This is a genomic window from Hathewaya massiliensis (assembly GCF_902143515.1).
Taxonomy (GTDB): Bacteria; Bacillota; Clostridia; order Clostridiales; family Clostridiaceae; genus Hathewaya; species Hathewaya massiliensis.
Genome location: NZ_CABFVD010000001.1, coordinates 519,043 through 749,728, shown reverse-complemented (window position 1 = coordinate 749,728; position 230,686 = coordinate 519,043). Strand labels below are relative to the sequence as shown.

Here is a 230,686-nt window from a genome sequence, read left to right as displayed (position 1 = left end):
AGTAATATAAAAATGAAAGTCAAAGAAGGTCAAAGTAAAAGTAAAAGCAAACCTAGAGGTGAGATATGGCTAGATTATCTGATATTATAGAAAATTTTATAAAAGATATGATGAAGGAATCAGAGGACTTAGAGCTAGAAATACAAAGAAATGAACTTGCAAATTATTTTAGTTGTGCACCTTCACAAATTAACTATGTACTAACCACGAGATTTACAACAGAACATGGGTATATTGTAGAAAGCAGACGTGGTGGTGGGGGATGTATTAGAATTAGGAAAGTTGAAATAACAACAGATGATTCCTATATGGATTTACTTAATGAAAAAATCGGTCATAGTATAACATATGACAATTCTATAAAAATAGTAGAAAATTTACTAGAAAATGGTATAATAACTCATAGAGAAGGAAATATAATAAAAGCAGCTTTAAATGATAGAAGTTTAAATAAAAATTACGATTACAGAAACCATGTAAGAGCAGATATTTTAAAGAGTATAATGCTCTCACTATTAATTTAATAATATTGAATTAAGATTTTGAAGGAGTGATATTTAATGATTTGTGAAAGATGTAAACAAAATCAAGCTAATGTTCATATTGCAAAAATTATTAATGGTCAAAAAGAAGAACAAAATCTTTGTGATAAATGTGCAAAAGAATTGAATATTATGGGTTTTACTAATGAATTAGAATTTGATACTCCTTTTTCTTTCCCTAGCTTATTAGGTGGAATAGTAGATTATATAAGTAAGAGTCAATTAAATGATGAAGACCACAATGAGGAGTTGGTATGTAAAAATTGTGGTACATCATATATAGAATTTAAAAATCAAGGACTTTTAGGTTGTAGTAAATGTTATGATGACTTTTCCAGTTATCTATTACCCGTAGTAAAGAGAGTTCAAGGAAATACTGAACACAGTGGCAAAATTCCAGTGTGCTCAGGTAAGGACATATACAATAAAAGGCTTATAGTTAAATTAAGAGAAGAACTACAAAGGGCAGTTAATTTAGAAGAGTATGAAAAAGCAGCTGAGTTAAGAGATAAAATAAAGGAATTAAAAAAAGAGGAATAGGAGGGTTATTTAATGAAGAATTGGATAAAATCAGAAATAGAACCTAATGAAATAGTTTTAAGTAGTAGAATTAGGTTAGCTAGAAATTTAAAAGATATACCTTTTCCTCACAAATTAGACACTTTAAAGGCTAGAGAAGTTATTGAAAATATAGAAACACACTTAAAAGAGGATAAGAATAACCTTAGTACCATAAAGCTTTGGGAAAATAACAACACAGAAAACAAATTATATTTAGAAAAACATCTAATTAGTAATAAACTTCTAGATAACAGTGAAAAAGCAGCTTTTATTGTAGATGAGGAAGAGACTGTAAGTGTTATGATCAATGAAGAAGATCATTTGAGAATACAAGCAATTACCAGTGGGTTTGACTTAAAAGATGCATATAATAGAGCAACTAGCATAGATGATTTAATTGAGAGTAAGGAAAGATATGCTTTTAATGAAAGTTTAGGATACTTGACTGCATGTCCAACTAATTGTGGAACTGGACTTAGAGCATCTGTAATGATACATCTACCAGCCCTATCAATGGAGAAAGAAATTAGTAGGGTTTTAAATTCTTTATCCCAAGTAGGTATAACTATTAGAGGATTGTATGGTGAAGGGTCTAAGGTTCAAGGAAATCTTTATCAAATATCAAACCAAATAACTTTAGGGGTTACTGAAGAAGAAGTAATTAGTAACTTAACAGCAGTGTTAGAACAAGTTAAAAACAGTGAATTTGCAACAAGGGAAAAGATAAATAAATACTATCATTATGAACTTAAAGATAAGATTTTTAGATCTTTAGGAATACTAAAATCCGCAGTAATTTTAAGTTTTGGAGAAGCATTAGAGCTTTTGTCCAATGTTAGACTTGGAATTGAACTTGGGCTTATAAAAAGTATATCTCATAGTTTTTTAAGTGAGATTTTAATAGAGAGCAGTCCTAGTTATATTTCATCGCTTTTAAGTGAAAATAATGAAAAAGCTATTAATTTAAAAAGAGCAGAATTAATTAGAAATAAGTTAAAATCCTTATAATATATAATTTTGGAGGTGTTTTCATAGATGATGTTTAGTAGATTTACGGAAAGAGCTCAAAAGGTTATAGTGAATGCTCAACAGTCAGCAGTAGAATTTAATCATGGATATGTAGGTACAGAGCATATTCTACTTGGTTTATTAAAAGAAGATGATGGCATAGCTAAATCACTTTTAAGTAATTATAAAGTTTCCTATGAAGAAGTAAAGAACATGATACTTAAGTATACTGGAATGGGAGATATACCTATAATAGGTAATGAAATAGCATTGACTCCTAGAACTAAGAGGCTTTTAGATTTGAGTTTAGTAGAAGCCTCAAACCTACAACACAACTATATATCTCCAGAGCACATACTTCTTGCATTAATAAAAGAAAGTGAAGGAGTAGCTTATACTATCTTAAGAAATTTGAACGTTAATTTTGAAAATCTAAGATCAGAAATAATAAATTCCATGCAAGGATATGGAAATTCCTCTTTAAAGTCAGAAAGAAAAAAAGGTGTACAAAAAACTCCTACCCTAGATAAGTATGGTAGGGATTTAACTGATATAGCCTTAGATGGAAAACTAGATCCTGTAATAGGAAGAGATGAGGAAACACAAAGAGTTTTGGAAATCTTATGTAGAAGAATTAAAAATAATCCTTGTTTAATAGGAGAACCTGGAGTTGGTAAAACAGCAATAGCAGAAGGCTTAGCACAAAAAATTGCTTTGGGTAATATTCCTGAAATATTAAAGAATAAAAGAGTCGTTACTCTTGATCTATCTTCTATGATTGCAGGTTCTAAATATAGAGGTGAATTTGAAGAAAGATTAAAAAAGGTAATGGAAGAAATTCGTATAGCAGGGAATGTAATTTTATTTATTGATGAAATTCATACCATAATAGGGGCAGGTGGAGCGGAAGGTGCAATTGATGCCTCTAATATTTTAAAGCCAGCCTTAGCTAGGGGTGAAATTCAATGCATAGGAGCAACTACCATAGACGAATATAGAAAGTATATAGAAAAGGATACAGCCCTAGAGAGAAGATTTCAACCAGTAACAGTAGGGGAACCTTCAAAGGAGGAGGCACTTCTAATCTTAAGAGGTTTAAGAGATAAATATGAGGCGCATCATAGAGCAAAAATAACTGATGAAGCCTTAGACGCAGCAGTTAACTTATCAGATAGATATATAACAGATAGATTTCTTCCAGATAAAGCTATAGATTTAATTGATGAAGCAGGATCTAAAGTTAGAATTCAAAATTTAACTACACCACCTAATGTGAAAAAATTAGAAAAAGAACTTGAAAAGATAAGCAAAGAAAAAGCAGATGCTGTAGCAGTTCAAGATTTTGAAAAGGCAGCTAGATTTAGAGATAAGGAAGAAGAAATAAAAAAACAACTAGTGGATATTAAAAGTAGTTGGATAAACCAAAATGAATCACAAGAACTTGTGGTAACAGAAGAGCATGTAGCAAATGTAGTTTCTAACTGGACTCATATTCCAGTACAAAAACTTACAGAAAAAGAATCAGAAAAACTTTTAAAATTAGAAGAAATACTCCATAAAAGAGTAATAGGACAAAAAGAAGCTGTAAATTCTATTTCAAGGGCAGTAAGAAGAGCAAGAGTAGGACTTAAGGACCCTAAAAGACCTATTGGATCCTTTATATTCTTAGGGCCTACTGGAGTGGGTAAGACAGAGCTTTCTAAAGCATTAGCTGAGGCTATGTTTGGTGATGAAAGTAATATGATAAGAATAGATATGTCAGAATACATGGAAAAGCATGCAGTTTCAAGATTAATTGGTTCACCTCCAGGATATGTAGGCTATGAAGAAGGAGGACAGTTAACAGAAAAAGTTAGAAGAAATCCATACTCTGTAATATTATTTGATGAAATAGAAAAAGCTCATCCAGAGGTGTTTAATATACTTCTTCAAATACTTGAAGATGGTAGATTAACTGATGGGAAAGGTAAATATGTAAACTTTAAAAATACAATTATAATAATGACATCCAATGTTGGAGCTTCAACCCTTAAAAAACAAAATGTTTTAGGATTTACTTCAAGCAATAAGGCAGAAAATGAAAAAGAATATGAAATGATGAAAGAAAATATGATGGAAGAATTAAAGAGAAACTTTAGACCAGAATTTTTAAATAGAATAGATGATATCATAGTATTTCATTCATTAGATGAAAATGATTTAGAAAAAATAGTTAAATTAATGTTGACCGCAGTTACAAAGAAATTGGAAGAAAAAGATATATACTTGCAGTTTACACCTGAGGCAGAAAAATATTTAACAAAGAAAGGTGTAGACCTAGAATATGGAGCTAGACCTCTTAGAAGAACTATAACTAAAATTGTAGAAGATAGGCTTTCAGAGGAAATTTTAAGTGGAAATGTAAAAAAAGGTGACAAGGTTATTATAGATGAAAAAGAGGATAAGTTAACATTTACAACTACAAATTAATTTTATAAGCTAACTCTATAGGTTACTTTCATAAGTTAATTTGAAATTTGGTTAATTTAAGTAACTCAGGATTTAAGTTTAAAGGAAGAATAGTCAGTTCCAGACTATTCTTTTCTTTAAATTATAAGTAAGTTGTACCCTATGACTAGTCTCTTTAATTAATAAGGGCAAATATTCCTCTGAAGCTTAGAAATTTCTTTAGATTAAGTTATGGTATATTTAGATTAAGAATGTTTTAAATGTAAATAATTATTTGTATTAAATACTAAAAATCTATAGAAATTATTACATATTAAGTATATAATTTAGTTTGGTAATAATAAAAATTACTTAGGAGAGGTATATATGCACAAGATTAAAACCAAATTTGTGTGTTCAGAATGTGGTTATGAAACTTTAAAGTGGTTAGGTAAATGTCCTGAATGTGGAAGTTGGAATACCATATTAGAAGAGAAAGTTCAAAAAGAAAGCTCAGTAAGTAGAGGAATTTCAGCCAATAAATCAGTACCTAAAAGTATAGTAAATATTAAATCAGGGGAATATGAAAGATATAATACAAGTATTAAGGAGTTAAATAGAGTTTTAGGTGGGGGATTAGTTAAAGGTTCTCTAGTCTTAATTTCAGGTGATCCTGGTATTGGCAAATCAACGCTGCTCTTGCAAACAGCTGGTAATATAGCAAAAGAATACGGAAAAGTTTTATATGTATCAGGAGAAGAGTCAGAGGAGCAGATAAAAATGCGAGCTGACAGGCTAGAGATACAGAGTGAAAACTTATATATATTATCGGAAACTAATATTGATAATATTGAATTTCAAATAGGAGAAATAGATCCTATATTTGTCATAATAGATTCTATTCAAACCTTATTTAAGGAAAGTCTAAGCTCGGCTCCAGGAAGTGTCTCACAAGTAAGAGAATGTTCAAATAATATAATGCGAATAGGAAAGAGCAAGGGAATTCCATTCTTTATAGTAGCACATGTTACTAAGCAAGGTGAACTAGCAGGACCTAGGGTACTAGAACATATGGTAGACACTGTACTTCACTTTGAAGGTGAGAGAACTCAAGAATTTAGAATACTTAGGACTATAAAAAATCGTTTTGGAACCACTAGTGAAATAGGGGTATTTGAGATGAGAGGAGAGGGATTAAAAGAGATATTAAATCCTTCTGAAGTATTTTTAGAAGATACAAGTTATTCTAAAGAAGGTTCTGCTGTTATCGGAATCATAGAAGGAAGTAGACCTGTATTAGTTGAAATGCAAGCATTGGTTAGTGAAACCAAAGCAATTATGCCTAGAAGGACAGCGGTAGGTGTTGATACCTCTAGATTAAACTTAATATTAGCTGTTCTAGAAAAGAAACTTAAAGTACCTTTTTATAATGCGGATGTTTATGTTAATGTAGTAGGGGGCTTAAGTATAGAGGGCACTTATGGTGACTTAGGGATTGCAATAGCACTTTTATCTAGTGTAAAAGATAAGCCCATATCTTTAGAAAAAGCTCTAGTAATTGGAGAGGTTGGATTAACAGGAGAAATAAGGCCTGTAGCTTATTGCGAAAAACTTGTAAATGAAGGAATAAAATTGGGATTTGTAAACTTTATAATTCCTGAAAAAAATAAGATAAATATAAAAGAACAGAAAGTAAATATTATTTATGTTAACTCTCTTAGAGAATGCATAAGAAAAGTTTTTGTATAAAAGGGTGGAGTATTGTGAGATTTAAAAAAGATAAAGAACTTATGGAAATATTAAAGTTAATGGCACCGGGGACGGAACTTAGAGAGGGATTAGAAAATATTTTAAGAGCAAAAACTGGTGGACTTATAGTTATAGGAGATGGGGAAGAAGTATTAGATATTGTAGATGGTGGTTTTAAAATTAATGCAGAGTATTCTCCAGCATATGTATATGAATTAGCCAAAATGGATGGGGCTATAGTTATTAGCAGTGATTTTAAGAAGATATTATTTGCAAATGCACAACTTATGCCAGATCAGTCTTTGCAGACGGGAGAAACAGGAACAAGGCATAGAACAGCTAAAAGAGTTGCAAAACAAACTAATGCAATTGTAATTGCTATATCTCAAAGAAGGAATATAATAAGCCTTTATAAGGGTGAATTAAAATATGTAATAAGAGATACAAGTGTCATACTTGCAAAAGCTAATCAGGCTATACAGACTTTGGAAAAGTATGTCTCTGTTTTAGATAGAATAATGAAAAATTTTAATCTACTTGAGTTTCAAGATTTAATTACATTATTTGATGTGGTTACAGCGGTTCAGAGAACAGAAATGGTAATGAGGATAGTAGAAGAAATTGAAAGATACATATACGAACTTGGAAACGAAGGAAGACTTATTTCCATGCAACTAAATGAGCTTGTGAGAAATGTAGAAGAAGAAGGTATGTTTCTTATAAGAGATTACTGTCAAAAGGATTTAGTTTATACAGATTTATATACAGAAATTCAAAGGCTTGATTCAGAGGAACTATTAAATTTAGATACCTTATCTAAAATAATGGGATATGCTGGAATACCCTTAGTGGATACTTTAATATCTCCAAGAGGATATAGAATGTTAAGTAAGATACCTAGAATACCTTCAAGCGTAATAGATAATTTAGCGAAGAACTTTAAAGAACTTAAAAATGTAATTGAAGCATCTTATGAACAACTTGATAAGGTTGAGGGAATAGGGGAAGCTAGAGCCAAAGCTATAAAGAATGGATTAAAAAGATTGAGGGAACAATTCCTTTTAGATAGACAAATATAGCACAAAAATTTTTGTGCTATATTTTATATAAAGATATTAAATTCAAATGATAAAGTCACTATCTAAGAGTATATTCCCCAAGGGTAACTATTTTATTAGATTCTTTAATAAGTACATCATAGAGATTAATATTTAATATATTGCAAAGTGCTGTTAAATAAAACATATGATTGCCAAGCTCATTTTCAACAATGTCTCTGCAGTCATCACAAATTTTTCCTTGAAGATGTGAATTTAACATATTATTTAGAGATTCCAATGTTAAATCTTCACCCTTAGGTAAGTTTATTTGTTTTTTAGCATTTATCTCTATACAACCACAATTTGTTACAGATTTACATACAGCTCTATTAACTCTAGCTTCAGATTCCTGAAGCTTTGTTAATATATCTAAAACACTTTTATGTCGTATAAGACATTCTTCTACTGAATTTTGAAATTGATCAAAAAGTATGTCTTTCAATAAATTCAACTCCCCTTATAAGCTATTGTGTGTACAAATAAATTAGGACTAAGTAAGTTGTATTTCATATATAATGATAAAACAAAAAAATAAAAAATTATAGGGGGATAAAACTTTATTGAACAAAATATTAAAAAACATAGTTTTTATTGAAATAATCATTGGATTAATATATATTTAAAATAAAGCATATTAAAAGAAAAAAATGTTAATAATCTTAAGGGAGGTGAAGCCAGTTGCTAAAAAAAATTTTGAGAATCTTATTTACATTAATAGGAGGGGCCATTGGTTACTTAATATCCTATCAGGTTTTAAGCTTAGATTTGATAGGTGGACTTAAAGCTTTGGCTTTTATTAGTAGTCATACTGTATATAAAATAATATTTATGATAATTTTATCTTTAGTATTTGCATTACTACTATTTTTATTTTCACCTGTTATTATAAATTATATTATTTCAGGTATGGAATATGTAGAGAGAAGTATTCAAAAAAGACCAGCAGGAGAGATCTTGTTTGGTACAGCAGGCGCAATCATAGGACTTATTATTTCAACTTTATTTTTAAATCAAATAAAAAATAATTCCATAATATGGACATTTTTAACTATTATTATAACTGTTATTATTGTGGTGTTTTGTACAGATATCGCCATTAGAAAAAGAGATGAAATATACAATTTTTTCATAAACTTAAAGAAAGCTAGTGGCTCAATAAAGGAGAAGAAAGCTAAGACTAGAGGAATTCCAAAGATATTAGATACTTCTGTTATAATTGATGGAAGGATTTTAGATATATGTCAAACAGGCTTTATAGAGGGGGTACTTGTGATCCCTCAATTTGTATTAGAAGAGCTAAGACACATAGCAGATTCTTCAGATGACTTAAAAAGAATAAGAGGAAGAAGAGGGCTAGACATATTAAATAAAATACAAAACGAATTAAAAATTGCAGTAGAGATTAGCGAAACTGACTTTAAAGACATTAAAGAAGTTGATAGCAAATTATTAAAACTAGCTCAAACAATAAATGGTAAAGTAATAACAAACGATTATAATTTAAATAAAGTAGCACAGTTCCAAGGAGTAGAAGTATTAAATATAAATGAACTTGCTAATTCAATAAAACCTATTGTTTTACCGGGAGAAGAAATGACTATACAGGTTGTTAAGGATGGTAAAGAATCAGGGCAAGGAATAGCATATTTAGATGATGGAACTATGATAGTAGTAGAAGGAGCTAAAAGGCATATTGGAGAAGTTATGGACGTTCAAGTAACATCAGTTCTTCAAACAGCTGCAGGTAGGATGATATTTGCTAAAAGGAAATAAGATATTTTGTTATAATATTTTTGTAATAGTTAAAGTAGAGGAGTGAGCAAGGTGAAGATATATAATACTCTTACCAGAAAAAAAGAAGAGTTTAAGCCTATTGAAGAGGGAAAGGTAAAGATGTATGTATGTGGACCTACAGTATATAATTTTTTCCATATAGGTAATGCTAGAACCTTTATAATTTTCGATACTGTAAGGAGATATCTTGAATACAAAGGTTATGAAGTAAAGTTTATTCAAAACTTCACAGACATAGATGATAAAATGATAAAAAGAGCCAATGAAGATGGAATAACAGTGAAAGAACTTGGAGAAAACTTCATAAGTGAATATTATAAAGATGCAGATGGCTTAAATATAAAAAGGGCAACAACAAATCCAAGGGCAACAGAATATATATGTGAAATTATAAGGTTTGTAGAAGAACTCATAGAAAAAGGTTATGCATATGAGATTAATGGAGATGTGTATTTTGAGACCAAGAAATTTAATGACTATGGAAAATTGTCAGGACAAAATCTTGAAGAACTCCAAGCTGGTGCTAGAATAAGTGTAGATGAAAGAAAGAAAGATCCTATGGACTTTGCAGTTTGGAAAAGTGCAAAATCAGGAGAACCTTATTGGGAGTCACCTTGGGGAAAAGGTAGGCCAGGATGGCACATTGAATGTTCATGTATGTCTCAAAAGCTTTTAGGAGAGACTATAGATATACATGGAGGAGGCATGGACCTTGCATTTCCTCATCATGAAAATGAAATGGCTCAAAGTGAGGGAAGGACAGGAAAAAGCTTCGTTAAATATTGGATGCATGCTGCATACTTAAATGTAAATAATAAAAAAATGTCTAAGTCCCTAAACAACTTCTTAACAGCAAGGGATGCACTTAAAGAATTTGATTCTGATGTTATAAGATTTTTTATGTTGCAAGCTCATTATAGAAATCAATTAAATTTTAGTAGAGAGTTATTAGAGGCAGCCAAATCTTCTGTAGATAGAATTTATAATTCAATTTCAAACTTAGAAAATCTATTAGAAGAGGCAAAGGATGAAAAGCTAAGGGAAGAAGAAAAAGAGACATTAAATAAGATAAATTCATATAAGGTAAAATTCATTGAAAAGATGGATGACGATTTCAATACTGCAGATGCTATATCCGTTATATTCGATCTTATAAAAGAAGTAAATACAAATATTAATATTAGTTCATCCAAAGAAATAATAAAAACTTCTTTAGATTTAATAAGAGAACTTGGGTCTCCTCTTGGAATACTTCAAAGATCTACTAAAGGAAGTTTAGAGGAGGAAATCGAAGGGTTAATTTTAGAGAGGGAAAATGCTAGAAAAGAAAAAAATTGGGCTTTATCTGATAAGATAAGAGATGATTTAAAAGCTAGAGGCATAGTTTTAGAAGATACTCCACAGGGAGTTAGATGGAAAAAACTATAGAATAATGAAATTTTAAAACTTCTTCATAGGTGGTTACGTAAACACCATATGAATAAAATCTCTAACAAATCCTATTTTAAATATAGAGTTTAATTAAGAAAAAGAGAGATTATATAAGAAATCAACTATATAATCTCTTTTTTTGTTGAATAAAAGATACTGAAAGTCATTTTCAATAAGTAGATTATGTGATATAATTTCTTTCGTTGGCAGAAATAATATACTATCGCGGCAAACATTATTAGAGAGTTATAAGGAGGCTAACTATGGCAAGATATACAGGGCCAAGATTTAAATTATGTAGAAGGTTAGGTGTAAATGTATATGGACATCCCAAGGCAATGAAAAGAGCTACTAAGGAAAATAGTAGAGCAGGGAAAAAGCTTTCAGATTATGGAAAGCAACTTTTAGAAAAGCAAAAAATTAAAGCCTATTACGGGGTTTTAGAAAAGCAATTTGCTATATATGTAGATAAGGCTATGAAAAGTAGAGAAGTTACTGGTGATGCTCTTCTAATATCTTTAGAGTGCAGACTAGATAATTTAGTATATAGAATAGGATTTGCTAATTCAATTAGACAAAGCAGACAAATGGTAACACATGGGCACATTCTAGTAAATGGTAAAAAGGTAGATATTCCATCTTATAATATTAAAGTTGGAGATGAGATATCTTTGAAGGAAAAGTCTAGAAAGAACCAAATGTTTTTAGATAACTTCCAAGAGTTTTCTAAATTTGCTTTGCCATATATAGATACAAACCTAGATTCTTTTTCGGGTAAACTTAATAGATTACCTGAAAGATCAGAAATACCAGTTGAAGCAAATGAACAATTAGTAGTTGAATTATATTCTAAGTAGTGCTAGCCGGTTTGATATATCTGTTAACTAATTTGTACACTGTCATAAAAAATTTACAAATACCATATAGCCATGGAAAATATTAAACTAATCTCAATCCTACACAATACCCCTCATATAAGGGGTATTTTTTATCTCTTGTAAACTTGACATAGGAATTAAAATAACATATTCTTAGAATTAAGTTTTAATTAAAAACATGCTATAATAATATAGGAGAAAAACAAATGGAATTAGATTTATTTAATATAAAACTAACTAAAAAAGAAGCTACATTCTTAAATCCATTAGTACTTGCCTATGTAGGGGATTCGGTATATGAGCTTATTATAAGAACTTATTTGGTAAAGAATAACATGGACATGAACGTACATAAACTTCATCTTAAGGGTATAGGATATGTAAAAGCCAAAGCACAGAGTGATTTCATGAAAGTCTTGTTAGATGAATTAAATGAAGAAGAATTGGCAATATTTAAAAGAGGTAGAAACACTAAATCCTATACAGTACCTAAAAATGCAGATTTAACAGATTATAAAATGGCAACAGGATTTGAGGCGCTTATAGGGTATTTGTATCTTATAGATGATATAAGTAGAATAGAAGAACTTTTAAAAAAGGTAATAGTTTAAAGAATTTTAAATAGAGTTAAAGAGGTAGGATACTATGGAAAAAAATAAAAAATATAAATCATTAAAAGAAACTAAACCTAAAACTAAAAAACACAGACCCTTAAAAGAAAATGAAACCATAAATAAAAAATATAAACCATTAAAAGAAAATGAACCTAAAAATAAAAAAAATATAATCTATAATACAAAAGATGAGGAAAAGGCACTAGATAATATAGTTGAAGGAAGAAATGCTGTCACTGAACTTTTAAAAGGTGATAAACACATAGAATATGTAATGATTTCAAAAGGAGAACTTAGTGGTTCTATTAAGAGCATAATTAAGTTAGCTAGAGAAAAAGGTATAGTTATAAAGGATGTAGACAAGAGAAAACTAGACTCTCTATCAGAGACTAAAGCTCATCAAGGAGTTATAGCAGTTACAACTCCATTTTCATATTCCACAGTAGATGAAATTATAGATTATGCAAAGAAAAAAGGTGAAGAACCTTTTATAATTATACTAGATGAAATAGAAGATCCTCATAATTTTGGCTCTATAGTTAGAACAGCAGAAGTTTGTGGGGTACACGGGATTATTATTCCTAAGAGAAGGAATGTAGGGGTTACTTCCGTGGTATATAAGACTTCAGCTGGAGCAGTAGAACATATGAAAATAGCAAAAGTAACTAATTTAAATGCATGTATAGATGAACTAAAAGATAAAGGTATTTGGGTATATGGTACAGATATGCATGGTAAAGCATATTGCCATGAAGTGGATTATACTGGTCCAGTTGCCATCATTATAGGCAGTGAAGGAAAAGGTATGGCAAAACATACTAAAGAAAAATGTGATGTATTAGTTAAAATACCTATGGTTGGGAAAGTGAATTCATTAAATGCCTCTGTAGCTGGAGGAATTGTTATGTATGAAGTGCTAAAACAAAAAGTCAGCAGTGATAAAAAGTGAAGATAATATTTGTAGATGGGTATAATGTCATAAATAGCTGGCCAGACTTAATAAAGATAAAACAACATAATTTTGAAAATGCAAGACAAAAATTAGTTGATATTCTACAAAATTATGCATCATACAAGGGATATAAGATATTTCTTGTTTTTGATGCTCACCTTGTAAAAGGTGCACTGGAACATAAAGAACGCATGGGAAATTTAATTGTGGTTTTCACTAAAAATGGAGAAACCGCAGATAGTTATATAGAAAGATCTGTAGATGGCATTGGTAGAAAAGGAGATGTTTGTGTAGTTACATCGGACTCCTTGGAACAACAATTAGTATTTCAAAGAGGCGCCACTAGGAAATCTTCTATTGAATTTTATCATGAAATAAAACAGATTGACAGTAGAATAACGAAATCTATAAAAACAAATTATGCAGAACAAAGGAATTTAATAGAAGACATAATTGATAATAACATATTGGATACTTTAGAAAAAATTAGAAAAAGCAATTAAATGTATTGACTTTAAAAAAATATATACTGTATAATGAAAGGTGAATGTGTATGTTGGTGCTGGAGGGATAAGTGTGGAGAAAACTTTTACTTTTTCAGAGAAGGGCATAGATGAAAAAAAATTTGAAAGCATGTTAGATGAAGAAGTGGTTATAGAAGCTAAAAAAGGGGATATAGAAGCACAGGAATATTTGATTAGCAAGTATGAGAACTTTGTTAAGGCAAAGTCTAAGTCATATTTTTTAATAGGTGCAGATAAGGAAGATATCTACCAAGAAGGGATGATAGGGTTATATAAAGCCATAAGAGACTTTAAACCTGATAAGTTATCTTCTTTTAAAGCTTTTGCTGAATTGTGTATAACAAGACAAATAATAACAGCTATTAAGACTGCAACTAGACAAAAACATATACCACTTAATACATATGTTTCTTTAAATAAGCCAATATATGATGAGGAGTCAGACAGAACTTTAATTGATGTTTTATCAAGTTTAAAGGTGACAAATCCAGAAGACCTTGTAATAAGCAGAGAAGAAGTTAATGCTATAGAGAAGGAAATAAGTGAAGTGTTATCAGAATTAGAACTTGAAGTTTTAAGCTCTTATTTAGACGGCAAATCATATCAGGAAATAGCCTGTGATTTAGATAGGCATGCTAAGTCTATTGACAATGCACTTCAAAGAGTTAAAAGAAAATTAGAAAAATCTTTGTTTAAAAAGTAAACTCATTATTGACAATAGAAAACAAAGAGAGTAAAATAAATAACTAGTTGTGATATAATTTAACTTATCTATGTGGATTTTAAAAAATTAGCTAAATTTTGAAATTCTATTAGGTATGTTATTATGTATGTTTATAATATAAGCCCATGTAGCTCAGTCGGTAGAGCGTCACCTTGGTAAGGTGGAGGTCGTCGGTTCAATCCCGATCGTGGGCTCCAAGTGCTTTGTTTTTTACATACAACACACCAGGATGAGTTTATTTAAAAGAAATAAATAATTAGGTATTCATATAAAGGAGGAAAAAAACAATGTCAAAAGCTAAATTTGAAAGAAAGAAGCCGCACGTAAATATAGGAACAATAGGACACGTAGACCATGGTAAGACAACATTAACAGCAGCAATTACACTAGTACTTGCACAAAAAGGGTATGCGCAAGCATCAAAATATGATGAAATTGATAAGGCTCCAGAAGAAAAAGAAAGAGGAATCACAATCAATACATCACACGTAGAGTACGAAACAGATAACAGACACTATGCACACGTAGACTGCCCAGGACACGCTGACTATGTAAAGAACATGATCACAGGTGCAGCACAAATGGATGGAGCTATCTTAGTTGTATCAGCAGCAGATGGTCCAATGCCACAAACAAGAGAGCATATACTATTAGCATCAAGAGTAGGAGTACAACACATAGTAGTATTCTTAAACAAAGCAGATATGGTAGATGATCCAGAATTACTAGAATTAGTAGAAATGGAAATCAGAGAATTATTAAGCGAGTATGGATTTGATGGAGATGGAGCACCAATCGTAACAGGATCAGCATTAGAAGCAATCAACAACTTAGAAACTCCAGAAAAGACAAAACCAATACTAGACTTAATGGATGCAATAGATGCATACATCCCAACACCTGAGAGAGATACAGAAAAAGACTTCTTAATGCCAATAGAAGATGTATTCACAATCACAGGAAGAGGAACAGTTGTAACAGGAAGAGTAGAAAGAGGAATACTTAAAGTAGGAGACGAAATCGAAATCGTAGGATTAAGCGATGAGTCAAGAAAAGTAGTATGTACAGGAGTAGAAATGTTCAGAAAGTTATTAGATCAAGCAATGGCTGGAGATAATATCGGAGCATTACTAAGAGGAGTACAAAGAGCAGATGTTGAAAGAGGTCAGGTACTTGCAAAATCAGGATCAGTAAAACCTCACAGAAAATTCGTAGGTCAAGTATACGTATTAAAGAAAGAAGAAGGCGGAAGACATACACCATTCTTCAACGGATACAGACCACAATTCTACTTCAGAACAACAGACGTTACAGGATCAATCCAATTACCAGATGGAGTAGAAATGGTAATGCCTGGAGACCACATTGATATGAACGTTGAGTTAATCAACAAAGTAGCAATGGAAGAAGGATTAAGATTCGCTATAAGAGAAGGCGGAAGAACAGTAGGATCAGGAGTTGTTACTACTATAGTAGAATAATTACTTTGATCAATTAAAGTTGTTAGTCATCTTTTAAGGGGCTGGTACATTAAACCAGTCCTCTTGAAAGTTACAATAAACTAAAAAATCATTGTTAACAAATATCATAGTGTTATACTTTATTGACATGTGAGTTAAGTTATGATAAATTATTTAAGTAACCTAAAAGAACACACTTTGTTTAAGGGTAGGAGGTGCCGCAAATGAGAGTAAAAGTAACATTAGCATGTTCAGAGTGTAAACAAAGAAATTACAACTCAATGAAAAATAAAAAAAATAACCCTGATAGAATAGAAATAAACAAGTACTGCAAATTCTGTCAAAAGCATACAACACACAAAGAAACTAAATAATTATAACTTTCTTTGAATATGTTTGGGGATGTGAATAAGTATGTCTAAAAATGAGAATAATAAAATTGAAAAATCCTCTAATAGCAAGGGTATCATAAATTTTTTTAGAGGGCTAAAGGCAGAATTTAAAAGGATAACATGGGCCCCAAAGAAAGAAGTAAAAAAGGCTACAGCGGCAGTTGTTAGTTTTTGTATTTTATACATGATACTTGTAGGCGCATTAGATGCCATATTTATAAATGTATTTAAAATAGTATTTAAATAATGGTATTAGATATTCAAAGGAGGTAGGGACATTTATCTAATATAAATATAAAAGTCCCTTATGATATGAATGAAGAAAATGTAAAATGGTATGTAGTTCATACATACTCTGGTTATGAAAATAAGGTAAAAACTAATATAGAAAAAGTAGTTGAAAATAGAAACTTACAAAAGTATATATATGATATCCAAGTTCCAATGGAAGAACAAGTTGAAATAAAAGATGGAAAGAAAAAGAATACTCTAAAGAAAGTTTTTCCAGGATACGTCATGGTTAAAATGATTATGAATGAAGAATCTTGGTATGTTGTACGAAATACTAGAGGGGTAACAGGCTTTGTTGGACCTGAACCAAATAAACCAGTTCCTCTTACTGATGAAGAAGTTAACTCTATGGGAATAGTTGAAAAGGCTGTTCAAGTTGATTTCGAAGTAGGGGATAATGTTCAAATTACATATGGTCCATTAGAGAATCATATGGCTGTTATTCAAGAAATAAACTTAGAAAAACAAACAATCAAAGGATTAGTTAATATGTTTGGCAGGGAAACCCCTGTTGAACTTGAATTTAATCAAATAAAAAATTTAGAGTAAGGTGCTTATGTAAGACTTATGTCTTAAATAAGTGGGAGGATTAATATCCGCATTACCACAATTCAGGAGGTGCAAACTCATGGCAAAAAAAGTTACAGGAATGATAAAACTTCAACTTCCTGCTGGAAAGGCTACACCAGCACCACCAGTTGGTCCAGCTTTAGGACAACACGGTGTTAACATTATGGCTTTCACAAAGGAGTTTAATGCAAAAACTGCTAATCAAGCTGGAATGATCATACCAGTTATTATAACAGTATATCAAGATAGATCATTTAGCTTTATATTAAAAACTCCACCAGCTGCAGTTTTAATAAAGAAGGCAGCTAAAATAGAAAGTGGTTCAGCAGAACCAAACAAAACAAAAGTAGCGAAAATTACAATGGCTCAAGTAAGAGAAATTGCTGAAGTTAAAATGCCAGATTTAAATGCTGCATCAGTTGAAACTGCTATGAAAATGGTAGCTGGAACTGCAAGAAGCATGGGCGTAGAAGTAGTTGAATAAAGTCAAAAGTTTATTCGCGAATAATTTGAAAAAAGTGGGAGGTTTTTTAAACCGTTAATACCACAAAGGAGGATATAGTATGCCAAAAAGAGGTAAGAATTACATAGAAAGTGCAAAGTTAATCGATGCAAAAACTTTATATACACCATTAGAAGCTTTAGATTTATCTCTAAAAACTTCAAAGGCTAAGTTTGATGAAACAATCGAGCTTGCAGTAAGACTTGGTGTTGACCCAAGACATGCTGATCAACAGGTTAGAGGAGCAGTTGTACTTCCTCATGGAACAGGAAAAACTATTAAAGTTTTAGTTTTTGCTAAAGGTGAAAAGGCAAAAGAGGCAGAAGCAGCAGGAGCTGACTATGTAGGTGCAGAAGAATTAGTTGAAAAAATACAAAAAGAAAACTGGTTTGATTTTGATGTAGCTGTTGCTACACCAGATATGATGGGACTAGTTGGAAGAATTGGTAGGGTTCTTGGACCTAAAGGTTTAATGCCAAACCCAAAATCAGGAACAGTTACATTTGATGTACAAAGAGCTATATCAGAGATTAAAGCTGGTAAAGTTGAATATAGAGTTGACAAAACTGCTATAATTCACGTTCCAATAGGAAAAAAATCTTTTGGAACTGAAAAGTTACAAGATAACTTTAAAGCATTAATGGAAGCTATTATAAAAGCTAAACCATCAGCTGCAAAAGGACAATATGTTAAGTCAGTAACACTTTCAAGCACAATGGGTCCTGGAGTAAAGGTTAATCCAGTAAAAGTTCTTGAATAATTTTATTGACATAATCAGTTGAAACTGATATAATTAACACGTTATAAAAGTGAATAAAAGTTATTCCGTAGACAGTGGGTGCGTAAGCGTAATGAAGAAATTCTCCTACCTAGGAAGATTTATATATTTTAAATATATAGTCTCTTCGTGTGTCTACGGAGAGGCTTTAATTTTTATATAAGTTAAACTGTGAGGAGGTGGCACACAGTGTTAAGCAAAAACAGACAATTAAAAGAAGCAAAGGTTCAAGAAATAAAAGAAAAGCTAGAAAAAGCTCAAGCAATCATCCTTGCAGATTATCAAGGATTAAATGTTGAAGAAGACACTGAGCTAAGAAAGAAATTAAGAGAAGCAGGTGTTGAATATAAAGTATACAAAAATACTTTAAGCATATTAGCTTTAAAAGAATTAGGAATTGATAGCTTAAACGAACAGTTATCAGGTCCTGTATCTATGGCTATAAGCTATGATGATCCAACAGCACCAGCAAGAATTTTAAATGACTTTGCTAAAAGTCATAAGAAATTAGAGTTAAAAGCAGGTATTGTTCAAGGTGAATTCTATGATAATAATAAGATCAAAGAACTTGCTACAATTCCTTCAAGAGAAGTTTTACTTGCAAAACTTCTTGGCAGCTTAAAGGCTCCAGTATCAAATTTTGCGTACTTAATAAATGCTATAAAAGATAAAAAAGAAAGCGAATCAGCTGAATAGTTTTAGAAATTTTGGAGGTGTTCTATAATGACAAGAGAAGAAATGATTCAAGCTATAAAAGAAATGACTGTTATGGAATTAAATGAGTTAGTAAAAGCTTGCGAAGAGGAATTTGGAGTAAGCGCAGCAGCACCAGTTGCAGTTGCAGGTGGAGCAGGAGCAGCAGCAGGAGCAGCAGAAGAAAAATCAGAATTCGAAGTAGTATTAGCTAATGCAGGTTCACAAAAAATTAAGGTTATAAAAGTTGTTAGAGAAATAACTGGTTTAGGCTTAAAAGAAGCTAAAGACATCGTTGATGGCGCGCCAAAGACATTAAAAGAAGGCATAGCTAAAGAAGAAGCTGAAAAAATGAAAGCTCAATTAGAAGAAGTTGGAGCTACTATAGAATTAAAATAATAAATAGCCAAAAGGGCACTTTGTATAAAGTGCCCTTTTTCTAAGATTTCTTGATTGACAAAATTAATTCGCCATGGTAAAATAAATAATTGCATTGATTTATTAAAGAGATACGAAAAGTTATGTAAAATATGCTTAAATAGGGCGAAGTAATATGTATTTGAATTTATTACATTATTTTGGATATAATAAAGAAGATAACAATTATATTTTTTAAAAAGTATAAAAATAAATTAAAGATTTTTGCCTATTTTACTTTAAACAAGGAGTGAAAGCCCATGGTACATCCTGTCCAAGTTGGTAAAAGAACCAGAATGAGCTTCTCAAAGGTTAATGAAGTTACTGACATACCTAACTTAATAGAAGTTCAACTTAATTCTTACAAATGGTTTTTAGAGGAAGGATTAAAAGAAGTATTTGATGACATCAATCCAATTCAAGACTATACAGGAAACTTAGTCTTGGAATTTGTGGATTACTCTTTAGAAGAAGAAAACATAAAGTACTTAGTAGAAGAATGTAAAGAGAGAGACTCAAATTACGCAGCACCATTAAAGGTAAAAGTAAGACTTCGTAATAATGAAACAGGTGAAATTAAAGAACAAGAAGTTTTCATGGGAGATTTCCCATTAATGACGGAGCAAGGTACTTTTATAATTAACGGTGCAGAAAGAGTTATAGTAAGCCAATTGGTTAGGTCACCAGGGGCATATTATAACTATACAGTTGATAAGACTGGTAAAAAGCTATTTTCCTCCACGGTAATACCTAATAGAGGTGCATGGCTTGAATATGAAACAGATTCAAACAGCATAGTTTATGTTAGAATAGACAAAACTAGAAAACTACCTGTAACCATTTTAGCTAGAGCTATGGGATATGGTAGTGATAATGAGCTTGTTGATTTTTTTGGAGAAGAAGAAAGATTAAGAGCTACAATTGAAAAAGATAATACAAAGAGTGAAGAAGAAGCTTTACTAGAAATATATAAAAGATTAAGACCAGGCGAACCGCCAACAGTTGATAGTGCTAGGTCTCTTATCGATGTTCTATTTTTTGATCCAAAAAGATATGATTTATCTAGGGTAGGTAGGTATAAATTCAACAAAAAACTATCTATAAGTCAAAGAATAGCTAATAACATTGCAGGAGAAAATATTGTTGATCCACTAACAGGAGAAATCCTAGTAGAAGAAGAGCAAAAAATTTCAAGAGAAATGGCTCTAAAAATACAAAACCTAGGTATAAATAAAGTTGAAATTAGAGTTGAAGATAAGAATATAAGGGTTATTGGAAATAACTTTGTAGATATAAAGAGTCATGTAACATTTGATATTTCAGATTTAAATATTAGAGAAATGGTTCATTATCCAACACTTAAAAATATATTGGATAATTACACTGAAGAAGAGTTAATTAAAGAAGAAATAAAGAAAAATATAAGTAAGTTAATACCAAAACATATTGTAAAAGATGATATGTTAGCAACTATAAGTTATGAGTTAGGTTTAGCATATGGTATTGGGGAAATAGATGATATAGACCACTTAGGCAATAGAAGGCTTAGATCTGTTGGTGAATTACTACAAAACCAATTTAGAATTGGTCTTTCAAGAATGGAAAGAGTAGTAAAAGAAAGAATGACTATTCAAGATCAAGAAGGAATCACACCACAAGCACTAATAAATATAAGACCAGTTACTGCTTCTATCAAAGAATTCTTTGGTAGTTCACAGTTATCCCAATTCATGGATCAGACTAACCCATTATCAGAATTAACTCATAAGAGAAGATTATCAGCACTAGGACCTGGAGGTTTATCAAGAGAAAGGGCAGGATTTGAAGTTAGAGACGTTCACCATTCACATTATGGAAGAATGTGTCCTATAGAAACTCCTGAAGGACCAAACATCGGTCTTATAAACTCTCTAGCTAGTTATGCTAAAGTTAATGAGTATGGTTTCATTGAGACAGCATATAGAGTTGTTAAAGAGGGTAGGGTTACTGATAAAATAACCTACTTTACTGCAGATGAAGAAGATGGATATTTAGTTGCTAAAGCTAATGAAATTTTAGATGATGAAGGGTATTTTGTAGACAAAAAAGTAGCGGTTAGAGATAAAGAGGAAGTATTAATAGTACCTAGAGAAGAAGTAGACTTAATGGACGTTTCACCAAGACAGATTGTATCTGTTGCAACAGCTATGATACCATTCCTTGAAAATGATGACGCCAGCCGTGCCCTAATGGGATCTAACATGCAACGTCAGGCAGTACCACTACTTAAACCAAGTGCTCCAATAGTGGGAACAGGCATAGAAAATAAAGCAGCTGTAGATTCAGGAGTACTACCTAAAGCTAGAAATGCAGGGGTAGTGGAGTTTGTAAGTGCTAATGAGGTAAGGCTTAGAAGAGATTCAGATGGTGGTTTAGATACATATAAACTGCTTAAATTTAAAAGATCAAACCAAGGTACTTGTATAAATCAAAGACCTATAGTAAGTAAAGGTGATGTTTTAAAGGCAGGAGACGTAATAGCTGATGGACCTTCTACTGATCTTGGTGAAATAGCATTAGGTAAAAATATTATAATTGGGTTTATAACTTGGGAAGGATATAACTACGAAGATGCTATGTTGGTATCTGAAGAGTTAGTAAGAGATGACATATTTACATCTATTCATATTGAAGAATATGAAGCAGAGGCAAGGGATACTAAGTTAGGACCTGAAGAGATTACTCGTGATATTCCTAATGTTGGTGATGATGCTTTAAAAGATTTAGATGAAAGAGGCATAATCAGAATAGGTGCTGAAGTTAGAGCTGGCGATATTTTAGTTGGTAAAGTAACTCCTAAGGGAGAAACAGAACTTACAGCAGAAGAAAGATTATTAAGAGCTATATTTGGAGAGAAGGCAAGAGAAGTTAGGGACACTTCATTAAGAGTTCCTCATGGAGCAACAGGTATAATAGTAGACGTAAAAGTGTTCACAAGAGAAAATGGAGATGAACTTCCTCCAGGAGTAAATAAACTTGTAAGATGTTATATAGCAGAAAAAAGAAAAATATCTGTAGGAGATAAAATGGCAGGAAGACATGGTAACAAAGGTGTTATTTCAAGAGTGTTACCAGTAGAAGATATGCCTTTCTTACCAGATGGAAGACCAGTTCAAATATGCTTGAACCCTCTTGGAGTTCCTTCACGTATGAACATTGGTCAGGTATTAGAAGTTCACCTTGGGTGGGCAGCTCAAAAGCTAGGATGGCACATTGCAACGCCAGTATTCGATGGTGCTTCAGAGGATGATATAGCAGAACATCTTGTAAAAGCAGGTTATAACGAAGATGGAAAGACTGTATTATATGATGGAAGAACAGGAGAAGCTTTTGATAATAGAGTAACTGTAGGTGTAATGTATATCTTAAAACTTCACCACTTGGTTGATGACAAGATCCACGCAAGATCTACAGGCCCTTATTCATTAGTAACTCAGCAGCCTCTTGGAGGTAAAGCACAATTTGGAGGCCAAAGATTTGGTGAGATGGAAGTTTGGGCCCTAGAAGCATATGGTGCTGCATATACCCTACAAGAAATCTTAACAGTAAAATCAGATGACGTTGTAGGTAGAGTTAAGACATATGAATCTATAGTAAAAGGTGAAAACATACCAGAACCAGGAGTTCCAGAATCATTTAAAGTTCTTATAAAAGAACTTCAAGCACTATGTTTAAATGTTAAAGTTTTAGATGATGAATATAGTGAGATTAAAATTAAGGATTTTGCAGATGATGACACAGAATATTCAGAAGTAAGCGAAGTAAACATTGAAGGAAATGAAGATTCTGCTTATATACCTCCAGTGGAGGAAATCATAGAAGAAAATTTAGAGCCAGAAGAATTTGAAGAAGATGATGATTTGTCTTTTGATGAAATTGATAGCGAACTAGAATTAAATGATATAAATGATGAACACTAGTCTGAAGGGAGGATGTACCCTTGTTTGAATTAAATAATTTTGATGCTATTCAAATAGGATTGGCTTCACCAGAACAAATAAGAGAGTGGTCTAGAGGTGAAGTTAAAAAACCTGAAACAATAAACTATAGAACCTTAAAACCTGAAAAAGATGGTCTTTTCTGTGAAAAGATATTTGGACCTATTAAAGATTGGGAATGTCACTGTGGAAAGTATAAGAGAGTGAGATATAAAGGCATTGTTTGTGATAGATGTGGTGTTGAAGTCACAAAATCTAAAGTTAGACGTGAGAGAATGGGGCATATAGAGTTAGCCGCTCCAGTTTCTCATATCTGGTACTTTAAAGGCATACCTTCAAGAATGGGATTAATACTAGATATGTCTCCAAGATCTCTAGAAAAAGTATTATACTTTGCATCTTATGTAGTAATTGATCCAAAGGAAACACCTTTAATAAGGAAACAATTACTTAGTGAAAAAGAATATAGAGAAGCTGTTGATAAGTTTGGATATGATAGCTTTGAAGCAGCCATTGGAGCAGAGGCTGTAAAGGTACTATTAGCTCAAATAGATCTTGAGTCACTTGCCTTAGAATTAAAAGAAGAATTAAAAACCAATACAGGACAAAAAAGAGTTAGAACCATTAGAAGATTAGAAGTTGTAGAGTCTTTTAGAAAGTCTACAAATAAGCCTGAATGGATGATTATAGACGTTATTCCAGTTATACCACCAGACTTAAGACCGATGGTGCAATTAGACGGAGGAAGATTTGCAACTTCAGACTTAAATGATCTTTATAGAAGAGTTATAAATAGAAACAATAGACTTAAGAAACTTTTATCCTTAGGTGCACCAGATATCATTGTTAGAAATGAAAAGAGAATGCTTCAAGAGGCAGTGGATGCACTTATAGATAATGGTAGAAGAGGAAGACCAGTAACTGGACCAGGTAATAGACCTTTGAAGTCTTTATCAGATATGCTTAAAGGAAAGCAAGGAAGATTTAGACAAAACTTACTTGGAAAACGTGTAGACTACTCAGGACGTTCAGTTATAGTTGTAGGACCGGAACTAAAGATGTATCAATGTGGACTTCCAAAGGAAATGGCTTTAGAATTATTTAAACCTTTTGTTATGAAAAATCTTGTAGAAAAGGGAGTTGCACATAACATAAAAAGTGCAAAAAGAATGGTTGAAAGAGTTATGCCGCAGGTATGGGATATCTTAGAAGAGGTAATAAAAGATCATCCTGTTATGCTTAACCGTGCCCCTACTCTACACAGACTTGGAATTCAAGCATTCCAACCAATTTTAGTAGAGGGAAGAGCTATAAAACTTCACCCACTAGTATGTACAGCATATAACGCAGACTTTGATGGAGACCAAATGGCGGTTCACGTTCCGTTATCTGTAGAAGCTCAAGCAGAAGCCAGATTCTTAATGCTTGCAGCACACAACATATTAAAACCATCAGATGGTAAGCCAGTATGTGTGCCAACTCAGGATATGGTACTTGGATCTTATTATTTGACAATGGAAAGAGAAGGGGCAAAAGGCGAGGGAAGAACATTCTCATCACCTGAAGAAGTTTATATGGCATATCAATGTGGAGATATTGATATACATGCTAAAATTAAAGTAAGAGTGACTAAAGAGATAGATGGAAAGATAGTTAGAGGAATAATTCAGACCACTACTGGTAAATTATTATTTAATGAATCTATACCACAAGATTTAGGGTTTATGGATAGAAGTAAACCAGAAAACATGTTTCAATTAGAGATTAATTTCTTAGTAAGTAAGAAGAACTTAGGTAAAATCATAGATAAGTGTTACTTAAAATATGGTCCAACAGTAACCTCAGTTATGCTAGATAGAATTAAAGCTACAGGCTATCATTATTCAACAATAGGTGCTATAACTATATCTGTTTCAGATATGATAGTTCCAGAAGCAAAAAAAACATTGCTAGCAGAAGCAGATGCTACTGTTGAAAAAATTGAAAAGATGTATAGAAGAGGTTTTATATCTGAGGATGAGAGATATGAAAAAGTAATAGATAAATGGACCAAAACCACTGAAGATGTAGCTAATGCATTGATGGATAGTTTTGATAAGTTTAACCCAATATATATGATGGCAGATTCAGGTGCTAGAGGATCTAAGAGTCAGATAAAACAGCTTGCTGGTATGAGAGGACTTATGGCTAACCCATCAGGAAAAATCATAGAACTTCCAATTAGAGCATCTTTCAGAGAGGGACTTAATGTACTTGAGTACTTCATATCCACCCACGGAGCTAGAAAAGGTAATGCTGATACAGCTCTTAAAACAGCAGACTCTGGTTACTTAACAAGAAGACTTGTTGACGTAAGCCAAGATGTTATTATAAGAGAAGAAGATTGTGGAACTACAGATGGATTTACTGTTACAGAGATTAGAGAAGGAAACGAACTAATTGAAAGCCTAACAGAAAGATTAACTGGTAGATATTCAGCACAAGAAATTGTTAATCCTGAAACTGGTGAAGTAATAGTAAAAGAAGATGAGTATATGAATTTAGAGTTAGCATCAAAGGTAGAGGAAGCTGGAGTAAAAACAGTTGTGATTAGATCAGTATTTACTTGTAAATCAAAATTTGGTGTATGTTCTAAATGTTATGGAATGAACATGGCTACAAGTGAAAAGATTAATATAGGAGAATCAGTTGGTATAATAGCAGCTCAATCAATCGGTGAGCCAGGAACACAGCTTACAATGAGAACTTTCCACACTGGAGGGGTTGCTGGTGCTGATATTACTCAAGGTCTTCCAAGGGTTGAAGAATTATTTGAAGCTAGAAAACCTAAAGGACTTGCAATAGTAAGTGAAGCTTCTGGTACTGCAAGAATAGAGGAGACTAAGAAGAAGAGAGTTGTAGTTATAACTACAAATGATGGAGAAGAACATAGTTATGATATACCATTTGGATCAAGACTAAAAGTAACTAATGGAAGCAAGGTAGAAGCTGGAGATGAGATAACTCAAGGTTCAGTAAACCCTCACGATATTTTAAGAATTAAAGGAGTAGAGGGCGTTAAAAACTATTTGCTATCAGAAGTTCAAAAAGTTTATAGACTACAAGGTGTTGATATTAACGATAAGCACTTAGAGGTTGTTGTAAGACAAATGACTAGAAAAGTAAAAGTAGAAGAATCAGGAGATACTTCATTATTGCCAGGAACACTAATTGACATATTAGATTTCCAAGAAGAAAACAGGAAAGTCTTAGCAAATGGTGGAGAACTAGCAGAAGGAAAAATAACATTACTAGGAATAACAAAGGCTGCTCTTGCAACAGACTCATTCTTATCAGCAGCATCATTCCAAGAAACAACAAGGGTGCTTACAGATGCAGCTATTAAAGGAAAAATAGATCCGCTAGTAGGATTAAAAGAAAATGTTATCCTAGGTAAACTTATACCAGCTGGAACTGGAATGACAAGATATAGAACACTAAAAATAAGTACTGAAGATACAGTTTCAGAAGAACAAATTCAAAATCAATAAATAATAATTTATTGACATGAACATATTAAAATGATAAAATACACATTGTTGTAGACTATATTTTTAAAATCTACAACAATGTGTAATATAAAATTTAAGCATAATTAATCCAGGAGGAATAGTTATGTTAATGAAAAACTCAAAGTGGATTATAGGGGTTAAACAGTCTGTAAAGACTTTAAAAAACCTACAAAATACTAATAATGTCCAGCTTCATATTGCAAAAGATGCTGATGAAAAGGTGCTTAAATCACTTATAGAATTAGCAGAACATAAGAAGCTAGATATTATTTATATTGATACCATGAAAGAACTGGGAGAAATGTTTAATATAGATGTAGGAGCTGCAGCAGCTTTAATACTAGAAGAAAACATTTAATAATGCTACTAGTAATACTAGATTCAAAGTATTAAAGTTTTAGAAATTTTATTAATACAAAAGCACAGTGTTATAATTTATGTAAATTGAGGAGGTGCGTGTATGCCAACAATTAATCAATTAGTAAGAAAAGGCAGATCAACTGGATTAGATAAATCAGACTCACCAGCATTAAAAAAATGCCCACAAAAAAGAGGAGTATGTACTGTAGTTAAAACTACTACACCTAAGAAGCCTAACTCAGCTTTAAGAAAAGTTGCTAGAGTAAGACTTACAAATGGATATGAAGTATCAGCTTATATCCCAGGTGAAGGACATAACTTACAAGAGCATAGTGTTGTACTAATCAGGGGAGGAAGAGTAAAAGACCTTCCTGGTGTTAGATACCACATAGTAAGAGGAGCTCTTGACTCTGCTGGTGTTAATGAAAGAATGCAATCTAGATCAAAATACGGAACAAAAAGACCTAAGAAAAAATAGTTTCGTAAACTAGTAATGCTGTGGCTTCACGTTTGTTTAAACTTAACTCATGTCTTAATATTTAAAATGTCTGATTAGGTTTAGTAGAGAACTTCTTTACATACGCAAGACGATATTTTAAGTATCGAGTACCTATGATCTAAATTGAAAATGTTTAAGGAGGGAAGTAAAATGCCAAGAAAAGGAACGGTTCAAAAAAGAGACGTATTAGCAGATCCAATGTACAATAGTAAGGTTGTATCAAAATTAATAAACTCAGTAATGTATGATGGGAAAAAAGGTACAGCTCAAAAAATATGCTATGATGCATTTGGTATAATTGCTGAGAAAACTGGGAAAGATGCACTAGAGGTTTTTGAAGAAGCAATGAATAATATAATGCCTTTACTAGAAGTAAAAGCAAGAAGAATTGGTGGAGCTACATATCAAGTTCCGATGGAAGTAAGACCAGAGAGAAGACAGACATTAGGAATAAGATGGCTTTTAATTGCAACAAGAAAAAGAGGCGAAAGAGGCATGAGTGAAAAGCTAGCTGCTGAATTAATTGATGCTTCAAACAATACAGGAGCTGCAGTTAAAAAGAGAGAAGACACTCATAAGATGGCAGAAGCTAATAAGGCATTTGCACATTATAGATATTAATAGTAATAAAACTGTTTTGGACTCCAAAACAGTTTTATAAAATTTTAAAATGAACAGTTTGAGAGGAGGAAGCACGTTGAATAGACAATATCCTTTAGAAAAATTCCGTAATATAGGTATTATGGCTCACATTGATGCTGGTAAAACAACAACTACAGAACGTATATTATTCTATACAGGAAAAACACACAAATTAGGTGAGACACATGAAGGTGCAGCAACAATGGACTGGATGGCTCAAGAGCAAGAAAGAGGTATAACAATCACTTCTGCTGCTACAACTTGTATGTGGAAAGGTCATGTTATAAATATAATAGACACACCTGGTCACGTAGATTTTACGGTTGAAGTTGAAAGATCTCTAAGAGTTCTTGATGGTGCAGTAGGTGTATTTTGTGCAAAAGGTGGGGTTGAACCTCAATCTGAGACAGTATGGAGACAGGCAGACAAGTATAAGGTTCCAAGAATAGCATATGTAAATAAAATGGATATACTTGGAGCAGACTTCTTTAGAGCAGTTAGAATGATGAGAGAAAGACTTCATGCTAATGCAGTGCCAATACAATTACCAATAGGTAAAGAAGATAACTTTGTAGGTATCATTGATTTATTAACAATGAAAGCTGAAGTATACAAAGATGAATTAGGAAAAGAGTTTGAAGAAACTGACGTTCCAGCAGATATGATGGAAATGGCAGAAGAATATAGAGCTTCAATGATAGAAGCAATTGCTGAGTTAGATGAAGAATTAATGATGAAATACCTTGAAGGTGAAGAATTAACTCTTGAAGAGTTAAAGAAAGCTTTAAGAAAAGGTGTATGTAACAATGAAATAGTACCTGTTATATGTGGTTCTTCATATAGAAATAAAGGGGTTCAAATGATGATTGATGCAGCAGTTGAATTCCTACCATCACCAATTGATATCCCTGCAATAATGGGAACTACTATGGATGGTGAAGAAATAGCAAGACATGCAGATGATAATGAACCATTATCAGCATTAGCATTTAAGATTGCTACAGATCCTTTCGTTGGTAGATTAGCGTTTACAAGAATTTATTCTGGTATAATGACTAGTGGTACTTATGTATACAACTCTACTAAGGGCAAAAAAGAGAGAATTGGTAGATTAGTTAAAATGCACTCTAACCACAGAGAAGAAGTTGAAGAGTTACGTGCTGGAGAATTAGGAGCTATCATAGGACTAAAGAACACAACTACAGGTGATACTTTATGTTCAGAAGATGATCCAGTAATATTAGAAAGCATGCAATTCCCAGAGCCAGTTATTTCTATTGCTATAGAGCCAAAGACAAAAGCTGGTTCAGAAAAAATGGGTATCGCTCTTGCAAAATTAGCAGAAGAGGATCCAACATTTAGAACATTTACAAACCAAGAAACTGGTCAAACAATTATAGAAGGTATGGGTGAGCTTCACCTTGAAATTATCGTTGACAGACTACAAAGAGAGTTTAAAGTAGAGTGTAACGTTGGTAAGCCACAAGTTGCTTATAAAGAAACTATTACTACTGCTGTTAAGGCAGAAGGTAAGTTTGTAAGACAATCAGGTGGACGTGGACAATATGGTCATTGTTGGATTGAAATGACTCCACATGAAGGTGAATTCCAATTTGAAAATGGTATAGTTGGTGGTGTTATTCCAAAAGAATACATACCAGCAATCCAAAATGGTATTGAAGAAGCATCACAAAGTGGTGTAATAGCTGGATACCCAACACTAAACTTCAAAGTTAGAGTTGTTGATGGATCTTACCACGATGTTGACTCATCAGAAATGGCCTTCAAGATTGCAGGATCTATGGCATTTAAGAATGCTATGTCTAAGGCAAATCCAGTTCTACTTGAGCCAATAATGAAAGTAGAAGTTGTAGTTCCAGAAGAGTACATGGGTGATGTAATGGGTGACGTAAACTCAAGAAGAGGAAGAATTGAGGGTATGGAAGCTCAAGCAGGTGCTCAAGTAATAAAAGCAATGGTTCCACTATCAGAGATGTTTGGTTATGCAACAACATTAAGATCAAGAACTCAAGGTAGAGGAAACTACAGTATGGAATTTGCAGCTTACGAACCAGTTCCAAAGAGCATAATGGAACAAATCGCAGGAAGCAAAGAAAAATAATTTTAAATGATTAAATTATTTAACTATATAAAAGCGATATAAAATAAAATCCATTATAAAGTTGTTATTATAAAGGAGGAAAAAACAATGTCAAAAGCTAAATTTGAAAGAAAGAAGCCACACGTAAATATAGGAACAATAGGACACGTAGACCATGGTAAGACAACATTAACAGCAGCAATTACACTAGTACTTGCACAAAAAGGATATGCGCAAGCATCAAAATATGATGAAATTGATAAGGCTCCAGAGGAAAAAGAAAGAGGAATCACAATCAATACATCACACGTAGAATACGAAACAGATAACAGACACTATGCACACGTAGACTGCCCAGGACACGCTGACTATGTAAAGAACATGATCACAGGTGCAGCACAAATGGATGGAGCTATCTTAGTTGTATCAGCAGCAGATGGTCCAATGCCACAAACAAGAGAACATATACTACTAGCATCAAGAGTAGGAGTACAACACATAGTAGTATTCTTAAACAAAGCAGATATGGTAGATGATCCAGAATTACTAGAATTAGTAGAAATGGAAATCAGAGAATTATTAAGCGAGTATGGATTTGATGGAGATGGAGCACCAATCGTAACAGGATCAGCATTAGAAGCAATCAACAACTTAGAAACTCCAGAAAAGACAAAACCAATACTAGACTTAATGGATGCAATAGATGCATACATCCCAACACCTGAGAGAGATACAGAAAAAGACTTCTTAATGCCAATAGAAGATGTATTCACAATCACAGGAAGAGGAACAGTTGTAACAGGAAGAGTAGAAAGAGGAATACTTAAAGTAGGAGACGAAATCGAAATCGTAGGATTAAGCGATGAGTCAAGAAAAGTAGTATGTACAGGAGTAGAAATGTTCAGAAAGTTATTAGATCAAGCAATGGCTGGAGATAATATCGGAGCATTACTAAGAGGAGTACAAAGAGCAGATGTTGAAAGAGGTCAGGTACTTGCAAAATCAGGATCAGTAAAACCTCACAAAAAATTCGTAGGTCAAGTATACGTATTAAAGAAAGAAGAAGGCGGAAGACATACACCATTCTTCAACGGATACAGACCACAATTCTACTTCAGAACAACAGACGTTACAGGATCAATCCAATTACCAGATGGAGTAGAAATGGTAATGCCTGGAGATCACATTGATATGAATGTTGAATTAATCAACAAAGTAGCAATGGAAGAAGGATTAAGATTCGCTATAAGAGAAGGCGGAAGAACAGTAGGATCAGGAGTTGTTACTACTATAGTAGAATAATTACTTTGATCAATTAACCTAAGGGATTATTTAGATAATGTTGGCCAACATTAAAGTTTAGAGGGAGGAGAAATCCTCCCTTAGTAATCTCAAAAATCTTATTAAAAACATAAAAAATAGCCAAATGAAATTAGTCTATGAATTCAAAACAAATTTTTTTCTTTAAAATAAAATTCCGTAAAAAATACTTGTCAAAAGTAAAGAAATATTGTATACTATAGAAGTTGTATTGTGAACTTAACATATTTGTAACATTAATTTATTAATAAACTCTGAGGGTAAATGATTTTCTTGTTTACTTTCGTATTTTATAATATGCAACACCCGGAGCAGTTTATAACTGCTTTGTTGATAAAATATCATGATCTTAGAAAAGGAGGGAAGTCCAGTGGCAACTCAAAAAATAAGAATAAGATTAAAAGCATATGAACACAATCTTTTAGATCAATCTGCTGAAAAGATTGTTGAAACAGCAAAAAATACTGGAGCAACAGTGGCAGGTCCAGTGCCATTGCCAACTGAAAAAGACGTTGTTACAATATTAAGAGCTCCTCATAAGTATAAAGATTCTAGAGAGCAATTTGAGATAAGAACTCATAAGAGATTATTAGACATAATTAATCCTTCTCAAAAGACAGTTGATGCTCTAATGAGAATTGATTTACCAGCAGGGGTAGATATCGAAATAAAACTTTAATTTACAAGGGTTACTTTGTAATATTATGATCACTAGGTGATCCGCTAATATTAATAGGAGGTGCTTTAAATGAAAAAAGCAATATTAGGTAGAAAATTAGGTATGACTCAAATATTTGATGAAAATGGTAAAGTTGTACCAGTTACTGTTATAGAAGCAGGTCCATGTGCTGTTATTCAAAAGAAAACAGTAGAAAAAGATGGATATGAATCAATAAAAGTTGGATTTGATGATAAGAGAGAATCTTTATTCAATAAACCAATGTTAGGTCAGTTTAAAAAAGCAGGAGTATCCCCTAAGAGATTCGTAAAAGAATTCAGATTAGAAGATACAAGTACTTATGAAGTTGGAACTGAAATAAAAGCAGACATATTCGCAGCAGGCGAAAAAATAGATGTTACAGGAGTTTCTAAAGGTAAAGGTTTCCAAGGAGCAGTAAAGAGATGGCATGCTCACATTGGACCAAAGAGCCACGGTTCTAAATTCCATAGAGCTCCAGGATCTCAAGGAGCATCATCTGATCCATCAAGAACATTTAAAAACAGAAAAATGCCTGGTCACATGGGTCATGTTAAAACAACTGTTTTAAACCTAGAAGTGGCAAAGGTTATTGCAGAAAAGAATATTATCCTTGTTAAAGGTGCAGTTCCAGGACCTAAAAAGGGATACATAATAGTAAGAAATACAGTTAAATAAGATTTTTGGAGAAAGGAGGAGGTTGTATGCCAACAGTAGCTGTTTATAATAGAGAAGCCCAAAAAGTTGGGGAAATGCAGTTAAATGACAATGTGTTCGGTATTAAAGTAAATGAAGAAGTTATGCATCAAGTAGTTGTTGCTCAACTTGCAAACAAGAGACAAGGAACTCAATCAGCGAAAACTAGATCAGAAGTTCGTGGTGGAGGAATAAAGCCATGGAGACAAAAGGGAACAGGTAGAGCAAGACAAGGTTCTATAAGAGCTCCACAATGGATTCATGGAGGAGTAGTATTTGCTCCAAAGCCAAGAGATTATAGAATGGCTGTTCCAAAGAAGGTTAAGAGATTAGCAATGAAATCTGCTTTATCTTCTAAGGTTTTAGATAATAACCTTATTGTTTTAGAAAGCTTAGAATTAGAAGCACCTAAGACAAAAGAAATGGTTAAAATGTTAAGTGCTTTTGAAGCTAAAAAGACATTAATATTAACTGAAACAAACAATGTTAATGTATTCAAATCAGCAAGAAACATTCAAGGGGTAGAAGTACTACCAATAAATAATATAAACGTATATGACCTATTAAAGTACGAAAAAGTAATGGTAACTAAAGAAGCCATTAATAAAATTGAGGAGGTGTATGCATAATGAAGTTAGTAAGCCATGATATTATAAGAAAGCCAATTATAACAGAAAAAAGTATGGCAGCAATGGCGGAGAAAAAATACACCTTCATAGTTGACATACACGCTAACAAATCACAAATAAAAAGAGCTGTAGAAGAAGTTTTCGAAGTTAAGGTTGAAGATGTTAAAACAATTAGATACATTGGAAAGAACAAAAGAGTTGGAGTTCACCAAGGTAAGAAACCTGACTACAAGAAAGCAATAGTTAAACTTACAGCTGATAGTAAGACAATTGAATTCTTCGAAGGAATTTAATTAAATTAATATAAAGCACTTATTGGCAGAAGCCAGAAAAGCGTTTAAAAGGAGGGAAAACCATGGCTTTAAAGAGTTTTAAACCTACAACACCTTCTAGAAGACATATGACAATGCCTACTTTTGAAGAGATTACAACTGACAAACCTGAAAAATCACTTCTAGTATCTTTAAATAGAAAAGGTGGAAGAAACTCACAAGGTAAAATTTCTGTTCGTCATCGTGGAGGCGGAGCTAAGAGAAAATATAGAATTATAGATTTCAAAAGAAATAAGGATAATATCCCAGCTAAGGTATCTAGTATAGAATATGATCCAAATAGATCAGCATATATAGCATTAGTTGTATACGCTGATGGAGAAAAAAGATACATAATAGCTCCTGTTGGATTAAAAGTTGGAGATGTAGTTGTATCCGGACCAGAAGCTGACATAAAACCAGGTAATGCACTACCACTTATAAACATCCCAGTTGGTACTGTTATTCACAACATAGAATTAACAGCTGGAAAAGGTGCTCAAATGGTTAGATCTGCTGGAGCTTCAGCACAGCTTATGGCTAAAGAAGGAAAATATGCTTTATTAAGATTACCAAGTGGAGAGTTAAGAAAAGTTAGAATAGAATGTAGAGCTACAATAGGAACAGTTTCTAACTTAACTCACGAGATCGTTAACATAGGTAAAGCAGGAAGAACTAGACATTTAGGTTTCAGACCTCATGTTAGAGGATCTGTTATGAACCCTAACGATCACCCACATGGAGGAGGAGAAGGAAGAACTCCAATAGGTCGTCCATCACCAGTTACACCTTGGGGTAAACCAACTCTTGGATACAAGACTAGAAAGAATAAAAAGTATTCAGATAGACTTATTGTTAAGAAGAGAAAATAGTAGAAGAGAAGTAAAATTCTCTTCGTCTATTCTGTGAATAGGAGGGAGGCAGAACATGAGTAGATCAGTAAAAAAAGGACCTTTCGTACAAGAAGTTCTTATGAAAAGAATCCTTGAAATGAATAAAAACGATGAAAAGAAAGTTGTTAAGACTTGGTCAAGAAGTTCAACAATATTCCCACAAATGGTAGGTCATACAATAGCTGTTCATGACGGCAGAAAACATGTTCCTGTATATGTAAGCGAGGACATGGTAGGACATAAACTAGGTGAATTTGTTATGACAAGAACTTACAAAGGTCACGTAGACAAAGAAAAATCATCAAAAGTAAGGAAATAGTCCGGAAAGGAGGCAATAGGAATGGAAGCTAAAGCTATAGCTAAGCATATAAGAATGTCTTCAAGAAAAGTTGGCATAGTATTAGATTTAATAAGAGGAAAAGACGTTAGAGAAGCAGAAGCAATATTAAAATATACTCCGAAGGACGCAGCTGATGCAGTTGGTAAAGTTCTTAAATCTGCTGTTGCAAATGCTGAACATAACTATAATTTAGATGCAAACAGGTTGTATGTTGCTGAAGCTTATGCATGTCAAGGAACAACTTTAAAGAGATTTAGACCACGTGCACAAGGTAGAGCATATAGAATAAGAAAAAGAACTAGTCATATAACTCTAGTAGTTAAAGAGAGAAACTAAAAAGGAGGGAAATGTAGTGGGTCAAAAAGTACATCCTCATGGATTGAGAGTAGGCGTAATAAAAGAATGGGATTCTAAATGGTACGCTGACAAGAAGAATTTTGCAGACTATCTAATCGAAGATAATAAAATTAGAGATTTCGTTAAACAAAAACATTACACAGCTGGCGTTTCAAAAGTTGAAATAGAAAGAACAGCTAAAAAAGTAAAGTTAAACATACACACTGCTAAACCTGGTATGATAATAGGAAAAGGTGGAGCAGGAATTGAAGAATTAAAAGCTGGATTAAGTAAAGTTACTAGTGGAGATAAAAACATACTAATAAATATAGTAGAAGTTAAATCACCAGAAACTGAAGCTCAATTAATGGCTGAAAATATAGCACTTCAATTAGAAAAGAGAATATCTTTCAGAAGAGCTATGAAACAAACAATTCAAAGATCTATGAGATTAGGCGTAAAAGGTGTTAAAACAATTTGTTCAGGAAGACTTGGTGGAGCTGAAATAGCTAGAACAGAAGCTTATCATGAAGGAACAATTCCACTACAAACTTTAAGAGCTGACATAGATTATGGTTTTGCAGAAGCAGACACTATATATGGAAAAATTGGTGTTAAAGTTTGGGTTTATAAAGGGGAAGTTCTTCCAGTTAAAAGAGTACAAAACAAATTAGAAGCTTAATATAGCAAGATTAGGATTCAGGAAGGAGGAATCACATATGTTAATGCCTAAAAGAGTTAAACATCGTAAGGTTCAACGTGGCAGAATGAAGGGTAAGGCAACTAGAGGAAACTTTATTGCATATGGTGAGTATGGATTACAGGCTACTGAATGTGGTTGGATTACAAGCAATCAAATAGAAGCAGCCAGAATAGCTATAAATAGACACGTAAAAAGAGGGGGAAAAGTTTGGATTAAAATTTTCCCAGACAAACCAGTAACAGAGAAACCAGCTGAAACTCGTATGGGTTCTGGTAAAGGTTCACCAGAATACTGGGTAGCAGTTATTAAACCAGGTAGAGTATTATTTGAAATCGCAGGTGTATCAGAAGAATTAGCAAGAGAAGCTATGAGACTTGCATCACATAAATTACCTGTTAAAACTAAGTTTGTAAGCAGAGAAAACTTTAAAGAAATGGGTGGTGAAGATCATGAAAGCTAGGGAATTGCAAGAGTTGAGAACACAAAGCAATCAAGAGTTAGCAGTTAAAATCAAAGATTTAAAAGAAGAGCTTTTCAACTTAAGATTTCAACTAGCTACTGGGCAATTAGAAAATCCTGTAAGAATAAGACAGGTAAAAAGATCAATTGCTCAAATAAAGACAGTTTTAAGAGAAAGCGAATTGAAAAACCTAGAGCAGTAGTAGCTGAAGGGAGGTAAGTTTTGTGGAAAGAAATTTAAGAAAGACTAGAATAGGTAAAGTTGTTTCTGATAAAATGGAAAAGACAATAGTTGTAGCTGTTGAGACAAAGGTTCGTCACCCATTATACGGAAAAACAATGAATAGAACAACAAAATTCAAGGCTCATGATGAAAATAATGAAGCTAAACTTAATGATAAAGTTTTAATTATGGAAACAAGACCTTTATCAAAGGATAAAAGATGGAGACTTGTTAATATAATGGAAAAAGCAAAATAATGCGTTAATTTCCTTACAGTTTGAAAGGAGGGTATTATACATGATACAACAGCAAACTAGACTAAAAGTTGCAGATAACTCTGGTGCTAAAGAAATTATGTGCATAAGAGTATTAGGCGGTTCAAAAAGAAGATATGGTAATGTTGGTGATATTATAGTTGCAAGTGTTAAGAGTGCAACACCAGGCGGAGTTGTTAAAAAAGGTGATGTTGTAAAAGCTGTTATAGTAAGATCTGTAAAAGGCTTAAGAAGAGCTGATGGATCATACATAAGATTCGATGAAAATGCAGCTGTTATAATAAAAGATGATAAACAGCCTAAAGGAACACGTATTTTTGGACCAGTTGCTAGAGAATTAAGAGAGAAAGAATTTAATAAAATTATCTCATTAGCACCTGAAGTTCTATAATTCAGATAGGAGGTGGCTAAGTTGACAAATAAAGTTCATGTAAGAAGAAAAGATACGGTAATGGTTATTTCCGGTAAAGATAAAGGAAAAATTGGAGAAATCATAGCAGTTATGCCTAAGAAGGGCAAAGTACTAGTTGAAGGTGTAAACGTAGTAACAAAACACGTTAAACCAAATAGACAAAACATGCAAGGCGGAATAGAAAAAGTAGAAGCTCCAATATACAGCTCTAAAGTTATGCTATATTGTAAAAAATGTAGCAAGCCTACAAGAATAAGCCATAAGATTCTTGAAGACGGAACAAAAGTAAGAGTATGTAAAAAATGTGGAGAAACATTCTAAGCTTTGGAAGGAGGTTAAAATATCATGCCAAGACTTCAAGAAAAATATAATAAAGAAGTAGTACCAGCTTTAATGGAAAAGTTCGGTTATAAGAATATAATGGAAGTTCCGAAGCTTGAAAAAGTAGTTATTAACATGGGAGTTGGTGAAGCTAAAGAAAATTCAAAGTCTTTAGACTCAGCTATAACTGATTTAGAGTTAATAACAGGACAAAAACCAATTACAACTAGAGCTAAAAAATCAGTTGCTAATTTCAAGCTAAGAGAGAACATGCCAATCGGATGTAAAGTAACATTAAGAAAACAAAAAATGTTTTATTTCATGGATAAATTAATAAACATAGCTCTACCAAGAGTTAGAGACTTCAGAGGAGTTTCAGCTAAATCATTTGATGGAAGAGGAAACTACGCTCTAGGAATTAAAGAACAACTAATTTTCCCTGAAATCGAGTATGATAAAATTGATAAACTTAGAGGAATGGATGTTATCGTAGTTACTACTGCTAAGACAGACGAAGAGGCAAGAGAGCTTTTAAGATTATTAGGAATGCCTTTTGTTAAGTAATAAGGAGGGAAGATTGTGGCACGTAAATCATTAATAGTTAAGTGGGAAAGAGAACCTAAATTCTCAACAAGAGCTTACACAAGATGCAGATTATGTGGAAGACCACACGCTGTATTAAGAAAATACGGAATATGTCGTATTTGTTTTAGAGAATTAGCTTACAAAGGTGAAATACCAGGATGCAAGAAGGCAAGTTGGTAATATACTGATTTAGTATGAAAGGAGGCAAAAAATATGGGAATGACAGATCCTATTGCAGATTTACTTACACGTATAAGAAATGCCAATATAGTTGGACACGAAGTTGTAGAAGTACCATCTTCAAACATTAAGAAAGCTATAGTTAACATTATGTTAAATGAAGGGTACTTAAAAAACATGGAAGAGTACAATGATGGTTCTGTGCCAATGTTAAGACTTACAATGAAATATGGTAAGGATAAGCAAAGAGTAATTACTGGTCTTAAGAGAATATCTAAGCCAGGTTTAAGAGTATATAGTTCTAAAGATGAAGTTCCACAAGTTTTAAGTGGATTAGGAGTTGCTATAATTTCAACTTCACAAGGAATTATTACAGATAGAGAAGCAAGAAAACAAGGTATAGGCGGAGAGGTTATCTGCTACATTTGGTAGTTGATGAATAGGAGGTGTAATTATGTCAAGAGTAGGAAGACTTCCAGTAGCTATTCCTAACGGTGTAACAGTTACAGTATCACCAAGTAATGAGGTAGCTGTAAAAGGACCTAAAGGTGAATTAGTAAGACAAATGCATTCAGATATTAAAATTACTGTTGAGGATAATAATATAGTTGTAACTAGACCAAGCGAAAATAAGTTACATAGAGCTTTACACGGAACAACTAGATCTTTATTAAACAACATGGTAATCGGAGTAACTGAAGGATACCAAAAAACACTTGAATTAGTTGGTGTTGGATATAGAGCTGAAGTTAAAGCTAAAAAATTAGTTTTAAGTTTAGGATTTTCTCACCCTGTAGAAATAAATCAAGTTGAAGGTGTAACTTTTGAAACACCTGAAACAACAAAGATTATTATAAAGGGAATTGACAAAGAATTAGTTGGTGCGGTTGCAGCTGACATAAGAAGATGGAGAAAACCAGAGCCATATCAAGGTAAAGGTATCAAATATGCTGGTGAAGTTATAAGACGTAAAGAAGGTAAAACAGGTAAAAAATAATAAAAGTTGACAATAGGTAGAAAGGAGTGAACTACTTATGGCTAATAAGAATGAAAGAGTAGCTGCTAGAATTAGACGTCATAAGAGAGTACGTAGAAAAGTTCAAGGTACAATGGAAAGACCAAGACTTTGCGTATTCAGAAGCGCTAAAAATATATATGCTCAAATAGTTGATGATGTAGCTGGAGTAACTTTAGTTTCAGCATCAAGTTTAGATAAAGACTTCACTTTAAAAGTTGGAAGCAACAAAGAAGCAGCAAGACTTGTAGGTGAAGTAATAGGTAAAAAAGCTATCGAAAAAGGAATTAAAGAAGTAGTTTTTGATAGAGGTGGAAATATATATCACGGAAGAGTGCAAGAACTAGCTGAAGGAGCTAGAGAATCAGGACTTCAATTCTAAAAAAAGGAGGGGAATGTATGAGAGTCGATGCAACTAAGTTAGAACTTAAAGAAAAAGTTGTTAGTATAAACAGAGTAGCTAAGGTTGTTAAAGGTGGTAGAAACTTCAGATTCAGCGCTTTAGTAGTTGTTGGAGATGAAAATGGCCACGTTGGATTTGGTACGGGAAAAGCTACTGAAATACCTGATGCTATAAGAAAGGCTATTGAGGATGCTAAAAAACACCTAGTAAATGTTGCTATGGTAGAAACAACTATTCCTCATAGAATATATGGAGAATTCGGAACTGGAAAAATTTTATTAATGCCAGCTTCTGAAGGTACAGGAGTTATCGCTGGAGGTCCAGCAAGAGCAGTGCTTGAGCTTGCAGGATTAAAGGATGTTAGAGCTAAATCTTTAGGTTCTAATAACCCAAGAAACATGGTTAGAGCAACAATTAATGGATTATCAAATTTAAGAACAGCTGAACAGATTGCTGAATTAAGAGGCAAGACTGTTGAGGAGATCTTAGGATAGGAGGGATTCCCTTGGCAAAACTAAGAATAACTTTGAAAAGAAGTTTAATAGGTAGAAAAAAAGACCAAATAGCTACAGTTAGTGCTTTAGGTCTAAAGAAAATAAATGATGTTGTAGAACATAATGACACTCCTCAAATAAGAGGAATGATAAATAAAGTAAATTATCTCCTAGAGGTAGAAGAAGCTTAATTTATATTTTGTATAGGAGGAGGTGCAAACATGAAGTTACATGAATTAAGACCTGCAGAAGGAACAAAAAAGAATAAAAAAAGAGTAGGTAGAGGTACTGCTACTGGTTGGGGTAAGACAGCTGGTAGAGGTCAAACAGGACAAAATTCAAGATCAGGTGGTGGAGTTAGACCAGGTTTTGAAGGTGGTCAGTTACCTCTATATAGAAGAATACCTAAGAGAGGTTTTACTAACATATTTGCAAAAGAAATAGTTAGTATTAACGTAGATAGATTAAACGTGTTTGAAAATGGAACTGAGGTTACTCCAGAATTATTACTTGAAAAGAGAATAATAAGAAAAGTTAATGATGGGGTTAAGATTTTAGGAAATGGAAACTTAGAAAAAACATTAACAGTAAAGGCAAATAGTTTCTCAAAAACTGCAGCTGAGAAGATAGAAAATGCTGGAGGAAAAGTTGAGGTGATTTAGGATGCTATCTACCCTACGTAATGCCTGGAAAGTTCCTGAACTAAGGAAGAGAATGATCTTTACAATAATGATGGTTGTCCTTTTCAGGATGGGAAATTTCATTCCTGTCCCTGGAATTGACAGTAGCAAGATTGGTTCTCAGTTAGCTAACTCGAAGAATTTGCTTAACTTTTATGACTTAATTTCAGGAGGAGCATTTAGCAGTTTTAGTATCTTTGCTATGGGTGTTACTCCATACATAAATGCCTCAATTATAATACAGCTTTTAACAGTTGCCATTCCTAGACTTGAACAGTTATCAAAAGAAGGTCAGGATGGACGTAAAAAAATACAGAATTATACTAGATATTCTTCAATAATTTTTGCATTAGTAGAAGCTTTAGGTATGTACTATATAATAGGAAGAACTGGTGCCATATTAGATACTTCTAAATTTAATATGTTCCTAGTTATTTTGACAATGACAACTGCATCAGTCTTCTTAGTATGGTTAGGAGAGCAGATTACTGCAAGAGGAATAGGAAATGGTGTTTCAATGATAATTTTTGTTAATATCATTTCAAGATTCCCAAACTCCATGTCAAAAGTATTCCTTACTAAGAGCATGGGAGGAGCTACATTTGTAGCTGTAACTATTCTATTAGCAGGCTTAGCAGCTATGTTGCTAATGGTTATAGTAGTTAACTTAAGTGAAAGAAGAATACCTGTTCAATATGCTGGGAAAGCTGCAGGAGGAAAGATGTTTAAAGGTCAATCAACTCATATACCAATAAACATAAGTTCTTCTTCAGTAATTTCAATAATATTTGCAATGTCAGTTATGAGGTTTCCTATAACTATAGCTGATTTTGCTCCTAACACAGCTTTTGCTAAGTTTGTTAAGACTAGTCCATATAGTATATTTAGGGAAAATACTTGGCAATATGCAGTAGTATATGCAGTATTAATAATATTTTTTACTGTTTTCTATACACAAATTACTTTTAAACCAGATGAGATGTCTGAGAATATGCATAAATCATCAGGGTTTATTCCTGGAATTAGACCTGGTGAGCCTACTACTATGTACCTTGAAAGTGTTTTAAATAAAATGGCTGTATTGGGTGGATTATTTGCTTCAATAATAGCAATATTCCCTATTTTGATAGAAGCCTATAGTCCTTTTAAACAGATATCTTTAGGAGGAACTGCATTACTTATTGTAGTAGGAGTTGCTGTTGAAACAATGAGACAACTAGAATCACAATTAGTAATGAGACATTATCAAGGATTCTTAAAATAAAAGTTCGGAGATGATTACATTGAAGATAATTTTATTAGGTCCTCCAGGGGCTGGTAAGGGCACACAGGCTAAGTCAATTAGTAGTAAATATTGTATACCTCATATATCAACTGGAGATATATTTAGGCAAAACATTGGTGATAAAACCCCACTTGGAGTAGAAGCTAAAAAATACATTGATAGTGGAGCATTAGTTCCTGATGAATTAACTATAAGTATTGTGGAAGATAGAATAACTAAAGCGGATTGTGAAAATGGATTCTTACTAGACGGCTTTCCAAGAACAGTAAAGCAAGCTGAAGCTTTAGAAAAAGCCTTAGAAAAACAAGGTGAAAAAATAGATTTAGCTCTGCAAATAGAAGTTCCAAGGGAAAGTATCCTTGATAGAATGACAGGACGAAGAGTATGTCCATCTTGTGGTGCTAGTTATCACATTAAGTTTAATCCACCAAAAGTAGATTCAAAATGTGATCTTTGCAATACTGAAGTGATCCAAAGAGCTGATGATGCTGTTTCAACAGTTAACAATAGATTAGATTCTTATGAAAATCAAACTAAACCTTTAGTAGATTTTTATGGTAAAAGAAATCAATTAGCTGTTGTTGATGGATCAAAACCAATAGAGGATGTATTTAACGCGATTTGTGAGGTTTTGGAGTCTAAAAAATAGATTTAAAAGATGTTGCTTAAAGGGTAAAGTAAAAGCAAAAGGTAATATCCAACCTATTGGATTATTTTATACTTATAAATAAAATATATTTAAGAAACATAGTATTTTTAGACTCATTGTGGGAAAAATGGTAATAAGTTCTTAGGTTTAAAACAAGCAGAGGTGAAAGCTATTGGAAACTAATACTCCTTTAGGGGAAGTTGTTTATTCTAAAACTGGAAGAGACAGCGACAATTATTATATAGTTGTAGATATAATAAATAATGATTATGTTTATATAGCAGATGGAAAACTGAGAAAGATTGAAAAACCTAAGAAAAAGAAATGTAAGCATCTTATCTTTACAGGAAAATTCTCAATGGAGATAAGAACTTCAATTCTAGGTAAAAAGAAGATTAGCAATTCTAAGATAAAAAGTTTCTTAGATACTATTTCCAATAAGGAGGTTTGATTACCTTATGTCAAAAGACGATGTAATTGAAATGCAAGGTGTTGTTACCGATTCTTTACCTAATGCAACATTTCAAGTTGAATTAGAGAGTGGTCATAAAATTATAGCTCATATTTCAGGAAAACTGAGAATGAACTTTATAAAGATATTACCAGGCGATAAAGTTAAAGTAGAACTATCTCCTTATGATTTGACTCGTGGAAGAATTATATGGAGAGAAAAATAGTAAGGAGGGTTAAACGATGAAAGTAAGACCATCTGTAAAACCTATTTGCGAAAAATGCAAAGTTATAAAAAGAAAAGGAAGAGTAATGGTCATCTGTGAAAATCCTAAACATAAACAAAAACAAGGCTAAAATATAATAAATTAAAAAGACTATTTAATTTATCATATAATCTGATATAATTATAAAGGTTAAAAATACTTAGGAGCGGCTGCTAATGGAATAACCTTATTCTATTATCCTAATGTTTTATATAAATACACACAAAATTTTAAATTGCAGGCTATAAAAAACTAAGTAATTACCTAGGAGGTGTAAATCACATATGGCAAGAATAGCAGGTGTTGACCTACCAAGAGAAAAAAGAGTGGAAATTGGTTTAACATATATATTCGGAATTGGACTTCCAACTTCTCAAAGAATTTTAAAAGATATAGGTGTTAATCCTGATACAAGAATAAAAGATTTATCTGAGGATGAAGTAGCTTCTTTAAGAGACTATATCAATAAAAACTTTACAATCGAAGGTGATTTAAGAAGAAGAATCGCTTTAGATATAAAGAGATTAAATGAGATTGGTTGCTACAGAGGAATCAGACATAGAAAAGGACTTCCAGTTAGAGGTCAAAAAACTAAAACTAATGCAAGAACAAGAAAAGGTCCTAAGAAGACTATTGCTAATAAAAAGAAATAGTAATTAGATAGGAGGGAAGATCGTGGCACCAAGAAAAGTTAAGAAATCAAGAAGAAGAAAAGAGAGAAAAAATATTGAGCACGGATGTGCACATATTAAATCAACATTTAACAATTCAATTGTTACTTTAACTGACAGTGTAGGAAATTGCTTATCATGGGCTAGTGCAGGTGGATTAGGTTTCAAAGGTTCAAGAAAAGGAACTCCATTTGCTGCACAAATGGCTGCTGAAACAGCTGCTGGAGTAGCAATGGAACACGGATTAAAGAGTATAGAAGTTTACGTTAAAGGTCCAGGCGCAGGAAGAGAAGCTGCTATAAGATCTTTACAAGCAGCAGGCTTAGAGATCACTTTAATAAAAGACGTAACTCCAATACCACACAATGGTTGTAGACCACCAAAAAGAAGAAGAGTTTAATTTAGGGAAATAGGAGGTGTAATTTTCCATGGCAAGATATACAGGTGCTGTTTGTAGACTTTGTAGAAGAGAAGGAATGAAATTATTCCTTAAGGGAGATAGATGTTACTCAGATAAATGTTCTGTTGCAAGAAGAGGATATGCTCCAGGACAACACGGACAAAGTAGAAAGAAAATGTCTAACTACGGTTTACAATTAAGAGAAAAACAAAAAGCTAAGAGAATATATGGTGTACTTGAAAAACAATTTAGAAGATATTATGTAAAAGCTGATAAGTTAAGAGGTATAACTGGTGAAAACTTATTAAGACTTTTAGAAGTGAGATTAGACAGTGTAGTATACAAATTAGGATACGGAAATTCAAGAAATGAAGCTAGACAATTAGTAACTCATGGACATTTCTTAGTAAATGGTAAAAAAGTTGATATCCCATCATTCACACTTTCAGTTAATGATGTAGTATCAGTTCGTGAGAAAAGCAGAGGAACAGAAACATTTAAGACATTTAATGAAAATCCAAAGACTCTTCCAAGCTGGATAGAAGCTAATCGTGAAAGCTTTGAAGCTAAGATAGTTTCAATGCCAACTAGAGAAGAGATAGATGTACCTGTTAACGAAACATTAATTGTTGAGTTATACAGCAAATAATAATTTAATTTAAAATCAGTTGCCCTCAGATGAGGTTTAAGTTCCTAAACGAAGGAGGGTTATATAGTTGTTAGAAATTGAAAAGCCAAAAATTGAGTGTGTTGAAACAAGTGAAGATGGATCATATGGTAAATTTGTCATTGAACCATTAGAAAGAGGATATGGAATTACCTTAGGGAATTCCCTAAGAAGAATTCTTCTTTCATCACTACCAGGAGCAGCAGCTAATTGTATTAAGATAGATGGTGTTTTACATGAATTCTCCACTGTAAAAGGTGTAAAAGAAGATGTAGCGGAATTAATTCTTAATGTAAAAGAGTTAGCAATAAAAATGCACGGAGAAGGATCAACCACTGTGTATATAGATGCACAAGGTCCAGGAGAAGTTAAAGCTGGAGATATTAGAACTGGTGGCAATGTAGAAATCATCAATAAAGATTTACATATTGCTACTTTAGATGATGATTGTAAATTGTATATGGAAATCAATGTTAACAAAGGAAGAGGATATGTTTCTCAATCTAAAAACAAATCAGATGAGCTTCCTATATCTGTTATTCCTATTGATTCTATATACACACCAGTAAAAAGAGTTAATTATATTGTTGAGAATACGAGAGTAGGTCAAATTACTGACTATGATAAATTAACTTTAGAAGTATGGACTAACGGTACCATAAAACCTGATGAAGCTATAAGTTTATCTGCAAAGATTCTTATTGAACACTTCAAGTTATTTATGACATTAACAGATCATGCTGATGATGTTGAAATAATGGTGGAAAAGGAAGAAGACAAGAAGGAAAAAGTCCTTGAAATGACTATCGAAGAACTTGATCTTTCAGTTAGAAGTTATAACTGCTTAAAGAGAGCAGGCATTAACACTGTTCAAGAATTAACTGAAAGAACAATGGAAGATATGATGAAAGTCAGAAACCTTGGAAGAAAATCACTAGAAGAAGTTCAACATAAATTGAAAGAATTAAACTTAGGCTTGAAAAAAAGTGAGGAATAAGGAGGGAGAGCTATGGCAATACAACGCAAGTTAGGACGTCCGACTGACCAAAGAATGGCTATGTTAAGAAACCTAGTAACTAGTTTCTTAAAGCATGGTAAAATAGAAACAACAGAGACAAGGGCAAAAGAAACTAAAAGATTAGCAGAAAAAATGATAACACTTGCTAAAAAGGGAGATCTTCATTCAAGAAGACAAGTACTTGCTTTCGTAACTGAGAAAGAAGTAGTTGAGAATTTATTTACCAATATAGCTCCAAAGTATGCTGAGAGAAACGGTGGATATACAAGAATATACAAAGTAGGTCCAAGAAGAGGAGACGCTGCGGAAGTAGTTGTTTTAGAATTGGTTTAGCTTGTGTATAGGGGATTAAGTGAATTTTACTTAGTCCCCATTTTAATATATTCAATCTAAAATTTAATTGTAAAGTGGGAATGGATATGGATAAGTTAAATTGTATAATTAAGTGTGAAGATTTAACCTATAGCTATATAGATGAAGAGGGGAAAGAAATAAAGGCTTTAAATGGAGTAAATTTAGATGTTTATGAAGGAGAATTTCTAGCCATATTAGGGCATAATGGTTCAGGAAAATCCACTTTAGCAAAACTTTTTAATGGTCTTTTAACACCTAAAGAAGGTAATTTAACTGTATATGGTATGAATACTAGGGAAGAAAAAAACATTTGGGATATTAGAAAAAAAGTAGGTATGGTCTTTCAAAATCCAGATAACCAAATAGTTGCAACTATAGTAGAAGAAGATGTGGCCTTTGGTCCTGAAAATTTAGGCATGCCTTCAAAGGAAATAAGGAATAAAGTAGATGGAGCACTTAAAAGCGTAGGAATGTACGAATATAGAAAACACTCCCCTAATTTATTATCTGGTGGCCAAAAGCAGAGGGTAGCTATAGCAGGAATATTGGCTATGGATACAAATTGTATAATTTTTGATGAATCTACAGCTATGTTAGATCCAATAGGAAGACAAGAAGTTATAAATACAGCCTTAAAGCTTAATAAAGAGTTTGGGAAAACTATAATATTAATTACACACTACATGGAAGAAGTAGTAGAAGCTGATAGATTAGTAATACTATCAGGAGGGGAAGTATGTATGCAAGGGACTCCAAAGCAAGTTTTTTCTAATGTAAGTAATATGAAGAGTTTTGGACTAGATGTTCCAGAAGTTACTGAACTAGCTTATGAGCTTAGAAAAGTTGGAGTTAACATAGAAGAAGATATAATAAATATGGAAGAAATGGTGGATGCATTATGTTCATTGAGGTAAAAGATTTATCTTATATTTATATGCAGGGAACTCCTTTTGAAAAGAAGGCATTAGACAAGATAAATATGGAAATAAATAAAGGGGATTTTATATCTATAATAGGCCATACTGGTTCAGGAAAGTCCACATTAATACAAATGCTAAACGGACTTTTAAAACCAACCTCTGGTACAGTCTATGTTGACGGTGTTGATATATTTTCTAAAAAGGTGAATTTAACTGATATAAGAAAAAAAGTAGGTCTAGTATTTCAATATCCCGAATATCAATTATTTGAGGAAACCATAGAAAAAGATATTGCTTATGGGCCATCCAATCTAGGATTAAGTGAAGAAGAAATAATTAATAGAGTTAAAGAGTCCATGAATATGGTTGGACTTAATTACGAAAAGTATAAAGACAAGTCACCTTTTAATCTTAGTGGTGGGCAAAAAAGGAGAGTTGCTATAGCAGGTATCCTTGCAATGAAGCCTAAGGTTTTAATATTAGATGAACCAGCAGCAGGTTTGGATCCTAGAGGCAGAGAAGAGATTTTACGGAGCATAAAAGAACTAAATGAGAAGTATAACATTACCATAATATTAGTATCACATAGCATGGATGATGTAGCTAGATTTGCTAAAAGTGTAATAGTTATGTCAGAAGGTAAATGTATTTTAAAGGGAAGCAAGATAGAAGTTTTTAAAGAAGTAAAGCTTCTAGAAAATTCAGGACTTAGTGTACCATCAGTTACTTACCTCATAAGTAGATTAAATAAAAGAGGGTTTAATCTAAGAGACGACATATATACAGTTCATGAGTTAAAAGATGAATTGCTTAAAGAAATAGGGATAAAGAAAGAAAGGGGAGAAATATAAACAAGTAAGTATACTTGTTTAAAAGATATATGATAAAAGATATAACATTAGGACAATATATACCAGGAGATTCTTTTATACATAAACTAGATCCTAGATTTAAAATCATAGCATCCTTAATTTTTATTATCCATCTCTTTTTAATAGATAAGTTTTATGCTTATATATTAGTGGGGTTATTTGTTGGAACCACAATCTTAGTATCAAAGATTAAATTAAAGTATATATATAGAGGATTAAAACCCATATTTATTCTTTTAATATTTACTGCAGTTTTGAATATTTTTATGACAGATGGGGGAAAATTACTATTTAAGTGGAAGTTTATAACCATATATAGTGAGGGAGTTAAAATAGCACTTTTTATGGTTATAAGACTTATATTTCTTATTATAGGCACTTCTCTTTTAACACTTACCACATCCCCAATACAACTTACAGATGGTTTAGAGAGCTTATTTAGCCCACTTAAAAAATATAATTTTCCAGCACATGAACTTGCAATGATGATGACCATAGCATTAAGATTTATTCCTACACTTATAGATGAAACAGATAAAATAATGAAAGCACAAATGTCTAGAGGAGCAGATTTTTCTTCAGGAAGTATAGTTAAGAGAGCTAAGAGTCTAATTCCAATTCTAGTACCACTATTTATAAATTCCTTTAAAAGAGCCGATGAATTAGGTGTTGCTATGGAGGCAAGGTGTTATAGAGGTGGCGAAGGTAGAACTAAGCTTAAAATTTTAAAATATGAAAAAGAAGATTATATTGCAATAGGCATTTTATCTATATATTTAATTTTAATATTAAGTACGAGATTTGTAGACTTAGGTGGTATATTAATATAATAATCTCTATATAAAAGTGATTATACAGTAACTATTATGTGATATTGTTCATAGAACACTAACTATAAAATGAAATTTACAAAAGTATACTTACAAAACAATATTTACAACATAAGAGAGTGTGTTTTATATGAAAAATATAAAGCTAGTAATAGAATATGATGGAAGCCAATATTTTGGATGGCAAAAGCAAAAGAACTCTAGAAGTATTCAAGGTACCTTAGAACAGGTTTTATCAGAGGTTTTAAAAGAAGATATAGAAGTAATAGGATGTAGTAGAACAGATGCAGGAGTACATGCAAAAGCTTATGTTTTAAACTTTAAAAGTGAAACTAAGATTCCAGCAGAAAAGATTAAATATGCTTTAAATAATAAATTACCTAGAGACATTGTAGTTTTGGACTCTAGGGAAGTTTCAGAGGATTTTCATGCAAGATATAGTTCTACAGGGAAAACTTATGTTTATACAATCTTAAATAGGGAAATGCCTTCAGCTATAGAGAGAAATTATGTTTATCATCATCCCTATAATTTAAACATAAACGCCATGAAAGAAGCATGTAAATTTTTTATAGGAACCCACGATTTCTCTGCATTTAAAAACACAGGAAGCTCCGTTCAAACTTCAATTAGAACTATTACAAAACTAGAAATAGATAATAAAGAATATAGAATAAAAATATATATTTCAGCAGATGGTTTTTTATATAATATGGTAAGAATAATTGTAGGTACCTTAATTCTTGTTGGAGAGGGAAAACTAAAGCCAGAAGAAATAGATAAAATTATTAAATCTAAAGATAGAAAAAAAGCTGGTAAGACAGCTCCAGCACAAGGACTATGTTTACTTACATCAATGTATATATAAAAATTAAAAAAATTCATGATATATATCTTAAATATGTTGACACACCCGGCTAGATGTATTATAATTATTAAAGTTGTGATGTGTATATAGATCCACTAGCCCCGGGTCTTTTGCATAGATATGTTCATGTAAAATTCAGGGAGGGAAAATAGAATGAAATCATACATAGCTAAAAATAGTGAAGTAGAAAGAAAATGGTATGTAGTAGATCTTGAAGGACAAACATTAGGTAGAGCAGCAAGCCAAATAGCATCAATATTAAGAGGAAAGCATAAACCAACATACACACCTCATGTTGATACAGGTGACTATGTAATAGTTATAAATGCAGAGAAAGTTGTTTTAACTGGTAAGAAGTTAGATCAAAAATTACTAAGACATCACTCAATGTATCCAGGCGGATTAAAAGAAATGTCTTACAGAGATGCAATAGCTAAAAAACCTGAGTTTGTTTTCGAAGAAGCAGTTAGAAGAATGCTTCCAAAAGGAAAGTTAGGTCGTCAAATGTTTAAGAAATTAAAGGTTTATAGTGGACCAGAGCATAATAATGCAGCTCAAAATCCAGAAAAGCTAGAATTAAGATACTAATTATCTGAAGGGAGGAAGTCACATGGCAAAAGTACAATATTTAGGAACAGGAAGAAGAAAGACATCAATAGCTAGAGTAAGACTAGTACCAGGTGAGGGACTAGTAAAAATAAATAAAAGAGATATAAACGATTATTTTGGTTTAGATACTTTAAAAATAATAGTTAACCAACCATTAGAATTAACAGGTACAAAAGAGAAATTTGATGTATTAGTTAATGTTCATGGCGGTGGTTTTTCAGGGCAAGCAGGAGCTATAAGACACGGAATATCTAGAGCTTTAATAAAAGCTGATGAAAACTTAAGACCAGAATTAAAGAAAGCTGGATTCTTAACAAGAGATTCTAGAATGAAAGAAAGAAAGAAATACGGTCTTAAAAAAGCAAGAAGAGCTCCACAATTCTCAAAGAGATAGTATTTTTATTTTACATAAAAAGGAAGGGTGTAACCCTTCCTTTTTTGCGTTATCTAATAGCTAGTCACTATAATAGTATATATATCTAATAGCTAGCCACTATAATAGTATATATCTTTAAATATGTGTACTTTAAAGAATATGTAGTATGGTAAGTGATTAAGAAATAAGTGACAAACAAATGAAAAATATTTTTAAAGCAAATGTTAACAAATTGTTAATGAAAATAAAGATGATGTTAAAAGTAAAGGAAAGTTATTAACATTAGTCTAAAAATTTTGTATTATTGATTATGGTATTAAAAAATACTGTTACTTATGATTTAAGTATTGAATGAACTTATCCAGGTTTATGTATTTTAATTAACCATTATTTTTGTTAACAGGAGGGATTTTATGAGCCAGGGGCTTAGAATGGCTATTGAACTTTTTGGTGGTCTAGGGTTATTTCTATATGGAATGAAACTAATGGGGGATGGCCTTCAAAATGCAACAGGTGAAGGGCTAAAATCAATTTTTGAGAAAATTACATCAAATCCTTTAAAAGGTGTTTTAACAGGTGCATTAGTTACAGCTATTATTCAAAGTAGTAGTGCTACTACAGTAATGGTAGTTGGATTTGTAAATGCACAGCTTATGAATCTTTACCAAGCTACAGCTGTAATTATGGGAGCCAATATAGGTACTACTATAACAGCTCAAATAGTAACTTTAGATATTGATGCCTTTATCCCTATATTTATAGGAATAGGAACCCTAATTGTCTTATTTGCACAGGCAAGTAGGGGAAGAGAGATAGGTAATATAGTATTAGGTTTTGGTATCCTCTTTTTAGGTATGGGATTAATGAAAACATCAATGGCACCTTTAGAAAAATCACAAATGTTTAAAGATATACTAATGAAATTAGATGGGAATATGTTTTTAGGTATATTAGCAGGACTAGCAATAACAGCAGTAATACAAAGTTCTTCTGCCACTACTGGTATATTAATTTCACTAGCATCTACAGGGGTTTTGACTATAACTATGGTTATCCCTATTTTGTTTGGATGTAACATAGGAACTTGCGTAACAGCATTATTATCAAGTATAGGAACCTCAAAAACAGCTAGAAAAGCAGCTATTATACACTTACTATTTAATTTGCTAGGAACCATAATATTTATACCATTATTTAAACCATTATCCTGGATAGTTGCCTCAGCACCAGTAATAGGCTCAACTGTAGTTGAAAAACAAATTGCAAATGCACATACTATTTTTAATGTAATTAATACCATAATACTTTTACCATTTATAAAATACTTAGTAAAAATGGCTAATATTATTATAAAAGGTGAAGATGAAACAGAAAAATATGGAACTCAGTACATAGATGACAGGTTATTAGAAACTCCTGTTATAGCTGTTGGACAAACAGTTAAAGAAATAATTAGAATGGCAAATAAGGCTAGAGAGAACTTAGAAATTTCAGAAGAGGCCTTTGAAACAAATAATGATAAATTAGTTAAAAAAGTATATAAAAATGAGAAACTTATAAATCTACTAGAAGATGAGATTGTAACGTTCCTTGTTAAATTATCAAAGGAAGACCTATCTGATCATGAAACAGATATAGTAACTTCAATGTTTCATGTAGTAAATGATATAGAGAGAATAGGAGATCATGCAGAGAATATAGCAGATCTTGCTAGTGAGAAAATGGTTAAGAGGATAGAGTTCTCAGAAGAAGCTCGTAAAGAATTAAATGAAATGTTTAAATATACAGTAGAAGTTTTGTCTACTAGTGTAGAAGCTTTTGAACAAAAAAGTATTGAAAAGGTAGATGAGGTTAGAATATTAGAGAAGAAAGTAGACTCACTAGAAGAACAATTAAGACTTTCTCACATAAGAAGATTAAACCAAGAACTTTGTAGTGCTTCTGTGGGTACTGTATTTTTAGATCTTATAAGCAATTTAGAAAGAATAGGAGATCATGCAAATAATATTGCAGATACAGTAGTAGAAACTTTAGCAGAATAGATAAGAATGTAATAGCACAAAAATATTAATATTGTAATTTTAATAATAACATAAGAGTTAATTTTATATTTTTAGCTATTACATTAGAAGCCGTATTAGAATTGCTAATAAAATTCAATAGACAATTTTAAGAGTACTTAAGTAAAATTAAGTGCTCTTTTTTATATTTATTAAGGTAAAATTAAGTACCCTTATTTTGTAGTGAATATAATCAAAATTAAATACTTTTTTTCATATTTACTATTATGCATGAATAGATTTATTAATAGAGAAATGAAAGGGAGAGAAGATATTGAAAATAATAAAAAACAAAAAGTTATTATACAGTATTTTAGTGCTTTTATTATGTATTACTTCTATTGTAGCAGTTAATTATAATGCTGCAATAAGCACAATGAAAACATCAGAAGAAAAATCTATATTAATAGATGCAGGTCATGGAGGAATTGACGGAGGAGCTGTATCTCCAAGAGGAACCATAGAAAAAGATTTAAATCTTAAAATAGCACTATATACTAAAGAAGAGTTAGAAAAGCAAGGATTTAAAGTATATATGACAAGAGAAGAAGATAGAGGGCTTTATGACAATGAGGGTACTGTTAGACAAAAGAAAATACAAGATCTAAATAATAGATGTAAGATGAAAGAAGAGAAGAAGCCAGATATATTCTTAAGCATCCATATGAATAAATTTCCTGAAGAGAAGTATAGTGGAGCTCAAGTTTGGTATTCAAGGTATAAGGACAGTAAAAAGCTTGCAGAAATAACACAAAAAAATTTAAAAGAAGATTTAAATCCTAAAAATAATAGAGTTCAAAAAGAAGCAAAGGACCAATTTAAAATTTTAAGATCCAATGATGATATGGCTTCAATTATTGTAGAATGTGGATTTATATCTAATTATGAAGAAGAAACAAAACTTAAGAGTGAAGAGTATCAAAGAAAAATTGCTAAAACCTTATGTAAATCCATATTGGAATACTATAAAGAGAGGTAATGGACTTTTAAATCAGTCCATTACCTCTCTTTTATTTAAGGAAATATACAGTATAAAACATTAAAGTTATATAGAGGTATAAGATAAATGTAAAGGAATTTTAAATTAAATATATATAAATTAAGTTTAAATAAGATTAAAAACAGGCGAATTTAGCGTATATATGGCAAAATCTTAAAAAAACTATTAATAGATTTTATTTAGTGCACAATTGAATTTATTTTTTGAAAATTATTGATATGATAAAATATATATGGTATTATAAAATTGTCCTATGGATTAGTCCATTAGTCCATTATAGATGGAGGAGATTGAAATAGATATTTTAGTTAATAAAAGAAGTGGAGTTCCACTATACTTACAAGTTAAAAAGCAAATTCTAGATCAAATAAGAAGTGGAAAGATAAAGGTTGGTAGTAAGATGCCAACAGAAAGAGAATTAGCTACTAGTCTTGGAGTAAGTAGAAATACCATAAGTTCAGCATACAACGAGTTAGAAAAAGAAGGAATAATCAAATCCTACCAAGGAAAAGGTACTTTTGTTATTGAAGAGGTATCTTCATGGAAAGATAAAAATCTAAAGGATAAGATTATAAAGGTTTTAGATCTTGCCTTAGAAGAAGCCCTTGAAAATGGCATGAGTACAGAAGAGTTTCTAGAAGTTGTAAATGATAGAGTAAGTGAAAGAAAAGAAATGATGAAAAAAATCGTATCTGTATATGTTGAATGCAACATAGAACAAGCCAAAATGTTCAGTGTTCAGTTAAGCAGTACAAGTGAAATGAGTGTAATACCACTTACTATATCAGATCTTCAAAAGATGGACAAGAATACTATAGAGGTTCTAACAAAGTGTCAAGTGATTATAACTACTTTTAATCATGTAAATGAGGTTATAGAACTTACAAAAGAACAAAAGAAAGATGTGTTAGGGGTAGCCATTAATCCAGACTTAGGTACCATAGTTAGAATAGCAAGATACCCAGAGGGCACAAAGTTTGGTTTTATTTGTATATCAGAAGAGTTTATGTTTAAAATAAGACGAGCTTTAGAGAGTTCAGGTTTAGGGAATGTTAATATGAAATTTACTAATACATATAAAGAAAATGAGTTGAAAAACTTTATAGAAGATACAGATGTAATTATAGTATCTCCTGGTAGATACAAAGATATTAAGAATTTCAATAAATATGGGAAAGATGTTATTGAATTTATATATACACTTGATGATGGATCAGTAAAAGCCATAAAATCAAAGTTAATAGAATTGAAGTATAATAGTTAAGAAGTAAGAAGTAATAAGTAATAAGTAGCAGTTAGTGGTTATTAGTTAGTAGTGAGCAGTTAAGAAGTAATAATTAAGAAGCAAGAGTTGAGAGTTAATAATTAAATTTATGCTAGATATTACAAATAATGAAGTTTAAGGGGTTTCAAATGAGTTTAAAATATCAAATACTGATATTTTAATATATAAAAAATTTATACATTAAAAGGGTTAGATAAATAAAAATATTTATATTATTATTTATTATTAATTTAGGAGGCCTTAGTTGATATGGAAAAAAAGAATGGCAAGACTATAGTAATTGGGGTTATAGGTTCTGATTGCCACGCAGTAGGAAATAAAATAATTGATTATGCGTTAACAGAATCAGGGTTCAATGTAATTAATATTGGGGTGTTATCACCACAGGAAGACTTTATTAATGCAGCGGTAGAAACAAATGCAGATGCAATTATAGTTTCTTCACTTTATGGTCATGGAGAAATTGACTGTAGAGGACTTAGAGAAAAATGTCAAGAAGCAGGATTAAAAGATGTATTACTATATGTTGGGGGCAACATAGTTGTAGGAAAACAAGATTGGAATGAAGTTCATGGAAGATTTAAAGAAATGGGCTTTGACAGAGTATATGGACCAGGAACTCCAATTGAAGTTACTATAGGAGATTTAAAAACTGACTTAAATATAAAATAGAAATAAAAAGTACTTTTAATCAGAGGTGAAAATGAAGTGGATGCATACCTATTAATAGACTTTGGTAGTACTTATACCAAGCTAACAGTTGTAGATTTAGAAAAAGAGGAAATTATAGCTACAGCTAAAGATATTACAACAATCGAAGATGATATAATGACAGGTTTTAATAATGCCTACACCAAAATAGAAGAACAACTAAAAGGAAAAGAAGTTAATTATATAAATAGATTAGCTTGTTCCTCTGCAGCTGGAGGCTTAAAGATGATAGCAGTAGGATTAGTTCCAGACCTTACAGCAGAAGCTGCAAAAAGGGCGGCGCTAGGAGCTGGTGCTAGAATACTAAATGTATACAGCTTTGAGCTAACCCAAAGTGAAATAGAGGAAATGAGAAGATCAAAACTAGATATAATCCTTTTAGCTGGGGGAACAGATGGCGGAAACAAAGATTGCATAATTCATAATGCCAAAATCATAGCAGAGTCTAAACTTAATGTTCCAGTAGTTGTAGCAGGAAATAAAGTAGCAAATGATGAAATAAAGAAAATTTTTGATGAGGCAGGAGTTTATTACAGCATAACACAAAATGTAATGCCAAAATTAAATGAACTTAATGTAGAACCTGCAAGGGAAGAAATAAGAAAAATCTTCATGGGTAATATAGTAAAAGCAAAAGGTTTAGGAAATGCAGAAAGTTTTATAAATGGTATACTGATGCCAACACCAGCAGCTGTATTAAAAGCAGCACAAGCTTTAAGCTTAGGCACAGATGAAGAAGAAGGTATAGGAGACTTAATCATAGTAGATATAGGTGGTGCAACAACAGATATTCACTCATTAGCTGATGGAGAACCATCCAAAGCAGGTGTAACAATTAGGGGACTTGAAGAACCTTTTGCAAAAAGAACTGTAGAAGGGGATTTGGGAATGAGATACTCAGCACTTTCCCTACTTGAAGCTGCTGGTACAAGAAAAATGAGAACCTATTTAAAAGATAAGGAAAGAAAAATAGATGTTTCGGAAAACTGTAAATTTAGAACTGAAAATATAAGAATGGTTCCAAAAACAGTAGATGAAATTTTCTTCGATGAAGCCATGGCAAAGGTAGCAACGGAGCTAGCTATGTCAAGACATGTAGGAACAGTAGAGTGTACCTATACACCAATGGGACCAATATACACTCAAGTTGGTAAAGATTTAATGCCAGTAAAATATATGATTGGAACAGGTGGAGTACTTGTTCATAGTAAGAATCCTAGTGATATATTAAGAGCAGGAACATTCTCCATGGAAGATGCAACACATCTTAAACCACAAAATCCAGGATTTATGTTGGACAAATCATATATTCTATCTGCAATGGGATTATTAGCTCAGGAATTGCCTGATTTAGCCGTAAGATTAATGAAAAAATATTTAGTAGAGTTATAGTTTATAAATCTAGGGGGGAAAAGTTGTGGAGTTAAAAAATAAAAAATGGACTGAAGAACAGTTCTTTAAAATGAGAGAAGAGGTTTTAGGACAGTGGGAAACAGGTAAGGATGTTAAAAATATTCAAGATGGCATAGAATATTGCAAACAATTACCAGACCATAAAAACTTTGCAAAGAAACTATTAAAGGCAAAAGAAGAGGGCGTTACATTAGCACAACCAAGAGCTGGGGTTGCTTTAATAGAAAAACATATAGAGTTATTAACTCACTTACAAAATGAAGGTGGAGCGGACTTATTACCAAGTACTATAGATAGTTATACAAGATTAAATAGATATGACGAATGTGAAGTTGGTATAGAAGAAAGTAGAAAAGCAGGAAGATCACTACTTAATGGATTCCCAGTAGTAAATCACGGTATTCGCGGATGTAGAAGAGTTGTAGAAGCTGTTAATTTACCAGTAGAAGCAAGACACGGTACACCAGATTCAAGATTATTATCTGAAATAATTCATGCTGGTGGATGGACTTCTAATGAAGGTGGAGGAATTTCATATAATATTCCTTATGCAAAAAATGTATCTTTAGAAAAGTCAATTTTAGATTGGCAATATTGTGATAGACTTGTTGGATACTACGAAGAACATGGGGTTAGTATAAATAGAGAGCCATTCGGACCATTAACAGGAACATTAGTACCACCAAGCACATCAAACGTTGTTGCTATTATAGAAGCATTACTTGCAGCAGAACAAGGGGTTAAAAATATTACAGTTGGTTACGGTGAGTGCGGAAACTTAATTCAAGACGTAGCAGCTATAAGAGCCTTAGAAGAGCAATGTGAAGAATATTTAAAGAAATATGGCTATAATGATGTAATTTTAACAACAGTATTCCACCAATGGATGGGAGGATTCCCTTCAGATGAAGCTAAAGCTTTCGGTGTAATTTCAACAGGATCTGCAGCAGCAGCTCTTGCAGGAGCAACTAAGGTTATAGTTAAAACTCCACACGAAGCTATAGGAATACCAACAAAAGAAGCAAATGCACAAGGAATAAAAGCAACTAAGATGACATTAAACCTTTTAAAAGGACAAAAAATGCCAATGTCTAAAGAATTAGAAACAGAAATAGCTATTATAAAAGCTGAAACAAAATGCATGATGGACGAACTATTTAGACTAGGAAATGGAGACCTTGCAATAGGAGCAGTTAAAGGATTTGAAGCTGGAGTTGTAGATATTCCATTTGCACCAAGTAAATATAATTACGGAAAAATGATGCCTGCTAGAGATAACAATGGTTGCGTAAGATATTTAAAATTCGGAAACGTTCCATTCACTAAGGAATTAAAAGATTATAATATGAGTAAACTTGAAGAAAGAGGCAAATACGAGGGAAGAGAAGTTGGATTCCAAATGACTGTTGATGATATATTTGCAGTAGGAAAAGGTGTTCTTGTAGGAAGACCTGAAAAAAAATAATAAACTACATAAGATCAAATTAATAATAAATTTAATAGATTAAGGAGCTCCAACAAGGTTAGGCTTGTTGGAGCTATAATAAAAATAAATAGTTTAAAAGGATGGGGGCTTATTATAATGAAAATTTTAGATGTTGTATGTTCAGCAGGTAGAACAGGTTTCTATTTTGATGACCAAAGAGCAATAAAAAATGGTGCTGGTCACGATGGATTTACTTATGTAGGAGAAGCTGTAACAGAAGGATTTAGTTCAATTAGACAAGCAGGAGAATCTATTTCAGTTATGATAATCTTAGAAGATGGACAAGTGGCTTTTGGAGATTGTGCTGCAGTTCAATATTCAGGAGCAGGTGGAAGAGATCCATTATTCTTAGCTAAAGACTTTATTCCAGTAATAGAAAAAGAAATAGCTCCAAAGTTAATAGGAAGAGAAGTTACAGAATTCAAAGCTATGGCAGAAGAGTTTGATAAAATGGAAATCGGTGGCAAGAGATTGCATACTGCTATTAGATACGGAATAACTCAAGCTATATTAGACGCAGTTGCAAAAACTAAAAAACTTACTATGGCTGAAGTAGTAAATCAAGAATACAATGCAGGGGTTGAAATAAAGAGAATTCCTATATTCACTCAATCAGGTGATAACAGATACGAAAATGCTGACAAGATGATTATAAAAGGTGCGGACGTATTACCACATGCTTTAATTAACAACGTAAAAGAAAAATTAGGAGAAAAAGGGGAACTTCTTTTAGACTATGTTAAATGGTTAAGAGATAGAATAATAGCTCTTAGAACATGTGAAGAATATTCACCAATATTCCATATTGACGTGTACGGAACAATAGGTGCAGCATTTAATTGTGACACAAACTTAATGGCAGATTATCTTGAAACTTTAGCAGAAGCTGCAAATCCATTTAAATTAAGAATAGAAGGACCAATGGACGTTGATGATAGACAAAAACAAATGGAAGCTTTAAGAGATTTAACTGCTGAAGTAGATAGAAGAGGAATCAATGTTGAATTAGTTGCTGATGAATGGTGTAATACACTAGAAGATGTTAAGTTCTTTGCAGATAATAAAGCAGGACATATGTTACAAATAAAAACTCCAGACCTTGGAGGAGTAAATAACACAGCAGAAGCTATAATATACTGTAACCAAAAAGGTGTAGGTTCTTATTGTGGAGGAACTTGTAACGAAACAAATAGATCAGCAGAAGTAACAACAAATATAGCAATCGCTTGTGGAGCTACTCAATGCCTTGCAAAACCAGGAATGGGTGTTGATGAAGGATATATGATCGTAAATAACGAGATGAACAGAGTAGTTGCACTTGTAAATAGAAGAAAATAACGTATTTATTTAAAAGGCGGTTTGTTATAAACTGCCTTTTATTATATAAAATTAGTCCACTAAATAGAATTGGAGGAATTTACAATGAGAGAAATCCAAGTATCTGAAATTACAAAGGCTGTTAAGGATTTATGTATAGAAGCAAACTATTACTTATCAGAAGATGTTAAAAATAAAATAAAGAAATCAAGAGAAGAAGAAAAATGGGGAACAGCACAAGGAATATTAGATAATATCATAGTAAATTTTGATATTGCTAAAAATGAAAATATGCCGATATGCCAAGATACAGGAATGGCATGTGTATTCTTAGAAATAGGGCAAGATGTTCATGTAAGTGGTGGAAGCATTGAAGATGCAGTAAATGCTGGAGTTGCAGAAGGATATGAAGAAGGATTTTTAAGAAAATCTGTAGTTAAAGATCCATTAGATAGAGTAAACACTAAAAACAATACACCAGCAGTTATCTACTACGATATAGTTCCAGGAGATGGGTTTAAAATAACAGTAGCACCAAAGGGATTTGGTTCAGAGAATATGAGTCAACTTAAAATGTTAAAACCAGCAGATGGAATAGAAGGGGTTAAAGAATTTATACTTAAAGTTGTAAAAGATGCAGGACCAAATCCATGTCCACCAATAATCGTAGGAGTTGGTATTGGAGGAACTTTCGATAGAGCTGCTAACTTAGCTAAAAAATCACTTTTAAGAAGTGTAGATGAAAGAAATCCAAATCCAATGTATGCAGAACTTGAAAAAGAAATGTTAGAGAAGATAAATAATTTAGGCATAGGACCACAAGGTTTTGGCGGAAAAACTACAGCCCTTGCAGTTCAAATAGAAACTTATCCAACACATATAGCTGGACTTCCAGTGGCAGTAAATATTCAATGTCACGTTGCAAGACACGCATCAAGAGAAATATAAGTAATATTTATAAAGTACTAAGTTTAAAAGTTTGGGGGAATAATAATGGTAAAAAAAATAACTACTCCATTAACAGAGGAAAAAGTTAAGGATTTAAGAGCAGGAGATTCAGTTTTAATCACTGGAGTTATATATACAGCTAGAGATGCAGCTCATAAAAGACTTGTAGAGCTTATAAAAGAAGGAAAAGAATTACCAATGGATGTAAAAGATTCAATCATCTATTATGTTGGACCAACACCATCAAAACCAGGCATGGCTTTTGGATCAGGGGGTCCTACTACAAGTTATAGAATGGATCCATATGCACCAGAATTATTAGAAATAGGTCTTAAAGGAATGATAGGAAAAGGATTAAGATCAGAAGAAGTTATAGAATCTATGAAGAAGAACAAAGGAGTTTACTTTGGGGCAATAGGTGGAGCTGCTGCTTTAATAGGAAAATCAGTTAAAAAGGCAGAAGTTATAGCTTACGAAGATTTAGGAGCTGAAGCTATAAGAAGACTTGAAGTAGTAGATTTCCCAGCAGTTGTTGTTATAGATAGCGAAGGAAACAACCTATATAAAGAGGGACAAAAGGCTTACTTAGATTCATTAAAATAAAAGTTTTGAGGTGAGAGCATGGAAATACTAAAGCCAGCTAAAGCAGGAACTATGGAATCAAACGATATTTATATAATGGTAATGCCAAATGAAGAGGGCGGCATAGGACTAGAGCTAGATAGCATAGTTATGAAACAATTTGGTGAAGAAATAGAAAGAGTAATAAGAGAGACTCTAAAAGAGTTAAATGTAAAAGATGTAAAGATTAAAGCTCAAGATAAGGGTGCTTTAAACTATACAATAAAGGCTAGAGTAGAGACAGCTATAAAAAGAGCTATGATGTAGGAGGTGAGCTAAGTTGAAAAGATTAAGAAGAACAATGTTATTTATGCCAGGAAATAATCCAGGAATGTTACAAAGCGCTGATATTTTAGGAGCTGACTCCATAATATTAGACCTTGAAGATGCTGTTAGTTTAACAGAAAAAGATAGCGCAAGAATATTAGTTAGAGAAGCTATAAAAAATTTAGGATATAAAGGCGTAGAAGTTGTAGTTAGAATAAACCCATTAGATACTGAATTTGCAATGGATGATATAGATACTATAGCAAGGGTAAAACCAGATACAATTTTAGTGCCAAAAGCTACAGAAGAAGCCATAGAAAAAGCAGATGCAGAACTTACAAGAATAGAAAAAGAAGAGGGCTTTGAACCTAAGAGCATAAAACTATTTGGACTTGTAGAATCAGCTTATGGAGTGGAAAATGTTTATAACATAATAAAAGCTTCAGATAGAATGGAAGGAATTCTTTTAGGTGGAGAAGATTTAACTTCAGATATGGGAGTTAAAAGAACAAAAGAAGGAGAAGAAATTTTTTATGCAAGAAACAAAGTTTCAACTGCATGTAAAGCATTAAAAGTTCACTCCATAGACACACCTTTTACAGATACAAATGATTTTGAAGGATTAAGAAAAGACACAGAAAAAGCAAAAAGCTTAGGATTTACAGGAAAATCAGCTATAAATCCAAGACAAATAGATACAATACATTCAGTATACTCACCAACTGAAGCAGAAATAAAACATGCAAAAAAAGTAATGGAAGCAATGGAAGAAGCTAAGAGAGAAGGTAAAGGTGTATTCTCATTAAACGGAAAAATGGTGGATGCCCCAATTATAAATAGAGCAAAAACAACCTTAGAATTAGCTGAAATGCTTGGACTTATGTAAAAAACCATATGAAAAAGTGAGGGATATAGAATGAAAAATCTTCTTGGAAGAGAAATACCTGAATTTATTGAAGGCTATGGAGAAGTAAAACCTTATAATGGAGCCTTTAAAAATATTGGGGAAAGTGAAAAAAGAGCTATTAAAATAAAATCTACAAAGCCAAATGAAGAAAAATTAGCAGATTCCTTAGAGGAATTATTAAATAAATTAAACCTAAGAGATGGAATGACTATATCATTTCACCATCATCTAAGAAATGGTGACTATGTACTTAACATGGTTTTAGATGCCATAGCAAAAAGAGGAATAAAGGATATAACTGTAGCAGCAAGTTCTATATTTCCAGTACATGCACCAATGGTAGAACATATAAAGTCTGGAGTAGTTACAGGACTTTATGCAGGGTATATGTCAGGACCAGTAGCACAGGCTGTATCAAATGGAATCCTTAAAAAACCAGCTATAATGCACACTCATGGAGGAAGAGCTAGACTTATGGAAAGTGGAGAACTTCAAGTAGATGTAGCATTTATAGCGGCACCAACTGCAGATGATTATGGGAATGTAAATGGAGTTCAAGGACCATCAGCATGTGGTTCATTAGGATATGCAGAAGCAGATGCAGAATTTGCAGATACTGTAGTAGCAATTACAGATAATTTAGTTCCATATCCAGCTTGTCCAATACAAATAACTCAAAGTCTAGTAGACTATGTTCTAAAGGTAGATAGTATAGGAGATCCAGCTGGTATAGTATCAGGAACAACTCAAGTTACTAAAGATCCAGTAGGATTAAAAATAGCTAAAATGGCATCAGAGGTTATGATATCATCTGGATTAGTTAAAGATGGCATGTCCTTCCAGACAGGGGCAGGTGGAATATCTCTTGCAGTAGCATCAGAATTAAAAGACTATATGAAAAAAGAAGAGATAGTAGGAAGCTTTGCAGCAGGTGGAATCACAGGATACATGGTGGAAATGCTTGAAGAAGGATTGTTTAGAAACTTATTTGATGTTCAATGCTTCGACCTTAAAGCAGTTCAATCAGTAAGAGAAAATCAGAAGCATATGACTATGTCCTCATCTATGTATGGAAACGCCCAAAATAAAGGTGCAGTTGTAAATAAATTAGACATTATGATATTAGGCGCTACAGAAATAGATACAGATTTCAATGTAAACGTAACCACAGCTTCCGATGGAACCATAATGGGAGGATCTGGTGGACATAGTGACACAGCAGCAGGTTCAAAACTAGCTATAGTTGTAACTAAACTTGTAAAATCAAGAACTCCTATTATAAAAGACAGGGTTACAACAGTAACCACACCAGGGGAAAGCGTTGATGTAGTAGTAACTGAAAGAGGAATCGCAGTTAATCCAAAGAGAACTGACCTTATAGAAAAATTAAAAGGAACAAGACTTCCTATAATGACCATAGATGAATTAAAAGAATTAGCTGAAAACATGACAGGAAAACCAAAAGATATCGAATTCACAGATGATGTAGTAGCAGTAGTAGAATATAGAGACGGTACAGTAATTGACGTTGTAAGAAAAGCTAAATAGTTAAATGTAAGCTGTGTTAGGGGCAAAATGTCCATATGAAAATAACTTCATCACTGATTCACTACGTTAAGAATTTCTATTATTTCATAGGTGATTGCGTAACCATCATATGGACAGAATTGTCTAATAAAGCCTAATAGTATATTAGTAGGGCACTTTCTTATTAAGAAATCAGAGCTTCTATGACTTCTTAATAAACTTAGTGCTCTTTACTTTTTTTGTATTAAATAATATATCTGAGATTTACTTAAGGGTTTATTATAAGAATATGGTATAATAATGTAAATAAAAAATACAGAGTGTTAGAAATAAATGTGGATGGGGGATGCAAATGTTAGAATCTATAAACAAGTTTTTAAACAGAAAAAGTCTTAAGTATATTAGGCAAGAATGGGGAGAAGAAAATAATAAGAAAAGAGACTTTAAAAATATAAGGGTGTTATTTGATTATTTAAAAGAGGAAGAGGAAGATAAAGAGGGAAAAACTTTCTACATAGATGATCAGACTTGGGAAGATTTAAATATGAATGAGGTTTATTCAAAACTAGATAGAACCTTTTCCTTTTGTGGTAAACAAGCTTTATATAACATATTAAGAAGACCCTTTTTAAAAGAAAAAGCTTTAAAAGAAAGAGATAGCATTATAGATTCTTTTAAAGATAATCAAGAGGCAAGGGAAAAGTTACTTTTAGAGTTAAGCAAACTAGATGTAAGAGATACTGGAGCTGTTGAGCTTTTTTTTAACAAATTAGAGGGAAACAGAATTTTAAAGATTGTATGCAATATATTAGCCTTAATTCCCATAGTTTTAGGAGTTTTAATTTATATTTATGGGATTAAAAGTAAATTTACTATGTATCTACTTATGTCCACCTTTTTGAATGGTATTATTCATTATAAGGCTGAAGGAAAGTTAAATTATAAAATTACAGCAATGTCTACCTTAGGTAGAATGATTAAAGTTGGGAAAAACATAAGTAAACTTAATGTAGACGAAATTTGTAGTTATAAATCTAAATTGGAAGAAAAATGCAATAAGACCATGAAAATTTTTAAAAATACATATTCACTTATCCAAATAAAAGGTTTAGATGAAGTTATGGAGTATTTTAATTTAGTATTTTTGGTAAGGGAAAGAGATTATCTTTCTACAGTAGATGAAATAAACAAGTACCAAAAGGAATTAAAAGAAATTTATAAGATTTTAGGGGAGTTAGATGCTATAATTTCTATAGCTTCTTTTAGAAAGCAGTATGGAGAAAGATATACTAAACCTATTTTAAAAGAAGAAGGTAAGGTTCTTAAAACTAAGAACATTGCGCATCCTATAATAGAGAATCCAGTTCCAAATTCTATAGAGATGATTAATAAAGGAATAATACTTACAGGATCTAATATGTCAGGAAAATCTACCTTTTTAAGAACCTTAGGGGTTAATGCCTTGTTAGCTCAAACTATATATATGTGTAATGCTGAAAGCTATGAAGGAAGTTACTTTAAGATTATAACCTCAATAAGTCCTGAAGATAATTTAGCAAGTGGAAAGAGTTATTATTTTGGAGAAGTTGAGGCATTACTAAGAATAATAAATTCAGATGAAGAAAAGGTTCCAACTTTAAGCCTTATAGATGAGATATTTAGAGGTACAAACCCCGTAGAACGTGTTAGTGCTGCAAAGGAGATATTAAAATATTTTAGTAGTCATAACACCTTAGTAGCCGTAGCAACTCACGATTTAGAACTTCCTAAACTTCTAAAGGATAGATATAACTCCTATTATTTTAGGGAGGAAGTTGAAGGAAATGAATTAAAATTTGATTATTTAATTAAGGAAGGAATATCCCCAACTAAAAATGCTATAAGGATATTAAGAATGGTGGGATATCCACAAGAGATTGTGGATAATGCTGAAGCATACATATCAATTTGTGAATAAAAGCTCTCATCTTCGTTAAAGTAGGTAAAATAAAAGGAATGTCTACGTCCTTAGATAATTATTTCCCCTAAAGGATAACGACTTCTAAGAAGTAAAACTCCTAAGAATTCTGTTAATAACCTTTAGGAGGAAAACATCTCCTAAAGCTAAGAACTCTGTTTATGTTATAATATATAGTAATTATTATAAAATACAAAGAATAAGGAGAAAAAGATGCAAAAAAACTTAAATGAAAAATCTTGTTGAACTCCTAAGGATATTCAGTCTAGGGTAGAACTGATAGAAAAACAAGGATTTTTAAATGAAGAAAGTTATAGAGATATTTCTCATATAAGTTTAGGCAAAATTAAAATAAATGATGTGGAAATTCCTAAAATAGATACTACTTTAAAGAGAAGGGACAAGCTATACAATTTAGGAACTTATTTTGGTATAAACAGAAATAATTACATGATTAAGCCAGGACTATATGCCGTAGGGAGTCCAAAAGAGACATCTCCAGTTATAGTTTCTTGTAATTATAAACTTACCTTTGATATAGTTAGAAATAACTTAAAAAATACAGATTGTTTCTTACTTATACTAGAGACCAATGGAGTTAATGTATGGTGTGCTGCAGGTAAAGGGGCTTTTGGTACAGAAGAGCTTTTAAGAAGAATTAAATTCACCAATTTAGAAAAAATAGTTTCACATAAGGTGATTATAGTTCCTCAATTAGGGGCTTCAGGCATAAATACTATAGAGGTTAGAAAATCTTTAGGATATAGATGTATATTTAGCCCTATTAAAGCAGAGTATTTAGAAGAATTTATAAAAAATAAGTTTAAAGCAGAAGATTACATGAGGAAAGCCCAGTTTTCTTTAAAGGATAGGGCTTTACTTACCCCTCTTAACCTAATTCAAAATTTAAAGTATTATATAATTTCAGTAGTTATTTTATTACTACTAAATTTTTTAGGAAGCCCAACAAAGGAATTAAGCAGTGTATTAAAATATGGGTTTATCCAAAGTGTACCATTTTTAATAGGCTTAATAATAAGTGCTATAGTATTTCCTATTATGTTACCAATTTTACCTTTTAGGTCGTTTTCATTAAATGGATTTATATTATCCTTAATTTTAAGTTTAGTTATAATAGTTTTAAGAACAAGCCTTTATTTAGGTATTAACCAAGTATATATTTTAGGATATCTTATGCTTTTAAATGCTATGATGGTAAATGTGTCCTTAAGTTTTACGGGAAGCACTAATTTTACATCATTTTCTGGGGTGGTAAAAGAAACTCTGTGGACATTGCCAAGTTGTATTATCCTAAGCTTATTTGGATTAACTTTAGCTATAGTATCTTTAATATAGGCTGTGTTAGAAAAAATATGTTCATATGAGAGTCACTTCATCACTACTTCATTATGTTAAGAAGTTAAGAAATGGTTAAGAGGGGGATAGAATGTCTAGAGAATATATTAAAAATGTAGTAACTTTAAATTTAGATAGGGATAAATGTATTGGGTGTAAAAATTGTGAGACGGTATGTCCTTATAGAATATTTAAAATAGAAGAAAGAAAAGCTAAAATTATTAATAAGGACTTATGTATAGAGTGTGGTGCTTGCATGAATAATTGTCCTTCAGAAGCTATAACTGTAAGAAAAGGTGTGGGATGAGTTCTTGCCATTGTAAAGGGAGTTCTCACGGGGCGTGGGAAAAAAGCATAGTATAATAGAATAAACTAATATTGTAGGAGGAATAAATTTGAAATTAAACATATGTGTAGATATAGATGGAACTATAACAGATCCATACTATTGGTTAAAATACGTAAACAAATATTTTAAAACAGAATTAACAGCAGAAGACATAGTTAAATTTGATATTTGCAGAATACTTAACATAGATGAATCTGAATATGAAAAGTTCTATGATAAACATGGTGAAGAAATTCATGGTGATAACATAGTAAGAGAAAATGCAAAAGAAGTATTAAATGATCTAGATAAAGACCACAATATATACTATGTAACAGCAAGACCAGAAAAGTATAAAGAGGTTACAGAGAATTGGCTTTATAGCAATGGACTTCCTAAAGTTCCTGTATATATGATGGGTCATCATAATAAAGGAGAAATAGCAAAGGAGCTAAACTGTGATTTCTTTGTAGAAGATAGATATAGAAATTCAGTATTTCTTTCAAAAGAGGGCATAAAAGTTTTAATGATTGATACGAACTACAATAGGTATCCCTTAATAGATAATATTACAAGGGTTTACAATTGGAAGGAAATTTATGAAATTATAAATTAACATAATAATATTAAGGTAGATTAAAAAGAAATATTATTAAATTATAAGTAAAACCAAGTATAAAAGGGGGAAATCCTCTTATCTATACTTGGTTTTTTCATTGTTTACTTTAATTTAAAATCTAAAATGAAAATTGAAGTTGCCATATAATTCCTCGAAATTTCTCTTACCACTTATTTCTACATCTTACATCTTACTTATTACTCCTTTTATAGTTGTAGCAAACGTAAAACTTTTTGCATATAAAGATAGTGAGGTGATTTATCTCAAAAAACTTAAAAGTAGATGGTGATAAAATGAGTAAAAACAAAATGAGTAGAAAAAGAGATGTAGATAGTTTATTCGATAGTGTTACTAAGGATTTGTATGAAGATCGTAGAGATAATTTAAATAGCTTACATCATGATAAGTGTGAACATGATTTTGATGATGAATGTGACGATGAATGGGATCATGAATGTCATAATGATTCTGACAATGACTGTCATGATGACTCCGATGAAGATTGTATAGAAGATGCTATCTGTGATATTTTAAAATCTCAAAAAAAGATTATGGGATGTATGGAAGACATGTTTTGTAAGCTTACAAAAGAAATAGATAGGCTACCTTCAACCAGTGACAAGGTTATCCTATATAAGAAGTTATTATGTGCCTATGCTAAGAAGGATTGCTCTTTAGCTAAACTGTTAAAAGCATTGGCAAAGTTAGAAAAAGTAAATGATGAAAGAGAATCTGATGATGAAGAAGACTGCCGTAATAGGGAAGATAGGGATCATAGAAGAAACTGCCGTAATAGGGAAGATAGAAGAAATTCCAATGATAGGGATGAGCGAAGAAGCAGGTGCGATAGAGAGTGTAGGGAAGATAGAAGAAACAGAGATGATAGAGAAGAATGCGATGATAGAAGAGACTGCGATGATCACCGTTGTAGAGGTTGCAATGGACCACTTTTTAGAAGATGTTAAATATAATATAGAAGGTGCTATAGATGAGTTCAAACAAGGGATGTAACTGTGGATGGAAGGATTTATGTTGGAGTATTGTATGTGATGAGAATGGAGGAAAAGTGAAAGCGGCTTATGGATATGTATATTTATTAAAAGAAGATACAGAAATTGATATTCCAGTTGGGGATGCCATTCCATTTAATAGAAATGGAATATTAAAAGGTATTACTCATGATGTTAATAATAATAGAGAGACTATCATAATAGAAGAAACGGGGATTTATGAAGTAACGTATTATTTTGATAATAACGCAAAAGAAATTTTAGATTTAGAATTAAATGGAGCTCCCGTTGTAGGAAGCAGATATGGTGCAGAAACGGGTTCATCTATTAATTTTGGTCAAGTTATAATTAAAGTTGAGAAAAATAACTCAACTTTAAAATTAATTAATAGAAATAAACTTCGAGATATAAAAATAGAGAAGTTAGACCCTGCAGATAATCCAGAAGTTGTGGTATCATCTATATTTATAGAAAAAATAGATGAGATTTAAAGTAAGTTCAAAGCTTCATAGGAAATCTTTGATCCTCTGAAGCTTTGAAATCCTTATAAATGTACGTAACCATTCTTTATTCTCACCTTAAAGAAGTGGAATATTAGAGTGGATATATAAAAAAATAATAAATAAGAGTAACATCCTTAAGAAAGATTCATATACTAATAGTGTAGTAACAAACAAATAATTTATAAAAACTAATAAACTAAAATGTGGAGGTAATGTTAGATGGCATTTCCAGATGTTTTAAGAGCAAATTTAACTGAACAACAAAGTATAGATGCGATAATAGAATCAGAAGCTGGTTTAATACAATGTATGGCTAGATTATTTTGTGGGGAGAGAAACCCAACTACGGGAGTGGTAGGTCCAGGATTAGTGCCATTCTTAAAATCTATAAACAGAAATGTACCAGGCAATATAGAAAAGAGAGCAGAACTTGTAAAGCAAATTCTTTGCTCATATGGATGTAAGGAATGTGCTATTGCAGAAGTTGTAGAAGCACTTGCAGATAAAATAGTAGTAGATAAAGATATAGTAGGATCAGAAAGAGATTGTTCTTGTTGCAAATGTAAATAAAATGATAAATGGAGGGTAAAATAAATGGCATATAGAGCTACTGCACCAGTTTTAACTGAACAACAATCAATAGCTGTTATTTTAGAATCAGAGGTTAGTATAATTCAATGTATGGCAGATTTATTTTGTAATGAGTTAGTTGCAGATATACTTGCTATACCAGCAAACACATCAGCACCAACTGTTGAAGAACTTCAGAGGGTATCTCAAGTATTAAAGAATATCATGTGTGGATATACAATAAAAGAAAATTCAATTGCTGAAGTTATAAAGGCTTTAGCTAAAAAGCAAGCGGCTGATATGGGAATTAATCCTTGTGAGTTAAAGTGTAAACACCATAAAGATGAAAAATGCTGCTAATCAAAACCTCATAATATGTAAGTTTTAATCTTAACTATGAATATAACAGTCTATAAATTAAAATAGATTTAATATAGATTCCAAAGACCATATAGTTTAAAATGCTATATGGCCTTTTTAAATACAAAAAATAGGTTGATTACGTTAAAATTATGTAAAATTCTAGTAAATAATTAAGGATATTTTAAAGTTACATCAAAATACTTCGATAATATAAAAAATATATATAACATAATGGAGAGGAAAATATTATGAAAAAAATATCCCTAAATTTAAAAGGTGGTCTTAAAAATAAAATATTATGTATTTTCATACCTGTATTAGTTATTTTATTTATTATGCTATCTATATTAACATTTTATACTTGCAAAAAGCTACTATCAAAAGAAATAAATGGAAAGCTAGATCAAACTCTAAATAATAACGTAAATGACATAAGATCTAAACTAATAAGTCATGGTAGAATGGTAGAATCTATAGCAAAAGTAGTAGGTGTAAATGGTAAAGATACTGAGAAGAATTATGAAGAATATCTAAAAAGAAATATAGAATTAAATTCAGATACCTTCGGCATGGGTATTTGGTTTGAGGATTACAAATATAAAAAAGAATTACAAAAATTTGCACCCTATGCATATAGAGAAAAAGATTACATAGTGTCAGTAGATTATTCAAAAAAAGATAATAAGTATCAGGAGTCAGAATGGTATAGACTTGGTAGAGAATCTGATAATATGCTCACCTGGTCTAATGTATATAAAGACGCCGCTACAAATGTAACTATGGTCACAGCTAGTATGCCATTTTATGATGATAACAATACTTTCAATGGAGTAGTAACAGGAGATGTTAATGTTGATAATATAGTGCAATTAGTGGAGAACATAAAAGTAGGTAAAAGTGGTAGAGCATTTTTAGTTACAAGTTCAGGTCAGTACTTATCAGATAAAGATAAAAATAAGATTATGAAGATTAATATAAAAAATGATACAGATAAGGAGCTTCAAAAAAAATCAGAGGAAATATTAACAAATAGGAAATCTAGTTTTACATTTAAGAACAATGGTGAAGAGCAAATTGTATACAGCGAAACTATACCAGAGACTGGATGGAAATTGGCAATAATAATGCCTACTAGTGAAGTAAATGATTCTTTAATATCCTTAATGAATAAGATAGTAATTTTAACTTTAATATCAATTAGTATCATAATAATATTAATAATTTTACTTGTAAAATATATAGTAGGACATATAAATAAAGTTAACTTTTTATCACAACATATGGCAGAGGGAGACTTCTCTCAAAAGGTTCAAGTAAACTCTAAAGATGAAATTGGGGAAATGACTAGAAATTTAAATTCAATGGCTGAAAAATTAAAAGGAATTATATTAGAAATATACAGAATAGTAGAGGAAGTAGTATCTTCTTCTGAAGAACTTACAGCTATTTCAGAGGAGAACCAAGCCGTTGTAGATAGAATATCTGACTCCATGTTAGAGATTGCATCAGGGGCAGAAAGGGTAGAGGAGATATCTATAGAAAGTTCTAAAATAATGAATGAGTTAAATTTAAGCATAGAAGAAATATCTTCTAGTACGAAAGAGGTATATAGTAGTTCACTAGAAACTTCTAAGATAGCAGGTGAAGGGGATCAGGCTATTATTGAGGTAATAGATCAGATGAGAACCATAGATAAATCTGTAAATAATGCAGCTTCTACTGTAAATTATTTAGGAGAAAAATCCTATAAAATAGGGGATATAATTTCTCTTATAACGTCTATTTCAGAACAAACTAACCTTTTAGCCTTAAATGCAGCTATAGAAGCAGCAAGAGCAGGGGAACATGGAAGAGGATTTGCTGTGGTTGCAGAAGAGGTTAGAAAACTTGCAGAAGAAAGCAAGAATGCCGCAGTAGAAATAGGAAGCATAACAAAGGAAATACAAACAGAGGTAAACAATGCAGTAAATGATATGGGAAGAGGCATGGAAGAAGTAAAGACTGGAATGACTATTGCTGATAATGCAGCACAGGCATTTTCTAAAATATATACTTCTGTAAATGAAGTATCTGAAAAGATAAATAAGGTAAACTATGTAGTAGATAATATGAAGAAAAATGTAGATACTATGTCATATTCTATAAATTCTATGGAAGATGTATCAAAAGAATCCTCCGAGAATACTGGAAATGTAGCGGCATCTTCTGAGGAACAAAGAGCTTCCATGGAAGAAGTATCAAAGTCTGCAGAATCCTTAACAAAACTTGCTACGGAACTTGAAAAAGCTATAAGCATATTTAAGTTTTAGAATTAAGCAATAGTAAATTACAAAATCCAAATTTAAAATTAAGTAAAAAGTAGATAAAACTAAAATTCTACAATTATGCTATCTTCTTAAATATTTCATAATATATTGACAATATTTAAGAATAATAGTATATTTTAAGTGCACTAAATCAGTATAGAATATGAGTATTATTTAAGAATAAAATAAGTATTATTAAGTAATAAAGAATTGGAGAATACAAATGAGAATAACACAAGAAACGGATTATGCCTTAAGAGTTGTATTATTCTTGGCGAACCTAGGATATGGAGAAAAAATTGATGCAAAGACCATTTCGGATAGGGAGGTTATACCCTTAAGGTTTCTTTTAAAACTCTTAAGAAAACTTACTAACTCCGGGATTTTAACATCCTATAGAGGAGTAAATGGTGGATATGCCCTTAACAGAGAACCAAAGCATATAACCTTAAAGGATGTTATAGAAGCTATTGAGGGTCCTATATATGTAAATCGTTGTCTATATGATAAAGAACTTTGTACGGCTAAGAAAAATGGAGAATGCGTTGTTCACATTACTCTATCAAAGGTACAGAAGACTATTAATAAAGAACTAGAAGAGATTAATTTTGAAAAGTTAATTAATGGAGATATTTAATATCTTATATTAATACATACCAAATTATATTAAAATTGTATGCTTTAGTATACCAGGCGTTTAACAATAAGAGCGAAATATTATATAAATTTTAAGTGGCAAAAACTTTAACTTGCAAAAGTAATAGCAATACTTGTTAATAAGAGAGATGTTAAGTTTATTAACAATGCTATTTTCTTCTTGCAAGTTATTTTTTTATATTATAAAGTACTAGTATATGTACTAATATCTTATTTAAATTACGTGAAGCTTACTCAGAATCTGGGATTGTTTTAGAATTAACTTTATATAAAAATCATGGTATAATATATTGGTTAAACTCATATAAGAGGAGTGAAAAAATAATGGTTTTTACATCAGCTATTTTCATATTTGTCTTTTTACCCATGGTAATTGCTTCTTACTTTTTAATAAGAAAAGATCTTAGAAATATATTATTATTAATAGTAAGTCTTCTATTTTATGCATGGGGAGAGCCTAAGTTTTTATTATTAATGTTACTTTCCATAGTTATAAACTATTACTTTGGATTATGGATTCATAAAAATCGTGAAACACCTAGTAAAAAGAAAGTCTACTTGGTTTTAGCTGTAATATGTAATCTTTCTTTTTTAGTATTTTTTAAGTATGCTAATTTTTTAGTTAATAACATAAATGGTATATTAGGTTTTATGAACATATCAGGTGGGATTAGTATAAGAAAAATAACCCTTCCAATAGGGATATCATTCTTTACTTTTCAGGGTATGTCCTATGCTATAGATGTATACAGAGATGATGCAGAGGTTCAAAAGAACATATTTGATTTAGCACTATACATATCATTTTTCCCACAGTTAATAGCAGGTCCTATAGTTAGATATCATGATGTGGCAGAACAGATGAAAAAAAGGGAAATAACCGTAGAAAAGTTTACATATGGAATTAGAAGATTTATATTAGGATTTGCAAAGAAAATTCTTATAGCCAATAGAATGGGAGCCATAGCAGATGATATTTTTAAAATAGTACCACAAAATATATCTACAGCTTTAATTTGGTTAGGAGCACTATGCTATACTCTTCAAATATACTACGATTTTTCAGGGTATTCTGATATGGCTATAGGTCTTGGTAAAATCTTTGGCTTTGATTTTCTAGAAAACTTTAATTATCCATACATAGCAAAGTCCATAAAGGAATTTTGGAAGAGATGGCATATATCTTTAACAAATTGGTTTAGAGATTATGTGTACATACCTCTAGGTGGAAATAGAAAAGGAGAAAAGAGAAGTTACATAAATCAAATAATAGTATTTTTACTATCAGGATTATGGCATGGAGCTAGCTGGAACTTTATATTCTGGGGAGCTTATCATGGTGCCTTTTTAATACTTGAAAGATGGAAACTTGGAAGCCTATTAAATAGAGCTTGGAAACCAGTAAGATATATATATGCTATAGTAGTTGTTATAGTAGGTTGGGTATTCTTTAGGGTGGAAAATTTAGGAGCAGCCTTTACATATGTTAAAAAGATGTTCCTCTTTACTAAATCAAATAGCATATATTATCCATCTTTATATTTTGATAGAAAAAGTATAGTTATTTTAATCCTAGGAATTGTATTTTCAACACCTATATTAAAGTATATAAATAAAAAAATTGAGGAAAAGAGATTTAAAATATACTATAACCTAGTTAATGTAGTAGCTATGATAGTATTTATAATATCACTTATATCCTTAGCAGCATCTACTTATAATCCATTTATATACTTTAGATTTTAGGAGGTGAAATTTAATATGAAGAATTTTAAATTTATGAAGGCTTTAAAAATAATGATATTAACTTTAATAGTTTCTGCTTTAGTAATAAAGCTATATATGGGAGTTTTTGGACCAGTAGTAAAAGTAGAACTTCTTACAAAATACACTGTAGATAATACTTTTGTCGTATCTTATACTACTGAGGATGTTAAGGTATATAACAGTGAAATGGCAACCTCTATAACTGTACCAAGGTCTGAAGGATTTAAAAATATTCCTTTTAAGTTAGGGACAAAGAAACTAAAAGGACTAAAAGTGCATTTTGGAGGCACAGGCCAAGATATTGAAGTTAAAAAATTAGTAGTAAAGACTCCATTTAAAAAGCTAGTTTTTAAACCAGAAGATATAAAAAGTAATTTTAAAGAAGTATCTAAAGAAATAGAAACATTAAAAGTAGAAGATGAAGTTTTAAAAATGCACCCTAGGGGGCAAGATGCTTATATATCTGCCGATACCATGGGAGAAGTTATAGCTAATTCAAAGCCAGACTATAACGTAATTTTATATATATCACTTTTAATTTTAACTATCACTGTTTCTATAATTAAGTTTTATCAGTTTATAAATAGGAAAAATCTAAGTTTATCAAAAGTAATATTTATAATGTCATTTATATTTGTATTAAATGCACCTAATTTATTTTTACTATCAGGTATGAAAGATGCTGAAAACACAGAAAAACGAGGCGCCTTAAATATAGATCAAAATGAGAATTTAGAAGGATTAAATAAGAAGATAAGAAAAGCTGAAGCGCTTTATGATGATAATTTTGGGCTTAGAAACCTTTTAATAAAGGCTAATAGCTTTATAGATGTTAAATTGTTTAACTCATCTCCTACAAATAAAGTAGTTATAGGAAAAGAAGGATGGCTATTTTATGGTGTTGAAGGTGAAAAAAGTTCAATGGATCTGTATAGGGGAACTTCTAAGTTTACAGAAGCAGAACTTTCAAAAATAAAAAACAATCTAGAAGAAAGACGAGATTGGCTTAAAAATCAAGGGATTCCTTTTATTTTACTTATTACACCAAATAAAGAAACTATATATCCAGAGTATTACAATGATAGATATAAAAAGGTAAGTGAAGAGAGCAGACAAGACCAACTATTAAAATATTTAAGAAAAAATTCTCATATAGATGTGGTAGATCTTAGGGAAAGCTTAAAAGCAGAGAAAAAAAGAGAAATATTGTATCTTAAAACAGATACCCATTGGAATGAATTAGGGGCTTATTTTGGATATAAGGGTTTAACAGAAGAAATCCACAAATATATTCCGACTATAAAACCTTTAGAACTAGATAAGTTTGACATAAAAAAAGAACATAGAGAGGCTCAAGGTGGAGATTTAGCTAATATGCTAAGTTTATCTAAAAGTTATGGAGATGAATATGTATTAGTAAACCATAAGGATGGTAAAAAGGCTATTCCTAATATGCAGCCTAAGTATGGATTAATGAATGGCTATGTATTAGAAAACCCAAATAAATCACTTCCTAAACTTTTAATGTTTAGAGATTCTTTTACCATAAACATGATTCCTTATATATCAGAACATTTTAGTGAATCAGTTTATGAGTGGACACATTATTTTCATGCAAATGCAGTTAAAGAAGTGAAACCTGATATAGTAATACATCAAATAGTTGAAAGAAACTTAGATCAACTATTGACTGACAATCCAGAAGAGGTTAAAAGTGTTCATAAAGATAAAAAATAAATAGTTTGTACCTTTAGGTTTTCAACTAAAGGTACAAATTTCCATTTTGTTTTACAAATTTAATTAAAATAAAAATGAAAATATGATATAATTATAGTGAAATTTCAATAAGTAAATAATAAACTTATAATAAAAATTATAAATTATACTTTATAATTTGTAATTTATAAATATTAATAAAATTACAACATTTACTATTATAAATTTACAATAATTTAGTTAACTTATAAGGAGGGTTATGAGGTGTTAGAAGTAAAAACTAAGGAACCTAAGCTTATAATAAGTAATCATAAAGCTTCTAGAAAGAGCTTTTTATACTTTTTTATAAAGAGAACTATAGATATTATAGGTGCATTAATAGGACTTATAGTATTTAGTCCAGTATTTTTAATCTTAGGTTTAATAGTAAAAAAAGATTCAGAAGGTCCTGTGTTTTTTGCACATAAAAGAGTTGGCTATAAAGGGCAGGATATTGAAATATACAAGTTTAGAACCATGGTAGCAAATGCAGAAGAATTATTAGATACTTTGCCAGAGGAACAAAAAAAAGAATTTAGCGAAAACTTTAAGTTAGAGAATGATCCTAGAATAACAAAAATAGGTCATTTTTTAAGAAGGACAAGTCTTGACGAGCTTCCACAGCTTTTAAATATATTAAAAGGGGATTTAAGCATTGTAGGACCTAGACCTGTAATTAGAAAAGAATTAGAGTTATACGGAAAATATGCAGAAAAGTTTTTAAGTGTAAAACCAGGATTAACAGGATTTTGGCAGGTCAATGGTAGAAGCAATACTACTTATGAAGAGAGAGTTAAGCTGGATATGGAGTATATTGATAATAGAAGCGTATTAATGGATATAAAAATTATATTTAAAACTTTTACAGAAGTATTTAAAGGAAATGGAGCAAAGTAAAATAAGCAGACTAAAGGAGAAACCTTACATGAGTAAATACGATTATTTAATAGTAGGAGCTGGACTTTATGGTGCTGTATTTGCACATGAAGCTACTAAGAGAGGTAAAAAGTGTTTAGTTATAGATAAGAGAGCACATGTAGGTGGAAATATATATTGTGAAAATATAGAAGGAATAAATGTTCATAAATATGGAGCACATATTTTCCATACCAGTAATAAAGAAATATGGGACTATGTAAATAAGTTTGTGGAGTTTAATAACTTTGTAAATTCTCCCATAGCAAATTATAGAGGAGAAATATATAACCTGCCTTTTAATATGAATACTTTTAATAAACTTTGGGGAGTTATAACTCCAAAAGAAGCCATGAAAAAAATAGAAAATCAAAAACTGGTTTTAAAGGGAAAAAATCCAGAAAACCTAGAAGAGCAAGCAATATCTCTAGTAGGAACGGATATATATGAAAAATTAATAAAGGGATATACAGAAAAGCAATGGGGAAGACAGTGTGTAGAACTTCCGGCTTTTATTATAAAGAGACTTCCAGTAAGATATACATATGATAATAATTATTTTAAAGATAAATATCAAGGGATCCCTATAGGGGGATATAATCCCTTAATAGAAAAACTTTTAAAAGACTCTGATGTAGAGTTAAATGTGGATTATTTTAAAGAAAGAGAAAAGTTAAACTCTTTATGTAAAAAAGTCTTATTTACAGGAATGATTGATGAATTTTACGATTATAGATTTGGAGTCTTAGAATATAGGACTTTAAGGTTTGAAACAGAAATTTTAGAAGAGCAGAACTATCAGGGCAATGCAGTGGTTAATTATACAGATAGAGAAGTACCTTATACAAGAATAATAGAACATAAGCACTTTGAATTTGGTGAAGGAAATAAAACCGTAATAACAAGGGAATATTCAATAGAATGGGAAGAAGGAAATGAACCTTATTACCCTATATTTGATAAGAGAAACATTAATATATATGAGAAGTACAAAAGCTTAGCAGACAAAGAGGAGAAGTTTATATTTGGTGGGAGACTTGCGGAATATAAATATTATGATATGCACAATGTCATAGCAGTTGCCTTAAATAAGGTAAAAGAGGAGTTTAGAGAATAATGGATTTTAAAATACTTGTAGCAACACATAAAAAATATAAAATGCCCAAAGAATCTATTTATGTTCCTCTTCATGTAGGTAAGGAAGGAAAGTTAGATCTAGGTTATATGGGCGATAACGTAGGAGATAATATATCTGTTAAAAATAAAAATTATTGCGAATTAACTGGTATCTATTGGGCATATAAAAACTTAAAATGTGAGTATATCGGGCTTTGTCATTATAGGAGATACTTTACCTCAAAACCATTTATAAAAAGAACACTGAATAGGAAACATAGATTAGATATGATTTTAACAGAGGAAGAAATTAAAAATATTTTTTTATACTATGACATTATACTTCCAAGAAAAAGAAATTATTTTATAGAAACCATTAAATCACACTATAAACATGCTCATGAATTTAAAGACCTAGAAAAAGTAGAAGAAATAATAAAAGAAGATCACAAGGATTATATAGAAAGTTTTGACTATGTAATGAGTGGAACAAAGCTACACCTATACAACATGTTTATAATGAAAAAAGAAGACTTTGATGAGTATTGTCAATGGCTATTTTCTATTTTATTTAAATTAGAAGAGAGCATAGATATTTCTAATTACGATAGTTATCAAAGTAGAGTATATGGCTTTTTAGGTGAGAGATTATTTAATGTTTGGGTACATAAAAAAGGATTTAAAATTAAGGAGCTTCCAGTAGTAAACTTAGAAAAAATCAATTGGTATAGCAAGATAAAAGAGTTTTTAAAAAGGAAATTTAAATAAAAGAAAGAGTAGGCTTATGAGGGAGATAATATTTATAATTTCATCTATAGTATTTAATGTACTAAAAATTTTACCTATAAAGAAAAATAGAGTGATTATGGAATGTGATTACGGCAAAGGATTCTATGGTAATTTATTATACATATACGAAGAAATAAAAAGAAGAGAATTACCTCTAGAAATTATAATTCCAGTAAATAGAGGTGTTAATATAGATATTCAGCATATTGGGAATGTACAATATACTGTAATACACACAAGAAGCTTAAAACATCTTTACTATTTAGCCACTTCAAGGTATTGGATAACCAATAATCATTATTATCACTTTTTAAAAAAGAGAAGTGGAACAACCATGATAAACACTTGGCATGCCATGGGAGCCTTTAAAAAGTTTGGTATAGACTCTGCAAAGACAGATAAAGAAATAAAAAGATTTTTAAAAGATGGAAAAAATATAGATTATCTTTTAGTTAGCTCAAATAAGGTAAAAAGCATATATTCAAAGGCATTAGGAGTAGAAGAAGAAAAAATATTATCTCTAGGAATACCAAGAACAGATCCTTTATTTAATGAAGATTATATAGAAAAAGTAAAAAGTACATTTCTAAAGGAGAATGTTAAAAATAAGGGTAAAAAAATAATATTATATGCCCCTACTTTTAGAGATGATGAAAAAGAGCATTTTAATATGGAATTAGATCTTAGAAAGCTTAAAAGTGCCTTAGGAGAAGAATATGTGGTTTTATTAAAATTACATCCTATAATAAGAAATCCTTATGTTATAGAAGAGGATTTAAAGGATTTTGTATTTGATTTTTCAAAAGAAAATATAAATAATCTTATGATGGTATCGGATGTATTAATTACTGACTATTCTTCCGTTATTTTTGAATATTCACTTTTAAAAAAGCCAATTATATTTTTCGCCTATGACTATGAAAAATATAAAAATAATCTAAGAGATTTTTATTTTGACTATAAGGACTTTATACCAGGTAATATAGCTATGACCACAGAAGAGGTTATAGAAAACTTAAATAAAATAGAGTGTAATAGTTTTAATATAGAGAGAATAATAAAATTTTCTACAGAGTTTTGTGAATATAGAGATGGAAACTCAAGTAAGCGATTTGTAGATGAGTTTTTACTTAAATAGTATATAAACTAAGAAATAGGAGGGGACTATGATGAATATAGGAATTATATTAGCAGGTGGAAGTGGCACAAGAATGGGTAGTGATACTCCAAAACAGTTTATAGATATATACGGAAAACCTCTAATTATACATACCATAGAAGCTTTTGACATAAATCAAGACATAGATTATATAGCGGTAATATGTAAAAAAGAGTTTCAAGAGGATTTGAAAATATGGATAAGACAGTATGGCATTTCAAAGGTTAAATGGATTGTAGATGGGGGAGACTCAAGACAAGGGTCTGTATTTAAGGGCATAGAAGCCTTAAAGGATTTTTGTAAGGATGATGACATTCTTGTAATTCATGATTCTGCAAGACCTTTAATATCTCAAAGAATAATAACGGAAAATATAGAGTTTACTAAAAAATACAAAGCAGTGGATACTGTAATACCAAGTACGGACACCATAATAAAGAGCCTTAACGGAGAGGAAATAGAAGAGGTTCCAAAGAGAAAGGAACTTTACTTAGGGCAAACACCTCAAAGTTTTGAATATGCCTTAATTAAAAAAGCTCATGAAGAGGCTTTAAATAATAATATTAAAGAGGCAACAGATGATTGTCAGTTAGTTTTAAAATTAGGACATAAGGTTCATCTTGTAAATGGGGATAAGCTTAATTTTAAAGTAACTACCTTTGAAGATTTACTAATTTTAAAGTCCGTAATTAAACTAGGAAAACTAGAAGTAAACTAAAACTTGTAGCAAAATGTTGATATGAAAATTACTTCATCACTGATTCACTACGTTAAGAATAGAAACTAAGTAAACTAAGGAGTTTGAATGGGGGAGATTAGGTGCTTAGCAAAGGGTTTAAAATAGTATCTCCAAAGACTTTTGAAATATATTATGAAGATATAAAAATAAAAGAAAATCATGCTCTTGTAAAAGTTGAAATGGGTGCAATTTGTAAGGCGGATTTAAGGTATTATATGGGCAAAAGGGATAAAAAGGTTTTAGGTTTAAAATACCCTATGCGATTAATTCATGAAGCTACAGGGGTTGTTATAAAAGATCCTACAGGAACTTTTGAAGTGGGTCAAAGGGTGGTTTTGGTACCTAATATTTTTTCAAGTAAGTTAAATCATTCAAAGAGAACTTTCTTAGAAGATTCTTCTCTTGGAGAAAACTATGATCCATTTGCTAAGTTTGCTTCTAGTAATGTAGATGGATTTTCTTGCGAATACCTCTCTTTCCCTGTTAGAAATATAATACCTTTTAAGGAGAGTACTCCTATTCACAAGGCGGTTTTTTCTGAGTTAACTTCTGTAGGTATATCAGCTATGAGAAGGTGTGGGGACTTAAATAACAAAGTAATAGGAGTATGGGGAGATGGGATACTAGGGTATATATTAAGCTCCATATTAGTAAATAATACTAATAGCAGAATAATATCCATAGGTAAAAATGGAGAAAAACTAGAGCAGTTTAAAAGCCATAAAACCTATTATATAAAGGATCATAACATAAAAAAAGAAAATATAGATATAGCTTTTGAATGTGTTGGAGGAAACTCCTCCAAGTTTGCTATTAATGAAATTATAGATGTAATTAACATTGGTGGACAAATAGTTTTAACAGGAGTTGCAGAAAATAATATAGAGATAAACACAAGAAAAATCTTAGAAAAAGGGCTTACTCTTACAGGGAGCACCAGAAGCTCTGTTGAGGATTTTAAAAAGAGCATAAGCTTAATAGAAGAAACTCCTTATGGAGATGCTTTAGATACCTTAATTAAGGATATAAGAATGGTAGAAAATATTACGGATTATTATGAAGTATTTGAAATTGAATCTGAAAATAGAACCCTTAGAAAGACAATTATGAAGTTAAATTTATAGGTTATAAACAAGTAGGAAGTAAGAGGTAAGTAGTAATAAGTAATAAGAGGTATAAATACTAAATTATAAGCTGTAAAGTTGTAAGGAGCAGATATGAATATTAAAATTTCTGTTGTAGTACCTATGTACAATGTAGAAAACTATATAGGGAGAACCTTAGAATCAATAAAGTCTCAAAGTTTTAAAGACTTTGAACTTATAGTTATAAATGATGGTTCTACAGATAAAAGCCTTCAAGTTGTAGAGGATACTTTAGATCAAAGCCTTATTAATTGGAGAATTATAAATAAAAAAAATGAAGGTGTAAGCAAGGCGAGAAATTTAGGCATAGAAGAAGCTAAGGGGAAATACATTTATTTTTTAGATGGAGATGACTATATAGAAGAAAGCCTTCTAGAAAAGATGTATCACTGTGCTGAAAATTCTGGAGCTGAAATAAGCTTTTGTGGCTATGTTCATGTAAATGAAAAGGATGGAAGCATACCTTTTAAAGTTCATAAATACATAGATTCACCTATAGAGGGAGTACAAGCAGCAGCTAAGATGCTTCAAAATAATATTTATATTAGTGCTATTTCAGGATTTTATTTAAGAGAGTTTTTAAAAGAGAAAAACTTAAGATTTGACTCAGAATTAAAATTTGGAGAAGATACAGTATTTATAATAAAAGCACTTATGAATGCTAAAAAAGTAGCTTGCATAAAAGAATCCCTAGTTTATTATTTAAGAAGAAACAGTTCTGTTACTAAAAGATGTGGAAAAGAATATTTTGACTTACATAAATCAAACCTTCAGATTTTAAATTATAATAGAGAATTTTATAAAAGTCAGGAAGTTGAAAAATCTCTGAGGGAGTATGCAATTCCCCAATCCATAATGAGGATTTTTTCAAAGGTTGCACAAAGTGGACAACATAAAGAGGAGCTTTTAGAGTTTATTAACAATAGAGAAATAAAAGCTTATTTAAAAGGATTTAAGGCTAATGGTGAAAAGAGCAAACTTAAATTTAAGGTAGGTTCACTAGGAATATTAGTTTCTCCAAAATTAATGTATAGGATTTTTAGAAAAAAAGGTGAAAAAAATGAGAGTTAAACATTCAAGAAAAAATGTTATATATGGTATAGTAACATATACTCTTCTAATGGTTTTAACCTTTGTAAATAGAAAAGTATTTATAAATATTTTAGGACAAGATATGGCAGGACTTCAAGGACTGCTACAAGGTGTGCTTAACTTCTTAAATTTAATAGAGTCCGGCGTAGGCATGGCTATAATGTTTTCCTTATATAAACCCTTTAAAGAAGGGGATAAAGTTCAAATAAAAAGTATAGTTACATTGTATTCAAAAATATATAGAGTTTGTGGAACTATACTATTTTTTAGTGGAATAATTCTTTCGAACTTCCTTTATATCTTTGTAAAAGAGCAAATAGATATAAGATATGTTAAGGTATGTTTTATAATTTATATAATAGATACAACTTTAACTTATTATTTCTCATATAAAACTTGTCTTTTATATGCCAGTGAAAATGGATATTTAATTTCCTTTTGGGATTTTATTTTTAAATTTTTAAGGGGAGCAATTCAGATAGGAATACTTTATATTTATAAATCCTTTATTGTATTTATTCTTATACAGGTAGTAACTAATATTGGATATTTAATAATTATAAATTACATAGTAGATAAAAAATTCAACTGGCTAAAGACCACAAAAACAGAGGAAGTAAAAGAAAAAGGAAACATAATTAGAAATATAAAAGCCTTATTTATACATAAAATCGGGAGTTTTGTAGTTTTTAGCACGGATAACATATTAATACCCTACTTTTTTAACTTTAAAACTGCTACTATGTTTACAAATTACAATCTAGTTATAGGTTTTTGTCAAAGCTTTATAAATAAGATATTTGACGGCATAGCAGCAAGTATAGGAAACATGCTAGCAGAGGGAAATAAAAAGAAATCCTTTGAAGTATTTAAAAAGTTATTCTTTTTTAACTTTTGGATATCTTCCTTTGTAGGAATTTCACTTTATAATGCCATAGATAAATTTATAGAATTATGGCTAGGAAAAGGCTTTATATTGGATAGAAAAGTCCTTATAGTTTTACTTATAAACTTTTATATAACAACTATGAGAATGTGCGTAGATAAGTTTAAAGAAAGTGCAGGACTATATTATGAGGATAGATATGCACCCATATTTGAAATAATTATAAACTTAGTCTTTTCTATAATACTAGCAGAAAAAATGGGGTTAGTAGGTATATTCTTAGGTACCTTAATAAGCAATTTATCCGTGGTATTTTGGATAAAACCTAAGATTGTATTTAATAATGTATTTAATAAAGGGCTTATAGAATACTTAAAATACTATATAGTATATCTATTTTATGCAGTAGTTCCCTTTATTCTAACTAGGTTTGCATGTAATAACTTAAATGTACACAATAAACTTTTAAACTTTTTATTAAATTGTATACTTAATGTAATCATAATAAACCTAACATATGTTATTCTATTTTATAGGAATAAAGAGTTTAAATACTATAAAGATTTGCTTATGAAGAAAGTAAGAAATCTCTAAAAGATAAGAAATCTTTAAAAGAGAGGTAATAATATGGAAATTTTACACAAGAACATAGAAAAAGCTCAGGATTTTTTAGAAAAAAATGAAATTAAATATATAATATTTTTTATGTTGTTATTATTTTCATCAAGCATAGCCTTTGTAGATCAGTTTTCAGTGATTAAAATAATAAAAAACTTATACATAATTTTATTTCCAATCCTTCTTTTTGTAGTTCTTATAAAAAAGAAGCAATTAAAAATGGATATAAAAGATGTTAACCTTATGTTTTTAATATTATGCTTATATAGTATAATTACTGTAATTTGGTCTCAAGCTAGGGGACAAAGCTTTAAAAATTCAATTTTATTACTTGGAACCACTATTATAGCAATATATATAGGAAAAAACTTTAAAAAAGATGAGGTTTTTAAAATTCTTTTAATTTGGTTTACCCTTATGGTTGTTATAAATTTATTATGTTTAATATTTAGGGCACCTTTTATTTTTGATCTAGAAGAAAAGAGATATTCCTTTGTTATAAGGGGCATATTTAAACATAGAAATACTCTAGGACTTTATATGAATATGACAATTACCCTATGTTTGTGGTTTATATTAAACTTAAAAAATAATAAGAAACTAAGGAATTTATGTATATTAAACATTATAGGTGCTTCAATACTTTTATACTTAAGTAAAAGTATGACATCTATGCTGCTATTAGGAGTTTTTATATTTCTCCTTATACTTACTAGATATAAGAAGTTTAATAAGCTTTTAATATACAGCATAGTTCCAGTAGTTCTTTTCCTTGTATATTTAATCGTAAATCAACCTAATTGGTATGTAGAGCTTTTAGGATCAATTGGAAGAAATCCTACCCTTACTAATAGAAGTGTTATTTGGAAAGGTTGTCTAGCAGGAATACAAACAAAGCCACTTTTAGGTTATGGATACACAGGATATTGGTCTAATAATATTTATTCAGTAAACTTTGTAGCAACCTTTTATGGAGGACTTCCTGTAAATGCACATAATGGATATTTAGATATAATTTTAGATTTTGGAGTATTAGGAGCCTTATTTATAATCCCTATATTTTTTATTACCATGAGAAGGGTAAAAAAATTAAACAATTGTGATAAAATAGAAGAGATGAAATATTTAAGCTACTCTCTATCTTTTATAGTCTTTATACTAATACAAAACCTAATAGAGAGTCCAATTATAAGACATATATCAACTAATTATATTTTAATTATAATATGTTTTAACATAATTCAGCAGTTATGGAATAAACACAAAATAGATTAGCTAATTTAAAACATCGTATAATATAACTATTAATAGAGTTCTATTTAAAAAGTTATTTATAAAAAGGAGAGAAATATGAAGATTTCTATTATATGTCCCTTATATAATGGAGAAAATTTTATAGAAAGTTTACATAGCTCTTTAATGAAACAAGAAGGAGTTCACATATGCTCTATAAAATATATATTAACAGATAGTGGCGATAACTCAGAGGAAATCTTAAAAAAATTAGGATGTAACTATAAAAAGATTTTAAAATCACAGTTCTCCCACAGTAAGACTAGAGAAGATGCCGCTTTTGATGCAGAAGGGGATATATTAGTTTTTATAACTCAAGATGTAGTGATTAAAGACAAAATGTGGCTATATAACCTTACAAAGCCTATAGCAGTAGGGGAAAGTGAGGCTGCTTTTAGCAGACAAATCTGTGATAATAATACTATAGAGAAATATATAAGGGAAAAGAATTATCCAAAACAAAGCAGAATAGTAACCAAAGACAGTATAAAAAGTTTAGGATTTATGACCTTCTTTTTCTCCGATGCATCTTCAGCCATAAGAAAAGATGTGTTTATAGAACTAAATGGGTATGATCAAAAGATTTTAAATACCAATGAGGATATGTATATAGCTTATAAACTAATACAAAATGGATATAGAATAAAATACTGTGCGGAATCAGAAGTTATTCATTCCCATAGATTTACCTTAAAAGAGCTATATAAAAGATATTATGAAACAGGAATATTTCTTCAAGAAAACAATTACCTATTAAATTATAAAAGTAATAAATCAGGAATGAAATTACTAAAGTATGTGTTAAAAAGGTCTTTTGAAGAGAAGAATAATAAGGTCATACTAAATATAATTCCAAACTTTGCAGCAAGGTTTTTAGGAAGTTTTTTTGGGAAGAGAAGTGTAAAAAGAAGAAAAAATTAAAGATAGAAAGTTATTTTATACAATGGAAGGTGTAAACTATGAAGGGAATAATACTAGCTGGAGGAGAAGGAACAAGACTTTATCCTGTAACTAAGGCAATGTCAAAACAAATGGTTCCAATTTATGATAAACCAATGATATATTATCCTATGTCAGTTTTAATGTTATCAGGTATAAGAGAAGTATTAATAATATGCACAGAGAGAGATCTTAGAGGATTTAAGGATCTGTTTAAAGATGGCAGTGACCTAGGCCTTAACATAAGCTATAAAGTACAAGAAAACCCCAATGGACTTGCAGAAGCCTTTATTATAGGAGAAGATTTTATAGGGGAAGATAATGTTGCCTTAATACTTGGAGATAACATATTTTGGGGACAAAGTTTTGGAAGGCATTTAGAAAGAGGAGCTAGTTTAAAAGAAGGGGCTATAATATATGGATATTATGTTCAAAATCCAAGAGAATTTGGAGTAGTAGAGTTTGATAAAGACAATAAAGTAATATCCCTTGAAGAAAAGCCAGAAAATCCAAAATCTAAGTATGCAGTACCAGGATTATACTTCTATGATAATACGGTTATAGAAAAGGCTAAAACCTTAAAGCCTTCCAAAAGAGGAGAACTTGAAATTACAGATTTAAATAAATTGTATATGAAAGAAGGAAGCTTAAAAGTAGATTTACTAGGAAGAGGCATGGCTTGGCTTGATACAGGAAGTCATAGTTCCATGTTAAAGGCTTCAAACTTTGTAGAGGCAGTACAAAACACCCAAGGAACTTATATAGCTTGCCTAGAAGAAATCTCATATAGAATGGGATGGATAGACAGGGAAAAGTTAAAGGAACTTGCAACACCTCTTTTAAAAACAGGATACGGAAAATATTTAATGGAGTTATCAGAGGAAGTTTAATGGAATTATGAGAAGAAGTTTAAGGGGGTATAAGTACATGGGAAACTTTAATGTTAAAGAAACTAAGATAAAAGATTTATATATTATAGAACCAAAAGTATTTGGTGACCATAGAGGATATTTTATGGAAACCTATAGCGAAGAAGACTTTTATGAAAATGGACTTACCATGAAATTTGTTCAGGATAATGAGTCTTTTTCTAAAAAGGGAGTTTTAAGAGGACTTCACTTTCAAAAAAAACATCCTCAAGGGAAATTAGTGAGAGTAATTAAGGGAAAAATATTTGATGTTGCTGTAGATTTAAGAGAAGATTCAAAGACCTTTCTTCAGTGGGAAGGAGTTATTTTATCTGAGGAAAATAAAACTCAATTTTATATTCCAGAAGGTTTTGCCCACGGCTTTGTAGTCTTATCGGATACAGCAATTTTTAATTATAAGTGCACAGACTTTTATCATCCAGAACATGATAGTGGAGTTAAGTGGGATGATGAGACCATAGGGGTAAAATGGCCCATAGAAGACATAGAAGAAATAATCCTATCAGATAAGGATAAAGCTCAAAAAAAGGTAAAGGATATAGAGAGCTTTTTTAAGAAAAACTGTAACAATAGATATGAAATTTTATAGTTATAGTGTTTTAATAAGATATGAAAATCTATAGTATCTAGTGTTTTCAAAGTATATAAGAATTTATAATATTTACTATTTTTATAGATAGGCTATTAAAAGGGAGGGAGTTAGATGAAAACTTATTTAGTAACCGGTGGAGCAGGATTTATAGGGTCAAACTTTATATTATATATGTTAAAAAAGCATAAGGATATTTTTATAATAAACCTAGATAAACTAACCTATGCAGGAAATTTAGAAAACTTAAAAGAAGTGGAAGATCATGAGAGATATAAATTCATTAAGGGAGATATAGGGGATAAATCCCTAGTAGAGACAATTTTCAAAAATCATGAAATAAACTATGTGGTAAACTTTGCAGCAGAATCTCATGTAGATAGAAGCATAGAAGATCCAGAAATATTTATAAAAACCAATGTACTAGGAACAACTAATCTTTTAAATTGTGCTAAAAAGTTTTGGGAAAGCCCTAAAGGCTTTAAAGAAGGAGTAAAATACATACAAATATCTACAGACGAAGTCTATGGCTCCTTAGGAAAAGAAGGATATTTTACAGAGGACACTAAGATAGACCCTAGAAGTCCATATTCTTCTAGTAAGGCTTCAGCAGATTTAATAGTAAATGCCTATTTCCATACATATAAAATGCCAATAAACATAACTAGATGTTCAAACAACTACGGACCATATCAATTCCCAGAAAAGTTAATACCACTTATAATAGATAATTGTTTAAAGCATAAGAACTTACCTGTATATGGTGATGGATTAAATGTAAGAGATTGGCTTTATGTAGAGGATCATTGTAAGGGCATAGATATGGTTATAAATGAAGGCACTCCAGGAGAAGTTTATAATATAGGAGGGCACAACGAAAAGACCAATATAGACATAGTAAAGATTATAATAGACTACTTAAATAAAAAAGTGGATAGGGCCATAACAGAGGATTTAATAACCTATGTGGAAGATAGAAAAGGACATGACAGGAGATACGCTATAGACCCTACAAAGATAAAAGACTCACTAGGTTGGTATCCTGAAACTCATTTTGAAGAGGGAATTGTAAAAACTATAGACTGGTATTTAGAAAATCAAAGTTGGATAAAAAATATAAACAAAAGAGAAAATTAATATAAGTAAAAGAAGATAAACTAAAGTGGAACATAAATTTAAGAAATAAGTTACTAAATTAAGAAAGCTGTAATTAGGTGAGAGAAGATGAAAAATAATCTAATAAAAGATAAAAGAGTGAAAGATTTAATATATACCCTAGGTGCTAACACCATAACTCTTCTAATAGGGGTTATTGTTACCTTTATAATTCCTAAAGTTATATCTATAGATGAATATGGATATTTCAAGATGTTTACTTTTTACTTAGGTTTTCTTGGATTTTTTCACCTTGGATTTAATGATGGAATATATGTAAATTATGGTGACTATGACTATGAAAATATACCTAGGGAAAAGTTTAGAACTTATTTTAAGTTTTTGCTAATATTTCAAGTGTTAATAGCAGTTTTAGTTACAATTGGAACTATGATTTTTGTAGAGAATCCACAAAAACGCATAATATGTTTTTTCGTAGCTTTAAATATTATACTTTTAAACCTAACTTGCTATTTTGAATTTTTAAGCCAAATTATAAGAAGGTTTAAATTTTATTCTTTTAACACCATACTATCTAAAATATTATATATAGTAGCTGTAAGTTTTATTTTATTACTGAAATATGAAAAAGCCATTTACCTTATTATAGCTCAGACCATTATAAATCTTTTAACCTTGCTAATATATATAATCTATTATAGAGAAGTAAACTTTGGAAAATATAAACCCTTAATTACCATGAAAGAAGATATAAAAAAGAATATTAAAATAGGATTCTTTATAATGCTTGGAAACTTTGTTAGCATAATCATAATAGGAGTAGATAGAATATTTATATCTAAGTTTTTTACAGTACATGATTTTGCTATGTATTCCTTTGCAGTATCTCTTCTTTCTATGATATATATACTACTAAATGGTATAAGGTCTGTTATATATCCATACCTCACTAGAAGTTCCGAAAAGAATTTAAATAAAACCTATGAGACTATGAAAACCTACATATTTATAATTTTAGGCTATGCACTTTCCAGTTACTTTATTTTTGAAATTATAGTTTTAGGATTTTTACCTAAATATAAAGAAGTTCTCTATATTACTCCTATAATATTCCCAACTGTATTATTAAGTGGAGAAATAAATATAGTAACTTCAAATTTCTATAAGAGTTTAAAACTAGAAAAAGAATATACAAGGAATAACTTAATCGCCGTAGCGGTTTCCTTAATAAGTATTGTTATAGCCTTTTTAGTTTTTAGAAGTAAAGAAGCTATTGCAACCTCCTCCTTATTATCCTTTTATATATGGGAATTATGTGGAGATGGATTCTTTAAAAAACATCTAGGAATTAAGGTTTCAAAGCATCATATAGCAGAAATTTTAGTTATAGTCCTATTTTTATACCTATCTTTTAAAATGGTATGGTATAAAGGATTTATTCTTTATCTATGTGGATTTACTTTAATAGTATTAATTTTCTTTAAAAATGAAATAAAGGGTTTGCTTGAAAAAAGGAGATAAAAATGAGTGAAAAAATATATGTAAATGCCACTATACTTCATGAAAGGCCAGAAGGTCTTGGAGTATATGCAAAAAGCATAATAAATAACCTAAAAACTAAGGAAGATATAAGGGTCTTTGCACCTATAGATATAGATGGAGTAGAAGTAATAAAAACAACAAAGTATGTAAAACCATCCTATAAGAAAAAGGGCGGATTGGTTAGACTTTTATATACCCAATTTATAATGCCTTTTAAGGTTCCAAAGGATAGTATAATATATCACCCCTTTCAGTACCTATGCTTATTTAGCAGGAAAAAACAAATAATAACCATACATGATTTTATTCCACTTTATTATAAGGAAGTAGCAAAACATCAATATAAATATTATAAATACTTTATGCCTATATTACTTAAAAAAGCACATAAAATAATATGCATATCAGAAAACACAAAAAAGGATTTATTAAAATTCTACAATATAGATGAGAATAAGATAAGAGTAATATACAATGGGTATAATAAAGAAATATTTAATATGGATAATATAAAGGAAGAAACCTTAAGCAAGTATAAAATAGATTACCCCTACATAATAATGGTAGGAGCTAGTTATGCCCATAAGAATTTACATAGAGCCATAGAAGCTTTTAGTGAAATAGAAGAAAAAAGAGGAACAAAGTTAATAATTATAGGAAAAGATTCCCCTTATATAAAAAGATTAAAAGAACTCTCTAAAAGCTTAGGTGTAGAAGAACATGTAATATTCCTAGGATATGTACCAAATGAAGATTTAAATGCCTTATACAATAAAAGCATAGCTTCCTTATACCCAACACTATATGAAGGCTTTGGACTTCCTCTCTTAGAGTCTTGGGCATGCAATACCTTAGCCCTTTGCTCAAATAATTCTTCCTTAGGAGAACTTCAAAAGGGTGGTGCCATAACCTTTAATCCAGAGAAGGTAGAAGAAATAAGAGAAGCCATAGAAAAAGCTATAGACCCTAAAAATGCATTAGAAATAGAAAAAATAAAAAACATAGGAAGAGAAAATCTTAAAAAGTTTTCTTGGGAAAAGACCGCAGAAAAAGTATACAATATTATAAAAGAATAAACATGGAGGAGAGAGATGTATAAATTTATAGCCTTAATTCAGCTTATAATTTTTATATTTATAATTAGTAGGTTTATTAAAAAGCATGGCTTAGTATTTTTAGTAGATCAAGTTAAGATTATGTTTATACTTTGGTTTATAACTTTAATACTCTATGATTTTCAGTTCAGCACCCTATACAACCCTACAGTAACTATAAATCTAATAGTAATATTAATGCTTTTTAGCTTTTTAGTCCTATCAAGATTTATTCACTTAGAAGAAGATGATATAAAAACCATGTTTAAAGATTTAGAAGAAGATAAAAGCTATAAACTTTATGCAACCATATCTAATATAATATTTGTAGTTGGAGCCACAGTATTTTTTTATAATGCATATAAATATGGACTTAGAATATTAGAAGAAAATAAAATAGATAAACAACAAATAGACCACTATGCAGGATATATAGTATATATGCTAGCCTTGAGTGCTGAGATAAAATACATCCTCTATAGAAATTATAAGAAAATAATAGACCTTATAATTTTAATAGGCAGTATAGTAGTCTTAGGACTTACACTAAACAGAGGACCTATAGCATTTTTATTTGTAACCATAGGACTATATGAAATATTTAGATTTATAACCATAAAAGAAAAGATTTCAAAAAAGAAAACCTACATTATATATGGAAGTTTTATTTTTGCCATAATTGTTTTTGTAGCTTTCTTTGGATATATAGGAAATCTTAGAATGGAATATGTACTACAAGAAGTTTACAACAGGACTATATGGGAACACTACGGAGTAAGCACATTAATGCCTTCAGGAGCCCTATGGGTATATATATATATCACAAGCCCCCTAGAAAATGCAGCCTATTCCATAAGCAATCAAAAATTAGTGGGATATAGTTTTCTTTGTAATTTGTTTTATCCCTTTATAAAATTTTTAGCTAATATAGTAGGCAAGGGAGGACAATTTAAAACTTGGCTTATATCACAAGGATCTTATACACCATATTTAGATAAGATAGTGGGCTTAAACGCTAGTAGTTTTATTACAGAAGCCTTTCAAGACTTAGGTATAATAGGATTTATCCTCTATTTGGTATTATACTTAACCTTAGCATATCTATCCATAAAATTAATAAAGAGTAGAAGAAATTTTACCTTTACAGGAAGAATCATAATATATAGCAATATAACAAGCATACTTTTATGGAGTATATTTGTAAACTCTTTCAAAATTCCAATATTGATATTAAATATACTTCTAGTCTTAACCATAGAAGTTTTCTATTCTAGGAGGAAAGAGAGAAAAGAAAATGAATAATAGTATATATATAGTACTTTTAAACTACAATGGCTATGAAGATACCATGGATTGTATAAAATCCTTAGAAGACATAAAATATGATAACTATAATATAGTAGTAGTAGACAATAATTCACCAGATGGTTCTTATGAAAAATTAAAGTTAAACTTAGAAGGAAAACACACTTTAATAAGGGCAAAAGAAAATGGTGGTTTTGCAAAGGGGAACAATATAGGAATTAAATATGCCTTAGATAAAGGAGCAGAATATATTCTGCTCCTTAACAACGATACCCTAGTTCATAAGGACTTTTTAAAAGAACTAATAAAACCTTTTAATAAATATAATAATGTAGGAATTACCACAGGAAAGATCTATTATGAAGAGGATAGAAATAGGTTTTGGTTTGCTGGGGGAATATTTAACCAGCAAAGGTTTTACGGACAGCACATAGGAGAAGGGGAAGAGGATAGGGGACAGTATGATGAGGAAAAACAAATAAGTTTTTCCACAGGATGCCTTATGCTAATTAAGAGAGAAGTCTTTAAAAAGATATCTGGACTTAGCGAAGAGTACTTTATGTATTATGAAGATGTAGACTTTTCCTTAAAAGTACAACAGCAAGGATTTAAAATATATTACACTCCTAAAGCTAAGATATATCATAAGGTAAGTGCATCTACAGGAGGAGAAGCTTCTCCCTTTGCTATAAAGTGGAACACTAGAAATAGGTTAATATTACTAAAGAAGAACAAGAATAGCATGAAACCCATTGAATACATAAACAAACTTTGTTTTTTTTACTTAAGTCGTGTGATAAAGACTACGATATATACTCTACAAGGTGAAAAAGAAAAGAAAAAAGCCCTTGTAGAAGGAATGAGGCTAGGTATAAAGTATAAAGTTTAACCATAAATATAGTGTAATAAAAAATATCTGTCGAAAAGTTTTAAAAAATAAACAAAAATACAAGAAGATATGACAAATTTAAAGAATATTTTTCTTGTATTTATAATAATATTGAAAAAAATAAGAAAAAATCAAGTGGATAAAATAATTTACATATTGCACTTGAAATACTAAAGGAAAAAGTATAAAATATATAAAGAAGTTATATTTCCATCTTATAGGTTTTTTTAGAAAAGATGAAAATTAACTTATTTATAATATATAAATATTAATAACAAATCATTACTTAATTAAAAGTTAGCAATTAATTAAGTAATTAAGTCTTTAATAAGAACATTTAATTGCTTATGTCAATTAATTGCTTATATCAATAAATTTTATCTAAATGGGAGGTATACTTAATATGGGTAAAAAGAGCACAAAAGTATTAAGTGGTGCATTAGCTACTACAAGCTTACTTGGTGGCGTTATGGGGGCAGTTCCAGCATTTGCAGCAACTAACGTAGATGCAATGTACAAGAGCGCATTCGATGCTGTAATGAAAGCTAAAGAGGACAAGTCTCAAGAATCAATAATAGCTGCTAGAAAAGCAATCAATGAATTAACAAAACACAAAGAATTAAAAGGGTTTGTTGGAGAATTCTCAAAACAAACTGACGCTGTTCAACAAAAATTATTTGAAGATTTCTATTCATTACTATTCGTAGATGGAAAGAAAAAGGACAAGATTTCTCAAGGAGATGTAAACAAAGCTAGAGAATTTGTAACAGCTTTCGATACTTTCGAAGGAAACAAACAATATACAGCTTCTTGGTCTACAGCAGTAGATGGTTTCCAACAAGTACTTGTTGTTGAAGCTAATGATGCAGTAGTTAAAGCTATGACATCAAAAGATGAAAAAGATATTAAAGTAGCTCAAGAATTAGTTAAAGCATTAGCAACTTCAACTAATGCAGATGCTAAAAAAGAAGCAACAAAGTACAATGCAATATTAGAAGTTATAGATAGCAAACTTGTAGTTAACAGCATAAATGCTATTAATTCTACAGAAGCAGAAGTTACTTTTAATAAAGAAGTTAAAGAAGTAAAACCAGCTAATTTCAAAGTTACTGATAAAAATGGAAACTTAGTATTTGTAAGCAAAGTAGAATTAAGCAAAGACAAAAAAGTTGCTACATTAACATTCTTTGATAAATTTGCTGATAAAGGTGTTTATAACGTAGAAACATCAGAGTTAGAAGATGTTAAAGGTAACAAAATGGATAAAGCTACAAATAGCTTTGTATATTTAGCAGCTGATGCAGCTAAAGTTGAGTTTGTATCAACTACAATAGCTAAAGATAAAACATTAGATGTTAAAGTAACAGACAAATTAGGAAGAGATATTTCTAAAGAAGTTAAGATAGAGTTTGAAACATCAAATGCAACTGTTATAAATGTAGATGGAAAATCTGTTAATGAAGGTTCAGCAATAGTTGTAGCTAAAGTTAAGGTTGGAGATGCATACATTAAAACTCCTCAAACAACAATTAAAGTTAATGATAAAAAAGCTAGTTCTTTTGTTGGATACTATGTATATACAGGAATTGCAGCAGAAAACACTGATAAGTTTGTAGAACTTAAGGAAAAATCAATTGAAACTGAAATGGAAAACACTGCAAACAAATTAGCTCTTTACTATAAAGATCAATATGGTCAAGGTGTATCATCAGTTACTACATTTAACGGTATTAATAACAATGCAGTAGCGGAATTAACTAATTTAACTCCAAATATTGTAATAGTTGAGAACGATGGAACAATAAAACCAATTTCAGTTGGAGAAGGTTATGTTAAAGTAGTAAATGGTGATGTTGCTCAAACTATAAAAATAACAGTTAAAGAAAAATCAAAAGTAGCTTCTATGCAATTAGAAAAATCAGAAGTTTCTATTGTAAATAAAGACGGTGTGAAGACAGCAGACATCAACATAAAATATAAGAATCAATTTGGTAAAGAAGTAGAAAATCCATCAGCAACAGCTGCAGTATCAGTTAAATCAGAAGATGAAAAGATAGCAACTGTGCAAGTTGACGCTAAAAAAGTTGTTAAAGTTACAGCTGTAAAAGAAGGTTCAACTACAATAGAAGTGAACTTTAAAGATGGAGATTTAACAGTTAAACAAACATTAAAAGTAGTAGTTGTAAAAGCAGGAGAATTATCAAATTATAAAGTAGAAGCTGGAACAACTAAATTAGATAAAGGAAATATTAACGGAGATAAAGAAAAATTACCAGTTAGCACAAAAGTTTCTGTATCTGAAATAGATGACAAAGGTAATTTAATAGGAAAACCTAATAATGTTGCTTTTGTAGAAGTAGACAAAGATGGTAAAGTGTTAGAAGCAGATAAGCAATTATTAACTATAAATCAAGCAAATGGTGAAGTTAAAGCTGATAAAGCTGGAACAACATATGTTCAAGTTAAAGTAGGTACTTTAGTAGTTAATACTTTACAATTTGAAGTAGTAAATAGTGCATCAGAAGCAACTAGCGTTAAATTCACTAACTTTGCTCTTCCTGCTTTAAAAACAGGTGAAAATTTAAAAGCAAAAATTCTTGAAAATGTTAAAGTATATGACCAATTCGGCAAAGCCGTTGATAATGTTGTTTTAAGCATTCCAGATGGTGGTTGCTATATAACTAATACTACAAACGGTTTTAAGGCTGAGGATCCTCAAGGTAACCTTGTAGTTACTGACAGAACTAAAGATGCTACAGCTGATATAGTTATTACTAAAATAGTGGAGAATGGACAAGTTAAGAACTTATTATCATCTCCAGTTGTTGTTAAAGCTGTTATAAAAGGAATTGCTCAATAATAAAAGTGCGAAACGTTGCTCTATAAATCACCATGTGATGAAAAGAGCGGAGATAATAATATAGTTTTGGGAAGGGCTATATTATAAGTTCTCTAACTGTTTTGATGAATTGCTAGGTGGAAATCCTAGACAAGCTTAATAGCCTTTAAGGTTTGTGCCTAATCCCCCTGCATAGGTTTTAACACTGCTAAGTTAAACTTATGAAGCCAGGTAAGGTCGTAATCCGTGAAAGTCGGATGCGGGGCTCCTTAAAAGGTTGCTATGGTAAACAATGCTAATCCATGAGGATGCGTCTTATAAATATATTCCATACTGTTAAACGATAGCTATGCTTTGGGCTTGGTATGGAACAGTTAAGTTTAAATACTTAGCTGGCTTAGGAATAATTTAGGCTATTAAACCTAAGCAAAGTAAGTCGTTAGTGGATACCTAAGGCAACCAAAAATCAGGGATAGTCAAAACGGAACGTTTGATGCTGTATATGAAGAGGTATAGCAGTACTTATGACACATATACGGGCTCAGCGGGTTCATAGTAGCTACGATACTCAGCCGAAAGTTAGAGTTTGGGAAGGCTCTGAAATACCCCTATGGTAACATAGAGGAAGGATAAAACTGAGTTAGCCAAGGAACCTAGTCGGTAATAGGAAAGTTTAATCATAGGAAGTTAATTAGGAAGAAATTTAGGATAAAAGTTTAACATATTCATATTAGAATCTTACTAGTGATAGCATTGTGAAACTATCAATGCTATCACTAGATTAAACCTTAAGATGTAATTTTGTGGAATTCGTTACAAAGTAATCGAATTTAACTACACAATAATTTAATAAGTTTTGAATTATAATTAAACCTATGATATTAAGTAAAAACCTATATATTATCGATAGAACGCCATATGCCATGAAAGTGGCACGTATGGTGTGGACCGATCGAAATCCTTTCATAAGTGAGAGGATAGTGAGGGATAGCGAAATAGACAAAGAAGTAGCAAATCCAGTAAAAGAGGAAATAGCTAAATTACCAGCAAAAGATGCTGTAACATTAGCTAACAAAGATGCAGTAACAACTGCAAGAGCTAATTTTGACAAATTAACAGAAACTCAAAAAGCTTTAGTAGATAATTTAGCAAAATTAACAGATGCAGAAGCTAAAATAGCTGAATTAGAAGCAGCAGAAGGTAAAGCGGCAGCAGATAAAGCAGCAGCAGATCCAGTGAAAGCAGAAATAGCTGCATTACCAGCAAAAGATGCTATAACATTAGCTAACAAAGATGCAATAGAAACTGCAAGAGCTAACTATGGTAAATTAACAGCAGATCAAAAAGCTTTAGTAGGAGCTATAACAAAATTAGAAGATGCAGAAGCTAAAGTAGCTGAATTAGAAAAAGCAGCAGCAGATAAAGCAGCAGCAGATAAAGATATAACTGATGCAGTAGCTCTTTTAAATGATACAACTCTAGATTCAGGGGATGCTAATGTTCTAACTGTATTAAATGCAGTAGCTGGCATGAATGATAAAGGTGTTACATTAGCAGTTAATGCTGAAGTAACTTCTAATGATGCTAAGATTGCGACTGATGGAACAGTAACAAAAGGAACAGCTCAAGAAGAAATTACTGTTACAATAACTGTTTCTAAGGATAAAGGAACTACTCAACAAAAAGCAATAAAAGTAACAGTACCAGCTAAATAGCTAGCAACCAGAAAAAGTCTTCCGTTTCACTACAGCCTTTTCCTGTAAGCACTCTAGGGGTGTGAAATTTTCCAGTGAGAAGCTATGAAACCATAACGGATGAACAAATAAATGAGAGAAGGGTAGCCTTCGGGTTATCCTTCTCAAATTTAAATAAATGAACGGAACTTATTTAATTGTTACAATAAATAATTAAACATTTCTAAACAATTTAAATCATATATAAAATTTATCATATCAATAAATTCATAAACATAGCTAGATCCTATCACTAGCTGAAAGTAAATAAGTCATATCTAAAAGACCATTGGATAAAGTATTATAAATCATACTCTATCCAATGGTCTTTATTTTTTGATTTTACTGTAATTCAATGTTGAACTCTTTCACCTTTAATTTTCTCCCAATCTTTTTTTATTGAATAAGGGTATATTATTATTTTTATAGAGTCAGTTTAGATTTATAATAACTATAATTTGTAATATATTAATAGATAATGTAAATATACATAAAATTTAATCAATTTATATGGTAATATGTATAAGGACTTCCTAATAAGTTAAAAAACTTCCTAAAAACTTTTTATTATCGATAGAACGCCGTATGCCGTGAAAGTGGCACGTACGGTGTGGACCTACTGAAATCCTTAATATGGATAATAGAGTATAGATAATAGATGTATAGATATTATCTATTAAGGATATGGATATTATTTATAATAAAGATAGGTTAGGGATAGCGAATTAAAAACAATAACTGTAAGCAATGCAACGGAATTAACAAATGCAATTAATTCAGCTAATGAGAAAGATACAATAAAATTATCATTAGACATTACAGGGAATATTAATCTTAATAAATTAGTCAATCTTGATTTAGATGGAAAGAAATTAATAGGGAATGTTAATATCATAAGTAATACTTCGGGAACATTGAATATTTCAAATGGAACAATAAATGGGGATTTAACAGTAGATACACCAAATGCTACAGTAAATAATAAGGCAATAGTAGGTGGAGTTACTAATATAGTTAATGTTTCTAATAATACTTTTAATAATGAGGGTACATTAAATACAGTTAAAATAACTGATTCTAATGGAGGTTCTTTTAATAACACTGGTACAATAAATGGTGAAATTATAATAGTTCCATCATCAGATGCTACAGCACCTATTATATTAAAAGGAAATATTACAAGTGAAGTAAAAGTAACTGGAAACAAAAAACCTCAAGTTAAAGTAGAAGGAAATATTAAAAATATAAAAGTAGAAGCAGAAAATACGGATTTAGAAATTACTAAAAAAGCTAAAGTTGAAGGTACTGAAATAAATGCAAAAGATTCAATATTAACAGTATCAGGAGAAGCTGTAATTATTAATCCTGTAACAATTAATCAACCAGTTACTGTAATATCAACAAAACCAGTGGAGGCAAAAATTGAACAAGGTGTAACAGTAAATATAAAAGAAAGCCTTAAGTCAAAAGGAAAAGAAGTAAAGGGTAAAGGAAAAGATAACAAAGTAACCTTACAACCAGAAAAATCATTATACACATTTAATAGTAAACTAGACAAAACACAATATAAGGTAGAAGATGACATAACAATATCAGGAGTATTATTAGATGGTGAAACTGCATTAGATAAGGTTGATATTACACTGAAAATAGAAAATAAAAAAGGTGAAATGGTATCAGTAGAGCAAACTCAAACTGACAAAGATGGTAAGTTCAAACACACATTTAATGTTCCAGAAGAATTAGAAGCAGGAACATATATATTAACAATAAAAGCAAATAATCCTGTAAATCAATCAATAGAAGAGAAATTAATAATAGTAGAAACTAAGTAAAGCTAAGAAGTAGCTTTAGTGAGTGATAAAGGTAAGGTAACTTATCTTTATCACTTAAATAATTTTTTATAAAACTAGCTAAGTAAATTTAAAAAATTAATTTAAATATATAAGTGCAATATTTTAAAAATAAAGGGGAGAGGAATATGTTTAAAAGATGTAAAAGCAGGACAAGATTTATGGCATATATGCTTGGGCTTATTATGTCATTTTCCATTTTACAACCGGTATTAGCACAAAATGCAATAAAAGCAGTAGCTAGTGTAGTAGAAGTAGCAGAATCGGATTTTGACTTTAAAGATGGTATAATTACTAGTTATAAGGGTATTGCAACAGATTTAGTAATACCAGAAAAAATAAATGGACAAGATGTTATAGAGATAGCTGATAAGGTGTTTTTAGGTAAAAACTTAACATCAGTTAAATTTCCAAAGTCACTGAAAAAAATAGGAAATGGGGCATTTTCAAAAAACAAATTAACCTCTGTAGAATTTACTCAAAATGTAAAAAGTATTGGCGTAGGGGCATTTATACTTAACAATATAAGTAAAGTAACTTTTAATGAGGGACTTGAGGAAATAGGAGACAATGCTTTTGCAAAATCTCCTGTAGAAGAAGTTGTAATCCCTGGTTCAGTAAAAAAAATAGGTAGTAAAGCATTTTTAAATGGTGGAAAACTTAAAAATATTCAGATTCATGAAGGTGTTCAGCATATAGGAATAATGGCTTTTCAAGGAAATGAATTGACAACAGTATCTATTCCTAATTCTGTAAAGAATATTGATGATGGAGCATTTTCAAATAATAAAATTTTGCAAGTTAATTTAGGAGAAGGATTAGAAAGAATAGGTGGACAAACATTTGCAGCAAACCAAATAAAATCCTTAAAAATTCCTGAAACTTTAAAAACATTTTATTGGAATTCTTTTTTAAACAATCCAGGTGAGAATGGTAATATAAATCTATATTTACCGCAAGTAATAAAATTGGAGCTTGGAACAAGTAAAGAAGAGGTTATCAACAAATTAAATGAAAATGTAAAAGCTCGTGTAGCTTTTATGAAATATGAGAATAGTAAGGAAGTTGATTTCCCTACAGAGTTTTCAACATGGGAACTTAAAGATTATGATGAAAATAAAGTAGGAAAATATACAGCTATTGGAGTTTATAAAGATTTTTCAGATGAGGTATTCAAATCAAGTGGTAATAATCCTAATGAGGAGTTAGGTAAATTAAATGTAATTGCTAATGTAGAAGTAGAAGAAATAAACCAAGCATGGAATGCAAAAGATTTTATCTTTGAAGGAACAACTATAAAAGGCTTTTCAGAATTAGGTAAAAATAAATTTGCAAAAGAGAAAGAAGTAGTAATACCAGAAAAGACCATGGATGGACAAGTAGTAGATACTATAGGTGATAAAGCCTTTAATTTAGATGTCTTTGGAGAGAATGGAATAAAATCTTTAACATTGCCTAATACAATAAAGAAAATAGGTTCAATGGCATTTAGAAATAATAACATAGTAGATTTAGTATTGCCTAATAGTGTAGAAGAATTAGGTAGTGGAGCATTTGCAACAAATAAAGAGTTAAAAACATTAAAGCTTTCAAGTAGTTTAAAGGTAATACCAAATGGAGTATTTACATTTACTAAGATAGAGAAGTTAGTAATTCCAGAAGGAGTAAAAACAATAGAACCTTCAGCATTTAGCGAAAACAATGCATTATCTAACTTAACTATTTCAAGCACAGTAGAAAAAATTGGCTCTAGAGCTTTTTGGGGTGCAAATATAACAGCTTTAACTATACCAGGAAACGTGAAAGAAATAGGTTCAGATGCTTTTACACCAGGAAAGTTAAGTAGCTTAACATTAGAAGAAGGAATAGAAACCATAGGAAGTAGGGCATTTAAGTCAAATAAGTTAAGTAAAGTAACAATTCCTAAGAGCGTAATAAAACTAGACAAAAAATCTTTTGAAAATAATTCGGGTATAAGTATAAAATATGCTTCATTAATTGAAACATTGGAAAAATCAGAGAAAGTAGACAAAAAAGGAAAGACAGAAGAAAGTATAAAATTATTAGAAGAAGCTATTAAATCAGGAAAAGCTATAAATGATAAATCTGATGCTACACTAGATGAAGTAAATGTAGTAGTTAAAAGTATTACTAAGGCTATAACTGATTTAGAAGATAAACAAGATGAGCAGTCATGGTTAGCAAAGGATTTTGAGTTTAATGGTACAACCTTATTAGGTTTTTCAGAAAGTGGAAAAGAAAAGCTTAAGAATAATAGGGATTTAATTATTCCTCAAAAGAATAAAGAAGGAAAACTAATTACAACTATTGGTACAGGGGCTTTTTGGCGCTACCCAAACACTAAAGAAGAAGATAAAATAATATCATTAAAATTACCAGATACACTAGAAGTAATAGAAGCAAGAGCTTTTGGTGGAAACCTTTTAAAGAGCATAGACATTCCAAGTAGTGTTAAATCAATAGGGAACGGGGCTTTCACATCAAATCAAATAAGTGATATGAAGTTAAAAGAAGGAGTAGTATCTATTGGTGAACTTTCATTTGGTATAAATGAGTTAACAGAATTAACTATTCCAACTACTTTAAGAAAAATAGGTCATAGGGCTTTTTTACAAAATAAAATTTCTAAAATAACTATATTACCAGGTATCGAAAAAATAGGTGATCAATGCTTTGAAAATAATAAAATACAAAAAGTTGATTTACCGAATACGGTTAAAGAAATTGACTTAGGAGGATTTTTATACAATAGTGTTAAAAGTGTTACATTCCCAAAAGGTATAAAAATTATAGGGCCAAAAGCTTTTGGTATAAACGATTTAGAAAGTGTTACAATTCCTGATTCAGTAGAACTATTTTGTCCAAACTCCTTTAGAAAAAATAAGGGCTTTGAAAGTGGAGAGTTTAAAATATTTATAGACAAAATAGTAGAACTTCAAGGAACCTTCACAGAAGAACAAATGAAAGAAAGATTAGATAAAGAAGTTAAAGTACGTGCTGCTGTATTTAGAGGACTAGTAAATGAAGAAAAGCATGTAATTAACCTTAAATCTTGGGAAAAGATAAAAGAAGAAAATGGATATTTAATTTTTAGAGGTAAATTTGACCCAGTACCTGTGGATAAAATAAAGTGTGGATCAGGTACTTCATGTGAAAATACTGTAGAGAACATGGAAATGACAAGTTTAATAGTTAAAGTAAAATTAAATGGAAAATTTATAGAATCTGAAAAACCAACAGAACCAGAAAAGCCAGTAGATCCAGAGAAGCCAGTAGACCCTGAAAAACCAGAAAATCCAGATAAAGAACCATGGGAGAATAAACACTTTACCTTTGAAGGAACAACTTTAACAGGATTTTCGGAATTAGGTAAAAAGAAATTTGCACAAAATAAAGAAGTAGTAATACCAGAAAAGACTACCGATGGAAAAGCATTAGAGGGTATAGGGGATAAAGCATTTAATTTAGATAGTTTTGGAAAAGACGGAATAAAATCTTTAACATTGCCTAATACAATAAGAAAGATAGGTTCAATGGCATTTAGAAATAACAACATAGTGAATTTAGTATTGCCTGATAGTGTAGAAGAATTAGGGGATGGAGCATTTGCATCAAATAAGGATCTAAAAACATTAAAACTTTCAAGTAAATTAAAAGCAATATCAGGAGGAGCATTTTCATTTAGTAAGATAGAGAAAGTAGTAATTCCAGAAGGAGTAAAAGTAATAGGTAATTCAGCATTTAGTGAAAGTAAGCTATTATCCGAGGTAATTTTCCCAAGTACCTTAGTTAAAATAGATGATAAAGCATTCTGGAATTCAGTTATAGTAGAACTAACTATACCAGGAAATGTAAAACAAATAGGCTCAGATGCTTTTACAGGAAGTAAAATAAGTAGTTTAATATTAGAAGAAGGAATAGAAATTATAGGAAATAGGGCATTTAAAAGAAATAAAGTAAGTAAAGTAATAATACCAAAAAGCGTAAAGAGTTTACACAAATCAGTCTTTGATAGAAATCCAAGTATAAATGTAACATATGCTTCATTGATTGAGTTACTAGAAAAAGCAGAAAGAATAGATAAACAAGGAAAGCCAGAAGAAAAGGTAAAAGCATTACAAGAAGCTGTAGCAAAAGGAAAGCAATTAGATGAAGACATCTTTCCAGAATTAGAAGAAGTAAATTCTGTGGTAAAGAAAATACAAGAAGCTATAAATGAGTTAGCAGATGAATCAGATAAATCAAACAAACCAATTTTAATTAAAGATATTAAGAAAAATGAAGTTGGTAATAAAATTGAAATAACTATATCAGCAAAAACTAAGGAAGCTATAAAAGGTACAGTAATACTAAAGCCAGTAGATAAAAAGGGAAGAACATATAAGGTAATATGTAAAGAAAATAATTTTAAAAATGGAGAAAATGAAATAAAAATTGAATTAAAGTCTTCAGATTATTCAAAAGGAATAAAAGATATGAAAGTATATATCTGGGATAACTTAGAAAACATGATGCCATTAGCAGATGTTAAAATAGGGTCTTAAATAGAAAAGAAATAATAGAAGGATAGCCTTATGGTTATCCTTCTATTATTCTATGTATGTTTTTTTAGTAAACTGGAATTGTAACAGAGCATCCAGAAATAAATTACGTATATGTAGAAGTAAGTGAGATTATCAGTGGATACAAGGGAAGTAGTGAAAAAACATTAATATAAATCTATAGATAAACTTTACAGTAGTACAACTTACATTATTCATGATAAAATACTATATGTAGTTATAAAATTAAATTAGAAGAGGAGGATAAATTAATGGTTTTTAGTTCTCTTACATTTTTATTTCTTTTTCTACCACTTTCTATAATTTTTTATTATATGAGTAGAAAAGAAATAAAGAACTACATATTATTAGTGTTTAGTTTATTTTTCTATGCTTATGGAGGAGTTAAATATTTATTTGTAATGCTTTTTTCCATAGGTATAAACTACATATTTGGAATTTTGGTTCATAAAACTAAAAAAGATTTAAGACTTAGTAGGTTTATAATAATTTTAACTGTTATATGCAATTTATCTGTAATTGGGTATTATAAGTATGCTAATTTTTTTATATCTAATATAAACTCTATTTTTAATATGGATATAAAGAAACTCAATGTAGTTATGCCTGTTGGTATATCATTTTTTACCTTCCAATCTCTAAGTTATGTAATAGATGTTTACAGAGGGCATGGAAAAGTTCAGAAAAACCCTTTAAACGTAGCCTTATATATTTCATTGTTTCCTCAACTTATAGCAGGACCTATAGTTAGATATGAAACTGTAGCAGAACAGATAATTAGTAGAGAAGAGACAGTGGATGATTTTATCTATGGAATTGAAAGGTTTATTTTTGGACTTGGTAAAAAGGTTATTTTATCAAATACAGTAGGAATTATTGCAGATACTGTTTTTAAGACGGAAGTTAATAACCTTGCTGTAGGTACTGCATGGATTGGCGCTATAGCCTATACCCTTCAAATCTATTTTGATTTTTCAGGTTACTCTGATATGGCTATTGGTCTTGGAAAAATTTTCGGATTTGATTTTTTAGAGAATTTTAACTACCCTTATATAGCAAAATCTGTTACTGAATTCTGGAGGAGATGGCATATATCCTTAGGAACCTGGTTTAGGGATTATGTTTACATTCCCTTGGGTGGAAACAGAGGTTCAGTGACAAAACATATAAGAAATTTATTTATTGTATGGTTTTTAACAGGAATGTGGCATGGAGCAAGTTGGACATTTATTGCATGGGGATTATATTATGGTGTGATTTTAGCACTAGAGAAGTATGTCTTTAAGGATATTTTAGAAAAACTGTGGGAACCATTGAAACATGTGTATACTTTAGTTTTAGTTATTATAGGATGGGTTATATTTAGAGCAGAATCTTTTGGCAAGGCTTTTAACCTTATAAAGACAATGTTTTTCTTGAATAATAAAAAATTAATGGATAATCAAGGAGTATTCTTTTTAAGAGAATATAAAATAGAGTTAATAATTGCAATTATTGCTGCAATACCTATTTATGAATTTATACAAAAGAAATATTATGAATATGAGAATAGGGAGAAAAGTAATAAGAAAATTTATAATGGACTACTTATATTGAAACATATTTTTCTCTGTATGGTTTTTGCACTATCCATAATATTCTTAGTTAAATCCTCATTTAATCCATTTATCTATTTTAGATTTTAAAGTTAAATTCCAATGTTAGGTATAAACTAAAATGCTTTCATGGGAAGGAGATTTATATATATGAGAATATATAAAATAATTATGATTATATTATTTTCTAGTATACTTTTCTTAGGTGGGTATTTAACCCTTACAAGACCTGATAAACTTATATCAGAAACTGAAAATAGAGTTTTAAAACAAGCTCCAAAGTATTCAAAGCAAAAACTTATGGATGGAAGCTTATTTAGTGAATTTGATGAATATTTTAAGGATCAAATAGTGGGTAGAAAAAGAATAATTTTGCTATCTTCTAAAATTGATATGGCAATGAAGAAAACAAAATATAATGATGTGGTTATAGGTAAAGATGGATACTTACTTAAATTTAATTCCTTTTATCCTGAAAAAACTTCAAAGGATATAGAAAAGGATACAAGCTATATATCTAAAGAAATAAAGGATCTAAACAATCATATAAATAAAAATAAAGGAAAGTTCTTATTTGTTGGTATACCAACGCAATCATATTTTAATAGTGATAAGTACATATATCCTTTTAATGATGGATACCAAGAGCAATTACATGTAGACAATAGTTTATTTGGGAAGCTTCAAAATTATAATATTAATTATATAGATATGAAAAATACTTTTAAGAATTCTAAGGAACAATTGCATTATAAAACTGACCATCATTATAATCATAAAGGTGCCTATTTAACATATGTTGATATAATTAATAATTTAAGAAAAAATGGGGTAAAAATTAAAGAACCTTTTACTTTAGATGAATTAAAAATGAAAACTATTGATAAACCCTTTAGAGGATCCTGGAATTCTAATTTAAATTGGATATATAAAAATGATGATAGGGCTGTAATTCCAACAATGAAAATGCCTCCATATGATAATATAGTTAATTATGAGAAAAAAGATAAAATCTATTATGATAAATATAAAAATTATATTAGTTATTGGGTATACATGGATGGGGATAAAGCTGAACAGGTTATAAAAACTAATAGAAAGGATCTACCTAATGCAGTTATTTTTGGTGACTCCTACACAAATGCCGTTGAACCCTTATTATTTATGCATTTTAATGAAACTAGAATTCTTGACCTAAGACATTATTTTGATATGAACCTATATGACTATATTGAAAAGTATAAACCTGATGTGGTTATATATGTAACAAGCAATACTTCATATACAATTAAAGATAAGAATAATGATTTTAAGGGGAAATTTAGAGAATTAAATAAGTAAAAATAAAAGAGAATCGTCACAAGGACGGCTCTCTTTGTTTTTATGTTACTCATATATATAATTTATGGTGAAAATATACGAAACATCTTTTATGTATGGTTTTCTTTAGATTTTACTAAGGAGTATGATATATATTCAATCTTGCATTACATTATATAACAAATAATCTAAAATAAAAGAAAATATCTAAAATTAATTGTAGACTTACATATGTTGGTGTATAATGTTAATGTATTATGAATATATTGTAAAATGTATAAACTAATTAAATTTTACATAATAAATAATAAAACTTTTTACTATGGATTTAATGATATATGCCATGAAAATAGTACTTACTGATTAACATTTTTTATTATACTATCTATGATAGGTATTTCAAAGATGGAACTTTAAATTAATTTACTTATGAAAGGTTTGTAAGAGGGGGCGTAGTATGTTTTGTTCTAAATGTGGTTTTAAATTAAAGGAAGGAGAAAATTTTTGTCCTAAATGTGGTACACAAAAAAGAGAAATTATTAAAGAAGTTGATAAGGTTGAAAAATCCTATGATAACGAATTTACAGAAGTAATTCCCAAAATAGAATTTACTACATCAGAAAAAGAAGAATGTGAGAATTGTAATGATTCAGATAAGAGTTATTTAAAGTATTTAAAGAATAAAAAGATTGCTTTATATGGGATAGCAATTATAATTTTTAGTGTTTTGATTTTCTTCTTAGTATATAATTTTTCATACACTAAAAATTCGGATAATAAAACAAAACAAAGTTTTTCATCAGGTGTCAGTAATAGTGATAAAGAAAGTTTATTAAATAAAGCTAAGGAATTTTTAGAAAATGGGAAAATATCTGAGGCTATTGAATTATTTAAGAAGCTAGAAAATGATGACAAGTTAGGTGTGCAAGCTAAGTATGGATTAGCTAAAGCCTATATAAAAATGAATAACTATAAGGATGCAGAAAAAGAACTTATTGATATAATAAATATTAAGTTAGATTACTATGAAGCTAATATTGAACTTTATAATATTTATATAAAACAAAATAAAATAGAAGATGCTTATAAAGTAATAAAAAAATATTATGATTTAACTAAGGATGAAAAAGTTAAACCACTTCTAGAAAAAACTGAAAAAGAAATTAAAAAAACACTAGTACCTAAAGTTAATCCTGGTAGTGGAGAAGTTTATATAGGAAATTACATAACAATAGATGTACCTAAAAATTGTAGTATATATTATACTACAGATGGAACAACCCCAAATAAGAATTCCCAACAATATAATGATAAGATTAGATTAAGCCAAAAGGGTAATTTGATTTTAAAAATTATTGTGATTAATAACAACAATAATTTAAGTAACGAATTAACATATAAATATAATGTTAATTCTCAAGATATAACTCTTAACCAAAAATTACAAAAGGAACTTAATGTTTTTATGAGTAATTTCTCAGAAATTCCATATAATATGTCTTTTGAGGAAGGAAATATCTCTAATGATCAGTTAATATTATTTGGTTTTTGGCACAATTATAGAAATCACTATAGGGGAATATTTTCAAAGGGAGATAATTATTTTGAATTTGAGGATTCATATATCAAACTTAAAAAAGAATATGTAGAGAATTCAGCAAAAAAATATTTTAATACAAATATTAAACATGAAACAATAATGAATGCTAGTGATGATATATATGAATATAAAAACGGATATTACTATAAAATGAATGGTGATGGTGAGTCGCCTATAGATTATTCCGTTGTTTATAAAATGGAGAGTATAGGAAATGACCAATATTATATATATGCAAAAAACTACCATACATCTGAATATACTTCTATAATTGATGGAGACTATGATTATTATGGATTAGATTTAGGAAAGGCAGAAAAGATATACAAAGAAAATTTACAAGGGTATCAAGTTGAAACGGTAAAAGCAAAGGTAAAAAAGATAAGTGAAAATGGTAGCCAAAGATATATTGTGTTAGAGTATAGGTTGGGTGAGTAAATATTAGGGATTATTTTATTCTAGACCTTAAAATTTTAAATAATATGCCTGTTAATTATAATTCATTTTAGACTTATATATTAAGACATAAATATTAGTGAACACATCATCACATAAAAGCACAGCTATGGTGTGGGTATAACAAAACTTAACTAACACTACATCTAAACTATTAACTTAAATAGTTTAGATGTAGTAATGTACTATATATTATTAAAATTCATAAAGTAGGAGGATATATATTATATGGGTAAAAGGAACACAAAAATCTTAAGCGCTATATTAATAGTAGCTACTTTATTTGGTGGATCCATGGGAACAGTTTCAGTGTCAGCTGTAACCAACTCAGATGAACTTTATAAAAATGCATATGACTGTGTAGTTAAAGTTAAAGGGGACAAGACTCAACAATCCATAACAGCTGCTAGAAAAGCAATTGCTCAATTGTCAAAAGAAAACGATCTCAAAGGCTTTGTTGGGGAGTTTTCAAAACAAGTTGATGGTGTTCAGCAAAAGTTATTTGATGAATTTTATTCTTTATTACTTTAGTTATGCAAAATAAAAATCTAAATTGGTAAGACTACCAAAAAATAAATATGGCATACTTTCTCTTGCCGTGTTATATAAAAGTTACCACACAAATACAAACACGGGAGGTAATAAGTATGCCAAGTACTAATATTGTATCCATTAATGATGAACTTTACAATTACTTAAATGATGTAAACTATGGAATGTCTAAACCTCAATTTAATCATTTAACCACTATTGCCAATGGATTAATTAATTTACCTGGCACTAAAACTTTATCTGAAATTGCTAAAAATGTATTGTCTTCAAAAGACAAAAGTTGTATTTACAGATTTTTAAGCCATTCTAAATGGGACGATAGTCTTTTAAACAACAATAGAATCAATTATTTAAACTTTTTCCTTGAACATAATATTAAACCTAAATCCGTAGGATTCTTGATTATAGATGATACTGTAAATTCCAAGGAATCTGCGAAGAAAATACAAGGACTATCTTATAATTACTCTCATACGGAAGGCAAAAATATTTGGTCACATTGTGTGGTTACTTCAAATTTTGTTGTAAATAACAAATCCATTCCTTTACAATATAAACCTTACTATAAAAAGGAGTTTTGCGAAGATTTAAAGAAAAATTTTAAATCTAAGGTTGATATTGCAAAAGATTTTATAACTTCTTTTAAAACTCCATCTAAGTGTGAAAAAATATATTGTCTTATGGATTCATGGTATACAAATAACAAATTAATAGAAGCTTCTTTAGCAAAGGGCTACCACCTAATAGGAGCAATTAAATCTAACAGAAAAATATCTCCATTAGGAATTTCACTACAATTATCAGAATTTGAAAAATTTATTAGTCCTAACACCTTAGACCTCGTTACAGTTGAAGGTAAGGACTATAGGGTATATACCTATGAAGGTAATATTGCTAAATTCCCTTATGCTAAAGTACTTATTTGCTATGAAGTTACCGATGATGGATTCAAGAATCCAGTATATTTGCTGTCTACCGACATTTTATTAAATGCAGAAACTATAATTAAATATTATTCACACAGATGGAATATAGAAACTTCATATAAGTATTTAAAAAGCAATTTAGCCTTTGATAAATATAGAATGCGTAGCATTTTATCTATAGAACGATATTTTCTTATAGTATTCCTAATCTATAATTTTTTAGAGTTATTTAGAGTTAGTTACAAATACAAAGATTTTAATACTATAGGTGAAACCCAGAAGTATCTAAACAGCCTCACGGCAAAAGCACTTGTGTGCTTTATATACGAAAAATTAAAACAAAATACTAAACTAGAAGATATTTTATCAGAACTAAAAATTGCTTAAGAATTTTTCAAAAACGCATCAATTTAAATTGGATAAGTGTTATTATTCAGTTTGGATAAAATATACTAGCAAGTATATTTTATCTACAATAGGTAATTTAGATTTTAAAATTGCCTAACTAAAGTTTATTATTTAAAAATGGAAAGAAAAAGGACAAGGCTTCTCAAGCAGAAGTTAATAAAGCAAGGGAATATGTAAAAGCCTTTGATACTTACGAAGGAAACAAACATTATACAGCTTCCTGGTCTTCAGCTGTAGATGCTTTCCAGCAAAAACTTATTGTTGAAGCTCATGAAGCTGTAGTTAAAGCTATGAAGTCAAAGAATGCTAAGGACATAGGGGTAGCTGAAAACTTAGTTAAAGTAATAGCAGGTTCAACAAATAAACAAACCATAGACAAATCTAAAGAACTGGATGCAATTTTAAAAGCATTAAAAAATAATAAGGGTAACTCCAATGAAGGACATGTAGTAGATGTTATTATGACCTCTAATGGGTTTAATTATAGATTAACACAATCACAAGTTAATCAATTAAGAACTCAAGTAGGACAATATTCTAATTCACCTATTGTGAATTATTTAAGTTCAAAAGGGTTCACCTATAATCCAAATTTAAATAAAAATGCACAATGTTTTTTCAACAATGATAGAGCAGGAGCTGCAAATACTAATCATGTATACTCAAAATTAACAGGAGAAAGTTTTTCAAAGTGGTTTTATGTTCCAAGTAACGATATAAATTCAATATTAAATAAAAATTTAGGTTCTTTTGCGAATGAGTGTAAATCTGAAGGATATACTGATTTTGGAGCTTATATGTATTTGTATGAAGATAATACTGGTGCATTTGTTGTTAAAGGTGCTATAATGTTTGGAAAAAAGAAATAGCCTTAATAGGCTATTTTTTTATATATTCCTCTATTTTTTCCATATCTAAATTTTTATAAAAACCAAGTTTTTTAACAATTCTATTTTTACTTATAGTTTTTATATTATTATTTTTATCAATAACTATAGTTAAAGAGAGAAGCTTAAAACTTTAAGCTACAGCTATTGATGAGATTTATAAAATAAGTAGCATATCCTATGCATTTATAACCTATTTTGTATTATAATATACATATAGCATAAATGTAATTCTATAAATAAAATATAGGTTTTTGTACTGATTGTATGCTGGGCACTATAAACAGTCTATTTATAAACGGTGAAATTAGATAAATGGAGTAAAGTTAGGAGTTGAATATAATTATGAAAAGAATACCTTATGGTATTTCTAATTTTGAAGTATTAAGAAAAAAAAATTATCTATACGTAGACAAAACATCATATATAGAAATTTTAGATAGATATGCTCCCTATAATTTTTTTATAAGACCAAGAAGGTTTGGGAAAAGTCTTTTTATATCCATGCTTGAAAACTATTATGATATAAATAAGAAGGATAGATTTGAAGAATTGTTTGGAAATTTATATATAGGAAAAAACCCCACAGAAGAAAAAAATAAGTTTCTAGTTTGGAAAATAAGCTTTGCTGGAGTAGATGCGGGTCACGGAGAGGAGAATTTAAGAAATAGTTTTAATGAAATTGTTAATTTATCAGTAGAAAAATTTATAGATAATTATTTATACTTATTTGAGGACAAAAATATTTCAAAGGAAATGAAAAGTGCTGAAGTAGCGGTTAAATATATATCAATTTTAGCTAATAAAATAAAAATGCCTGTATTTGTTTTAATAGATGAATATGACAACTTTGCAAATGAACTAATTACAGGCGGAAAACAAAGTACTTATGAAAGTATTCTCCATGGTGAAGGTTTTGTTAAGGTGTTTTATAAGGCTTTAAAAGATGCAACCATGGATAATTTTAATAGAATATTTATGACAGGCGTAAGTCCTATAATGCTAGATGACTTAACTAGTGGATTTAACATAACTAGAAACTATACTCTAGATGAAAATCTTAATGCCATGATGGGATTTACAAGGAAAGAATTATCTTGGATTATGGATGAAGTAAATATAAAGGATATAGAGCTTAGAGAAAAAATATGCACTGATATGACTACTTACTATGATGGATATAAGTTTAATGAAAATAGTAAATCAGTTTTTAATCCAGATATGTCCATGTATTTTTTAGATAATTATTTAATGTATAATCGCTATCCAAAAGAGATGATAGACAATAATGTAAAAACTGATTATGGAAAAGTTAATCAGCTAGCTTATAATTTTAATGATAAGGTAGCCTTAGAGGAAATAATGACAAAGGGAGAAACCTCCACTATTCTAGTAGATAGGTTTAATATTCATACTATGTACAGTGTAAGTGAAAATTTCAAATCCTTATTATTTTATCTAGGTATGCTTACAATAAAGGAACAAGGGCCTTTAGGTACGGTACTTAAGGTACCTAATTACGTGATAAAAACAATTTACTGGGAGCAGTATTTTGAAAGAATGAATTTGGAATATAATGTTCAGCTTCAAGATATAAGAATATCTGTTAATGAAATGAGACTATATGGAAACATTGAACCTTTAGTAGAGATTATAGCTAAAATACTAGAGGATTTGTCTAATAGAGATTTAATGCAAATGGATGAAAAACATATTAAAATGATGCTTTTAACTCTTTTAGGCATAGACAGTACTTATTTTATACAAAGCGAAGCAGAAAATAGTAAAGGTTATGCAGATATAATGCTAAAAAGAAAAATTCAATTTAAAGATATAACTAAATTTCAATGGATTATAGAATTAAAATATATAAAGGAAAGTGAAAGAAATACATTGGAAAAAGTAAAAGAAGAAGGAGTAAAACAGCTTCAAGGATATGCAGAAAGTAAACTGGTAAAAGAGGAGCTTGGAGTAGAAGATTTAAAGAAAGCATTAGTTATTGTGGTAGGGAAAAAGGATATTTATACTTTAGAAGTTTAAACTTTTTATGGAAAAAGTACCTCAATGGTACTTTTTTTATTTTAGAATTGATGGAATCTATAGATATTCCTATTAAGGGGTGAATGCATTATGCAATGAAAGTGGCACCTAGGATGTGTTGTACCAACAAAGTTTTATAAAGAGTGGCAAGGGATTTAAATACTATATAACCTGGAATACAGGCTAAAATAAAAGAAAAGCCTAAAATCCATTGTAAATTGGCATATGTTGGTGTAATATATTTTATATAAAACATATTATAGATATTATAAATTAATTAAAATTTTTATCAAACTTTATAACCAAGTGAATACCTCATGCCATGAAAGTACACTTATGGTACGGGTATAAGGAAATTTAACTAAAATAGGAGGGGATACTTCATATGGGCAAAATTAGTACAAAGCTTTTAAGCTCTATATTAACTGTAGGGATTTTATTTGGTGGATCTATGGGCACAATTTCAGTGTCTGCTACAACTAACTTAGATTTTATTTATAAAAATACATATGATGCTGTAATAAAAGCTAAAAGGGAAAATTCTCAACAATCCATAACTGCTGCTAGAAAGGCAATTACCCAATTAGCAAAAGAAAAAGAATTACAAGGCTTTGTTGGGGAATTTTCAAAACAAGTTGATGGTGTTCAGCAAAAGTTATTTGATGAATTCTACTCCTTATTATTTACAAATGGAAAGAAAAAGGACAAGGCTTCTCAAGAAGAAGTTAATAAAGCAAGAGAGTATGTAAAAGTCTTTGATACCTATGAAGGAAATAAATATTATACAGCTTCTTGGTCTTCAGCTGTTGATGCTTTCCAGCAAAAGCTTATTGTTGAAGCTCATGAGGCAGTAGTTAAAGCTATGGGAACAAAGGATATTAAGGACATAGATGTAGCTGAAAAATTAGTTAAATCAATAGGTATTTCAACAAATAAACAAACCCTAGATAAATCTAAAGAACTAAATGCAATATTAGAAGAACTAAAAAATAGTGATGGGCTAGGTAAAGATACAGTATTTGAAGAGGAATCCAATGAAGTCAGCTCCAAAGAGGAATATTACAATGTTTTAAAAAAGGCTTTAGAGAATTTTGAGGAAGATGTAAGTATAAAAGTTAAGAATTATAATTCTAAGGATTATGGTTTAGATGTTTTTCAAAAAATATTAAGTGATCACCCAGATATTGATTATGGATATAATGGGGCTCAAGCACAAATCAGTGGCTATTCAGGGTCTAGTGAAAAGACCTTGAATATATACATAAATTATAGACTTCCAAGAGCAGAAATGCTTAGACAAAAATCAGCCGTAAAGAATAAGGTTAAGCAAATTATAGGAAATATTATAAAACCAGGCATGACTAAGGTTCAGAAAGAATTAGCTATTCATGATTATATAGTTAAAAATGCAACATATAATACATACAATTATAAAAATGATATATTACTTGCTGAAGATCATAATGCCTATGGAGTTCTTATTGATGGAATAGGGGTATGTGAAAGTTATGCAAAAGCCATGTACGAGTTATGTAAAGCAGCTGGAGTAGAATGTATATATGTTACGGGAACAGGTAATGGAGGAGATCATGCTTGGAATATGGTTAAGCTTGATGATGGACAGTGGTATAATGTAGACGTAACTTGGGACGACCCTACTTATGAGAATTCATCAGATAAAATCTTTGAAGTTCAATATGATTACTTTAATGTACCAGATACTATATTTAGCAGAACTCATATAAGAGATAATACAATTCAATACCCAACAGCTAATGGTACAAAGTATGTTTTCCGTAATTTAAATGTGGCAGAACGTGATATACAGGGCAATTTATACGTAGATGTAAAATCTAAAGCTGAATTAGATATAAAAATAAAAGAAGCTCTTGAAAAGAAATCTTCTACATTAACTTTAAAAGTTTACGATTTGGGCATGAATATGAATCAATTGCTAAATGAAGTTGAAATAGTTTCAAACAGAGCAAATGTAAATGATAATGGACTTAGCAGTTGGGGCATTAATGTAATTGGGGATTCAATAGTATACGTTAAATATAGTTTTAAATATTAGAATATTATAATCTTGAGATATTATAATTATAAAGGATTAAAAAATTAAATAAAATACAATAAAAAAAGATTTAAGAGAGCTGATTCTACTTAAATCTTTTTCTATTTATAAAACAAATAAAATTACTATTTTGACTTGACAGAAAATTTCGTATCTTTTATCTTGAAATATGCATATAAAAGATATAATATATATAGTATAACCATATTTTATGTTATAAAAATTCATTAAAATAGGAGGGTTACTTTACATGGGGAAAAAGAGTACAAAAGTATTAAGCGGTATACTAGCTACAGCTACTTTATTTGGTGGAGCTATGGGAACGATTTCAGTGTCTGCTGCAACTAACTTAGATGCAATTTACAAAAATGCATACGATGCTGTAGTTAAAGCTCAAAAGGAAAGGTCTCAACAATCAGTAATTGCTGCTAGAAAAGCAATTGCTCAATTGGCAAAAGAAAACAAGCTTAAAGGGTTTGTAGGGGAATTTTCAAAACAAGTTGATGGTGTTCAACAAAAGTTATTTAATGAATTCTATTCCATATTATTTGTAGATGGTAAGAAAAAGGAAAGGATTTCTCAAGAAGAAATCAATAAAGCTAGAGAGAATATAAAAGGTTTTGATACTTATGAAGGAAATAAACAATATACGCCTTCTTGGTCTTCAGCTGTAGATACTTATCAACAAAAACTTATTGTTGAAGCTCATGAGGCAGTGGTTAAATCTATGGGGTCAAAGGATTCTAAGGATGTAGAGTTAGCAGAAAATTTAGTTAAGTCTATAGAAACTTCAACAAATAACCAAACCTTAGATAAATCTAAAGAATTAAATGCAATATTAAAAGTATTAAAAGATGAAATTGCCGAAAGTATGATTGCGAAATTAAATGTAAAAGTTGATGGTGATTTAGTAACAGTTAGTGGACATGTAGCTGTTGATGGAGAAATGAATATGCCTACCATTGTTATAAAAGCAGGAGAAAATCTAGAAGATGATGCTACACATATTTATCATATGGAAGAAATTCAATGTGACAAATATGGAAGTTTTAAAGCTACATTTAATTTTAGTGGAAATCCTAAGGGAAAATACACTGTAAATTTAAAAGCTAAAGAACTAATAACAAAGGATTTTGATTTCTAAATTAATTCAAAGGTATAAATGAGTTATGGCACCTATGTCTTATTTCTTTTAAAAAAATTATTTTATAGTTTTAGGGGGAGTGTATAGTGAAAAGGAAACAACTTTTAAGTACTGTTTTAGCAGCTTCCATGTTATTTGGATTAGCTAGTCCACTAACAGTTAAGGCTGCTACCAATGGGGAATTTGAAAATCCACTATCTACAATTCAAAGGAAAGCATATAGTGATAAAAAGTTTACATCAAAACCATTAGTTATTTTAATAGATTTTCCTGACTATAAGTATACAGACTTAGATAAGAAAGAAGATTGGAGAATTAATAATTTTACAGGAGCAGAAACTACTGCTGATTTTTATGAGAAGCTTTTCTTTGGAGATGATTTTTATAAAACTTCTGACGGAAAAGAACATATTACAGTAAATAAGTTCTTTAAAGAAGAGTCTGGTGGAACTTATGAGTTTAAGGGTAAGGTTGTAGGCTGGTATACAGCTGATCATAATGCAGCTCACTATGGTTCAAATGAAGGCGAGGGTGATCAACCAAGAGCTAGAGAACTTGTAAAAGAAGCTATACAAAAAGCTTCAAAGGATTTAGATCTTTCTCAATTTGACGTTGAAGATAAATGGGATTTAGATGGTGATGGAAACTATAATGAACCAGATGGTATCATAGATAGCTTAGTTGTAATTCACCCAGGTCTTGGAGAAGAGTGGGGTGGAGGTTCTCTAGGTGATGATGCTATATGGCCATTTAGATGGGGATTTAATATTTTTGGAGAAAGAATGGATAAGCTTAATGAAGCAGAGAAACGTGCTTTAGTTGGTAAAAATCCTTCAGTAAAAGATAAAAACGGAAAAGAATTTAAGTTAGAAGATTTTACAGTGTTTGAACAGGACTTGCCAGTAGATTTATTTAACCATGAATTTGGACATGTTCTTGGGCTTCCCGATTTATATGGGACTGACAGAAAATCTTTACCACCAGTAGAAAACTGGTCCATAATGGGTGGAAGTTACTCTGGAAACCCAAGAGGATCTGAACCAGTAAGTTATGGTGCTTATTGTAAACAATTTTTACAAAAGGATTTCGAAAAAAGAGGAAGAGTAGCTAATTGGCAAAATTCTAAAGTTTTGGATTTAGAAGATATAGATGAAAAGGGTATAGACATAGTGCTAGACCAAGCTAGCATGAAGGGTCAAAACAATGATGTTGTAAGAATTAATTTACCAGAAGCTAAAGCAGAAAGAGTTGTAACTCCACCAGAAGGAACAAAATGCTATTTTAGTGGTAAGGGAGACAACTTAGAAAACTATATGACAACTAAGAGTCCTATAGATTTAACAGGAGTAGAAAAAGCTGAATTAAGTTTTAAAACTTGGTACAATATAGACCCAGGGTTTGACTTTGCATCAGTTCAAGTAAGAGAAGCAGGAAAAGAAGATTGGGTTGCTGTAAAAGGTAATTTAACTACTGACAAGGTAGATGAGTGGGTAACAAAGAATGAAACACCAGAAGAAGTTAAAAAGAGAAACCCAGGTCATGGTATAACAGATACTTCAAATGGTAAATGGGTAGATGCAACTTTTGACCTTAGTGCTTTTAAAGGAAAGAAAATAGACTTAAGATTTAGATTTAGAACAGATGGTAATACTCCAGAAGATGGAATTTATTTTGATGATATAAAAATAACTGCAGATGGTAAAGTTGTTTTTAGTGATAATGCAGAAAATGATTCAAAATTTAAGTTTGATGGTTTTATAAATTCAGATGGAGTTATAGACTTTAATCACTATTACTTACTTGAGTGGAGAAATAGTGGAGGTGGTAGTTTAGTTGATAAAGGATTAAAAACTATAAATATAGGAAGAAAAGGATTAGAGTATGACCCAGGTTTAATAGTTTGGTATATCAATGAAAAATATGCTGGATTTAAACCAGATCAAAATACAGCAGGGCATAAAGGTGAATTATTTGCAGGGGTTGTAGATGCAGATCAAAACCCTGTAACTTATAGATATGAAAAGAGCGGGAAGTCTGGACCAGACAAAATAAACTATCAAATGCATGATGCTGCATTTAGCTTAAGACCAGGATCAGCTTTAAAAATTGAAGGAAAAGCTGATGGTGATAAGTATTATATTGAAGATAATAATACTTTTATGAATCCAATGTTTAGCGACGCTAAAGACTATACAGCTAGTAGTTATAACACAGAAAGTGGGCTTAAATTAAAGAACTATGGCTTAAAAGTTTTTGTAACTGAAGAGAGCAAAGATAGAAGTACTGCTAAGGTTCATATTGCTAGACAAAAAGATGGAAAAAACACTGTAGCGCAAAATACTTCTGAAATAAAAGAAATGAAAGTAGAAAATGGTAAATTATCTGTTCAAACATATTCTAAATATAGTGAAAAAGCTTATGCAGAATATGTTGGAAAAGACAATAAGGTAAAACAATTAACTTTAGACTATAAAAATGGTAAATACGAAGCTGATGCTGCATTCTTAAAAGATAATACTGACTGGAAATTAAGTCATATAATCTTTATAGATAAAGCAGGAAATGCAAAAGCTATATACAATAGTGAAGTTCACAAAATATTTGGTGCTGACTTTAAAAAGTTAGAACCTGCTAAGGTAGCATGCTTAAATAAGGCAGAAGACTTTAAAGTTAACAGTAAACCAGAAGTAAAGGTAACTGTAGATGCTAAGGATAAGGGCTTAACAAAGGCTACACTGCTAGTTGGTGTATATGATGAAAATAATAAAATGGTAAAGAGTTCTAGGATAACTGCAAATGTAGATGGAGAAGGAAAAATAAGCTTAACTACTCCTATTGAAATACCAGCAGGAAAGAATTTAAAAGTTAAGATATTTACATGGGATTCTTTAAAATCATTAAAATCATTAGCAGATCCATTTGAATTTAAAGTAAATTAGTTTAGATTTTATATAAAAGCTACTATAAAAATTTCCAAATACAAAAAAGAAAGCACTTTTAAGTGTTTTCTTTTTTTTTCTATGGAATAAAATTATTTTTACCCTTATACTATAAAGAGAACCATGCGAATTTATTTTAAGATTTTGAGGAGTGGAAAGTTAAATGGAAGATAAAATTTTAACTATTGATTTAAAAAATAGAAAATTTAAAGATTCTATTATTTTTGATATAAGTTCTCTTAAGGGAACTGACTCTGTAGTTTTAGATTTAGACTTTCAAGGTGCCCTACAAGGTATAGGAGAAAATATAAAAAAAGGGTACTTTGAAAATAGTTTAGAAGGATTAAAGAAAATAGAACCTTATTTTGAAAGTAATAAAAATCATGATCTTTACGAAGATTATTGTCTTTTTAAAGATATTTCAGAAATCATAAATAAAGTTATGAAGAATTTAAAAAGCAATATTGGTTTAGAAGAATTTTTTAATTTAAAATTTGCTTATTATAGTTTTAAAAAAATCTATAGCGAATATGATATTTCTTATTTTGATGATGTTTATGAAAAGATTATGGAGCATTTAAGAAGATGCTTTGAAGAGAATAAACTATTAGAACTAATGAAAAAATTTAAAAATAACCCTGATAATATGGAAGACTTCTCTTATGTTGCTTATATGCTAGAGAAATTTAATGGAATTTATTTAGAGAGTGAAGAGGAAAAGGAAATATTTAATGAGCTTATAACTTGGGTTAAAGAAGCGAGAAGTAAAGCACTACAAAATTATAATAATAAGATAGGGGTACCTTCTAGTATAAAAGCATTACTTCCTTATGAGTATAGAGATTTTATAGAACATAATAAGTTCAAATTATATATTAAGGATTTAAAACCTTCCTATGAAGACTATGAAAGCTTAAGATATGATTTAAAAAATATATACATATTATATAAGATAAATACCTCTTCTGATTTTTACAACTATTACAATAATATAAGTCTTTTATCCTTAGATAAATTTAATGATTTAAGTGATTATTATAAAGAGTATATTACAAGAAAACTATTTGATAAATCAAGCAAATATTATAGTTTAAAAGGACTTAAAAGTGATTTGGATGCATTTATTAAAAAACTAGATATTAGCACGAAAACAAAATCAATTCCTATTTAAAGCAAGGAGGAAATGTACATATGTCAAGTTTATTTGATAAGCTATTTAAAAAGCCAATAGATATAAACAGTCAATTAGAAAAAAGATTAAATATAGAAGAGATGTTTAAGGATAAAATGCCCTTAAACTTTGATTATGGTACTTCTGAATTTAAAAAAGAAAACATTTATAAGGAATATAAGAAAATACCTGAATATAAAGAGGAAAATTTATTAACTATAGAAACAGTATATACCTATCATGGATTTGAGGGCATAGAAGCTGGGGTATTCTTTATAAATACTTCTAATAATCCTGTGGAATTATATAATATTGAATTTTCTATTATAAACAAAGAGGGTAAAGTTAAAGGAAGAGAAGTAGTTAACTTTAAGGGTGATGTTAGAATAGAGGCAAATTCTAGTTTTTATTATGAATTTTTATTTAAGGGCCTACATATAAATGAATTAGAAAAAGATTTAAGTATAACTTTTTCATCCTTAGAGGAGTTAAAGGTTTCTGCCATAAAAGATATGGATATGGAAAACTTCTTACAAGAGGATCTCCCAGAAGCATCTAAGGAGTTTTTTAGAGAAAAATTTTATGGTATACCTTCTTTAAGGGAAGGGGAATTTATTATAGACCCTATTTTTGCACTAGGTGAGGAAGATGGTATCAATGTTATTCTTCTTCTTAGAAATGGAAGTAATAGAGATATAGTATTAAATTCTATTCCTATTTCTATATCTTTAAAAGAAGATCTTCCTATATACATAGGTTCTATAAATTTAAGTGAACAAGGGGTTTTAGTGCAAAAGAATAAGGGGAAGTTACTTAGTTTAAAGGTTCCTAGGGATGTAATTATGTTAAATCCAATTAAAGACTATGTATATAAGTTATCCCTTAATCAAACTATATAATTTTAAGGTTATCATATAATTTATTTACTATTTTTAATGTAATTTCAACTTTAAAATAATATAATATCTTACTAATTATTAAAGTTAATTAAAATTTCACATTAAATATTCCATAATAGGAACAAATTTTGTATTTAATTTTATTTATATATGTGATATAATTAAGTCAGAGATATTATAGGATTTCTAATATGGTAGTAGAGAGTTGCATTAGCGCTTCTATTTAGATAAATGAAGAGAGGACTAATCTTAGGATTGGTCTTTTTTTCATTTCTTTTTATTATGGCAGAAATTTTTTAAATAATGTATAATTAAAGGTAGTTGCTTTATATTATAAGTTAAGGATGGGACAGTTTATGGAAGGATTTTTAAATATAATTAAGAACTATAGTGAAAGAGAGCTTAAAAGAATTAACCCTATAATAAATAAAGTTGAAAGTTTGGAAGAGGAAATTTCCCTGCTTTCAGATTTAGACATTAGAAATAAAACTGTGGAATTTAAAGAAAGAATAAATAATGGAGAAACTTTAGAGAGTATTCTCCCAGAAGCTTTTGCTGTAGTTAGGGAGGCTGCCTTTAGGGTTTTAGGTATGAAACACTATAGGGTTCAGTTAATTGGTGGTGTGGTTCTTCATCAAGGAAGAATTGCAGAGATGAAAACTGGGGAAGGAAAAACTTTAGTTGCAACACTTCCTTCTTATTTAAATGCCTTAACAGGAAAAGGTGTACATATTATAACCACTAATGATTATTTAGCTAAAAGAGATAGAGATGAAATGGGTAAGGTTCATGAATTTTTAGGTTTAAATGTTGGAGTTATTCTTCATGATATGGAACCTCACGAGAGAAGAGCTCAGTATGCTTCGGATATTGTATATGGAACTAATAGTGAATTTGGTTTTGACTATTTAAGAGACAATATGGCAACAAAAAAAGAAGAGAGAGTTCAAAGAGGATTAAATTATTGCATAGTAGACGAAATAGACTCTATTTTAATTGATGAAGCTAGAACACCTCTTATTATTTCAGGGGAAGGTGGAAAACCAACTAAATTTTATATAACTGTAGATAGATTTGTAAAAAGTCTTAAAAAGAATAAAGACTTTGAAGTGGACAGAAAAGGTAAGGCAGTAATTTTAACCGAAAGTGGAATAGAGAAACTTGAAAAAGTTTTTAATATAAAAAACTATGCTGATTTAGAAAATAGGGAACTCCAGCATCATATAACTCAAGCACTAAGAGCTAATTATACTATGCATTTAAATAAAGACTACATAATTAAAAAAGGTGAAATTCTTATAGTTGATGAATTCACAGGAAGAGTTATGGAAGGAAGAAGATTTAGTGAAGGTCTTCACGAAGCTATAGAAGCTAAGGAAGGTGTAAAGATACAAAGTGAATCTAAGACACTAGCTACTATTACTCTTCAAAATTACTTTAAAATGTACAATAAATTATCTGGTATGTCTGGTACAGCAGTTACAGAAGAGACGGAATTTCAAGAGATCTATGGATTAGATGTTATAGTTATTCCTACTAATAAGCCTGTAAGAAGAGTGGATCATAAGGATATTGTATATAAGACATTAAAAGGAAAGTACAAGGCAATTATAGAGGATATAATAAGTTGTCATGAAAAGGGCCAACCAGTGCTTGTTGGAACTTCTAGTATTCAGAAATCAGAGGATATATCTTACCTTCTAAAGAGAAGAGGAATTAAACACTATCTGCTTAATGCTAAAAATCATGAAAAAGAAGCAAAGATTATAGAAATGGCAGGAGAAAAAGGTGCTATAACTATTGCAACCAACATGGCAGGTCGTGGAACTGATATAAAAATTACTGATGAAGTTAAGGCATTAGGTGGTCTTAGAGTTATAGGTACTGATAGACATGAAGCTAAAAGAATAGATAATCAGTTAAAAGGAAGATCAGGGCGTCAAGGAGATGTTGGTAGTTCGCAGTTTTATATTTCTCTTGAAGATGAGCTTTTAAAAGTTTTTGAAGTGGATAGATTTAATACCTTATTTGGAGTTCATGAACTTCCAGAAGATAAACCTATAGAAAATAAACATATAGACAAAGCTATTGAAAATGCACAAAAAAATGTAGAGGGAGATAGCTTTGAAGTTAGAAAAAATCTTATAGGTTTTGATGATGTATTAAATAAGCAAAGACTTGTAATCTATGATCAGAGAAATATCGTCTTAGATGAAGGGGATATTAGTAGTTATATTGAAGATATGATAAGTTCTGTAGCTAAGGATATGGTAGATGAACACTTAATCTTAATAGAGGGTGAAGATAACAAAAATGAAAAACAGCTATTTGAAAAGAACTTAAAGAAACTTATATTATTTTTAAAAGATTTTGGTGTTGAGGGTGAAGATATAAGTTTCGAGAATTTAAAAGAATGCTCACAAGAGGTAATTTCTGAAAAGATAAAAAATGCTATAGAGCTTATATATAAAGATATAAAAGAAAGTTTTGAGCTAGAAGAAGCCTTTTTAACAAAGGAGAGAGAAATTCTTCTTAGCAATGTAGATGAAAAGTGGATAGACCATTTAGATAATATGGAACATTTAAAACAGGGAATTAAATTAAGATCTTATAGACAACAAGACCCTGTTCGTGAATTCCAAATTGAAAGTAGCGATGCTTTTAATGAGATGATTCGCTCTATTAAGTATAGTACTATAAAAGATATTATTAAGATAAAAAAATAGTGCATAGTGAGTAGTGAACAGTTAACAGTGGGTAAGTAATAATTAATAGTGAACAAGTTAACAATTGGTAATGAGCAAGTAATAGTGAATAAGTAATAAGTAATAGTGAAATAGTGGGTAGCGAATAAGTAGTGAGTAATAAGTAAGTAATACTAAAGGAAAATAATAGTTATACAGGAGAGGGAGGTTACATATGAAGATTTTAATAACAGGAGCCGGGGGACAATTAGCTACAGAGGTGTGTAGAGTTTTAAAATTGCAGAAATCCTCCTTAGGAGCTATTCCAAAAGAGCTATTAAATACTTCTATAGTTCCATTAAATAAAAGTGAATTAGATATTTCAAATTTGTCTATGGTAGAAGCGGTATTAAAAGAGGTAAAGCCTGATGTTGTTATAAATTGTGCTGCATATACAAAAGTAGATCTTTGTGAAAGTGAGTCTAACTTAGCTTTTAAAGTAAACTCCTTAGGTCCTAGAAATTTGGCTATTATTTGTGAACAAATAGGAGCAAAACTTGTACACATATCCACAGATTATGTATTTAGTGGGGAAGGAAACACTCCATTTAAGGAATATCATAAGGTAGATCCTAAAAGTGTTTACGGAAAAACTAAGCTTTTAGGAGAAGAATATGTAAGGGAATTTTCTTCTAGATATTTTATAATTAGAACTTCTTGGCTTTATGGTAAGAGTGGAAAGAATTTTGTATATACTATAATTAAAAATGGTAGAGAGAAGGGTAAATTAAAGGTTGTAAATGACCAAGTTGGTAGTCCTACTAATTGCGAAGATTTAGCTTACCATATTTTAAAGCTTTTAGCTACTAAAGAGTATGGAATTTATAATTGTGCAGGAAAAGGCCCTTGTACTTGGTATGATTTTGCATGTAAGATAATACAGTTTTCAGGAATAGATTGTGAAGTATCTCCATGCAGTACAGGGGAATTTCCTACAGTGGCAGAAAGACCAAAGTACTCTTATTTAGAAAATCAAATGCTTAAATGTACTATTGGAGATAATATGCGTACTTGGGAAGAGGCCCTAAAGGATTTTATAGACCATATGGATAAGTAAGGCTTTATTTAAAGAAAACTTTTAATTGAGTGCTTTATGATTTTATAAACTACATGGATAATTAAATGTAATTAAGAATTGGAGTGAGGTTATGCAAGCTATAATCTTAGTTGGGGGATTAGGCACTAGGTTAAGACAGGTTGTAAAGGATAGACCTAAACCAATGGCACTAGTAAATGGTAAACCCTTTTTAGAGTATGTTATAAATAACTTAAAATCTATGGGGATTAAAGATATAATACTTGCTACTGGATATAAGGAAGATATTATAAGAGAGTATTTTGGAAATGGAGAACATCTAGGTGTCAATATTGATTATTCTAAGGAAGAAAGTCCTCTAGGAACAGGGGGAGCCATTAAGAATGCAGAAAGGTTTATAAAACATGATGAAGTTTTTGTATTAAATGGTGATACCTATCTTAATGTAAATCTTAAAGCTATGATGGATTTTCATAGAGAAAGTAAGTCATTCTTTACTATGGCACTTAGAAAAGTAGAAGATGGCAGTAGATATGGTAGTGTAAAGCTTGCAGAGAATTCACAAATTCTAAGTTTTGAAGAAAAGGTAGATTTAAATTTAAATAAAGACAAAGATATAAGTAAGTATAAGTGGATAGATGAGAGAAGAGATATAAATAAAAAAAATCATATAAGTAATGATAACTGTATAGATAAAGGTAAATATATAAATGCAGGAGTTTATCTTATTGATTCAAGTATATTAAATTATATAGAAGAGAATAAGAATGTATCTTTAGAAAAAGATATATTACCGGATTTAGTGAAAGAAGTTTATATGTGTGGTTTTAAGTTTAAGAATTATTTTATAGATATAGGGATACCTGAAGATTACTTAAAGTTTTGCGAAGATATAAAACAGGGGGTAATTATATGATTATTAGAGCAAAAGCACCACTTAGGATAAGTTTTGGAGGTGGTGGAACCGATGTAGCCCCTTACTGTAATGATCATATAGGGGTAGTTTTAAATACCACCATAGATAAATATGCTTATTGTTCCATTGTGCCTAATAATACTAATGAGATAAGAGTTAATTCCTTGGACTTTGATATGACTGTAAATTATAATTGCCATGATAATTTAATATATGATGGAAAATTAGACTTAGTTAAGGCAGCCTTAAAAAAGATGAACATAAGGGAAGGTTGCGAAGTTTATCTTCAATGTGATGCCCCAGCAGGCTCAGGGCTTGGAACTTCTTCTACAGTAGTGGTGGCTATTTTAGGTGCTCTAGCAAAGTGGAAAGGCGTAGCTCTAGATCAATATGCATTAGCTGATTTAGCTTATGAGGTTGAAAGAAATGACCTTAAAATTTCTGGAGGATATCAAGATCAATATGCAGCAGCTTTTGGTGGAGTTAATTTTATGGAAATAAACAAGGGTGAGGTTATAGTTAACCCACTAAAAATACCTAGAAGCACATTAAATGAATTACAGTACAATTTGCTTTTATGTTATACAGGAAATATTCATGTTTCAGCTAATATTATAAATGATCAAGTGAAAAACTATATAAATAAAGAGGAAGACGTAATAAGTGCAATGCATGAAATAAAGGCATTAGCTTATGCTATGAAAAAAGAGTTATTAAGAGGAAATTTAAATAACTTTGGTAGGTTGCTTCACTATGGTTGGGAAAATAAAAAAAGAATGAGTACCAAAATATCAAATTCTAAAATTGATGAGCTATATGAAGAGGCTTTAAAGGCTGGAGCTATTGGAGGAAAATTATTAGGCGCTGGTGGAGGCGGTTATTTACTTGTATATTGCCCATATAATAAAAAGCACAAAGTAGCTGATAGACTTCAACAAATGGGAGGACAGCTAACTGAGTGGAGCTTTGACTTAAATGGAATGCAGAGTTGGAGTGTAGATGAGGATAGATGGGATTATGAAAATGTAGAGGTAAATACCATTGAAGGTAACTATAAATTTGAAGTTAAGAAAGATTTATAATACATAATTTAAAGTAATATTGTTCATAGAAGGGGAAACGATATTTAATAGGGTTTATTTATAAAAAATCATAGGAGGCAAAAGGGGTATGATAGATTTAATAAAAAAATATATACATGAAAGTATTGAGCCTAAAAAGAGAATCTTAGAGGATAAAGAATTTTTAAATTTAATAGAAAACGTAGCTAACGTAATTATAGAGGCTTTCAAAAGAGGTAATAAGGTCTTAGTATGTGGAAATGGTGGAAGTGCTGCAGACTCACAACATATGGTTGGGGAATTTGTAAGTAAATTTAGACTAGACAGGAAGGCATTGCCTGCTATAGCCTTAACTACTAATTCCTCTATATTAACATCTATAGGTAATGATTATGAGTATAAAAATATATTTGAAAGACAAGTAGAAGCACTAGGAAATAAGGGCGATATTCTTATTGGAATTAGTACTAGTGGAAATTCAGAAAATATAACTTTAGCATTTAAAAAGGCTCATGAGAAAGGTCTAACTAACATAGGCTTACTAGGTAGAGATGGAGGGGAAAATAAAAATCATAGTGATATATCCATTATAGTTCCTTCTAATGATACGGCTAGAATACAAGAAAGCCACATTTTAATTGAGCATATATTATGTGATTTAGTAGAACAAAATTTGTTTGGAACTGATTCCAATGAATAAAGCTGTATTTTTAGATAGAGACGGTACCATAAACATTGAAAAAAATTATCTATATAAAATAGAGGACTTTGAATTTATAACTGGTGCAACAGAAGCTATAAAATTACTTAATGAAAACAATTATAAGGTTATAGTAGTAACAAATCAAGCAGGGGTAGGAAGAGGGTACTATAAAGAACTAGATGTTCATAAGTTACATAATTACATACAGGAAGAGCTTAAAAAATACAATACAAAGATAGATGGTTTTTATTATTGTCCTCATCATCCTGTTTATGGTATTAGTGAATATAAACTTCAATGTGAATGTAGAAAACCTAAGGATGGACTATATAAATTAGCCATAGAAGAATATAATCTTGATCCTAAATTATGCTATGGAATAGGAGATAAATTATCAGATTTAGAACCTGTAGTAAATTTAGGGGGTAAGGGTATTTTAGTTAGAACTGGTTACGGAAAAACTTATGAAGAGCATGCAGATAGCTGTAATATACATATAGAAGATAATATTTTAGAGGCGGTAAAACATATAATTAAAAGAGCATTAAATGGATGATTTTTAAACTATAAAATCTATTAGGTCTTTTTAATTCTTTATGCCATCCATTCTTTGGATGGTTCTTATATTTTATTTTTTTCATGAACCTGGAGATATTTTTTCTAAAAACAATAACTTTATAGTAGATTTATTATATAAAATCAATAGTAAAATAGTTGATTTTTTGGGATATGAAAATTTAAATATTTTAGTTAGAAAGACTGCTCATGTAACAGAGTATTTAATTTTATTTATGTTATTATATTATGGATTTCATAAAATATATAAAAACAAGAATATAAAGAACTTATATAAAGCTAGTGTTTGCAGTGCCTTTGTCACAATTTTATATGCATTTACCGACGAATTTCATCAAATTTTTATACAGGGTCGAGAAGGAAAGATATTTGACGTTTTTATTGATTCCATAGGAGTGTTAATAGGAATTATAATTGTAAGAATAGTATTGAAGAGGAAAGCTAGTTAGTACAAGGATTACAGCTTAATTTTAAGCTGTAATTTTTTTTATATACAAGGGGATAATGAGGAACTAAAGGAGTAACAATGCTGATGTTTATTACATTTAGTGGGAAATATATAAGGAGAATATAAATATAGTCTAAGATATTTAAAAAATAAAAGTAATTAGTGAGAATATTAAGAAAATTCATTAGAAAGTGTTTACTTTCCCAGTTAATAGTATTATGATTAATATGTAAGTAATATTTTAAGGAGGAGATTTAACATGAAGAAAAGAGTTTTATCTGTAATGATTGCGTCTACACTAGCATTCACTTCTTCAGGAATCTTAGTAAGTGGAAAGACTTCAAAGGAAATCAGACCTCCCAAAGATGAAAGATCTGTATCTGTAGTTAAAACAGATCTTGAGAAGTACAAAAATATTAAAAACAATAATACTAAGAAAGGAGATGATATTACAAAGATTGTAAAAGAGGCATTAAGTGAAGATTACAGAATTAGAAGCTTTCATTTTAGAGATATGGAAGATGCAAGTTTTAATCTTTCGGGGACAAGCTTCAAAATAGAAAGGACAGAGAAAGATATAAATGGTAAAAAACATTTACGTACACAAATGTATATAGAGGATATACCTGTTTATGGTAGTGAGCTTATAGTTCATGTAAATGAACAGGATGAAGTGTATGGTGTAAATGGCAAAATTGATTCAAAATCAAAGCCACAATCTTTTAAAGAAAAAGTCAAATTAAAAGAAAATGCAGCAATTAAAAAAGCTGAAAAGAATCTTAAGTTAAAAGGTAAAGAAAATAAAGATTATCATGTACAGGCTAAACTTTATTTATATGATGTAGAGGATCAATTAAAGCCTGTATATCTAGTTAATATTTCTTCTGTAGAACCTGAACCTGCATTTTGGCATGTATTTGTAAGTGCTGAAGATGGACAAATAGTGGACAAGTACAATGCACTAGCACATGGGGCATCACCAGTTAAAGTTAGAGGAGTAGGTATTAAAGGAGAAGAAAAATCCTTAGATGCTGTGTTTGAAAATGGAAGTTATTATTTAAAAGATTTAACAAGACCATCTAAAGGACAAATATTAACTTATGATGCCTATAATTCTCAATATTACAGTGAACTTCCTGGGTATTTAATCAGTGATCCTGATGGGGTTTTTCAGGATGAGAGACAAAAAGCTGGTGTAGATGCTCACTACAATATAGGTAAAGTTTATGATTACTATAAGAATATCTTAAAAAGAGATAGTTTTGATGGAAGAGGTTCTTCTATAATTTCTTCAGTACATGCTGGATACAACTTAAATAATGCATTTTGGAATGGGGTGCAGATGATATTTGGTGATGGAGATGGTAACTTATTTACAAATTTTGCATCTTCATTGGATATTACCGCTCATGAATTTACTCATGGAGTTACTCAATATACAGCAGGGCTTGAATACAGAAATGAATCAGGAGCTTTAAATGAAGCATTTTCAGATATTATAGGGGTGGCAATAGAAAATAAACAGAATGACTGGTTAATTGGTGAAGATAGTTATACTCCATCTATAGAGGGAGATGCTCTAAGGAGTATGGAAAATCCTAGGCTATATAGCCAACCTGATCATATGAAGGACTATCTATATGTAGATTATGATAATGGTGGGGTTCATTTTAATTCAGGTATTCCAAATAAAGCAGCTTATTTAATGGGTAGAGAAACAGGAAAAGCTACTATGGCAAAAATTTATTATCATGCTTTAGCTAACTATCTAACTCCTAGAAGTAATTTTATGGATGCAAGGAATGCAGTTATTTTAGCTTCTATAGATTTATATGGAAAGGATAGTAAAGAGCATAAGCTTGCAATAAACTCATGGGCTAAGGTTGGTATCGGAGAAGAGGTAGATGATAATAATGGAGGAGAAAACCCTAATCCAGGAGAAGAAATAAAAGATACCTTCGAAGATAATGACACTTTAGAAAAAGCTTATGGAAGATTAGAATTTAATAAAGAATATGATTCTTATATTTCAAAAGAATATGATTTGGATCATTTCTATTTTGAGGTAAATGAAAAGGGTAAAGTAGATATAAGCCTTACAAACTTAAGGGGTGACATAAATATAAGCTTATTGAACTCAGAGGGTCAGGAGCTAGTAAGTGATAATAATAAAAATAGTTCTAGCAAGAATATAACCTTTGATTTAAACGACTTGGGAAAATATTATATTAAATTATCAGGTACAGGAAAAGCAATAAAGGATCCATATAGACTAAAAGTTAATTTTAAAAAGACACCAGTTGAAGATAATAAGCCATTACAATGGTTTTATGAAGACAAGAAAATAGAACCTGTTTTCAATAAGAGTACAAACTCCTATAACACAGAGACCATAACTAAAAATGGAGCTAAAACTTTAGGATTATATTTTGATAAGATAGATGCAGACTATGGAGTTGACTATATAAGGATAAAAGATAAAGATGGGAAAGTTGTAGAAGAGTTCACGGGCAATTATGGGTCTAGGGTTGTTACAGTTAATGGAGATAAGGCCACTATAGAATATAGCAGTAGATCTGTTAAAAGTGGAAAAGGATATAGTATATATGCTGTTGCATATTTATCTCCCGAAGAAATACGCTAATATAGCATTATAGATATTTAAAATACCTCCCCGCATAATTATAAATAATGTGATATTGCATAATACACATTAATCATAGAAAACCATGCATAAATGGCAAATAAAACACCGTTTTATGCATGGTTTTGTTTATAGTTAAGTATATAGATTTGTTTTTAGAGTTAGTTACCACTTATTATAGTGAACCTTTTCTTTATCGTATCTATCATGGTATCTTTTTTCTTCATCAGGGTATCCTATAGAAATAAATGAGAATGGCATTATATTCTCAGGAAGTTTTAAGGTTTCTTTAGCTAACATAATTAAATCTTCTACAGGATAAACTCCCATCCATACAGCACCAAGACCTAGGTGTTGTGCTTCTATAAGGATATTTTCAGTGGCTGCAGAACAGTCTTGAGGCCAGAAGTGTTTAAAATCTCCAAGATCCATTTTAGCACAAACACATATACATAGAGGGGAATTATGTAGCATCTTTCCATAAGGGTGTTTATCCGCAAGGGTATGCAGGGTTTCTCTATCTTCTATAACTATAAATTCCCAAGGTTTTTGGTTTACAGCAGAAGGTGCACACATACCAGCACGAAGTAAGTTTTCTATCATATCTTCAGAAATTTTAATTGGTTTATATTTTCTAATACTTCTTCTTTTAAAAATAGCATCCATAAATTTAATCGTCCCCTTTCTTTAATCCTTACTTATATTTTAATATTTCTAGGTCTAAAAGCAAGACAAAAAAACAAAATCTCACTTTTTTAGGAGTGAGATAAAAGGAAATCAATATGTTTTTTAAAGGATACTATATATTTTTTATAATAGGATATTACTTTTTTACTTATTTAAAGATTTATTATGTAGTATTATAATATTATAATTTTCAAGAAAATTCAATAAACATTAGCAAAGAAAATAGAATTTTAATTAACTATAGATAAAACAAATATGGTAAGCAGAGTTCAAAGTTTTAGTGAAAATCTTTACTCTCATTTTGAAGAAATTTGAGTATTATGCCAGATAGTCATTGGATAAATAAATTTCACTTTTTACGCTGTTCGTGTAATAATATATATATGCTTTATTAGGGTTATAATGCTTATTATGTATTTAAAATTAAGTTGGTGTAATAATATGATTTCTTTTAAGGAGGGATATTATGAGGATATTACATACTTCTGATTGGCATCTTGGAAAAAGTTTAGAGGGAGCCAGTAGAATGGATGAACAGGAAATGTTTTTAGAGGATTTTAAGACTTTAGTAGAGGAAAAAGACATAGACCTTGTAATTATTGCAGGTGATATATATGACAGTAGTAATCCGCCAGCAAGGGCCGAAAGGATGTTTTATAGGACTTTAAAGGAAATTACAGCAGAGGGAAAAAGAATGGTTTTCATTATAGCTGGGAATCATGATAATCCTGAGAGATTAGTTGCTGCAAATCCATTAGCCTATGAACAAGGGGTTATAATGCTTGCTACTCCTAAAAGTGTGGCTCCTATAGGAAACTGTGGAAATCATAGAATTGTAGATAGTGGAGAAGGGTATGTGGAAATTGATATAAATGGAGAAAAGGCTGTGATTTTATCAATTCCTTATCCTAGTGAAAAAAGGTTAAATGAGGTTTTATATGAGGAATTAGGGGAAAATGAAAGACAAAAATCTTATGAAGATAGGATGAAGGAGCTATTTAATAATTTAGGGAAAAAATATAGAGATGATACCATAAACCTTTTAGTTTCTCATCTTTTTGTTATAGGTGGAGAGGAGTCCGATTCAGAGAGAAGTATTCAGCTAGGGGGAAGTCTTGCTATAAGAAATTCTATTTTCCCAGAGAAGGCTCAGTATGTTGCACTAGGGCATTTACATAAACCTCAAAGTATGACTCAAAGTACCGCTGAAAGTATGACTGAAAATATGGGCAAATCATCTCCTATAATTAAGTATTCAGGTTCCCCTCTTCAATATAGTAAAAGTGAAATTGGGTATACAAAGGGAGCTTATATTGTAGAAGTATTTAGTGGTAAAAAACCAGAAGTGGAACAGGTTTATTTTAAGAGTTATAAACCTATTGAGGTTTGGAAATGTGACTCCATTGAAGAGGCACTACAGATGTGTAGGGAAAATTCTAGTCGTAATGTTTGGGTGTATCTAGAAGTTAAAACTGATAGATATTTAAATGAAGAAGATATAAAGGCTATGAAGACTATTAAAAAGGATATATTGGAGATTAGACCTATTATTAAAGATAGTGAAGAGGATGAAGAAGATTTAAAAAGTTATGCAGAAAAGACCTTTGAAGAACTTTTTGTGGATTTTTATAAAAAGGAAAGGGAAGTTCAGCCAAGTAATGAGATTATAGACTTATTCCTTAAAATAGTTTCAGAGGAAGAAGAGGAGGAGGAGCAATAATGAAGCCTATAAAGCTAGATATTATAGGGTTAAACAGTTTTATTGAAAAGCAAACTATAGATTTTGAAAGGCTTACTTCTAAAGGGTTATTTGGGATTTTTGGACCAACGGGTAGTGGTAAATCTACTATTTTAGATGCTATTACCTTAGCTTTATATGGTGAAATTTCAAGGGACACTAAAAATTATATAAACACAAATTGCGATAAGGTTATAGTTAGATACGAATTTGAAATTTTAAGAGATGGTAATAGAAATAACTATATTGTAGAGAGATGTATGAAAAAGAGTAAAGAAGGTAGGACTAAAACAGATTATGCAAAGGTTACGGAAAATAAAGTTAATGTAATAGGGGAAGGTGCTATAGAGGTTACTAATCTATGTGTAGATATTATAGGGCTAAAATGTGATGACTTTACTCGTTCTGTGGTTTTGCCACAGGGTAAGTTTAGTGAGTTTCTAGGATTAAAGGGTAAAGATAGAAGAAATATGCTAGAGAGAATTTTTGCCCTTGAGAAATATGGGAATAACATATCAAGGAAAATTGCAAATATTAATAGAAAACATATGGATGAAAAAAATGTTTTAAGTGGTGAGCTTAAAAAATATGAAAATTTAACTTTAGAGTCCTTTGATGAAAAAAAATTAGAACTTAAAGTCCTAGAGGAAAATGAGAAAAAACTTAAAAATGAAAAAGAAGGAATAGAAAAAACTTATATTAATTTAAAGGATAAGAGAAACTTAACTATAGAATTAGACTCTTATAAAGATAGAGAAAAGACTTTAGCTATAAAGGAAGAGGAAATTAACTTAAATAAAATAAAGGTGGAGAGAGCAAAGGGAAGCCTTAAAATTAAGCCTTATATAGAAGAGTTTCAAAAGAATAAGGAAGAACTAAAAAATATAGAAGAGCAATTTTTAAAAATTAATAAAGAATTAGAGGAAAATGAAAATATATTAAGGCAGAGAGAAAAAGAATTTGAAAAGGCAGAGGAAGAAAAGATTAATGTTTTGCCAAACCTTATTGAAAACAAGGAGAAAACATCTAGAGCCTTAGATTTACATGAAAAGTGTGAAGTTATAAGAAAAGAGAGAGAAGTCTTAAGGGACGAATACAAGAAAGTTAAGGAAGAAAAAAACAAGAAGACTGATAGACTAAAGGAAATTTTTTTAGAAATAGAAAACAATGAAAATCATGAAAATACTTTAAATAATAAGATTAAAGATTTAGAGTATGATGATGACAAGAAAGAGATTCTAGAAAAATCTTTAGGAATTCATAGAGAGATTATAAGCAATTCTAATTCTTTAAAAGAAAAGAGAGAAAAGATAAAAGAAAAGGAAAAAAACATAGAAATTTTAGAGGCTGAATATGAAAATTGTCTTAAATTAAGTGATGAAATCCTAAAAAAAATAGATGAAAAAGAAAAAAAGAAAAAGGATTTAGCAGAAAATTTCCCAGGACATAATAAATTGTCTTTAACCCTTAAGGATGAAATTAGTATTTTATCTGAAAAAGTAAAATCAGGGGAAAAATTAGAGAAAATTATACAAGATTCTGAAGAAAATATGAAAAAAATTCTTTTAACTAAAGTTAATCTTGAAGAAGAGCAGAAGGAATCACAGAAAAAATACAAGGTTAAAAAAGAAGAAGTAGAAAAAGAAGAAGAATTACTGGAAGAATTAAAAAGAGAGAATTTAGCATATTTAATTGCTAAAGACTTAAAAGAAGGGGAGCCATGTCCTGTTTGTGGTTCTACTAATCACAGGGGAGAACTACCAGAAGTAGACACTATAGAATTAGAAAGTAAAAAATATTCCCTAGATAAACTTAACACCGCTTTAGAAAACATAAAAGAATCATTAAATAGTGTAAATAATAATTTGGTTATTCTTAAAAATCAAGAAGAGGATTGCACAAATACCTTAAAAGCTTATAGAGAGGAATTAGCTTCTATAGGAAATGTAAAAGAATTGAAGAAGAATCTAGAGAATAAAAATAGTGAGTTTACTAAATTACAAATTGATATGGAAAGTTTTGAAAAGGAAAAGACTAATTTAGAAGAGGAACTTTCAAAGTTAAATAAGGAAAAAGAATTACTACTTTCTAAAGAAGCTACCATAAGTGAAAGATTAAAAGGGGAAGAAAGTGCTGTTAAGTTATTAAAAGAAGAGAGTGAAGGCTTAAATAACATATTAGAAGGATTAAACAAGGATATAGAACTTTATAAAAGGCAGATTAATGTAGAAAATGTAGTGGAGAAGTGGGAAGAGGTTAAGGAAAGGGAAAAAGAGGTTAAAGCCCTAAGGGAGACTATAAGAAAGCTTAGAGAAAAGCTAAATGAGGATTTAAAGTTAAAGGAGACTTTAAACAAGGAAATAGGCGAATTAGAATCTAAAATGAGTTCTATAGAAGAAGTGGGTAAGGAAAAAAAGAATACCATAGAGGGTTATGAAAAAGAAATTTTAGAAATTACAAGTGGAGGAGATCCAAAAGAGATTTTCCAAAAGATAAATTTAGAAATAGAGAGAATTAATAAGGTATATACAGAATCTAAAAAGGATATTGAGTCCATTAAAAATAAGGTAAAAGAACTTAAGGATAATTCCATAAAGATTGGCCAAACAAAGATAAATTTAGGGGAAACTTGTTTAAAAGGGGAAGAACAAATTAAGGTTTTACTAGAAGAGAACAGTTTCCAAGGAATCGCCCAATGTCTAGAAGAGTATATGGATAAGGGAAGAATAGAATCCATAGAAAAAGATATACAGGATTATGAACAAGAACTAAATACTTTAAAAGATAATATAAAAAGAGTACAGGGAAAATTAGAAGGTAGAATTGTAGATGAAGTTGAAATAAAAGAAGTTGAAGAGAAAAAGAAAAATGTAGAAAACGAATATATGCTAGTAGTTAAAAACAAGGTAGCAACTGAGAAATATATAAAAGATATGGAAAGAGATTTAGAGGAACTTAAGAAATTAAAAGAAAAGGAAAAGGAATTAGACCATAAATTGAGTTTAATCGATGATATAATTAAGCTCTTTAAGGGAAATAAATTTGTTGAATTTGTAGCTATGAATAGATTAAAATATATAGCTTTTGAAGCTTCTAAAAGATTAAAAGATATAACAGGAAATAGATATGCCCTAGAAATTGATGGAGAAGGAAACTTTACCATAAGAGATGATATGAATGGGGGAGTTATAAGAGATTGTAGCACCTTATCAGGAGGAGAAACCTTCCTTACATCTTTGGCACTGGCATTATCCTTATCTTCACAAATTCAGTTAAAAGGAAGTGCACCATTAGAGTTTTTCTTCCTAGATGAAGGTTTTGGAACTTTAGATAGTAATCTTTTAGACATTGTAATAAGTTCACTTGAAAATCTTCATAGTAGTAAGCGAGCTGTTGGAATTATAAGCCATGTAGAAGAGCTGAAAAATAGGGTTCCAATAAAGTTAATAGTTACACCTACTTCAGCGGGTGAAGGTGGAACAAAGGTAAATGTAGAACTAAATTAAGTATTAATAGACTTAGGGTATTGTTCACCATGGGGATTCATAGTGAAACTTCCCTAAGTTTTGTTTCTGTTCTATGTATTCTTAAATTAATAAATTTAAAGGAATTTAAAAATAAACATAGTTCTTGGTTTTAGATGGGGTTTTTACTCCCATTTTAGAGAAGATGGAAGTATTAGAGCAGACAGTTATTGGATAAACTTTTATATTGACATAATTAGACCCTCTAAATTATAATTATATTTAACTGTTTATTTTTTTAGTGTGAATTTATGAATATTAGTTCACAAAATATATAAACAGAGTTTTCCACTTTAGAGTAGAGAAAGGATGTGTTATATGTGGAAAGATCTAAACAATTGAGGGAAGAGAGTGTAGGCAAGTTATTATTTAAATTTTCTCTTCCAGCCATAGCAGGTATGATAGTAAATGCTTTTTATAATATAGTTGATAGAATGTTTATAGGAAATTACGTGGGTGCTAAGGCACTATCAGGACTTACATCAACCTTTCCTATAGCTTTTATAATTATGGCTTTTGGTATGTTAGTTGGTATAGGAGCAGCTGCATGTGTTTCTATAAGGCTTGGGGAAGATAAGGAGAAAGAAGCAGAGAAGATTTTGGGGAATTCTTTTACCCTAATTCTTATACTTTCTTTAATTTTAACCACTATTGGTCTTATATTTAAAGAAGAGATATTATTAGCCTTTGGTGCAAGTCATGAAACTTTAGATTATGCAGTTCAGTATATTACCATAATAATTTTAGGTATTGTCCTTCAAAACATAGGTTTTGGTATGAATAATATTATAAGGGCAGAGGGAAATCCAAAGGTTGCCATGTACACTATGTTAATAGGTGGAGTTTTAAATATAATATTAGACTACATATTTATGAAGTTTTTCCATATGGGAGTAAAAGGGGCTGCTCTGGCTACTATAATCTCTCAAGGAGTTAATAGTATATGGGTTTTAAGATATTTTATAAAAGGTAATAGTATGTTAAAACTTAGAAGAAAAAATATGAAACTTGATATGAAGTTAGTTAAGAGCATTTTTGCTATAGGTATGTCTCCTTTTGCAATGCAAATTGCTGCTAGTTTAGTTACAGCTATACAAAATAGAACCTTAAATCAATACGGAGGATATATATCTGTAGGGGTAATTGGGGCTATTAACAGTGTAACCATGATGATATTTATGCCCGTATTTGGGATAAACCAAGGGTCACAACCTATTATAGGATATAATTATGGGGCAAAAGAATACAAAAGAGTTAAAGAGACTCTAAAATTAGCTATATTAGCTGCAACGAGTATATTTGTAGTAGGTTTTGTAATAATTCAAGCTTTCCCTAAATATATGATTTTACCTTTTGGAAATGATCCAGAATTATTGAAATTAGGTACTCATGCCATAAGAATAACTTGTGCTATGTTACCAGTTATAGGATTCCAAATAGTTTCAACAAACTTCTTCCAAGCTATTGGAAAGGCTATGATATCAATGTTATTATCCCTATCAAGACAGGTTATAATATTAATACCTTTACTTGTAGTCCTTCCTAAATATTTTGGATTAAATGGTGTTTGGATGTCAGCTCCTATTTCAGACTTATTATCATCAGCACTAACAGCAGTTTTTATGGTTAGACAAATGATGATTTTAACTAAAGAAGAGAAAGCCTTATAGGCTTTGCTTTGTTAGTGTAAAATGTTGATATGAGAGTCACTTCATCACTATTTCATTATGCTAAGAATTTCTATTATTTCCTCCGTAAATATTACTAAAGTTTTAAAACTCGCTATGCTCAAACATTAAAACTTTTTAACGTAATATTTACTACAGAAATAATCAAATTCTAACGCTTGTTCATATGTGATTACGTAACCATCATATCAACAAAGTCGCTAACAAAGCTTTTGAGAAAATTAAGTTATACATAGTCAATATATATTTGATATAATATAAGGCTTTGTTAGCTGAAAATGTTGATATGAGGGTCACTTCATCATATCAACAAAATTGCTAACAAAGCCTTTAAAATTTAGAATATTTAAGATAGTATAGTTGTATTTTAAGATTATATTGTTAAGATTATTATAAATATAAAAAGTAATACAGATACAACTACTGGGGAGTAAGCTATAAGCTTACTTTTTTTAGTATTAATATTTAGAAAACCATCTCTAGTTTCATCTTCTTCTAAATTAAAAGTATGCTCTTCAAATTTCATTCTTTCTTCATAATTATTACGTATTTTAACCTTTTTTAGTACAAGTGCTATAAGTAACAGTGCTATTATAGCGCAAATACCTGTTATTATTAACATGGTTATATATTCTTTATTAATTGAACTCATTGCCATGTTTGTTGCTTCTTTTGTCATTTTATCCTTTAATAAATCTTTACTTTTCATCATTATAATAAATGCAGCTGAACTAAGACCATTAAATAAAAAGTGAACAAACATAGAAGAAAATATGGAGTTTGTATATATAACTAAATATGAGAAAACTGCACCTAGTATAAAAGCATATAAAAATTGAGGTGGATTTAAGTGCATAATACCAAATAAAAATCCATTCATTAAAGCTGCAGTGTGAATGTTCAACTTTTTATAGCCATCTAACACTACTCCACGCATAACTATTTCCTCACCTATAGCCGGCATTACTGCAAGGGTTAAGAAGAATAGTAATGCAGAGCCACTATAAGTATGCTCCATGGCAGCTGGTACGTTATTTTTAAACCATATAGAGGTTAAAAGGTTACAAAAAGATGTAACAGGTAATAAGAGTAAAAATATAGCAAAGCAACTTAAAGCGTTATCTGAGCCTAACTTATTTAACTTTAGTGTCTTTTTAAAAGATTGTTTATTAACTAAAATATAGATTATAGCAGGGGCGTATACAAATAGTACACTGGTTATTATTAGAAAAATATTTGTGGAAAAATATTTACTAAATAAGGGTACCCCGAATAAAGCCATAGATATTTGAAGAACGATTATTGCTAAAAACAAAAGATTTACTTTAAAAACTCGTTTCAAAAACGACACCTCCTAGGAAAACTTAAAAATATTATAACATAAAAACTTTTGACATAATAGATGATAGATATTATTATATATATAATATACCCTATAAGGGTATACAAGTATAAAGGAGTGATTCCATGAAAAAGGATACAAAGATATTCATAATTTTTGGAGTATTGTTTGTAGTTGCTTCCATGTATCTATATAAGAATTTTTATCTTAAAAACAAGAATATGGCAGATGTAAAGACCATAGAAGAAGAGTATAATATAAAAAATTTAGAGAAGAAGATGGGAGAAAAAAAGCCTTTGGTTATAGAATTTAGTTCAGACTCGTGAGGAGCTTGTGGATGGATGGAGCCCATCGTAAATGAATTAAAAGAAGACTTTAAGGATAAAGTTAATTTTCATAAAGTTGGTTTAAATTATTATAATGAAAAAGAAAATTTCGAACTTGCAGAAAAATATAGAGTTATGGGAGTCCCTACCTTTGTTATATATGATAAAGATGGGAATCTTACTTATAATAAAGCAGGAACCATAGATAAGGATAAATTTAAAGAGATTTTAGAAGGTTTATTGAATTAAAGAAAAGTTAAATAAAATTAATAAGGGCTGTGGCATTAGGAGTAAATACTACAATATATTGTTATAATTTTAAATTTGCAAATCAATATGTTATATGTAAACTCATTAGTGCAACAGGCCCTAGATACGGAGAGGATAGAGGATTATGGAAAATTTAATTAATCTGTTTACAGAAACCTTAGGGAATAACCCCTTATTTGCTCTCTTTCTTGCATTTTTAGCTGGTATTGTTTCTTCCTTTAGTCCTTGTGTTTTTTCTACCATACCCTTAATTATTGGATATGTAGAGAAAAATGATAAAAAAGACAAAAAAACAGCCTTTAAATATTCTCTTATTTTTGCACTTGGCATAATAACAACCTTTACTTTACTAGGTATAGTATCTGCTTATGTAGGGAAATATCTAAACTTTTCAGGTAAATGGTGGTTCTTATTCTTAGGAACACTTATGATTATATTATCTTTAAATATGATGGGTGTAATAGGGGGAAAGAAGGCAGAAACATGTTCTATTCCTAAGGAGAGAAAAAGCTTTTTAGGGGCATTCTTTTTAGGAGTTTTAGGAGGGGTTTTATCTTCTCCATGTTCAACACCAGTTTTAGCGGCTATATTAGCTTTTGTAGCAGGAAAGGGAAGTATATTATTAGGTGCTCTAATGCTACTTGTTTATTCCATAGGGCATTGTGTACTTATAGTTTTAAGTGGAACTTCTATTGGAATAATAGAAACCTTAAGTACTTCGCCTAAATATATGAAAATAGGAAATATATTAAAAATAGTCTTTTCTATTTTAATCTTATTAATAGGGTTTTACTTATTATACACGGGAATGTAAGGGGAGAAATACAGACATTGTTTCAGAAAGTAATTTGATGTTTTATAATAAAAAGTTCTTTGCTTTAGAGAGAGTTTTTATTCATACTAAAGCGAAGAACTTTTTATTTAGGTATATAAGCACTATAGGTACTTTTACTTTAAAGATTAGGAAGTAATTATAGTGGAGTACCATATAAGATTGTATTTTAAAATACACTTTCTTTTTTTGAGTCTAAGTTTGCAACTTCTTTTTTTACTTCTGTAAATATGGAAATCAATTTGCTAGAAGTTTCTCTTGCTTCTCTTACAATATTAATAGCAGTTGAATCATCATTTCTTTTAATAGCATTTATAGCCTCATTTCCTAGACTATGTACCTTCATATGAATACTATCTATGTTTTTCCAAAGGGAGACTATTTTTTCGTTTTTAGGCTTTATGGAATTATAAAAATGCCCAAATAAACATCTATTTCCGTCAGTTTGAAGTGGTTTTATGCTCATTTCAGTAGCCATTTCCTCAAGATTATTAAACCAGTTTCTATGGGCAGTTATGGCATTATCTATATAATTTATAAAGTCTTCGTTTGAGAGCTTAAACTCTGTGTTTAAATTTAAAGAACCTGCAGAGTTAGCATAAGAAATTAGTTCGGATTCTATATTTTTTAAGTCCTCACTTAATTTATAAGTTGTAGTCGAATCTTCTGTAAGGGTTGTGGCTAAATTTGCTAGGGTTAAAGTATCCTCATTAATGGAATCTAAGGTTGCGGATATTTGCTCTGCTGCTGCTGAAACCTCTTCTGCCTCTAAAGTTATACTAGTCATATCCAGGGTAGCTTCTTTTAGGGAATCTGTACTTTCAGAAAAGGATTTCTCAAGGTTGCTAGTTTCAACATTTAAATTTCCTAGGGTATTAAGTGTTGTATCTAAACTCTCCTTACTTTTATTTGAGGCTTCTATTATAGTCCCCATAAAAGTCTCCATTTGTTCAAGTTGTGAAGAGGTATTTAAAGAGAGCTTTTTAACTTCATCAGCAACTACTGCAAAACCTTTTCCTTGTTCCCCAGCTCTAGCAGCTTCAATGCTAGCATTAAGTGCTAACATATTTGTTTGATTTGCAATATCTTTAATTCCAGATACAATTTCCTTCATGTTTTCTGTTACTTCTAAAAGTTTGATAAAGTTACTATTCATATTAAGAGCTTCATTATTTACTTTATCATTTACCCCTACAATATTATTTAATGTGTTGTTATTATCTTCTATCTTAAGGAGAACAGAAGTAATACTTTTAGAAGCATGTTCTATTGATTCAGTAGTCTTTATCATGGAAGAAGTTACGTTATTCATACTACTAGAAGTTTCCTCTACAGAGGCTGAAAGATTATCACATGAAGACTTTATAGTATCGGAACTTTTTAAAAGTTTTTTAGAGAAAAAATCTAACTCTAAAAATAATTTACTAACTTCTCCACTAAGATTTAAAGTACCATTTATAAGTTTATTAATAGTAGGACTTGCCATTTTAATGGATTTTGCAAGAGAAGAAAATAGTTTTATACTTTTGGCATTTTTATTATCCTTACCTACAGTATCTAATTCTTTTAATTTACTATTCTCATAGAGAATAGATATTTCATCTAATGTCCTGTTTAATTTGTTTTTGAACATTTTAAACCCCTCCTAAATTTGGATGTAGAAGTGTTATATTGAAGTTAAATCCAATAGTATACTACATATACTATATCGTAAAAGATAGAAAAAACTATAATGACACTTTATACTATTTATTAAATAATTAAAATTCCAAAGTTTCACCTATATCTATGATTTTAATAGTACCATCATTTATTTTTTCTAAAGTTTCTAGGGTTTTACTATCATCATCTTGTGCTAAGATATAAGTTTTATAATGTATAGGTACCATAAATTTAGAATCCATCATCCTAAACATTTCAAAGGATTGATAAGGGTTACAGTGCATTTTTTCAAATTCAGAGGGAAAATAGCATCCCACAGGCATTAGGGATATATCTGATTTTATGCCTTTATAAGTATCTGTAAAAGCTGTATCTCCAGCAAAGAATATACTTTTTTTAGCACTCTTTATAAGATAAGAATTTGAGGGACTATGTTTTCCAAAGGCATATCTTTTTCCATCATGATTTGCTCTAAAAGCTTCTATGGAAATGTTATTATCAGTAAAACTTTCACCTGCCATTATAAGATGAAGATTTTTAAAGCCCCATAGTTTTAATAGTGATTTATATTGTTTTGGACAAATTACAGGAATATCTTTATTAAATTTTTTCATAGTATTTTTATCTAAGTGATCCATATGTCCATGGGATATTAGTATATAATCTATGTTTAGATTACTTAAGTCCATAGAAGGTTCTACTTGCCTTTTTAGTTGTCCTAAATATGGGCTAGTTACAGGATCTGTAACTATGGTTTTACCTTCTATATTTATTAAGGTAGTAGCATGGCCAATCCAATGAACAGAATTGTATTTCAATTCTTCTTTTTTATTAGGAATATCTCTCTTTTTTAAATATGTTTTAAAGTTACGTTTATGAAGATGATACATATATCCAAAAACTTTTATTAGTTTTGGTTTTTCCATGTTTAACAATACTTCCTTTCATATGGTATATTTCTAATTTAGGCTTTGTCATACATCTTTGCCCATATGATGGTTACGTAATTATATATGAGCAAGTTTTAGAATTTTATTATTTCTATAGTAAATATTATTTAAATCTAGAGTGAATTTTTTCTTTAAGTTCTTCAGTAAAGGCCTTTAATTTATTTTTTGTGTATTTGGGAAAAGCTTTAAAATATCTTGAATATTGCTTTTGGATTTTATTATACATATTTTCATATTTTTGTTTAAAATCTTCAAAGGAATTTAACACCTTTTCTTTATATATAGAGCTTTCGCTATAAGAGTCATCTTCAATTTTGTATTTAAGTAATATCTTTTCTTTAAAATCTTCATATAAGTCCTTAAGTTCGTTTAAGGAGTAGTTTAGTTTAGATAGAGATTTTAAGGTTAAGATAAAGTCTACTAATATGCCTAGTAGTATTAATAAAACAAAAAATTTACCAATATGACTAGAGATCAAAAACTGAAATCTAGAGAAAAAAGGATGAAGAACTTTAACTAATAGTAGAGATATTAATCCCCAAAGTAAGGAAAATGAAAGACATATTCTCCCATTAAGATTAAGGGGCCTACGGCTATAATCCCACCAAGTTGTGTTAAAACTCTTTTCTAGCACATACCCTGTAATATATTCTATTATGGTAGTTATTATAACAGAGTATAGGTAAAGTAAAATTAGGTTGTGCTTAAAAGGTTTTGCTAATATTACAATGCTTAAAGCACCAAAGCCATACATGGAGCAATAGGGGCCATGTAGAAAACCCCTATTTACAAAGGCTTTATTTTTAATGGTAGCATATGTAGTTTCAAGGCACCAACCTAGATGAGCATAGATTATAAAATAAAAGCTCATAACAAAAAAACCCTGGATAAACTGTGAAATTTTCATATAAGACCTCCAAAGTAAAAATGTATTATTCCAATATAATTATATAGTGTATTATTACATAGTGAACATAAAAATTCTATAGTATACAATTAATATTTTGTTAATTAACTTTTATTTTAGGATTTGTTAGATCTTTTGCTCTAAGAAAGTCCTGTTTTAAACCGTATATTTAATTACGTTTTTAATTTTCTAATTAATATAAATAGTAAAAGTAGTAACAGTATCTATGGTTTTTTAATATATTGATATAGAAGAGTGGTTTAATTACATTCTTTAAACTTAAACAATGGAGGGATACTATGAGTCACTCAGGATGTCATGATATGGATTGTTTTGATAGATGCGATAGAATAAGGGTAACACTTCGCAACGGATGTACTATAACAGGTAGGTTTATGGGATGTTGTGAAGTTTGTGATCGTAATACTAAGTATTTTATCATCAAAGGAAGATGTCATAGATGCTTTTACGTAAATCCTGAACAAGTGTTGTTTATCACACCTTGTGAATGTTAGTTTTTATAGACAAAGGGGTTTACGGGGAATAAATCTAAAACTTAGTATATAAAGTTATCTTAAGGATAGGCAATTTTTTGCCTATCCTTTTAAATTTTCTTAAGATATTTTAAGAAAATAGAGAGGTTTTTATTAATAAAATGATGTTACAATGTGTATGTAAGATTTAATAAACCTATGTAAATTATATATGGGGCTCTTTTAAGTTAATAGATAAATACTAAAGTTACAAATTAGAACTTATAAAAAGTTTAAAGTAAAAAGCGAGTAATGTGAATTTAACAATAATGCCTTTATTGGAGGATATATTATGATATTAAGAAGAATATTTGGTAGAAAAAATAAACCACCAAAAGAGAAAAAGCGAAGAATAAAGAAATTAAAAGAAAAGATAATTAGGTTTTATTTAGATAAAAAATCTAAGATACAAACAAGTTTAAGGCTTGAACTTTTAGCTGTAACTTTAATTTGTCTAATGATATCTGTTTTTTCTTTTAATTTATTAAATGATTTTTTAAAAAATAAAATATCAAGACACACTTATATAACTTATAACGAAGATAGAATATCTGAGGAAAATAATGTAAGGCAACTTTTGTCAAGCCTTATGGATATATCCTCAAAAAATCCTGAAGATATATATAATGATAATAAAGAAAGAATAAATGAACTCATAGAAAATTTAAAATCTAATTTTACTTCTTCGCACATAGAGGAAATTTTAAGTATTTATGGTGTAGTAAACTATAATGGAAATAATAATGGAAATAATAATGAATATTATATAAAAGATATGCAGCAGATACTTTCAAAATCTATAAAGGGAAACGAGTCTATGGAAAAAATAATAAAAAGCATAGAAGAGTATGTTTCTTCAGAAAAGGTTTTGAATCAAAAGATAGGTAGACAAATATTAAACAATGATGCCAATGTTTTTTTAACAGATTTAGAGGGAAATGTTAAGTTCTCATCTAGTGAAACTTATTCAGAAAAAATCAATATTTATAGTGTAATAGGGAAGATGTCCAGAACTAGAGTTAATAATTTTCAGTATAATGGAGAGGCTTATGATAATGGTTCAGATAATAAAACTTTTTATAGTTTTTACCCTATTACAATAAATAAGGATAATTATTACTTAATTTACGAAAAAAATTTACATGGTACTGAAAAAGTAACTTATACAGGAACTAGTGCTTTTTTTTCTGCCATAGTATCTTTTATAATATTTATATTAGTGTTTTTAACAATTACAAAGAAAAAAATAGAGTATATTGAGTATATATCTAATTCTTTGAGGGAAATTTCAAAGGGAGATTTAGAGTATAATGTAGAAGTTAAGGGATATGACGAACTCGCTATATTAGCTTCTGATATAAATTATATGGAGAGAGAAATAAAAGAAAAGATAGAAAATGAGAGATTAGCTGAAAAGACTAAAAGTGAGCTTATAACTAATGTATCGCATGATCTTAGAACTCCTCTTACCTCTGTTATGGGATATATGGGTTTAGTTAAAGATAAAAAGTACAGTAGTGAAGAGGAGAGAGAGGAATATTTAAATATTGCCTATAATAAAGCAGAGAAATTAAAGATTTTAATTGAGGATTTATTTCAATATACAAAGATGAATAATCAAGGTTTAAGTTTAGATAAAAGAGAAATCGATATAAATGAACTTATAAGACAATTGATTATGGAGCTTTCCCCTACAGCTGAGGAGAAAAATATAGAGTTTCTTGACAATATGGGAAATAAAAGAGTTATAATAAATGTGGATGGGGATAAAATTTCAAGAGTTTTTGAGAATATTTTAAGTAATGCAGTAAAATACAGTCCTAGTGGGGAAAAGATAAGTATACTTTGTGAAGATACAAGTGTAAGCACTATAATCACTGTTGAGAATTTATGTGGTAATGGCATAACTAAAGAAGAATTAGATAAGATATTTGAAAGATTTTATAGGGGAGATAAGTCTAGGAACTCAGATACAGGTGGAAGTGGACTTGGACTTGCTATAGCTAAAAGTATAGTGGATATGCATGGGGGAGACATATGGGCAAACTTAAATGGAGATATGGTATCCTTTAATGTTAGATTGTATAAAAAGTAAAGGGTGATTTTTTTGGATAGTAATAATATACTAATTGTTGATGATGAAAAAGAAATACGAGATTTAGTAGGAATATATCTTAAAAATGATGGGTTCCAATGTTTAAAGGCGGAGGATGGATTACAAGCCTTAGAGCTTTTAAAAACTGAGAAGGTAGACTTAATTATACTAGATATTATGATGCCTAAACTAAGTGGTATAGATACTTGTATGAAAATTAGGGAAGAGAATAATATCCCTATTATAATGTTATCTGCTAAGAGTGAAGATATGGATAAAATATTAGGATTATCTACAGGGGCTGATGATTATTTAACTAAACCTTTTAATCCTTTAGAACTTATGGCTAGGGTAAAATCTCAACTTAGACGTTATAAGGTCTTAAATAATAATCCTGTTAAAAAGAATTCAAATCTAATTAACATAGGTGAATTAGAGATAGATTTAGATGGACATAAAGTAAAGAAAAATGAGGAGGAGATAAAGCTAACTCCTATTGAATTTAATATTTTAAAACTTTTAGCTGATAATAAGGGAATGGTCTTTAGCACAGATAAAATCTATGAATTAGTGTGGAATGAAAACTCTTTTGAATCGGGAAATACTGTAATGGTTCATATAAGAAGGCTTAGAGAAAAAATAGAGGAAGACCCAAGAAACGCCCAATACATAAAAACTGTATGGGGTGTTGGGTACAAAATGGAGTAAGACTCAAATAAGACTTTGTTAGGGGAAAATGTCCATATGAAAGTCACTTCATCACTACTTCACTACGTTAAGAATTTCTATTATTTCTTCCGTAAATATCACTAAAGTTTTAAAACTCGCTATGCTCAAACATTAAAACTTCTTAACGTGATATTTACTACAGAAATAATGAAATTCTAAAACTTGCTCATAGGTGATTGCGTAACCATCATATGGACAAAAATGTCTAACAAAGCTAAATAAAAAATGACTTATAGATCTTTTTAAAATAGGCTATAAGTCATTTTATTTTAGAGGTTATTTTTAGAAAAAATGGTTTTTACCCTATTTTGAAGATTATCCATAAATATATAGATTACAGGAACTACAAATAGGGTTAGTATGGTTGAAAATGTTAGTCCTCCTATTAGGGTTACTGCAAGGGGTTGTTCAATTTCAGCTCCTTCACCCATGGCAAGGGCTAGTGGTAGTAATCCTAAAACTGTTGTAAGGGTAGTCATAAGTATAGGCTGAAGCCTTGTAGGACCAGCTTTTATTATGGCTTCTTCTCTATTTAATCCGTAGCTTCTTAAGGTGTTGATGTAGTCTACAAGGACAATACCATTGTTTACAGCAACTCCCATTAATACAATTATTCCTAGTATGCCTGGTACGCTTAAAGGAATTCTTGCTATAAATAAACCTAGGAAAGCTCCGGTTATAGCAAGTGGTACTGTAAACATTATTATAAAAGGATATAATAAGGATTCAAACTGTGATGCCATAACCATATATATTAAGATTATGCCTAATATTAAGGCTAATTTTAAGTTGGAGAAGGCATCTTTCATTTCTTCACTTTCACCAGAGAGTTTTATAAAATAACCTTCAGGTAACTTATGATTTTCTGTTATATTTTCTACTTCTTTTAAAACGTCTCCTACAGCTCTATCATTTATAGAAAAGTTTATGCTAAGCATTCTATCTCCATTTTTTCTACTAATAGAGGCTAATCCAATCTCTTCTTTAAAGTTTGCAATAGAACTTAGAGGTACATTGGTACCTAGAGGAGAAGGTATTAAGAGGTTTTCAAGGTCTTTTTTACTTATTTTTTCTTGGCTATCTGCTCTTTTAACTTTAATATCTAGTTCTTTTCCTTGAAATTTATATCTAGTTGCTGTAACACCTTTAATTTGATTTTGAACTTCTGTAGAAATCATAGCAGTATTTAAACCATAGGCACTTGCTTTATCCTTGTCTATAGCTATTTTATATTCAGGAGAGCCAGTTTCAAAACTAGAACGAACTTCTCTTACCCCTTCTATTTTTTCTACTTTTTTCATTAAATCATTGGTTATATTATTTAGGGTGTCCATATTTTCCCCTTGAACTTCAATAGTAATAGGGGAATTTCCACTGCCAGGTCCTGCAAACATATTTCCAGAGGTGTTCACTTTAATTTTGCACCCAGCAATATTAGATAATTTATTTCTAATGTCTTCTGCAATTTCAGTATCACTTCTTTTTCTATGTTTTTTATTTTTTAATACTAAATCTATATTTCCTGTATTTCCATTACTTGAAGAAGTATTCATTTGACCACTAGAAATATTAGAGGATAATAGTTCAATTTCATCTATGCCTTTAAGCCTATTTTCTACACTTTGCAAACTATCCTTTACTCTTTCAAAAGTGCTTCCTTTAGGTAGTTTTACAGAAATATTAATGAGACCTTGATCTGCATAAGGAAAAAATTCTGTTCCTATGATTTTCAAAGATAAAATACTTAGGGCAAAGGTAGATATAACAATTATTGATATTAAGATTTTATGATTTAAACTTTTAATTAGAAGTTTCTCGTAGGATATTTTTAGCCTTTCTATAATCTTATTCTTTTTCTCTCCTCTAGTTTTATTAAATAATTTAGATGAGAGAGTAGGCACTAGGGTAAGTGCTACGATCAAAGAAGATACTAAGGAGAAAGTTACTGTTAAAGCTAATTGTTTAAATAGTTCTGCGGTTATTCCTTCTACAAATATTATAGGAAGGAATACGCAAATTGTAGTAAGGGTTGAAGCTATAATTGCCATGGCAACTTCTGAGCTTCCCTTTTTTGCAGCTTCAAGGGTAGAGAGACCTTCTTTTTTTAGCCTATAGATATTTTCTAAAACTACTATGGAGTTATCTACAAGCATTCCTATTCCAAGGGCAATACCTCCAAGAGAAATCATATTTAAGGTTATTTTTGCAAAATATATTAGTATGAAGGTGGCGATAACCGAAATAGGTATAGAAACTGAAATAACAATAGTTGGAGCTAAATCTCTTAGGAAGAAGAGAAGTATTAATATAGCTAAAATTCCACCAACTACAGCATTGCTTTTTACTGAATCAATGGAGTGATTTATAAAAAGGGCTTGATCATATATATTTTTTATACTAACATCCTTTTCTTCAGTTAAAATTTTTGCTATTTCTTCATTGATTGCCTTAGACACCTTTACTGTATTTGCATTACTTTCTTTTTGTATAGAAATTCCTATACTATCTTTTCCGTTTACTTTAGAATATACATTTTTAGTTTTAATATCTTCCTTTACTGAAGCTATTTCAGATAACTCTATATTAACACCTCTAGCAGGAGAGGGGATTTTCACACTTTCAATATCTTTTATATCTGTAAATTCTCCAGTAGTTCTAAGTATAAGATTATATTTTCCATCTTCTATAATGCCAGCTGGAAGGTCTATGCTATCCATTCTAAGAGCATTAACTACGTTTGTAGTGCTTAATCCTTTAGAAGCCATTTTATATGGATCTAGGGAAACTGAAATTTCTTTTTCTAAGCCACCAGTAATGCTAGTAGATGCCACACCTTCTATTCTATCTATTCTAGGTTTTAGGGTGTTTTCAATCCAAGATTTAAGCTCCATGGGGCCTTTGGTTTTATGATAAGCTGCAATATTCATAATTGGCATCATATTAGGATTAAGTTTTAATACCATAGGAGAACTTACACCTTCTGGAAGCATTTTTTTAATTAAATCTAGTTTTTCACGAACTTCTAAGGTTGCAAAATCCATATTTGTGCCTTGATTAAATTCAAGGATAATCATGGATCTTCCTTCTGAGGAAATAGAGTTTACATTTTTTATATTTGCAACTGTAGATAATACACTCTCTAAGTTTTTAGTAACAATATTTTCTACTTCCTTAGGACCAGCACCACTATAGTCTGTAGATACCATAGCATAGGGAAGGTTAATATTTGGAAGAAGGTCTATATTAAGTTTACTAAAGGAAACAAAGCCTAAAATAATTACGGCAAAGACTATCATAAGAGTGGTAACAGGTCTTTTTATACTATGTTCAGAAATTCTCATTATTTATCACCTCTAATGACTTTTATTTTGTCTCCTTCTTTTAAGTATTCAACACCTTTAGTAATAACTTTAGTGCCTTCTGAAATACCAGATAGAATTTCTATATTTTCTTCATCTTGAAGGCCAGTTTCTACTAATATTTTTTTCACTGTTTTATCATCTGTGGTAAATAGAAAATAACCATTTTCATCATGAATTACAGCATCACGAGGAACAGAGAGGGTATTTTTCTTGCTTTCCGTTACTATTTTTGCACTTGCAAAGGTGCCTGGTTTTAAATTATTATTAGAGATTTTAATTTTACATGGGTAACTTAAAGTTCTATTATCTATAGTTGGAGATACAGATTCTATAGTACCTATAATATTATCTTTAGATTCAGAAGAAGTTGTAATAGTTACACTTTGGCCCTTAGATACTTTTTTTACGTCTTTTTCTGAAAGATTTATATCTAGCAAAAGTGATGAGTGGTCTATAATAGTTATAGGAGGCATTTGAGCAGCTGCCATGGAGCCTTCTACAGTATTAACATTAGATACAATACCATTAATAGGGGACTTTAGTTTGAAATTTTCTAAGGCAGTTTTTGCATTTTCAAGACCTACAGAAGCTTGATTTAATTGTGCATTTAAAACGGTCTCATCTGTAGGCATAGAAGCTAGGGCACCTTCTATTTTAATTAATCCTTCACTTAATGCCTTTTCTTTTGCTTTTAAGTTTGCATACTCAGAAGCTAGTTTAATAGAGTTTTCATTTAGTGATTTTTTAATGGTTTCAAAGTCTACAGGAGATAGGGTGCCATTTTCTACTTTATTTTGAAGAGATAAAAGTTCTTTATCTATACCTCCCTTATTTCCTTCTATCTTTGATAGGGCATTTTTTAAAGTGGAAATTTGGGAGGTGAGTGTTTTTTTCTGTTCTTTTAAAGTAGCTATCTTTTTTAAAGTAGAATCTACAGTTGCCTTTGCAGAATTATAGGCAACTTCTCCTTGTTTAATTTGAGGAGTTACATCACTAGGGTCTAATTCTATAAGAAGAGAGTCCTTGCTAACCTTATCTCCCACCTTAACATGAATTTTCTTTACCTTTGAAGGTATTTTAGGGAGAACGGGAATCTCTTGCACAGGCTTTAAATTGCCACCATAGTTTTTAGTAACATTAATATCCTTTAAAGAAGCCTTTGCAGTTTCAACAGGAATTAAGCTTTCACTTTCCGCTGTTTTATCCGCACTGGATTTCTTTGTGGAACATCCAGATAAAAAAGGAAAGAAACATATAATGCTTGATATTAAAATTACATATATAAAGCTATTTTTACCATTGGACTTCATAATTAAACCCCTTTCACAATTAAATTAGCGTATTTGATCAACCAGTTGATTGAATATATTTATTATAAGATTATTCTTATGTAAAAATCAATGAAAATAGAGTCTGAATTATCTTAATATTTTCTGAAGAGAAAGTAAAATATGGCACAATGAATGCACCATATTTTAGTAATATTTGTTATAAACAATTGCTCGTATAAACAATTATTCTATGGAATTTAATTTGCCTAAAACTACTTCTTCCATCATAGCAATTTTTTCATCTGATTCTTTTAAACTTGAACCTTTTGAGTATAGGTAAAGTTTAATTTTTGGCTCTGTACCAGATGGTCTTACAGCATACCAGCTTTCGTCATCTAGGAAGAATTTTAACACATTTGAAGTTGGTATTTCACTTAAACTATCTTTGTTTGTAAGTAAATCAAAGGATTTTCCTACTTTATAGTCAGTGTATTTAACTAAGTTTGCATTTCCAATAACTTTAGGGAAATCTTTTCTGTATCCTGCCATCATTCTTTCTATTCTTTCTTTACCTTCTATACCCTCTAATACTAGAGAAATTTGTTTTTCTCTATAGTATCCGTGTTTTTCGTATATTTCGTTTAAAACATCTATTAGGGATTTGCCTTGTTTTTTGTAGTAAGCAGCAGCCTCGCAAAGGAACATTGCTGACATAACTCCATCTTTATCTCTTACGAAAGTATCAGCTACATATCCTATACTTTCTTCATAGCCAAATATAAATTTCTTATTGTTCTTTTCTAACATTGGTATTTGTCCACAAATGTTTTTAAATCCTGTTAGTGCTTCATAAGTTTCTACACCAAAAGATTTTGCTATGGTTTTTCCTAAGTCTCCTGTAACTATGGATTTAACTATAGCAGCGCCTTCTGGAAGCTTACCCTTTTCTGCCATACTGCTTACAATATAATTTATAAGTATAGCTCCTGTTTGGTTTCCGTTAAATGGAACATATTCACCTTTAGAATCTTTAACTTCTATAGCAAGTCTATCACAATCAGGATCTGTAGCTATAAGTAGTTCAGCACCTATTTTCTTTCCTAGTGTTTCTGAATATTTAAATGCTTTAGTATCCTCAGGGTTTGGATAACCTACTGTAGTGAAGTCTGGATCAGGGTTTTCTTGCTCTGGTACTACTGTTATGTTAGTAAATCCTCTTTCGCTTAAAACTCTTCTTACAGGTTTATTTCCTGTTCCGTTAAGAGGTGTGTATACTATTTTTATATTTTTATCAATTTCATCTTCACTATCTCTTAGGGCAACAGCCTTAACCTTTGATATATAGATGTCATCAATTTCTTCACCTATTATGGTAAGTAATCCACTTTCTAAGGCTTCTTTTTCTTCTATTTTTTTAACTTCTTCAAAGTCTTTTATTTTAAGTATATTTTCTAATATAGGGTCTGCAATTTCAGATAAAACCTGTGCACCATCTTCCCAATAAACCTTATAACCATTATAATCTTTAGGATTATGGCTTGCAGTAACTACTATACCTGCAATTGTATTTAGGTGTCTTACTGTAAATGAAAGTTCTGGAGTTGGTCTTAATTCTTCAAATAAATATGCTTTTATACCATTAGCACATAAAACTAAGGCTGCGGTTTTAGCAAATTCTTTTGAGAAATGTCTGCAATCGTATGCAATAGCAACGCCTCTATTTTTTGCTTCTTCACCATTTTCACATATAAATGAAGCTAATCCTTGTGTAACTTTAGCTATATTATATATATTCATTCTATTTGTTCCAGCACCAAGTTTTCCTCTAAGTCCACCAGTACCAAATTCTAATTCCTTATAAAATCTGTCTTCGATTTCTTTTTCATCCTTTAAAGCTTTTAATTCTTCTTTTGTGCTTTCATCAATATATGGATTGTTTAACCAATTGTTATACATATTTTTGTAATCCATGTATTTCACTCCCTTGCTATAATTTTTAAAAGGATAACTGTAAAACAGTATAAGTCTATTTTATTATATTAGTCTTTGAAATGAAAGTAATTTTATACCTATACTTTAGTATATATTAAGCTAAATCCATATAATTACATATTTGAATTAATTTAAATAAACCTAAATAAACTTAAATAGTTAAACGTAATACACAGAATTTAAACCAATTGCAACTAGTTTAAAGTAATTTAAACAAATTTAAGTAGTTAATCTTAATATAATGGATAAAGTTATATTAAAAACAGTGATTTAACATAATTAGATTTAAAATCTATAAATAATAAGCATATATATGTAAACAATAATATTAGAGTTAAAAGTCATTACAGTTGAACATGAGAATTTGAAGAAATTTATACAAAAGAAAAGGAGAGGCATATGGCAAAGAGAGATAAGTTAGGATTATGGATGTTAGTCTTAATTGGTATAGGATCCATGATAGGTGGAGGTATTTTTAACAGTCCTACAGATTTAATACGGGTAGCTAATCCTCAAGTAGTTGTATTTGCATGGGTTATTGGAGGAATTGGTGTTATAGGCCTTGCTCTTGTTTTTAATATGCTGGCAAATAAAAAACCAGAACTTACTGGAGGTATATATACTTATGCAAAAGCTGGTTTTGGTGATTTTGCTGGATTTAATTCTGCTTGGGGATACTGGATAAGTGCTTGGCTTGGTAATGTTGCTTTTATCGTATTGTTATTTAAAACTATAGGCGATTTAATAGGAGGACTTAGTTCTTTAAGTTCTTTTATATTAGGAAGTGCATTTTTATGGATTGTATATTTTATTCAAATAAGGGGTACTAGAAATACTAGTATTATTAGTTCCATAGTAACTGTAGCAAAGTTAATTCCTATATTTTTAGCTATTATACTAGGTATATTTGTATTTAAAAGTGAAATATTTTTTGTTCCTAAACCAACTACTGTATTAGCATCAACAGGAGAAGCTACTAATATATTATCTCAGATTAGTAAATCTATGGGCACTATATTGTGGAGCTTTGTAGGAGTAGAAGCAGCAGCTGTTTTATCTGAGAGAGCAAAATCACAAAAAATAGTAGGAAAGGCAATTATAATTAGTCTAATTACTACATTAATTGTATATATGTTTGTTAGCATAATAGCTATGGGAGTTGTTACACCTAAAGAATTAGGGGAATCAGTTACTCCTTTTGCATCTCTTTTAGGGCACACAATGATTGGATCATCTGGTGCTATTATTGCAAAATTAGGCTTAATAGTGTCTCTTATAGGGGCTTTTATTAGTTGGGTTATGCTTGCAGCTGAAATTCCTTATTTAGTTGCAAAGGGTGGAAGTATGCCAAAATGGTTTAGAAAGTTAAATAATAATGGAACCCCTAAAAATTCACTTATAGTAACAACTTTATGTACTCAAGTGTTTTTACTTGCATTATTATCTAGTTCCTTTCAAAAAGCTTATTTTGTTATATACAGTATCGCTACAACTTCTATAGTAATTCCATACTTTTTTTCTGCAATATATGGGCTAAAGGTTTCTTTTACAGAAGGCTTCACTAGTGCTGATAAATTTGTATCTATAATAGCAACAATATATACAATCTATGTTATTTATGCTATAGGAATTACTTATTTAGGACTTACTATTATTTTATATGCTGTTGGTATATATGTATATATAAGATCTATGAAGGAAAATAATAAGGAGATTAGTAGTAGTGATAAGATTGCTATGGCTCTAATAACAATTATAGCTGTTGCAATGATAGGATTTTTAGTAACGGGAAAAATTAGTATGTAGAATATATGACCTATATAATAAGGATTAAAATATGAAATTAGTTAGTTTAAAACTAAATTAAATAAATTTATAGTGTTAAAAGTATTTAAAAATAGTTAAATTTATATAAACTTATTAAGGTTTTTAACAAAGTGGTTAAGTTTTTTTTAGAACTTAGCCACTTTTCTGCATTTATTATATGTGAAAAAAAATTTAAGATAAATGAAAAAATACAGGGAATATAAGAAATAGAGAACCTTTACTATGTGGTTTTTATATAATATTATATGGGTTAATATAAAAATTAAGGAAAAATAAGGGGTCTTAAGGAGGGTGGCTTTGTCTTAAGCTTAACATGGGGAATCATAGATTTTAGTTGATTATTAAGTATAAATATAATATACTATATTTAAATTCATAAGTAACTGATTGTTATTGGTTACTACAATGGATATTATCTTTAATCAATGAAAAAATGTTCATGTTTATGAAAAAAGATTTCTAAACTTCAGAGGAGCAAAGATTTCCTCTAAAGCTAAGAACTCTCTTTAATAAAATTTATTATTTAATTTATACGGGGTAAAATTTACAAAATGTTGAATGGGGGAATATGGAATGTTAATGCCTTACAAAAATGAACCGTTTACTAATTTTGCTTTAGAAGAAAATCAAAAAGCAATGTTAGAAGCTTTAAAGCTAATTGATAGTGAAAAAGGGAAACACTATCCACTTGTTATAAATGGAGAAAAGATTGATACAGAAGAGAAAATAGTATCTAAGAATCCATCTAATTTTAACGAAGTACTTGGAACAACTGCAAAAGCAACTACTGAGCTTGCAGAAAAGGCTGTTCAAGCTGCTACAACTGCATTTGAATCTTGGAAAAATGTTTGTCCTTCAGAAAGAGCTAACTATTTATTTAATGCTGCAGCAATTATAAGACGTCGTAAACATGAATTCTCAGCACTACTTGTTGAAGAAGCAGGTAAGATCTGGGCAGAAGCTGATGCTGATACTGCAGAAGCAATTGATTTCTTAGAGTATTATGGAAGACAAATGCTTAAGTATGCTAAAGGAATGGAAATAACTCCTATTCCTAACGAATTAAATGAATGTAGATACATACCTCTTGGGGTAGGACTAGTAGTTGCACCATGGAACTTCCCACTTGCAATTTTAGTTGGTATGACTGCAGCAGCTATAGTAGCAGGTAATACTGTTATTATGAAACCTGCTAGCACAACACCATTAATAGCTGGAAAATTCATGGAAGTTCTAGAAGAAATCAGATTACCAAAGGGTGTTGTTAACTTCTTACCAGGACCAGGAGGAGCTGTTGGGGATTATTTAACTGCTCATCCACAAATTAGATTTATAAACTTTACAGGATCTAAAGAAGTTGGATTAAGAATTAATAAAATGGCTGCAGATGTAGCTCCAGGGCAAAAGTGGATAAAACGTGTTGTAGCTGAAATGGGCGGAAAAGATTTTATATTAGTTGATAGCGAAGCAGATTTGGATGCAGCAGCTAAAGCTATTGTAGCTTCAGCATTTGGTTTTCAAGGACAAAAATGTTCAGCTTGTTCAAGAGCTATCATAGTAGAAGATGTATATGATGAAGTTGTAGCTAAAGTTGCTGAAGAGACAAAGAAATTAAAAGTAGGTCCAGCTAGAGAATACGGTGTAAATGTATCTCCAGTTATAGATGACAAAGCTTATAACAAAATTTTAGAATATATTGAAATAGGAAAAGGTGAAGGAAGACTTTTATCTGGTGGAGAAAAAGCTGGGGAAAACGGATATTTCATAGCTCCAACAGTTATAGCTGATGTAGATAGAAATGCTAGAATAGCTCAAGAAGAAATATTTGGACCTGTAGTTGCTATTATTAAGGCTAAAGATTTCGAAGATGGTATTGCTATAGCTAATGGAACGGTTTATGGATTAACAGGAGCATGCTTCTCTAAGAACAGATCTAAGATAGAAGTTGCTAAGAGAGAATTACATGCTGGTAATCTTTATATTAATAGAAAATGCACAGGGGCTCTTGTTGGGGTTGAGCCATTTGGTGGATTTAATATGTCAGGAACAGACTCTAAAGCAGGTGGAGCTGACTACTTATTATTATTCTTACAAGCAAAAACTATTGGGGAAATATTCTAATAATATATATTTAATAAGAGTATATCTAACAAGGGGTACACATACAAGGTATCCCTTGTTTTTGCGTGCATATTTATTGTGTGGCTATTTTCACAAGATAATGATTAAGTTTTAAGAGTAGTTTAAAATTCTACATAAAACTAAGGGCTCTGTACGGTTGTTTTTGATTAAAATAGGTGTTAGAATATCATATGAAATAATGAATTTATAATTTAGTGCATAAAAATTTAGGAGGGGATACTTTTGAACTATAATAATCTTACCAAAAGAAAGTATATGGATTATTTGCTGATTATGTTAGGGGTTAGTATAGCTTCATTTGGGGTAAACCAATTTTTGCTTCCATCTAACCTAGTAATTGGAGGCTTAGCGGGCCTTGCTATTGTTATAGAGTATATTACAAAAAGTGTAATTGGTTTTGGAATTCCTCTTTGGCTGAGTAACATTATTGTTAATTTGCCATTATTTTTAATAAGCATTAAGCAAAGGGGATTTAAGTTTGGGGCTAAATCCATGTTTGCTGCTCTATATTTTTCATTTGCTCTATGGTATACACAACTTATACCTAAAATATTACCTCATGAAAATTTATTTCTTTCTTGTATTTATGGGGCAATATCTATAGGAGTTGGAGTAGGACTTGTTCTTAGAGCCTCTGCTAGCACAGGCGGCTCAGATATGGCAGCTACCATTATTAATTATAAAATTCCTAATATCAGCATATCAAAGATAATGTTATTTATAGATTCAACTATAATATTAATAGGTGCTTTAGTTTTTGGATTTGAAAAAGCGATGTATGCCTTAGTTTCTGTCTATGTAGTATCTAAGGTGATATCCACAATGCTTGAGGGAATGAATTTTTCTAAAGCAACTTTAGTTATATCAGATCATTCTTTAGAAATAGCTGAAGCAGTGGCTAGTAAAATTAAAAGGGGCTCTACAATTATTAAGGGGAGTGGAGTTTATACTAAAGTTGAACGTAATATGCTTTTTATAGTTGTATCTCAAAAACAAATATTTTCTTTAAGGAAAATAGTAAAGGAAATTGATCCAAAAGCATTTATTACAGTAAGTGATGTTAGAGAAGTTTTAGGTGAAGGGTTTATGGAATTGTAGGGTTAGAATTTATACATAAATAAAATTTTCTAGTTTAAATAATGTGCTTATGATTAGTATATTAAGAAGATATATTAAATTAAATGAAAAAAATGAAAAACCTTGAAATAAAAGTACTATTTTAATAAGTATAGGTGCTTTTTTCGAGGTTTTTCTATTTCTAATCTTTACTACTTTGGTAAAAAATAATATAATATAATGGTATATGTATAATAGTGTATAAAGGGTGAGGGGATTGAATGCTTTTATGGAAGCCTTAAAGAATAATAAGGATATGTTTTTAAACAGGGAATTTAACATGTTTTTTTCTAATGAAGATAATAATCTTATGGTGGATTCCTGCTTTGATGGAAAATTTTTGATGAATAGTTTGTTAGATGAAATATATGAGTTTTCTAAGGATAGTGAAGAATATTTCTTTAATAAAAATCTTTTACAATACTTGGGGCAGTATGGGAGAGAAACTTCATTTAAACAGTTAATACACCTATTAAAAGTTAGTAAGAGAAATATAATAAATGAATTTATGAATAAAAATATATTAGAATCTAAATTAATTAAATATATTATTACTTGTAATGATTTTTTTGATAAGTTAGAAGAAAAATGCTATGATAACTACTACAATAATTCATATAGTATGCTTCATGTTGATGAGATAACAAGTAAGCTTCATATGCTTATTTTTACATTTTCAAATAATGAGTTTAAATATATGAATTCTGCATCGGAAGAATTCATGGGGTATACTTTAGATGAATTAAATAATAAGGGAATATACAATTTATGTTCTAAGGAGTATTTAAGCGACTTAAAAAATATCTTAAAAGATGAAGAAAGAAATGAACCGGTTCACTTGGAAATTAAGCTTAAGGATAAACAGGAAAAATATAAATGGCTACATTTAAGCACTTTAAATTTTAATGTAGCAGGAGAACATTATAAGTTATTAATGGGTATAGATATAACTTATAAAAAGCTTATAGAGAATGAAATTAAAAATAGTGAAGAAAGGTATAAGGAAGTACTGGAGTTTATTCCAGATCCAGTTGTTATATGTGTAAAAGGCAGAATTGAATATGCAAATAAAGCTGCTCTTAACCTTGTGAATAAAAAGCAATTAAAAGATGTGGAAGGAAGAAGTTGTTTTGACTATGTATCCATAAATAAGAAAATAAAAAAAACACTTATTCATAATATTACTGAACTAGAAAATAAAGTAGAGTCAGAGGCTATAGTAGTAAGAACCAAGAGAAATGATGATAAGAAGATATTTTATTTGGAAACTAAAGCTGTGTCTATGACTTATGAAGGGAATAAAGCGGTTTTAGGAATTCTAAGAGATGTAACTCAAAAAAAGAGAATGGAGAGACTTGAAAAGAAATTTCTTGAAAAAACATTATTATTAAAACAAGCAAGAGAGTTAGATAAAATAAAATCAGAGATATTTGGTAATATATCACATGAAATAAGAACACCATTAAATATTATATTTTCTGTAAATCAGTTGATGTCAAAGCTATCAGAGGAAGAAGCAGAAACTAAAATAAAGGATACAAAGTTAAAAGAATACATAGGTATGTCTAGTCAAAATTCCTATAGAATATTAAGGCTTGTAAATAACATCATAGACCTTAGCAGAGTTGAATTAGGATATATGCCTATGGAATTAAAGTCATACAATATAGTAGAAGTTATAGAGGAGATTACAACTGCAGTAGCAAATTTCCTACAGTATAAGGATATTACTGTGATTTTTGATACGAATGTAGAAGAGAAAATCATGTGTTTTGATTTAGAAAAAATAAAAAGGGTTATGCTAAACTTGCTATCTAATTCTATAAAATTTTCTTCTAAGGGTGGTGAGATTTTAGTAACTTTAAAAGCACAGAAAAAAAATGTTAAGATTTCTGTAAAAGACAATGGCGTAGGAATACCTAAGGATAAACAAGAAGAAATATTTGATGCTTTCACCAGAGTAGACAGGTCTTTTACTAGAATGGCTGAGGGGACAGGTATAGGACTTTCAGTTGTAGGTGCATTTGTTAGACTTCATGGTGGAAATGTATATGTAAATAGTGAGTATGGTGTTGGAAGTGAATTTATTATTGAAATACCTTGCACTAATTATAACTTGCAAGAAGAAAATACTATATATAATTTTAACTTTGAAGAAGAAAAAGATATGTTAAACGTTGAGTTTTCAGATATATATAATTAATTATAGAGGACTTATCTAAGAAATTTTTAATTTCAAATGGATAAGTCCTTTATAATTAAACTGATTTTTTAGTGTATTATGGTTTTAGTTTTATTTATAACTAACTCTTCTTTTTTAAAATATGGTGCTAGAAAAACAAATAGTTTTTCATGACCACAATTCTCACAAATGCAATAACAAAAATGATGTGGAGTATCTTGTATAAATTCTATATCCATTTCATCTATTTTAAAGTTATGTCCACAAAACTCACAAGGAGTACCGTGTATTATGGAGTATTCACTTTCTATATAATCCATGTTGTCTTTTTGAAGCATGTTTTCCTCCTATATAATAAGGTTTATTATATTTTATCCTAACATTAAAATAAATTAAAAACAAGGAAAATTTCTATAAACCCTCTCATATAAATTACTATACCAATAAACATGGAGGGAAATTTTTTGATTAATATAATTTGGTTTATTTTAATTTGTGGGGGCATAGTCTTTGGAATTTCTAATGGTAGCGGAGAAGCTCTGTCAAAGGCCATAGTAGGTTCAACGGGTTCAACGGTGGAGCTTATTATAAGTCTTTTAGGTGTTTTGGCTCTTTGGTGTGGGATTATAAAGATTTTACAAGAAAGTGGAATAATGAAGTTATTAGCTAAACTTCTAAGGCCTATATTAAGGGTGATTTTTAAAAAGGAGGGGAGAAGTGAAGAGGCAATGGAAGCTATTATTATGAACTTAACTGCCAATATGATGGGTATTTCCAATGCGGCTACTCCAGCGGGGATTAAAGCTATGGAAGAAATGCAAAAGCAAAACCCTGATAAAAAAAGAGCTACAGATGATATGGTTAAGTTTTTAGTTTTAAATGCTACTTGTATTCAGCTTCTTCCCACAACCATTATTTCTGTAAGAGCTGCTTATAATTCTAAAAATCCAGCTATAATAATTTTACCTGCCATTATTTCAACGGCTATTGCTTCTATAGCTGGCATAATATTTTGTAAAATACTACAAAAATATTTTTAGGAGGGGAAGGATATGAGTATTACAAAAAGCTTAGTTCCAATAATAATAGGAGGAACTGTTTTTTGGGGATTAATAAAAGGTGTTAAGGTTTATGAGTGTTTTGTAGAAGGGGCAAAGGAAGCTTTGAGCATTTGTCTTAAAATTTTTCCTTATTTATTAGCTATGCTTTTAGCTGTTTCAATTGTAAGAGCTTCTGGTGCTTTAGATTTTTTTATAGGGGTTTTGGGTAAAGGAACTTCAGTTATAGAGCTTCCGGGAGAAGTATTGCCCTTGGTTTTAATTAAACCACTTTCAGGTAGTGGGGCTTTAGGGGTTTTTACTGAGATAATTAAAAACTATGGACCTGATACTTATATAGGCATATTAGCTTCTATTATAATGGGAACTACAGAGACTATATTTTATACTGTTTCTATATATTATGGCTCTATTAAAATAAAGAAAATTAGACATACGCTTTGGGCTGCGCTTTTAGCTGATATGGTAGCTATTATAGCTGCTATATATTTTACTAAGTTATTACTTATGTAAATCAATTAATCAATGATCAATTATGAATTATCAATTAAAGCAATAATTATAAATTGAATTTTTTAATTATGCGAGACGTTACATATGTAAGGCATTACATATGTAAATTATAATATATGAAACCAATAATCTTAATAATACCTTAAAAAACATCCTTACCATATTGTATAGAAATGTGTTTTATGATAGTATATTTACAAATATTTCATTAGATAGTTAATAAATCATAATCAAGGGTGGTGGCATACGTGATAGAAATAAAAGCTGTGGATAAATCTTATAATGGGAAAAATAAGGTGATTGATAATTTAAATCTTACTATACCAGATGGGAGGATTTTTGGGTTTTTAGGTCCCAATGGAGCAGGGAAAACTACTACTATAAAGATGATTACAGGAATTATAAGTCCTAATAGTGGAAGTATAACCATAGGTGGAAAGGATATAGTTAGGGAACCTTTAGAAGCAAAAAAACTTTTTGGTTTTGTTCCAGATAGCCCTGATATATTTTTAAGGCTAAAAGGAATAGAATACTTAAATTTTATGGGAGATGTATACGAAGTACCAACAGAAATTAGAAAAGAAAGAATAGAAAACTTATCAAAAAGGTTTTCTATGGAAAATGCCTTAGGAGATAGAATTCAAAGCTATTCTCATGGTATGAGACAAAAAATAGTTATAATGGGTGTTTTAATTCATGATCCTGAGGTTTGGATATTGGATGAACCTTTAACAGGGTTAGATCCTAAGTCATCCTTTACGTTAAAAGAAATGATGAGGGAGCATGTTGAAAATGGTAAGACTGTATTATTTTCAACTCATGTTTTAGAAGTTGCTGAAAAACTTTGTGATATTGTTGCCATTATAGATAAAGGTAAGATACTTTATTCTGGAGATTTAGAAACCTTAAGAAAAGAACATAATGAAAGTAAGTCTTTAGAAAACATTTTCTTGGAGCTTACACAAAATGAATAAGGTTATTACTTTAACTAAGGTTCTTTTAAGAAATGGCAACGCAGAGTTTAATAAGAGTGGATTAAGTAGTAAAAAGAAAAAAGGTGTTTTATCAAAAATTACAGGAATTGGACAAATAATATTGATGTTATTGATTTTTACTCCGTTTGCTTTCTCTTTATATGCAGCAGGGGAACAGATTTATTATGCACTAAAACCACTTAATCAGCAAAGTTTTGTATTATCCTTTGGCATATCATCATCTATAATGTTGGTTTTTATATTTGGAATAATATACTCAATAAATGTATATTATTTTTCAAATGACTTAGAAATAGTACTTCCTCTACCTTTTAAATCCTCTGAAATTGTTTTGAGTAAGTTTCTAACAGTTTTAATGTATGAATATTTGACAGTTCTTATTTTATTTTCACCTTATATTGTTTTATATGGGGTTAAGGAAGGGATTACATTTACTTATGTTTTATATTCAATTATAGTATTTTTATTTATTCCTATAATTCCTCTATCCTTAAGTGGGGTTCTTTGTATGCTTATAATGAGTTTTACACCGTTCATTAAAAACAAAGAGAGATTTAGATTTATAAGTAGTATTGTTGTATTTGGATTTGTTATGGTGATGAATGTTTATATGCAAAGTTTTCAAGGGGGTTCAGATGGGAATGTAGGGGTTCAAAGACTTGTTACTAGTGGTAATATGTCTATAATAATGGGCATAAACAAGTATATATTAACAAATACATTTGCTATAAAATCCTTAATATTTAATAGGGAAGTTACAGGTGTATTAAATCTTATTTTATTTATAAGTGTTTCTATGTTGATGCTATATATTTTTATAATATTTGCTGAAAATCTTTATTTTAAGGGGGCAGTTGGAAGCACAGAAGTAACATCAAAGAGAAGATTACTAACTCATAGTGAAATTAGCAAGGGTTCTAAGGGAAAATCCCAATTATACTCATATTATTTAAAGGAATTAAGACTTTTAATGAGAAGTCCTGTATACTTTCTAAATTGTGTTTTAATGGATTTTGTATTTCCTCTATTTATTTTAATTCCATTTGTAATACAAGAGGGTTCTTTTAAATTTTTAGGAGAGTTAAGGAGTATGATGAATGGCAATGACGGGAAGTGGTCTTTAGTATTATCTATAGCCCTTGGGGTTTCTTTGATTATTTGTGCTATGGGGCCTGTAAGTGCTAGTAGCATATCAAGGGAAGGCAAAGATATATCATTTAATAAGTTTATTCCTATGGACTACAAAACACAGATATTATCAAAGATTTTATCTGGTATAACTATTAACTTTCTTGGGGTTATATTTTTCTTTATAATTTTCTGTTTTGTATTCTTACCTAATATAAAGCTTGGGTTATTTATATTAGTTCTTATGTCTTTAGGAATAGTCTTTGGAAATCTAATAGGAATATTAAGTGATATTATACATCCAAAACTCCTTTGGGAAGAGGAGCATAAACCTGTTAAACAGAATTTTATGTTAGTTATTTATGTATTTATATTAATTCCATTAGCTGGAGTACCATCATTTGTTGTAATTAATACTAATTTAAATTACAATATGATTTTTATACTGTTTTCTCTTGGGGTAATCTTGTTAAATATTATTCTTTGGGTTGTAATTAAAAGTATAGGGATTAAAAAATTAAAAAGTATTGAGATATAAGCATTAAACAGTAATAACATTATAAGTATTAAGTAGTAATTAGATTATAAATATTAAATAATATATAAATATTAAATAAGGAGGTGAATTCATTTATATGAATTCACCTCCTTTTATATGATGACTATCCGACCTAATACTCCAATTGCATTCTTTGAAAGTGATTCCTACCAAATGGAAGATTTGGACTTTCAGCTTCTCTTCAAAGTGGGAGAAAAAAGCGGCTAGGTTCATGTATAAGAATTAGTTTATTTTTTATACATACAACTGTCCAAAATTTTTTCGATTTTTTCTTTGAATTTTCCTAAGGATTTTTTGCTATAGTCTGAAGCGTTAATTTTGGTTACCTCTTCTTTTATTCTTAAAACTAATTCATCGTAATCTTTTTTATAATTTGTTTTATTAGAACTTTTCTCTTTCTCTGAATGATCCAACTTTTTATGTTTCACATTGTTAATCTTTTGATTATCTTTTTTTATTCCCAATAATATCACCTCCAAGTATTTTAAAATTCTATATAAGATATAGTATGAAGGAGAGAGTGAAAGTGGGAAAGGAAAATATAAGTAATAAAGACTAATAACTTTAATTAGAAGCTAATATATTTATTTAAAAGGCATATGCTCCAAGATTCTAGATTATACTAAAAATATATAGAGTTATTTCCATTTCATATAGGTAAAAAGGATTTCATTTTTAGAAAAAAACTAATAAAAACTGTAGATTTTTTAAATTTTTAATAGTATAATAATAGTGAAAAGAAAAAGAATTGTTAAACAATCTTTTAACAATTAAATACATATAAGATATACATAAGCTAAGAAATATAATTAGGATGCATGGTGAAAGGGAAAATTATTATGACATCAGATATTGGAAGTAAGATAAAAGAATTAAGAAATAGTAGAAAGATGACTTTAAAGGAACTGAGTTCTCAGACAGATTTATCAATAGGTTTTTTATCACAATTAGAAAGAGGACTAACTACTATAGCTATTGATTCCTTAGAAAAAATAGCAGTTATCTTAGGGGTTGACTTATCTTACTTTTTTGTTATTCCTAAAGATAAAAAAGGGAGTATATTAAGGGGTTATGAAAAGGAAGTGTTTCAAGTTGTAAATTCAAAGTTTATAACTTATCACTTAAGTAATGACTTAGAGAATAAAAACTTAATGCCAAGAATAATTGAACTTCTTCCTGGAAATGAGGAAGAGTGTGTAAATTCTTATCAACATGATGGAGAAGAGTTTGTGTATGTACTAGAGGGAATTTTAACTTTATTCCTTGATAAAAATAGATCTGAGCTTTATCCCGGAGATAGTGCTCATTTTGATTCTAAATCACCTCATAACTGGGTTAACTATACAAATAAGATTGTGAGAATTCTGACAGTTCACACACCAAATGCTTTTAAGAATATGAGATAAATAGAGTTATGCTTCTAGTGATGATTTACTTCAACTGAGGTTTAGAAATACTTATCCAGGAATTCATTCATTCTTTACTATCAATTTGAAAAATAGGGCAGTACTAGAGTGGGGAGTCATGGGTAGATAATTATTAATATAAAAAAGGGGATGCTATTTTGAAGAAGGGGACAGTTTTTAATATACAGAAATACTCAGTACACGATGGTCCAGGAATAAGAACTACAGTGTTTTTAAAAGGATGCCCTTTAAATTGCTGGTGGTGTCATAATCCTGAAAGTCAAAGGCTAACAAAACAAATAATGTATTTCCAAAATAAATGTGTTTCTTGCGGTACTTGTGTAAAATGGTGCAAAGAGAATGCATTATCTTTACAAGATGGAAGAGTAATCATAGATGAAAACAAGTGTACTCTTTGTGGAATGTGTACAGATGCCTGTCTTAAGGGAGCATTAGAAATAGCTGGAGAGGAAATTACAGTAGAAGAGCTAATGAAAAATGTTTTAAAAGATCAAATATTCTATGATCAATCAAAAGGTGGGGTAACTTTCTCTGGAGGAGAACCAATGGTTCAAATTGATTTCTTAGAAGAGGCTCTTAAGCAATGTAAAGAGCATGAGGTTCACACTATAATAGATACCTGTGCTCATGCACCATGGGAAAGTTTTGAAAGAATATTACCTTATACAGATTTATTCTTATTAGATTTAAAGCATATAAATAGTGAAGAGCATAAGAAATACACAGGGGTTGGCAATGAGCTAATACTACAAAATATTAAAAAACTATCTGACTTAAGGAAAAACTTATTTATTAGAATGCCTATAATCCCTGGAGTAAATGATTCAAAAGAAACTATTGATGATACAATTAGGTTTCTAAAAGGGATTAACATGATGCAAGTAAATCTTCTACCATATCATAAAATGGGTATGGATAAATATAAAAGATTAAATGAAAAATATAAGCTGGAAGATTTAAAAGAACCAACACCTAAACAAATGAAGGAAATTTCAGAATATTTCAAAGAAAATGGGCTAAATGTAAAGATAGGGGGTTAATTATTATGTTAGAAAAAACTGAAAGAGTTAAAAAGTTAAGAGAACAAAGTGTGAAGGCGGTACCTTATATCTCTCTAGAAAGAGCAAAGCTTGTAACAGAAGTTTATAAAGAGTACCAAGGGGCTGTTCCAACCCCAATTTTAAGAGCTTTAGCTTTTAAAAACCTTATGGAAAAGAAAACCTTATGTATTAATGATGGGGAACTAATTGTTGGTGAAAGAGGAGAAAAACCTGCAGCAACTCCAACTTATCCAGAATTATGCTGTCATACTGTTGAAGACTTTGACATTATGGACAGACGTGAAAAGATTTCCTTTAAAGTTTGTGATGAAGATAAAAAATATCAAAAGGAAGAAATCATACCTTTCTGGGAAAAAAGAGCAATGCGTCATGTACTTTTAAGTCAAATGCCACAAGATTGGCATGATATCTATGAAGCAGGTATAATAACTGAGTTCATGGAACAAAGAGCGCCAGGGCACACAGTTGCTGATGACAAAATGTATAATAGAGGATTTAAGGATTTTAAAGCTCAAATAGAAAGTGAAATTGCTAAATTAGATATATATAATGACCCAGAATTCTACGAAAAGAAAGCTCAATTAGAAGCTATGGCTATCTGCTGTGATGCAATAATCACTTACGGTAAGAGATATGCTGAATATGCAAGAGAGTTAGCAGCAAAAGAAGCAGATCCAGTAAGAAAAGAAGAATTACTTGGAATTGCTGAAAGATGTGATTGGGTTCCAGAAAATGCACCAAGAAACTTTGCAGAAGCTCTTCAAATGTACTGGTTTGTGCACCTAGGCGTTATAACTGAACTAAATACTTGGGATTCATTCTGCCCAGGAAGATTAGATCAACACTTAAATCCATTCTATAAGAAAGAAATAGAAGCTGGAACATTAACTAAGGAAGAAGCTTTTGAATTATTAGAATGTTTCTGGGTTAAATTTAACAACCAACCAGCTCCACCAAAAGTAGGTATAACTTTAGAGGAAAGTGGAACTTACACAGACTTCTGTAATATTAACCTTGGTGGATTAACTAAGGATGGTAAAGATGGTGTTAATGAGGTAACTTATTTATTACTAGATGTTATAGAAGATATGAGATTATTACAACCAAGTTCAAACGTTCAAATTAGTAAGTTAAATCCAGATAAATTTATAAAAAGAGCTGCTAAAATAGTAAGAACTGGATTTGGACAACCATCAATGTATAATGTTGAAACTGTAATAGCAGAAATGCTAAGAGTAGGAAAAACTATAGAGGATGCTAGATGTGGTGGTATTAGTGGATGTGTTGAAACAGGTGCTTTTGGTAAAGAGCGTTATTCATTAACTGGATACTTTAACCTACCAAAGATTCTAGAAATAACTTTAAATAATGGTATAGATCCAAACACTGGAAAGCAAATAGGTCTTAAGACTGGAGAGGTTACTGAATTCAAGACTTTTGAAGAATTATTTGATGCTTATGAAAAGCAAATAAATCATTTTGCTGATATTAAGATAAAAGGTAACCAAATAATTGAAAAATTATATGCTATAAGAATGCCATCACCATTTATGTCAATAGTTATAGATGATTGTATAACTGATGCTAAGGACTATAATGCAGGTGGTGCTAGATATAACACTAGATATATCCAAGGTGTTGGTATCGGAACAATTACTGATGCTTTAACTTCAATTAAATACAATGTATTTGATAAGAAGAAATTTACTATGGAAGAATTACTACAAGCCCTAAAAGATAACTATGAAGGTCATGAAGTAATTCATAACATGGTATTAAATAAAACACCAAAATACGGAAATGATGATGACTATGCAGATGATATTATGCAAGATGTATTTAATGCATATTTCAATGCTATAGATGGAAGAGTAGCACCAACTGGGGCAACTTATAGAATAGACATGTTACCAACAACTTGTCACGTTTACTTTGGTAAGGTTACAGGAGCTACTCCAGATGGAAGAGTTGCTCGTAAACCTCATACAGATGGTATTTCTCCATCTAAGGGAGCAGATAGAAATGGACCAACTGGTGTTATTAAATCAGCATCAAAAATGGATCATGTGAGAACTGGTGGTACATTATTAAACCAAAAATTCACTCCATCTGTTTTAGCAGGAGAAGAAGGTTTAGAAAAAGTTAAAGATTTAGTAAGATCTTACTTTGTATTAGGTGGTCACCACATTCAATTTAACGTTGTAGATAGACAAACATTGCTTAATGCTCAAAAGAATCCAGAAGAATACAATGATTTAATTGTTCGTGTTGCTGGATATAGTGATTATTTCAATAACTTAGACAAGGTTCTTCAAGATGAAATAATAGATAGAACAGAACAAAGTATTGAATGTGACTCATGTGGATGTTAATCTTAGTAAAATAAATTTATAATTGATAAAAAAAATACACAAAATACTCTAAATTTGATAATAATTATACAAATTAAATAAAAAAAGTAGTATAATAAAAATAGTGAGAAAATTCTATAGGTATCAGAGTCAATATTTTGACTTTGATACCTAATATTTTGGGTATTTAAAATATACTTAATAATTACAAGGGGAGGCATTTTAAATGAGTTATAATATTGGTTTTATAGGGTGTGGTAACATGGGCCGCGCAATGATGGGAGGAATACTTAAATCAGGTTTGGTGGAAAACTCAAACATATATGTTGCTGATTTATTTAAACCTTCTTTAGAAAAGGCACAATCAGAATATGGAGTTAACACAACTACAGACAATAAAGAGGTTGCAAAAAACGCAGATGTACTAATTTTATCTATAAAACCTAACATTCTTGACATAGTAGCAAAAGAAATAAAGGACATTATAAAAAAAGATTGTATAATAGTTAGTATAGTTGCTGGAAAGACTATAGAGCATTTAGAAAATGCATTTGGAAAAGAGTTTAAAGTTATAAGAACAATGCCAAATACGCCTGCGTTAGTCGGAGAAGGAATGTCAGCATTGTGTGGTAATAAGAATATTGCAGAGTCAGATCTTGAAAGAGTAAAAAGTATATTCTCAAGTTTTGGAGGAGTTGAAGTTCTTCCAGAATATTTAATCGATGCATTTGTTTCTGTAAGTGGTTCTTCACCAGCGTATGTATTTATGTTTATAGAGGCAATGGCAGATGCTGCAGTTTGTGATGGAATACCAAGAGATAAAGCATATAAAATAGCTGCTCAAGCTGTATTAGGTTCAGCTAAAATGGTTCTTGAAACAGGAAAACATCCAGCTCAATTAAAGGATATGGTATGTTCTCCAGCAGGAACAACTATAGAAGCTGTTGAAGTTTTAGAAGAAAAAGGCTTTAGACATGCAGTTATGTCTGCTATGAAAGCTTGCACAGCTAAATGTAAGGAAATGGCTGAAAATAAGTAAGTACTATTCAATGTCTTTTATTATTTTTGATGTGGTGTGATAATAATATTTAAGGAGGATGAATAAATGAGCAGAGTTGAAAGACTTGTGGAATTAATGAAAAAGAATTCTCTAGACTCCATGTTTATTATGAAACTTTCAAATGTTAGGTATGTTAGTGGATTTACGGATGAGGCTTCATATTTACTTGTTACTAAAAATAATAATTACTTTTTAACAGATGGAAGATTTACAGAACAAGCTGAAAAACAATGTCCAGAATTTAAGGTTTTAAATTGGAGAAATGTTGGTGGATCCATAGGGGAATGTGTTAAAGTTATATTAACTGATTGGGAAAAAGATATTAAAAACATTGGATTTGAAAAGGACAAGGTTACCTTTGGACTATATGAAGGGATAAAAAATTCTAATCCAAAGGTTGAAATGGTTCCTACTGCTGGTTTAGTAGACGGTTTAAGATATGTTAAGGATGCAGAAGAAAAGAAATTTATGATCGAAGCTGCTAGAATTGCAGATAAGGCTTTCGGGGAAATTTTAAATTTTGTTAAGCCTGGAATGACTGAAAATGAAGTAGCACTTCAACTAGAGTATTTCATGAGAAAAGAAGGGGCAGAAGGTGTTTCTTTTGACACCATACTTATTTCAGGGGCTAAAACATCCTTATTACATGGTAAACCAGATGATAAAGTTATAGAAAATGGAGAATTTTTATTAATTGACTTTGGGGCTTTATATAATGGATATCACTCTGATATGACTAGAACTATAGCAATTGGTGAACCGGATGAAAAACAAACTGAAGTTTATAATCTAGTTAGAAAAGCAGAGGAGGAAGCTGTTAAAACTGTTAAAGCGGGTGTTAAGACAGATGTTCCAGATAGTAAGGCTAGAGAAATATTAGATAAATATATTGAATACTATTATTCGGGAATAGGACATGGTGTAGGTTTAGAATTGCATGAGGAACCTTTTATAAGTAACGTAGGTAATAGGATTTTTGAAAAAGATTGTATAGTTACTGTAGAACCAGGTATATATATTCCAGGATGGGGTGGAGTTAGAGTTGAGGATTCTGTTATAGTAACAGAAGATGGTTGTGAAATAATAACTCACGCACCAAAGGATTTAATCGTTATAAAATAAACGTAACTTTGTTAAATGAATAGCACTAAAATTTATTTTGGCAGAAAATTAATACCATATAAATTTGGTGCTATTTATTTTTCATAAAATCTATTATAATTAAATACGAGAAAAATTATCCGATGGGTATACGCTCGAATGCTTTCTTTTTTCAAATTGGGAGAAAAGAGCAGCTATGCCTTTGGATAATGAGTTCTAAACTTCAAATGAGAAGAGATTTTCTTTAAAGTTAAGAACTCTGTTTATAAGGAGGGAATTTAATGGATACCACAGTTGAAAAAAATAAGAAGGCTTTGATGGCAGATTTATCTTTACTTTTATGTGCTATTATTTGGGGAATTGGATTTGTTGCAACAGATGTATCTTTAAAGGAAGGAATTAAACCATTATATACTATGACAATTCGCTTTACTATTGCATTTAGCTTACTTTCCATAGCTTTTTTTAAGAAGGTAAAGCAAATTACTAAAAAAGATTTAAAAGCGGGAGTTATTGTGGGAACAGTACTATTTTTAGCATTTGCCCTTCAAACTATAGGATTGCAATACACAACCCCTGGTAAACAATCTTTTTTAACAGGATTGTATGTTGTTATAGTTCCATTTCTTTATTGGGCTATTACTAAGAAAGCACCAGATAAATATACTTTTATTGCTACAGGACTTTGTCTTTTAGGAACATCACTTCTTACGTTAAATGGGAGTTTTAGTATAGCGAAAGGGGATACTTTAACCTTAATTTCAGCAGTATTTTTTGCAGCTCATATTGTACTTATTGGATATTTTATAAAGGATACAGATCCTGTAATACTAACTATCCTTCAAATGGGTATGGCAGCAATTTTATCTTTAATTTTTGCAATTATAACAAAAGAACAAGTGCCAACAAATATTTCAACAAAAGGTTGGCTTGCTGTATTATATTTAGGCTCTGTTAGTACAATGATTGCATATATAATACAGAATGTAGCACAAAAATATACATCTTCAACCCATGCAGCTATAATTCTTTGCCTAGAAACCGTTTTCGGGTCAGCGTTTTCTGCGATATTATTAAAAGAAAGTTTTACACCTAAAATGATTTTAGGATGCTCAATAATATTTGTAGCCTTAATTACAGCTGAAACTAAGCTAAGTTTTTTAAAGAGAAAAAAAGAAGTCTTATTAGAAAAAGAAGAATTATTAGAAGAAAAATAGTTAGTAGAAAAGAAATAGTTATTAAAATTATAAAAGCCACAGTTTTTAAACTGTGGCTTTTAATATGGGGTTAGCACAGAAAAAGTATGTGCCTTCATATGGGGGGATACATATATAATTAGGGGGATCATATATGTATTTATAGTATTGACCAAAAATAGATTTTTAAACATGATTTAGAATAAAATTTTAACTTTTAATATAAAATACGATACACCATTAGAAGAGCTAAAAAAAATAAGAAAAGTTAATGACGAGGCAAATAGAATTATAGATGAGGTTACCCACCCTAATATGACTGATTTTGAGAAGGAATTAGCTCTCCACGATTATATAGTTAAAACAGTTGAATATGATAAAAGTGTACTTGACTCAAATGAGCTTAAAAAATATATACCAGAAAATCATAGTCCATATGGACCAATAATATTACACAAAGGTGTTTGCGAGGGATATGCAAAGGCAATGTTTGTATTATTAAATAAGGCTGGAGTTCAGTGTGAAGTTGTAGTTGGGGAAGGCATAAATAGTTTAGGTAAAAGTTTAGGTAAAGGTGGACATGCTTGGAATATAGTTAAGTTAGATGGCGAGTGGTACAATTTGGATGTCACTTGGGATGATCCAGGAGTAAATATAGATGATTCTATAAGTTATGTGTATTTTAATTTAACTGATGAGGAAATTAAAAGAGATCATATTAGGGATGAGCGTTCATTAAAAGAATATCCTCAATGTAAGGGTACTAAATATAGTTTTATTAATATGTCCCCTGATACAAATGTAAAAGTTAGTAATAAGGAAGAGCTAAGAAAAGTTTTATATGATATAGTAAAAAACAAAAAAGAAATTATTAATATCAGGTTTGAAGGTTTAAAAATTACCATGGATGAACTTGATAAAGAAACTTGGAAAATTGATGGGTTTCCAATGAAGAGTTCTTCATATTATATGGATGGAGGATATGTAAAATCTATTGAGTATAAATTTTATTAGTAATAAATATATCAGAATTAAAATCAAAAACTACAATTTTTGATATGAAATCTCTGTATTTAATTATAGTACCTTGACATAATATAAAGTATACTATAATATATTAATAAGTAATTGATAAAGTAAAAGACTATGAAGAGAAGAGTAGTAAATAAAAGTGTTTAAAGAGAGCCAGAATAGGTGAAAGCTGGTAACATGGAAGTTTATGAAAATGGCCTCGGAGTCTATTGCTCAAGCCTATGGTGAGGGCATTACGTTTGCAGACGTTATACTGCAAGGTGATAATCTTTTTTATAAAGACGTCACTTATGGAGACCTTTACAGTGATGTAAGGGTAAAATAGAGTGGTAACGCGTAATCTACGCCTCTAAGTGTAATGCTTAGAGGCTTTTATTTTTTTTTATAAGGCTTTATTAGACAATCTTGTCCATATGATGAAGTGACTTTCATATAAACATTTGCCTCTAACACAGCCTTTTATAATCATAAAGACCAGCTAGTAAAAGTCAATAAGTTTTTATGAAAATTTTTATTTATAAAAATAGGCATCACAAAAAATCCATTGAAAAACACGAACAATGGAAAATGATTCCTAATTATTTTAGCCGTTAGGCTGCTTGTTTTGAGTTGTTGTTTAGGTACATTTTTGAATGTATTTTGGGGTCACGTAGTTCATACTCTTTTTGATTTTTAAGAATAGAGAATATGTAGTTAATTAACTTATGCATTATTGCAACTAAGCCTACTTTTTTCTTTTTATCTTTCATATTCTCATTATAGAAATTTAGGAGAACTCTATTTATAGGTTCACCATTTCTGTTCTTACGTATGGATGCTAACGCGACAGCGTATAAGGCCCTACGGCCTATTCTGGTACCTCGTTTAGACATGGCATTTCTGTCACTGTTAAACTTACCAGATTGGCTAACAGAAGAATCTAAGCCAAAATAAGCAACTAAGTGCTTAGGTTTAACAAAGCCTTTTATATTGCCAATTTCACTCATTATTGTGATGGCAGTTAGTTCTCCAACACCTGGTATTGAGTAAAGTAATCGCACATTTTTCTTAAATTCATCAGAGATCCTATTGCTACGCATTAATAGATGAATTTCAGTTAATAGATTTCCAATTTGGATTTCTAGTGCTTCTATTACTGCGATAGTATTAATTATTTTTACAAATAGACTTGGTGATTTAAGACCAATGTAAGCAGCTTCTTCAGCAGCATCATATAGCTTTTTATAAGTTTTTTCACTATGTGCTAGTCCTTTTCTAGAAGTTGTTGAAATGAGGTTAATAAGTTCATCTCTATCAGCACTTAAAACTGCTTCAGGACTAGAATATTTTTTTAATATAGCTATTGATGTTTTACCAGTAATGTCTGAAAAGACAGAGCTATAACTAGGAAAAATAACTCTTAAATCAGTAGAAAGCTTCTTTTTAAACGTAGATTTGCTATCAGTAAATTTATAGTAATCTCTACAAAGAGACTTTAAAGTGTAAATTTCAACATCAAAATTAGAAGAATATTTAACATTTTGAAATTTACCTATAGTAGCAATGGTTAATGCATCTTTTTTATCATTTTTCACTTTTCTTATGTCACCATTCTTGTTACAATTAGTAATGAGTGGATTAAGGATACATACTTCAAATGTATCTTTAAGAAAGTGGAAAAGAGTAAGATGGTATACACCAGTAGATTCCATGAAAATTGCCGTTTTCATGTTAAACTCTTCTTCCGCTTTTTTTATTTGATCTACTAGGTAATCAAAACCATTTCTATTATGCATAATCTTAAAAGACTTTCTATAAACTTCACCGTCAGGTGCTAGTATAGCAACTACCGAAAAGTCTGCTGATATATCAATTCCAACTGTTGGTCTATAAAAAAATTTACTCATATTTATTATCTCCTTTATTTTGAGATAGAATAGATATTCCATTTCTATCAGTAATTCTATAACCTTGTCTGTGACACGGGTAGTTCCAAATTGGAAACCCAACCAGCTAAACATAGAGTTCTCACTGATGGAATGATACGCTTTTTTACGGGTATTAATGACTCGATAGAGTCACTTCCCAGGAGGAAACCATCTATCTTCTATTCAGGAGATATTATATCAAAATATTTAACTGTATAGGTTTCAATTTAGATTTAATAGAAAACTTAATTTAGGTATGAAATAAACGCTCTATCGGGCAGAAATAATTAGAACAATAATAAAAAGATTTGTCTTAATGTTCATTAGAATAATAGATAGTTTTCTATTGAATGTTATGACTACATTATACAAGGAGGAATTAAAATGAGTGAAAAGAAACCTTTTTATATTACAACGCCTATATATTATCCATCAGCAAAGCTTCATATAGGTAATACTTATACTACAGTTGCTGCTGATGCATTAGCTAGATTTAAAAGATTAACTGGTCATGAGGTAATGTTCCTAACTGGAACTGATGAACATGGTCAAAAGATACAAAGACTTGCAGAGAAAAAGGGTGTATCTCCAAAGGAATATGTAGATGAAATAGTAAGTGGAATAAAAAAGTTGTGGGATATAATGGACATTAAATATGATAAGTTTATTAGAACTACTGATGATTATCATATGGAAACTGTATCTAAAATATTTAAGAGGTTATATGATCAAGGAGATATTTATAAGAGTTCTTATGAAGGGTTATATTGTACACCTTGTGAATCATTTTGGACTGAAACTCAAGCAGAGGGCGGAAAATGTCCTGATTGCGGAAGACCTGTAGAAAACACAAAGGAAGAAGCTTACTTCTTTAAAATGTCAAAGTATGCTCCTAAACTTATTGAGTATATAGAAAGCCATCCAGAGTTTATTCAACCAGAGTCTAGAAAAAATGAAATGTTAAATAACTTTTTAAAACCAGGATTACAAGACTTATGTGTGTCTAGAACATCTTTTAATTGGGGAATACCTGTAGAATTTGATAAGGGCCACGTGGTTTATGTATGGATAGATGCACTTTCAAACTATATTTCAGCTTTAGGATATGAAAATTCTAAGGATAAATTAATGGAAAAATATTGGCCAGCAGACCTGCACTTAGTAGGAAAGGACATAATAAGATTCCATACTATTTATTGGCCTATTATGTTAATGGCACTAGACTTACCTCTTCCGAAGCAAGTTTTTGGTCATGGATGGTTAATGCTTGAGGATGGAAAGATGTCAAAATCTAAAGGGAATGTTGTAGATCCTGAAATGCTTGTAAACCATTTTGGAGTGGATGCTGTAAGATATTATCTTTTACATGAAATTCCTTTTGGGGCAGATGGAATATTTAGTAATGAAATCTTTATTAAAAAGACAAATTCAGATCTTGCAAATGACCTTGGAAATTTAGTTTCAAGAACAGTTACTATGATTGATAAGTATTTTGATGGAGAAGTTCCAGCAATTTCTGAGAGAGAATCTATAGATGAAGAACTTATTTCTCTTGCGCTACAAACTCCAAAGGAAGTAGAAGAAGCTATTGATAATTTAAGAATTCCTTCAGCACTAGACGCTGTTTGGAAATTAATTAGAAGAACAAATAAATATATAGATGAAACACAACCTTGGGTTTTAGGAAAAGATGAAGATAAAAAAGCTAGACTTGCTACAGTATTATATAATTTAAGTGAATCTATTAGATTTACTTCAGTGCTTTTAAGTGCTTTTTTACCACAAACTAGCGAAAAGATAAATGAGCAATTAGGTATAAAAAATACTTCTTTTGAAAGTTTAAAAGAATTTAACGGAACTATTGAAAAGACTAAGGTAAATAAAAATGGCGTAATTTTCCCAAGAATAGATGTGGAAGCTAAACTTTCAGAGCTTAATAAAATATCAGAAGAACAAAGACAAAAAGCAAAGGAAGCTTTAGGATTAGAAAAGACACAAGAAATGCTACCTATTAAAGAGGAAATAAGCATTGATGATTTTGAAAAAGTAGATTTAAGACTTGCAAAGGTTTTAGAATGTGAGCCAGTTAAAAAGACAGATAGACTTTTAAAATTTAAATTAGATTTAAGTGGAGAAACAAGACAAATAATATCTGGTATTGCTAAGTTTTATAAACCAGAAGATCTAATAGGAAAGTATGTTATAATCGTAGCTAATTTAAAACCTGCAAAATTAAGAGGCGAACTATCACAAGGAATGATTTTATCTGTAGCTACTAATGATGATACTGATCTTACTATAGCAACAATCAATAAGAATCTTCCAACAGGAAGTGTTGTAAGATAGTAGTGTTGTAAGAGATAGTAATGTATAGATAACTCTGAGTATTATATCCACTCAGAGTTATTTCAATTTTAATAATTTATTCCATGGATATCCATTCTAATATTTACTATAAAGCGAAGAGAGCTTTGTTTATTAGAGAACAACGAATTATATATGTCTTAATTTACTAAGCTTATGTATAAGTTGACTAATATATGAAAACATAGTAAAACATATATATTGATGTTTATTTAAATACAAGAGGTGAAAAATATGAAGTACGTAGTTTCTATAATAGTAGGTGCAGTTATTGGGTATTTTACCAACTGGCTTGCTATAAAAATGTTATTTAGACCACATGAGGAGAAGAGGGTTTTTGGGGTTAAAGTTCCTTTTACTCCAGGGCTTATACCTAAAGAGAGATATAGAATTTCTAAAAGTGTAGGGGATGCCATAGGAGAGTATCTATTAACAGAGGATACAATTAGTAAGTCTTTAAAGAAGGTTGAGGTTAAAAATGCCTTTAAAAATCTTATTTTAAATAAGCTGTCTTACTTGATTAAAGAGGATAATAAGACTGAAGAGGTATTAAAAAGTATATTTAAGCAACGATATGAAGGTTTAAAGTCAGGAGTTATTAAAAAAATAAGTAATGTTTTACTTTCTTATATTAGAAGTGAAGAGGTTAAGGAGAAAATTTATATAGCCATAGAAAATGAATTATTACCTTCAATTAATGTTCCATTATATGATTACTTTTCTAGTGAAAAGGGGAGGAATATAAAAGATACATTAATTAAGGAAGTTTCTCTTTCTTTAGAATCTAATAGCTTCAAAGAAAATATAAATAAAGTTATTAAGGAAAAGATTAATAATAAAATAGAGAGTAATGAAAAAGTTAAGGAAGTAATTCCAGAAGATATGCTAGACATGGGGAAAACCTATGCATATAATCATAGAGACGAAATTGTAAATGAAATAAAGACCTTCATACAAAAGAAGGATATGGAAGATAACATTAAAGATATTTTAACAGATGCTATACGTAATAAATTAAATCCTATGGTAGCTATGTTTATAAATGTAGATAGTTTATATGAAAAAGCTATGCCAATTATTTTAGAAAATTTAGAAAAAGAAAAATTTAAAATGCAACTTATTTCATTTATAAATAAGGAAATAGATAAAATTAAGGAAAAAGAGGTTTCAGAGATTTTATCTGAACTTTCTTTAGAAGAGGTAGAAAAGCTTCAAAATACATTTTCGCATATGATTCAAAGTAAACTTTTAAATGAGAAGTTAGTTAAAAACTTATTAAATACTTTAGAAGACGAACTTCATAAAAATGAAGTTACTATAGAGGATTTATGCAATAAATTGAAAATTAATGGAAAAGAAATTTATACTAATCTATATGATAAAATAATAAATTCTAAAGAAATAGAAATTAATATTGAAAATGCTCTTATAAAAGTAGTTAACAATTTACTTCAAAAAAATGTGAAGGAATTAATTCACTTAGAATATATATATGAATATTTTAAAGAATCAGATCAGTGGATAGAGAGTATTTATAATAAAGTTTTTGATGCACAAGGTACAGAAATTATTAAAGCATTAAACATTTCAGAAATGGTAGAAGAAAAACTAAATGAACTTGATGTTGAATTTACTGAAAAAATTATACTAGATATTGCAAATAAGGAATTAAAGGCTATTACATGGCTTGGAGGTCTTTTAGGAGGAATAATAGGTATTATAACTCCTATTATTAACAGTATTTTTTAGAAATTATACAATGCAAAGGCTTAAAGTTTTACACCTATGGAGGTCATAGCAAGACTATCAATTCAATACTCCTTGTTCTTTAAAGTAAGAGTAAGGAGGGGATAGGTTCTTGGAGTTAGTTATAGAGGAGGAGAGGAAATGATTTTTGATTCACATGCACATTATGATGATGAGAGCTTTAATGAAGATAGATATGAACTTTTAGAAAAGTTAAACAAGGAAAAAGGAATAGTTGGAATTTTAAATTGTGGCTCATCTATAGAGGGGGCAAGAGCTTCTTTAGAGCTTGCCAATAAATATGATTTTATATATGCAGCTGTAGGGGTTCATCCAGAGTATGCACATATGGTAGATGAAAAAGTGTTGCAAGAGATTAAGAAGATGGCTAAAAATAGTAGAGCTAAAGCTATTGGAGAAATAGGCTTAGACTATTATTGGGAAGAAAATCCACCAAGAGAGGTTCAAATAGAGGCTTTTAAAAAGCAAATGGAACTTGCAAGAGAGCTAAAATTGCCAGTTATAATTCATGATAGGGAAGCTCATAAAGATACTTTAGATATAATTAAGATGTATAAAGAAGTAACAGGTGTTGTTCACTGCTTTTCAGGAAGTGTAGAGTTTGCAAAAGAGTGTTTAAAAGAGGGATACTACATCGGATTTACAGGGGTTGTAACTTTTAAAAATGCTAAAAAAATCTTAGAGGTTTTAAAAGAGGTTCCTTTGGATAGAATATTAGTAGAGACAGATTGTCCTTACATGGCTCCAGTACCTTATAGGGGAGAGAGAAATAGATCAGACTATATCCAGTATGTAATTGAAAAAATTGCTGAAGTAAAAGAATTAACTACAGAAGAAGTGGAAAAAATTACAATAAAAAATGTTAAAAATTTTCTTAAACTATAGCCAGGGAAAAAAAACTATGCTATAATACACTAAGCTTTAAAAATAAGTGTAAATTTTTCCATATGTTATTATCCCATGACTATTCCATGGAGTCTTCCACTGCACTCTGTAAAAGTGACTTATACGAAATCAAAGATTTGGATTTTCTGATTTTTTTCAAAGTGGAAGATTAAAACAACTAGAGCACTGAATAAATATTTGTCATGTAGGATAAATTAGGAGATCATTTGGAGAGATTTTTCTTTTCTTAGTAATTATATGAATATGATGTACATATAATTATTACAAGCTAGATAAATAAACCTTCTAATGAATCCATAAATCATACTTTGTGGGTTAAATATGCTATTAAAGCATTTTATAACTAAAGAATTTTGCCCTGTTTGACGTATAAAATAAATTAGGGTATAATACACAAAGACCTTTGAAGGAGGGAAAAAAATGAATATGGTGTCGAAAGAAAAGCTCAAAAACTACTTTTCCCAAATACCAAAAACCCTTTTGATTTTCGTATTAATCCTGACATGTGCGACTTTGACAGTTTTTAAGATGAGAAAAACCATAACAGTGACAATAGATAATAACAAAATAGAAGTAACAACATTAAGTAGTAATCTTGAAAAGATTTTAAATGAAAACAATATTGCCTTAGCAGAAGGTGATTGGATATCTGTTCCAGTGAACAGTAATATTAAACATGGAGATGATATAAATATCAAGAGTGCAGTCAATGTTTCTCTATCTGTTGATGGACAACAGTTAAAGTTAAAAACTGTAAAAGATACAGTTGAAGAAGTATTAATGGAGAGAAACATTAAATTAAATAAACTAGATAAAATATCTCCAAAGTTAGAAGAGAAAGTTAAAGAAGGGTTAAATGTAAGTATTACAAGAGTAGAAGAAAAAATACTTGAAAAAAGGGAAAAGATTAATTTTTCTAAAGAGGTTAAGAAGACTGATAAGTATGAGACTGGAACTAAAAAGCTTATCCAAGGTGGAGAGCTAGGAGAAAAATTAATATCTACAAAAGTTATATATGAAAATGGAAAAGAAGTTTCAAGAAAAGTGGTAGGTGAAAAGGTTACTAAAAAACCTATCAATGAAGTTCTAGCAGTGGGGACTTTAAATTTAGTTAGGCCATCACGTGGTTCTAAGACTCTTCCTGCTATGAATTATTCAAGAAAATTAAAGGTTAGGGCAACAGCATATACTTCAGACTATAATCATTTAGGTTATAGAGATGATCCTTATGCAGGAATGACAGCTAGCGGAAAAAGGGCAAAAAGAAATCCAAATGGTTACAGTACTATAGCTGTAGACCCAAGAGTTATTCCTTTAGGTACAAAGGTTTATATAGAAGGTTATGGATTAGCTATTGCTGAAGATACGGGGGGCGCTATAAAAGGTAACAAAGTTGACCTTTATATGGATACTTACCCTCAAACCCAAAATTGGGGTGTTAGAACTGTAGACATGTACATTTTACAATAATGTAAGTTATTCCATTTATAAAAATGGTTGAAAGAGGATAGGTAGTATGTACCTATCCTTTTCTTTTTCCTATATTAAGTTTAATATGAATTTAAAGTTTTATATATTTGTAGTATAATTAAATGGTTTAATATTTTTTATTAGTTTTTGGAGGAAGTTTTATGATAAAAGAAGTAATTGTGGTTGAAGGACGAGATGATGTTACTGCTGTAAAGAAAGCCGTAGATGCAGAGATAATATCTGTTGGTGGATTTGGTATAAATAAAGAAGTTATAGATAAAATTAGAGAAGCACAGAAAAGGTGTGGAGTAATTGTGTTTACAGACCCTGACTTTGCAGGAGAGAAAATTAGAAAAATCATATCTAAAAGAATACCAAATGTGAAACACGCTTATATAGCACAAGAAGATGGTTTAAAAGATGGGGATATAGGAGTTGAAAATGCTTCTCCTGAGGTTATATTAAAAGCTCTTAAAAATGCTAAGTTTGAACTAAGAGAAAAGAGAAGTTTTTTTAACATTGATGATATGATATATTTTGGACTTACAGGACAAAATGACTCTAAGAGGAGAAGACAACTTTTAGGCAAAGAATTAGGCATAGGATATGGGAATACAAATCAATTTATAACTAGGTTAAATAATTATGGTATTAGTAGAGAAGAATTTGTAGAAGCTATGGAAAGAGTGAAAGAAAACATTTAAAGGAGTTTTACATTATGAGTAATTTAAATACAAAAGAATTAGTAAATAAGTATGATTTTAAGTTTTCTAAAAGTCTTGGACAGAATTTTTTAGTAGATGAAAGTGTACTTACAGATATAGTTAAGTCAGCAGATATAACTAAAGAGGATCTTGTAATTGAAATAGGTCCTGGAGTAGGAACTTTAACAAAGGAGCTTTTAAGTAAAGCAAAGAAAGTTTGTGCTATAGAACTTGATACTAGGCTTATTCCAATTTTAGAAACAGAGCTTTCTTCTTTTGATAATTTTACTTTAGTTAATAAGGATGCCTTAAAAATAGATTTCAATGAGGTTATAGGAGAAGAAAACTCTGTTAAGATAGTTGCGAATTTGCCTTACTATGTAACAACGCCTATAGTGTCTAAGCTTCTAAAGGAAGAATATAAATTTAAATCTCTAACTATTATGATTCAAAAGGAAGTCGCAGAAAGAATGGCTGCAACTCCAAATACAAAGGAATATGGAGCACTTTCTATATTGACTCAATATTATTGTAATACTGAAATTGTTAGAATGGTATCTCCAAATTCCTTTATTCCAAGACCAAAGGTTGACTCAATAGTAATAAAGCTTGAAAAATTAGAAACACCTAGTGTTTATGTAGAAGATGAAAAAACATTTTTTAATTTAGTTAGAGGATCTTTTAATATGAGAAGAAAGACTTTATGGAATGCAACTAAGAGTCTAGGGTTACCAAAGGAAACAATGGAAAAGGTATTTATTGAAAGTGGTATAGATCAGAAAAGAAGAGGAGAGACTTTAACCCTTCAGGAATTTGCAAAACTATCAAATACCATAAGCAATATAAAGTAAATTTAATTAAGAAATCACCGTTTTAATTTAAGTAGGTATAGAGAGAATTAATTAAGTAAGAAGGTTGTTTTTTAGTTGTTTTCGTAGGTAATCTAAGATAAATTAAATAATTAAAGAAATAAGTTCACTTTTTGAAAGTCCTTTCATATATTATAAAGAGTACGTTATATGGAGGGACTAAAGTGGCTTCTAAAAAAAGTTATTCAAGATACTTTATAATATTACAGGAAGATGAAAAAGGATACGTTTTGGAAAGAGAAAAAAGCTCTTCTGGATATGTAAAGCTAGAAAAGAAAAATAATAAGTGTAAAGTATCCTTTTATGCACAAAATATAAACCCTAAAATGGAACCATACTATATGGTTTTAGTTTGTAGTGAAAAAGACAAAAATAAGTTGGTGGTTATTGGAAAGTTACCTACAGATGAGCAAGGGAAAATTGATGTAAATAATGAATACGACTTGGAGAATATAGGTAATGCCAAAATATCTATGGCACATATTAAAGGGGCATGTATCGCTAAAGTCATAGACAATAACATAATTTCTTTAATGAGCGGATTTACTAATAATAGCGTACCAAAGGATTGGAAAGGGTATGAGGTTATTAAAGTCTATGAAGAAAAAGCTAAAAGAAAAGAGGAATTAGAAGAAAATACCTCTAATAAAGAGGATAAAAAGCCTAAGGATTCTAATAAAAAAGAAGAACGAAAAGAACAAGAAGTTAAGGAAGAAATAGAGGAAAAAGTATTTGTAGATTATGAAGAAAAAATAAAGTCTAAAATAGAAGAGAAGGATGACAGCTCTGTAAGAGATAATCCTAGGAAAGAAGAACCTAGTAAAGATAGTAATGTAGAAGAGGCTTGTAAAGAAAAACAAACTAAAACTGAAGTAGAAAATAGTAGAGTTGAAGTTGAAGATAAAGGAACTGAAACAGAAAAGAGCGGGGATGAAATAGAAGATAATAAAATTGGAACAGATAAAAGTAGGGTTGAACTAGAGGGTAAGGAAACCGAAACAGATAAGGGTAGGGATGAAATAGAAGATAAGAAAACTGAAACGGATGAAAATAGATTTGAAGTGGAAAATAGCGAAATGGAAACAGATATAAGCATAGTTGAAACTGAATGTAAGGAAACTGTGTTAGAGAAAAATAGAGATCAAATAGAAGATGATAGTTATAAAAATGAAGAAAAATTAGAACATATAATAGGTAATGAAATAGAGAAAGAAAATTATTTGAGGGAATTCATGGAATGTGACATTCCTTGCAATAGTGAGGAAGATTTAGAGTTTTGTACCTTACAAGAGAATATGCGTAAAAAGAAAAGTTGTAAAAAAGAAGAAGAAAGTTCTTGTTATTTAAAAGATTATCCAAAGGGAAGACTTGGCTCATATTTTAAAAGTTTAGCTTGTGGTTTTGAGGAAGTAAAAGATATGTGTCATGAGATTCCACATTGTAGATGGTATAAGATACCTGTTACTAGCTTAGAAGATATGTATGATAATTCAGACTATCATAGATATACTGTAATTTATTATCCTATGATTTGTTATTATTCATATATCAGTAGACATGAGCATTTTTGTTTAGGATATAAATGTAATAAAGATGGAAAACTTATGTACATCCTATATGCTATTCCTGGTAAAAAGGATATGGAATGTCAACCTTATAGAGGAAGAACAGGATTTGTAACTTGGGTGCCTTCTAAAGATAAGAAGGATAATGGATACTGGATTATGTTCTATGATTTTAGAAAGTCTACAGTAGTAATACCTATAAAGAAATCATAAAAATATATATAAATTATTTAAATAGGCTTCCTAGAGTAAAACTTAAAGGTTTTACCTAGAGAAGTCTATTTTTATTTTAAGATAAAAATGTAATAAAGGGAAATATAGTTTCATATAATTTACTATATTTGTAATATAGGAGGGAAGATATGAAACTATGGGTTTTACATGGGAAAAAGGTTTTTACAGTAGTGGTTATATTTTTATTAATGGCAGTAATGGCTTTTAGCGAAATTAAACTACATGATAAACTTAAATTAAGCACTTTTACACAAAGCAACATAAAGGAATTAAAAAAATATAGTGATACAAGTACAGGAATAAAGTACTTACTACCAAAGAACTGGATAACTGAAAGAAGAAGCTTTACCGGGGGAGAGATATTATATCATAATGAATTTAAATCACAGGATTCACTTATAAATGGATATGTTCAAGTATGGCATAGTAAAAAGAATTTAGAGGAGTTTTTAAATCAGAGCAAATCCATATCAGAAAAGCAAAATAAAATTTTGCAGTATAATAGAAAGCCTATTGAAACAGATGCAGGGAAAGGATATTTAGTTACATACTATATAGAAGTAGAACCAAATGTTTTTTATATGGCCGAAGAATATTTTATACCAGTAGATAATAAGTTTGTTAGACTTTCATTTTTTGTGGATAAAAAGAATTATAGTGAGAGTATGAGTAGAATTTTTAAAACTATAGTAGATACTGTGAAGTTTTAAAGGTGTAAGTTCAATGAGATTAAAAATATTATTAATTTATAATTGAAGGTTTGCTTTTTAAGTAGCTTTTCTATATAATAAAGTAGAAGATATATATGTTGTATTACCTCAAAGTTTCAATTCCTACATTATTTTGAGAAAAAGAGCAAATTTTAATTTTATGTTTCTTAAATCCCTTCACTTACAATATCCCCTTATGCTAATAAGTCAAGATCTGTTTTAATTATTAACATATGGAGGGATAGGATGAAAAGATTAAAGAGGTTAAACACAGTATTATTAACCGCGCTTTTTATGAGTATTATTTTTATTAGCTCTAATGTTGTTTATGGCCTTGAGGAAATATCCAAAGAGTCCTTAATAAAGATGTCTTTAGAAAAACCTTTAAACAATGAAGTTTTAGAAAATGAGATGGAGATTAAAGGCTCTATAGAAAGTCTTAATTCATTAGAGTGTGTAGAAGTTTATTTAAATGAAGATAAGCTAGGAATAGCAGCTTTAACTAATGTAAACTCTACAAAAAAGGAAGACAGAAATTTATTTACAGGTGATTTTAGCTATAAGTTAAATCCACAAGAATTTTTTAGTGGGGATTATAAGCTAAAGGTTTTGATAAAAGACAGTAAAGGGAATAAGAGTGAAGAAATTAGAAGTATTAAAATTAAAAGTGCCAAAACGCCTATTATTAGATCTAGTGAACAATCATTAGCTAAAACTTACTTGTCACCTCAACAAGAGGTTATAATAAAAGGTGAAACTCTAATTATGGGTGAAGCAGAAATTACAAAAGGACAAGCAGTTACATTCTTTAAAAGAGGAAATCCTAATAAAAGTGATGAAGAGATCACTTACTTTATTGATTCTGTATGGCAAGAAGCTAAGGATGAAGGAATTCGTCCAGATGTAGCTTTTGCCTTAATGATGAAAGAAACAGGATATCTAAAATTCGGAGGAGATGTAAATGCAGATCAAAATAATTTTGGGGGAATAGGAGCAGTAGGAAATGGGGCTGCTGGAAACAAGTTTCCAGATATGCAAACTGGAATAAGAGTAGTTATACAGCATTTAAAAGCCTATTCATGCACAGAACCACTAAATAAACCAGTAGTTGATCCTAGATTTACTTATGTAAAAAGAGGTTCTTCTCCTTGGGTTGAAACATTAGCTGGTAAATGGGCAGTAGGTAACCCAAACTATGGAACTGAGATTGTTCAAATGGTTCAACTTGCTAAGACTTTAGAAAGTTCTCCTTTAACATATTCAAAAGCTAAGGTAAGTTCTTTCAATGTTTATGATGGTGATGTAAAGTTAGCTACAGGAAACTTAAAGTATGGTAAAACGTATAAGTTAAATGCTATAGCAACTTCAGGATCAAAACCATTATATCAATTTTGGATGAAGGATAAGAAAACAGGGAAATGGACTATGCTAAAAGACTATAGTGAAGAGAATACTTATAGCTTTACAGCACCTGCAAATGGAAAAGATTATTTGTTAGGAGTACATGTTAAAGATCAATATAGCAGAGATAGGTTGGACAATTATATATATAATAATATAACTCTATCTGAAGGAAGTGCTAAGGTAGATAATATTAAATTATATACGGGTTCCGAGGAAGTTTTAGATGGTCAGTTAAAGCATGGAAAAGCATATACAGTAAAAGCTTTTGCTAATGCGGATTCAAAGCCATTATATCAATTCTGGTTAAAGAACAAGAGTACAGGAGTATGGACTATGTTAAGAGATTATAGTGATAATAATAGCTATAATTTTGTAGCACCTGGGGATACAGAAAACTATTTACTAGGAGTCCATGTTAAAGACCAATACAGCAAGGCTAGATTAGATAACTTTAGATATGATAATATTAAAGTTACAATTGGATCAGCTAAGGTAGAAGATATTAAGATTTATGATGGCTCTAATGAGATTAAAGATGGTCAGCTTAAGTTTGGGAAAAATTACACAGTAAATGCCTTTGCAAGCGCTGACTCAAAACCATTATATCAATTTTGGTTAAAAGATATTAAATCTGGAAAATGGACAATGTTAAGAGATTATAGTGAAAATAATAGCTATAATTGGAGAGCTTCTGTTGGTGCTGGAAACTATTTAATAGGTGTGCATGTTAAGGATAAATATAGTCTCAAAAGATTAGACAACTTTAGATATGATAATATAACTGTATTTAAAGAGGTACCAGTTGAGGGTAAGGCCAAATTAGATGATATGATAATGTATGTAGGTGGTAATCCTGTTAAAGAGAAAACTTTTGGTACAGGAAAGAACTATACAGTGAGAGGTTTTGCAAGTGCAACTACAAAACCATTATATCAATTTTGGTTAAAGGATAAAAGTACTGGTATATGGACTATGTTAAGAGATTATAGTGAAGATAACACTTATAACTGGACTGTTTCTAGTAGACCAGGAAACTATTTACTAGGTGTACATGTTAAAGATAAGAACAGTAAGGAAAGATTAGACGATTTTAGATATGACAATATATCTGTTTATTTATCAGCTCCAATTAAACCAGCACGTAAGCTTATAGTTCTTGATGCTGGACATGGAGGAAAAGATTCAGGTGCAGTTGGTAATGGTTTAAGAGAAGCTGATTTAAATCAAAATTTAACTTTAAAATTAGGAAACAAATTAAAGGCTATGGGATACGATGTAGTCTATACAAGAGATTACATACCAGGAAATTATAATTCTGTTGGAGAAGACTTAGAGGCAAGAGCACATGTTGCTAATACTAGAAATGCAGATTTATTTATTAGTATACACCATGACTCAGGCCCTTCAGGTGCTAACGGAACTAGCACACACTATAGTACATATAGACCGAGGGTGGATAATAGTGGACTTGAAACAATTGGAGATATTATTTATGATAGAACACCTTGTGATGCTGCAATTAAAAGTAGAGAGTTATCTAAGATGATAGCTAATAGACTTGGACAAGTAGGTTTCACAAATAGAGGTGACAGTGATCATAATTTATATGTTACAAGAATGACCACTATGCCTTCAGTTCTTGTAGAGTGTGGATTTATTACTAGTTCGAAGGATATGGGAAAGTGTACTAACCCTACGATTCAAAATCAAATGGTTGACGCTATAGCTAGTTCTATAAAAGATTTGTTTTAATAAAGTGTGAATTAAATTGATTTAATTCTTTATAAGTAATATAATTAAATGTAAAGTACAAGAGAAGCTTAATTAAGCTTCTCTTATTTATTTATGGAGGTAACTTATGAGACCGATTCTATTTAGTATTTTTGGATTAGAGGTAAAGGGATATGGGCTTATGATATCTATTGGAATTGCATCAGCTCTGCTACTTTTACTATATATATCAAATAAAAAAGGCTATAATGAAGATAAAGTATGGAGTGTGTTTTTTGCGGCTATAATAGGGGGAATACTAGGAGGAAAACTTCTTTGGATTATAACTGATTTTAAACTTATAATGGATGACCCTAGTATATTAAAAAACATTGGATATGGCTTTGTAATTTATGGTGCTATAATAGGTGGTGCTATAGGAATATATATATACTGTAGAAAATTTAACTGGAATACACTGGAGTTTTTTGATATGGCAGTACCTGGTGTTGCACTAGCTCAAGGTTTTGGTAGGATAGGATGTTTTCTTGCAGGGTGTTGCTATGGGGCTCATACAGATTCACCTTTTGGAATAGAATTTCCTAATTCATTATTTGCTCCATCAGGAGTAAAACTTTATCCTACTCAGATATATTCATCTATTTTTGACTTTTTACTAGCTATGTTCTTATTATGGTATTTTAAGAGAGAACACAAAGATGGTCAAGTATTTGGTTTATATATTATAATTTATAGTATAGGTAGGTTTTTAGTTGAATTTTTAAGGGATGATCCAAGGGGAAATGTAGGAATATTCTCTACATCACAGTTTATTGCTATATTTACTTTGATTTTTGGTATAGCTATATTCTTTAAACATAAGTTTGAAAAAAGTAAAAAAGCTTAGAGGGGTTTTTAAAGTTGAAATTCTATAAAAAGATATTAGTATCAATTACAGTTTTATTCATGAGTCTTAGCTTTATAGGTTGTAGTAAAATTGATAGTATAAAAATTAAATCAGGATTGAAAAATAATGATTTTGAATATATGAAATCTGAAAAAGTAAAGCAAATAGTAATTCAAAGTACTAGGGATAAAGGGTTTAGGTTTGTGGTAACTAATAAAGATGTTATAAAAGAAACTTATGATATTTTATCCTCAGGTAAGAAGGTAAACTCAAAATCTTCTTTAGAACCAGATTATATTTTTGAAGTACATGAAGTTGGGGATAGAGTTCATCATTTTAACTATGTAGCTGGACTAGATAAAAAAGAGGGAGGGAATCTATATAATGATGAAAAAATTTATATAATTTCCTCAAGAATAGATAACGATATTCTAAATAACTTTGAAAATATAAGAAAACCAAGGAATTTTAAAAAGATTTATTATGAATCTATTCTAAATACTATAGATAAGTATTTAGAAAATAACAAGGAAGCTAGTTCTAAAACTATTGCACTTAACTTAAAGGATGATATAGATATTCAAAAGTTTATCTTATCTTCAGATTTAGAGGAATTTAAAAATACTTTAAAATCAAAGTATCCTAATATTTCTATCACAGAAAAAACTAATAATAGTGATATAGTTTTGAATATAGATACAGAAGGATATAAGTCCACTGTATATAAATCAATAATTACTTTTAGTGATAGTAAAGGTAAAGAAAAACCTAAAATATATTATGTAATAGGTTCATATGGAAGTAGTAGAAATTGGGATATTAAAATACATGAAGATAAAAAGCCAAAAAACTTTTAATTTTAACTTCTAAGGAGGAATTAAAATGAGTAGTTGTGAAGGATGTCCAAGTAAATCAAGTTGTTCAAGCGCTTCAGAAAATAAGGGGTGCAGTGTAATATTGCCTAAGTTTGGTAATGTTAAAAATATAATAGGAGTTATGAGTGGAAAAGGTGGCGTTGGTAAGTCAACAGTAACAGGGATTTTAGCCATAAAACTTCGAAAAGAGGGGTATAAGGTAGGAGTTTTAGATGCTGATATAACAGGACCATCAATGCCAAGATTTTTTGGGATTAATGAAAAAAGAGCTACGATTAATCCTACAGAAACTCCAAATCAATTTAAATTTTCTCCAGTAGAAACAAAGGGCGGGATAAAGGTTATTTCCTTAAACTTATTAACAGAAAAAGAAGAAGAGCCTGTTATATGGAGGGGCCCTGTTATAAATGGAGTTTTAAATCAAATGTATGGAGATACTGAGTGGGGGGAATTAGATTATCTTTTAATAGATATGCCACCAGGAACAGGAGATATAGCTTTAACTGTAATGCAAAGTTTACCTATTAATGGAGTGGTTATTGTGTCAACTCCTCAGGATATGGTTTCTATGATTGTTAAGAAAGTGGTTATAATGGCTGAGAAGCTTAAGATTAAAACTTTAGGTGTTGTTGAAAATATGAGTTATGTAAAATGTAATTGTGGAGAAAAAATAAAGGTGTTTTCTAATAGATCTGCAGAAGAAGGGGCTAAGGAATTAGGGCTTCCGCTATTAGCTGAGATGCCAATAAATAAAGACCTAATAGAACATATGGAGCAGAATGACATAGAAAGTTTTGTAGGGAATGAAAAAGAGTACAATGAGCTCCTAGAAAACTTTAAAGTTCAATATAATAAAAATAGAGTTATATTATAAACTAAAAATAAATTTTAAGTATAATACTGATTTTCACAATATCTATTAATTTTAAATTACTTAAAAATAGCTTTAAACTACTTAGAAATAGTTTAAAATTAGTTATAAATTAGAGCACTAAAAATTATTAGTTTAAGAAATTTACTTAAATTAATAATTTTAGTGCTCTGTTACTTTAAATAAGTTTTATTTAATTCTATTTTACATTATCTAATGCATTTTTAGTATTATTTTTACCCAAAATTTGTTTTAATGGAAAACCACTTAGTATAAAGGCTGTTATAAGAAATTCTATGGATAAAAATGAAAAGTTATAACCTAAGGAATATATAAAAGGATTTTTTCCCTTAGCATACTCTTCAAAAAAGATTACACCAGTAGTTACATGGCATGAAAGTCTTGCTAAAAATCCTATTAAAATTCCTGATATTAATTTTATCTTTATAACAGATGGAGCATCTTTCCCTAAGTTAGGTCTTATATACCCACTTAATCCTATACACATATATGCAAGTGGATAGTCTAATAATATTTGAGCAGGATGGACTACATAACCACCTAAGAGAAGATCTATAACACCCATTAAGAAACCTGTAAGCATTCCTACTTGTGGCCCATAGATTATTGAAATAATAACTATTGGAACCATGCTTCCAGGAGTAATACTTCCTCCTTGAGGCATTTTATATAGAGTTATTTGATTTAGAACAGCAGATAAAGCCACAGCTATACCTATTTTCACAATTATGTCCGTAGTAAATTTTATTTTCTTTACAGACATGAAAATTATAAGTAATGCTAGTGCAACTAAAATGGATACTATGTTTGGAAAAGTAACTAATCCTTTTGGTAACATAAAAAAAACCCCCCATATTATTTGTGCAAGGAGTATTATAGGTATAAAAATTATATACATATATGCTTTCCTACGCTGGTATTATCCAGTTCAGGTTAAAAGGGTATTTCTCAGCCTTATAAAGCACCCCTAGCACAAGATTATAATATTAATTCCAAATCCATTATAGTATTAAACTTGTGATTTTACAAGTATACATACATAATACTTAAATTAATAAGGGGAGACTATTTGTGAATCTCCCCTATGAATTATTATTTTATTTTTAATACTCTCATGGAATTCATTACAGCAAGTAAGGCAACACCTACATCAGCAAAAACTGCTGCCCACATAGTTGCCATGCCTAAGGCACCTAAGAGCATTACTATTAATTTTACTCCAAGTGCAAAATAAATATTTTCTGTTACTATTTTTCTTGTGAACTTTGCTATTTTAATAGAATTTGATATTCTAGAAGGTTCATCAGTCATAATTACAACGTCAGCGGCTTCTATAGCAGCATCAGAGCCAAGTCCACCCATGGCAAACCCTATATCTGCTCTTGCAAGGACTGGAGCATCATTGATTCCATCACCAACAAAAGCAACCTTTGATTTTGCAGATTTTTTGGATAGTATATCTTCAAATATAGTAACCTTATCTGCAGGTAGCAATTCTGAATGAACTTCAGTTATACCTAAAGATTTTGCTACATTTTCAGCAGTGCTCCTGTTATCACCAGTTAACATAACAAGATTTTTTACACCAAAGGATTTTAAGAGAGACATAGCTTCTTTAGCATCTTCTTTTATCTTGTCTGATATTGTTATACTTCCATAAAACTTATTATCTACAGCAACATAAACTATAGTTCCAACCTCAGCTGGTTTTGAATAGTCTATTTTAAATTTATCCATAAGCTTACTATTACCAGCTAGAAGAGTTTTTCCTTTGTAATTTGTTTTAATACCATGTCCAGGAATTTCTTCATAGTCTTTAAGATTTTCTTTGTCAACTTCTTTTCCATAAGCTTTTAGAATAGAAGTTCCTATAGGATGTGAGGAATAAGCTTCACATAGTGCTGCATATTCTAAAAGTTCATCTTCTTTAATATCTTTTTCTGGATTTAATGAGTTAACTTCAAATACCCCCTTAGTTAGGGTGCCTGTCTTATCAAATACAACAGTTTCTAAGTCATTTAAAGCTTCTAAATAGTTACTTCCCTTAATTAGTATACCAGATTTTGATGCTGCTCCAATTCCTCCAAAGAAACCTAGAGGGATAGAGATAACAAGAGCACAAGGGCAGGAAACAACTAGAAAAATAAGTGACCTTCTAACCCAGTCTAAAAGATTTGAATCTTTTATAATCATCGGCGGTATAAACGCAAGGGCAAGAGCAGCCATTACAACAATTGGAGTATATACCTTTGCAAACTTTGTTATAAATTTTTCTGTTTCTGCCTTCTTAGAACCAGCATTTTCTACTAGATCTAAAATTTTAGATACAGTAGATTCTGAAAAATCTTTTGTTACTTTTAAAGTAATAATTCCATTTTTATTTATAAACCCACTTAAAATTTCATCACCGGTTTTTACATCTCTTGGAAGTGATTCACCAGTAAGTGCAGAAGTATCTACAGAGGATTCTCCCTCTACTATAATTCCATCTAGAGGAACTTTTTCATAAGGTTTTATTAAAATTAAATCACCAATAGAAACATCATTAGGGGAGACAACTTCTATATTGTCACCAATCTTTAAGTTAGCCTTATCTGGTCTTATGTCCATTAAATCTGCAATGGACTTTCTTGAACGGTTAACAGCTATATCTTGGAATGTTTCCCCAATTTCATAAAATAACATAACAGCAACAGCTTCTGGGAATTCTTTTATGGAAAAAGCTCCTACAGTGGCTAAGGTCATTAAGAAATTTTCATCAAACACTTCACCTTTTCTAAAATTAGATAATGCTTGTAATAAGACATTTTTACCTATTAAAAGATAACTTACAAGGAATAGAGTAAGTTCTGTGTAAAAGTCAAACTTCATTACTAAGGCTATTATGAATAACATAGTTCCTATGGATAATCTTATAATATCTTTTTTATCTATGGCAAAATTATTACTTTCTTTTTTATCTTGAGAGTCTTTAGGAGAATTATTTTTGTATTTTACTATAACCCCTGGCTCAGTAGTATCTACAATATACTTAATCTTTTTAAACAAGTCATCTCTAGAAATATTTTTATAGAATTCTAGGTTTAAATTAGCATTTGAAAAGTTAAAATTAGCTTCTTTAACTTCTTCTAAAGCTTGTACCTTACTTTCTATTTTAGCTGCACAGTTGGCACAATGTAATCCATCTAAAATAAGAGTCATTTTAGATGTAGATACATCTTCTTTAATAATCTCAATAACTTCTACATCGGGTTCTAGTTTCTTTACTATAGATTCTATTTGTGATTTAGCTTCTTCTTCTTTTACACCATCTTTAAGCTCTGATACTAGAAGAGAAGTGGAGAAATTTAATACAGCATTATTTACTATATCTAAGTTTTTTGTTTTTTCTTCGATTTTATTAGCACAATTAGCACAGTCTAAGCCTTTTAACAGTAGTTTAAGTTCTCTTTTTTCCCTCATTATATTCACCCCTTAAGTTAAAATTTAATTTTCATTTATATGCTCTAAAGCCATATGGAAGATTTCTTCTATATGGTTGTCGTCAAGAGAATAGTAAACTGATTTACCTTCTTTTCGGTATTTTACAAGTCTTGCTTGTTTTAAAACTCTTAACTGATGTGATATAGCTGATTGATTCATTTGAAGAAGAGTTGCTATATCACATACACACATTTCAGACTTAAATAGTGCAAAAATTATTTTTATTCTTGTAGAGTCTGAGAATACTTTAAAAAGATCTGAAATATCTTGGAGAGTTTCTTCAGCTATCATCTCATCTTTAACTTTTTTTATTATCTCTTCGTGCACCACATTACATTTACATATTTCTACATTATTTTTATTCTCAATGTTTTTTGACAACAATATCATCTCCATTATCTTTTCGTATAAACATATGAGCAAGTGTTCATATGTTTTCTATAAATATAATAACATTTAAATCTTGTATAATCAATATAGAAAATGATTTTCTATAAAAAATTTTACACACTTAGGAATAATTTGGTATGTGAACTATTATAGTATGTCAACAAAGGAATAAGTGTAAAAAATAAATAGAACCAAAGATAATAAATAGAGATTAATAGTATTTCGGTTTATAAGTTAAAATAAAAATTGATAACAATAAATTTAAAGAGTATAATAAGCAAAGTATGAATAATTCAATATATTGTGCAAGGGGGCACCGAACATATGCTATATGTTGTTAAGCGTGACGGTAGAGAAGTTATTTTTGATTCCTCCAAGATATCTAAGGCTATTAAAGGAGCTGCAGATGAAATTGGTTATATAATTAGGGAAGATGAAATTGAGAATTTAAAAAATGAGGCTTTAAGTAAAATTGAAGTGTTAGGAAAAGAAAAATTAAAGGTAGAAGAAATACAAAATGAAGTTGAAAAGATGCTTTTAAGTAATGGACATAAAGAAATAGGGATAGCATACTCTAACTATCGAAGAGAAAGAACAAGAATAAGAGAGATAAAGTCAGATTTAATGAGAGCTATAGATAGGATAGGTGTAGAAACTGATAGAGATAACGCCAATGTAGGAAATAATTTCAGTTCTAAATTATTAAGAATAGCTAGTGAGTCTAATAAATGGCACAACCTTTCCATAATGCCTAAAAACTTAGCTAAATTACATGAAAATGGTGACTTATATTATCATGATTTAGATAGTTATAATCTTACAGTAAACTGTCTTCACATACCTACAAAAGAAATCTTAGAGAGAGGATTCAATACTGGCTATGGAACTATAAATAAGCCTAGAAGAATAGAATCAGCAGCAGAACTTTCTTGTATTTTATTACAATCAACACAAAATGACATGTTTGGGGGGGTGCGACACGTTGCTTAGTCAAAAAGCTAAGCCTTATACCGATGGCTTATATGGGAAATTTATAATTGATAAATTACTGTGTATTGTACAAAGCTATTAGGTGTAAGAACTGCAATTCTGATAAGAGGAATGAAGGAATCATGGTTTCCTGAAACTCTTACGTTAAACCTACGAGGTAGCATTACAGAAGTAGTAATGTTATAAGCCCGTTGAAGTCGGCAGAAGGTTAAGAGCTAGAAATAGAAGTTAGCTGATATGCCGGATGGCTATAAAGTGAATATGGTTAGAATGAGTGAAAAGGCTCTGACGAAGTTGTGAATGAAAGCGTCTTTAACATGACCATGCGAGAGCATGAAGGTATCGGAAGATATGATTACCTAAGGATAAGTAAGGGACCGCCGATGAAAATCCTACAACAGCCAACAGTGTTGTAACAGAAGGGAAGGTAATAGGCGCAGAGCAACGACCTAAGTTCATATGTAAAGCTAAGAATTGCGGAACGTGGAAAGCTGTCTAAGATAAATGTTAATAGGTTACAAGCTTAGTAGCCTAGATGTTATCGTGACTGGGGGAAGCGTGAAACGAAGAAACCAATCTTAAATGACAGTGAGAGTAGGGGCATAGTACCTGTGAAACTCTGATAATAAGGAGTGGAGGGATAGCCCTAAGTTGTAATTATTCAGTTAAAGTGATACGAATATAAGGTTCGAGTAAGACTAAGAGACATCCTTCTAGGAAGGAGGATGGACTTATATGACGAGTGAAAGCAAGAAACAAAAACTAAGAAACAATGAATATTATAATATTCAAAATATCTTTGATATGTTATATAGAAAAAGTTCAGAAGGATATAACTTTTATAAGTTATATGAACTAATAATAAAAGAGGAGAATATCCTTCTAGCTTATAGAAATCTCAAGAAGAATAGTGGTAGTAAAACAAAAGGAACAGATAATCAAACAATCAAAAACTTAGAAACATTGAGTAATGAAGAATTAATATCACTTGTGAGAAATAAGTTGAATAATTATTATCCTAAAAGTGTGAGAAGGGTTTATATCCCCAAAGCGAATGGCAAAATGAGACCATTAGGCATTCCTACTATAGTTGATAGACTTATTCAACAATGTTTATTACAAGTATTAGAACCAATATTTGAAGCAAAGTTTTATAAATATAGCTTTGGCTTTAGACCGAATAGGAACACTAAACATGCTATAGCAAGAGCATATAGCTTAGCTCAAATAAATCACCTTCATTACTGTATAGATATTGATATAAAAGGTTTCTTTGATAATGTTGACCACAGCAAACTAATAAAGCAACTATGGTATTTGGGTATTAAAGATAAGAAAATATTATCAGTACTATCCAAGATGCTTAAAGCTGAAATTCAAGGTGAAGGTAAACCGAATAAAGGTACTCCTCAAGGCGGTATATTATCCCCGCTATTAGCAAATGTGGTTCTTAACGAACTAGATTGGTGGATAGCAAGTCAATGGGATGAAGCCAAGACTCAATTTCCTTACAAACAAAAAGGAAATATGCATGTTGCTTTGAGAAATACAAACTTAAAAGAAATGCATATCGTTAGATATGCAGATGACTTCAAGGTTTTCTGTTCAAATGAAAATGATGCTGAGAGAATATACCATGCAGTTGTAGCTTGGATAAAAGATAGATTACATCTTGAGATAAGTGAAGAAAAATCAAAGATTGTCAACCTAGAAAAAGAGTATAGTGAGTTCTTAGGAATTAAATTCAAACTTCGAAAAGAAAATGAGAAATGGGTTATAGAAAGTAGGATTTGTGATAAAGCAAAAGAACGAATGGTAAGTGATTTAAAGCATCAATTAAAGAAGATTAAAAGATATGCATATAAGTCGTACGTTCAAGAATTGAATTCAATGATAATTGGATATCACCAATACTACAATATGGCAACAATGGTTTGTCAAGAATTTAGAGACATTCAACATAGAGTGTTTCGGAAAATGGAAAATAAATTTGCAGTTACAAAGGAAGGTTACACGCCTGACTACTTTAACAAAATGTATGGTAAATATGGTGGAAGACCAATCTATCTACATGGTATAAGAGTAGTGCCAATATGGGGAATTAAGTTTTTAACCCCCATGCAGCTAGGAAAAGGTGTATGTAATTATACAGAGGAAGGCAGAAATAAAATCCATAAGAATCTTGAACAAATGCTCTCAAAAAGATTGTTGTATATAATTCAGAGCCCATCTCTAAATAGAAGTGTGGAATATAATGATAATAGAATATCGTTATATGCAGGACAAAGAGGTAAATGTGGAATATTAAAAGAATTTTATGAACCACATGAGATGGAATGTCATCATAAGATTCCCATTGAGCTCGGAGGGAAAGATGATTATAGAAATCTTATTTACCTACATAGCGATGTGCATAAGTTGATACACTCTACTGATAAGGATACAATAGCTAAGTATCTTTATAGAACTAGGTTGAATGATGAGCAACTAAAGAAGGTAAATAATCTTAGAAAACTTGCTGAACTTGAAGAAATATCGCTGACATAAATAACTGAAATAATTACGATGGAACGCCGTATGATATGAAAGTATCACGTACGGTGTGGACCAGGGGAAAAGGTAGAGATAATTTCAAAGCCTTACCTATTGGTATCAATCTCATCCAGATTTTGATAATGACATGGCTGCATTTATTGAGCCTACTAGAAAAGAAATTAAAGAAGAACTTATGGAGTATGGCTTAGAAGAAGATAAATTAGAAGAGATTATGGAAAATAAGCTAAGGAAAACCGTAAGTCAGGCAATGCAGGGGATTGTTTACAATTTAAACACTATGCATTCTCGTGCTGGTTCACAAGTACCTTTTAGCTCTATTAATTTAGGAATACCTAATTCTAAGGATGCAGCTTTAGTTTGTGAGTTATTCTTATTAGAGTATGAAAAGGGACTTGGTAAGGGAGAGCAACCAATATTTCCTAATATAATTTTTAGGGTAAAATCAGGAGTTAATAGGGATAAAAATGATCCTTACTATTATTTATATGAACTTGCTTGTAGAGTTGCAAGTAAGAGAATGAACCCTACATTTATGAACTTAGATGCAGATTTTAACAAAAAATATTATGAAATGGGAATAATACCTTCAACTATGGGGTGTAGAACTTATATCTGTTCTAATGTAAATGGAGAGCCTGGAACTAAGGGAAGGGGAAATATTGCTCCTACTACAATTAATTTACCTAGGCTTGGATTAATGGCAAAAGGAAATAAGGATAAGTTTTTTGAACTTTTACATGGAAGGTTAGAGTCAGCAAAAGAGTCATTAATGCATAGATATGAGATTTTGAAGAAATTAAAAGTTAAAGACCTTCCTTTTGTAGCTGGTCAAGGGCTTATGAAAGGATCAGAAGGACTCTGTGGAAATGATTCCATAGAACCTATATTAAAACAAGGTAGTTTTGCCATTGGATTTATAGGACTTGCGGAAACTTTAGTAGCTTTAACTGGCAAGCATCATGGTGAGGATAAAGAGTCTAGGAGACTAGGAGTAGAAATAATATCATACATAAGAAATTATACGGATAAAATTACAGAAGAGACTAAATTAAACTGGAGTACTTATGCAACTCCTGCAGAAGGATTAAGTGGAAAGTTTATTCTTCAGGATAAAAGTGTATTTGGGGATGTTAAGGGTGTTACGGATAAAAATTATTATACTAATAGTTATCATGTTCCTGTTGGATATCCGATTTCTATTAAAGATAAAATTGATATAGAAGCACCTTATCATAACTTATGTAATGGTGGACATATTACTTATTTAGAGGTAGATGATTGTCCAAATGAAGAGATTATAATGTCTATTTTAAATTATGCGTATACTGAAACTAATATCAGCTATATAGGTATTAATTTTCATATAAGATATTGTAGAGATTGTGGAACATACTTGCAAAGTGGTGAAGAGTCATGCCCAGTTTGTAAGGGAAGGGATATTCAAGGTATCTCAAGGGTTACAGGTTATTTAAGTCTTGATGAAAGGTTTGGACCTGGTAAGTATAGTGAAAGAGAAGATAGAATTACACATATGAGTAATAAAAAAGGATACACAGACTATATAAGTGGGTAGGTGTAAGTAAATATGATTGAAGAAAAACAAATAAGACTCTCAGGCATAATATTTGAAAGCTTAGTTAATGGGCCGGGTATTAGGAGGGTATTTTTTTCTCAAGGGTGCATACATAATTGCAAGGGGTGTTTTAATCCTCATACTCATAATTTTGAAGGGGGAGAAGAGTTTAAAATCTCTCTATTAGTTGAGGAAGTTAAGAAAAATCCAATGCTTAGCGGAGTAACTTTTAGTGGTGGAGATCCTTTTGAACAAGCAGAAAGCTTTTATTATTTAGCTAAAGAAATTAAAAAATTAGAACTTAATATTTGGTGTTATACTGGATACACTTTTGAATACATTTCAAATAACATGTATAAGAGAAAGTTTTGGAGAGAACTTTTAAGTAATGTAGATGTTATAATAGATGGAAAGTTCATTAAAGAAGAAAAGGATGAAACTTTAAAGTATAGGGGTTCTAAAAATCAAAGAATTATAGATGTAAAAAATAGTTTAGAACAAGGGCAAGTTATAGAATTAAAATATTAAATAAAATAAAACCATGTATAAATAGGTGAAAAATAAAATGTACTTAAAAAAGAGTATATTTTATAAAATCATTTTTTATCCATGGTTTTATTCATGTTTAACTAATATATAGTTTATAAAGGTTTCTATTTTTCTTCGTCACCGTCATGGTTATGTTCATAATTTTGTCTATAACTTAACATTATTTCATTTAATATTTCTCCTGGAGGTGCTGGAGTATAAGTTATAGCATTAGCACCTGCTGCTATGGTTTCTCTTATCGTATCTTCTGTAGGACCGCCAGTTGCTATTATAGGGAAATCAGGGAATTTTTCTCTTATGCTTCTAACTATATGTGCTGTTCTTTTTGCACCAGAAACATTTAATATAGTGGCACCAGCATTTATTCTAGCTTCAATGTCTTCAAATTCAGAAACTACTGTAACTATAATTGGAATATCTATAGTTTCTCTCATTTGAGTTATAACTTCATTTGGAGTAGGGTTATTTACAACAACACCTAATGCTCCTTTAAATTCAGCATCAAGGGCTAAGTTTACAACTCTTTTTCCAGTAGTAATTCCTCCACCTACACCACAAAAAATTGGCACATCTGTAGCCAATAGTAAAGAGGCTGTAATTATAGGCTGAGGAGTAAAAGGATATACTGCTATTATGGCATCCGCATTGGTGTTTTTAATTAAGGCAACATCTGTAGTAAATAAAAATGATTTTAGTCTTTTACCAAATATAACAATTCCACTAGCATCTCTTATAGCATTAGGCACTTCTATCATATGATTTCTTAAAGTGCCTTTAATAATTGGAACATTTTTTCGCATAGTGCTTCACTCCTTTATATAAATTTTTTCATAGCATAGTAAATGTGAATTAGTAGTCCAAAATAAGTAATTTGTTTTTTGTTTCGGTTAAAGTATAATTATTTTCTATGTTAAAGGTTGTAGTATTAATTTTATCACTTTCTTCAAACTTAATCAAAAAGTTTTCAAGTCCTAATAATTCAAAGTTTAGATTAGGAGTTTTATAGTGCATTGGAATTACAATATTACTTTTGATTTTTTCACATAGGGCATAGGCTTCAATATTATCAATAGTATAATTACCACCTATAGGAATTAGTAATATATTTATAGTACCAAGAGAGGATATCTCTTCATCTGTAAGCATATGACCTAAATCTCCTAAGTGACATATAACTAATCCATCTATTTCAAATCTAAATATTATATTTTCCCCACGTTTTGCCCCATAAAACTTATCATGATAAGTCCTAAAACCTTTTATTTTGATATTTTTAATATTAAATTCACCTATGCTATCTATAACCATATAATCACCTTTTAAATATTTAAGGCAATTATGATCAAAATGATGATGGCTTATACTTACTATGTCTGCATCCCCTTTATACACATTATAACCTATGGTATTATCAAAGGGGTCCATAAGAATTTTAGTACCATTTTTAGAGGTTATTAAAAAGCTAGAATGGCCAAGCCATTTGATTTGCAAAATATCACTTCCTTTAAATCGTGGTTTCTATATTTTATTAATATAATTTGTCTTTATTACATTTAGTATACAAGGAAATGGTTAAAAATCCTTTGAATAAGTAAGTACGAAAAGTAAATTTTTTTTAAATCTTTAAAAAAGGAAACTTTTACTTCGCTATTTTACGTAGGAGTAAGTTCCGCTAGCTAAATCAAAGATTATAGCGTCACTTAAACTATAAATTTAATTAAAGGTATTGACTATAGATAATAAACTATGTATATTATATTTATACTTAAAGATAAAATATTTTTATATTTAAATTTAGAAGATTAAAATAAAGGCTTTGATTAGGAAGAGTAGTTAACATGGAAACTTTAAGAGAGTGGGATTTGGTGGGAGCCCATAGTGGAAGGTTAATGAAAATCACCTAGGAGCCGAGAGCTGAAAATTAAGTAAGCTTTTACGTAATTCTGCGTTAAAGAATAGGGTATAATATGTACCTGAAATCATTGAACTACCATAGGTGGTATAACGAAGAATTTTACTTCGTCCTATTAAGGGCGAAGTTTTTTTATTTTAGGAATGGATATAATAGAAAAAAAGAAGGGAGAAAATACTATGTATAAAAAAATTGATAATTCAAAGGGCTTTGTACAAAGAGAAAAAGAAGTAGCTGAACTTTGGAACAATAAAGATATAATTAAAAAAAGTTTTGAGTTAAATGAAGATGGAGAGTATTTTACATTTTTCGATGGTCCACCAACTGCCAATGGAAAACCTCATATAGGGCATATTTTAACAAGGGTTATGAAAGACTTAATGCCAAGATATAAGGTTATGAAGGGCTATAAAGTTATAAGAAAAGCAGGATGGGATACTCACGGACTTCCAGTTGAACTAGAAGTTGAAAAAATGCTAGGTATTTCAGGAAAAGAACAAATTGAAGAATATGGTGTTGAAAAGTTTGTTAAAGAATGTAAGGATAGTGTATTTAAATATACAAGTCTTTGGAAAGATATGTCTGAAAAAATAGCTTACTGGGTAGACATGGATAATCCATACATAACTTATGATGATAATTATATAGAATCTGTATGGTGGGCATTAAAACAGATGTGGGATAAAAATCTATTATTTAAAGGACATAAGATAATGCCTTATTGCCCAAGATGTGGTACTGCACTATCTTCCCATGAAGTTGCTCAAGGATATAAAGATGTAAAAGAATCTACTGCTTTTGTAAAGTTTAAAGTTAAAAATGAAGAAAATAAATATTTCCTAGCTTGGACAACAACTCCTTGGACATTACCAAGTAACGTAGCATTAACTATAAATAGAAAATATGACTATGTGGAAGTAGAACAAAACGGAGAAGTATATATACTAGCTAAAGAATTAGCTTCTAAGGTTTTAGTAGAAGAATATACTGTTTTAAAAGAATTCAAGGGTGAAGAAATTTTAGGTATGGAGTATGAGCAATTATTTAAATTCGAAACTCCAGAGGAAAAAGCCTTTTATATAATTCATGGAGACTTTGTAACTTTAACTGATGGTACTGGTATAGTTCATACAGCACCAGCTTATGGTGAAGACGATAGCTTTGTATGTAAGAAGCATGGACTTCCATTAATAAACTTAGTAGATAGAAGTGGATGTTTTGTAGATTCTGTAGAACCTTGGAAAGGGTTATTTGTTAAAAAAGCAGATCCTAAGATAATAGACTACATGAATGAAAATAATATGTTATATAAATCAGAAAAGTTTACACATTCATATCCACACTGCTGGAGATGTGATACTCCACTTTTATATTATCCAAAGGATAGCTGGTTTGTTAAAACTACAGCAGTAAAAGAAAATTTAATTAAAAATAATCAGAGTATAAATTGGTTACCAGACAATATTAAACAAGGAAGAATGGGTAAATTCTTAGAAAATAATATTGACTGGGGTATTAGTAGAGATAGATATTGGGGTACTCCTCTTCCAATTTGGGAATGTGAATGCGGACATAGAGAATGTATCGGTAGCAGAGAAGAATTAAATAAAAAGGGTATAGAAGTTAAAGAAGGTTTAGAACTTCATAAGCCATATATAGATGAAGTGCATTTAAATTGTTCAGAATGTGGAAAAGAGATGAAGAGAACTAAGGAAGTTATAGACTGTTGGTTTGATTCAGGATCAATGCCTTTTGCTCAACATCATTATCCATTTGAAAACAAGGAATTATTTGAAAAGAACTTCCCAGCACAATTTATTTCAGAAGCAGTGGATCAGACAAGAGGATGGTTCTACACACTACTTGCAATTTCAACTACTTTATTTGAAAAGGCACCTTTTGAGAACTGTATAGTTTTAGGCCACGTTTTAGATAAAAAAGGTATTAAAATGTCTAAGCATAAGGGAAATGTAGTGGATCCTTTTGAAGTTTTAGAAAGTCAAGGGGCAGATGCTACAAGATGGCATTTCTATACAGCTAGTGCACCATGGCTTCCAACTAGATTCTCAGAAGAAGATGTGGCTGAGGCTCAAAGAAAATTCTTAAGTACTTTATGGAATGTATATTCTTTCTATGTGCTATATGCGGATATAGATAAATTTAATCCATTAGAATATAAAGACTTTAAGTCTGAAAATGTTATGGATAAGTGGATAATTTCAAAATTAAATTCTTTAATTAAGACTGTAGAAGAAGAACTAGATAACTATAGAATAACAACAGCAGCCTTAGCTCTTGAAGAATTTGTAGATGAATTATCTAACTGGTATGTAAGAAGAAATAGAGCGAGATTCTGGTCAGAAGATTTAACAGGGGATAAGATAGGTGCATATGTAACACTATACAATGTATTAGTTACATTTAGCAAAATAGCTTCTCCATTTATACCATTTATGACAGAGGAAATTTATCAAAACCTTGTAAGAGGACTTGATAAAAATGCAAAAGAGAGTATTCATTTATGCTCTTGGCCAGTAGCATGTGATTCCTCAATTGATAAAGAATTAGAAGAAGAAATGTCAGTGGCATATAAGGTTGTTAAATTAGGTAGAGCAGCTAGAAATGGAGCAAATATTAAAAATAGGCAACCACTTTCAAAAATGCTCCTATCTACAAAGTCTATACCTGAATATTATGGCGATATAATTAAAGATGAATTAAATATTAAAGATATAAGTTTTGGTGCAGATGTTTCTCAATACGTTAATTTTGAAATAAAACCTAACCTTCCAGTAATGGGAAGAACTTATGGAAAATTAATTCCTCAAATAAGAAAAGCTATAGCTGCACAAGATCAGATGAAATTAGCTCAAAGCATAAATAATGGTGAAGGTGTAACTATAAATGTAGAAGGAAATGAAATAGAACTTAACAAAGAGAACCTATTAGTTACAATGCAAGGCTTAGAAGGATATGCCTTTGCAGGAGAAGGGGAACTAGGAGTTCTATTAGATACAACCATAACTGATGAATTAAGAGAAGAAGGGCATGTAAGAGAAATATTAAGTAAAGTTCAAAACATGAGAAAAGACAGTGGGTTTGAAGTTTCAGATAAAATTAACTTATATGTAGATGGAAATGAAACCTTAGAATCAGTTGTAAAAAAACATGAAGATACTATAAAGAAAGAAACTCTATCAGTAGAAGTTTTATACAATGAAAATAGAGAGTACACTGAAGTTAAGATAAATGGAGAAGACTTTAAAATCTCTGTTGAGAAAGTGCTTAACTAAATAATAATTTATTAAAAATAAGAGAACACTTAAAATATATAAAAGTGTTCTCTTTCTATTTTAGCTTATATCTGATATTATAAAATAAATTTAAAAATTCGCTTTGCTCAAACATTAAATAAAAATGTTCATATAAAAGTCGCTTCATAATGTCTAACAAAGCCTAAAAGTTAATAATACAAAAGATAAGATATATAAAGTAAAGAAGGTGATTTTATGAAAAGAGTTATTTTGCTTATAATTGATAGTTTAGGTATAGGAGCTATGAGTGATATAGAAGAAGAGAGAAAACAGGATATTGGAAGCAATACATTAAAGCATATTTTAGAAAGTGAAAAAAATTTAAAAATACCTAACTTATTAAAATTAGGCTTAATGAATGCTTTAGGAGAAGAGGTTGGAGAGTATAAAAGTTCTAAAAATACCACATACGGAAAAGCTAAGTTAAAACATTATGGTGCGGATTCTTTTTATGGACACTATGAAATAGCAGGAGCTAAAGTGGAAAATCCAATTATACGACCTATAAGTTTTTATATTGATCATATAAAGAGTAGATTAAAGAGTTTAGAATATAGAGTTGAAGAAAAAATAATAGAGAATAAAATGTACTTAATAGTAAATGAGGGAATTATGATTTGTGATAATATAGAGGCGGAGTATGGTCAGGTATATACAGTTATAGGAAGTAGTTTTCATACTAGCTATGAAGAAGTAAAAAAAGTTGCTCTGGAAGTCAGACATATGGTTGAAGTATCACGAGTAGTAGCTGTGATTTGTGATATACCCATAGAAGAGTTAAAAGCTTCTATAGAGGTTAGAGAGAAAGATTACATAGGCATAAATGCACCTAAGTGTGATGTGTATAATAGAGGATATAGGGTAGAGCATTTAGGCTATGGAATTAGTAATAAAGGACATTGTGTAGATAAACTTACTATGAAAGGTATACCTGTAGTTCTAATTGGAAAAGTTTCAGATATAATATATGGAGAGGTATATAAAAGAATACACGGGGTTGAAACTGATACTATATCAAAGGATATCATAGGGGAAATAAAGAACTTAAGTGAGGGGCTTATATTTGCTAATATACAGGGCACAGATTTAGCAGGGCATCTTCAAAATACATATTTATATGGCAAAGAGTTAGAAAAAGTAGATATGTTACTTGAAGAAATTTTAAGTGAAATAACAGAAGAGGATTTACTTATTGTTATGGCGGATCATGGAAATGATCCTGTTATAGGACATAGTAAACATACAAGGGAAGAGATACCTATTCTTTTATATAATAGCAAGCTTAATGGAATGAAATTTATAGGGGAAAGGAATACCTTGGGAGATGTAGGAGCCACTATAACAGATATTTTTAATTGTGAAAAAACCGAAGAAGGAGAGAGTTTTTCACTCTTATTAAAGAACTTTTAGTTTGATTTGCATATTTTTGTAAACCTAATATTAAAATTTTTATATAAATTTTAATATTAGGTTATAAATAGTTTAAATATGTGATAAAATTTAATAAAGCTTTTAAACATTTAATAAGTAAAACTTATGAGTAATTACTAATATAAAGAGGTGTGAAATAGTGATTCTAGACGAGAGAGAGTTAATTAATTTATTTTGGAAAAGTGATGATGGAGTCAATTTCAAAATAGGTGAACTTTGTAGAAGAAGTGGGAAATATTATTTTAAATATGAAGTAGAAAGTACAAAAAAAGCTATGGAAAAAGGTTTTGAATTAATGGACTCTTTTCCAAGGTTGGATGCTGAATATTTTAGAGAAGAACTTTTTAGAGTTTTTGCCGATAGAATTCCAAATAAAAGTAGAAAAGAATATAATGATAATGTAGATGAGAATGATGAATTTGTGACATTAAAGGAGACTAAAGGAGTAATATCTAAGGACTCTTTCTATTTTGAAGAGGTTAAATGTGAAGAGGAAAATGTTAACAAAGAACAAGAAATAGATGAGAAAAATAAAAAGTAATAAAAAAGTCAGGTTAAGCTAACCTGATTTTTTTATTACTTTTAAATCTTTTATCTTTATAATTTATATATATATAATTATAAAAATCTGATAAAATTAGAGCATATGATTTAAGTATATAGTATTTAGGGGGAGTTTTTATGCAAAACAAAAATAAAGGCATAATTTTTATGCTTATGTCGGCATTTCTCTATGCCTTAATGAACGTATTTGTAAAGTGGGGTAATGATATACCTTTATTTGAAAGGATGTTTTTTACTAATGTAGTTACATTTATTATTGCATTTTTATTTGCCAAGAAAAATGGGGTTAGTTTTTTAGGGGAGAAGGAAAATCAAAAATATTTATTTGCAAGATCCGTTATAGGTCTTGGTGCTATGATAACTAATTTTTATGCTATTAGTAAGCTTATGATAGCAGACTCTTCAATGTTAAATAAATTGTCACCTTTTTTTGTTACTTTATTTGCCTGTATTTTTTTAAAGGAAAAGCTAAACAAACTACAAGTACCAGCTTTAATTATAGTTTTTATTGGGGCACTATTAGTAATTAAACCTAAGTTTAGCATGGAAATGATACCAGCTCTATCAGGGTTTTTATCTGCAGTTTTATCAGGGATTGCTTATACATTTTTAAGTGTTTTAGGAAACAAAGAAGATTCTTCAACTATTGTGGTTCACTTTGCTTTAATATCTATGCTTGGAACTTTACCAGGAATGTTTTTTCAGTTTAAAGTACCGGATATGAAGATGATCTTTATTTTAATATGTATAGGACTTTGTTATGGATTTGCTCAAGTAACTATGACCTTAGCCTACAAATATGCACCGGCTGCTGAAGTATCTATATATAATTATGTAAATATTATATTTGCTACTTTATTAGGCTTTGTTATTTTTAAAGAGATACCTGATATATACAGTCTTTTAGGAGGATGTATTATAATAGGAGCAGCAGCTACTTTATATATATACGGCAAAAAATCCCTTAATAAAAATCAATGTCAAGAGGAAAGGGTATAAAGGCACATGGTAGAAGCCATAATAATATTGTAATTAAAATTAGTGAGAGGAGATTTATTATGGCACATACTTTACCAGATTTACCTTATGCATATAATGCCTTAGAACCTTATTATGACGAAGAGACTTTAAGGATTCATCATGATGCTCATCATAAGTCTTATGTAGATGGACTTAATAATGCAGAGAAAAAATTAGAAGAGGCTAGAACTAGTGGTGACTATACTCTAATTAAACATTGGGAGAAGGAACTTGCATTTCATGGCTCAGGTCATATTCTTCATACTTTATTTTGGGAGAACATGTGCCCAAATAAGAATGATCCTAGTGGACAAATAAAACAACAAATCGAAAAAGATTTTGGCAGCTTTGAAAACTTTAAAAAAGAGTTTTCAGCAGCAGCTATTGCTGTAGAAGGATCAGGTTGGGCTATATTATGTTGGAATCCTTGTTTTAACAAGTTAGTTATTCTTCAATGTGAAAAACATCAAAATTTAACCCAATGGGGAGTAGCTCCACTTCTAGTAATGGATCTTTGGGAGCATGCTTATTATTTAAAATACAAAAACAAAAGAGCTGATTTTGTAAATGCTTTTTATAACATTATAAACTGGAATATGGTTAATGTTAGATTCACTAAAGCTACAAGTTCATAAGTTAATAAAAGGCTATAGTCTCAGAGAAATATTAAAAAAACTCCTCATTAGAGGAGTTTTTTTAATAAAAATGGTTAGGATCATTAGTATAAAGAGTCGATTGAGGATAAAGGGAAAAACCATAAAATTCATTTTGAAGTTTTTCAGATTTTATTTTATCTTTATTTAACTCTTTATCTCTATTTAATATATATTCTTCTAAAGATTCCCCTTCACTTACATTTTTATAAAATGGCACATCATTGTTGTTATCCTTATACATATAAATCCTCCTTTTATAAAGTTATTTATTTCGATTATTGGATTTCAATCACATATAATCTTTTTGTAAAATTATTTAATCTTAATAAACTTTAAATATACCCAAATATATTAAGGGTTTATACAATTATATATAAATATTTTTGTGCATCTTTCCTGCTAGTACAATTATTATTCTCAAAAAAGTCTAAAAAAATTCATACAATCCATAAGATATTAATAAAAAATACTTACAATATTCTTAAAGTGATTTTACTTTAATACCAAATATAGTATAATTATTTTAAATATAGTAAGGAGGATTTTCCGATGAATGTATTAGAAGTTAAGGATCTTAAAAAACGTCTTGGAAAGAGTGAAATTATAAAGGGGATAAGTTTTGAGGTTAAAGAAGGAGAGATTTTTGGATTTTTAGGACCTAATGGTGCAGGAAAAACTACTACCATAAGGATGCTTGTAGGGCTTATTCATAGCAATGGTGGAAGCATAAAGATTATGGGACATGATTTAGAGAAAGATAGAGAGGAAGCTCTTTCTAATGTGGGGGCTGTAGTAGAGAATCCAGAATTATATACATATTTATCTGGTAGAGAAAATTTGATGCAAATTGCTAGAGTAAGGGGAGTTTCAAAAGAAGAAATTGATGAACTAATAGAACTTGTGGGATTAAAAGATAAAATTAATATGAAAGTAAAGAAATATTCTTTAGGTATGAAACAAAGACTAGGTCTTGCAGCAGCTTTAATTTCAGATCCTAAGTTGCTTATATTAGACGAGCCTACCAATGGTTTAGATCCTAATGGAATTTTAGACTTTAGGGAAATAGTAAGAAAAGCATCCAAAGAAAGAGGAATTTCCGTATTTATATCTTCTCATATTTTAAGTGAGGTTCAACAGTTATGTGATACTGTAGCCTTTATAAATAATGGTGTTATACAATCCGTAGAAAAAAATGGACAAGAAGATGAAGAGGAAAGTGTAGTAGTAATATTAGATCCAGTTAATAAGAAGAAATGTTTAGAAGAATTACAAGGTATGGAAGAGATATTATACTTTAAGGAACTTGAGAAGACACTAGAAATAAGAATTTATAAAAAACACTCTCCTTTAATTATAAAAAGATTAGTAGAAAGAAATGTAGAACTAATGGAGTTTTATATAAAACATAAGGGCTTAGAACAAAGGTATATGGAATTGGTTAAAGGAGGAAAAAAATAATGGTTGTTTTAATTAAAAATGAGTTTATTAAACTATTTAAAAGGGCAAAGACCCTAGTAGTTTTTTTAGGTTTTTTAGCACTACTTGGCTTTATGGTATTTGCCAGTTATAAAAATGAAAAGTTCGTTTTAGAAAGTGAAAAACCAGAAAATAGAATATTATCTATGCAAGAAAGTTTAAAATACCTAGAAGAAGATAAGGAAAGATTAAAGAAAGATTTAAAGGATAAACCAGAAGAACTAGAACTAAATTTAAAAAGAATAGATGAGGATATTAAGGAAAATAAAGGAAGTATAGAAGAATTAAAGAAGGAAATAAAAGAAAAGGACAAAAAGATTGATTGGCGAGTTAAATTAAAGGCAGATTTAAAAAATACAGAGGCAAATTATAACCTTCAAAAGAATGAAAATAATCCTGACTCTGAGTATTTAAGAATGGAAATTGCTAAGGCAAAATATCTTTTAGAAAATGATATAGAACCAGTAGGAGAGTATGTGTTAAATGGATTTAACTTTTTAGTAGGTGTTTTAAGTAATATTGGGTTAAGTTTCTTAGCCTTAGGAGTTGTGGTATTTGCTGCGGATATGGTATCAGGAGAATATACTCCACCTACATTAAAATTTTTACTTATTCAGCCAGTAGCAAGAGGAAAGGTGCTTTTAGCTAAGTATATATCTTTAGTAGTCTCAGCAATAACTTTAATAACAAGTGGAGAACTTCTATTTTTTATAGGTATAAGTATATTTAGAGGTTCTGGAAATTTTAACTATCCAGTGATTCAAGGAATGAAATTTATGTATGATAAGGCCAGAGTAAATCCTGATGGTACTTTTAATATTATAAATGTTCCTAATTCAGCTTCTCTTATGCCTATGTGGAAGTTTGTACTTATTGCAATTTTAATTCAAGCCCTATATATTATGGTTGCTTGCACATTAGCATTTTTAATTTCAACCATTGTAAAGAGCAGTATGATATCTATGGCGATTTCTGTAATTTCAATTATTATGTTACAAATACTTAATGCAATAATGGGACAGTCTAGGGGAATAAGTAAATTACTTTTTATAACTTATGGAGACCCAATATCTTTATTAGAAGGTAACATTGCTAGAAGTATGAGAAATCTTAGCATAAATCTTAAGAGTGGTATAATAGTAATGCTCTCTTGGATTATAATATGTTATGCCATTTCATATTTTAATTTTAAAAAGAAAGATATATTAATATAATAATAAAAGGACATAGTGGGTTTTTACTTTCATTTTGAAAAATGGTAGTATTAGAATGTATAAATTTCTCTATATGTAGAAAGACTTTCACCTTTGCTAAGATATATACATAGTATAAATGTATATCAATTGGCAGAGGTGTTTTTTGGTTATGCTTTATGCTCTTATTTTGGCAGGAGGGAAAGGCACTAGGCTTTATCCTTTATCTAGAGATAATAATCCAAAGCAATTTTTAAATATAATAAATGGGAAAAGCTTTTTAAGAAATACTGTAGATAGAATTTTACCTATGGTTCCCAAAGAAAATATCTATGTTGTAACTAACCAAAAATATTATGAGCAGGTTTGTATAGATATACCAGAAATAAATAAAGAAAATATAATGTTGGAACCTACGAATAAAGACACCCCGTTGTAGAGGATATAGGTCATTTTTAATGATTAATTGTTAATGCTGAATACGATAATCAATGTACGAATATCAATACTCAATGAAAGATAAAACTCAAGAGGAGCTTCTATAAAAATTAAAATGCAGCTTTCACTTCTTGATATCTTAACTCAAGCTACTCACATAATTCATTAATACTTGCATATCTTGTTGTAGTAAAACTATATTCCAAGCTGTTTCTTTTGTAATTATCTTTATGTATTATTTTTAATTAAGACCAATAGGATAAATAAGTTTTAACAAACTATTTTACACAAAAGAAGAGTAAGGGAGCCATCTAGCTATTTTGTATTTGTATAAACATTTCTATAACGTTTTGTGGTAAAATATTTTATGGAAAGAATAATGGAGCAATTTAAAAATTTTAATTTAGATAGCATTAGGATAAATAAATATAGATTTGTTACCGCTTATTCACTAAATGTTAGAGTAAGTAATTCTGATACTTCAAGAATAGTATATAAATCAAAATTTGGACAGGTGCTAAAAATCATAAATAAAATAGAAATTGGACATCTATAGAATATAGTATGATGAAAAAATTTGCATTAAAGGATGGGGGTTTACACGTTATTTATGTGAATTTAGATAATATTTAAGTTTAAACATGAAGTAATTAGAAATTAGGAGGATACTTTTTAGGGGTAAAAACTTATAGAGAAATGTTAAATAGGGGGGGGAAGTATGGACAAATTAGCATATATTTTAGATTGGATATTACGAATAATAGGAATTTTATCGTTATTTATAGGTATAGCAAAGGTGATTTGTGCCATATTTAAAACAGAACATATTTATGATGATATAACCATAATTGCAAATCCTACTGAATCACAAATTGATAAGTATCATAGTATAGTTGAATTTTGTGACGAAAAATGTGGTGGAGAGTACACATTAATAGCTCCAGTAAAGCAAGAATTAAAGAATCTTAAGATTTATGAACTTAAAATCACCAAAAGAGATAAATTAAAAAAGTCCAAGGTTGTCTATAGGCTAAAAAAACTAGAACCAAATACAGCATTGTTAATAAATATTTATTGTAACTGTGGTATTCCAAGTAGGATGATACAATGGCAAGTAACTGATAAATCTATTGCTAAATATTATTTTGGTGAGAATGGGTTTAATGGTAATAGCTCTTAAGCCCCTAAATGATATTGGACAATATCTGTTATGTAAAATATAATAATATTGTCAGGAGTGATTATACATGAAAAAGAAGAATTATACAGAAGAGTTTAAATCCCAAATCATTAAGGAAGTTAATAATGTAAAAGATATTGGTATAGTTGCACGTAAGCATGGAATTGCAAGATCAACGGTCAATGGATGGATAAAAAAACAAGGTTTATCATCAACTTTAATTGAGGGAAAAGAAATAACTAAAGAACTTAAAGAAAAAGAGCAAGAAAATGATCATTTAAAGAAACTGTTAGGTGAGAAAGATCTTGAAATTTCAATACTTAGAGACTTATTAAAAAAAGTAAACCCTCAATTAAAGATAAAGTAGAAATTTGTGAAAAATATATATCACAAGGATATTGTGCATTATTAGTACTTAAGATTATAAAATTAGGCAAATCAACTTATTACTATAATATTGCCAATAAAGATAAGATAAAAAAGAAACCTGTAGGTAAACCTGCTCCTGGATATTCATTTAATCTTAGTGGTGATAAAGTTTGTGATGAACAAATAAAAGAATGGATAATAGAATCAATAAATGGAGATGCAGAGTTTTATGGATATAGAAAGATAAAAGAACACCTCAAGCGTGAATATAAGCTTGTATTGAACCATAAGAAAGCATATAGATTATGCAAAGAGTTAGATTTACTAAGGCCTCAGAGAAAAGTTAAAGATAAAGTTAAGAAGAGTATTGCTATAAATAGAAAAGTAAACTCTTCAAACAATGTTTGGGAGCTAGATATTAAATACGGCTATATAAAAGGAGAAGATAGATTTTTCTTCTTACTAAATGTAATTGATGTATTTGACAGAACATTAATTGACTATCATATGGGATTAAGTTGTGATGCTAAAGATACCGCAGCTACCCTTAGGCGCTGTCTTATTAAAAGAAATTTATTTCAAAAGGATATTGAATTACCTGTAGTAAGAACTGATAATGGTCCACAGTTTATTAGTAATACCTTCAAAGAGACTTGTGAAATTTTGGGTATCCATCATGAGAGAATACCTGTTAGAACACCAAATAAGAATGCCCATATTGAATCTTTTCACAGAATATTAGAGGATGAGTGTTTTAGTGTTAATGAATTTAATGATTATAAAGAAGCATTTATAAGTGTAGATGAATTTATGAAAAGATATAATAACCGTAGAATTCATTCAAGCTTAGGATATAAGACTCCAAGTGAATTTTATAACCTTTATTCTGGAGAAACTCTAGAATGGATGACAGTTAAGTTATAGTGTATAAAAATACATAGTAAATGAATTAAGCCTATAACTTATGATGGCATGAAAATTGAAGTAATAGCGAGAATTTAATAGAGTTTGTCCAAAATAAAGGGGTTAATCCGATAGAAGCATGCTTGTAATTGGATATAACAAAAGTCTATTCGCTAATATTATAAATATTTTTAAATAGTCGAGTAACTTCGTTACAGTGTTTGAACTGAATATGGAGAAGGAGGTTTATATGGAGATTATGCAGGGTAACTTATCTATTGATAAGTATTTAAAATATAATTTAGACATCCTATTCGTTGCTTTAAACCCACCAAAACAATCTAATTCTAATGGTCATTATTTTTCTGGTAAACAGTCAACATTTTTTAAATTGCTTTATGAAAGTGGGTTAGTTACCGTAGAAGTAGACAAACTTAATGCAGATGAGCAAGTATTTGGTGGAACAGAATTTAATTATAAAAATAAGCAGTTTGGGATTATTGATGTAGTTGCAGAAAGGGTAGAGACTAGTAGCAAAAAGGTGAAAGTTTCAGAAGAACATATAAAAAGTTTAATAGGAAAAATTATTGAGTATAAGCCCAAAACAGTGTGCATTATACATAGTAAAATTAAAAATAAGTTTAATAGAGTAAATGACTTTAGGAAGCTTGAAGATATTAATGATTATGGCAATTATGGTAAACTATTAAAGGAATGTAATTCAGTATTTTTTATGCAGTATTTTCCTAATGGAAATAGTATATCAAAAGAAATGAAACTGAAAATCTTTGGTGAGATTAGAGAATCACTATAGAATATACTTTAATAAGGAAAAGCTTTATGACGAGCAAATAAGCAGATTTTAATAAATTCATAAAATCTTAAAAGATTTTGCAGTGAATATGATTTTTAGCAACTAGACTGTGAGAAAAAAATTATAAAAGGAAAATTAACCATTAAATAACACAATATTTTAAAATACCAATTAAAATGATAAGATAGTCATATAACCTAGTTACTATTTAAGGGGAATTGTTATGGAGATAATAAATAATCAGAATAAATTGTTAGGTGATGACATTAAAAAAGAGCTTGAAAATGGAAGTAAACTTAAGATAATAGCATCATGTTTTTCTATTTATGCATTTGATGCGCTTAAAGAGGAGCTAAAAAATGTTAAGGAACTCGAATTTATTTTTTCTTCCCCAACTTTTATTGAAGATAAAATAGCAGATAAAATAAAAAAAGAAAGTAGGGAATTTTACATACCACATGAAATAAGGGAAAACACTTTATATGGTACACCATTTGAAATAAAGCTTAGAAATAAATTAACACAAAAGGCTATAGCTAAAGAATGTGCTAACTGGATTAAAGGGAAAGTCAAATTTAAATCTAATATTTCAAGTGGCTCTATGCCTAATTTTATTTCTATTACTGGAGAAAAAAAATAATGTTACATATATGCCAGTTGAAAGTTTTACAACTGGTGAATTAGGCTATGAAAAAGATAATTCTCTTTTTAAAGCAATAACAAAAATTAATGATGATTCCACAACAACAATATTTTTAAAACAATTTGAGGATATGTGGAATGATAATAAGAAATTTGAAGATGTAACTGAGAAGATTGTTGAGTACATTTCTAGTGCATATAAAGAAAACTCACCAGAATATATTTATTTTATTATTTTATATAATATTTTTAATGAATTTTTACAAGATCTATCAGAAGATTATATGCCTAATGATTTAACAGGATTTAAGGATACTATAATTTGGGATAAACTATATAACTACCAAAAAGATGCATCTATAGGAATTATAAATAAGTTGGAAAAATACAACGGTTGTATATTAGCAGATAGTGTAGGTCTTGGGAAAACATTTACAGCCTTGTCAGTAATGAAATACTATGACTTAAAGAATAAATCTATACTAGTTTTATGTCCTAAAAAATTATCAGATAACTGGAATAGGTATATAGGAAATAAAAAGACTAATATTTTTTACAAAGATAAAATTAGATTTGATGTTTTGTATCATACAGATTTAGGGAGAAAGTCCGGTACAAGCAATGGACAAAAATTAGAAGAAATATATTGGGAAAACTATGATCTTGTAGTTATAGATGAAAGTCATAATTTTAGAAATAACGATCCATATAAAGATAAGGAAACAAGATATCAATTTTTAATAAATAAAGTAATGAAACCAGGTGTAAAAACTAAGGTATTAATGTTAAGCGCTACCCCTGTAAATAATAAGTTTAAAGATTTGAAAAATCAATTAGCTTTAGCATATGGTGATAATCTTGAAGAATTTGAAAGTAAGTTAGATACAGATCAATCTATAAGGCAGATATTTTTAAAAGCTCAGAGAGTATTTGATGAGTGGATTAAAGTACCTTCAGAAGATAGAAAAGCCAAAGACTTACTTGAGAATTTAGATATGGATTTTTCTATATTATTAGATAGTGTGACAATTGCTAGAAGTAGAAAACATATTGTTAAATACTATGATATAAAGGATATAGGAAGCTTTCCTAAAAGGTTAAAAACTCAATCTTACTATTGTGATTTAACTAAAAACCACAATGTTGTTGGTTATGATGATATATACAGTAAAATTAGTAGTATGACCTTAGCAGTTTATGCTCCAATGAGTTATATATTTGCAAGTAAGATTGATAAATATAATGAAATGTATGATACAAAGATTGAAGGAAAAGGTGCTTTAAAGCAATCTAGCCGTGAAAAGTCATTGCAAAGACTTATGACTATTATGATGCTTAAAAGGTTAGAAAGTTCTGTAGAAGCTTTTAGAATAACATTAAGTAAGATATTGGGTATTAATTTTAATACATTAGAAGATATAAAGCAATACAAAAGTGGTAATAAAAGTTTAGTTAAAAATCTTGTTGATAATTTATCCCAAAATGAAATTGATGAATTATATGAAGAGAATATGCAGTTTACAAATGACACAACAAAAGGGAAAGTAAAAATAGCTTTAAAAGATATGGATTTAATCAGCTGGGAAAGGGATATTACAGGGGATATTAACATACTTAAGTACTTAATAAGTGAAATAAAAAAAATAACTGATAATAATGATGCAAAATTAAAACAATTAGTTGAGATTATAGATAATAAAATTAATAATCCTTTCAATGAAGGAAATAATAAAGTATTAATTTTTTCAGCATTTGCAGATACAACCACATATCTTTATAACTATTTAAGCAGTTATTTAAAAAATAAATATAATATTGAAACCGCTAAAGTTGAGGGTGGTTCTGGAGGAAATAAGTCAACCATAACAGGCTTAAGTGATATGGATAAGATATTAACGTTTTTTTCACCTATAAGCAAAGAAAAACAATTAATTTATCCAAATGAAAGTGGGGAGTTAACAGTATTAATTGCTACTGATTGTATTTCAGAAGGACAAAACCTTCAGGATTGTGATATATGTATAAATTATGATATACATTGGAATCCAGTAAGGATAGTTCAAAGGTTTGGACGTATTGATCGTATAGGAAGCAAAAATCAATATATTCAATTAGTAAATTTTTGGCCTAATATATCATTAGATGAGTACATTAATTTAAATGACAGGGTAATGGGTCGTATGACAATAGTTGACGCTACTAGCACAGCCGATGATAACCCAATTTCAGAAGAACAATTAAATGCTGATTACAGGAAAGTTCAGCTTAAAAAGCTACAAGATGGGGAACTTCAAGACTTAGAAGATGTTGATGGAAGCATAAGTATTACAGATTTAGGACTTAATGATTTTAGGATGGACATGGTTGAGTATATTAAAGCTATTGGAGAACCTAAACATGCACCAAATGGTATGCATGCAGTAGTAAAATTAAATGAAGAACTTGGAATTGAAAAAGGTGTAATTTATGTGCTAAAAAACACCACTAACGAAGTAAATATTAAAAAGCAAAATATACTGCATCCATATTACCTTGTATATGTAGAAGATGATGGGAAAATAAAATTTAATCATTTGGAAATAAAAAATATATTGGATATTTTAAGAGCAACTTGTAAAAATAAAAATGAACCTTTGAAAGATATTTGTAAAATATTCAATAAAGAAACTAAAGATGGATACAAAATGGGCAAGTATGGTGAGCTTCTTCATAGTGCAATTGAAAGCATAGTAAGTGTAAAAGAAGAAAAAGATTTGAAGAATCTCTTTAAAGTAGGAAGTCAAGTTTTATTTCAAGAAAAGATAAAAGGTTTAGATGACTTTGAACTTATAGCTTTTGTGGTTATAAGGTAGGTGATGGTATGTTTCAATTTAATAGCAAGACCTTAGTTAATAAAGAATTTAAGTTAAAAGAAATATTAAAAATGATCAATGCAGATAAAAATTTAAAGAATGACGCCTCATGCATTAAAAAGATTACTCTAAATAATGTAATTTCAGAAGCTACTTTAAATATAAAATCTGATAATTTCTGTAAAGAGATATTTATTTTTAAAATAGATTTAGAAGAAAAGAGAATTCCACTTGAGTTTATAAAAGTCTTTAATAGATTTATGGACATACATAATTATTTTATTTTTAAATGCGAAGGCAAATTTAAGGAGTTATGTATTCATAGATATGTTGAAAATGATTCTATAAAGTTTGGAAATATTTACGAAAGCAAATGGAAGCAGGAAGAATTAAAAGAGTTACCTTATTGTATAAAGATAAGAGAAATTTATGATAATTTAATTTTTAATCTAGTGGATTTAAAACCTAATGAAAATGAAGAGTTAACTTGCTTTTTAGAAAGATTTAACAATATACAAAAGATAAAAAAAGAAATAAGTGCTTTGGAAAAGAAAGCCTTTAAAGAAACACAACCGAAGAAGAAGTTTGATATGGGGAGAGAAATAATAAAGCAGAAAGAAGTAATAAGGACATTAGAAGGGGATAATAATGGAAAAGCTTAAAATGCAAACTAAAAGTAAGGTTGATGTAAATATAGAAACAATAGAGGATTTATTTCCTAATACTATTACAGAAAGAATAAAAGTATATGATGAAAATAATAAGCCTATAGTTGAAAAAGCAATTGATTTCGATATATTAAAGCAGGAATTATCAAAATTTATAGTTGAAGGAAAAGAAGAAAGATATCAAATGAATTGGCCAGGAAAAAAAGAGGCAATATTAAGAGCTAATACACCAATAAATAAAACACTTAGACCTTGTAGAGAAGAAAGTGTTGATTTTGATAACACAGAAAACATTTACATTGAAGGGGATAACCTAGAGGTATTGAAATTACTTCAAGAAACCTATCTAAATAAGATTAAAATGATTTATATTGATCCACCATACAATACTGGTAATGATTATTTTGTATATCCAGATAATTTTGCAATGAGTAGCGAAGAATTTAGTGAATTAAGTGGACAGTATGATGAAGATGGGGATATGATTTATGATATTAGAAAAAACAATGAAAGTAATGGGAAATTTCATACAGATTGGCTTAATATGATGTATTCTCGTTTGAAGTTGGCTAGAGATTTATTAAGTGAGGATGGAGTAATATTTATAAGCATTGATGATAATGAAGTTGAAAATTTAAAAAAGCTATGTAATGAAGTGTTTGGGGAAGGAAATTTTGTAGGTGAAATTATTAGAAAAACAAAATCTATGACAGGTGATAATGCAAATGGATTTAACTTACAACATGAAAATTTATTTATATATACAAAAGAAAAAAATAATGTATTGTTAATAGGAAAAGAAAAGAGGTTTGAGAATTATTCTAATCCAGACAATGATCCATTGGGTAGGTGGTGCTCAGGGGATCCTAGTGCAAAGAGTGGAGGAGATACCACATATTTCCCTATAAAAAATCCTTATACTGATAGAGTGGATTATCCCCCTAAAGGACGATTTTGGGCATTCTCACAAAATACATTAGAAAGGTATATAGCAAAGGGGAAGATTAAATTTAAAGAAAATTACAAAGATGGAGAAAGGGGCTTCATTTTTAAAAGGTATAAAAATGAAGCATCAAATTACTTTAATCCAGTTAATAGTTTATTTCCCGTAGAAAGTGAATTTATGAATCAATCTGCAACAATTGAATTAAAGTCTTTGTTTGATAATTCAGTTTTTAATTATCCTAAGCCTACGTCTCTTTTATTAGAATTAACGAAATGCTGTACACTAAATGATAATGATATTATTTTAGACTTTTTCGCTGGCTCATCAACAACAGCTCATGCAGTTATGCAACTAAATGCAGAAGACGGAGGAAATCGTAAATTTATTATGGTACAACTTCCAGAAGCAACAGAAGAAAAATCCGAAGCATTTAAAGCTGGATATAAAAATATATGTGAAATAGGAAAAGAACGTATTAGAAGAGCTGGTAAAAAAATAAAAGAAGAAAATCCAGATAAAGCAGTAAGTTTAGATACTGGCTTTAGAGTTCTTAAATTAGATTCTAGTAATATGAAAGATGTATTTTATAGTCCAGTTGAGGTTAACCAAAGGATGATTGATAAGTTAGAAAGTAATATAAAAGGAGATCGTTCAAATGAGGACTTGTTGTTCCAAGTTATGCTAGATTTAGGTGAACTATTATCTAGTGATATTGAAGAAATTGAAATACAAGGTAAAAAAGTATTCAATGTTGGACAAGGTAATATTGTTGCATGCTTTGATAATGATATTATTGAAGAAGTAGTAAAAGAAATAGCAAAGATGAACCCATTTTATGCTGTATTTAGGGATAGTTGTTTAAGTAATGATTCTGTAGCTACTAATTTTGAAGAGATATTTAAAATCTATAGTCCAAATACAATAAGAAAGATATTGTAGGAGGATATAGATATGAAATTTAAATTTAAAATACAAGATTACCAAACAAGAGCAATAGAAAACGTTATAAATGTTTTTAAAGGTCAACCATTTAATGATCATGTTAAATATACTAGAGACTTAGGTGTAAGAGAAAAAGAAACAGAACAGGTTACATATATAAATAATGTTGAAAATGGAATGTCGCCAAAGGAAATAGAGATAAAAAATAATTATGGGGATATAGAAAATAGCCATGGGTTTGAAAATGCTAATATTGTTATTAGTGATGAAGAAATATTAAAGAATATCAGAGATATTCAATCAATTAATAACATAAATTTGTCTAATAAATTAGTTAAGCATTTAGGAAGATGCAGTCTTGATGTAGAAATGGAAACCGGCACAGGAAAAACTTATGTTTATATTAAGACAATATTTGAGTTAAATAAAAAATATGGTTTTAGTAAATTTATTATAGTTGTACCTTCTATTGCAATAAGAGAAGGGGTAAAGAAGACTTTTGAAATAACACAAGAACATTTTATGGAGCATTATAATAAAAAAGCGAGATATTTTATTTATAATAGTAAGAATTTAAATAATCTAGATAACTTCAGTAGCAGCTCAAATGTTAATGTTATGATAATAAATGCCCAAGCTTTTAATGCACGGGGAGCAGATGCTAGGCGTATTTATGAAAAAATAGATGAATTTCAAAGTAGAAGACCTATAGATGTTATAGCTGCTAATAGACCTATTTTAATAATAGATGAACCACAAAAATTAGGTGGAAAAGCCACACAGGAATCTTTAAAATTATTTAATCCATTATTTTGTTTAAACTATTCTGCAACTCATACTAAACAGCATAATCTTGTGTATGTGTTAGATGCATTGGACGCTTATAATGAAAGATTAGTTAAGAAGATAGAAGTAAAAGGTTTTGAAGTGAAAAATTTTAGAGGCACAGAAAAATATTTATTTTTAGATGATATTATTATTTCTTCCCAAAAGCCACCAAGAGCAAAGATAGAGTTAGAGATCAAATATGTTAAATCAATAAATAGAGAAACACGCATTTTTGATGTAGGAGATAATCTTTATAGTGCATCAAAGGAAATGGAACA

At 30.1% G+C, this 230,686-nt stretch carries 200 protein-coding genes, 1 tRNA gene, 5 pseudogenes, 1 riboswitch and 3 other annotated features (1 of these 210 cut by a window edge); of the genes and pseudogenes, 188 read left to right on the top strand and 18 right to left on the bottom strand.

Going from position 1 to position 230,686, the window contains the following annotated elements; all coding sequences use genetic code 11:
• Positions 1 to 65 precede the first annotated feature (65 nt).
• The 6 genes from FNZ64_RS03480 to disA all read left to right on the top strand — a co-directional run bounded on the left by FNZ64_RS03480 (position 66) and on the right by disA (position 7,366).
• A complete protein-coding gene (locus FNZ64_RS03480; RefSeq protein ID WP_142413481.1) occupies positions 66 to 524 on the top strand; it encodes a CtsR family transcriptional regulator in 459 nt (152 codons plus the stop codon).
• Between the two features lie 36 nt (positions 525 to 560).
• Positions 561 to 1,082, top strand: coding sequence for a UvrB/UvrC motif-containing protein (locus tag FNZ64_RS03475; protein WP_142413480.1), 522 nt, complete (start codon positions 561 to 563; stop codon positions 1,080 to 1,082).
• Positions 1,083 to 1,094: 12 nt separating this feature from the next.
• Complete coding sequence (locus tag FNZ64_RS03470; RefSeq protein ID WP_142413479.1) at positions 1,095 to 2,111, top strand: protein arginine kinase; 1,017 nt, start codon at positions 1,095 to 1,097, stop codon at positions 2,109 to 2,111.
• Positions 2,112 to 2,138: 27 nt separating this feature from the next.
• Complete coding sequence (locus tag FNZ64_RS03465; protein ID WP_142413478.1) at positions 2,139 to 4,580, top strand: ATP-dependent Clp protease ATP-binding subunit; 2,442 nt, start codon at positions 2,139 to 2,141, stop codon at positions 4,578 to 4,580.
• Positions 4,581 to 4,925: 345 nt separating this feature from the next.
• Positions 4,926 to 6,287, top strand: a complete 1,362-nt coding sequence (gene radA / locus FNZ64_RS03460) for a DNA repair protein RadA (RefSeq protein WP_142413477.1) — start codon at positions 4,926 to 4,928, stop codon at positions 6,285 to 6,287.
• 14 nt (positions 6,288 to 6,301) lie between these two features.
• Entirely contained in the window at positions 6,302 to 7,366 is a 1,065-nt protein-coding gene (gene disA / locus FNZ64_RS03455) for a DNA integrity scanning diadenylate cyclase DisA (RefSeq protein WP_142413476.1), read from the top strand.
• A 58-nt stretch (positions 7,367 to 7,424) separates the two neighbouring features.
• Here disA and FNZ64_RS03450 read toward each other — a convergent pair whose 3' ends face one another.
• Complete coding sequence (locus tag FNZ64_RS03450; protein WP_142413475.1) at positions 7,425 to 7,829, bottom strand: nucleoside triphosphate pyrophosphohydrolase family protein; 405 nt, start codon at positions 7,827 to 7,829, stop codon at positions 7,425 to 7,427.
• Positions 7,830 to 8,065: 236 nt separating this feature from the next.
• On the opposite strand from FNZ64_RS03450, the gene FNZ64_RS03445 reads away from it, so the two are divergent.
• From FNZ64_RS03445 to FNZ64_RS02825, 125 genes and pseudogenes are all read left to right on the top strand, one after another.
• A complete protein-coding gene (locus FNZ64_RS03445; RefSeq protein WP_142413474.1) occupies positions 8,066 to 9,160 on the top strand; it encodes a PIN/TRAM domain-containing protein in 1,095 nt (364 codons plus the stop codon).
• Between the two features lie 51 nt (positions 9,161 to 9,211).
• Positions 9,212 to 10,609, top strand: a complete 1,398-nt coding sequence (cysS, locus tag FNZ64_RS03440; RefSeq protein ID WP_142413473.1) for a cysteine--tRNA ligase — start codon at positions 9,212 to 9,214, stop codon at positions 10,607 to 10,609.
• Between the two features lie 266 nt (positions 10,610 to 10,875).
• Entirely contained in the window at positions 10,876 to 11,469 is a 594-nt protein-coding gene (gene rpsD / locus FNZ64_RS03435; protein WP_142413472.1) for a 30S ribosomal protein S4, read from the top strand.
• Between the two features lie 227 nt (positions 11,470 to 11,696).
• Positions 11,697 to 12,101, top strand: coding sequence for a Mini-ribonuclease 3 (locus FNZ64_RS03430; RefSeq protein ID WP_142413471.1), 405 nt, complete (start codon positions 11,697 to 11,699; stop codon positions 12,099 to 12,101).
• Positions 12,102 to 12,135: 34 nt separating this feature from the next.
• Positions 12,136 to 13,053, top strand: a complete 918-nt coding sequence (gene rlmB / locus FNZ64_RS03425) for a 23S rRNA (guanosine(2251)-2'-O)-methyltransferase RlmB (RefSeq protein WP_142413470.1) — start codon at positions 12,136 to 12,138, stop codon at positions 13,051 to 13,053.
• Entirely contained in the window at positions 13,050 to 13,559 is a 510-nt protein-coding gene (locus tag FNZ64_RS03420) for an NYN domain-containing protein (protein ID WP_142413469.1), read from the top strand. Before rlmB ends, FNZ64_RS03420 begins: the two co-directional genes overlap by 4 nt.
• A gap of 106 nt (positions 13,560 to 13,665) precedes the next feature.
• Positions 13,666 to 14,283, top strand: coding sequence for an RNA polymerase sporulation sigma factor SigH (gene sigH, locus FNZ64_RS03415; RefSeq protein ID WP_423244931.1), 618 nt, complete (start codon positions 13,666 to 13,668; stop codon positions 14,281 to 14,283).
• A 142-nt stretch (positions 14,284 to 14,425) separates the two neighbouring features.
• Positions 14,426 to 14,501, top strand: a tRNA-Thr gene (locus FNZ64_RS03410).
• A 90-nt stretch (positions 14,502 to 14,591) separates the two neighbouring features.
• Positions 14,592 to 15,785 (top strand): elongation factor Tu, encoded by a 1,194-nt coding sequence (gene tuf / locus FNZ64_RS03405; protein WP_142413468.1) that lies wholly within the window; start codon positions 14,592 to 14,594, stop codon positions 15,783 to 15,785.
• Positions 15,786 to 15,988: 203 nt separating this feature from the next.
• Entirely contained in the window at positions 15,989 to 16,138 is a 150-nt protein-coding gene (gene rpmG / locus FNZ64_RS03400; protein ID WP_142413467.1) for a 50S ribosomal protein L33, read from the top strand.
• Between the two features lie 40 nt (positions 16,139 to 16,178).
• A complete protein-coding gene (gene secE / locus FNZ64_RS03395) occupies positions 16,179 to 16,403 on the top strand; it encodes a preprotein translocase subunit SecE (protein WP_142413466.1) in 225 nt (74 codons plus the stop codon).
• Between the two features lie 65 nt (positions 16,404 to 16,468).
• Positions 16,469 to 16,996, top strand: coding sequence for a transcription termination/antitermination protein NusG (gene nusG, locus FNZ64_RS03390; protein WP_142413465.1), 528 nt, complete (start codon positions 16,469 to 16,471; stop codon positions 16,994 to 16,996).
• A 79-nt stretch (positions 16,997 to 17,075) separates the two neighbouring features.
• Positions 17,076 to 17,501, top strand: coding sequence for a 50S ribosomal protein L11 (gene rplK / locus FNZ64_RS03385; protein ID WP_142413464.1), 426 nt, complete (start codon positions 17,076 to 17,078; stop codon positions 17,499 to 17,501).
• Between the two features lie 79 nt (positions 17,502 to 17,580).
• Positions 17,581 to 18,279, top strand: coding sequence for a 50S ribosomal protein L1 (gene rplA, locus FNZ64_RS03380; protein ID WP_142413463.1), 699 nt, complete (start codon positions 17,581 to 17,583; stop codon positions 18,277 to 18,279).
• Between the two features lie 47 nt (positions 18,280 to 18,326).
• Positions 18,327 to 18,459, top strand: a sequence feature (ribosomal protein L10 leader region).
• Between the two features lie 27 nt (positions 18,460 to 18,486).
• The gene (gene rplJ / locus FNZ64_RS03375) at positions 18,487 to 18,993 is read left to right on the top strand and encodes a 50S ribosomal protein L10 (RefSeq protein ID WP_142413462.1); all 507 of its coding nucleotides are present in this window, start codon (positions 18,487 to 18,489) and stop codon (positions 18,991 to 18,993) included.
• 27 nt (positions 18,994 to 19,020) lie between these two features.
• On the top strand, positions 19,021 to 19,389 hold the full coding sequence (rplL, locus tag FNZ64_RS03370; RefSeq protein WP_142413461.1) for a 50S ribosomal protein L7/L12: 369 nt from the start codon (positions 19,021 to 19,023) through the stop codon (positions 19,387 to 19,389).
• 278 nt (positions 19,390 to 19,667) lie between these two features.
• Positions 19,668 to 23,366 carry a DNA-directed RNA polymerase subunit beta gene (gene rpoB, locus FNZ64_RS03365; protein ID WP_142413460.1) on the top strand — a complete coding sequence of 1,233 codons (3,699 nt, stop codon included), beginning with the start codon at positions 19,668 to 19,670 and terminating at the stop codon, positions 23,364 to 23,366.
• 20 nt (positions 23,367 to 23,386) lie between these two features.
• Positions 23,387 to 26,914, top strand: coding sequence for a DNA-directed RNA polymerase subunit beta' (rpoC, locus tag FNZ64_RS03360; protein ID WP_142413459.1), 3,528 nt, complete (start codon positions 23,387 to 23,389; stop codon positions 26,912 to 26,914).
• Positions 26,915 to 27,038: 124 nt separating this feature from the next.
• Positions 27,039 to 27,293, top strand: a complete 255-nt coding sequence (locus tag FNZ64_RS03355; RefSeq protein ID WP_142413458.1) for a ribosomal L7Ae/L30e/S12e/Gadd45 family protein — start codon at positions 27,039 to 27,041, stop codon at positions 27,291 to 27,293.
• Between the two features lie 102 nt (positions 27,294 to 27,395).
• Positions 27,396 to 27,773: a 30S ribosomal protein S12 gene (gene rpsL / locus FNZ64_RS03350; RefSeq protein ID WP_142413457.1), complete on the top strand. Its 378-nt coding sequence runs from the start codon at positions 27,396 to 27,398 to the stop codon at positions 27,771 to 27,773.
• A 171-nt stretch (positions 27,774 to 27,944) separates the two neighbouring features.
• On the top strand, positions 27,945 to 28,415 hold the full coding sequence (rpsG, locus tag FNZ64_RS03345) for a 30S ribosomal protein S7 (RefSeq protein ID WP_142413456.1): 471 nt from the start codon (positions 27,945 to 27,947) through the stop codon (positions 28,413 to 28,415).
• A gap of 76 nt (positions 28,416 to 28,491) precedes the next feature.
• Positions 28,492 to 30,558: an elongation factor G gene (gene fusA, locus FNZ64_RS03340; RefSeq protein ID WP_142413455.1), complete on the top strand. Its 2,067-nt coding sequence runs from the start codon at positions 28,492 to 28,494 to the stop codon at positions 30,556 to 30,558.
• 87 nt (positions 30,559 to 30,645) lie between these two features.
• Positions 30,646 to 31,839: an elongation factor Tu gene (gene tuf, locus FNZ64_RS03335; RefSeq protein ID WP_142413454.1), complete on the top strand. Its 1,194-nt coding sequence runs from the start codon at positions 30,646 to 30,648 to the stop codon at positions 31,837 to 31,839.
• Between the two features lie 388 nt (positions 31,840 to 32,227).
• The gene (gene rpsJ, locus FNZ64_RS03330; RefSeq protein ID WP_142413453.1) at positions 32,228 to 32,536 is read left to right on the top strand and encodes a 30S ribosomal protein S10; all 309 of its coding nucleotides are present in this window, start codon (positions 32,228 to 32,230) and stop codon (positions 32,534 to 32,536) included.
• Positions 32,537 to 32,605: 69 nt separating this feature from the next.
• Entirely contained in the window at positions 32,606 to 33,232 is a 627-nt protein-coding gene (gene rplC / locus FNZ64_RS03325) for a 50S ribosomal protein L3 (RefSeq protein WP_142413452.1), read from the top strand.
• Positions 33,233 to 33,258: 26 nt separating this feature from the next.
• Positions 33,259 to 33,879, top strand: a complete 621-nt coding sequence (gene rplD / locus FNZ64_RS03320) for a 50S ribosomal protein L4 (RefSeq protein ID WP_142413451.1) — start codon at positions 33,259 to 33,261, stop codon at positions 33,877 to 33,879.
• Positions 33,879 to 34,172 (top strand): 50S ribosomal protein L23, encoded by a 294-nt coding sequence (gene rplW, locus FNZ64_RS03315; protein WP_142413450.1) that lies wholly within the window; start codon positions 33,879 to 33,881, stop codon positions 34,170 to 34,172. The genes rplD and rplW overlap by 1 nt, the downstream gene beginning before the upstream one ends.
• Positions 34,173 to 34,234: 62 nt before the next feature.
• On the top strand, positions 34,235 to 35,062 hold the full coding sequence (rplB, locus tag FNZ64_RS03310) for a 50S ribosomal protein L2 (RefSeq protein WP_142413449.1): 828 nt from the start codon (positions 34,235 to 34,237) through the stop codon (positions 35,060 to 35,062).
• 55 nt (positions 35,063 to 35,117) lie between these two features.
• Positions 35,118 to 35,402, top strand: a complete 285-nt coding sequence (rpsS, locus tag FNZ64_RS03305) for a 30S ribosomal protein S19 (protein ID WP_142413448.1) — start codon at positions 35,118 to 35,120, stop codon at positions 35,400 to 35,402.
• A 21-nt stretch (positions 35,403 to 35,423) separates the two neighbouring features.
• Positions 35,424 to 35,759, top strand: coding sequence for a 50S ribosomal protein L22 (rplV, locus tag FNZ64_RS03300; protein WP_142413447.1), 336 nt, complete (start codon positions 35,424 to 35,426; stop codon positions 35,757 to 35,759).
• Positions 35,760 to 35,775: 16 nt separating this feature from the next.
• The gene (rpsC, locus tag FNZ64_RS03295) at positions 35,776 to 36,441 is read left to right on the top strand and encodes a 30S ribosomal protein S3 (RefSeq protein ID WP_142413446.1); all 666 of its coding nucleotides are present in this window, start codon (positions 35,776 to 35,778) and stop codon (positions 36,439 to 36,441) included.
• A 37-nt stretch (positions 36,442 to 36,478) separates the two neighbouring features.
• Positions 36,479 to 36,922, top strand: coding sequence for a 50S ribosomal protein L16 (gene rplP, locus FNZ64_RS03290; RefSeq protein WP_142413445.1), 444 nt, complete (start codon positions 36,479 to 36,481; stop codon positions 36,920 to 36,922).
• The gene (rpmC, locus tag FNZ64_RS03285) at positions 36,912 to 37,124 is read left to right on the top strand and encodes a 50S ribosomal protein L29 (RefSeq protein ID WP_142413444.1); all 213 of its coding nucleotides are present in this window, start codon (positions 36,912 to 36,914) and stop codon (positions 37,122 to 37,124) included. Before rplP ends, rpmC begins: the two co-directional genes overlap by 11 nt.
• A gap of 22 nt (positions 37,125 to 37,146) precedes the next feature.
• Positions 37,147 to 37,401: a 30S ribosomal protein S17 gene (gene rpsQ / locus FNZ64_RS03280; protein ID WP_142413443.1), complete on the top strand. Its 255-nt coding sequence runs from the start codon at positions 37,147 to 37,149 to the stop codon at positions 37,399 to 37,401.
• A gap of 40 nt (positions 37,402 to 37,441) precedes the next feature.
• A complete protein-coding gene (gene rplN / locus FNZ64_RS03275; protein WP_142413442.1) occupies positions 37,442 to 37,810 on the top strand; it encodes a 50S ribosomal protein L14 in 369 nt (122 codons plus the stop codon).
• Between the two features lie 21 nt (positions 37,811 to 37,831).
• The gene (gene rplX / locus FNZ64_RS03270) at positions 37,832 to 38,152 is read left to right on the top strand and encodes a 50S ribosomal protein L24 (RefSeq protein ID WP_142413441.1); all 321 of its coding nucleotides are present in this window, start codon (positions 37,832 to 37,834) and stop codon (positions 38,150 to 38,152) included.
• 24 nt (positions 38,153 to 38,176) lie between these two features.
• On the top strand, positions 38,177 to 38,716 hold the full coding sequence (gene rplE, locus FNZ64_RS03265; protein WP_185903662.1) for a 50S ribosomal protein L5: 540 nt from the start codon (positions 38,177 to 38,179) through the stop codon (positions 38,714 to 38,716).
• 15 nt (positions 38,717 to 38,731) lie between these two features.
• Positions 38,732 to 38,917, top strand: a complete 186-nt coding sequence (locus tag FNZ64_RS03260; RefSeq protein WP_142413439.1) for a type Z 30S ribosomal protein S14 — start codon at positions 38,732 to 38,734, stop codon at positions 38,915 to 38,917.
• Between the two features lie 33 nt (positions 38,918 to 38,950).
• The gene (rpsH, locus tag FNZ64_RS03255) at positions 38,951 to 39,349 is read left to right on the top strand and encodes a 30S ribosomal protein S8 (protein WP_142413438.1); all 399 of its coding nucleotides are present in this window, start codon (positions 38,951 to 38,953) and stop codon (positions 39,347 to 39,349) included.
• 22 nt (positions 39,350 to 39,371) lie between these two features.
• Positions 39,372 to 39,914 carry a 50S ribosomal protein L6 gene (gene rplF, locus FNZ64_RS03250; protein ID WP_142413437.1) on the top strand — a complete coding sequence of 181 codons (543 nt, stop codon included), beginning with the start codon at positions 39,372 to 39,374 and terminating at the stop codon, positions 39,912 to 39,914.
• 37 nt (positions 39,915 to 39,951) lie between these two features.
• Complete coding sequence (gene rplR / locus FNZ64_RS03245) at positions 39,952 to 40,314, top strand: 50S ribosomal protein L18 (protein WP_142413436.1); 363 nt, start codon at positions 39,952 to 39,954, stop codon at positions 40,312 to 40,314.
• A gap of 17 nt (positions 40,315 to 40,331) precedes the next feature.
• Positions 40,332 to 40,829 carry a 30S ribosomal protein S5 gene (gene rpsE / locus FNZ64_RS03240; RefSeq protein ID WP_142413435.1) on the top strand — a complete coding sequence of 166 codons (498 nt, stop codon included), beginning with the start codon at positions 40,332 to 40,334 and terminating at the stop codon, positions 40,827 to 40,829.
• Positions 40,830 to 40,840: 11 nt separating this feature from the next.
• Positions 40,841 to 41,020: a 50S ribosomal protein L30 gene (gene rpmD / locus FNZ64_RS03235; protein ID WP_142413434.1), complete on the top strand. Its 180-nt coding sequence runs from the start codon at positions 40,841 to 40,843 to the stop codon at positions 41,018 to 41,020.
• Between the two features lie 30 nt (positions 41,021 to 41,050).
• Entirely contained in the window at positions 41,051 to 41,491 is a 441-nt protein-coding gene (gene rplO, locus FNZ64_RS03230) for a 50S ribosomal protein L15 (RefSeq protein WP_142413433.1), read from the top strand.
• Between the two features lies 1 nt (position 41,492).
• Positions 41,493 to 42,773 carry a preprotein translocase subunit SecY gene (gene secY / locus FNZ64_RS03225; protein WP_142413432.1) on the top strand — a complete coding sequence of 427 codons (1,281 nt, stop codon included), beginning with the start codon at positions 41,493 to 41,495 and terminating at the stop codon, positions 42,771 to 42,773.
• 19 nt (positions 42,774 to 42,792) lie between these two features.
• The gene (locus tag FNZ64_RS03220; RefSeq protein WP_142413431.1) at positions 42,793 to 43,443 is read left to right on the top strand and encodes an adenylate kinase; all 651 of its coding nucleotides are present in this window, start codon (positions 42,793 to 42,795) and stop codon (positions 43,441 to 43,443) included.
• A 172-nt stretch (positions 43,444 to 43,615) separates the two neighbouring features.
• The gene (locus FNZ64_RS03215) at positions 43,616 to 43,894 is read left to right on the top strand and encodes a KOW domain-containing RNA-binding protein (RefSeq protein ID WP_142413430.1); all 279 of its coding nucleotides are present in this window, start codon (positions 43,616 to 43,618) and stop codon (positions 43,892 to 43,894) included.
• 7 nt (positions 43,895 to 43,901) lie between these two features.
• On the top strand, positions 43,902 to 44,120 hold the full coding sequence (gene infA, locus FNZ64_RS03210) for a translation initiation factor IF-1 (RefSeq protein ID WP_142413429.1): 219 nt from the start codon (positions 43,902 to 43,904) through the stop codon (positions 44,118 to 44,120).
• A 16-nt stretch (positions 44,121 to 44,136) separates the two neighbouring features.
• Positions 44,137 to 44,250 carry a 50S ribosomal protein L36 gene (gene rpmJ, locus FNZ64_RS03205; RefSeq protein WP_003373491.1) on the top strand — a complete coding sequence of 38 codons (114 nt, stop codon included), beginning with the start codon at positions 44,137 to 44,139 and terminating at the stop codon, positions 44,248 to 44,250.
• Between the two features lie 193 nt (positions 44,251 to 44,443).
• Positions 44,444 to 44,812, top strand: coding sequence for a 30S ribosomal protein S13 (gene rpsM / locus FNZ64_RS03200; protein ID WP_142413428.1), 369 nt, complete (start codon positions 44,444 to 44,446; stop codon positions 44,810 to 44,812).
• Positions 44,813 to 44,834: 22 nt separating this feature from the next.
• Positions 44,835 to 45,230 (top strand): 30S ribosomal protein S11, encoded by a 396-nt coding sequence (gene rpsK, locus FNZ64_RS03195; RefSeq protein ID WP_142413427.1) that lies wholly within the window; start codon positions 44,835 to 44,837, stop codon positions 45,228 to 45,230.
• Between the two features lie 28 nt (positions 45,231 to 45,258).
• Complete coding sequence (gene rpsD / locus FNZ64_RS03190) at positions 45,259 to 45,879, top strand: 30S ribosomal protein S4 (protein ID WP_142413426.1); 621 nt, start codon at positions 45,259 to 45,261, stop codon at positions 45,877 to 45,879.
• Between the two features lie 67 nt (positions 45,880 to 45,946).
• Positions 45,947 to 46,894, top strand: coding sequence for a DNA-directed RNA polymerase subunit alpha (locus tag FNZ64_RS03185; protein WP_142413425.1), 948 nt, complete (start codon positions 45,947 to 45,949; stop codon positions 46,892 to 46,894).
• Between the two features lie 12 nt (positions 46,895 to 46,906).
• Positions 46,907 to 47,248, top strand: coding sequence for a 50S ribosomal protein L17 (rplQ, locus tag FNZ64_RS03180; protein WP_142413424.1), 342 nt, complete (start codon positions 46,907 to 46,909; stop codon positions 47,246 to 47,248).
• Between the two features lie 86 nt (positions 47,249 to 47,334).
• Positions 47,335 to 48,183 (top strand): energy-coupling factor transporter ATPase, encoded by an 849-nt coding sequence (locus tag FNZ64_RS03175; protein ID WP_142413423.1) that lies wholly within the window; start codon positions 47,335 to 47,337, stop codon positions 48,181 to 48,183.
• Positions 48,168 to 49,040 carry an energy-coupling factor transporter ATPase gene (locus tag FNZ64_RS03170; RefSeq protein ID WP_142413422.1) on the top strand — a complete coding sequence of 291 codons (873 nt, stop codon included), beginning with the start codon at positions 48,168 to 48,170 and terminating at the stop codon, positions 49,038 to 49,040. The genes FNZ64_RS03175 and FNZ64_RS03170 overlap by 16 nt, the downstream gene beginning before the upstream one ends.
• A 29-nt stretch (positions 49,041 to 49,069) precedes the next feature.
• A complete protein-coding gene (locus FNZ64_RS03165) occupies positions 49,070 to 49,891 on the top strand; it encodes an energy-coupling factor transporter transmembrane component T family protein (RefSeq protein WP_142413421.1) in 822 nt (273 codons plus the stop codon).
• 130 nt (positions 49,892 to 50,021) lie between these two features.
• Positions 50,022 to 50,759 (top strand): tRNA pseudouridine(38-40) synthase TruA, encoded by a 738-nt coding sequence (gene truA / locus FNZ64_RS03160; protein WP_142413420.1) that lies wholly within the window; start codon positions 50,022 to 50,024, stop codon positions 50,757 to 50,759.
• Between the two features lie 153 nt (positions 50,760 to 50,912).
• Positions 50,913 to 51,347 (top strand): 50S ribosomal protein L13, encoded by a 435-nt coding sequence (gene rplM, locus FNZ64_RS03155; RefSeq protein WP_142413419.1) that lies wholly within the window; start codon positions 50,913 to 50,915, stop codon positions 51,345 to 51,347.
• A gap of 22 nt (positions 51,348 to 51,369) precedes the next feature.
• Positions 51,370 to 51,762 (top strand): 30S ribosomal protein S9, encoded by a 393-nt coding sequence (gene rpsI, locus FNZ64_RS03150; RefSeq protein ID WP_142413418.1) that lies wholly within the window; start codon positions 51,370 to 51,372, stop codon positions 51,760 to 51,762.
• A 395-nt stretch (positions 51,763 to 52,157) separates the two neighbouring features.
• Entirely contained in the window at positions 52,158 to 53,786 is a 1,629-nt protein-coding gene (locus tag FNZ64_RS03145) for a Na/Pi cotransporter family protein (protein WP_142413417.1), read from the top strand.
• Positions 53,787 to 54,084: 298 nt separating this feature from the next.
• Complete coding sequence (gene cwlD / locus FNZ64_RS03140) at positions 54,085 to 54,783, top strand: N-acetylmuramoyl-L-alanine amidase CwlD (protein WP_423244930.1); 699 nt, start codon at positions 54,085 to 54,087, stop codon at positions 54,781 to 54,783.
• Positions 54,784 to 55,084: 301 nt separating this feature from the next.
• The gene (locus FNZ64_RS03135; RefSeq protein ID WP_142413415.1) at positions 55,085 to 56,068 is read left to right on the top strand and encodes a GntR family transcriptional regulator; all 984 of its coding nucleotides are present in this window, start codon (positions 55,085 to 55,087) and stop codon (positions 56,066 to 56,068) included.
• Between the two features lie 270 nt (positions 56,069 to 56,338).
• The gene (gene glmS / locus FNZ64_RS03130) at positions 56,339 to 56,761 is read left to right on the top strand and encodes a methylaspartate mutase subunit S (RefSeq protein ID WP_142413414.1); all 423 of its coding nucleotides are present in this window, start codon (positions 56,339 to 56,341) and stop codon (positions 56,759 to 56,761) included.
• Positions 56,762 to 56,797: 36 nt separating this feature from the next.
• A complete protein-coding gene (gene glmL, locus FNZ64_RS03125; RefSeq protein ID WP_142413413.1) occupies positions 56,798 to 58,192 on the top strand; it encodes a methylaspartate mutase accessory protein GlmL in 1,395 nt (464 codons plus the stop codon).
• Positions 58,193 to 58,217: 25 nt separating this feature from the next.
• On the top strand, positions 58,218 to 59,678 hold the full coding sequence (locus FNZ64_RS03120; protein WP_142413412.1) for a methylaspartate mutase subunit E: 1,461 nt from the start codon (positions 58,218 to 58,220) through the stop codon (positions 59,676 to 59,678).
• Positions 59,679 to 59,795: 117 nt separating this feature from the next.
• Positions 59,796 to 61,037 carry a methylaspartate ammonia-lyase gene (locus tag FNZ64_RS03115; RefSeq protein WP_142413411.1) on the top strand — a complete coding sequence of 414 codons (1,242 nt, stop codon included), beginning with the start codon at positions 59,796 to 59,798 and terminating at the stop codon, positions 61,035 to 61,037.
• A gap of 84 nt (positions 61,038 to 61,121) precedes the next feature.
• Positions 61,122 to 61,964, top strand: a complete 843-nt coding sequence (locus tag FNZ64_RS03110; RefSeq protein WP_142413410.1) for a fumarate hydratase — start codon at positions 61,122 to 61,124, stop codon at positions 61,962 to 61,964.
• A 45-nt stretch (positions 61,965 to 62,009) separates the two neighbouring features.
• A complete protein-coding gene (locus tag FNZ64_RS03105; protein ID WP_142413409.1) occupies positions 62,010 to 62,567 on the top strand; it encodes a Fe-S-containing hydro-lyase in 558 nt (185 codons plus the stop codon).
• An 18-nt stretch (positions 62,568 to 62,585) separates the two neighbouring features.
• Complete coding sequence (gene citD / locus FNZ64_RS03100; protein WP_142413408.1) at positions 62,586 to 62,852, top strand: citrate lyase acyl carrier protein; 267 nt, start codon at positions 62,586 to 62,588, stop codon at positions 62,850 to 62,852.
• A 13-nt stretch (positions 62,853 to 62,865) separates the two neighbouring features.
• Positions 62,866 to 63,738 (top strand): HpcH/HpaI aldolase/citrate lyase family protein, encoded by an 873-nt coding sequence (locus FNZ64_RS03095; RefSeq protein ID WP_142413407.1) that lies wholly within the window; start codon positions 62,866 to 62,868, stop codon positions 63,736 to 63,738.
• 30 nt (positions 63,739 to 63,768) lie between these two features.
• Positions 63,769 to 65,307, top strand: coding sequence for a citrate lyase subunit alpha (citF, locus tag FNZ64_RS03090; protein ID WP_142413406.1), 1,539 nt, complete (start codon positions 63,769 to 63,771; stop codon positions 65,305 to 65,307).
• A 331-nt stretch (positions 65,308 to 65,638) separates the two neighbouring features.
• Positions 65,639 to 67,243, top strand: a complete 1,605-nt coding sequence (locus FNZ64_RS03085) for a MutS-related protein (RefSeq protein ID WP_185903661.1) — start codon at positions 65,639 to 65,641, stop codon at positions 67,241 to 67,243.
• Positions 67,244 to 67,456: 213 nt separating this feature from the next.
• Positions 67,457 to 68,599, top strand: a complete 1,143-nt coding sequence (gene hgcA, locus FNZ64_RS03080; RefSeq protein ID WP_252989039.1) for a mercury methylation corrinoid protein HgcA — start codon at positions 67,457 to 67,459, stop codon at positions 68,597 to 68,599.
• A 91-nt stretch (positions 68,600 to 68,690) separates the two neighbouring features.
• Positions 68,691 to 68,906 carry a mercury methylation ferredoxin HgcB gene (gene hgcB, locus FNZ64_RS03075; protein ID WP_142413403.1) on the top strand — a complete coding sequence of 72 codons (216 nt, stop codon included), beginning with the start codon at positions 68,691 to 68,693 and terminating at the stop codon, positions 68,904 to 68,906.
• Positions 68,907 to 68,994: 88 nt separating this feature from the next.
• Positions 68,995 to 69,543 carry a 5' nucleotidase, NT5C type gene (locus FNZ64_RS03070; protein WP_243129180.1) on the top strand — a complete coding sequence of 183 codons (549 nt, stop codon included), beginning with the start codon at positions 68,995 to 68,997 and terminating at the stop codon, positions 69,541 to 69,543.
• Positions 69,544 to 69,839: 296 nt separating this feature from the next.
• Complete coding sequence (locus tag FNZ64_RS03065) at positions 69,840 to 70,511, top strand: hypothetical protein (RefSeq protein WP_142413401.1); 672 nt, start codon at positions 69,840 to 69,842, stop codon at positions 70,509 to 70,511.
• A 23-nt stretch (positions 70,512 to 70,534) separates the two neighbouring features.
• A complete protein-coding gene (locus tag FNZ64_RS03060) occupies positions 70,535 to 71,047 on the top strand; it encodes a BclA C-terminal domain-containing protein (protein ID WP_142413400.1) in 513 nt (170 codons plus the stop codon).
• Positions 71,048 to 71,278: 231 nt separating this feature from the next.
• Positions 71,279 to 71,629, top strand: coding sequence for a hypothetical protein (locus FNZ64_RS03055; RefSeq protein WP_142413399.1), 351 nt, complete (start codon positions 71,279 to 71,281; stop codon positions 71,627 to 71,629).
• A gap of 24 nt (positions 71,630 to 71,653) precedes the next feature.
• Positions 71,654 to 71,989 carry a hypothetical protein gene (locus FNZ64_RS03050; RefSeq protein ID WP_142413398.1) on the top strand — a complete coding sequence of 112 codons (336 nt, stop codon included), beginning with the start codon at positions 71,654 to 71,656 and terminating at the stop codon, positions 71,987 to 71,989.
• Between the two features lie 251 nt (positions 71,990 to 72,240).
• Entirely contained in the window at positions 72,241 to 74,301 is a 2,061-nt protein-coding gene (locus FNZ64_RS03045) for a methyl-accepting chemotaxis protein (protein ID WP_142413397.1), read from the top strand.
• A gap of 220 nt (positions 74,302 to 74,521) precedes the next feature.
• Positions 74,522 to 74,935, top strand: a complete 414-nt coding sequence (locus FNZ64_RS03040) for an RrF2 family transcriptional regulator (RefSeq protein ID WP_142413396.1) — start codon at positions 74,522 to 74,524, stop codon at positions 74,933 to 74,935.
• Between the two features lie 344 nt (positions 74,936 to 75,279).
• A complete protein-coding gene (locus FNZ64_RS03035) occupies positions 75,280 to 76,701 on the top strand; it encodes an MBOAT family O-acyltransferase (RefSeq protein WP_142413395.1) in 1,422 nt (473 codons plus the stop codon).
• A gap of 15 nt (positions 76,702 to 76,716) precedes the next feature.
• Entirely contained in the window at positions 76,717 to 78,459 is a 1,743-nt protein-coding gene (locus FNZ64_RS03030; RefSeq protein ID WP_142413394.1) for an alginate O-acetyltransferase AlgX-related protein, read from the top strand.
• A gap of 243 nt (positions 78,460 to 78,702) precedes the next feature.
• Positions 78,703 to 79,374 (top strand): sugar transferase, encoded by a 672-nt coding sequence (locus FNZ64_RS03025; RefSeq protein WP_142413393.1) that lies wholly within the window; start codon positions 78,703 to 78,705, stop codon positions 79,372 to 79,374.
• Positions 79,375 to 79,402: 28 nt separating this feature from the next.
• Positions 79,403 to 80,509: a UDP-galactopyranose mutase gene (gene glf / locus FNZ64_RS03020; protein ID WP_142413392.1), complete on the top strand. Its 1,107-nt coding sequence runs from the start codon at positions 79,403 to 79,405 to the stop codon at positions 80,507 to 80,509.
• Positions 80,509 to 81,276, top strand: coding sequence for a DUF4422 domain-containing protein (locus tag FNZ64_RS03015; RefSeq protein ID WP_142413391.1), 768 nt, complete (start codon positions 80,509 to 80,511; stop codon positions 81,274 to 81,276). The genes glf and FNZ64_RS03015 overlap by 1 nt, the downstream gene beginning before the upstream one ends.
• A 16-nt stretch (positions 81,277 to 81,292) precedes the next feature.
• The gene (locus FNZ64_RS03010) at positions 81,293 to 82,435 is read left to right on the top strand and encodes a CDP-glycerol glycerophosphotransferase family protein (RefSeq protein ID WP_142413390.1); all 1,143 of its coding nucleotides are present in this window, start codon (positions 81,293 to 81,295) and stop codon (positions 82,433 to 82,435) included.
• A 28-nt stretch (positions 82,436 to 82,463) separates the two neighbouring features.
• Entirely contained in the window at positions 82,464 to 83,174 is a 711-nt protein-coding gene (gene ispD, locus FNZ64_RS03005) for a 2-C-methyl-D-erythritol 4-phosphate cytidylyltransferase (protein ID WP_243129179.1), read from the top strand.
• Positions 83,175 to 83,275: 101 nt separating this feature from the next.
• Positions 83,276 to 84,319, top strand: coding sequence for a zinc-binding dehydrogenase (locus tag FNZ64_RS03000; protein WP_142413389.1), 1,044 nt, complete (start codon positions 83,276 to 83,278; stop codon positions 84,317 to 84,319).
• Positions 84,320 to 84,412: 93 nt separating this feature from the next.
• Positions 84,413 to 85,411 carry a glycosyltransferase family 2 protein gene (locus FNZ64_RS02995; protein ID WP_142413388.1) on the top strand — a complete coding sequence of 333 codons (999 nt, stop codon included), beginning with the start codon at positions 84,413 to 84,415 and terminating at the stop codon, positions 85,409 to 85,411.
• A complete protein-coding gene (locus tag FNZ64_RS02990; protein ID WP_142413387.1) occupies positions 85,401 to 86,912 on the top strand; it encodes a lipopolysaccharide biosynthesis protein in 1,512 nt (503 codons plus the stop codon). The genes FNZ64_RS02995 and FNZ64_RS02990 overlap by 11 nt, the downstream gene beginning before the upstream one ends.
• Positions 86,913 to 86,945: 33 nt before the next feature.
• Positions 86,946 to 88,211: an O-antigen ligase family protein gene (locus tag FNZ64_RS02985; RefSeq protein WP_142413386.1), complete on the top strand. Its 1,266-nt coding sequence runs from the start codon at positions 86,946 to 86,948 to the stop codon at positions 88,209 to 88,211.
• 75 nt (positions 88,212 to 88,286) lie between these two features.
• Positions 88,287 to 89,150, top strand: coding sequence for a glycosyltransferase family 2 protein (locus FNZ64_RS02980; RefSeq protein WP_142413385.1), 864 nt, complete (start codon positions 88,287 to 88,289; stop codon positions 89,148 to 89,150).
• A 38-nt stretch (positions 89,151 to 89,188) separates the two neighbouring features.
• The gene (rfbA, locus tag FNZ64_RS02975) at positions 89,189 to 90,058 is read left to right on the top strand and encodes a glucose-1-phosphate thymidylyltransferase RfbA (RefSeq protein WP_142413384.1); all 870 of its coding nucleotides are present in this window, start codon (positions 89,189 to 89,191) and stop codon (positions 90,056 to 90,058) included.
• Positions 90,059 to 90,095: 37 nt separating this feature from the next.
• Positions 90,096 to 90,686, top strand: a complete 591-nt coding sequence (gene rfbC / locus FNZ64_RS02970; protein ID WP_142413383.1) for a dTDP-4-dehydrorhamnose 3,5-epimerase — start codon at positions 90,096 to 90,098, stop codon at positions 90,684 to 90,686.
• A 114-nt stretch (positions 90,687 to 90,800) separates the two neighbouring features.
• Positions 90,801 to 91,823 carry a dTDP-glucose 4,6-dehydratase gene (rfbB, locus tag FNZ64_RS02965; RefSeq protein WP_142413382.1) on the top strand — a complete coding sequence of 341 codons (1,023 nt, stop codon included), beginning with the start codon at positions 90,801 to 90,803 and terminating at the stop codon, positions 91,821 to 91,823.
• Positions 91,824 to 91,910: 87 nt separating this feature from the next.
• Entirely contained in the window at positions 91,911 to 93,323 is a 1,413-nt protein-coding gene (locus FNZ64_RS02960) for an oligosaccharide flippase family protein (RefSeq protein WP_142413381.1), read from the top strand.
• 2 nt (positions 93,324 to 93,325) lie between these two features.
• Positions 93,326 to 94,420 carry a glycosyltransferase family 4 protein gene (locus tag FNZ64_RS02955; protein WP_142413380.1) on the top strand — a complete coding sequence of 365 codons (1,095 nt, stop codon included), beginning with the start codon at positions 93,326 to 93,328 and terminating at the stop codon, positions 94,418 to 94,420.
• A 15-nt stretch (positions 94,421 to 94,435) separates the two neighbouring features.
• Complete coding sequence (locus FNZ64_RS02950) at positions 94,436 to 95,740, top strand: hypothetical protein (RefSeq protein ID WP_142413379.1); 1,305 nt, start codon at positions 94,436 to 94,438, stop codon at positions 95,738 to 95,740.
• Positions 95,733 to 96,632, top strand: a complete 900-nt coding sequence (locus tag FNZ64_RS02945; RefSeq protein ID WP_142413378.1) for a glycosyltransferase family 2 protein — start codon at positions 95,733 to 95,735, stop codon at positions 96,630 to 96,632. Before FNZ64_RS02950 ends, FNZ64_RS02945 begins: the two co-directional genes overlap by 8 nt.
• 403 nt (positions 96,633 to 97,035) lie before the next feature.
• Positions 97,036 to 99,492: a hypothetical protein gene (locus FNZ64_RS02940; RefSeq protein ID WP_142413377.1), complete on the top strand. Its 2,457-nt coding sequence runs from the start codon at positions 97,036 to 97,038 to the stop codon at positions 99,490 to 99,492.
• A gap of 854 nt (positions 99,493 to 100,346) precedes the next feature.
• Positions 100,347 to 101,186, top strand: a complete 840-nt coding sequence (locus tag FNZ64_RS02935) for a hypothetical protein (protein WP_185903660.1) — start codon at positions 100,347 to 100,349, stop codon at positions 101,184 to 101,186.
• A 932-nt stretch (positions 101,187 to 102,118) separates the two neighbouring features.
• Positions 102,119 to 103,039, top strand: a complete 921-nt coding sequence (locus FNZ64_RS02930) for an MG2 domain-containing protein (RefSeq protein ID WP_142413375.1) — start codon at positions 102,119 to 102,121, stop codon at positions 103,037 to 103,039.
• A 146-nt stretch (positions 103,040 to 103,185) separates the two neighbouring features.
• Positions 103,186 to 107,622 carry a leucine-rich repeat domain-containing protein gene (locus tag FNZ64_RS02925; protein ID WP_142413374.1) on the top strand — a complete coding sequence of 1,479 codons (4,437 nt, stop codon included), beginning with the start codon at positions 103,186 to 103,188 and terminating at the stop codon, positions 107,620 to 107,622.
• 332 nt (positions 107,623 to 107,954) lie between these two features.
• Positions 107,955 to 109,325 carry an MBOAT family O-acyltransferase gene (locus tag FNZ64_RS02920; RefSeq protein ID WP_341472620.1) on the top strand — a complete coding sequence of 457 codons (1,371 nt, stop codon included), beginning with the start codon at positions 107,955 to 107,957 and terminating at the stop codon, positions 109,323 to 109,325.
• A gap of 60 nt (positions 109,326 to 109,385) precedes the next feature.
• Positions 109,386 to 110,576 carry an alginate O-acetyltransferase AlgX-related protein gene (locus FNZ64_RS02915; RefSeq protein ID WP_185903659.1) on the top strand — a complete coding sequence of 397 codons (1,191 nt, stop codon included), beginning with the start codon at positions 109,386 to 109,388 and terminating at the stop codon, positions 110,574 to 110,576.
• A 436-nt stretch (positions 110,577 to 111,012) separates the two neighbouring features.
• Positions 111,013 to 112,593 (top strand): chitobiase/beta-hexosaminidase C-terminal domain-containing protein, encoded by a 1,581-nt coding sequence (locus tag FNZ64_RS02910; protein ID WP_142413371.1) that lies wholly within the window; start codon positions 111,013 to 111,015, stop codon positions 112,591 to 112,593.
• Positions 112,594 to 112,839: 246 nt separating this feature from the next.
• Positions 112,840 to 113,142 (top strand): hypothetical protein, encoded by a 303-nt coding sequence (locus FNZ64_RS02905; protein ID WP_142413370.1) that lies wholly within the window; start codon positions 112,840 to 112,842, stop codon positions 113,140 to 113,142.
• A gap of 116 nt (positions 113,143 to 113,258) precedes the next feature.
• Positions 113,259 to 114,476, top strand: a complete 1,218-nt coding sequence (locus FNZ64_RS02900) for an IS701 family transposase (protein WP_185903658.1) — start codon at positions 113,259 to 113,261, stop codon at positions 114,474 to 114,476.
• 311 nt (positions 114,477 to 114,787) lie between these two features.
• Positions 114,788 to 115,366 (top strand): hypothetical protein, encoded by a 579-nt coding sequence (locus FNZ64_RS02895; RefSeq protein ID WP_142413368.1) that lies wholly within the window; start codon positions 114,788 to 114,790, stop codon positions 115,364 to 115,366.
• Between the two features lie 363 nt (positions 115,367 to 115,729).
• On the top strand, positions 115,730 to 117,424 hold the full coding sequence (locus tag FNZ64_RS02890; protein WP_142413367.1) for an ATP-binding protein: 1,695 nt from the start codon (positions 115,730 to 115,732) through the stop codon (positions 117,422 to 117,424).
• Between the two features lie 385 nt (positions 117,425 to 117,809).
• Positions 117,810 to 119,498, top strand: a complete 1,689-nt coding sequence (locus tag FNZ64_RS02885; RefSeq protein WP_142413366.1) for a transglutaminase domain-containing protein — start codon at positions 117,810 to 117,812, stop codon at positions 119,496 to 119,498.
• A 250-nt stretch (positions 119,499 to 119,748) separates the two neighbouring features.
• Positions 119,749 to 120,642 carry a hypothetical protein gene (locus tag FNZ64_RS02880; RefSeq protein ID WP_142413365.1) on the top strand — a complete coding sequence of 298 codons (894 nt, stop codon included), beginning with the start codon at positions 119,749 to 119,751 and terminating at the stop codon, positions 120,640 to 120,642.
• 86 nt (positions 120,643 to 120,728) lie between these two features.
• Positions 120,729 to 123,581 (top strand): immune inhibitor A domain-containing protein, encoded by a 2,853-nt coding sequence (locus tag FNZ64_RS02875; protein WP_142413364.1) that lies wholly within the window; start codon positions 120,729 to 120,731, stop codon positions 123,579 to 123,581.
• Positions 123,582 to 123,744: 163 nt separating this feature from the next.
• Entirely contained in the window at positions 123,745 to 124,752 is a 1,008-nt protein-coding gene (locus tag FNZ64_RS02870) for a hypothetical protein (protein WP_142413363.1), read from the top strand.
• Between the two features lie 20 nt (positions 124,753 to 124,772).
• Entirely contained in the window at positions 124,773 to 125,651 is an 879-nt protein-coding gene (locus tag FNZ64_RS02865; RefSeq protein ID WP_142413362.1) for an SLAP domain-containing protein, read from the top strand.
• A 356-nt stretch (positions 125,652 to 126,007) separates the two neighbouring features.
• Positions 126,008 to 128,371: pseudogene (gene secA, locus FNZ64_RS02860) on the top strand (preprotein translocase subunit SecA); the annotation flags it as partial.
• Positions 128,372 to 128,570: 199 nt separating this feature from the next.
• Complete coding sequence (gene rfbD / locus FNZ64_RS02855; RefSeq protein WP_142413360.1) at positions 128,571 to 129,452, top strand: dTDP-4-dehydrorhamnose reductase; 882 nt, start codon at positions 128,571 to 128,573, stop codon at positions 129,450 to 129,452.
• Between the two features lie 91 nt (positions 129,453 to 129,543).
• Entirely contained in the window at positions 129,544 to 130,347 is an 804-nt protein-coding gene (locus FNZ64_RS02850) for a nucleotidyltransferase family protein (RefSeq protein ID WP_142413359.1), read from the top strand.
• On the top strand, positions 130,344 to 131,429 hold the full coding sequence (locus FNZ64_RS02845) for a GHMP family kinase ATP-binding protein (RefSeq protein ID WP_142413358.1): 1,086 nt from the start codon (positions 130,344 to 130,346) through the stop codon (positions 131,427 to 131,429). Before FNZ64_RS02850 ends, FNZ64_RS02845 begins: the two co-directional genes overlap by 4 nt.
• Before the next feature lie 88 nt (positions 131,430 to 131,517).
• Positions 131,518 to 132,108, top strand: a complete 591-nt coding sequence (gene gmhA, locus FNZ64_RS02840; protein WP_185903657.1) for a D-sedoheptulose 7-phosphate isomerase — start codon at positions 131,518 to 131,520, stop codon at positions 132,106 to 132,108.
• Entirely contained in the window at positions 132,101 to 132,667 is a 567-nt protein-coding gene (locus FNZ64_RS02835; RefSeq protein WP_142413357.1) for a D-glycero-alpha-D-manno-heptose-1,7-bisphosphate 7-phosphatase, read from the top strand. The genes gmhA and FNZ64_RS02835 overlap by 8 nt, the downstream gene beginning before the upstream one ends.
• 40 nt (positions 132,668 to 132,707) lie before the next feature.
• Positions 132,708 to 133,136, top strand: a complete 429-nt coding sequence (locus FNZ64_RS02830) for a VanZ family protein (protein WP_142413356.1) — start codon at positions 132,708 to 132,710, stop codon at positions 133,134 to 133,136.
• A gap of 258 nt (positions 133,137 to 133,394) precedes the next feature.
• Positions 133,395 to 135,779, top strand: coding sequence for a M4 family metallopeptidase (locus FNZ64_RS02825; protein WP_142413355.1), 2,385 nt, complete (start codon positions 133,395 to 133,397; stop codon positions 135,777 to 135,779).
• 165 nt (positions 135,780 to 135,944) lie between these two features.
• On the opposite strand, the gene FNZ64_RS02820 is transcribed toward FNZ64_RS02825, so the two are convergent.
• Positions 135,945 to 136,445: a nitroreductase family protein gene (locus tag FNZ64_RS02820; protein ID WP_142413354.1), complete on the bottom strand. Its 501-nt coding sequence runs from the start codon at positions 136,443 to 136,445 to the stop codon at positions 135,945 to 135,947.
• Between the two features lie 487 nt (positions 136,446 to 136,932).
• Here FNZ64_RS02820 and FNZ64_RS02815 point away from each other — a divergent pair, with 487 nt between their 5' ends.
• The 3 genes from FNZ64_RS02815 to FNZ64_RS02805 all read left to right on the top strand — a co-directional run bounded on the left by FNZ64_RS02815 (position 136,933) and on the right by FNZ64_RS02805 (position 143,398).
• Entirely contained in the window at positions 136,933 to 138,186 is a 1,254-nt protein-coding gene (locus FNZ64_RS02815) for an exonuclease SbcCD subunit D (RefSeq protein ID WP_142413353.1), read from the top strand.
• Entirely contained in the window at positions 138,186 to 141,710 is a 3,525-nt protein-coding gene (locus FNZ64_RS02810; RefSeq protein ID WP_142413352.1) for an AAA family ATPase, read from the top strand. Before FNZ64_RS02815 ends, FNZ64_RS02810 begins: the two co-directional genes overlap by 1 nt.
• Before the next feature lie 338 nt (positions 141,711 to 142,048).
• Positions 142,049 to 143,398 carry an MATE family efflux transporter gene (locus FNZ64_RS02805; RefSeq protein ID WP_142413351.1) on the top strand — a complete coding sequence of 450 codons (1,350 nt, stop codon included), beginning with the start codon at positions 142,049 to 142,051 and terminating at the stop codon, positions 143,396 to 143,398.
• Positions 143,399 to 143,789: 391 nt separating this feature from the next.
• Here the strand turns inward: FNZ64_RS02805 and FNZ64_RS02800 are convergent, their stop codons facing one another.
• Positions 143,790 to 144,758: a CPBP family intramembrane glutamic endopeptidase gene (locus tag FNZ64_RS02800; protein WP_142413350.1), complete on the bottom strand. Its 969-nt coding sequence runs from the start codon at positions 144,756 to 144,758 to the stop codon at positions 143,790 to 143,792.
• A 125-nt stretch (positions 144,759 to 144,883) separates the two neighbouring features.
• Between FNZ64_RS02800 and FNZ64_RS02795 the strand changes: the two genes are divergently transcribed.
• From FNZ64_RS02795 to FNZ64_RS02785, 3 genes and pseudogenes are all read left to right on the top strand, one after another.
• Positions 144,884 to 145,084, top strand: a complete 201-nt coding sequence (locus FNZ64_RS02795) for a hypothetical protein (RefSeq protein WP_142413349.1) — start codon at positions 144,884 to 144,886, stop codon at positions 145,082 to 145,084.
• Between the two features lie 12 nt (positions 145,085 to 145,096).
• A pseudogene (locus FNZ64_RS02790) lies at positions 145,097 to 145,333 on the top strand (thioredoxin family protein); the annotation flags it as partial.
• A 145-nt stretch (positions 145,334 to 145,478) separates the two neighbouring features.
• Positions 145,479 to 146,168 (top strand): cytochrome c biogenesis CcdA family protein, encoded by a 690-nt coding sequence (locus FNZ64_RS02785; RefSeq protein WP_142413347.1) that lies wholly within the window; start codon positions 145,479 to 145,481, stop codon positions 146,166 to 146,168.
• Positions 146,169 to 146,355: 187 nt separating this feature from the next.
• Here the strand turns inward: FNZ64_RS02785 and FNZ64_RS02780 are convergent, their stop codons facing one another.
• The 3 genes from FNZ64_RS02780 to FNZ64_RS02770 all read right to left on the bottom strand — a co-directional run bounded on the left by FNZ64_RS02780 (position 146,356) and on the right by FNZ64_RS02770 (position 149,705).
• Positions 146,356 to 147,819: a methyl-accepting chemotaxis protein gene (locus FNZ64_RS02780; protein ID WP_142413346.1), complete on the bottom strand. Its 1,464-nt coding sequence runs from the start codon at positions 147,817 to 147,819 to the stop codon at positions 146,356 to 146,358.
• 127 nt (positions 147,820 to 147,946) lie between these two features.
• Positions 147,947 to 148,774: an MBL fold metallo-hydrolase gene (locus FNZ64_RS02775; protein WP_142413345.1), complete on the bottom strand. Its 828-nt coding sequence runs from the start codon at positions 148,772 to 148,774 to the stop codon at positions 147,947 to 147,949.
• A 127-nt stretch (positions 148,775 to 148,901) separates the two neighbouring features.
• Positions 148,902 to 149,705: a putative ABC transporter permease gene (locus tag FNZ64_RS02770; RefSeq protein WP_142413344.1), complete on the bottom strand. Its 804-nt coding sequence runs from the start codon at positions 149,703 to 149,705 to the stop codon at positions 148,902 to 148,904.
• Between the two features lie 299 nt (positions 149,706 to 150,004).
• Between FNZ64_RS02770 and FNZ64_RS02765 the strand changes: the two genes are divergently transcribed.
• The 3 genes from FNZ64_RS02765 to FNZ64_RS02755 all read left to right on the top strand — a co-directional run bounded on the left by FNZ64_RS02765 (position 150,005) and on the right by FNZ64_RS02755 (position 153,041).
• On the top strand, positions 150,005 to 150,220 hold the full coding sequence (locus FNZ64_RS02765; protein WP_142413343.1) for a hypothetical protein: 216 nt from the start codon (positions 150,005 to 150,007) through the stop codon (positions 150,218 to 150,220).
• Positions 150,221 to 150,530: 310 nt separating this feature from the next.
• The gene (locus tag FNZ64_RS02760; RefSeq protein WP_142413342.1) at positions 150,531 to 152,333 is read left to right on the top strand and encodes a sensor histidine kinase; all 1,803 of its coding nucleotides are present in this window, start codon (positions 150,531 to 150,533) and stop codon (positions 152,331 to 152,333) included.
• A gap of 12 nt (positions 152,334 to 152,345) precedes the next feature.
• Positions 152,346 to 153,041, top strand: coding sequence for a response regulator transcription factor (locus FNZ64_RS02755; RefSeq protein WP_142413341.1), 696 nt, complete (start codon positions 152,346 to 152,348; stop codon positions 153,039 to 153,041).
• Between the two features lie 290 nt (positions 153,042 to 153,331).
• Here the strand turns inward: FNZ64_RS02755 and FNZ64_RS02750 are convergent, their stop codons facing one another.
• From FNZ64_RS02750 to FNZ64_RS02740, 3 genes are all read right to left on the bottom strand, one after another.
• Entirely contained in the window at positions 153,332 to 156,403 is a 3,072-nt protein-coding gene (locus FNZ64_RS02750; protein WP_142413340.1) for an efflux RND transporter permease subunit, read from the bottom strand.
• A complete protein-coding gene (locus FNZ64_RS02745) occupies positions 156,403 to 157,734 on the bottom strand; it encodes an efflux RND transporter periplasmic adaptor subunit (RefSeq protein ID WP_142413339.1) in 1,332 nt (443 codons plus the stop codon). Before FNZ64_RS02745 ends, FNZ64_RS02750 begins: the two co-directional genes overlap by 1 nt.
• Before the next feature lie 204 nt (positions 157,735 to 157,938).
• On the bottom strand, positions 157,939 to 159,666 hold the full coding sequence (locus FNZ64_RS02740) for a phospho-sugar mutase (protein WP_142413338.1): 1,728 nt from the start codon (positions 159,664 to 159,666) through the stop codon (positions 157,939 to 157,941).
• 420 nt (positions 159,667 to 160,086) lie between these two features.
• Here FNZ64_RS02740 and FNZ64_RS02735 point away from each other — a divergent pair, with 420 nt between their 5' ends.
• The 4 genes from FNZ64_RS02735 to FNZ64_RS02720 all read left to right on the top strand — a co-directional run bounded on the left by FNZ64_RS02735 (position 160,087) and on the right by FNZ64_RS02720 (position 166,975).
• On the top strand, positions 160,087 to 161,493 hold the full coding sequence (locus FNZ64_RS02735; protein ID WP_142413337.1) for a basic amino acid/polyamine antiporter: 1,407 nt from the start codon (positions 160,087 to 160,089) through the stop codon (positions 161,491 to 161,493).
• A gap of 594 nt (positions 161,494 to 162,087) precedes the next feature.
• Entirely contained in the window at positions 162,088 to 163,635 is a 1,548-nt protein-coding gene (pruA, locus tag FNZ64_RS02730) for an L-glutamate gamma-semialdehyde dehydrogenase (protein WP_142413336.1), read from the top strand.
• A 243-nt stretch (positions 163,636 to 163,878) separates the two neighbouring features.
• Positions 163,879 to 164,754: a YitT family protein gene (locus FNZ64_RS02725; protein WP_243129178.1), complete on the top strand. Its 876-nt coding sequence runs from the start codon at positions 163,879 to 163,881 to the stop codon at positions 164,752 to 164,754.
• A 247-nt stretch (positions 164,755 to 165,001) separates the two neighbouring features.
• A complete protein-coding gene (locus FNZ64_RS02720) occupies positions 165,002 to 166,975 on the top strand; it encodes a sensor histidine kinase (protein WP_185903656.1) in 1,974 nt (657 codons plus the stop codon).
• Positions 166,976 to 167,043: 68 nt separating this feature from the next.
• On the opposite strand, the gene FNZ64_RS02715 is transcribed toward FNZ64_RS02720, so the two are convergent.
• On the bottom strand, positions 167,044 to 167,292 hold the full coding sequence (locus FNZ64_RS02715; protein WP_142413334.1) for a metal-binding protein: 249 nt from the start codon (positions 167,290 to 167,292) through the stop codon (positions 167,044 to 167,046).
• Positions 167,293 to 167,418: 126 nt separating this feature from the next.
• Between FNZ64_RS02715 and FNZ64_RS02710 the strand changes: the two genes are divergently transcribed.
• The 4 genes from FNZ64_RS02710 (at position 167,419) to FNZ64_RS02695 (ending at position 171,186) form a co-directional block, all read left to right on the top strand.
• On the top strand, positions 167,419 to 167,994 hold the full coding sequence (locus FNZ64_RS02710) for a nucleoside recognition domain-containing protein (RefSeq protein ID WP_142413333.1): 576 nt from the start codon (positions 167,419 to 167,421) through the stop codon (positions 167,992 to 167,994).
• A 12-nt stretch (positions 167,995 to 168,006) separates the two neighbouring features.
• Positions 168,007 to 168,525, top strand: coding sequence for a spore maturation protein (locus tag FNZ64_RS02705; protein ID WP_142413332.1), 519 nt, complete (start codon positions 168,007 to 168,009; stop codon positions 168,523 to 168,525).
• A gap of 248 nt (positions 168,526 to 168,773) precedes the next feature.
• A complete protein-coding gene (locus FNZ64_RS02700; protein WP_142413331.1) occupies positions 168,774 to 169,499 on the top strand; it encodes an ABC transporter ATP-binding protein in 726 nt (241 codons plus the stop codon).
• Positions 169,492 to 171,186: an ABC transporter permease gene (locus FNZ64_RS02695; protein ID WP_142413330.1), complete on the top strand. Its 1,695-nt coding sequence runs from the start codon at positions 169,492 to 169,494 to the stop codon at positions 171,184 to 171,186. The genes FNZ64_RS02700 and FNZ64_RS02695 overlap by 8 nt, the downstream gene beginning before the upstream one ends.
• Positions 171,187 to 171,434: 248 nt before the next feature.
• On the opposite strand, the gene FNZ64_RS02690 is transcribed toward FNZ64_RS02695, so the two are convergent.
• Complete coding sequence (locus FNZ64_RS02690; RefSeq protein WP_142413329.1) at positions 171,435 to 171,671, bottom strand: hypothetical protein; 237 nt, start codon at positions 171,669 to 171,671, stop codon at positions 171,435 to 171,437.
• A gap of 375 nt (positions 171,672 to 172,046) precedes the next feature.
• On the opposite strand from FNZ64_RS02690, the gene FNZ64_RS02685 reads away from it, so the two are divergent.
• The 7 genes from FNZ64_RS02685 to FNZ64_RS02655 all read left to right on the top strand — a co-directional run bounded on the left by FNZ64_RS02685 (position 172,047) and on the right by FNZ64_RS02655 (position 180,417).
• Positions 172,047 to 172,613 carry a helix-turn-helix domain-containing protein gene (locus tag FNZ64_RS02685; RefSeq protein WP_142413328.1) on the top strand — a complete coding sequence of 189 codons (567 nt, stop codon included), beginning with the start codon at positions 172,047 to 172,049 and terminating at the stop codon, positions 172,611 to 172,613.
• Positions 172,614 to 172,771: 158 nt separating this feature from the next.
• Positions 172,772 to 173,674 carry a trans-4-hydroxy-L-proline dehydratase activase gene (locus FNZ64_RS02680; RefSeq protein ID WP_142413327.1) on the top strand — a complete coding sequence of 301 codons (903 nt, stop codon included), beginning with the start codon at positions 172,772 to 172,774 and terminating at the stop codon, positions 173,672 to 173,674.
• Positions 173,675 to 173,679: 5 nt separating this feature from the next.
• On the top strand, positions 173,680 to 176,067 hold the full coding sequence (gene hypD, locus FNZ64_RS02675; RefSeq protein WP_142413326.1) for a trans-4-hydroxy-L-proline dehydratase: 2,388 nt from the start codon (positions 173,680 to 173,682) through the stop codon (positions 176,065 to 176,067).
• Positions 176,068 to 176,272: 205 nt separating this feature from the next.
• The gene (gene proC, locus FNZ64_RS02670) at positions 176,273 to 177,085 is read left to right on the top strand and encodes a pyrroline-5-carboxylate reductase (protein WP_142413325.1); all 813 of its coding nucleotides are present in this window, start codon (positions 176,273 to 176,275) and stop codon (positions 177,083 to 177,085) included.
• 66 nt (positions 177,086 to 177,151) lie between these two features.
• Positions 177,152 to 178,228, top strand: coding sequence for a M24 family metallopeptidase (locus FNZ64_RS02665; RefSeq protein WP_142413324.1), 1,077 nt, complete (start codon positions 177,152 to 177,154; stop codon positions 178,226 to 178,228).
• 260 nt (positions 178,229 to 178,488) lie between these two features.
• Positions 178,489 to 179,424 (top strand): DMT family transporter, encoded by a 936-nt coding sequence (locus FNZ64_RS02660; protein WP_142413323.1) that lies wholly within the window; start codon positions 178,489 to 178,491, stop codon positions 179,422 to 179,424.
• 186 nt (positions 179,425 to 179,610) lie between these two features.
• Positions 179,611 to 180,417: a transglutaminase domain-containing protein gene (locus tag FNZ64_RS02655; protein WP_341472622.1), complete on the top strand. Its 807-nt coding sequence runs from the start codon at positions 179,611 to 179,613 to the stop codon at positions 180,415 to 180,417.
• Positions 180,418 to 180,540: 123 nt separating this feature from the next.
• Positions 180,541 to 180,789 (top strand) — a binding site (T-box leader).
• A gap of 236 nt (positions 180,790 to 181,025) precedes the next feature.
• Here the strand turns inward: FNZ64_RS02655 and FNZ64_RS02650 are convergent.
• Complete coding sequence (locus tag FNZ64_RS02650) at positions 181,026 to 182,321, bottom strand: IS110 family RNA-guided transposase (protein WP_142413321.1); 1,296 nt, start codon at positions 182,319 to 182,321, stop codon at positions 181,026 to 181,028.
• Positions 182,322 to 182,726: 405 nt separating this feature from the next.
• Here FNZ64_RS02650 and metG point away from each other — a divergent pair, with 405 nt between their 5' ends.
• The 12 genes from metG to FNZ64_RS02590 all read left to right on the top strand — a co-directional run bounded on the left by metG (position 182,727) and on the right by FNZ64_RS02590 (position 198,701).
• The gene (metG, locus tag FNZ64_RS02645; RefSeq protein WP_142413320.1) at positions 182,727 to 184,688 is read left to right on the top strand and encodes a methionine--tRNA ligase; all 1,962 of its coding nucleotides are present in this window, start codon (positions 182,727 to 182,729) and stop codon (positions 184,686 to 184,688) included.
• 252 nt (positions 184,689 to 184,940) lie between these two features.
• Positions 184,941 to 186,455, top strand: a complete 1,515-nt coding sequence (locus tag FNZ64_RS02640) for a DUF445 family protein (protein ID WP_142413319.1) — start codon at positions 184,941 to 184,943, stop codon at positions 186,453 to 186,455.
• A 138-nt stretch (positions 186,456 to 186,593) separates the two neighbouring features.
• Entirely contained in the window at positions 186,594 to 187,358 is a 765-nt protein-coding gene (locus FNZ64_RS02635; RefSeq protein WP_142413318.1) for a TatD family hydrolase, read from the top strand.
• A 549-nt stretch (positions 187,359 to 187,907) separates the two neighbouring features.
• The gene (locus FNZ64_RS02630) at positions 187,908 to 188,849 is read left to right on the top strand and encodes a 3D domain-containing protein (RefSeq protein ID WP_243129177.1); all 942 of its coding nucleotides are present in this window, start codon (positions 187,908 to 187,910) and stop codon (positions 188,847 to 188,849) included.
• Positions 188,850 to 189,010: 161 nt separating this feature from the next.
• On the top strand, positions 189,011 to 189,553 hold the full coding sequence (gene rnmV, locus FNZ64_RS02625; RefSeq protein WP_142413316.1) for a ribonuclease M5: 543 nt from the start codon (positions 189,011 to 189,013) through the stop codon (positions 189,551 to 189,553).
• Between the two features lie 14 nt (positions 189,554 to 189,567).
• Positions 189,568 to 190,404, top strand: coding sequence for a 16S rRNA (adenine(1518)-N(6)/adenine(1519)-N(6))-dimethyltransferase RsmA (gene rsmA, locus FNZ64_RS02620; protein WP_142413315.1), 837 nt, complete (start codon positions 189,568 to 189,570; stop codon positions 190,402 to 190,404).
• Between the two features lie 182 nt (positions 190,405 to 190,586).
• Positions 190,587 to 192,200 (top strand): hypothetical protein, encoded by a 1,614-nt coding sequence (locus FNZ64_RS02615; protein WP_142413314.1) that lies wholly within the window; start codon positions 190,587 to 190,589, stop codon positions 192,198 to 192,200.
• 149 nt (positions 192,201 to 192,349) lie between these two features.
• Positions 192,350 to 192,931, top strand: a complete 582-nt coding sequence (locus FNZ64_RS02610; protein WP_142413313.1) for a PsbP-related protein — start codon at positions 192,350 to 192,352, stop codon at positions 192,929 to 192,931.
• A 246-nt stretch (positions 192,932 to 193,177) separates the two neighbouring features.
• Positions 193,178 to 196,087: an N-acetylmuramoyl-L-alanine amidase gene (locus tag FNZ64_RS02605; RefSeq protein WP_142413312.1), complete on the top strand. Its 2,910-nt coding sequence runs from the start codon at positions 193,178 to 193,180 to the stop codon at positions 196,085 to 196,087.
• Positions 196,088 to 196,193: 106 nt separating this feature from the next.
• Complete coding sequence (locus tag FNZ64_RS02600) at positions 196,194 to 196,952, top strand: prolipoprotein diacylglyceryl transferase (RefSeq protein ID WP_142413311.1); 759 nt, start codon at positions 196,194 to 196,196, stop codon at positions 196,950 to 196,952.
• A gap of 14 nt (positions 196,953 to 196,966) precedes the next feature.
• Positions 196,967 to 197,809 (top strand): YhfM domain-containing protein, encoded by an 843-nt coding sequence (locus tag FNZ64_RS02595; RefSeq protein WP_142413310.1) that lies wholly within the window; start codon positions 196,967 to 196,969, stop codon positions 197,807 to 197,809.
• Between the two features lie 25 nt (positions 197,810 to 197,834).
• Complete coding sequence (locus tag FNZ64_RS02590; RefSeq protein WP_142413309.1) at positions 197,835 to 198,701, top strand: Mrp/NBP35 family ATP-binding protein; 867 nt, start codon at positions 197,835 to 197,837, stop codon at positions 198,699 to 198,701.
• Positions 198,702 to 198,897: 196 nt separating this feature from the next.
• Here the strand turns inward: FNZ64_RS02590 and thiT are convergent, their stop codons facing one another.
• The 3 genes from thiT to FNZ64_RS02575 form a co-directional block, all read right to left on the bottom strand.
• On the bottom strand, positions 198,898 to 199,557 hold the full coding sequence (thiT, locus tag FNZ64_RS02585; RefSeq protein WP_185903655.1) for an energy-coupled thiamine transporter ThiT: 660 nt from the start codon (positions 199,555 to 199,557) through the stop codon (positions 198,898 to 198,900).
• Between the two features lie 50 nt (positions 199,558 to 199,607).
• Positions 199,608 to 199,698, bottom strand: a riboswitch (TPP riboswitch).
• Between the two features lie 113 nt (positions 199,699 to 199,811).
• Positions 199,812 to 202,181: a heavy metal translocating P-type ATPase gene (locus FNZ64_RS02580; RefSeq protein WP_142413307.1), complete on the bottom strand. Its 2,370-nt coding sequence runs from the start codon at positions 202,179 to 202,181 to the stop codon at positions 199,812 to 199,814.
• A 24-nt stretch (positions 202,182 to 202,205) separates the two neighbouring features.
• Complete coding sequence (locus tag FNZ64_RS02575) at positions 202,206 to 202,571, bottom strand: ArsR/SmtB family transcription factor (protein ID WP_479723885.1); 366 nt, start codon at positions 202,569 to 202,571, stop codon at positions 202,206 to 202,208.
• A 345-nt stretch (positions 202,572 to 202,916) separates the two neighbouring features.
• Here FNZ64_RS02575 and nrdD (FNZ64_RS02570) point away from each other — a divergent pair.
• The 4 genes and pseudogenes from nrdD (FNZ64_RS02570) to nrdG all read left to right on the top strand — a co-directional run.
• A pseudogene (nrdD, locus tag FNZ64_RS02570) lies at positions 202,917 to 203,576 on the top strand (anaerobic ribonucleoside-triphosphate reductase); the annotation flags it as partial.
• A gap of 741 nt (positions 203,577 to 204,317) precedes the next feature.
• A complete protein-coding gene (gene ltrA / locus FNZ64_RS02565; RefSeq protein WP_142413305.1) occupies positions 204,318 to 206,129 on the top strand; it encodes a group II intron reverse transcriptase/maturase in 1,812 nt (603 codons plus the stop codon).
• Between the two features lie 106 nt (positions 206,130 to 206,235).
• Positions 206,236 to 207,711: pseudogene (gene nrdD, locus FNZ64_RS02560) on the top strand (anaerobic ribonucleoside-triphosphate reductase); the annotation flags it as partial.
• A gap of 12 nt (positions 207,712 to 207,723) precedes the next feature.
• Positions 207,724 to 208,239 carry an anaerobic ribonucleoside-triphosphate reductase activating protein gene (nrdG, locus tag FNZ64_RS02555; protein ID WP_142413303.1) on the top strand — a complete coding sequence of 172 codons (516 nt, stop codon included), beginning with the start codon at positions 207,724 to 207,726 and terminating at the stop codon, positions 208,237 to 208,239.
• Positions 208,240 to 208,364: 125 nt separating this feature from the next.
• On the opposite strand, the gene FNZ64_RS02550 is transcribed toward nrdG, so the two are convergent.
• Both FNZ64_RS02550 and FNZ64_RS02545 read right to left on the bottom strand, forming a co-directional pair.
• Positions 208,365 to 209,060 (bottom strand): beta/alpha barrel domain-containing protein, encoded by a 696-nt coding sequence (locus FNZ64_RS02550; protein WP_142413302.1) that lies wholly within the window; start codon positions 209,058 to 209,060, stop codon positions 208,365 to 208,367.
• 49 nt (positions 209,061 to 209,109) lie between these two features.
• Entirely contained in the window at positions 209,110 to 209,751 is a 642-nt protein-coding gene (locus tag FNZ64_RS02545; protein WP_142413301.1) for an MBL fold metallo-hydrolase, read from the bottom strand.
• 316 nt (positions 209,752 to 210,067) lie between these two features.
• Positions 210,068 to 210,290, top strand: a binding site (T-box leader).
• Positions 210,291 to 210,351: 61 nt separating this feature from the next.
• Here FNZ64_RS02545 and ileS point away from each other — a divergent pair.
• The 5 genes from ileS (at position 210,352) to FNZ64_RS02520 (ending at position 217,136) form a co-directional block, all read left to right on the top strand.
• On the top strand, positions 210,352 to 213,465 hold the full coding sequence (gene ileS / locus FNZ64_RS02540; RefSeq protein WP_142413300.1) for an isoleucine--tRNA ligase: 3,114 nt from the start codon (positions 210,352 to 210,354) through the stop codon (positions 213,463 to 213,465).
• A 216-nt stretch (positions 213,466 to 213,681) separates the two neighbouring features.
• Entirely contained in the window at positions 213,682 to 214,896 is a 1,215-nt protein-coding gene (locus tag FNZ64_RS02535) for a phosphopentomutase (RefSeq protein ID WP_142413299.1), read from the top strand.
• A gap of 160 nt (positions 214,897 to 215,056) precedes the next feature.
• A complete protein-coding gene (locus tag FNZ64_RS02530) occupies positions 215,057 to 215,458 on the top strand; it encodes a hypothetical protein (protein WP_142413298.1) in 402 nt (133 codons plus the stop codon).
• 140 nt (positions 215,459 to 215,598) lie between these two features.
• A complete protein-coding gene (locus FNZ64_RS02525) occupies positions 215,599 to 216,480 on the top strand; it encodes a DMT family transporter (RefSeq protein WP_142413297.1) in 882 nt (293 codons plus the stop codon).
• A gap of 59 nt (positions 216,481 to 216,539) precedes the next feature.
• On the top strand, positions 216,540 to 217,136 hold the full coding sequence (locus FNZ64_RS02520; RefSeq protein ID WP_142413296.1) for a superoxide dismutase: 597 nt from the start codon (positions 216,540 to 216,542) through the stop codon (positions 217,134 to 217,136).
• Positions 217,137 to 217,197: 61 nt separating this feature from the next.
• Here FNZ64_RS02520 and FNZ64_RS02515 read toward each other — a convergent pair whose 3' ends face one another.
• Complete coding sequence (locus FNZ64_RS02515; protein WP_142413295.1) at positions 217,198 to 217,398, bottom strand: hypothetical protein; 201 nt, start codon at positions 217,396 to 217,398, stop codon at positions 217,198 to 217,200.
• A 308-nt stretch (positions 217,399 to 217,706) separates the two neighbouring features.
• Here FNZ64_RS02515 and FNZ64_RS02510 point away from each other — a divergent pair, with 308 nt between their 5' ends.
• From FNZ64_RS02510 to FNZ64_RS02460, 12 genes and pseudogenes are all read left to right on the top strand, one after another.
• The gene (locus FNZ64_RS02510; protein WP_142413294.1) at positions 217,707 to 218,615 is read left to right on the top strand and encodes an ABC transporter ATP-binding protein; all 909 of its coding nucleotides are present in this window, start codon (positions 217,707 to 217,709) and stop codon (positions 218,613 to 218,615) included.
• Positions 218,615 to 219,847 carry an ABC transporter permease subunit gene (locus FNZ64_RS02505; RefSeq protein WP_142413293.1) on the top strand — a complete coding sequence of 411 codons (1,233 nt, stop codon included), beginning with the start codon at positions 218,615 to 218,617 and terminating at the stop codon, positions 219,845 to 219,847. The genes FNZ64_RS02510 and FNZ64_RS02505 overlap by 1 nt, the downstream gene beginning before the upstream one ends.
• Positions 219,848 to 219,998: 151 nt before the next feature.
• Positions 219,999 to 220,256: pseudogene (locus tag FNZ64_RS02500) on the top strand (sugar phosphate nucleotidyltransferase); the annotation flags it as partial.
• A 375-nt stretch (positions 220,257 to 220,631) separates the two neighbouring features.
• Positions 220,632 to 220,820, top strand: coding sequence for a hypothetical protein (locus FNZ64_RS02495; RefSeq protein WP_142413292.1), 189 nt, complete (start codon positions 220,632 to 220,634; stop codon positions 220,818 to 220,820).
• A gap of 162 nt (positions 220,821 to 220,982) precedes the next feature.
• Positions 220,983 to 221,444, top strand: coding sequence for a hypothetical protein (locus FNZ64_RS02490; protein ID WP_142413291.1), 462 nt, complete (start codon positions 220,983 to 220,985; stop codon positions 221,442 to 221,444).
• A 67-nt stretch (positions 221,445 to 221,511) separates the two neighbouring features.
• A protein-coding gene (locus FNZ64_RS02485; RefSeq protein ID WP_142413290.1) for an IS3 family transposase occupies positions 221,512 to 222,737 on the top strand; the annotation gives its coding sequence in 2 pieces (ribosomal slippage) (positions 221,512 to 221,803 and positions 221,803 to 222,737; 1,227 coding nt in all).
• Positions 222,738 to 222,966: 229 nt separating this feature from the next.
• Positions 222,967 to 223,530 carry a uracil-DNA glycosylase family protein gene (locus FNZ64_RS02480; protein WP_185903654.1) on the top strand — a complete coding sequence of 188 codons (564 nt, stop codon included), beginning with the start codon at positions 222,967 to 222,969 and terminating at the stop codon, positions 223,528 to 223,530.
• Between the two features lie 223 nt (positions 223,531 to 223,753).
• Positions 223,754 to 224,170, top strand: coding sequence for a phospholipase D-like domain-containing protein (locus FNZ64_RS15075; protein WP_341472619.1), 417 nt, complete (start codon positions 223,754 to 223,756; stop codon positions 224,168 to 224,170).
• A gap of 10 nt (positions 224,171 to 224,180) precedes the next feature.
• Positions 224,181 to 227,024, top strand: a complete 2,844-nt coding sequence (locus FNZ64_RS02475; RefSeq protein ID WP_341472618.1) for a helicase-related protein — start codon at positions 224,181 to 224,183, stop codon at positions 227,022 to 227,024.
• Positions 227,025 to 227,032: 8 nt separating this feature from the next.
• Positions 227,033 to 227,686 carry a DUF4391 domain-containing protein gene (locus FNZ64_RS02470; protein WP_142413288.1) on the top strand — a complete coding sequence of 218 codons (654 nt, stop codon included), beginning with the start codon at positions 227,033 to 227,035 and terminating at the stop codon, positions 227,684 to 227,686.
• Positions 227,673 to 229,577 carry a site-specific DNA-methyltransferase gene (locus tag FNZ64_RS02465; protein WP_142413287.1) on the top strand — a complete coding sequence of 635 codons (1,905 nt, stop codon included), beginning with the start codon at positions 227,673 to 227,675 and terminating at the stop codon, positions 229,575 to 229,577. The genes FNZ64_RS02470 and FNZ64_RS02465 overlap by 14 nt, the downstream gene beginning before the upstream one ends.
• A 12-nt stretch (positions 229,578 to 229,589) precedes the next feature.
• On the top strand, positions 229,590 to 230,686 hold the beginning of the coding sequence (locus FNZ64_RS02460; RefSeq protein ID WP_142413286.1) for a type III restriction-modification system endonuclease. 2,038 nt of this gene lie beyond the right edge of the window; only the first 1,097 of its 3,135 coding nucleotides appear in the window; its start codon is at positions 229,590 to 229,592; its stop codon lies off the right edge, out of view.

Excerpts from the sequence above, each read along its gene's own strand:
- nrdG (WP_142413303.1), top strand. The coding sequence starts at position 207,724 with ATGATTGAAGAAAAACAAATAAGACTCTCAGGCATAATATTTGAAAGC.
- FNZ64_RS02735 (WP_142413337.1), top strand. The coding sequence starts at position 160,087 with ATGGCAAAGAGAGATAAGTTAGGATTATGGATGTTAGTCTTAATTGGT.
- rfbD (WP_142413360.1), top strand. The coding sequence starts at position 128,571 with ATGAAGATTTTAATAACAGGAGCCGGGGGACAATTAGCTACAGAGGTG.
- secY (WP_142413432.1), top strand. The coding sequence starts at position 41,493 with ATGCTATCTACCCTACGTAATGCCTGGAAAGTTCCTGAACTAAGGAAG.
- FNZ64_RS02990 (WP_142413387.1), top strand. The coding sequence starts at position 85,401 with ATGAGAGTTAAACATTCAAGAAAAAATGTTATATATGGTATAGTAACA.
- rplA (WP_142413463.1), top strand. The coding sequence starts at position 17,581 with ATGCCAAAAAGAGGTAAGAATTACATAGAAAGTGCAAAGTTAATCGAT.
- FNZ64_RS03430 (WP_142413471.1), top strand. The coding sequence starts at position 11,697 with ATGGAATTAGATTTATTTAATATAAAACTAACTAAAAAAGAAGCTACA.
- rplV (WP_142413447.1), top strand. The coding sequence starts at position 35,424 with ATGGAAGCTAAAGCTATAGCTAAGCATATAAGAATGTCTTCAAGAAAA.
- FNZ64_RS02685 (WP_142413328.1), top strand. The coding sequence starts at position 172,047 with ATGACATCAGATATTGGAAGTAAGATAAAAGAATTAAGAAATAGTAGA.
- FNZ64_RS02715 (WP_142413334.1), bottom strand. The coding sequence starts at position 167,292 with ATGCTTCAAAAAGACAACATGGATTATATAGAAAGTGAATACTCCATA.
- citF (WP_142413406.1), top strand. The coding sequence starts at position 63,769 with ATGAAAAATCTTCTTGGAAGAGAAATACCTGAATTTATTGAAGGCTAT.
- rplF (WP_142413437.1), top strand. The coding sequence starts at position 39,372 with ATGTCAAGAGTAGGAAGACTTCCAGTAGCTATTCCTAACGGTGTAACA.
- FNZ64_RS03165 (WP_142413421.1), top strand. The coding sequence starts at position 49,070 with ATGATAAAAGATATAACATTAGGACAATATATACCAGGAGATTCTTTT.
- proC (WP_142413325.1), top strand. The coding sequence starts at position 176,273 with ATGAGTTATAATATTGGTTTTATAGGGTGTGGTAACATGGGCCGCGCA.
- FNZ64_RS02960 (WP_142413381.1), top strand. The coding sequence starts at position 91,911 with ATGAAAAATAATCTAATAAAAGATAAAAGAGTGAAAGATTTAATATAT.
- FNZ64_RS02705 (WP_142413332.1), top strand. The coding sequence starts at position 168,007 with ATGAGTATTACAAAAAGCTTAGTTCCAATAATAATAGGAGGAACTGTT.
- FNZ64_RS02665 (WP_142413324.1), top strand. The coding sequence starts at position 177,152 with ATGAGCAGAGTTGAAAGACTTGTGGAATTAATGAAAAAGAATTCTCTA.
- rplO (WP_142413433.1), top strand. The coding sequence starts at position 41,051 with ATGAAGTTACATGAATTAAGACCTGCAGAAGGAACAAAAAAGAATAAA.
- hgcB (WP_142413403.1), top strand. The coding sequence starts at position 68,691 with ATGTCTAGAGAATATATTAAAAATGTAGTAACTTTAAATTTAGATAGG.
- FNZ64_RS02515 (WP_142413295.1), bottom strand. The coding sequence starts at position 217,398 with ATGTATAAGGATAACAACAATGATGTGCCATTTTATAAAAATGTAAGT.
- FNZ64_RS02750 (WP_142413340.1), bottom strand. The coding sequence starts at position 156,403 with ATGAGAATTTCTGAACATAGTATAAAAAGACCTGTTACCACTCTTATG.
- glf (WP_142413392.1), top strand. The coding sequence starts at position 79,403 with ATGAGTAAATACGATTATTTAATAGTAGGAGCTGGACTTTATGGTGCT.
- FNZ64_RS02940 (WP_142413377.1), top strand. The coding sequence starts at position 97,036 with ATGGGTAAAAAGAGCACAAAAGTATTAAGTGGTGCATTAGCTACTACA.
- FNZ64_RS03030 (WP_142413394.1), top strand. The coding sequence starts at position 76,717 with ATGAAGAATTTTAAATTTATGAAGGCTTTAAAAATAATGATATTAACT.
- FNZ64_RS02865 (WP_142413362.1), top strand. The coding sequence starts at position 124,773 with ATGTCAAGTTTATTTGATAAGCTATTTAAAAAGCCAATAGATATAAAC.
- FNZ64_RS03145 (WP_142413417.1), top strand. The coding sequence starts at position 52,158 with ATGAGCCAGGGGCTTAGAATGGCTATTGAACTTTTTGGTGGTCTAGGG.
- rplE (WP_185903662.1), top strand. The coding sequence starts at position 38,177 with ATGCCAAGACTTCAAGAAAAATATAATAAAGAAGTAGTACCAGCTTTA.
- FNZ64_RS02825 (WP_142413355.1), top strand. The coding sequence starts at position 133,395 with ATGAAGAAAAGAGTTTTATCTGTAATGATTGCGTCTACACTAGCATTC.
- rpoB (WP_142413460.1), top strand. The coding sequence starts at position 19,668 with ATGGTACATCCTGTCCAAGTTGGTAAAAGAACCAGAATGAGCTTCTCA.
- rplK (WP_142413464.1), top strand. The coding sequence starts at position 17,076 with ATGGCAAAAAAAGTTACAGGAATGATAAAACTTCAACTTCCTGCTGGA.
- rpsD (WP_142413426.1), top strand. The coding sequence starts at position 45,259 with ATGGCAAGATATACAGGTGCTGTTTGTAGACTTTGTAGAAGAGAAGGA.
- FNZ64_RS02495 (WP_142413292.1), top strand. The coding sequence starts at position 220,632 with ATGGAAAGAATAATGGAGCAATTTAAAAATTTTAATTTAGATAGCATT.
- FNZ64_RS02580 (WP_142413307.1), bottom strand. The coding sequence starts at position 202,181 with ATGAGGGAAAAAAGAGAACTTAAACTACTGTTAAAAGGCTTAGACTGT.
- FNZ64_RS02935 (WP_185903660.1), top strand. The coding sequence starts at position 100,347 with ATGATATTAAGTAAAAACCTATATATTATCGATAGAACGCCATATGCC.
- FNZ64_RS02635 (WP_142413318.1), top strand. The coding sequence starts at position 186,594 with ATGATTTTTGATTCACATGCACATTATGATGATGAGAGCTTTAATGAA.
- FNZ64_RS02770 (WP_142413344.1), bottom strand. The coding sequence starts at position 149,705 with ATGAAAATTTCACAGTTTATCCAGGGTTTTTTTGTTATGAGCTTTTAT.
- FNZ64_RS02640 (WP_142413319.1), top strand. The coding sequence starts at position 184,941 with ATGAAGTACGTAGTTTCTATAATAGTAGGTGCAGTTATTGGGTATTTT.
- FNZ64_RS03055 (WP_142413399.1), top strand. The coding sequence starts at position 71,279 with ATGGCATTTCCAGATGTTTTAAGAGCAAATTTAACTGAACAACAAAGT.
- rplN (WP_142413442.1), top strand. The coding sequence starts at position 37,442 with ATGATACAACAGCAAACTAGACTAAAAGTTGCAGATAACTCTGGTGCT.
- FNZ64_RS02510 (WP_142413294.1), top strand. The coding sequence starts at position 217,707 with ATGAATGTATTAGAAGTTAAGGATCTTAAAAAACGTCTTGGAAAGAGT.
- FNZ64_RS02870 (WP_142413363.1), top strand. The coding sequence starts at position 123,745 with ATGGAAGATAAAATTTTAACTATTGATTTAAAAAATAGAAAATTTAAA.
- FNZ64_RS02795 (WP_142413349.1), top strand. The coding sequence starts at position 144,884 with ATGAAAAAGGATACAAAGATATTCATAATTTTTGGAGTATTGTTTGTA.
- rplP (WP_142413445.1), top strand. The coding sequence starts at position 36,479 with ATGTTAATGCCTAAAAGAGTTAAACATCGTAAGGTTCAACGTGGCAGA.
- FNZ64_RS02535 (WP_142413299.1), top strand. The coding sequence starts at position 213,682 with ATGAAAAGAGTTATTTTGCTTATAATTGATAGTTTAGGTATAGGAGCT.
- FNZ64_RS02920 (WP_341472620.1), top strand. The coding sequence starts at position 107,955 with ATGAGTAGAAAAGAAATAAAGAACTACATATTATTAGTGTTTAGTTTA.
- infA (WP_142413429.1), top strand. The coding sequence starts at position 43,902 with ATGTCAAAAGACGATGTAATTGAAATGCAAGGTGTTGTTACCGATTCT.
- rplD (WP_142413451.1), top strand. The coding sequence starts at position 33,259 with ATGCCAACAGTAGCTGTTTATAATAGAGAAGCCCAAAAAGTTGGGGAA.
- FNZ64_RS15075 (WP_341472619.1), top strand. The coding sequence starts at position 223,754 with ATGGAGATAATAAATAATCAGAATAAATTGTTAGGTGATGACATTAAA.
- FNZ64_RS02950 (WP_142413379.1), top strand. The coding sequence starts at position 94,436 with ATGTATAAATTTATAGCCTTAATTCAGCTTATAATTTTTATATTTATA.
- FNZ64_RS02490 (WP_142413291.1), top strand. The coding sequence starts at position 220,983 with ATGGACAAATTAGCATATATTTTAGATTGGATATTACGAATAATAGGA.
- rplW (WP_142413450.1), top strand. The coding sequence starts at position 33,879 with ATGAAGTTAGTAAGCCATGATATTATAAGAAAGCCAATTATAACAGAA.
- FNZ64_RS02895 (WP_142413368.1), top strand. The coding sequence starts at position 114,788 with ATGAAGTCAAAGAATGCTAAGGACATAGGGGTAGCTGAAAACTTAGTT.
- FNZ64_RS02505 (WP_142413293.1), top strand. The coding sequence starts at position 218,615 with ATGGTTGTTTTAATTAAAAATGAGTTTATTAAACTATTTAAAAGGGCA.
- FNZ64_RS02660 (WP_142413323.1), top strand. The coding sequence starts at position 178,489 with ATGGATACCACAGTTGAAAAAAATAAGAAGGCTTTGATGGCAGATTTA.
- FNZ64_RS02785 (WP_142413347.1), top strand. The coding sequence starts at position 145,479 with ATGGAAAATTTAATTAATCTGTTTACAGAAACCTTAGGGAATAACCCC.
- FNZ64_RS02780 (WP_142413346.1), bottom strand. The coding sequence starts at position 147,819 with ATGTTCAAAAACAAATTAAACAGGACATTAGATGAAATATCTATTCTC.
- FNZ64_RS03035 (WP_142413395.1), top strand. The coding sequence starts at position 75,280 with ATGGTTTTTACATCAGCTATTTTCATATTTGTCTTTTTACCCATGGTA.
- FNZ64_RS02995 (WP_142413388.1), top strand. The coding sequence starts at position 84,413 with ATGAATATTAAAATTTCTGTTGTAGTACCTATGTACAATGTAGAAAAC.
- citD (WP_142413408.1), top strand. The coding sequence starts at position 62,586 with ATGGAAATACTAAAGCCAGCTAAAGCAGGAACTATGGAATCAAACGAT.
- FNZ64_RS02845 (WP_142413358.1), top strand. The coding sequence starts at position 130,344 with ATGATTATTAGAGCAAAAGCACCACTTAGGATAAGTTTTGGAGGTGGT.
- FNZ64_RS02765 (WP_142413343.1), top strand. The coding sequence starts at position 150,005 with ATGAGTCACTCAGGATGTCATGATATGGATTGTTTTGATAGATGCGAT.
- FNZ64_RS02815 (WP_142413353.1), top strand. The coding sequence starts at position 136,933 with ATGAGGATATTACATACTTCTGATTGGCATCTTGGAAAAAGTTTAGAG.
- rfbB (WP_142413382.1), top strand. The coding sequence starts at position 90,801 with ATGAAAACTTATTTAGTAACCGGTGGAGCAGGATTTATAGGGTCAAAC.
- FNZ64_RS02610 (WP_142413313.1), top strand. The coding sequence starts at position 192,350 with ATGAAACTATGGGTTTTACATGGGAAAAAGGTTTTTACAGTAGTGGTT.
- FNZ64_RS03135 (WP_142413415.1), top strand. The coding sequence starts at position 55,085 with ATGGAGGAGATTGAAATAGATATTTTAGTTAATAAAAGAAGTGGAGTT.
- thiT (WP_185903655.1), bottom strand. The coding sequence starts at position 199,557 with ATGTTACCAAAAGGATTAGTTACTTTTCCAAACATAGTATCCATTTTA.
- FNZ64_RS02550 (WP_142413302.1), bottom strand. The coding sequence starts at position 209,060 with ATGCGAAAAAATGTTCCAATTATTAAAGGCACTTTAAGAAATCATATG.
- rfbA (WP_142413384.1), top strand. The coding sequence starts at position 89,189 with ATGAAGGGAATAATACTAGCTGGAGGAGAAGGAACAAGACTTTATCCT.
- rplB (WP_142413449.1), top strand. The coding sequence starts at position 34,235 with ATGGCTTTAAAGAGTTTTAAACCTACAACACCTTCTAGAAGACATATG.
- FNZ64_RS02605 (WP_142413312.1), top strand. The coding sequence starts at position 193,178 with ATGAAAAGATTAAAGAGGTTAAACACAGTATTATTAACCGCGCTTTTT.
- FNZ64_RS03170 (WP_142413422.1), top strand. The coding sequence starts at position 48,168 with ATGTTCATTGAGGTAAAAGATTTATCTTATATTTATATGCAGGGAACT.
- FNZ64_RS03060 (WP_142413400.1), top strand. The coding sequence starts at position 70,535 with ATGAGTTCAAACAAGGGATGTAACTGTGGATGGAAGGATTTATGTTGG.
- FNZ64_RS02820 (WP_142413354.1), bottom strand. The coding sequence starts at position 136,445 with ATGGATGCTATTTTTAAAAGAAGAAGTATTAGAAAATATAAACCAATT.
- tuf (WP_142413468.1), top strand. The coding sequence starts at position 14,592 with ATGTCAAAAGCTAAATTTGAAAGAAAGAAGCCGCACGTAAATATAGGA.
- rpsG (WP_142413456.1), top strand. The coding sequence starts at position 27,945 with ATGCCAAGAAAAGGAACGGTTCAAAAAAGAGACGTATTAGCAGATCCA.
- FNZ64_RS03105 (WP_142413409.1), top strand. The coding sequence starts at position 62,010 with ATGGTAAAAAAAATAACTACTCCATTAACAGAGGAAAAAGTTAAGGAT.
- FNZ64_RS02880 (WP_142413365.1), top strand. The coding sequence starts at position 119,749 with ATGGGGAAAAAGAGTACAAAAGTATTAAGCGGTATACTAGCTACAGCT.
- rplQ (WP_142413424.1), top strand. The coding sequence starts at position 46,907 with ATGGCAATACAACGCAAGTTAGGACGTCCGACTGACCAAAGAATGGCT.
- FNZ64_RS02890 (WP_142413367.1), top strand. The coding sequence starts at position 115,730 with ATGAAAAGAATACCTTATGGTATTTCTAATTTTGAAGTATTAAGAAAA.
- FNZ64_RS02470 (WP_142413288.1), top strand. The coding sequence starts at position 227,033 with ATGTTTCAATTTAATAGCAAGACCTTAGTTAATAAAGAATTTAAGTTA.
- rpmG (WP_142413467.1), top strand. The coding sequence starts at position 15,989 with ATGAGAGTAAAAGTAACATTAGCATGTTCAGAGTGTAAACAAAGAAAT.
- rpsI (WP_142413418.1), top strand. The coding sequence starts at position 51,370 with ATGGCAAAAGTACAATATTTAGGAACAGGAAGAAGAAAGACATCAATA.
- FNZ64_RS02520 (WP_142413296.1), top strand. The coding sequence starts at position 216,540 with ATGGCACATACTTTACCAGATTTACCTTATGCATATAATGCCTTAGAA.
- FNZ64_RS03480 (WP_142413481.1), top strand. The coding sequence starts at position 66 with ATGGCTAGATTATCTGATATTATAGAAAATTTTATAAAAGATATGATG.
- rnmV (WP_142413316.1), top strand. The coding sequence starts at position 189,011 with ATGATAAAAGAAGTAATTGTGGTTGAAGGACGAGATGATGTTACTGCT.
- FNZ64_RS02775 (WP_142413345.1), bottom strand. The coding sequence starts at position 148,774 with ATGGAAAAACCAAAACTAATAAAAGTTTTTGGATATATGTATCATCTT.
- FNZ64_RS03110 (WP_142413410.1), top strand. The coding sequence starts at position 61,122 with ATGAGAGAAATCCAAGTATCTGAAATTACAAAGGCTGTTAAGGATTTA.
- FNZ64_RS02900 (WP_185903658.1), top strand. The coding sequence starts at position 113,259 with ATGCCAAGTACTAATATTGTATCCATTAATGATGAACTTTACAATTAC.
- FNZ64_RS02810 (WP_142413352.1), top strand. The coding sequence starts at position 138,186 with ATGAAGCCTATAAAGCTAGATATTATAGGGTTAAACAGTTTTATTGAA.
- FNZ64_RS02885 (WP_142413366.1), top strand. The coding sequence starts at position 117,810 with ATGGGCAAAATTAGTACAAAGCTTTTAAGCTCTATATTAACTGTAGGG.
- FNZ64_RS02720 (WP_185903656.1), top strand. The coding sequence starts at position 165,002 with ATGGAAGCCTTAAAGAATAATAAGGATATGTTTTTAAACAGGGAATTT.
- FNZ64_RS03050 (WP_142413398.1), top strand. The coding sequence starts at position 71,654 with ATGGCATATAGAGCTACTGCACCAGTTTTAACTGAACAACAATCAATA.
- FNZ64_RS02985 (WP_142413386.1), top strand. The coding sequence starts at position 86,946 with ATGGAAATTTTACACAAGAACATAGAAAAAGCTCAGGATTTTTTAGAA.
- ileS (WP_142413300.1), top strand. The coding sequence starts at position 210,352 with ATGTATAAAAAAATTGATAATTCAAAGGGCTTTGTACAAAGAGAAAAA.
- ltrA (WP_142413305.1), top strand. The coding sequence starts at position 204,318 with ATGACGAGTGAAAGCAAGAAACAAAAACTAAGAAACAATGAATATTAT.
- rpsM (WP_142413428.1), top strand. The coding sequence starts at position 44,444 with ATGGCAAGAATAGCAGGTGTTGACCTACCAAGAGAAAAAAGAGTGGAA.
- FNZ64_RS03355 (WP_142413458.1), top strand. The coding sequence starts at position 27,039 with ATGTTAATGAAAAACTCAAAGTGGATTATAGGGGTTAAACAGTCTGTA.
- rplR (WP_142413436.1), top strand. The coding sequence starts at position 39,952 with ATGGCTAATAAGAATGAAAGAGTAGCTGCTAGAATTAGACGTCATAAG.
- ispD (WP_243129179.1), top strand. The coding sequence starts at position 82,464 with ATGATGAATATAGGAATTATATTAGCAGGTGGAAGTGGCACAAGAATG.
- FNZ64_RS03465 (WP_142413478.1), top strand. The coding sequence starts at position 2,139 with ATGATGTTTAGTAGATTTACGGAAAGAGCTCAAAAGGTTATAGTGAAT.
- FNZ64_RS02760 (WP_142413342.1), top strand. The coding sequence starts at position 150,531 with ATGATATTAAGAAGAATATTTGGTAGAAAAAATAAACCACCAAAAGAG.
- FNZ64_RS03045 (WP_142413397.1), top strand. The coding sequence starts at position 72,241 with ATGAAAAAAATATCCCTAAATTTAAAAGGTGGTCTTAAAAATAAAATA.
- FNZ64_RS02745 (WP_142413339.1), bottom strand. The coding sequence starts at position 157,734 with ATGAAGTCCAATGGTAAAAATAGCTTTATATATGTAATTTTAATATCA.
- rpsD (WP_142413472.1), top strand. The coding sequence starts at position 10,876 with ATGGCAAGATATACAGGGCCAAGATTTAAATTATGTAGAAGGTTAGGT.
- rpsH (WP_142413438.1), top strand. The coding sequence starts at position 38,951 with ATGGGAATGACAGATCCTATTGCAGATTTACTTACACGTATAAGAAAT.
- FNZ64_RS02980 (WP_142413385.1), top strand. The coding sequence starts at position 88,287 with ATGAAGATTTCTATTATATGTCCCTTATATAATGGAGAAAATTTTATA.
- FNZ64_RS02740 (WP_142413338.1), bottom strand. The coding sequence starts at position 159,666 with ATGGATTACAAAAATATGTATAACAATTGGTTAAACAATCCATATATT.
- radA (WP_142413477.1), top strand. The coding sequence starts at position 4,926 with ATGCACAAGATTAAAACCAAATTTGTGTGTTCAGAATGTGGTTATGAA.
- FNZ64_RS03065 (WP_142413401.1), top strand. The coding sequence starts at position 69,840 with ATGAGTAAAAACAAAATGAGTAGAAAAAGAGATGTAGATAGTTTATTC.
- FNZ64_RS03085 (WP_185903661.1), top strand. The coding sequence starts at position 65,639 with ATGTTAGAATCTATAAACAAGTTTTTAAACAGAAAAAGTCTTAAGTAT.
- FNZ64_RS03010 (WP_142413390.1), top strand. The coding sequence starts at position 81,293 with ATGAGGGAGATAATATTTATAATTTCATCTATAGTATTTAATGTACTA.
- truA (WP_142413420.1), top strand. The coding sequence starts at position 50,022 with ATGAAAAATATAAAGCTAGTAATAGAATATGATGGAAGCCAATATTTT.
- rpsL (WP_142413457.1), top strand. The coding sequence starts at position 27,396 with ATGCCAACAATTAATCAATTAGTAAGAAAAGGCAGATCAACTGGATTA.
- FNZ64_RS02630 (WP_243129177.1), top strand. The coding sequence starts at position 187,908 with ATGAGAAAAACCATAACAGTGACAATAGATAATAACAAAATAGAAGTA.
- FNZ64_RS02475 (WP_341472618.1), top strand. The coding sequence starts at position 224,181 with ATGCCAGTTGAAAGTTTTACAACTGGTGAATTAGGCTATGAAAAAGAT.
- FNZ64_RS02465 (WP_142413287.1), top strand. The coding sequence starts at position 227,673 with ATGGAAAAGCTTAAAATGCAAACTAAAAGTAAGGTTGATGTAAATATA.
- FNZ64_RS03015 (WP_142413391.1), top strand. The coding sequence starts at position 80,509 with ATGGATTTTAAAATACTTGTAGCAACACATAAAAAATATAAAATGCCC.
- rpsE (WP_142413435.1), top strand. The coding sequence starts at position 40,332 with ATGAGAGTCGATGCAACTAAGTTAGAACTTAAAGAAAAAGTTGTTAGT.
- rplM (WP_142413419.1), top strand. The coding sequence starts at position 50,913 with ATGAAATCATACATAGCTAAAAATAGTGAAGTAGAAAGAAAATGGTAT.
- rfbC (WP_142413383.1), top strand. The coding sequence starts at position 90,096 with ATGGGAAACTTTAATGTTAAAGAAACTAAGATAAAAGATTTATATATT.
- hypD (WP_142413326.1), top strand. The coding sequence starts at position 173,680 with ATGTTAGAAAAAACTGAAAGAGTTAAAAAGTTAAGAGAACAAAGTGTG.
- secE (WP_142413466.1), top strand. The coding sequence starts at position 16,179 with ATGTCTAAAAATGAGAATAATAAAATTGAAAAATCCTCTAATAGCAAG.
- rpmC (WP_142413444.1), top strand. The coding sequence starts at position 36,912 with ATGAAAGCTAGGGAATTGCAAGAGTTGAGAACACAAAGCAATCAAGAG.
- glmS (WP_142413414.1), top strand. The coding sequence starts at position 56,339 with ATGGAAAAAAAGAATGGCAAGACTATAGTAATTGGGGTTATAGGTTCT.
- FNZ64_RS03175 (WP_142413423.1), top strand. The coding sequence starts at position 47,335 with ATGGATAAGTTAAATTGTATAATTAAGTGTGAAGATTTAACCTATAGC.
- rlmB (WP_142413470.1), top strand. The coding sequence starts at position 12,136 with ATGGAAAAAAATAAAAAATATAAATCATTAAAAGAAACTAAACCTAAA.
- rsmA (WP_142413315.1), top strand. The coding sequence starts at position 189,568 with ATGAGTAATTTAAATACAAAAGAATTAGTAAATAAGTATGATTTTAAG.
- FNZ64_RS02650 (WP_142413321.1), bottom strand. The coding sequence starts at position 182,321 with ATGAGTAAATTTTTTTATAGACCAACAGTTGGAATTGATATATCAGCA.
- FNZ64_RS02695 (WP_142413330.1), top strand. The coding sequence starts at position 169,492 with ATGAATAAGGTTATTACTTTAACTAAGGTTCTTTTAAGAAATGGCAAC.
- FNZ64_RS02915 (WP_185903659.1), top strand. The coding sequence starts at position 109,386 with ATGAGAATATATAAAATAATTATGATTATATTATTTTCTAGTATACTT.
- FNZ64_RS02830 (WP_142413356.1), top strand. The coding sequence starts at position 132,708 with ATGCCATCCATTCTTTGGATGGTTCTTATATTTTATTTTTTTCATGAA.
- FNZ64_RS02905 (WP_142413370.1), top strand. The coding sequence starts at position 112,840 with ATGGGTAAAAGGAACACAAAAATCTTAAGCGCTATATTAATAGTAGCT.
- FNZ64_RS03040 (WP_142413396.1), top strand. The coding sequence starts at position 74,522 with ATGAGAATAACACAAGAAACGGATTATGCCTTAAGAGTTGTATTATTC.
- rpsS (WP_142413448.1), top strand. The coding sequence starts at position 35,118 with ATGAGTAGATCAGTAAAAAAAGGACCTTTCGTACAAGAAGTTCTTATG.
- FNZ64_RS03470 (WP_142413479.1), top strand. The coding sequence starts at position 1,095 with ATGAAGAATTGGATAAAATCAGAAATAGAACCTAATGAAATAGTTTTA.
- metG (WP_142413320.1), top strand. The coding sequence starts at position 182,727 with ATGAGTGAAAAGAAACCTTTTTATATTACAACGCCTATATATTATCCA.
- FNZ64_RS02850 (WP_142413359.1), top strand. The coding sequence starts at position 129,544 with ATGCAAGCTATAATCTTAGTTGGGGGATTAGGCACTAGGTTAAGACAG.
- FNZ64_RS02480 (WP_185903654.1), top strand. The coding sequence starts at position 222,967 with ATGGAGATTATGCAGGGTAACTTATCTATTGATAAGTATTTAAAATAT.
- FNZ64_RS02910 (WP_142413371.1), top strand. The coding sequence starts at position 111,013 with ATGTTTTGTTCTAAATGTGGTTTTAAATTAAAGGAAGGAGAAAATTTT.
- FNZ64_RS02600 (WP_142413311.1), top strand. The coding sequence starts at position 196,194 with ATGAGACCGATTCTATTTAGTATTTTTGGATTAGAGGTAAAGGGATAT.
- rplC (WP_142413452.1), top strand. The coding sequence starts at position 32,606 with ATGAAAAAAGCAATATTAGGTAGAAAATTAGGTATGACTCAAATATTT.
- FNZ64_RS02955 (WP_142413380.1), top strand. The coding sequence starts at position 93,326 with ATGAGTGAAAAAATATATGTAAATGCCACTATACTTCATGAAAGGCCA.
- FNZ64_RS03115 (WP_142413411.1), top strand. The coding sequence starts at position 59,796 with ATGAAAATTTTAGATGTTGTATGTTCAGCAGGTAGAACAGGTTTCTAT.
- FNZ64_RS02945 (WP_142413378.1), top strand. The coding sequence starts at position 95,733 with ATGAATAATAGTATATATATAGTACTTTTAAACTACAATGGCTATGAA.
- FNZ64_RS02835 (WP_142413357.1), top strand. The coding sequence starts at position 132,101 with ATGAATAAAGCTGTATTTTTAGATAGAGACGGTACCATAAACATTGAA.
- FNZ64_RS03475 (WP_142413480.1), top strand. The coding sequence starts at position 561 with ATGATTTGTGAAAGATGTAAACAAAATCAAGCTAATGTTCATATTGCA.
- gmhA (WP_185903657.1), top strand. The coding sequence starts at position 131,518 with ATGATAGATTTAATAAAAAAATATATACATGAAAGTATTGAGCCTAAA.
- FNZ64_RS02525 (WP_142413297.1), top strand. The coding sequence starts at position 215,599 with ATGCAAAACAAAAATAAAGGCATAATTTTTATGCTTATGTCGGCATTT.
- rplL (WP_142413461.1), top strand. The coding sequence starts at position 19,021 with ATGACAAGAGAAGAAATGATTCAAGCTATAAAAGAAATGACTGTTATG.
- pruA (WP_142413336.1), top strand. The coding sequence starts at position 162,088 with ATGTTAATGCCTTACAAAAATGAACCGTTTACTAATTTTGCTTTAGAA.
- FNZ64_RS02925 (WP_142413374.1), top strand. The coding sequence starts at position 103,186 with ATGTTTAAAAGATGTAAAAGCAGGACAAGATTTATGGCATATATGCTT.
- nusG (WP_142413465.1), top strand. The coding sequence starts at position 16,469 with ATGAATGAAGAAAATGTAAAATGGTATGTAGTTCATACATACTCTGGT.
- tuf (WP_142413454.1), top strand. The coding sequence starts at position 30,646 with ATGTCAAAAGCTAAATTTGAAAGAAAGAAGCCACACGTAAATATAGGA.
- FNZ64_RS02590 (WP_142413309.1), top strand. The coding sequence starts at position 197,835 with ATGAGTAGTTGTGAAGGATGTCCAAGTAAATCAAGTTGTTCAAGCGCT.
- rpmJ (WP_003373491.1), top strand. The coding sequence starts at position 44,137 with ATGAAAGTAAGACCATCTGTAAAACCTATTTGCGAAAAATGCAAAGTT.